Origin of the sequence: Actinopolyspora alba, from assembly GCF_900112765.1 — a bacterium.
Classification (GTDB): Bacteria; Actinomycetota; Actinomycetes; order Mycobacteriales; family Pseudonocardiaceae; genus Actinopolyspora; species Actinopolyspora alba.
This window is the reverse complement of record NZ_FOMZ01000008.1, coordinates 57,672-288,357: the sequence shown is the minus strand read 5'-3', so window position 1 is coordinate 288,357 and position 230,686 is coordinate 57,672. Positions and strand designations below refer to the sequence as shown.

The window sequence follows — 230,686 nt, the reverse complement described above, 5'->3', positions numbered from 1 at the left end:
CACGAACTTCGCGAGGGTCGGATCCTTGATCGTCGTCGGGAGGAGATCCGCTGCCAGCGACTCCTTCAAAACCTCGGCCGGCACCTCGGTGAGCTCACGCGGCAGGTTCAGCGCGTCCTCGATCGTTCTTTGCCCCTGGTAGAGCGGAAGCAGTTTCTGGTACTCCAGCAGTGCGTTTGAGACGACTCGTGAAGGTGGACGAAGTCCTCGGTCGGACGGCACGAGCCCGACCTCGGAAATTGCCCATTGCACCGGTGAGATCACTTGGTGTGTTCGTCCGGTAGCGCTGTCCTCGCAGGTCCATACGGACCTTTCGTCGAGAGCCAAGAGTTTTTGTGTCCAGTCCGCGCGGATCTGCTCGGAAGCTCCGTACTCGTCCATCAACAACAGTGCCGAGAACGGGCCGGCCCCGAGGTACTGGTCGAACTCGATGTTCTCGACCGGACGTTCCCCCGTTCCGCTCCTCTGATCGACTACCGCACGTACGAAGGCGTAGTATCTGTCCGCACAGATCTCGTCCTCCAGTGCATACGAGCTGGTCGGCTGGGTGATGACACCCGCTGACCGGGCGATCTGTGGCTGGCAACGATCATGGTCGAGCAAGTGTCCGTCGATGCCGCTGCTCAGACTTTCGACATCGAGTACGGACTGTGGTGCGGCCCATCCGCCGTCGCGTGTGGGGACCTTGATACGTCCCTCGGTGTCTCGCTCGGCGAGTTGCTTGGCTTTCACGAGGGGGACGCCCATCACGGCCTCCCAGAATCTCTCGTGATCTTCAGGCCCGGAGGCCTGCGACAGCTTCTCGAATCGGGCCTGGAGGATCGCGATCGGGTCCAGATCTCTGAATTGAGCTCTCTCCCGGAGTGTCTTTTCGACGCCTGGAATCGCAAGAAATTCCGGGGTTACGAAGCTCGCACCCTCGATATCGACGTAGTCCACATGTTTGAGGAAGACAGTACTTCTGTCTTCGAGGGACTTGAGGCCGTTGCTGGTCGGGACGACCCTCGCCGTTCGTATACCTTCGATCCTGGGATGGAGCAGTACGAATTCGAGTGCTTTGACGGCAGATTCGTATTCGCCGTCCGCCCATTCGCGCAGCCACGAGAGGATTCCTTTCGTCCGGACTCGCGAGAGTGCTTTCTCTTCGTCGCGTGGCTGAGACCTCATCAGGTCCGGGTCGGCGTTGTAGGCGTAGAGTTGTCGAAGTCGAGCCGCACGGCGGGGCGTAGTGAAGCAACGCCAGTGAGGAACGCGGTCGCTGGTATTCGGGGATTTGATCCATGCCTCGTGATCGTCGCTCTTCACATCGCTTCCGAGGGAAAAGGCGAGAGGGAGCAGGTCATCGGGGTTGGAAAGCGTACCCGTGCCGTCGGGGATCAATGGACTCTGAGCTCCCGTATGAGGGACGTGTGCAAACAGAATCTCGTCCCCGAACGAGAGGAGCTCACGTCCACGCGCGGGCATGTAGTCCAGATGCGCCGCGGGGTCTTCGGATGTCGCCACTCTGGGCAGGAGGTCGACGAACATCTTCGAGAGTGTCACGAGGATCTCGCGGTTGTAGCTGTTCTTGAGTAGCGTTGTGCGATCGTCATTGACGCTCCAGGGAGCGTTGAAGAGTGCTGAAGCGGTGGTTTCGTCCCTGAGCGGGAAGTAGGACCAGAATTGCCCCGTCTGCAGATCCGCATAACGTTCTGGGATCGCAACGGTCACTTTGACCTGGTCGCGTGACACGGCGTCGCCGACCTCACGGCGTGCCGTAGCGCTCGGCGTGTGCATGTGGTTCGCCACGTGCCACACGTGATTGTTACCGTCAGGACGCTCGATGCGGAATTTTCCGTCATTCAGGGAACGTGAGACATGGCACGTCTCGAAGGTTTCCTCCTGCCGTCCCACGATCCGTAGGCGGACTTCCCGAACCGCGTCGACGAAGAGCAGAAACTCCGAACGGAACCCCTTGATCTCCTGCCGGAGGCTGTCGATCCTACCGGCGTTCGGCAGCCTTACGATAGTCGACGCCCACTCCGCCAGCTCTTCGAGTATCGGGTCTTCGGCAAACTCTGCCTCTACGTCCGGGATCTGTGTGATGGTTCTGAGGATGGGCAGTCTTCTGGTTGTGAAGTCGAACTCGGCGAGCGATTCCTTGGCTCTGGTCGAGTTGAACTCGAACGAGATCGACCGACTGAACACCTGCGGTTTGTCCGTCACGGCGAGGACCGACTTGAAGCCCAAGCCGAATCGGCCGATCTCGTCACCTCGTTTGCCACTCAGGTGCGCGTGCGCGAGTGAGGTCAGGCCACTTGCCGAGAAAGGACGCCCCGCGTTCGCGCAGTAAAGAGTCTCCGTGTCGATGTTCAGTACGATCTCGACACTTCCTGCTGAGCCGCTCGTATCTGTCTTGCCGACCATCGCGTCGGCAGCGTTCTGCACGAGTTCGAGGAGTGTCCTGTTGGCATAGCCACCAACGCGGATCGTTTCTTCGTGGTTGGCGTGTTCCGTGATGAGGTTGGGGTTCGCCCGGTAGGCATTGATGGCTTGACCGAACAACTGCTCAAGCTCATCGACCAGGGTGCTGTCGGGCACCCACTCACTCGCCGTCATGCTGAGACCTCCTCGGCAGCTGGGATCGCACCGCTGCCGGACTTGCGCTTACCTGGTTCCTGAAACTCGCCACCAAGATCACCGATGGTGCCACACCACTTGGCAGACTGTGTTGGCAATTATCGAAACGCAATGAATGTTTTTTGCTCTTGCAAGGCTTCCGAACAGGCTTGTGTCTGATCCGAGGTGTATGACAACGGAATGAACACAGTCAGGTGGTTCTGTTCGGTAGATGCAGGTGACGATGATGTTGCGGGGCCGGCCTCGGGAGACAGTGTCCGCTACGGAATCGTCCTTCTGCATGGCTCTGTTCCAGAGGAGCCCGAGCCATTTCTCAACTCGTCGTACGTCCACTGCCCGTAACAAGCGTACTGGTTCGGCTATGTCGATGTCTTTCGTCCGTCGTCGGACGTCTCCGCGGGACACGGGTAACACAGGTCTCCGACTCAGGGACTTCGGAGCGCTCGATCCATGCCCTGCTGATCAGTATGGCGTTGGGAACGAACTCCGATGGGTGTCCTGTCGGACAGTGTTGTTGGGGTACCAGCGGTATGCATGGCACCACGCACGAACCGAAGAGCGGTGAATGGTCGCTCTCGGGAGCGTGGAAGCTCCGGGTGTGCACGTTCGAACACCTGCTCGTTGTTGATGTCACCCACTAGACTAGATCCTCGATCAGCCAAACAGGCGATTGCTCTCGTTGCTTATGCGTTCGGCCTGTTCTGCAAGCTCTCCGATCTTCGTGACGGTCGACCCCAAAGCGGAATAGTCCACATGTTGGACGAACAGCGACCTTTGAACATGCAGTCGACAATGCTTCGAGTAGCTGATCAAAGCTACTGAGCCAGAAAAAACCGCATTGGATCGGCCTCTCCGGTGCAGCTGCTTTGTCGGCTCTTCGAGAGGCGAAGCCGTTTCGAAGAGCCTGCGACTGGTCACTCCCGTGATGCCCCTTTGTCCTCATACGTGTTTCCATCCTTTTCGTCATCGCGTGTGCTCGAGGTGTTACCGGGCAGTTCCGACAGGAGCGCCGCGACCCTGGTCGCGGCCTCGCTCATGTCCTCGTGCTCCCAGAAGCGGAGCACGTTCCATCCCGCCTCGCGCAACCTCTCATCGGTCTCGCGGTCCCGTGCGACGTTGGAGTTCAGCTTGCGTGCCCACCACGAGCTGTTGTTCGCAGGATCGGTGCCGTGCCTCGGGCAGCGGTGCCAGAAGCAACCGTCCACGAAGATCGCCAACCGTGCCCTGGTGAAAGTCACGTCCGCGCGCCTGCGGGGCATGCCCGGCAGTGGCAGGTTCACGCGGTAACGCAGCCCCATGCGGTGCAATGTCCGTCGTAACTGCATCTCGGGCCCGGTGTCCCTGCGCTTCTGCCGCGACATTCGCCTCGAGGTGGATGCAGGAACGTTGCCGGTGCTTGGAGAGTCTCCTCGGTCCTGCTCAACCCCCACGGCTATTTCCTCCAACCGGTGTCCTTCTCCGGTGCGGGCCGAGAAACGGCTCTGTCCGAACGGCCTGCAGGCCAGCCAGCCGGCTATAGTGGCTCACATGCAGCACGTCTCCGATTCGCCCGCACCCCGTCCTCAACGGGACTCGGTCCACGTGCTGGATCTGTTCGCCGGGGCCGGTGGCCTTACGCAAGGATTCCACTCCGCGAGCAACCGGTTCCAGGTGGTGCGGGCCGTGGAGGAGGACCTTGCCGCGGCCGCCAGTTATGCACGCACTTTCGGCGACAAAGTTTATCCAGGGGGAATCGAGGGATGGCTGGCCGACGAGGAGGTACCCCACGTAGGTATCGTTGTAGGTGGCCCTCCTTGTCAGGGATTCTCCACCCTGGGAAAACAGGATGCCGAGGACAAACGCAACACGCTGTGGCGTGAGTATGTCCAGGCTGTATCCAAGGCGCGCCCCGGTTACTTCGTGCTGGAGAACGTGCCCGCTTTCCAACGCACACCGCAGTTCGAGTTGTTCCGGAACGCAGTGGGGCGAGGAGGTGAGCTCGCCGATTACACATTCACCCCGTACGTGCTAAACGCAGCCGACTACGGGGCTCCGCAGGCCCGTAAACGGGTGGTCGTCATCGGCCACCATCGTGATCTCCCCGAACCGGGGAAGCCGGAGCCGACGCATGTGCGTGGGCATGTGACCGTCGCCGAAGCATTGCGTGAAGCATTACCCGCGGTGACGGAAACCGAGTTGCCGGAGACACGAACCGAGTTCTGCGGACGTTCGTTCCCCGGGGCGTTCAAGACGGCCGAGCTCCATCTGACCCGCAACTACACTGCGACTTCACTCGCAAGGTTCGCCACCATCCCACCCGGCGGCAATCGGTTCCACATACCCGAGGAACTGCTCTCCTCGTGTTGGAAGAAGCACAAGAGCGGTTCCGGCGACGTCATGGGGAGACTGTCACCGGACAAACCGTCGGTGACGATCCGGACCGAGTTCTTCAAGCCCGAGAAGGGCCGCTATCTGCACCCGACCGAGAACCGAGCACTCACACACTACGAGGCGGCACTGCTGCAGGGTTTCCCGGACGATTACCAGTGGGTGGGTTCCAAGGTTTCCATCGCGCGCCAGATCGGTAACGCGGTCCCGGTTCCGCTCGCTCGTGCCATCGCAAAGCACCTTCTCGGAGCCATCGATAAGAACTGAAACTTTCTCGCGTGGGCATTGACGTTTCCGGAAAAGCTGTCAATGCCCCGGTGGGATCAGCTCCTGGTGGAAACACCGGTGCAGCTCCGTGTGGGAGGTCTCGACGGCACCGTGATTGCGGAGTGCGCCCGGGCCTATTTTCGACTGGTTGCCGACCGCGTCGTTCAGCTTCGCGGTGGGGACCACGAAAAAGGTCCACTGATCCAGGTCGAGCGGGTTCACGGTCACCTTGCCCTTGTGATGCAGCAGGCAGAACATGGACACGTCCGCTCGCCTACGGCGCTCCTCCGAGTAGGTGTTCGACTCCGCGTACCAGCCTTTGGTGGGGGGAAATGTCGAAGGTGATCTGTGAGTGAACTCGTTGCGGCCACGTCTGCAGATGCGCCGCTGATTTCACCTCGACAGTAGTGCCTTCCGGGATCACGAGATCGAGGCGTCCCATTCCGTGCGGGGACGTCCGGACACGCCGCCGAGAGCGAGTCCGACCACGTATTCCGCGAGCATTCCGCGAAGTGTGTTGCCGAGCAGGTCGGATGCGGCCCATCGCCAGAAGTCGTGTAGTTGGGTGACCTCACCTCGTTTCCCTGTGGTGAAAAGTTCGTTTCCTGTCCTCTGCTTCGCCGATGTGGATCGGTCTGTATCTGTCGCCATCTCGACGGTTTGGCACCCTGGGGTGACGACTGCGTACGGGTTCCGCTATGCCGATTCCGTTCTCCGAGTGGCTACACGCTCCTGCGGTGGTGTTCGGGGCGGTCTGTCGGTGGGGTACTGCTCGTCTCGTTACTCTGTCCACCGCTGCATCGTGTCGATATTCTCCCTGTCCGTGGCACTCGATGAGATCACCGCTGCTGCGGTACGCGATGCGATGGCCGAGTGCGATCAGCTGCAGCATGAGGCTTTCCTGGAAAAGTACGGGTTCGAGTCGACCGGTTCGCACGTGCTCCGATACGCAGGCGCTGAATACAGCCCTACGGCGGTTATGGCTGCTGCTCATGGCATGTTGCCGGGGAACAGCCCGCTCGGTCCGGACGACTTTCCAGCTGGCGAGCGTGATGCGGTGGAGCGATTACGTCGGCTTGAGTTCCTCGTGCAGCCCGGACGAGCTCCAGCTTGGGAACGTGACGAGGTCATCCTGGTCTGTGACTTGGTTTACCACAACGGATGGAACCGGGGCTTCCCGGACGATCCGGCCGTGATCGAGCTTTCCGAGTTGTTGCAGCAACTGCCGCTGCATCCGCAGGAGAAGCGTGACCCGCGGTTCCGCAACGTCAACGGGGTGGCGCACAAAACGGCCGATCTGCACACCAACACACCCTGGTATCAGGGAAAGCCCAAGAACGGCGGTGCGGTGGACAAGGAGGTCATCCGCGATTTCCTGGAGTACCCCGAGGAGATGCAGGCGGCCGCAAAGGCCATCCGTGACTCGATTCGTTACGGAAGTTTCGAGAAGTCGGAACCGGTCGAAGGGGCGGCAGGCGACGAGTCGGAAGCTCCCGAAGGACGCCTGCTGGCAAGGAAGTACTTTGCGCGGGAGCGTGATCCCCGCCTACGTGACAAGAAGATCAAATCCGTTCTCGCCGCAGGACGCGACCTGAGCTGTGAGGCCTGCGGATTCGACTTCGAAGCCGTCTACGGTGAGCGCGGCAGGGGATACATCGAGTGTCATCACATCCTGCCGCTACACGCATCCGGCGCGACGACGACACAGTTGAAGGACCTCGCGCTGCTGTGCTCGAACTGTCACCGCATGATCCACCGTGGCAAGGAATGGCTCACCCCGGGACGGCTGAGGGAGTTGATCCAGCAGCAACGCGCGGACTGAGCGGTCATCCACTCGTTCACCGGCACCATTGCGTCGTCGGCCTCCACTACCACCGGAGTTCGGCGACAGTGGGCGGCTCTTCGTCCTGACGTCGCCGAATCAACCGAACCATCCACAGTGGCCTTGCCGCGTCACGCGGCTGACGGAGTCGGTTTTCCGCGCCCCCAGTAGAACGGCCCGGAGGTGGGACGCACCTCGACGTCCCAGCCGAGCCGGGCGAGGCGATCCTGCAACTCGGCGGGTTCGTGCGGCACCTTCACCGCCCGGTGCCGGGTACCGTCGCTCAGCCTGCGACGGATGGTCGAGGACTCCTCGCCCTCGACCAGCTCGTCGGCGGTGCGGTACGCGTCGTCGATGAACAGCACCCGTCCGCCGGGTGCGAGGCAGTCGGCCACCAGCTCCCAGAAATCCGCGAAGCGATCGAGCGGCACATGCGAGATCCAGAAACCGAAGAACACCACGTCGTAGCGCCGTTCCGGTCGCCAGTCGAACAGATCGCCCAGCTCGAATCGGACGTGCTCGTCGGCGGTCCGTTCCCGCGCCACGCGCAGCATCTCGGGGGAGGAGTCGACGGCCGTCAGGGTGCTCGCGTGCCGCGCCAGCTCCGGAGTCCACGTGCCGGGGCCGCACGCCAGTTCCAGCACGTCACCGCTGGGCGCGGAATCCCGGCAGCCACCGCTACTGGCGCGACTGTCGTGGTTCGTTTCCTCGGCGTGGCCGACTCGTGGCAGGCCCGGCCACCGGGCGACTGTCGGTTCCGCGCGCTAGATTCGCCGCATGGAGCAGCGGATCAGCCTGGTCACCCTCGGCGTCGCCGACCTGCGGCGTGCCAAGGAGTTCTACGAGCGATTGGGGTGGCGGGGCAGGAACTCGAACGGACCGTCTTCTTCCGCACTCCCGGCGGCGCGTTCGTGCTCTGGAGCAGGGACGAGCTCGCGGCGGACACCGGCCTCACCGGTGAGCGGGACGGCGGGTTCGGCGGTGTCTGCCTCGCGCACAACGTTCGTTCCGAGGCGGAGGTCGACGAGGTCCTGGGAACCGCACGTCGGGCGGGCGCCACGCTGACCCGCCCCGCTGCCGAGACGTTCTACGGCGGCTACGCCGGGGTGTTCACCGACCTCGACGGGCACGCCTGGGAGATCGCGTACAACCCGGGGTTCCCCATCGCCGAGGACGGCACGATCACCATTCCCGATCTCGGCTCCCAGTAGTCGCGGACTCCCAGCACTCTCTCGCCACGAGTGGTTCGCCGGAAGTGATCACCACGCACAACCGGAACCGAACCGCTCACTCGCGGGGTTTGAGCCGCGCGTTGGGAAGCTCCGGAGCGGGCAGGGTCTCCTCCCACCGCGCCGGGAATTCCCCGTACTGCAGCGACTCCCCGGAAGACGGGTACTCCTCGTCAGCCGGCTGTTCGCGTTCGTGCTGCCACCGCTCGCGGAACGCCGCGATCTCCTCGTGGCTGCGTCCGATGAAGTTCCACCACATTACGATCCGCTCGCCGAGCGGTTGCCCGCCGAGCAGCAGCACCCGCGCCCGCTCAGCCGATCCCGCACGCAACGTGAGCCGTTCCGGCCCGGTGTCCTGGCAGATCAGCTCGCCCGCGCTCGCGGCCACCCCGGCCACGGTCATTTCGCCGGTGTCGACGAGTACGCCGTGCTCGAAAGCGGGGTCGATGTCCAGATCCAGGCTCCCGCCGGACGGTAGCGTGATCTCGGCGCCGAGCAGCGGGGTGTAGGTCGGCACCGGCGAGGTCTGCCCGAGCAGGCTGCCCAGGAAGACCGACACGCGCGCGCCGTCCTGCTCCAAAACAGGCGGCGCGTAGTTGTCGAACGCCGCGTCGGTGAACCGGTGCCGTTCGGGCAGCGCCACCCAGAGCTGCGCCCCGTGCAGCACGCTCGTCTCCGATGTGGAGTACTCCGAGTGGGCGATGCCCGAGCCGGCCGTCATCAGGTTGAGCTCACCCGGCCGGACGAGGGCGTGCGTTCCGAGCGTGTCGCGGTGCTCGATCTCGCCGCTGAACAACCACGAGACGGTCTGCAGTCCGGTGTGCGGGTGGCCGGGAACCCGCATGCCACCGGTTCCGGACACGTCGTCGGGGCCGTAGTGGTCGACGAAGCACCACGCCCCGATCAACGACCGCGCCCGTTGCGGCAGCGTGCGGCGCACCGTCATCGCCCTCGGCCCGCCCAGCGGTACCTCGCGGGGATGCAGCACCCACGCCCGCCCTGCCTGGTCGTCGGCGTTGGTGCAGGTCAACTCGGTCGGAGCTGTTTCGAGGTTGCTCATCGTCCTATCGTGTTCCCTGTCGGAGTCCGCTCGTGTTCCACCCGAGTGTGCGGCATAGTGGCGGAATGTCCGAGGAACAGCGCGGTGGCACACCGGCCGAGAATCCTCCGCCCGAGGTTTCGGTGCTCGACGTGCCGTCCCGGCACCGCTACGAGATCAGCCTCGACGGCGTGCGGGCGGGGCTCACGCGGTATCTCGATCGCGGGAACCAGCGGGTCTTCGTGCACACCGAGATCGACGACGACTTCGCCGGTCGTGGCCTGGGCAGCGAGCTGATCTCGGGCGCGCTGCGGCGGACGCGGGCGGCCGGGATGCGGATCGCCGCCGTTTGCCCGTTCGTGGCCAGGTACCTCGACAACCACCACGAGTTCGACGACATCCGGGATCCGGTCACCCCGGACGTGCTGGCCGCTGTGCGGGCGGAGTGACCCCGAGCTTTCCCGCTTCGTCGGGGCGCTGTGGGTTTCCCGCGAGGTCGTGCCACACTGTATTTAGACAGACCTGTCTATATATCGGAGGTGCACGATGCGCGCTGTGCTGCTCACGGGACACGGCGGCCCCGAAAACCTCGAACACCACGACGACGTGGCGACCCCGGAACCCGGACCAGGGCAGCTGCTCGTCCGGGTCGGTGCCGGTGCCCTGAACAACACCGACATCTGGACCAGGGAGGGCGCCTACGGCCTCCCCGGCGACCCCACCGCGCTCGCCGGATGGCGCGGGCCGATCTCGTTCCCCCGCATCCAGGGTGGGGACGTGGCTGGAGTGGTCGAATCGGTCGGTTCCGGAGTGCCGAGTGAGCGCGTCGGGCGCCGTGTGCTGGTCGATCCGGCCGAATACCGCGATGAAGGCCCTCATGCCCCGCCGGTCGGTCTGCTGGGCAGCGAGTACGACGGTGGTTTCGCCGAGTACGTGCTCGTCGCCGACCGGCAGGCCCACGACGTGACCGACTCGCCGCTGTCGGAAGAGGAACTGGCCGCGCTACCGATCGCCTACGGCACCGCTATGGGCATGTTGGAACGTGCCGGAGTGGCTTCGGGCGAGAGGATCCTGGTCACCGGGGCCTCCGGCGGGGTGGGGCTGGCCGTGGTCCAGCTGGCCGCCGCCCGCGGAGCGGAAGTGCTGGCGATCACCAGCGGCGGCAAGGAGAGCGAGGTCCGTGCTGCCGGGGCGAACCGGGTGGCGCTGCGGGACGCCGCCGATCTCGCCGATCGGGTGCGGGAGTTCGCTCCCGACGGGCTCGACACGGTGGCCGACGTCGTCGGCGGCCCGCAGCTGGGACGCCTGCTGCCGCTGCTGCGGGACGACGGCCGCTGCGTCGTCGCCGGGGCCATCGCCCAGGCGGTGATCGAATTCGATCTGCGCCGGTTGTACCTGCACAACCTCAGCCTGATCGGCTCCTCGATGCACACCCGCGCGCACTTCGCCGAACTCGTGGCGGCCGCCCGCTCCGGCGAACCGCGTCCGCGCGTCGCGGAGCGCCACTCGCTCGACGAGATCCACTCGGCACAGCGGCGGTTCCGCGAGGGCGATTACGTCGGCAAGATCGTGGTGGTGCCGTAGCCGACGTTCCCGCTTCGGTTTTCGCGGGAATCGGTTGGTTCCGGGAATGGCGGCCTCGTCATATCGGCAGTTTTCCACCACGCCGACGTGCGATCCACTGTGTGCTCGGAACCGCTCGTGGAACCGCCCCGGCTACCGGGCCCGGGTTCGCGCCTCGCGGTGCCTCGGGTCCGAGTGGAACCGGGAACCGGAACTATCCTCACCCGCGTGACCGAGACGCGACAGTGGCAGCTCGAAACCGCCGCCCCGGAGGACGCCCCTCCGATACACGGCCTTCGCAGGCAGCTGGAGGACTGGCTTTACGACCGGGGGATCGAGCAGTGGCCGCGCGGTGAGGTGTCGTTCGACAGGATCGCGAGTGAGGTCGAGCGCGAGGAGTGGCGCCGCGTGCGGCTGCCGGATCTCGGTGTCGTCGCGGCGATGCGGGTGCTGTGGTCCGATCCCGACTTCTGGGGTGCGGACTCCACACCCGCGATCTACGTCCACGGGCTCATGGTCGACCGGTCGATGGCCCGAACCGGGATGGGCACCTTCCTGCTGGAAAGCGCCGCCGAAATCGGCCGCGCCGCGGGGCTGGGCACCTTCCGACTCGACTGCGCCGAGTCCAACGACGTGCTGCGTTCCTACTACGCGGCGCGGGGCTTCCACGAGGTGGATAGGCACGTCATGCGTGGTCTGTTTCCCGTGATCCTGTTCGAGAAGCGGATCTGACCTCGCTCGGAGTTCCGGTTCGCCGCTCGACACCGAACCGGCGTACGGCACAGGGATTCGTCGAAGACCTCGCGATCCGCGTGGATCGCTCGTGTGCTGTTTCCCCGGCGCGGCGATTTCTTGGGAAATCGACGCCGCCCCCGGCCATACCGCTCACCGGCGCGGCGATTTCTTGGGAAATCGACGCCGCCCCCGGCCATACCGCTCACCGGCGCGGCGATTTCGCGAGAAATTGACGCCACACTGGGTAGACCACCCACGATGTCCGCCACTGTTCTCCGCGCGGTACCGCCGCCTTCCCGGCGGAGCGCCGCGAGCCCGAACCCGCTGGTCATCTCCGAACGGGGCCGGGCAGGCTGGAACCGTGACAACTCATTCGGATGTCGAGAAGGCAAGGCAGCGAATCGCGGACAGCGTCCGGCGCACCCCGCTCGTCGACCTGGATCCCGAGCTGGTCCCCGACGCGGCGAGCGTCCGGCTCAAGCTCGAACAGTCGCAGCACACCGGCTCGTTCAAGGCGCGCGGCGCGTACAACCGGGTGGTTTCGGCCCTTGCCGAGGGCAGGATCGGCGAGGCGGGAGTGGTCGCGGCCTCCGGCGGCAACGCGGGCATGGCCGTGGCCCACGCCGCTTCCCGGCACGGTGTGCCCGCCCGGGTCTACGTCCCGGCCAACGCACCGGCCTTCAAGCAGGCGAAGCTGCGGGAGCTGGGCGCGGAGGTCGTGGCGGTCGGTGAGGTCTACGCCGATGCCTACCGGGCAGCCGTGAAGGACGTCGAGGAGAACGGCGCGGTGTTCTGCCACGCCTACGACCAGCCCGAGATGTGCGCCGGTAACGGCACGCTGGGCGCGGAACTGCTCGAACAGACCGAGGGCGAGCTGGACACCGTGCTGCTGGCCGTCGGCGGGGGCGGGCTGATGGCCGGTGTCGCCGCCGCGCTCGAATCCCGTGCGCGGGTGGTGGGGGTGGAACCGACCGGCATTCCGACGCTGCACACCGCGCTGGCCGAGGGCGGCCCCACCGACGTGGCGGTCTCCGGTGTCGCCAAGGACTCGCTCGGCGCCACCCGTCTCGGCGAGATCGCCTACGAGGTGGCGACGCGAACGGGAGTGCGTTCGGTGCTGCTCGACGACGAGCACATCGTCGCGGCGCGGAAGTACCTGTGGCAGCGCTATCGGCTGGTCGTGGAACACGGCACGGCAGCGGCGCTCGGGGCGCTGTTCGCCGGGGCCTACCGCCCCACCGAGGGGGAGCGCATCGCCGTGGTGCTCTGCGGTGCCAACACCGATCTCACCGATCTGGCGTGAAAGCCAATCCGCCCGAACACCGTCAATTTCTCGAGAAATTGACGGGCTGGTACGGCGGCACGGTGCCGAACCCCCGCCACTCCCGTGATTGGCACCGCCGCGCCTGATTCAGTGGCGTCCGGTTCGGACACTGTCACCTCCGGCGCGAGCGTGGTTGTCGATGTCAGGTCCGTGCCCTCGGTGGTGCGAGTGCTCGACCGGGGAGATTCGACTCCGTGCCTCTTTCCGGCCCACGGTGAATGTGCGACGCGTGTGTCCGTTGTGTAAATACAACTTTCAAGTGAGTGAGTTCGATCCGTCGGGTAGAGCCATCCGCTGTCAGAAGCGCGCGGCATGCACTACTCTCGCGATCACTCCGAGTCGCACTCGTAGCCAGCGAGTGAGGCCGAGCTGCTACGAAACCACGAACGAGAGTTGCCGACATGGCCGAAGAGATCAGTGTGGAACTCGACTGTGAACCGGAACAGGTGGCGGACTTCGCGAACACGGTGTGGATGATGATGCGAACGGCAGGCATCAGCGGAACCGTCCACATCAACGACGTGAAGCTCGATCCGCAGTGGGTCTGGGACGGCTACAACACCGATACCTGGCAGGACGGCTGATCGACTCCTGCCGAGCGCTACGCAAGGCAGCGATCGAGGCGCCGTACGACTGGGCTGTCCGGACGCGCCGCTCCTCAGCGCCAGGTTGTGGTCTTCTCGGCGGCCAGCCGGATCTCGGCCGCCAGCTGCGAGATCGGCATCGCGACCATGTTCTGCGAGATGTTGACCGGTGTTCCCATCATCCTGGCGTTGCTGCGCACCAGGAAGCCACGCCAGCCCGTGGTGCGGTCGAGCACCGTGCTCGGGTCGAACAGCGTGACGCTGAGCATGCGCTGTGTGCCGTCGTTGTCGGCCATGGCCCCGGAGATCTCCCGCCAGGGCACGAACCCCACGCCGGTGAACGACGCGTGGTCGTACAGTCCCTCGTTGTCCAGCACCACCACCGGTTTCGGCTTGGCCAGCCGCACGGCGCCGTAGATCAGGCAGCCGCCGAAGAACACGATCGCCAGCGCGCTCAGCGCTAGGAATACCCCCGCGAGCGGGGCCGAGCTCATGGCGGTGATCGCCTGGTAGCACATGAACACCCCGAAAAGCACGAAGACCAGTGCGCCCAGGATCACCAGCCCCAGCCGGATCCGGTTCGGGTAGATCGCTAATCGGTAGTCCCGCTGACCGGGCTGTCCGTTGCGCCGGACCCCTCTCATCCGTTCCGCTCCTCCTGTAAGGCTGCACACTCCGCCGTGGGATCAGGGCCGTAGGCGGAGCCCTTCCGAGAAGTAGAGCCTGCCATGTCCGCTAACCGGCTCTGCTTTCGCGGTCCGGCACGTCATGCCGGGCAGGCGGTAACCGGATCCGGCGAGTACCGGTCTTGGTCCGCGACGGACCGGAATTCGGTGGAAACGGGCGCACGGCCCGGCGAGTCCTGCTAGCGTTCCCACTCGTCCGTCGCGACAGGCGTCCTACGCCGGTCGACCAGGAGGGGAGGCAGCATGGCCGACGTGGCGGTCACACCCGAGCAGCTGCGTGGTTGGGCCAACAACTGTGATGACCGCGTCGCCGAGCTCAAGTCGCAGCTCGCCCCGGCTTCCGAGTCCTTCGAGTCGCTGCGGAGCGCGGCACAGGGCTGGAAGTTCGCAGAGAGCATCCCTCTGATGAGCGATCGCTGGGAGGAGCTCAACGAGTTCATGCGCGACGAGCTCACCGAGGCGGCCGAGAACTTCCGCTGGTGTGCCGACAAGTACGACGAGAACGAAAACATAGTGGTCGAGTACTTACGACACTTGTTCGGGTGAGGGAAATGGTCGACTTCGGGCAACTCCTCAGTATCGATCTGTCCAAGCTGGAAGCGTTCGCGGACAGTTGGAACGACATCCGGAAACGAATTGAAGATGTACAGAGCGGTTTCAAGGACGATGTGCTGACTCCGCTCGAAAACGAGGACTGGAAGGGCGACGCGGCGAAATCGGCCAGGAACCGCTGTACCGAGATTCACGACGAGATCGGAGCACTGGCCAGGCAGGCCGATGGCGCTCGCTCCTACACCGAGAAGCTGGCCGGAGTGGTGGACGACTCGTTGAGTCTGAAGAAACTCCAGCGGGACGCGGCATCGCTGCGGGATGAGATCACTTCCAAGGGGCTTTCCGTCGTCGACGGTGACAAGGTCGCCTGGGTGGTGGCACGTGCTCCGGGGCCGTTGAGCGAACAGGAGAGGCAGCGGCGGGAGGAGAAGCAGCAGGAGGCCGACGAGCTGCAACAGCGGCTCGACGAGCTCGTCGAGGAGGCCACCGAGAACGACGAGCGGATAGCCGACGCGTTGAAGGTGGTGTTCGGCACCACCCACAACTTCGATGCCGGGGCTCGGGAATTCGGGTCCGAGGAGGACGAGAAAGGCTGGAAGGACTACGAGACGCACGCCGAACTCATGGCGGTCGAGGCGGCGATGCGGCATCATTTCGAGTACACCGAGGCCGCAGACCTCCTCAAACACTGGTTGGAAGAGAGCGGGGAGCCCTACGAGGTCGACGCGCGGCAGATGCTCGACGACATGCCTGCCTTCCGCGAGGACGTGGATCAGGCCATCGAGGACGTGGAGACCGAGCCGGACGGCACGTTCTCGACCGGTTGGCAGGACAGCGCGCCCAACGTGGACAACGGTGCGAAGAGCAGGAACTGGTACTACGCGTTGAACAACTTCGAGTACCGTGTCGTCGGCGAGAAGAACGGCGACGAGACGAGCTATCACGTCGAGGTACGCAAGAACTACGACTGGGGAATCCCCAGCGAGGGGCGCGGGAACCTGCAGAAGGGGCCGGTCGAGCTCGAACAGGCCGACATCGCGCACCTGCATTCCACCGGCATGGCGCGTGACTTCAAGGTGCACGGCGAGACCGGGAAGATGACCAAACCGAACTGAGGGGAATCACGGCTTGAGTGCTCGCGCGAAGTGGCTCGTCGTGCTGGGAGTGTTCCTGATCCTGCTCGCGCTGCTGACGTGGTGGGGTTGGAACGCCTGGCAGGAGTTCGAGTACGACATGCGCCATCCCGAGCAGAGCGGCTGGATGGACTGAGCTCGCGCTCGCCGAACGGCCGAACCGTCGATTCGCCGAGCCACACCCTTCAGAGCGCGGTGTTCCCGCCGAGCAGCAGCGCGAACGATCCGCCGCCGATCACCGCCCCGGTCAGCGCGCCGACGGTGACCTGGGCCGGGGTGTGGTCGTCGACGGCCACCCGGGACCAGGCGACGGCCAGTGTCACCAGCGCGCCCCACCACAGCGCGGGTCCGTAGAGCAGCGCCAGCACGGTCACTGCACCCGCTGCCACGGCGGTGTGCATCGAGATCTTCCAGAAGACCGTGATCGTGCCGGTGACCAGCAGGCTGATGATCATGCTGATATCCAGCGCGATCAGTTTCTCCGGCGCACGGCCCGCGATCAGCAGCGCGAGCCCGAGCAGGCTGAGCACGATCAGCGCGGTGAACGGAATGAGCCTGCCCTGGCGGTCGCGGACGTGGTGCCCGTCCCACCTGCCGGTGCGACTGCCCCACACCACCACGCCCATCGGCAGCACGCTGCTGGTCAGCGCCACGACCATTCCCCACAGCAGGGTGGAGCCGAACTCCGCCGTGGCCTGAGCGGCCACCACCAGCGGCAGTGCCAACACGATCACCCAGGGGGCGAGCACCTCGGTGACGACGCGTGCGAGCAGGTGCTTGTGCTCGGCCTGGGAGCGGGTCTCGCGGGTCGACATCGGCACATCTTACGTCTTACGCCGTGTTGTCGCGGTTGGTTTTGCGGCGGGTGCGTTGGTGGCGGGGACGCGCGTTGTAGGCGTCGAGGCTGTCTATGAGGTTGGAGACGGTGTTGCGGTCCCGCCGGTCCAACCCGGCGAAGCGCTGGGCGATGTCGCGTGCCTCGGTGTCGCGCCAGGTCTTCAGGTCGGCGATCTGCGCGTCGATGCGCTCGGTGACCTCGTCGTCGAAGAAGTATCCGGCGGGCACGCCGAAGAACTCCGCCAGCGCCTCCACGTAGTGGATCTTGGGATTGGTCCGTGTCCCGGTTTTGAGCTGGCTGATGTACTGCGCCGACATCGCCCCTGGCAGGTGCCGGATTCCCGCCTCGATCTCGCGGTAGCTGTAGGTGCCGCGGTCCGGTGGATGCACCGTGGCGATGAGATGGGCGAGCTTGCCCGCGAAAGTGTTTTCGCGTCCGGCTTCGTTGGCACTCATAGCGTTCTTCTCGTCCGCCAGTTTGTTGGTGAGTTTCCCCAGGTCCAGGCACCGTAAACGGCTGTTGACAGTGTTTCACCGTGATGGTTTACAGTGATGATGCTACTGTCAACAGTAGCAAACGCCGATCCGGGATCATAGCTTCCGGAACCCAGCGCCCCGGTGGAAACGCGAAATATTTCCGGGGAGTTGACCCGCGGTAGCGTGCTCGCCCCGTTCTGGGGGTACGGGGCGAGCACCTCCGTGGCCGCTAGCTTCTCTTGCCCGATATCCCCGTGCGCTCCGGTGTCCCCGCTCGGTACCCAGCGACCCGTGCTCGGCTCTCCGCTCTCCGGTGTCCGGCGATTTCGCGAGAAATTGACGCCCGTAGAGCCGGGGTGGGTGCCCGGACCAGCAATCGTCCACAGTGCACTCCAGTGCGAAAGGTCACCGTGCGAGTGCTCGATCTCCGTGGACGACCCCACGCCGTCGTGGATCGCGGATACCGTGTGGCTGTCCGTGACGCGACGAGCACCTGGTGTGCGCGATCCGTTCGCGCTGCTGGGGTGGTGAACCGATGAGCTATCTGTCCCGTATCCGAATCAACCCGCTGCGCTCGGGCAGCCATGAGTTGCTCGGCAACCCCCGCAAGTTGCACGGGGCGGTCATGGGCGGCCTGGCTGACGATCCCGAGCGGCAACGTCCGCTTTGGCGGCTGGACGGCGACAACCCGCACCGGCCGAAGCTGCTGGTGCTCTCCGAGTCCAAACCGGACTGGACGCATGTTGTTGAGCAGGCCGGTTGGCCGCACGCCGACGGCGAGCACTACGAGCTGCGCGAGTACGAACCGCTGCTGAGTCGGCTGGCAGTGGGAGAGGAGTTCACCTTCCGGGTGACCGCGAATCCGGTGCGGAACATGATCGAGGCCGCGAGTCCGACCAAGCCGAACGATTCGGGGAGGGGTTCGCGCGGGCGCTCGCCGCGGACGGCTCACCGTACCGCCGAGGCTCAGCTGGGTTGGTTCCTGGAGCGCACCGAGAAGTGGGGGTTCACCGTGCCGGGAGCTTCATCCGGGACGAGCGCGACCGAACACTCCAGTGTCGCGGCGACCACTGATTCCAGCGACGCGACCGGCGGTGCCGTGACGGCCGATCCTGCCTGCACTGGTACTGCCGAGAACCCGGAGTCCGCGAGGAACGTGCGGATCACCGCACGTGAAAGGCGCTCCTTCGCCAAGAAGCGGGGTTCGAAACCAGTTGTGCTGCACACCGCGACGTTCGAGGGGCGGTTGCGAGTGACCTCGGTGGAACTGCTGCGCCGGGCGCTGCTGTACGGCGTCGGACCCGCCAAGGCCTACGGCTGCGGGTTGCTCACGCTCGCACCGTTGAACCCGGAGTCCGACGCGGTCGGCTGGGTTCGCTCGGCCGCAGCGACTACGTGACGCGTTTCCGCCCTGGAGTGCACGACTTCCGGAGGACTCACTGCGGTGGCGTGGCGATTTCGTGGGAAATTTACGTCCCGCCGCCCCGCAGCTGGGGGAAGCGGGGCGCTCGCGGTGCCTTGCTCAGCCGAAGTGGTCGGCCTTCAATGCTTGCAGGAAGGTCTGCCACTGCTGGTGGGTGGTGGTGAAGTAGCCGGCCGTGCGGTCCTTGCTGTCGCGGACGGCCGCGCCGTCGGTGGTACGCCCCACCTCGACGCACGTGCTCGTGTTGGCGCTGTAGCTGGAATTCCGCCAACTGTTGGGCTCGTGCGAAATGCTCATGAACGGAATCCTTGGCATTGAGGTCGTTTCGAGTTTGGGGTTGATCGTGGATGGAGAGTTCGCTATCGACCAACGAGTGATAGCAGTGGCCGAGAACGTTCTCTCGAACCCGACATGAATCCGGGGAGCAATTCACGAGCTGTGCTCAGTCGAATCGATCGACCTTCACGGCTACTAGGAAATCGTGCCATTGCTGAGGGGTAATGGTAATGTGTTTTGCCGAGCGGTTCTTGCTGTCTCGAATAGCGGAGCTTCCGTTGTCGTATCTCACTTCGACACAGTTCGTTTGTGTACTGCTGTGGCTGGATTTCCGCCAACTTGATTGGTAGTGCTGCGGAGTGCTCATGTAGATGTGCTCCGTAACGAGGCTGGAATGTTGTCTCAGTTCGAGTCCGGGGTGACCGTGGAGAACGGCCGTCATTTCCCAAGAGAAACCTCTTTTGTGATCTGGACGGTGATCGCTTTCGTTGAATCAGAAGTGCCGTCCGCTGTTCGTGGCGTATTCATTCGAAATGATCGCTTTTCAGCGAATTCAGGAAGTCGCGCCACTGGTGGTGGGTGGTGGTGATGTGTCCGGCTGTGCGGTCTTTGCTGTCGCGGACGGCCGCACCGTCGGCGGTGCGGCCGACCTCGACGCAATGTGAGGTGTTCTGCGAACGAGTGGACTTCCGCCAACTGTTGGGCTCGTGCGGCGTGTTCATGAGTGGGCTCCGTTGCGTTGAGCGCGCTGCCGAACTTGAGTCTCACGCCAGGGGTAGGGAGTTCGCCACGTCTGAACGGGTGGTGTCAGCGGCCGGAACGGCACCCCTGTCCGGTCACAGGGGTGCCGCGCTCGCAGCTGTGCCTTACTTAGCCGAAGTGGTCAGCCTTCAACGCTCGCAGGAAGGTCTGCCACTGCCGATGCGTGGTGGCGAGGTGGCCCGCCGTGCGGTCCTTGCTGTCACGGACGGCCGCGCCGTCGGCGGTGCGGCCGACCTCGACGCAGGTCTGTGTAGCGCTGCTGCGGCTGGACTTTCGCCATCCTGTCACGGGCTTCATGATGACTCGCTTTCCCACTTTTCGGCGTATGCCTTCAGCGTGCGGACAGTGTGTTCAGGATTACACGCCGTTGACATGAGGTTATCTCGTAGTCGCGCGTAAGCGGCCACATCGTCGGGTTCGTCGAGAAACGCGCTCGATCGGTGGTGCTCGATGTGGACGATCGAGCGTACTTTTGGGAAATCCAGCAGGAGGAACGACCCGTCAACACCCGGGTGGGCGCTGAACGGTAGAAGTCTCATATCCACGTTCGGTAGCTCAGCTGTGTCGGCGAGATAACGCAGCTGCTCGGACATTATCTCGGGGCCACCGATCTCACGCATCAGAACACCTTCGTCGACGAGCGCGGTGAGTTCGACCGGGTTTTTCTGAAAGATGATGTCCTGCCTGCCACGTCGCACGGCGACACGTGCCTCTACGGCATCTTCAGGCACACCACCCCCGAGCATCAGCGCACGGGTGTAAGAAGCCGTCTGCAACAGTCCAGGAACCAGCGTTACCGCACCCTCACTGATACGGACCGCATCCTTCTCGAAGCTCAGCAGTGCTTTCAGCTGAGCTGGTAGTCCACTGTCGCTGGTTTCCCACCAGCCGGGCTGGTCTATCTCACGAGCCATGTTCAGCAAGCGCTCACGCTCTTGGCCGGTGACGCCGATGATAGCGAGTATCGCGGACACGTCCGCTTCGTCGATGCGTCTCGCGCCGGATTCCGCCCTGCTCATGGTCGATTTCGACCATCCCAGGCGACTTCCCACATCCTGTGCTTCGAGGTTCGCGCTCTTGCGGAGCTGTCGTAGTTCCGCGCCGAGACCTCGCGCCCGTGCACTGCTCGCCATGAAAGCCAGCGTAGATCGATGATCTCGGTAACAACATGTCCCTCGAAAGATACGTTGCATAGTTGTCGCAACTATTAATAGTTTCAACAACTAGTAGCGAAGTTCTCAAGGAGGAAATCGCATGTCCCATCCCTTCACCTGGGTCCCAGCCGAGGAACAGCGGCACGCGAGCAGGGATCCGGTGCCGCCGCCCGCCCTGGAGTTCCCGCCGGAGCTGACCGTGTCCGCGCTGTGTGGCCGGGAGGTGCTCACGGCTACCGGCGGCATCCCCTGGTTGTGGCCGACCTGCCCGGACTGCGAGCGCACCACCCGCGAACTGGTCGGTGCCCCGCCTCGCCACGACGCGGACGAGGGTGATGCGCGATGAGCAGTGACCACATCCGGTTGGCCGGTTTCCTGCGGCTCTGCCAGTGGCACTGCGACGAGGCCGCCTTCGCGATGGGCGGCGGGCGCTTCGGCACAGATCGCTGCCGCGAACTGGCGGAGGAACTCTCCGAGACGGCGATCGCGCTGCGACGCTACGCCGACTCGCGGGACAGCCCTCCGAAATCCGCCCTTCCCGAGGGTTACGGAGCCGAAAACCGCATTGTCGAGGGCGATCCCGATGTCTGACCCGCTGCTCGTGCCGATCCTGCTGGTAGCGCTGGCGATGCTCCTGGCGCTATGGCCGCAGCACCCCGACTTCGCGCCGCGCCCGCACACCAGGCACGGCGGCACCGGACCGGGCACGCTGACGGTCCGACAACTGCAAGCCCAACTCGCCGGTGTAGCCAGTGGTGCCACCGGTACCGAGCTCCGGGCCGCAGCCACCGCGAGCGCGACTACTGGTTCCAGCGGCCTCCCCGAATCCGGCGTTGTCATGCCGACACAGTCGCGATCCGAACCCGAACCGATCAGCTGGCCCGAAACCGACCCTGACGAACCGTCCGAGCGCTGTCCGAGCGATCTCCATCCACATCGGGATGATCGCGAAGAACCTCCCGTCACGAGCCCGGCGGCAACGGAACCTCCGGCGACTCCCGACGTCGCCGCTCTCGCCGCTTGGCAAACGGCTTCCCGAAGCTCGAAGCCGCACCACACCGCCGTACGCAAAGCACCCGGCCATCACCGCCACACTTCCCGGTGCCAACCGACACCGACGACCGTGGGCGCCTTACCCGACTCCGATCCGGACCTGGCGCTGCTGGGCCGCGTCCTCGAAGGACTGTGCCGCCTCTGAAGCCTCGCCCGTCTCCGCGGCGCCGCGCCGCCATTTCCGCCCCCGGAACGGCCGCCGACCTCGCGACGGCAGCAGAACCACCCCGTTGACCACGGGCCACGGCGACGATCCCCGACACTCCGCCGTGGACCCGTCCGCCGCCCCGGACCGCGCGTATCCCTCCCCACTCGCCGCGCGGCCCGGGGCGGCTCCCCGTCAATTTCTCGCGAAATCGCCGCGCGACCAGCACTGACGGAGTCGACCGAACAGCCCCGAACGAGATCATCGGCTTGGTAGCGTTCTTCCTCGGGCAGCGAAGCGATCTAGGGGGAACGCCAGTGTCCGACTTCACGGTCGACATCGGCTCGTTGGACGCCATGGAGAAGAACCTCAACCGGGCCGAGGAGAACCTACAGAGCGCATTGAAAGCCATGGCCGATATCGGCCCGGACTCCATCGGGCCGGACGAACTGGACGAAGCCTGCGCCGAGTTCCGCGACGACTGGCAGCACGGCATCGACGAGATCGGCGAGTGCGTCAAGAAGATCACGGGAGCTCTCGGCTCCGCCAAGAAGCAGTACCAGGAACTGGAAACCGCCATCACCGAGGGCTTCACGAAGATGCGGGAAGCGATCGAGTCCGGCGAAGCCGGACAAAGTGAACCTCCGGTGGCGAGGCCCGCCCAGAGCGGAGGTGCCCGGTGAGTGGCAACGGGGACTGGCACGCGCTCGGATTCAACCCGGCCAGGGGAAACCCTTCGTCGGTGGGCACGTTGGCGAAACAGCTGACCGACACCGGAAACTGGCTGTTCGAGACCTACGAAGTGCTGCGCGACATCAGGCAGCAGAAGGACACCTGGACCGGTGAGGCGTCCAAGGCGTTCGCCGAGAAGTTCGGCGAATTACCCGGAAAACTCGATGACGCCCACGAGTCCATGAAAGCCGCGGGCAAGGCGCTTTCCGGGTGGCAGGACACCCTGAAAGGACACCAGACCGAAGCCGTCCGACTTGAGCGAAAGGCCCGGGACGCTATCGCGGCCGCCGAGAAGGCCGATCAAGTGGTCAGCCAGACGGTCGCGGAGGCCAACAAGCCGATCGCGTACGACTCCGGCGACCCCGAGGCGCGCGCGGCGGCGAACCGCCGTGCCGAGCAGCAGGCACAGGCGGTCGCCAGCGCCAAGAGCGACGCCCGCAGCGCCTGGGACCGAGTCGAAAGCATCCGGAAACAAGCCGTCGAGCTGCAGGAGACCTGGCGCGAGGACGCGCGGGCCGTGGCGCGGAAACTCCGGGAGGCCACCGACATCGCCCCCGGTTTCTGGAGCGCGCTCGGTGACGCGTTCTCGGACATGGGCGACTGGGTCGTCGACAACCTCGGGCTGATCGGTGATGTGGCGGGAATGGTCGCCGCCGTCGCCGGAACGTTGTCCTTAATCCCCGGTTTGAATCTGGCCACCGGCCCCATCGCCCTCATCGCGGGAGGCGTCGCGTTGGCAGCGCACGCCGGGGACATCGCCGCGAACGACAAGTGGACCGATGTGAACGCCTGGGTGGGTGTCGGTACCGACGCGCTCGGCATGCTGCCCATGGTCGGCCCGCTGGCCAAGGGAGGCGCGGCGGCCACGGACGCCCTGCAGGTCAGCGACGGCCTGATCGATGCCGGGCGAGTCGGTGCGAAGGCGTTCGGTAGTAAGACTTCCGAAGTCGTAACCGATATGGCTGATCCCGCCGATATAGCAACGTTGTTTGGTGACAGGCTGGCAAACAGGTTCGTCGGTGGCGAGGGCATGGCCAAGACGATTCAGGGAACTTTCAACGTGGGAATGCAGGCTCCCGTCGCGAACGATTGGGTTCACAGCGATGACGCGAGCGCCGATGTCAAGAACAAGGCGGGTTACGTGGCTTTCGGGGGTGGGGCGGCGCAGAGTTACGGCGAATGGGGAAAAGTAGGCCATGAACTGCAAGGGCTGGGTGAATCGCTGTCGAGCTTCACCAAGGCGCTCGGGTAGGGGAGGCTGAGCATGACACAGTCGGTTTCCGATGAGTCCTCCGACACCTTCCCGTTGAGTTTCGGGCTGCATTCCGGGTTTCAGCCGGTGGACTTCAGCGAGTCCTCGGCGGAACGTGCCGAGCGGTTGTTCGAGTCGGCGCGCTCGGCCCTTCCGGGGTTGGCGGAGGAGCAGTGCCTTCGGCTGCTCGTCGCCAACGAGTACCTGCTGCGGCGGATGGCCGAAGAGGGGATCATCTACGCCGCCAATTTCGTGGGGCGCTCGGCACGGGACACCACAGCCGCCACCACCGCGCAGTTCACGCTCACGCTGCGCGACGTCGAGCTGAAGGCCACTCGACCGCTGGAGGCGCTGGCCGCCGGGCTCCGCGAGGAGGACGCTCGGCGGGAGGTCGATTTCGTGGATCTCACCGTGGGGCGTTGCCTGGCCGTGGTGCAGCAGGACACTCCGAAGCCGGAGGTCAACCTGACCGGGGCAGCACACTACGAGCCGCGAGTTTCCCGGCAGTTCCAGGTGATCGTTCCGCTGGTCGAGCGGAGCCAGCTCGCGATCTTCGGGCTTGCCACCGAGTGTCTGCGCGACTGGGAGGACTACGTGGCGATGATGGCCGACATCTGTAACAGCATCCAGTGGCGTGACTCGGAGCGGAGCTCCATCGAGGACAAGTTGGCGGGACTGCTGTGAACTCGGGAGAGGGGAGTTGGCGTTGACACTCCTGGACTTGGTGTGGGTGTTCCCGGTATTAGGTGGGGTATATGTGGTATTCGGAGTGATTCTGTTGGTCAGGAATCATTTCAAATCGTTGGGGACGCATGTGGCCAAGGTGCGTGAAGACCTGGCCTCGCGAGAGAAGAACGGTGCTTCGAGGTTGATATCGGGTTCCTATCCGAAACTCTCGAACGAGATGATGCGTGACCTTGCCGAGCACGAAGGATTCGTTTTTCTGGGCAGCACAGGGCGCAGCATGAATTTTCAACGTCCAGTACCTTCCGACGGCGAGCCAGTGGAAGTGCCTGGTGCCTGGAAGGGACGGATCGAACCACACGGTGGCCTGGGGTCGGGCAAGCATCGGCGGTTGTTGCTGGAGTGGTTGGACGGGGCTTCCGCTGACGACTCTTCTCTGACGTTGCGTCGTGATCAGCTGGGTGCGTTGCCGAAGTCGGAGATCCTGGGGGTGGCGGCCGAGTACGGTTGGTCGTTCGAGTCGGAGGAGATCACCGACACCGAGTGGCGGCTGTTCTTCCGGCCCGGCGCGACTGAGCATGAGCAGGACGAGAGGTGGTTGTTCGTCGATGACGGATGACGCGGGAAGCCCAACCGAAGCGGAATTCCTGCGCCGCCTCGAAAACGCGCGCACCAACCTCGCCGGTGTGGCCTATGTGGACGTCCCCTACAGCGAGAAGAAGATCTCGCTGCGGCACTACCGCGGTCTGGTGCGCGAGCGGGGCTGGCGGGTCACCGGTATGGAGCGTGGCGACGAAGGGATGTTCCGGCTCGTGCTCGAACGGTCCGACTCCACTTCCGCCCCACATATCCTCGGCCCCACCTTCATCGAAGGGCCGAGCCTGGACGAACTGCGCGGCAACCAGGCCGCCCTGCTGGAGGCCGAACGCGTGCGGCGGGAGACCGGCGTGGACGTGCTGTCCGACTCGGTGCTCGACGGAGTGCGCAGCGAGCACGTGCGGCTGCGCCGTCGCTACGTCCGGCTGGGACGGCTAGCCTCGCTGCCCGCGCTGCTCGCGTTCGTCACGCTCATGTTCTCGCTGGTTAATCGGGGAGAGGGCAATCCCGAGGCGGCCGATACGCTGCTGCTCGTCTCGGCGGTCTCGGCGGTGGTCTTCGCGCTGTCACTCTGGCCGACGATCCGTGCCGCCAGAGCACGCACGGCGGTCGTGGCCGACTACAAGGCGGGCTACGAACGCGTCGTCGCGGCGGCGCTGGGCAGTAGCACCACGAGGGGCACCAGCACCACGGGGCGAAGCTGAACCGCTTCCCGCATTCAGTACCTCGCGGCCACGAGGCGGCCGTCGATTTCTCGCGAAATCGCCGCGCGGCTGGAAGGTGAGAGGATGACCTCCTCCGCGACGGAGACAGCCGGAGGTGGATTACGTGGAGCTCCTTGAAGCCCTCATCCTCGTGATGTCCCCGCTGCCGAGCGTCATACTGCTCGGTGCGCTCACCGTCCACCTGGTGCGCCATGCGAACAAGCCGTGGCGCCCCGAACTCGAACGCGCCCGGAAGGATCTGCACGGGCGGCGTGATTCGGCGGGTCTGGTGTGGCTGGACGCCGACGACTACGAGAAGGTCTCCACCGAGATGCTGCGCGAGCTGGGACGGCACGAGGGATTCACCCTGTTCGAGCGAACGAAGTACCACGATCTCGGATTCCGGCCCACCGGTAGCCGCGAAGCGCTGCGGGAACGACGGCACGGAGCCGCGGAAGCCCCGGTCGGTCGTGACAGCGGTCGCCCGTTCGCGCGCTGGAGACTGCGCCGCATGCTGCGCGGCGCTCGCGCGGCCGATACCGAGCTGGTGCTGCCCCGGCAACGGTTGGGCCCGCTGTCCAGCGGGGAGATTCTCGACACCGCTTCCCGACACGGTTGGGAGCTGCGTGAGGAGCAGCTCGTGGCGGAAGAATGGCGGTTGGTCTTTCGCCACACCGGTACGGCGTCGGGACCGGAGGAGAACCGGCTTCGCGACGAATGAGGCCCCGCCCCGCCACTATGCGCACCGATCGGCGACACGCCAGGACCCGTGCTCCTGGGCCGCCACCCGAACTGTGATGATCGGTGGTGCCATCGAGCCTGCTCCGTTTGGGTGATTACCGACCGGGGTAGTGATCGAACAGGCGGAGAGACCCCACCCTCGACAAGGAGTTCGCCGTGAGCATCCTCAGTTGGATCCTGTTCGGTCTGATCGCGGGAGCAGTGGCCAAGCTGATCCTTCCTGGCAAGGATCCCGGCGGCATCATCGTGACCATCGGCATCGGCGTAGTCGGAGGTCTGCTCGGCGGCTGGCTGGGCAGCTCCTTCTTCGGCGGCGGCGGGATATCCGGCTTCAACCTCGCCAGCTTCGGCTGGGCGGTGCTCGGCTCGCTGATCCTGCTGCTGCTCTACCGCCTCGTCTTCCACAAGTCCCGAGGCTGATCCCACGGTTGGCCACCTCGCGTGGGAGGCCGGGCAATCGGGTGACTGTGTAACCGAGTCGGTGCCTCGCGGCGTCGGGCCGTTCCTGGAGCAGCGGCGGCCCACGCCGCGACACGGCTCCCGCGCTCTTCTCACGCGCCGCGCACCCACACGTCACCCTCCCGGTAAATCCGGGAAACGGGGGAGTCGGAGCACCCGTTTCGGGGCACTTCGGCGTCGACTGTTGCTACTCGCCAGTAGAACGGTGTTTACTGGCCGGCCTGTGTGATGGATCACCACAAGGCCGGGGCGAGCTCTTCGTCGCGGCCGGAAGGGCCAGGCAACGGTGCGCCGAATACTCTCGACAGCCGCCGCGACCCTCATCGCCGCACTGTGCGGTTCCCTGCTCGCCCCGGCCGCCACGGCCGAGACGAACGGGGTGACCGTGCACCGGGCGAGCATCCCCGGGTCGGGCGGCGTCACGCTGCGAGCCAAAGTCATCGAACCCACCGGCGAGTCGGCCGAGCCACGACCGCTGCTGGTCATGCCCGCCAGCTGGGCCACTCCCAACATCGAGTACGTCGGGGCCGCCGCCCGGCTGGCCTACGAGTCGGGCTACGTGGTCGTCAGCTACACCGCCCGTGGGTTCTACGCATCCGGCGGTGAGGTCGAGGTCGCGGGCGAGGAGGACGTCGCCGACGCCAGCGAGGTCATCGACTGGGCCGTGGCCAACACCTCCGCCGGGGATGAGAACGTCGGCATGGCCGGTATCTCCTACGGCGCCGGTATCAGCGCGCTGACCGCCGCGTCCGACCCCAGGGTGGACGCGGTAGCGGCCATGAGCGGCTGGGCCGACCTCGTCGCGTCGCTGTACCCCAACCGTACGGTCAACGCCTCCGGCGCCGAACTGCTGCTGGGAGTCGGCGAACTCACCGGAAGGTTCGGCGACGACCTCACCGAGCTGGAGAACGCCTACCGCGAGCACCGCACCGAGGACGCGCTGCATCTGGCAGGGGACCGTTCCCCGATCAACGAGCTCGACGAGCTCAACGCCAACGGCACCGCCGTGATGCTCGCCAACTCCTGGCAGGACTCGCTGTTCCCGCCGAAGCAGATCACCGACCTGTTCAGCGGCCTGAACGGCCCCAAACGGCTAATGCTCGCTCCCGGTGACCACGCCACCGCCGAGCTCTTCGGAGCGGCGGGTCTGCCCAATCACATCTGGGACACCGCGGCCCGCTGGTTCGACCAGCAGCTGCGCGGTGTGGACGAGGGCATGGGCGACAGTGCCGTGGAGATCCAGCCGCTGAACGGCTCCGAGTGGAAGCGGTACCCGGACTGGCAGTCGGTCACCGACCACACCACCACCCGCGAACTCACCGAACCCACCCGGCGGCACCTGTTCGCCCCCGAGACCGGCGGGCTGAGCACCGAGCGCGGCACCGGGTGGCGGCACTCGATCGACAGCGGCGACCCGACCCTGGCCAACAGTGGCCTCGTCCTGGTCAGTGGCGCGTTGCAGGGCTACGCGCGGATCCCGGTCGGAGTCTCGGTGCCGTTCGTGGACCGGGACGACGCCGCGGTGTGGGCGACCGAACCCTACGCGGACGGCGTCAACGTCACCGGCACCCCGCGACTGCGGGTGAACGTCACCCCTGAGGACGACAGCGTGTCACTGTTCGCCTACCTCTACGACGTCGGTCCTCTCGGCAACGGAAGTCTCATCAGCCACAAGCCTGTGACACTGCGTAATGATTCCCCCGGGGTGCGGAGCCGGGTGGACATCTCGCTGCAACCCACTTCCTGGCAGGTGGCCGAGGGACACCGGCTGGTTCTGGTGGTGGACACCGTGGACGGTCGCTACCGCGACGAGAGCTCCGGCGGCGAGGTGACGTTCGATTCCTCGGCCGAACAGCCTGCCGGATTGCGAATTCCGGTGGGTTGACAACGTTGCCGCTCCGATGACCGCCTGCCGCTCGGCTCTCCTGTGGCGCCCGTGCCGGATGGTGCGGGCACCACTGTGACCGGCCGAAAACGGATCCGAAAAACCGCTCGAACTGTTCGGATCCGTTCGGTTGTGCTATCAGGATTCGGTCGAATACGAATAGTGTCCGAAAAGTAGCGCAACGAAGTTTTTCTCGTTGTTCGCGGTATGTTTTCGCCACGGGCGGGAACGCTGCTCCACAATCGCCGTCTTCGGCTGTACCGTGGCGTATATGACGGATGTTCGTCCACCGGACGCGTTACAGCGCGAAGGTGCCGATGATGAGCCACCGAGAAGACCCTTAAGGCGCATATCGGGAGATCTGCAGGTCAGGGGCGTGGACATGCAGCGCCCCAACGCCGCACGCATGTTCGATTATTACCTCGGAGGTACTGCCAATTTCGCGGCGGACAGACAGGCCGTCGACCGGCTGGTGGCCGAGGTCCCCGAGGCCCGGGTTTACGCACGTGCGACGCGGGCTTTTCTCGGACGATTGATCCGTTTTCTGAGCCATCGCGGAATCGATCAGTTTCTGGATCTGGGATCGGGAATGCCGACCGTCGGGAATGTGCACGAAATAGCCCGCCGGTGCCGCTCCGACGCACGAGTCGCCTATGTGGATGTCGAGCCCGAGGTCGTGGCGCACGCCAGGCAGCTGCTGCGCGGGGTCGACAACGTGACCGTCACACAGGCCGACATCCGGGAGCCGGAAACGGTGCTGTCGGCGCCGGAGGTCACCGAGCTGCTCGACTTCACCCGCCCTGTCGCGGTGCTGGCCGTGTCGATCCTGCCCTACGTTCCGGATGCCGACGACCCCGCCTCGCTCGTGGCCGCCTACCGGGACAACTGCGTGCCGGGCAGCTACCTGGCCGTCTCGCACAGCACGCCGCTGACGATGACCGAGGAGCAGGTGCGCCACAGCGAGTCGGCTTACCAGGGAACCCGCACGCCGCTGGCCGTGCGTGAGATCGAGCGGATCCGCGAGCTGCTTCCCGGCTACTCGCTCGTCGAGCCCGGGCTGGTCCCGCTGCCGCAGTGGCGGCCGGAACCGGACATCAACGCCCAGCAGGACGCCACCGCCTCCGCCAACGCGGTAGGAGCGCTCGGCTACCTTCCTTGAACTTGTACTCCCGTTGTGTAGCTGGTCGGGTAGCCGTCACGTGAGTCGGCGCCTTGGGAGTGTTGGGCCGGCTCTTGAGTAGCGACCTACGCGGCGAGCGGCCCGGCCTCGCGATGCATCCGACTCACGCACCGGGGACGAGCCCGCTCCCGCGCTCATGGTCGCGTCTCGACGGGCTGCCCGGCGATTTCGCGGGAAATCGACGCCGCGCCGACGGTCAACCGAGGCACGCGCCAGCGTGTACCGCCCACCAGCGCTCTCATATGTCTCCAGCGGGCAAGTATCCGGTGCACATTACGAAGAGCTACGCTCCGAGCCGACCGAATTCCTTGGCAAAAGCGCCCCGACCACGTGCGTGAGATCGAGAACATTTATTCCTTGGGAAGCCGCTCGGTTACCGAGAGTGTTTTTGACGTGGAGCGATCATGACGGCGGGCTGGGTGGCCTATGTCGACGAATCCGAGCCGCACTGTCCCGAAGAGCCGATGTATGTGTTGGCGGCGGCTCTGGTCGATCGTGCTCAGCATGAGCAGGCCACTACGGCTGTGCAGGAACTACGGCTTCCCGGGCAGCGCAAGGTGCACTGGCACGACGAGTCAGCCGCGCGACGCTATCGCTTGGCAGCGGCGGTGGCCGACCTGGAGGTCCTGCATCCGGTCGTGGTCCGCCTCGGTGGTCCTTCGGGGGAGCGCTCCGAGCGTCGTCGACGCCTTTGCCTGCGGCGGTTGCTCTACGAGCTGGAGCAGGCCGACGTCGATCGCGTCATTATGGAAGCCCGCCAGGAGCAGCAAAACCGTGCTGATCGGACGATGCTGGATACCCTGCGTGCGCAGAAGGTGCTGACCAGTGCGGTACGGATGGAGCACGTTCGGGGACGGGATTCGCCGATGCTGGCCATTCCCGACATCGTTTGCGGGGCAGTGACCGCTGAGCAGGGCGGCGTGCCGGATTATCTACAAGCTCTCAAGCCGCTGGTCACATTGCATACTCTTCATGCGGTCGAGGGGGAGTAGAAACTACGCGAACCCGGGACCCCGTCGTCCGGCGGGAGTACCCGGGCTCACTTCCATCGGCTCCGCGAAGCCGTGGCTTCTGCGGCTACTCTAGCACTTCTCCAGCGGGCCGGACCACCAGTTCGGCCCGCGTCGGGGCGCGGCGATTTCGCGGGAAATCGCCGCCGCTCCAGCGGTCAACCGAGGCACGTGTGGGGGACACGTGTGCGGTTCGTGGGGGCACTCTCACGCCGGGGCGGGTTCGGAACGATCGAGGGCAGCCCGGCTTCGAGTGGTTATCGAGCCACGTACCCCGTTGGCGATTAGTGACCAATTCATTGATTTTGCTACTCGATCGGGTGACTTTGGGATGCGTCCTGATCACGCAGCGACACAGCTGCTGTCCCAAAAGGAGCCCCAGCTTGTCACTAGCAAGAATCTTCGCCCGGACGGCCACCGCCGCGCTGATCGCGGTCGGCATGGCAGCTCCGGCCCAGGCAGCCGTCTCCGCTCCGGTCGCCGACGACGGCTCCGGCCCGGAGACGATGATCATCGACGGTGGTTACGCCGACGACGCCCCGTGGGCGGCGCGGATGTTCGCCGACGGCAGGCAGGCGTGCAGCGCCTCGGTGATCGCTCCGAAGTGGGTACTCACCGCACAGCACTGTGTCCAGGGCGCCAATCAGGTCAGCTTCCGAGTGGGAAGCCTCGACCAGACCCAGGGCCGTGAGGTGTTCGCGGTCCCGGGTGGGGTGCACGTCCATCCCAGCGCGGATCTGGCACTGGTCAATGTGGGCAGTTCGGTCGACGTCGAGTACGCCCCGATCGGCGCCCCGGGGGCCGCCGAGGTCGGCGAGACCGTGCAGACCTACGGCTGGGGTGCCACCTGCACCGACCGTCCCGAGATCGAATGCCAGTCCCAGTGGCTGAAGGTCGCCGACGTGACCGTGACCGACACCTCCTGCTCCGACTACCGCGGCGGTACCGCGATCTGCGCCTACCGCGGTGACGGCATCCCGGCGGGCGGCGACTCCGGCGGCCCGATGTTCGCCACCGCCGCCGACGGTGACTACGTGCAGGTGGGAGTGGCTTCCACCAGCGACCGCTCCTCGCGTACCGCCTACACCAACGTGACTCGCTACAGCAGCTGGATCGGTTCCCTCGCGGGCGTGTGACGCGGTTTCCTCCCCGTCGTGGCTACACCCGATTTCCCCGTCGCCGTTCACGGCGGCGGGGAAATGTGTGTGGAAACACACGTGGCGCAACTCCTTCCCGCGTTGTCTCGGGTTCGGGCATTGACCGCTACCGAAGTATCGGTGCATCGTGACCGACGAAATCGATCACGGGGTGAGATCGTGATCGTATTCGGTGTCAAGAATAGATCGTTTCGTTGTTTTCGCAGTTCAAGGTGCTGAAATTGGCCTCTTCGGAGGTGGAGCAAATCGCTGCTAGCGATCCTTTTTTGGTATGGCAAGAAATTTGTTGTGCTTGTCACGGGGTATTTCGCTCCGCGCCTGGTGGAGGAAATGTCGATCTTTTCTCGCCTGGCGATTTCACCGGTGCGTGGTTAGTTTCGTGAGACATGACCGGCGAAAAACCTGGCCATCGTGGCGCACGGCCCGGTGGCGTGAGTGGGTCAGCCGGGCGGGTGGAGATCGACGCTCCGGCCGTCGCGGACGGCCCGGAGCTGTACCGGATCACGCGTGATTCGGGGGTACTGGACGTCAACTCCCCCTACGCCTACCTGCTGTGGTGTCGCGATTTCGCGACTACCTCGTTGGTGGCGCGTTCGCACGACGGGGTGGTGGGCTTCGTGACCGGATACGTCCGGCCCGACGCCGGGGACACCCTCGTGGTGTGGCAGATCGGCGTCGACGCCGCGCTGCGCGGCCACGGCGTGGCGAGTCGCCTGCTGGAACGGCTGCTCGACACGGCGTCGCGGGACGGTATCCGCTACCTGGAAACCACCATCACCGCCGACAACGCGGCCTCGATCAACCTCTTCTCCGCGCTGGCGCGCGACCGCGGCGCTCCGCTCGAGGTGAGCCCGCTGTTCCCGGCCGAGCTGTTCCCGGACTCACACATCGGCGAGGACCTCCACCGCATCGGACCGTTCGCCACCGACGGTGCCAAGGCACACGGCACTCCAGCGGCGTCCGTCTCGTGAGGCTCCGCGCCACACACACCCGACCCGGTTCGCGGTGAGACCCGAACCGCGAACCATCCAGCCGTGTCACCGCACGGCACGACACGTAACCGGCCCGGCGGGCGAGGCGTCACGAGCGCTTCGAACCGGGCCGAACGGAGGATCGTGAAAGACGTCTTCGCAACCCAGGAATCAGAGGTCCGCAGCTACAGCCGAACCTGGCCCGCGACCTTCGACCGCGCGCTGGGCAGCTGGCTCTACGACGAGAACGGGAACGCCTACCTCGACTTCTTCGCCGGGGCCGGTGCGCTCAACTACGGGCACAACAACCCGCTGCTCAAGCGCAAACTGATCGAGTACATCGAGCGCGACGGGATACACCACGGCCTCGACCAGGCCACGGTCGCGAGGGGTGAGTTCCTGCGCACCATCGACGAGAAGCTGTTCCGGCCGCGTGGGCTCAACTACAAGGTGCAGTTCCCCGGACCGACGGGCACCAACTCGGTCGAGGCCGCGCTGAAGCTGGCACGCAAGATCACCGGACGTGAGTCGATCATCAGCTTCACCAACGCCTTCCACGGCATGACGCTGGGCTCGCTCTCGGTCACCGGCAACTCGATGAAACGCGGCGGGGCGGGCATCCCGCTGGTGCACGCCACGCCGATGCCCTACGACAACTACTTCGACGGCCAGGTCGACGACTTCCTCTACTTCGAGTCGTTGCTGCGGGACAGCGGCAGTGGTCTGAACGCGCCCGCCGCGGTGATCGTGGAGACCCTGCAGGGTGAGGGCGGTATCAACGACACCCGCGCCGAGTGGCTGCGCGGACTGTCCGAGCTGTGCGGGCGGCACGGCATCCTGCTCATCGTCGACGACGTGCAGATGGGCTGCGGCAGGACCGGGCCGTTCTTCAGCTTCGAGCACGCGGGCATCGAGCCGGACATCGTCTGCCTGTCCAAGTCCATCGGCGGTTACGGGAGTCCGCTGGCGCTGACCCTGATCAAGCCGGAGCACGACGTCTGGGAACCCGGCGAGCACAACGGCACCTTCCGCGGCAACAACCCCGCCCTGGTCACGGCGACCGAGGCGCTGCGGCAGTACTGGAGCGACGACGAGCTGGAACGCGCCACCACCGCCAAGGGCGAGCGCGTCGGCGAGGCGCTGTTGGAGCTCGGGGCCGACTACCCAGGGCTGCTGTCCAAGGGGCGTGGTCTCGCACGGGGCCTCGGTTTCGCCGAGCCCGAGATGGCGGGCAAGGTTTCCAAGGCCGCCTTCGACCGGGGGATGATCCTGGAGACCTCCGGTCCCAGCGACGAGGTGGTCAAGGTGATGCCCCCGCTGACGATCACCGAGGACGAGCTGGAGCGGGGTATCCGGATCATTCGGGACTCCGTGCGCTCGGTACTGGCCTGAGGCACCCACAGCCGGCCTGAGCACCCACAGCCCGCCCGAAGCACCGGGGCGTGCGGCGGGCGTGCGAACGCGCTCCCGCCGCACGGCGCCCGCCGCGTCCGGCCCCTGAAACGTCCACCCCCGAAACACCGAGGAGACGACTTGATCGTTCGTACCGTCCGGGACGTCGAGAACACCGAATCCGACATCAGGACCGAGAACTGGCGCAGCAAACGGATCATCCTCGCCAAGGAGAAGGCCGGGTTCTCGGTGCACGAGACCACGCTGTACGCGGGCACGGTCAACGAGTTCTGGTACGCCAACCACATCGAGGCCGTGTTCGTGTTCGAGGGCGAGGGCGAGATCACCGATCACGCCACCGGGGAGACGCATCCCCTCGGGCCGGGCTCGTTGTACCTGCTCGACGACCACGACAAGCACCAGGTGCGCCCCAGAACCGACATGCGCACCGTCTGCGTGTTCAACCCGCCGGTGACCGGCAGGGAGGTGCACGACGAGAACGGGGTCTATCCCCTGGTGACAGAGGAGGAGTGAGCCGCGGGGGCGATCGAGCAGCGGCCACGTAGCCGTGGGAGTGGTCGTCCTCGGCGCGACGGCGCCGAGGGGGACCAGCTCACCCCAGGGTCAGGTACCGCCGGTCGTTGAACTTCTCGCCCACGCAGGAAGCGCCGAGGTCGTGTCCGATGCGCTCTATCACGTCGGCCAGCTCCAGCCGGTTGAGCCAGTCCCGCGGCAGTGCGGCGGTGCCGTGCCTGGCGCCCAGGATGGCTCCGGTGATGGCCGCCGTGGTGTCGCTGTGCCCCGAGTGGTTGGCGGCCAGCCACAGCGCGTCGCGGAACTGCTCGCGCTTGGGCAGGGCCAGCGCGCAGTAGGCCCCGATGGCCAACGCCTCCGGGCCGACCCAGCCCTGGCCCAGTCGCTGGACGTACGCCGTGCGCACGTCGATGCGGGCGAGGGTGGCCGCATCGGCCAGTCCCGTGGCCGTTTCGCCGTCCTCCCGCAGCACTCTGCCCGCCGCCTGGTCCACCGCCTGCGGGATTCGCCTGCCCTGCACCGCCAGCAGGTGGATCAGCGCGGCCATGGCTCCCGCCGCCGCCCATCCGCCGGGGGCGCCGTGGGTCAGCGCGCCGAACTGGCAGCCCAGCGTGTAGGACATCTCGACGGTGGGAGCGAAGCCGGCTCCGGCCGCGCGGTCCACCGCGCCACACCCCTTGGAACTGTTGATCGGTTCCTCGGGGGTTCCCAGAAGGTCCTCCTGCAGCGCGCGCAGGCTGGTCAGCCCGGGGGAGCGGTTCACGTAGAGCTCCGGCTCGGCCAACAGGCCGGTCGCACCGTAGTGCGGTTTGTCCTCCTGCTGGGTCAGCAGCCACCGCCGATAGGCGGCGCCCGTGGCTTCCACCGGGCGCCACCGGCCGCCGTTGTTGCCGGTCGCCCAGGCGTGCAGGTATCCCTCGCCGGTGAACAGCAGCATCTGCGCGGCGTCGCCGAGTAGCGCCTGCGGTGGTGGTTCGGTTACTCCGTCGGGGCCGTAGCGCGCACGGATGTCACCGTGCTCCTCGAACTCGACCGGAACTCCGAGGGAGTCGCCCAGCGCCGCACCGAGCAAGCACCCCACGGCACGATCCACCACCGTGGACGACGTCGACACCCGGGATACCTCCACAGTGGTCTTGCTCGCGTTCTGATCCTCACCCGACTCTACTGGCCCGCCACAGCCACTTGGCAGCGATCTGTGCAATTGCACGGCGGAGTTTGCTCACAGATCGTGACATTCGTCGAAGAATAAAAGTTGATCTTAGTCTGTTGGGGTGAAGCCAGGTGAATCCGAACACGTTTGTCGGTTTTAGTGGTTAACGTGGATCGGTTTCGGGACGTTTGTGCGTAGGGCGGCACCCTGCGGCCGCTGTCACGGAACCGGAAAGATGTACGCGAACGTGGGATCGAGCCTCGGGGGGATATGCCACCGCACGACAACCTGGCCGAGCACCCGAAGAGCGGCTACGAGTTCGGACTGCTCGGGCCGCTCGAAGTGCGTCACGGCGGGCGACTGCAGCCGTTGGGCAACTCGGCGATGCGCAGTGCGTTGGCCTGCTTGTTGCTCGAACCGAACCAGGTCGTGTCCATGGACAGACTGATCGACACTCTTTGGGGGGAGCAACCACCGCCCACGGCGCGGACCATCATCCACGGCTACGTGTCGCGTATCCGCAAGCTGTTCACCCCCGAAGAGGGGACAGCGGATCCGGAGGATCCCGCACTGGTCACCCGTGCCCCCGGCTACCTGCTCCAGGTGGACAGCGACCGGATCGACGCGCACCGGGCCCGAGCCCTGGTCAACCAAGCCGGAAACCTCGAACCCCGGGAACGTTCCCGCACGTTGGCCCGCGCGTTGACGCTGTGGCGTGGTCCGGTGCTCTCCGACATCTCCTCCGAGCGACTGCACCGCATGGTCGCCCCCAACCTGGACGAACTGCGCATGGTGGCGCTGGAGGAGCGAATCGAGGCCGACCTCGAACTGGGCGAACACCACGGTGTCGTGGTCGAGCTGTCCGAACTGGTCGAGCAGTACCCGCTCCGCGAGCGGCTCACCGGCCAGTTGATGCTCGCCTACTACCGATCCGGGCAACGGGCCAGGGCCCAGTCCTGCTATCACACGCTGCGGGAACTGCTGGCCGACGAACTCGGCATCGATCCGGGACCGGAACTGCGCTCGCTGTACGAACGACTGCTGCGCGACGACGAGACACTGGCCGCCCCCGACCGTGCCGTGGCCGGTTCCGTCACCCCCACCAGTGACGTGACCCCGGTGCGACCGGCCGAACTGCCCCCGCCCGTGGCCGGTTTCGTCGGAAGGGCCACCGAGTCGGCGGCGCTGGACCGGATGTTGTCCGAACAGGACAGCGAATCCGCCAGCGTGCTCGCCGCCATCACCGGAACCGCCGGCATCGGCAAGAGCGCGTTGGCGGTGACCTGGGCGCACCGTGTCGCGCACCGATTCCCGGACGGCCAGCTCTACGCCTCGCTGCGTGGGTTCGACTACGAGCGTTCCCCGCTCTCACCGGGCGAAGTGCTCACCGGTTTCCTCAAGAGCCTGGGGATCGCCGACGACGCCATACCGATCGACCTGAACGAACGGGTGGCCCTGTACCGCTCGCAACTGGCGCGGCGCCGCGTGCTCATCCTGCTCGACGACGCCAGGGACGCCGACCAGGTGCGTCCGCTGTTACCCAGCAGCGACGGTTCGCTCGTACTGGTCACCAGCAGGAAGCGACTCGACGGTCTGGTGGTGCGCAGCGGGGCCAGAGCGCTGCCGCTGGAGACCCTGCCCACCACCGCGGCCGTGGAGCTGCTGGACCGGGCCGGTGTGCCGGGCAGGTCCCGTTCCGAGCCGCAGGCAGCGCGGAAACTCGCCGACCTGTGCGGCGGCCTGCCGCTGGCGTTGCGCATCGCCGCCGCGCGACTGGCCGCCAACCCGGGCCGCGCGGTGGACGATCTCGTCGGCGAGCTCACCGACGAGCACAACCGGCTCACCGGGCTCGACATCGACGACACCGACACCAGTGTCCGTCGTGCCTTCGACATCTCCTACCGCAACCTGCATCCCAGTCAGGCGTGGACCTTCCGGCTGTTGGGGTTGGTTCCCGGCCACACCTTCACCCCGCACGCGGTGGCCGCACTGTGCGGCACCGACTCCGAGACGGCTCGCCGCAGACTGCGAGCACTGACACTGGCCCACCTGGTCAGCGAACCCAGGCCGGACCGGTTCGCGATGCACGATCTGTTGCGGGTCTACGCGCGCGAACTCGTGTTCGCCGCCACCGACGAAACCGGTGAGGAGTCGGAGACCGCGCTGCGCGGACTGCTGGAGCACTACCTCACCGCCGCCGACCACGCCAGGAGGTTCCTGCGCCCCCCGCGTGACGAGTTGGACTTCTCGGCGACCGAGTGGGAGGTTCCCGACATCACCGGCAGGTCCGAGGCACTGGAGTGGTTCGACGCCGAATGGCCCAACCTGGTGACCGCCATCGACACGGCCGCCGACCGGCGATGGCACCGGATGGCCTGGTGGCTGGTGCGCCTGCAGTTCAACTACCTCATGGTTCGGTGTCCCTGGGAGGACTGGGTCACCATCTACACCAGAGGACTCGAGTCGGCGCGTCACATCGGCGACGACACCGGCACGGTACTGATGCTCGCCGGGCTCGGAGTGGTGCACTCCCGTTCGGGCAGCCCCGAGGTGGCCCTGAAGTACTACGCGGAGTCGCAGCGGGTCGCCACCAAGCTCTCCGAGCGCGGCGAGCTGGCCATGACGCAGGTAAACATGGCCAGCGCGTTGTTCCGGTTGGGACGCTACTCGGAAGCGCGACAGCACTGTGAGGACGCGCTGCGGACCTACCGATCGTTGGGGGACCGGTACCGGGAGGCGGGAGCGCTGAACAATCTGGCCCAGGTGGAGCAGGTGATCGGCAACCGTGCGGAGGCCCTGACATACCTGCACGAGGCCGAAAAGCGCTACCGGGAAGCCGACGATCTCGAAATTCTGGCCATGGTGCTCAACAACTGTGGTGAAGTGAGTGTCGAACTGGACAGGATCGACAGCGCGCGGCGCTACTACGGGGAGGCACTCGAAGTGGCGCAGCGCTGTGGCTCGACCATGCGCCAGGCCGCGGCGTATCTGGGGTTGGGTGATGTCGCCTCGCTGCGCGAGGATCACCAGGTGGCTCGGCGGCGGTGGGAGACGGCACTGTCCATCTTCGAGGCCGGTGGCTCACCGCGTGCCGCGGAGCCGCGTGAACGGTTGCGCCTCGGTGCCACCCCCGCCGAGGAACCCGAGGTGCGGCGCTGCTCCGGCGTTTAGTCAGCGTTTAGCGTGCTCTTAGTGATGCCTGCCAACGTGTGAATGTGCGTTCCGGCCGGCCGTTGCGGTGCCGGTCACGATCGCACCGTGGCGACTCTCGGGGGGTCGTGAGTCGGCCGAGAAGAGGCGGTGCGGAGAGCTCGACCAGTCGAGTTGTCCACCGCCCGCAACAAAGGGGTCAGGTTATTCCCGGCTTCTTCGGAGCCGGGAAGGACATGGGGGTGGGTGCGGACTCCGTGTTCTGGGGGAATCCACAACGACACGGGGTCCGCGCTCGTGTTCCCGCCCGGCCCGTCCCGAGGGCCGGGCGGTTCGCCCCATCGCCGTTCCTCCCCGGCGGCGATCAGTAGTGCTTTCTCGGATCCGGGGGCGTCCGGGTCAGCAGTGCTCCGAAGCGCTCTGGAGCGGGCGCGGCGAGGGTCGTTTGGGTTCTCTGCCGTCTCCCGAGGACGTGCCGCGCAGCCGCCGACCGACCCACGGCCCCAGGTGCTCACCGAACCAGCGCAGGTCCGCGCCGCGTCGTTCCGACCAGGAGCGCTCAGACCGAGCCGGCAACGGCTGCCGCCAGTCCTCGTCCACGCGCAGCCCCAGGATCTCCGCAGCGTGCAGCGCCACGCGGCGATGTCCCTCCTGGGACAGGTGCAGTCTGTCCTCGCTCCAGGCACGCTCATCCTGTAGCACCCGCATCGACCAGAGGTCCACGACGTAGCAGCCGTGTCGCCGCGCGATCGCCCATAGGTGTGAGTTATAGGTGCCGACCTTGCCGCGAACCAGCCGCATCACCGCCGTCCGCCGAGTGTCGAAACCGGTGCCGATCAGCACGTCCGCCCCCGTCGCACGCAGTTCGGCCACCGCGGTCTCGAACCGGCTCGCCAACTCGTCCGGGTCGGCGAACGGTCGGATCATGTCGTTTCCCCCAGCGGTGAACGCGGCGAGGTCCGGCCGCATCTCCACGGCGCGTGGCAACTGATCCCGCAGGATCTGGTCGAGCAGCTTCCCCCGAACCGCTGTGTTGGCGTAGTGCAGTCCGGGGTTCTCGGTCGCCAGCCGCTCCGCCAGCCTGTCGGACCAACCCCGGAAAGTCGCGCCGTCGGGGGCCGGATCGTTCAGCCCCTCCGTGAAGCTGTCCCCCATCGCCACGAACGTCCGCCACTCCCGATCCCCGCTCCCGGGCTCGTTCTCCGGTGCGCGCTTCCCCGAGGTCGGTGACTCCTCGCTCATCGGGACCGCCTTTCGTGCTCGCTCGTCTTCGCCCGCGGTGTCGTAACCGGAAAACACATTGGACCTCGGTTGGTCACCTACGCCAGCGTCGGTGACCGCCCCAGTGACCAACGGCACGTGGATTCTGTGGCGGAGCTTCCCGTAGCTGGTCGGGTAGCCGGCACGTGAGTCGGCGCCTTGGGAGCGTTGGGCCGGCTCTTGAGTAGCGACCTACGCGGCGAGCGGCCCGGCCTCGCGATGCATCCGACTCACGCACCGGGGACGCGTACGCTGCTCACGCCGTATGGTCGCGTCCCCACGGCGGTCTCCGGGGTGGAGATTTCGCGAGAAATCGACGCCGCCCCGAGGTGAGGTGGCGGAACCTCTGGCACGGCTCTCGCTGCGGGGAGGCCCGACATCGGGTAGCGACCTACGCCACGTCGGGCCTTCCTCGCGAGAGCCGCACCGGAGACCCCGCGGCGGCGCCGACTGCGTAAGTGGTGGGAGTTCGGCGCTGCGTCGTAGCGGCGCGGCGATTTCGCGAGAAATTGACGACAGCCGGATGAGGAACCGCCCCACGGGTGGGGCGCGAGTGTGGCCCCCACGGCACACGGCGGCATTCATGCGGGAGTGCGTCGTGCCCTCACTCGCGAGTGACGGTTGTGTTCGGCTGAACAGTTCGTTTCGTATCGTTGAGTCGGTATAGTGTTCCGTCGGTTACGGCAAAACTGCCCGCGCGCGTGGCGCGGCTGCTAACGTCCGGCGGGAATAACGAGACGATCAAGGGGATATCGACGATCGGAAGTGGTCGGTGGTGCTGCCTCGATCACTTGAATGGGGAACGCGAAGCATGCCTGCTGACGTCGGAGCGAGTGTGTCTGCCGACAGCATCGAAGCTCTGGGGGAGTCGTGACGAGTCCGCGGGAACCGATGCCCGGGTCGATGGAACGGCACGAGGCTCGGCCGGGGTTTCCGCCGTCGGAGCAGCCGCCTGCCTCCGCGCCCTCGGCTACCCCCGTCGCCGGGACGACGCCGCCGGAGGGGGCGCGCGGGACGAGCTCGGCCGCTGAACCGGTGCGGCCCGGCTTCGCACAGCCGAACGCCCCCGGCCGCGCGCACGAGCACCGATCCGCGGTGCCCGGCTCGGTGTCCCGAGCGGTCGGATCCGCGGCTCGATTCGACCTGCGCGCCGAATTCGCCACCGCCGCTGCCCAGTCCGATCCGCTCGCGCTGTACAGCCGCCTCGACCGACTGCTGGAGCGTTTCGAGTACGAACGGTCCCGCTCCCCACAGCGGTCCGGCGACGGGGCCGAGCAGATCGAGAACGCAGGTGCCGCCATCTCCGGGGAGCTCGACGGGGCGGGAGCGGTGGCACCGGCGCGCGCCGAACCCGTCTCGGGATCGCTACCGCTGCCGCACGCGGTCAACAACGGTGAACAACGACGTCACGCCGCTCCCGAGAGGTCACCACATCAGGAGAACTCCGAGTCCGCCAACGGCACGTTCAGCGGCGCCATACCGCTTCCCGCCGAGCAGCGTCGCGATGCCGAGCAGCACGCCGCACCGGGAACGGAGGACGAACCGGAGCCCGAATCGTCCGACGACGTGCGACTCGCGGCGGAACATCCTGCCGAGGCAGTCGCCGTACCGGCTCACCGGGACGAATCCGCGCCACGGGACGGTGATTCCGCTGGGGTGCGGGAACAACCGAGGGGAAGGCACGCCGGGATGACCGGCTCGCTGGAAGCCGGGGAGCCCGCAGCTTTCCCCGTCTCGGAGCAGGGGCCCGCGCGGTTCGAGCGCGAGGACGAAAACCTCACCCTGCCGCTGGGCAGCGCCGCGGACATCCTCGGCCTGCCGTCGGAGCGGCCCGTCCCCGACGAGTCCGCGGTCGAGATCGGTACGGACGGCTCCGACGAAATCGCGAGGTCCGGGCGACACGCTCCCGCCGTGGCGCAGGAGCAGCCAGCCGACCTCTCCGATCCGGTTGTCGAACCAGGCCCCATCGAACCCGCACCCACTGTGGACTCCGGCCCCGCTGTGGAACCCAGGTCCGTTGTGGAGCCCGGATCCGCCGTGGAGCCCGGCTCCGCTGTCCACCCCGAGTCCGCCGGTCACGGAGTCGCCTCAGCCGCGGAGGACGGATCAGCCACCCCGTATCCGGCCGAATCCGCCAGGTCCGGGTCGGGTACGGCTCCCGCCGAACCGGGGTCCGCGCCCGAATCACACCCCCCACCTCCCGGTGCGTGGCGGCCCGGCCCGGCCGGGCCGGTGCCGCCGGGCCGGCCGCCGCGTGAGCAAGAGGGGCAGCCCGCGCCGCGGAGCGGTCCCGCCAGCGGGCCGTTACCCGTGCCGCCTCCTCCCGGTGCACCCCCTCCAGGTCCACCGCCTCCCGGCTCGCGACCACCCGTTGATCCGCCGCGTCGGGGGAATGCTCCGCACGGTGGACAGGCCCCGGTACGGCCGCCGGCGAATCCGGCCAGCGGGCCGTTCCCCGTGCCGCAACCTCCACGGCAGCCGATGCCTCCCACGCCTCCGCCGGGGCAGCCTGCTCCGGCACAGTCCGCGCCGCCCGCGCGGCCACCCCAACCACCTGGCAACGGGAGCACCGCACCGCCGAGCGCTCCGTTCCCCGCTCCCACCGCGGCACCGTCCGTTCCGGAGGGCGCCCCCGCGACATCGTCGCGCCCATCCCCGCAGCAGCCCCAACCGCAGCAGCCCCAACCGCAACCGCTCGCGGCCGTTCCGGAGGACCAGGACGTCCGCAATCGGCCGTCGGGGCCCTCGGTCGCTCCGACGCCCCAACCGCCCAGGTACGAACCGCGCCCCGACGGAGGATTCGGCCCCATGGGCTCCGGCGGTTGGTCCGGCTCCGGGAACTCCAACTACACCGCCAAGGGCAAGTTCCAGCAGGAGCCTGCCGAGCAGGGCTGCGAGGAGCGTCCCAGGACGAACGAGCTGCGCAGCGGGCAGGGCTACAACCGTGACGACGACGAGGAACAGCCGAGGTTCCTGGTGCAGGCGGACGATCTCCACGGCACCGACTTCGGTTCCGACCGGCTGGTGGCACCACCGGTCATCGGAGAGGGACCGCCCGGCTACCCGGGCTTTTGATACCGGAACTCTCCGGTTGCCCTGCCGTGAGTTCTCCCTCGGTGGAACCGCTCGTACGGCTCTCGCCGCGAGAGGTTCCGCCGAGCGCGTACCCCGCAAACCGAGACGACAAAGTCATACTAGGAACCCCGAATGGTCGACACGATCACTCTTTCGCTGCCCGCGCTGGACGTGCTGGGTGAGCACCTGCGGCTCGATGTGCGGCGCTATCCGTTCGAGATTCCCGACATCGCCGATTCGCGGGCGGAGCGGGAGGACGTGGTCCGGCGGGTCTGGAGTGAGTTGGAGACCGCGGGGTTGGCCGTGGACGGTCGGCTCGAGCCGGAAGTGGCCGACGCCCTCTACCTGATGTCCAGTTCCGAGTCCTCGATCGCGGCCGCCGGGTTGCTCGACGTCCGGAACGGGCAACGGATGGCGGCGCGAGCCGTGGCCACCGGGGAGGTGGGGGTCGCGGGCGTGATCACCGCTCGCGGGCTCCAGCTCGACTTCATGGCGCCGGAAACGCTGCCCGAGGTCTGCGCACGGCTGCTTCCCCCCGCGCGTCCCGGACCGGGACGCGAAACCAGTGTGTCGCTGCGGTTGCTCCGCGACGCCGAGCGTCGTTCCGCCGGGGGGTCGTCGGGCGGTGCGGAGTCGCCTTCCGAGGTCGAGGAGATCACGAGGCTGCACAAGTACCGCCTCGGTCACTTCGTGGTGTCGGGTACCGGCGGGGACGGCAATCGATTCCGCATGCCCACGTTGACGTGGTTCGACACCGATCGCGGTCGCTACACCATGTGCTACGGGCGTTCGGAGGAGGACGAGACACTCGTCTGCGCGCCCGCCGACCAGCGGGGCATCGCCGCGCGGCTCGGGGAGCAACTGCGTTCGGTCCGGGGTGGTTGAGGTTTCGAGCACGGCTGTAAGGCACCACACGTCGAGCGATGTGTGCGTGCGGCGGCGCGGGTAAGGCAGGCTTAAGTCGTGGACAGTGACAGCACCGGGCACGGCGCGGCGGCGAGCGAGACCGAGCGCGACTCGTTGCTGCGGCTGCTGGGAGGTCGGGCCAGTGCGCTCGACGCGAGCCTGCCACCGGTGGCCTTCGGGCTGGGGTGGGTGCTCAGCGGTGAGTCCATACTCGCCGCCGGGATCTCCGCCGTCGCGGTGGGAGTCGTGATCGGTGTCTGGCGACTCCTGAGCGGTGCGCGTCCGCTGGCTGTGCTGTTCAGCCTGCTCGCCGTGCTGGTGGGGTCGCTCATCGCGCTGCGCACCGGGCAGGCGGTCGATTTCTACCTCGTTCGGCTGGCTTCCAACGCGGCCAGCGGACTGGCCTGGATGATCAGCATCGCGGTGCGCTGGCCACTGCTCGGGCTGGTGGTGGGCACGCTGCTGGGGCAGCGCACGCGGTGGCGGCGCGATCCCGATCTGCTGCGTGCCTACAGCAGGGCCAGCTGGGTCTGGGTCGGACAGTACGTCACGCGACTGGTGGTGTTCATTCCGCTCTGGATGGTCAACGCCGTGGTGCCGTTGAGCATCGCCCAGGTGGTACTGACCTGGCCGTTGGTGGTGCTCTGCGTCGTGGCCAGCTGGTGGGTGCTGCGGCGTACGCTTCCGCCGGACCACCCCGGTATCCGGCACGCCCGTGGCCCGGAGGGCGCGGTGCGCCGGAACTCGGGTCGCTAGACCTCCGCTCGCCGGAACTCCGGTGGTGCGGGGCCGAGCCGCGACCGTTCCTCTCGCGCGAGGACGGTGAAACCGCTCGCGGATCGCCACCCGCTCGTCGGTAATCGCCGGTCAGCGGGTTTCCGTTCCCAGCAGCCTGCCGTGCAGCCACCGCGCGTGCTCGTCGTCGACCAGTGGTTCGGCCGCCAACCACGTCGCTCCCGCGGCGCCGGAGCCCGCGTTGGCCAGCGGCGCGGCGCTACGGGCGCGCAGTTCCCGCCGCACGGCCTCGTCGAGCGTCCCCTCACCGGAGAGCAGGCTCCCGGCCAGCACGATCGGTGACTCGTCGGGCTCCTTCCGCACCGACAGCGCGTCGGTGGCCAGCAGCCGCGCCCCCTTCGCCAGGATCTCCGCCGCTTTGCCGCCTCCTTCCGAGGCCGAGGCGGTGACCAGCGGTGCCAGCTCGGCCAATCGTGTCGGCGGGCCGTTGCCGAGCAGCGCGACGAGCCTGCGTACCAGCACCGGATCGGGGTCGGCCGCCGTCGCCGTTCCCGGAAGCAGCTCACCGAGCACGGAGGCCACCAGCGGGTCGTGCCGTTCCTCGCCGTGGTCGAGCGCACGCAGTGTCGTGCTCACGGCCTCGCGCCCGAGCCAGAACGCCGATCCCTCGTCGCCGAGCAACCAGCCGTAACCACCCAGCGTGCGTTCCAGGCGGTGCCGCTCGATCCGAGCCGTGATCGAACCCGTTCCCGCGATCAGCACGGTGCCGTCGGGTTCGGCGGTACCCGCCGCGAACGCGACCTCGCTGTCGCTGACGGTCCGCACCGCACAGCTCAGCCCCAGTGTGCGCCAGGCCTGCTCGAACATCCCGGAGACGACCGGATCGGTGAGCTTGCTGATCCCGGCCATTCCCAGCACCGCCGCGCTCACGCGTTCCGGAACCGTGTCCGACAGCGCGGTCCGGGCGGCACGGGCGACCTGCTCGACGGCCCGCTCGGGGGGATGGGTGTTGGGGTTGCCGCCACCCGCGTGCCCGGTTCCGAGCGTTCGTCCGCTGGTGTCGGTGAGCAACGCACGACTGGAAGTGCCACCCACGTCGAGTCCGAGCAGCAGCGGACCGGCCGCGTCGTCGATATCGGTCAAGTCTGTTCCCCTCCGAACCCGGTGATCCCCGCGCTGCGCTGATCGGAGTAGCCTGACGGTGCCCGTCTCACCCCCGCCCCCTCGGTGAGGCGGGCTTTTCGGTGTTCGAGCGGCCCCGCCGGGTGATCGGCTCCGGTGCGGGTACGCGAGGTCGTGTTGTGCGGCCACGAATCCGCGATGTGGTGATCCTGGCTCGGCGAGGTGGATTCCGCCACGCCCCGCTCCGGTGTGTCACCGGGTGCGGGTCACCTTGTTGAGCCCGCGTGGGCTGTCCGGGTCGGCTCCCCGCTCCAGTGCCAGCGCCAGGGCCAGCCGCTGCACCGGCAGCACCTCCAGCAGCGGCGCCAGTTCCTCGGGGGTCTCCGGCAGACCGATGCTGTGCGCGCAGGGCATGCCCGCCGAGGCCGAACCGATCGCGCAGATGTCGGCTCCCCGCTCGTGCACCGTGCTCAGCACCTCGTTCATGGCGGCTCCGCCCTTCCCGGCGCTGCACAGCGCGAGCACGGCGGTTTCGGAGTCCACGGCCGCGACCGGACCGTGCAGCAGGTCCGCTCCGCTGTAGGCCCGTGCCGAGAGGTAGCTGGTCTCGGCGAGCTTGAGCGCCGCCTCGGCCGCTGTCGCCGAGGAGTAGCCCCGCCCGGTGGTCAGCATCCGGTCGGCGAAGCGGTAGCGCCGTACCGCCTCGTCCAGCTCGTCCGAGGACTCCAGGGCGCGTCGGGCCAGCCCGGGCAGCTCGGCGGCTCGTTCCGCCTTCCCGCCGCGTATCGCGTCGATCAGCAGGTACAGCGTGAGCAGCGTCGCGCTGTAGGTCTTCGTGGCGGCCACGGCCCGCTCGGTGCCCGCGCGGATGTCCGCCGAGAGCTCGGCGGCGTGGTTCAGGGCGGAGTCCGGATTGTTGGTCACCGCCACCGTGGTGGCGCCGTCGCGGCGCGCGGCCTGGGTGACTTCCAGCATGTCGGGGGAGCCGCCGCTCTGGCTGACCGAGATCAGCAGTACTTCGCTCAGATCGGGCCGGGCGTCGTAGAGCGTGGTGGTCGACGGGGAGACCAGTCCAGCGGGCAGCTGCAGCAGCACCTCGACCAGGTACTTGGCGTACAGCGCCGCGTGGTCGCTGGAGCCGCGTGCGGCCAGCAGCGCGAAGCGGGGTTTGCGCTCCGCGATGCGCCGGGCGACCTCGGCCAGCTCGGGGCGGTTGCCGAGCAGGCCGTCGAACACCGCGGGCTGTTCGGCGATCTCGGCGCTCATGTGCCTGCCGGGATGCTGAGCCTGCTCGTCGGCCCCGGCTCCGGGGTCCTCGCTCATGTCGTGGTCCGTTCGTGGTCGTGCGAGAATTTCGGTCTAGACCAATGCTACCGATAGCTCCGGCGGGCCGACAGCCCCGCTTGTCCACCGAACTCGCGGGCCGCACGACGGGTTGTGACCCCGGGCATATCGACAAGGGGGCAGCGGGATGCGATTCCTACTGTGCCGTGAAACTCCGGCATGCTGGAATCGGTAGTGCTGATCGCCCCGTTCGCAGGCGCGACGGTAGGAGGAAACATGCTCGAAGCGTCGGTGCCCGGCGGGGCCGACATGCCGACCAAGAACCAACGTGAGCCCAAGTACTGGGGGTTGAAGCAGCATCTGCTGGACATGCTTCGCTCCATGCCCGCTGGGTCCTCGATACCGACCGAGCGGGCGCTGGCCGCCGAGTTCGACGTCTCCCGCACCACGGTCCGGCAGGCGCTGGCCGAACTGACGGTGGAGGGCAGGCTGCTGCGCGTCCAGGGCAAGGGCACGTTCGCCGCGCAACCCAAGGTGGCCCAGCGGTTGCAGCTGAGCAGCTACACCGAGGACATGCGCGCCCAGGGCAGGCAGCCCGATTCCCGGCTGTTGGAGATGAACGAGGAGCCCGCCGAGCGGGAGCTGGCCCATCTGCTCGGCATCGGTTCCGGCAGTCCTGTACTGCGGATGCGCAGGCTGCGGTTGGCCGACGACGAGGCGATGGCCATCGAGACCACCCATCTGCCGCTGAGCCGTTTCAAGGGACTGACCCAGCTCGTGGAAGCGGGGGCTTCGCTGTACCAGGTGTTGCGTGAGCGGTACGGCATCTCCTTCGCCAGCGCCGAGGAGACCATCGAGACCGCGCTGGCCAGCCCGGAGGAGGCGGAACTGCTCGGTGCCGACGTGGGGCTGCCGATGTTGCTGCTGTCCCGGCACTCCTTCCACCAGGACGGAACCCCGGTGGAGTGGGTGCGTTCGATCTACCGGGGAGACCGCTACAAGTTCGTCGCCAGCCTCAATCCGCCAATGAACTGAGCAGCGCGGCGCGGTCGATGTTTCCGCCACTGACCACCGCCACCGTGGGGGTCGTCCCCGACTCCCGCGTGCGGTGGCGGTGCGCGGCCGTGGTCACCGCCCCGCTGGGCTCCGCGACCAGTCGGCAGCTCTCGGCGAGGAATCCCACAGCTTCGCCGATCTCGTCCTCGGAGACCGTGCGGATGTCGTCGACCAGCTCGCGGATGTGGGCGAAGGTGAACTCGGAGGGCTGCGCGGTCAGCCCGTCGGCCCGGGTTCTGGTGCGCGCCGCCACCGACCAGTGGCGGCGCTCGCCGGCGTAAAAGCTCTCCCTGGTGTCCGCGGCCAGCTCCGGTTCCACCCCCACCAGCCGCACGCGGGCGCGACAACCCGCCAGCCCGGCGGCGACCCCCGAGATCAGACCGCCGCCGCTGACCGGCACCAGCACCGTCACCTCGGACAATCCCAGCGCGTCGATGTCCTCGGCGATCTCCAGCCCCACCGTCGCCTGTCCCGCGACCACGGCCGCGTCGTCGAACGGCGGGATCAGCCGTGCACCGCGCCGCTCGGCGATCTCCCCGGCACGCGACTCCCGTTCCGAGACCTCCACCGGCACGATCTCGGCCCCCAGCGCACGCGCCGCGGCGACCTTCGCCGCCGGGGCCGTGTGCGGCACCACCACGGTCGCCGATATCCCGAACACCTTCCCGGCGTGGGCCACGGCACGCGCGTGGTTCCCGCTGGAGTAGGCGACTATCCCCCTGGCGCGGGTGCGTTCGTCCAGCACGGCCGTGGCGTGCAGCGCGCCCCTGATCTTGAATGCGCCGGTCGGTTGCAGGCTCTCCGGTTTGAGTAGCAGCGGACCGCTCCGCTCGGCGTGGGGTACCGGCAGCAGCGGGGTGCGCACCGGCCCGTCGGGACCCAGCCCATCCAGAACCGCCCGCGCCGCACGCGCGTCCTCGTTCGTGACCAACGGCATGCGGGCATCCTCACCGATCCGGTGAGCTGTCCCGCGTCCGGGGGTCCGACCGCGGGGTGACCCGACCGCGGTATCGGTACGGTCTCCGGTCGCTTCCGGTTCCGGAGGTCCTCCGGTGCTCGCGGGCACCGGTGTTACACCGAGTGGGAGTACTCACTAGCGGGGCTCTCCCGGGAGCAGCACGCCGAGATCGTCCGTTGGACGTGCGAGGCGACGACTGCGTGGGAGAGAGATGAGCCAACAGCGGGATCCGGACATCCAGGGGGAGGAGGAGTCCGACAAGGCCGAGCCCAAGCGCTCGACGAAACCGTTCGACAAGCTCGGTGTTTCGCCCGCCCAGGTGACCGGTACCGGGCTCGCCGCCGCCACGGCCGCGGTGCTCGGTGGTCAGCTCGGCATAGCCGGAACGGTTTCCGGTGCGGCGCTGACCAGTGTGGTGATCACGCTCGGTGGGGCGGTGTACCAGCGTTCGCTGGAATCGACCAGGGAGAAGGCGGCCAACGCCGCTTTGAAGCGAGCCGCCAGGCGCAGGGCGGTGCGAACTGGGAGCGCGGCGGGGTGGGTGGACCCGCACGCGCCCACCGAGCCGATACGACAACGGCCGACCACGGGGACGGCGAACACGGGGAGCGGCAGTTCCGGAACGGGCACCGCGAGTGGTTCCCCGACGGTCGAACGGCCCGACGCGGAAGTCACCAGACGCCTGGTGGCGCCGGACGCCACCAGGCGGATACGTCCCGCCGGGTACGGCGGCTCGTCGGGCGAACCGACAAGCGTCATCGGCGACACCGCGAGTGGCGGCCCAGCCGCGGACGGGAGGAACGCCGTGAACGGGGAGACCGCCCCGAGCGGCGACGAACCCGCCGTCCGGAGCGGACGGCGTCGTTTCGACTGGCGCGTGGTGGCCCTGACCAGCGGACTCGCGTTCGTGCTGTGCATGGTGCTGATCACCGGTTACGAGAGCATCACCGGTGACTCGGTCTCCGGCGACTCCGGTGGGACCACCGTGGGGAACATGTTCCGGCCGGGCGATGCCGGTACGCGGCCCGATCCGTCCGACGGGCAGGAGCCGGTGCCCGCCTCCGAGTCGAGTTCGACTCCCGACCCCTCGGAGTCCACCGAGCCCTCCGGCACGAGCACCGCACCGAGTGAGACCTCCGCTCCGGAGGAGTCCGGTGAGCAGCGGCCGGGCAGCACCACGGATTCGACGACCACGACCGAGTCCGAGCCCCCCGAGACGTCGGAGACCGGCTCGGCCGAGCCCACGCCGAGCGCGCGCCTCCGACAGACTGGTCGCCCCTCGGTACCCGGCGAGTGATTGATCCGGTTGGTTCGTTTCGTCCGTTATTTCGATCACGGGAAGTGGCGGCGAAAACACACCGTGAGTTATTCCGCTGATACCTCTCCGATATCGCGGCGAGATCTGCTAGGTTGCGCAGCAATGCTGGCGCGGTGATCGCCCAACGCCGCTCACGCGAACGTGGAAATTTTCCCGCTTTCGAGGGAGGCCGTCAGTGAAGTTAGGGATCGCCTGTCGTCTCGTGGGGACCCTGTTGTTGGCGACGGCCACCGTCGCGACCGCGGCACCGGCCGCCTCGGCAACCGACAACACGACCCCCGCCGAACCGGACGGGGCCGCTTCGCTGCTCAAGGCGATGCAGCGCGACCTCGGTCTCAGCGCGCGCGAGTCCCGGCTGCGGTTGTACCGGGAGACGATAGCCGAGCAGGTCCGCCACACGCTGCGGCGCACCCTGGGGAACTCCTACGGCGGCGCGCACTACGACGCCGCGAGCGGGCGACTGGTGGTCGGCGTGACCGACCGCTCCCGGCTGGCCGATGCCCGCGCTGCCGGTGCACGGGCCGAACTGGTCCAGTACAGCTCCCGGTACCTCGAAGGCATCGCGGAGCGACTGGACGGATCGCTGCGCGGCGCCCCGCCCGCCGTGACCGGGCACTACGTGGACACCGCGGACAACTCGGTGGTGCTCACCGCCGAACAGGGCAGCGCGCCGCGGGTGCGGGAGTTCCTCCGCTCCACCGGGGTGCCCACCGAGGCGGTACGAATCACCGAGACCCCGGGCGAGCCACGACTCTACGCCGACGTGATCGGCGGCAACCCCTACTACACGGGCGGTGACACCCGTTGCTCGATCGGCTTCGCAGTGCGAGGCGGATTCCTCAGCGCGGGGCACTGCGCGGCCACCGGGGACGGCACCAGCAACCCGGCGGGGACGGTGGCGGGCTCATCCTTCCCCGGTAACGACTTCTCCTTCGTCCGCAGCTCGGCACCCGGCAAACCGCTGGTCAACGACTACGGCGGTGGCACCGTCAACATCGCGGGCTCCGCGGAGGCGCCGGTGGGGTCCTCGGTGTGCCGCTCCGGCTCCACCACCGGCTGGCACTGCGGCACGATCGTCGGCAAGCACCAGAGCGTGCGCTACCCCGAGGGCATCGTCGAAGGACTCACCCGTACCGACGTCTGCGCGGAACCCGGTGACTCCGGTGGTTCGTTCGTCTCCGGGAGGCAGGCGCAGGGAATCACCTCCGGTGGTTGGGGCAACTGCACCTCCGGCGGGACCACCTTCTTCCAGCCGGTCAACGAGGCATTGGGGCACTACGGCGTCTCTCTCCTGACCGGCTGATTCCTGTGTGACCGCTCGGTTCGCTCGGCGGTGCGGACGGCGGAACCTCTGGCACGGCTCTCGCCCAGCGGCGCGGCGATCTCGCGAGAAATCGACGCTGTTCGGGCCGCGTGGTGGCTCGTGATTCGGCGCCGGGAGCGTCGGACAAGGACAACAGCACAACCGATGAAGCAGAACGGAGCGGAGTTCCGGCGGGCACCGGAGCGGTGTCCGCCCCACGGACGGTGTTCGGTCCCGCCGACGTGCGAGCGGCGGGAACGACTCCGGGCGGCGGCCCCCGGCCCCCTCCCAGCGGGGGCCGCCGTCATCACGGAGCGCACCGTCGATTTCTCGCGAAATCGCCGGGTCGTGCCGCCGATCGCCGGAACGTACGGCCACACGTGGAGTGGTGTCGTTCCGCTTCGGCTCGCGGTCACCCGATCCGGTCGTCCACCTTGCTTCGCGACCGTACTCGGCCCACCAGCGGTCAGCCCACCAGGCGGGAGCGCAGTTGCGCGGCGGCCTCCCTGGGGTTCTCCGCCTCTGTGATCGCGCGGACCACCACCACCCGCTCGGCGCCCGCCGCCATGACCTCGTCCAGGTTCTCCGGCCCGATGCCGCCGATCGCGAACCACGGCCTGCCGTGCCCGTGGTGCTCGGCCGCGTGGCTCACCAGGTCTATGCCCGCGGCCTCGCGGCCCGGCTTCGTGGGGGTGGTCCACACCGGGCCGGTGCAGAAGTAGTCCACTCCGCGCTCGGTGGCAGCCGAGTCGGCCTGCACCACGTCGTGCGTGGAACGACCGATGATCATTTGATCGCCGACGATGCCGCGGGCCGTGTCCACCGGTAGGTCGTCCTGCCCCAGGTGCAGCACGTCCGCGTCGACGGCCAGCGCGATGTCCGCGCGATCGTTGACCGCCAGCAGCGCGTCGTGCCGGACGCAGGAGTCGGCCAGCACCCGCAACGCCGCCAGTTCCTCGCGGGCCTCCAGCGGAGCGCCGGACTCGTCCTTGTCGCGCAGCTGGATGATGTCCACGCCGCCCGCCAGCGCCTCGTCCACGAACTCGGCGAGGTCACCGCGTTCCCGGCGCGCGTCGGTGCACAAGTACAGCCGCGCCTGAGCCAGCCGGGCGCGCATTCCGTAGCCGTCCATTCCGGGCATGCGTCCAGGGTAGGCCACGCGCCGGAAGGTGGCGCCAGTCACATCCCACTGTGGCTCAGGTGGAAACGTCTCGTCGACGTGACCAGCGGCTCGTCGAGCACTACCTGACGCGGACGGAGTTCATCACCTAAGCTGTGCGGTGGGTACCCGCGGGAGTCCGGCCGAACGGACTGAGAGGGGGCTGAAGCCCCGACCGCCGAACCTGATCCGGATCATGCCGGCGCAGGGAGCGAGCATTGACCGACGAACGACATCACGACATCGCCCTGGTGGGCGGCGGTGTGATCGGCCTGTCCTGCGCGTGGCGGTTGGCCACGCTGGGCTGCCGGGTACGGCTGGTCGACCCGGAACCGGCGAGCGGTGCCTCGCACGTCGCGGGCGGGATGCTGGCGCCGCTGGCCGAGACCTGGTTCGGCGAGGAGGAGCTGCTCGAACTGGGAACGGCCTCGTTGCGACGCTGGCCGGACTTCGCCGCCGAACTGTCCCGCGCCGCCGACGCGCCCTCCGGGCTCGGTGAGCGGGGCACGCTCGTCGTGGGGGCCGACAGCGCCGATCGCGAGCAGCTGCACGAGATCGCCGAGCACCTGGCCAAGCTGGGCCGGACGGTGACCAGGCACTCCGGCAGAGCGCTGCGCAGGATGGAGCCCGCCCTGGCGCCCGCCGTGCACGGCGGGCTGGAAGTGCCGGGTGACCTCTCGGTCGACAACCGCACCACGCTCGCCGCGCTGCGCGAGGCCGCGCGGCGGGCCGGGGTGGAGTTCCACACCGATTCGGCCCGCCGCGTCCGGCCCGGCGTGGTGGAACTCGCCGATTCCGAGCTGCGCTGCGACGCGGTGGTGATCGCGGCGGGCAGCGGCTCCGGGCAGCTGCACGACGGCCTGGCCGAGCTGGTCCGCCCCGTCAAGGGCGAGATCCTGCGGCTCGGTCGCAGGAGCACCGCGCTGCCACCCCCGGCGCACACCATCCGGGGACCGGTGCACGGCAGGCCGGTCTACCTGGTGCCGCGCCCGGACGGCCTGGTCGTGGGTGCCACGCAGTACGAGAACGGATTCGACACGCGGGTCACCGTGGGTGGGGTGCGCGACCTGATCGGCGACGCCGAGCGACTGGTGGCCGGGCTCGGCGAGTACGAACTGGCCGAGGCCACGGCGGGGCTGCGTCCCGGCACGCCGGACAACCTGCCGCTGATCGGTTGGCTGGAACCCGGGGTACTGGTCGCCACCGGGCACCACCGCAACGGATTCCTGCACGCACCGATCACCGCCGACGCGGTCACCGCGCTGCTGCGGGGCGGCCACGTGCCCGCGGAGACCGAACCCGCCGACCCGAAGCGAAGTGGAGTTCGACGATGAACGTCACGATCAACGGAGAGCGCTACGAGTTCGAGCGGGGCGCGACCCTCGCCGACGCGCTGGAACGTTTCCGGAGCCCGTCCCGCGGGGTGGCGGTGGCGCTGGACGGCGCCGTGATTCCCCGGGACCGCTGGCGGGAGACCGAACTCGGCACGGCCGCGACGGTGGAGATCGTCACCGCCGTGCAAGGAGGATGATCATGGACGATCCGCTGTTCATAGCGGGACACGAATTCGGTTCGCGGCTGATTACCGGAACCGGGGGTGCGGCCAGCCTGACCGCGCTGGAGCAGGCGCTGATCGCCTCCGGCACGGAGCTGACCACCGTGGCGATGCGCCGCGCCGATGCCGGTGGGGGCACCGGGGTGTTCGACCTGCTGCGGCGGCTCGGCATAGCTCCGCTGCCCAACACCGCCGGTTGCCGCAGCGCGGCTGAGGCGGTGCTCACCGCGCAGCTGGCACGCGAGGCCCTGGGCACGAACTGGATCAAGCTGGAAGTCGTGATCGACGAGGACACGCTGCTGCCCGATCCGGTGGAGCTGACCGACGCCGCCGAGCAGCTGATCGACCAGGGCTTCGTGGTGCTCGCCTACACCAACGACGACCCCGCGCTCGCCACCCGGTTGGAACAGCTCGGTTGCGCGGCGGTGATGCCACTGGGCTCGCCGATCGGGACGGGGCTGGGCATCCGCAACCCGCACAACATCGAGATGATCTGCTCCCGTGCTTCGGTGCCGATCGTGCTCGACGCCGGGATCGGCACCGCCTCCGACGCCGCGTTCGCGATGGAGTTGGGTTGTGACGCGGTGTTGCTGGCCTCGGCCGTCACCCGCGCGCACGATCCGGAACGGATGGCAGCCGCGATGCGCTCCGGCGTGGAGGCGGGGCGGCTGGCCGTGCAGGCGGGCCGGATTCCGCGCCGCTACTGGGCCGAGGCGTCCAGCCCCGGCAGGCCGATGGGGTGAGGGTGTAACGGCCGCTCTTGCTTTTCGTTTTTTTCGCTTTTTGTGTTTGTTTCCTGTAGGGTGATATTGTGAGTCATCGAGAGCTGTAGGGAGTCGTGATGACAGCAGCACTGGAACAGCACACTGTGCTTCCCCCGGACGAGATCGATGAGGCCGGTCTGAAGCGATTCGCTGCGGCCTTGGAGGACACGTCTTCGCTGCGGGATGGAAAGGCCGGCCTGATCGGGCCGGACGGTACGCGAGTGGACCTTCCCGAAGAGGTTTATGCGGTTTTGCGGGACGTGGCCGAGGCCATGTCGCAAGGTCTGGCTATCACGGTCGCACCGCACAACACTCAGTTGACCACGCAGGAAGCGGCCGAGATGCTCAACATCTCGCGTCCGACGCTGACCAGACTGCTTCGTGAGGGCGAGATCGCCTACGAAGTGCGTGGTCGTCACCGTCGTGTCCGGCTGGCCGATGTCCTGGAGTACCAGCACCGATCGAGGCAGGAGCGCCGTGCGGCACTGGCGGAGGAGTCGCGTACCACCGCTCATGACGGAACGGCTGACGAGATCGACGAGTTCGTTCGGACACGTTGAATCATGTCGTTCCCGGCCTATTTGGATGCCTGCTGTCTGGTTCCGATCAACCTGACGGACGTGCTGCTGCGATTGGCAGAGGCACAGACCTACAGGCCGTTGTGGTCCGAACAGGTACTGGATGAAGTGGAGCGCAATCTGCCCCTGGTCAGTTCGATGACCTCGGTCAAGGCACAACGGCGTGTGCGGGTGATGCGCACCCAGTTTCGTGATGCGCTGGTCACCGATTACGAGTCACTCGTACCGTCCATGACCAACGATCGGAAGGACCGACACGTGCTGGCCGCGGCAATCCGCGGCGGAGCTGCGGTGCTTGTTACCGACAACACCAAGGACTTCCCGTACGAAGCGACAGAGCCCTACGACATCGGCGTCGTCACACCGGACGAATTCCTGCTCGATCAGCTCGATCTTCACCCTCACGAGACTTTGCGATGCTTGAGCGAGCTTGTCGTCGATCGACGGTCTCCTCCCGAAGACCTGTTCTCCTTCTTGCCGAAGCTGGCCAAGACCGTGCCCGACTTCTGCGCTGCCGTTCGTCGCAGCGTCGGTGAATAACCATCGAGGAGCATGGCGGCCGTGATGCGTTCCGGTGTGGAGGCGGGGCGGCTGGCCGTGCAGGCGGGCCGAATCCCGCGCCGCTACTGGGCCGAGGCGTCCAGCCCCGGCAGGCCGATGGGGCGGGATCCGCGAAGAGTTCTCCGAATCCCACCCCTACCCCATCATGATTGGCTGCGGGCCAGCAGGTAGGGATCTCGCCTAAGGGCGACACCGCCTCCGAACAGCGCTCCTATCACCAGGCCAATGATCGGGGTTAGTACGACTGCCAAACCCCAGAGTGGATTCGGCAACATATCGGTCATGCTTACCTCCAGCCCCAGCAGCCGTTCGAGAGATCCACGCAGCAGCAGCGCGCCACTGAACCCGACCGCGCTGCCGATCACTCCGGCAAGTACACCGGTCAGCATCGCTTCGCCGAGTAGAATCCGGCGGAGTCCGCCCAACGAGTTACCAAGTATGCGCAGGACAGCGAGCTCAGACAGGCGACTGTGGATGCTGGAACGGGCGTTGGACAAGCCGGTGAGCACAGCGACGGCGAGCAGGACGAGGATGCCGACCTGGTACCCGAGATCGGCCGCTCCGAGCACACCAGGAAGGTTACGCACCCGATCGGCAACTGGTGATGCGGAGAATCCCATTCGCTGTAGTTTTTCCACCACTGTGGGTACGTACTGCTGTTCCGTTACCGAGAGCACCGCCGACGTGGCTCCCGTGGTGGAGCGGTAGCGCTTTGGAGGCATCCCCGCTTTGGCAGCTGCCAGCATGGCTGCCGTTTTCGGGGCGGCATAGGCGGTATCAGGGCCGTCCAACTGCCATTCGGGGTCGTAGGTGGCTACTACTTCGAAGGTCGTGTGCGCAGGTGTTCCCGAGTGCTCTCCGGTGGCCCGCGTGTAGGCGACGGGGAGTTCCTCGCCTACGTATCGGTTGAAATCGACTCCAGAGCCGCTCGAGGGGAGTACCAGCTGGCCCGGCTTAAGTGGTTGTGGTACTTCACCGCGAACGAGGGAGGGGCGTGTCGAGGGTCGCCATGAGTGCGTAGTGAGATCGAATGTAGGAGTGTGAGGGTCAGAGCTCTGAGTATAGATGGATGATATGTAGTCGGGAACTACCTTGGCGACATGCTCCATACCTCGCGCTTTGCGGAGATTTTCAGCGTTGAGTTCTCGGACGGAATAACCGGTTTCGATCGAGGAGAGATCAATCTGAGTCAATCCGCCGGCGTTGAGGACGTCGCGCTCGATGGCCGAGCGGGCTCCTGATGCTACGCTAGCCAGCGTACTTAGTAAGAAAGTCAGTGTCACTAGCAAAATTAGCGTACTACGAACTGAGGATTTCGAACGCAACCAGGTTATCCATGCCCATCGCAACATTCAGCTTTCCTCATTTCGAAAATGATCGTTTCCTAGGCTGGAGATGATGTTTCCCTGGTCTAGGCGCACTTCTGCATCACAAGCGGATGTGACATCCGTACTATGGGTAGCAATCAGAACGCTGGTATTTTTATTGGTAAGGCGTCTAAGAAGGCACATAACAGCCTTGCTGTTGTTAGAATCCAGGCTACCTGTTGGTTCGTCAGCGAGTATGAGGGATGGCTCCTTGACCTGAGCTCGGGCGATTGCCACACGTTGACGCTCGCCACCGGAAAGATTGCCAGCCGGTGTCTCGCAGTAATTTCCTAGCCCCACCTCGCTCAGCACGTCTTGGGCCAGTTTTCGGTTTTTTTTCAAATGAGGACCAAAAGCGGAAGATACGTTCTCCCATGAGTTCAGAAAAGGAAGAAGTGCTAAATCTTGAAGGATAATTCCTATTTCCTTCTTTCTGAAATAGTCACGTTCTTTTGGGGACATGCAGCTAGAATTGTAGCCATTCAAAAAAAGTTCGCCAGAAGTGGGGCGAAGGAGGAGGCCGAGAAGTGCCAGCAAAGTACTTTTTCCTGATCCTGAATCTCCACGTATGGCAGTTATTGATCCTGAGGAAATACGCAGATCAATGCCGTGAATACCGAACCCTGAATTGTATTCGTAGCTAAGCCCGTGAGTTTCGATAGCGTTGTTTGCCATTGTTGTTCCTAACATTACTAGGGAGCAGTCAGCCCGAGTAGTGTATACCCAGCTAAAGTGGCATCGATGTCGGGTGTACCACCAGGAGTAGCTGAAAATAGGCCGGAAGATTTCGGTACTCGATAATCTTGGACACCCATGTGAACTGACTGTGAGGCATTTCGGGCCGTATCGGCACCTGAGAGTATAGCTGCATACCAGCTGTGAGCTGCGGCTATTATATTTCCAGAATCGATAGCCTTGTGAGTTCGTGATATCAAAGACTCCGTGTCGGTCATCCTCCGCAATTGTTGATCGCAGTCCAGCTGTCCTAGTAGTTCCAAAGCATGTAGCCACGGATGTGAAATTTCACTTATTGATTGATCAGGTAGTCGAACTTCAGTTCTCGGACAATCTAGGCCGAATTCGAACCTGGCGGTCATCGCATCGATCCATTGTTGAAGATTTTTTCGAGTAGCTTTTTTTGGTACTGGAATTTTTCGTGCAATTTGTTTTCCTCTTTCCCTGAGTCCGAAGCAATTGATTTCAAGTCTTTCGCAAACCATAGCAACTGCAAGTTTTTCCGAAGCAGGAAGTTGATTTCTTTGAGCTGCTTTTTTGGTTGAATCGATAAGCCATTTCGGGGCCTTATCGAGTGCTCCTGCTGCTGCTAAAGACCTAGCGGCCTTGTAATTACCGCGAATCGTGCCAAGTTGGTCAGGAAGCATAAGCACCAGTCCACTATCAGCAAAGGAAACTGCACTTTCTTGTTTTTCAATTTCTGTGAAACCTATCTGGGGTGTTTTCTGTACTGCTCGAGCGCTCATCCAGCGCACTTGGGGGTCAGAATTTTTCATCCCTGCTTTCGCGCAGAATTTTAATTCATCGCTGGGTGTTTCTGTTAGCAACACCGCAGCTGAAGCAAACATAGACCCCATTCCATCGCATTTTTGAGAACGCGGGAGTTTAAATGATTTGTTAATTCTGTCGTTTCGATGGTCGTTTAGTTCTGGGTACACCTTTCGTAAAGCGTCGCGCGCGAATACTTTTACGATAGGATTATTGACAGAATTAGCTAGATCAATGATCTTTCTCGGGTAACTTTCAGGTATTTTACTATGCCGCCCAAGGCAGTCCATTGTTTGAATAAATGCAGAATAAGTTGTGATTTTTGTTTCTACAGAGTCCGTAGTTGTGGGATTTTTTAGGTAGTTGATTGATTCTTTGATCACTCTTGCGTGTATTCCAGCTTTTTGTATAATTCTGCTAGGGTCAAGCTTGTTGTCGGTCCTACTAGTAAGGCAAGTATAGTAACCTCGCCATGCAGGACTATTCGTAGAGTTATTTTCTACTAAGCGAATCAAACTATCAGAGTTTATATCAGGTAGTTCTTCAAGCGATTTACTTCCCGAAGCTAAGAGTGCATTTCGTGCGTAGGCAGTTGAGTACAGCTTAGGGCGGACTCCTCGAACTTCTGTATTTTTTCTGACAAGGTCATCACGTCCACGCAATTCAGCAAGATCGCTCGCTAGTTTTTCATTTTTTATCTGTTTATTTTCCAGGAGCTGTTTTTCGGAGTTGTTGCTAGGAAACAGTATAATTACCAGGAAGGTTGCTGCTATCGCGGCCACAATCGAAGCAAGCAGCTGTGATCGTTTATTTCGGAACATCATGCACAAGTAATCTTTCGTCTCGAAGTAATATTTATTGCCGACCCGCCGCGACAGGTCGGCAATAAATATTTAGTGTGAAGTACTACCCATTAGCGCACGCGCCAGCAAATCCCTTTGTGCCATCAACAAAAACACTAGCATCTGAACAAGTCGTCATACTGTCAAATAGACCACTAGGATCTGCCACTCCCCTCAGGTCAGAAATCCAAGTGTTCGTGTTTTCCCAAGTGAGCTTTCTGATATTTTTGCTCACGAATTTTCCGGTAGGTGAAATCGAGATTTCCGCTTGAATGCCGTTGGCAGTCAACGTAGCCGTATTGACAATTTTGTCAACTTGGAAGTGTCTTCCATTTTTCCACGCTTTGGCTGCTGTCTGAAAGTCACACTTATCAGTGTAAACATTGCATTGCCAAGCATTTGCAACCACCGTACCGCCAGTACCTGGGATTTCTACTTCGGCCATATCTGACCAGTAAGGCTGGACATCTTGGTTGCTATCGCTTTCAGCTGCAGGTGATGCTGCAGCAGTTGCTGGAACTGCGAGCAGCATGCTTAGCGCAGCAAAAATTGCAGAAATAGACTTTGTTAATCGCATTGTTTTCCTTATTGGTTTTCATTGCATTAACGTCGAATTCTGAAGATCGACTTTGATGAGTTTATGTTTTGTTTGTTCGTTAAATCAACCTTTTTGTGTTTATTGTGATTCTTGACACTTTGGAGATTAAATGCTTGCTCTTTCTGGGGGAGGGTGTGTTAGTTGAGTTACTCAATTTGGAGTAAGAAATCCTAATGCATTTGACTATGGATCCTGAGTCAGGTTATGAGGCAGTAGGTCGGGGTGATCAATCCGTAGTGAATGTTGGTGTGGCGTCCCCAACGGGTGGCCAAGCGTCGGGATTGGTGCAGCAGTGGCAGGGTTTGCTAGACGACCTAGCGCGCGGGCTGGTTGGTATCCCGGGGGCCACGTCGGCTGATCAACGGGCGGATCTCACGCTGTCACAACAGATGTCGGTACTTGTCGTGATCGTAGTTGCATTCGGCAACGAGGACCTCGGGTTTGTGTCGATGGCGTCCACGATAGCCGCGCACCGACGCCATTGCAGATCAGGTGGTGTTTCGATCCAGTCTTGCCATGACCGAGGAGGGCTCGGTTCCTTGTCTGTGCCCCCCTTTTTCCTCGTGAATGTGATAAGTATCCACATAAACGCCGCCAATCGATCTCACTAGTGGCGTTGAGTTCGGCCAGTACTAGCTCGTTGAGCTGTTCGAATACCCCGGCCTCTCGCCAGTCTCGTAACCGTCGCTAGCGCCTCATCTCCACCCCGAACCCCGGCTCCTGCGGCAGATCTTCCTCCGATGACGGTAACCAGAACAAACTAGATCCCCTGCAACACCTGCCGATCTGGCAGTGGCTTCGGAGTCGTCCGACTCGTCGACCGCACCGGCAGCAACAGCTCGACTCCCTCCGATAACTTGTCCGAGACAACCCACGGGGTAGCAACCATCTAAGATCATCTCAGGTCAAGATCTCCAATGTGTTAAGGGCTGTGAAGGCTGCACTTATGATCAATCGGGCCCCGGCCACCGCTACTGTAGGTTAAACAGCAAGTTGAAGTCTCCTACCTGATCCGCAACCGCTCCGGGCGCACGAACGAGATGGTGTAGCTCTTCCACGGGTCGTTGTAGCCGAACGTCTCGTCGATCGCGGCCCTGGCGTGCAGCGCGTTCTCCAGCAGGGAACCGGCCAGCAGCTCGGTGGCGGGCGCCTGCCCGGACGGGATGTCGGGTATCCGCGCCGTGGTGTTGCCGCCCAGCAGGTCATCGACCGCGCTCAGCGCCGGTACCGCCAGTGCCCGTTCGGAGTCGGGTCGGAACGCCAGCGTCGCCAGGTCCTGCCGCAGCGCGTCCAGCGCCACCGCCGCGTCTCTGCTGCTGCGCTCGGCTTCCTCCTCAACCGTGTCGGAACCGTCCAGTTTGGCCGGTAGGCCGAGCAGGTCCTGGGTGCGGCGCAGCGCGAGCACGTGCGCGGCCCGCAGCGGCGCCTTCAGGTCCGCACCGCGCCCGACCGCGCGGACACTGCGCAGCAGTTCCGAGACCGACCACACGGTCGCGCGCACCGTCCCCCGCACGTCCGGCACCAGGCTGCCCGGCAGGACCAGATAGCTCACGAATCCCACGCTGAGCGCGACCGCGGCACCGATCGCCGTGTTGGCCGCGAAGCTGATCGTCGCGTTGACCAGCGAGCGCTCGTCCAACTCCACGATCCGGGCGAGCACGGTGATGGCGATCAGCGCGCCCAGCAGCACGCGGTAGTCGTTGCGCAGCCGTTCCACCCGCAACAGCATCGCCGCTATGAACACGGGTATCAGCAGCGTCGCGTAGGGCACCAGCACGATCACCACGGCCAGCACTATCACCCCGAGCACCGCGCCGCCGGTGCGTTCCAGCGCCCCGTTCATGCTGTCCCGCGCCGCCGGTTGCAGCACCACGTACAGGCTCAGCAGCAGGGTGGAGGCGGAGGGGTCCCGCAGCAGCAGCACGATCACCATACCCACCGTGACGGCCAGGGTGCAGCGCAGCGCGTGCTGGAACAGCGAGGACCGCAGCGACAGGTGAGCCCGCATCGCCCCCACGGCCTGCTGCCGCCTGCCACCGCGCTCCGCCGGAGTGGCCGCCGCCTGGTCCCGTTGCAGCACCGCGCGGCGGACCCGGTCGAACCCCTCGTTGATGCCGCGCACCGCGTCCGGCACCTGCCGGTTGGCCGCACCCTCCAGCACCTCGGGGCGCGTGCGGGCCAGACCGTTCAGACCGGTGCACACCCGCGAGCGAACGGCCACCGCCAGTTCGGCCGCGATCTCGTCGGCTCGCGCCGCGATGCGGTACAGCCATTCCCGCTGCTCACCGTGCGACTGCTGCGCCTGCGCCAACAGTACTTCGCGAGCCGCCCGGAACCGGGCGGCACCGGCCAGCACCTGTCCCAGCCAGCCGACCCTGCCGTCGGCGCGCCAGGCGTCGGCCGCGCTCTCGACCACGCCCGGCCCGGGGGTGGTCAACGTGCGCGCAACGGTCGCCCGGATCGTCCTGCTCGGATCGGTCAGGCCCACCAGCACCCGCAGCAGCAGCGCCAACAGCGCGCCGAGCACGGCGGCGGTCGCCAGCATCCAGGCCGGTTCTCCCGCGCCGATCCCGGTCGTGGTGGCCAGCAGCGTCGCGGCGGCGAAGGTCTGCCCGAAGGTGCGGTAGCGCTCTCCCAGTGCGGGCAGCATGCCCGAGCCGAACACCACGGCGGCCACCAGCGCCCCCGCGAGCACCGGCGCGTTCGTCAGCAGTGGCCCGACGGCCAGCACCACCGTGATGGCGGGCGCGAATCTCGCGAACATCCGCAGGTCGGCGCGCAGCGAGTGCCCACCGGAGGAGATCAGGGTGAGCACCGCCGTCATCCCCGCGATGATCAGCGGTTCTCCGATGTCGGACAGCCGGCCGACGAGGGTCGCCGCCACCACGGCGAGCAGCACTGCCGTGGTGTACTGCCGCTGTCGCGGATCTGGCGCGCCCGCTTCGGTGGACAGCTCTGCCCGTAGTCGTTTCAGCACCGGATTCGCCCCACGCTTCCCCTGGTGTGTGCTCGTACTGACGTATCGACGGCGATGCCGACGATCGGCTGTTACCAGGGCAGGGGTCCCCGAACCACTCTGCCGTGGTAATTCAGTCCCTCGTCGGATATGTCGACACACCCCACGATCAGGGTTACCGGGCAGCGAGCGAAATCACTCGTTAGTAGGGCTTTTCGGCAATTTCTCGCGAAATCGCCGCGCCCGGAAGCGCCGGGGCCGGGTGGCGATCACTGGATCGAGCGACTGCTGATCCGCCAGAACGTCGAGACCGGGCCGACGCCGTTGCCCAGCGGGTAGGCGTGCCGCACCGAACGGCTGACGAACCGCTTGCCCAGCCGGACCGCGCGCTCCATCGGCGCGCCGCGCGCCAGCGCGGCGGTGATCGCGGACGCGAAGGCGTCACCCGCGCCGTGGGTGTGCACCGTGGAGTACCGGGGGCCGGGCAGGGTGACGGCCTCGTGCCCGTCGAACAGCAGGTCCACGCACTCCGGGTCCTCGGGCAGGTGCCCGCTCTTGATCAGCACGTACTCGGGGCCGAAGTCGTGCACCGCCTTGGCCGCGTCCCAGAGCTGGTCCCGGTCGCGCACCTCGATGCCGGTCAGCAGCCGCACCTCGTCGAGGTTCGGTGTCACCAGGGTGGCCCGGGGGAACGCCTCGTCGCGCAGCGCCGCCAGCGCGTCGGCCCGCAGCAGCGGTTCGCCGTTGCGCGAGGCGGCGACCGGATCGAGCACCAGCGGGGTGCGGCAGTCCCGGCCGATGCCCTGCCGGTCGCAGGCGGCCAGCACCGCCTCGATGCACGTCGCCGAGGGCAGCACCCCGGTCTTGGCGGCGTGCACCCCGATGTCGGAGGCGACCGACTCGACCTGGGCCGCCACCGTCTCCGGCGGGATCTCGACCATGTCGGAAACCCCGAGCGTGTTCTGCACGGTCACCGCCGTCACCGCGGTCATGCCGTGCACGCCGCAGGAGAAGAAGGTGCGCAGGTCGGCGTGCATGCCCGCGCTGCCTCCCGAGTCCGATCCCGCGATCGTCAGGGCCGTTGGCGGGGCCGTGTCGTTGGCGGGCCGGATTCCGGTGCCCGTGGGTGTGGAGTCCATCGAACTCATCGTAGAAGTCCCCGCGCCGCGGGTGGGCCGGGTGGATGGGTCGGCTCGGTTAGCGCACGGTGTGTCCCAGCGGCACCCGCGTTGTGTAGCTGCGGATGAAGGAATCGGAGCGACTCGTCCGGCAAATTTCGCGAGTGGGAAAAAGGGGTCCGACAGTCACCTCGTGCGTGTTCGTCGGTTCGATGCGCCAGCATCGGATCCATGTGCACCACACTTCGGTTGGATGACGATGTTCACGTCGCGCTCAAGGAGCGTGCCCGTCGCGAGGGCCGCTCTACCGGGCAGACCCTGTCCGAACTCGCCCGCCAGGCGTTGCACGCCTCCGGTGACCTCCGGCCGAGGAGCGTCCTCAACCGAGGATTCAGTCCGTTGCCACGCCGAGGGGCTGTCGTGTCGAACGCCCTCGTGGATCAACTCCGGGAGGAAGAATCGCTATGAGTACGGCATCATTCCTACACATCCGGCGTGATGCCGTTCCGGAAACGCCCGGAGCGGGCCGGTACTCGCCCGCTTGAACCGTCCGGGATGTTCCCGAGACGTCGGAACAACCCGAACGGTTTCACGCGGGACGGTGCGGGGATTTACTCGGCCATCGGGAGATAGACCTCCCCGCCGGAGGCGGCGAACTCCTCGGACTTCTCCCGCATCCCGGCGTCGATCGCCTCCACGCTGTCCAGGCCGTGCTTCGCGGCGTAGTCGCGCACGTCCTGCGTGATCTTCATCGAGCAGAACTTCGGCCCGCACATGGAGCAGAAGTGCGCCGTCTTCGCGGGCTCGGCGGGCAGCGTCTCGTCGTGGTAGGCCCGCGCGGTGTCGGGGTCCAGCGAGAGGTTGAACTGGTCGTTCCAGCGGAACTCGAAGCGCGCCTTGGACAGCTCGTCATCGCGTTCCTGCGCACGGGGGTGGCCCTTGGCGAGGTCGGCCGAGTGTGCCGCGATCTTGTACGCGATCACGCCCGTCTTGACGTCGTCCCGGTTCGGCAGTCCCAGGTGCTCCTTCGGGGTGACGTAGCACAGCATCGCGGTGCCCGCCCTGCCGATCTCGGCCGCGCCGATCGCCGAGGTGATGTGGTCGTACGCCGGAGCGATGTCGGTGGCCAGCGGCCCGAGGGTGTAGAACGGGGCCTCGCCGCACAGTTCCTCCTCGCGGCGGACGTTCTCCTCGATCTTGTGCATCGGCACGTGTCCCGGCCCCTCGATCATCACCTGCACACCGTGCTCCCGCGCGATGTGGGTGAGTTCGCCGAGGGTCTCCAGCTCGGCGAACTGGGCGCGGTCGTTGGCGTCGGCGATCGAACCCGGACGCAGCCCGTCGCCCAGCGAGAACGTGACGTCGTAGGAGCGCAGGATCTCGCACAGCTCGGAGAACCGCTCGTACAGGAAGCTCTCCCGATGGTGCGCCAGGCACCAGGCGGCCATGATCGAACCCCCGCGCGAGACGATGCCGGTCACGCGCCGGGCCGTCATCGGGACGTAGCGCAGCAGCACCCCGGCGTGCACCGTCATGTAGTCCACGCCCTGCTCGCACTGCTCGATCACGGTGTCGCGGTAGATCTCCCAGGTCAGCTTGGCCGGGTCGCTGTCGACCTTCTCCATCGCCTGGTATATCGGGACCGTGCCGATCGGTACCGGCGAGTTGCGCAGGATGGCTTCCCTGGTCTCGTGGATGCGGCTGCCGGTCGACAGGTCCATGATCGTGTCGGCGCCCCAGCGGCTCGCCCAGACCATCTTCTCCACCTCCTCCTCGACCGAGGAGGTGACCGCCGAGTTGCCGATGTTGGCGTTGACCTTCACCAGGAAGTTCTTCCCGATGATCATCGGTTCGGTCTCCGGGTGGCAGCGGTTGGCCGGGATCACCGCGCGTCCCGCGGCGACCTCCGAGCGGACGAACTCGGGGGAGAGGTCCTCGCGCGCCGCGATGTACTCCATCTCGCGGGTGACGACACCCTGCCGCGCGGACTCCAGCTGGGTGCGGTGCTCGCGCCCGTCCGTCCAACCGCGACGCAGCGGGTGGATGCCCTGGTGCACGTCGATCCCGACGCTGTCGTCGGTGTAGGGCCCGGAGGTGTCGTAGACGTCGAGGTGTTCGCCGTTGCTCAGCTCGATCCGGCGCGCGGGCACGCGCAGTCCCGACTCGGTGCTGTGGTGGATCTTGTGCGAACCCCGGATCGCTCCGGTGGTGATGCTCGGTGTGGCCGTTCCGTTCGATGTGGACTCGTTCGGATACACGTCGGCCATGGCCGTTCCTCCCTACGCCGGTATTACCCGGTCAGGTTCATGCGGTCGGCGACCCCGGAGATCCGCTCCAGTCGCCCTCTCAGCCCGCTTCCGGTGCGAGCTCCCGCGGTTTCTGTTGTCGGCGGCAGACACTAGCCATCCTCGGCCCGGCGCGCAATGCGTGTCGTTGCCCCGGCCGGGTGGTTCCCGAGTCGGTAAGCTGTTGACCAGTCGCGGGTCCGCGGTTCCCGCCGGGAGGATGCGATGCGTCACGAATCGGACGCAGCAGGTGAGCGCGCTGTGCACGCCGCGCCGGCATACTCGCCCCCGACCTCGACGGGACTGTTCGAGGTCTGGCGGGAACTGGATGTGCCCGAGGGGTGGCGCGCGGAGATCATCGAGGAAAGGATCGTGCTGACACCGCCGCCCGGGCACGAACACAACCTGGTCGCGGACCAACCGCACCGGCTGTTCGTGCGCAACGTGCCGGACCACTGGGCGATCTTTCAGACCGCCGGTGTCTCGGTGGCGCCGCGCGTCGGTCTCTTCGTGTCGGATCTGTCGGTGATACCGCGCGACCGGGTTCCGAGCGACGCGGAAGCCGCTCCTGTGCCCGCCGCGCTCGCGCTGCTGGCCGTCGAGATCACTTCCCCCAGCAATCCCGAGACTGACCGAACAACCAAGCTCCGGGCGTACGCCGGTGCGGAAGTGCCGCTCTACCTGCTCGTCGACCGCTACGACTCCGGGGAACCGACCGTGTCGCTGTACTCCGATCCCGCGTCCGGGCACTACCGGCACCCGGTTCAGGTCCCGTTCGGTGACGGGATCGAGCTGCCCGAGCCGTTCGGTTTCCACCTGGACACCTCGCGGTTCTGAGCTAGCGCCTCGAGCCCTGTTATTCGGCGAACGGGTCCGCGTCGGTGGCCGGGTTCCACGAGTTTCCCGGTTCGGTCCAGCCGTTGCGCTTGAGCATCTTCTTGGCGGCGCGCGCGTGCCTTCCGGTCAGCCTGCTCAGGTACAGGTAACCGTCGAGGTGGTCGGTCTCGTGCTGGAAGCACCTGGCCAGGTGGCCGTGTCCCTCCAGCTTCACGGCGGCGCCGTTGCCGTCGAAGCCGGTGACCTTCGCGTAGTCCGCCCGACCGGTGGGGAACGACTCGCCGGGGACCGACAGGCAGCCCTCCCAGTCGTCGTCCGGATCGGGCATGGTCACCGGTATCTCCGAGGTCTCCAGCTGCGGGTTGACCACCACACCCCGATGGTTCACGCCCTCGTCGTCCGGGCAGTCGTAGACGAACAACCGGAGGTCCACCCCGATCTGATTGGCCGCCAGCCCCACCCCGTTGGCCGCGTTCATGGTCTCGAACATGTCGTCGATCAGGGTGCGCAGCTCGTCGTCGAAGGCATCGACCTCGCGTGTCGCGGTGTGCAGTACCGGATCGCCCGCGATGCGGATGGGGTGGACAGTCATGCGCGAAAGCCTATCCGGCCGGGCGCGCTCCGGGGCAGGCGGCGGAAGGCCGGGAGCGATCGCTCCCGGCCTTCCGCCGCCTGCCGGGGAATGACTCACCGTGTCGAGATGATTCGTCGCGCGAGGTTCACAGTCGTTGTGATCCTGATACATCACCCTTACGTGTGATGACCCCCGGCACTGATCAAGACATGGTGTAATACGAGGGTGGGAATCACGCTTCCGTGATTCACCATGTGCGGAGAGCCGATCGTGAGGCGAGGTGCGAGATGGACGCCGCCCAGATGTTGACCGCACACGAGATCGCGCGGCAGTGCGAGCTGCTGGCGCGGGTGGCGGAGCGGCCCGATTCACAACCGGAGGAACCCCGCCGGTACGGGCACTTACGTGCCGTGGAACCGATCACCCAACCCCTCGAACGAGTACCGGAACAACCCGGTGGGCCGACCGAGGAAACCGAGCCCGAGGAGGCTTCCTCCGGCACCGAGCTGACCGACCGCGAGCGTGAACTGCTGGCCTTCGAACGCCAGTGGTGGAAAGCGGTGGACAGCAAGGAGCGTGCCGTCCGGGAACTGTTCGCTCTCGAACCCCACGAGTACTATCGGTTGATCGCGAAACTGCTCGACAAACCGGCGGCGATGCGGGCCGAACCGATGCTGATCAAACGACTGCGCAGGCAGCGCGCGGATGGCAGGCTCGGCACGAGCGCCGCGCGTCCAGAACCCGAACGGGAGTACTGAATGCCCTCCGGAGAGTTCGCAACCGGGCGTTCCGCCGCCCGAATCGGCGGTTTCACGCTGCTGGGAGTCGGCGTGCTCGCCCTGTTCTTCGGAGTGGCCACCGCGCTCACCGGAGATCGCGAGCCCTCGGCCGATCCCACAGGTACGGCGCCTCCGCCACCGGCTTCGACGAGCGGCGGGGTGACGAGCACCTCCGCGAAAACCCCGGGAACCTCCGCGCCGAACACCTCGGCGTCCTCGGAACCGTCCGAGTCGTCGAACTCCCGCTCCTCGGAGACCTCCACCGATCGGGGGTCGTCTTCCGCGACCGCTCCCGGGACCACATCGGAGAGCCGGAATGGGGGTGGCGGCAGCCAGAACGACGGTAATTCGGGTGAAGGGGACTCCCGGAAACGGATCTCGCTGCGGGTCTACAACAACAGCAAGATCGATAACCTCGCGCACCGCGCGGCGCGCGACCTCAGGGGCGCGGGCTTCCGGGTGGTCGAGGTGGGCAACTACGCGGGCGGCAGGATCCCGGTCACCACCGTCTACTACCGGCCGGACACCGGGGAACGTGCGCAGGCGCGCACCGTGGCGCGGCGGCTGGATGCCAGGGTCGAGCCGAGGTTCAACGGCATCACCGACGCCAGCCCCGGCGTGATCGTCATCGTCACCAAGAACTACGACGGTCTCGGCTGAGGCACCGCCCCAGCGCCGAGCTCCCACCACCCTCGCGGTCGAGTTCCCCTTCCTACCGATAGGACTCGAAGGCGGCGAGCTGTGCCTGACTGAGTGAGGGACGCACCCGCTCCCGCGCCGAGGCCAGCTGCGCGCCCGACACCTCGGCCGCGTGCAGCGACTCGCGCAGCGCGGTCAGCGCGGCTTCCCTGATCAGCGAAGCGCAGTCGGCCGCAGAGTAGCCCTCCAACGACTCGGCGAGGCTCGTCAGATCCACGTCGGCCGCGAACGGGGTGTTGGCGCCCGCCGTGCGCAGGATCTCCGCTCGCGCCGCCGCGTCCGGCGGCGGAACCCCCACGGAACGTTCCAACCTGCCCGGGCGAAGCAGCGCCGGATCGACCAGCTCGGGCCGGTTAGTGGCGCCGATGACCACCACGTCGCGCATCGGCTCCACTCCGTCCAGTTCGGTGAGCAGCGCTGCCACCACCCGGTCGGTCACCCCGGAGTCGGAGGACTGTCCCCGCACCGGTGCGAGCGCGTCGATCTCGTCCAGGAAAACCAGGGTCGGCGCGGCGTCCGCCGCGCGCGCGAACAGGTCGCGCACCGCGCGTTCCGACTCGCCGACCCACTTGTCCAGCAGCTCCGCTCCCTTGACCGCGACCGTGTTGAGCCTGCCCGTTCCGGCGAGGGCGCGCACCAGGAAGGTCTTGCCGCAACCGGGTGGGCCGTGGAGCAGCACTCCGCGCGCCGGCCGGATCCCCAGTCTCGCGAACGAGTCCGGGTACCGCAGCGGCCAGAGCACGGTCTCGTGCAGCGCCTGTTTCACCTCGGACATGTCGCCCACGTCGTCCAGCCCGATCTCGCCGGTGCGCAACGTGTCCGTGGTGGACATCGAGATGGGGCGGACGGACGACAGCGCCTGCTCGAAGTCCTCGGGCCGCACTCCCGGGGCACCGTCCTCCGGTTCGGCACGGTGCCGCAGCGCGGCCTGCACGGCCGCCTCCCTGGTCAGCGCTCCCAGATCGGCCGCGACGAATCCGGGGGTCCGTTCGGCCAGCTCGCCCAGGTCCACCGCGGGATCCAGCGGAGTGTCCCGCAGCAGCACCCGCAGCAGCTCGATGCGGGTCGCCCTGTCGGCCAGCCCGACGGTCAGCTCCCGGTCCAGCAGCTCCGCGACGCGCAGCCGGGGGTCGACGTGTCGCGAATCGGAACTGGTGGCCACGATCGCCAACCCGTCCACGGCGGCAGCGGCACGCAGCTCGTCGAGCACCACCGTGGAAAGCGGTGGGGGAGAGGTCGCGGGCAGCAAACCGTCCACATCGGTGAGCAGCAGCACGCAGCCGCTGCCCTCGGCGGCCGCCGCGCGGGCCCGACCGAGTGCGTCACGGACCCGCTGCGCGGCCGTGGCCGCCTCCAGCGCTCCGGTACCGGGACCCGCGAGTTCGATCAGGTGTGCTCCCACCGCGGCGGTCACCGAGCGCACCAGGGTGGCCTTGCCCGCACCGGGAGGACCGTCCAGCAGCACGCCCAGCTTGGCCGGAGCGCCGAGACGTGCCAGCAGCTCGGGCTGTTCGAACGACAGCCGAAGCCATTCCTCCAGACGTTTCGCCGCCTGCCGCCCGGCAACCAGGTCCGAGACCGGCAGCGGACGGGGAGGTTCGCCTTCCGCTGCCTCGTCATCACCCGCCCGGCTGGTTCGGGAGTCCTCCCTCCCGGCGCCGGTCGGGATCGTGCCGGGCGCCTCCCGCTCGGTGCCGGCCGAGGTCGCCGGTGGGGACTCGTGCTGCCAGGACACCATCGTCGCCGGGTGTACGGTCACGGCGCCCGCGGGGTCGGTGGCGGATACGGTCACCAGCTCGTTGGTCCAGGTGACCCCGATCGTGGCCGAGAGGGTGCTGCGCACTCTGCTCGTCGTCACGGACGGGGTTCCGGACAGGTCCTGCGGCAGCAGCGACACGGTGTCCCCGGCGAGCAGCACCTTGCCCGTCAGCGCCTGACGCAGCGTTTCCGGGGGTACCGAGGCGGTCGCCAGCCGCGAACCCGACACGGTCAGCGAACGCGCGGTACGTACCTCTTCCGGGGTCACCACCAGCTGGTCCCCCTCCCGCGCCCCCGCGTTGGTGAGGGTGATGTCGTCGACCAGCACCACACCGGTGGACTCCCGTACCGGCGCGGTCGCGGCCAGCGCCACCGTGTCCCGCGCGCCGGAGACCCGCACCGCGTCCAGTCCCCGTATTCCCAGTGCGTCCAGTACTTCGGGGTGCAGCCGCAGTACACCGCGCCGGTGGTCGGTGGCCGAGGTGGACAACCGGGCTCGTAGCGAAAGGGATGCGCTCACCCCACGACAGTAATGGTGTTGCGTCGGCTCGGTTGCCGTAGCCGGTCGGGTGGCGGAACTTCTCGCGGGCTCTCGCTGCGTTGCTGGGTCGGTTGCGCCGGCGCGGTGGTCGGGTAGCCGGCACGTGAGTCGGCGCCTTGGGAGTGTTGGGCCACTCTTGAGTAGCGACCTGCGCGGCGAGGCGGCCCGGCCTCGCGATGCATCCGACTCACGCACCGGGGACACGCACGCTGCTCACCCGCACGGTCGCTTCCCGACGACGGTCTCCGGCGCGGCGATTTCGCGAGAAATCGACGCCGCCGCGACAGGGCGAGCCGTGGGTCAGTGCGCCCAGCGGCGCTCGGCGGTGAACGAGACGGTCATCCACTTCTCGTGCGGCATCGTCTCCAGGATGTCCGAGATCTGCTGTCGGATCCGGTCGAACTCGGTGACCTCCCGCGCCGTGGAGTGGGCCCCCACCACGAAGTCGATCTCCACGTCCAGCTGGTCACCGATCTTGGTGACCCGGGTGAAGACCTCGTCGAACCGGTACTGCTCGACGATCCCGTTCACGGCCGTTTCGATGTCGCCGCTGAGCGCCGGATCCACCGAGATCGAGAGCACCTCGCGCAGACTGCGGGTGAACAGCCGTACCGGCATTCGCAGGAACAGCACGGAGAACAGGATCACCATTCCCGGGTCGACGTATCCGGCGATGTCGGTGTAGCCCGCGCTCTCCAACCCGAGCGCCAGCAGGAATCCCAGCAGCACCCCCACGCTGAGCAGCGTGTCCATCAACCACTGCGCCGCCTCGGCCCGCACCAGCCCGTCCGAGTGGGACCGCAGGTAGCGGGTCATCAGCCCGGCGCCGACCGTGGCGACCAGCGCGTACAGCACGGCCGGGATCGTCTCCGGGTGCTTGCCGCCCGCCAGGATGTCGCTGATGGCACCGATCAGTGCGTAGCCGCACAGCGTCGCCAGCGAGACCGCCTTGAGGATCACGGTCAGCGGTTCCCAGGCGTGTCTTCCGAACGGGTACCGCTCGTCGGCGCCGCGTTCGATCGTGCGAACCGCCGCGACCGAGACCAGTGACAGCAGCACGCTCACGAAGGAGTACAACCCGTCGAACACGATCATCGGGGAACTGACGGCCAAGCCCCACAACAGCGCCAGCACGGCGAAGGCGGCCGCGCCGATCACCGAGATCAGCAGGCTGCGGGTGGCCGTCGCGGAACGGGCCCCACCCGTTTCCGGTGTGTCCGACGTATCCCCCATCGTGGCAAGCATGACCCTGGCGTTACACCCGCGCATCCGCTGATCATCGAACCGCCGCCGCGGGGTCCTGCCTCAGCCGCGTCGCGGCTGGCGGAGTGGATACCGGGGAGTCGAGCTGCTCCGGTATCCACCCGGCGCACTCACTTGGAGCGGTGCCGCAGGCCCAGGGTGCGGTAGCTGCGGCGGTTCTCGCCGTCCCGGTCGCCGCCGCGACGCGGTAGCCGGACCCGGCGTGCCGCGCCCGCGACCCGGCGCCGCAGTGGTGGGCGCAGCCCGAGTCGACGTTGACTGCGCCGCATCGCCCGCCGCTCGCGGGGCGGAAACTCCCAGACCTCGGGGTGGTTGGCAAGCCAGTGGTGCCGATAGGCGGCGTATGGGACGTGTACCAGATACCCCACGAGCACCACGGTCAACGACACCAGCGGGTAGGTCACGATCCCCGCCGCCAGTACCGCGACCACGACCAGCAGCGGGGCGATCAGCTTCGCCGGTACCTTGACCGTCTTCAGCGAGAGCGTCGGAACCCTGCTGACCGCGAGCGCGGCGATCGCGAGCATCCAGATCATGACCACCGGCTGGCTCGACCACCAGCCCTGGCCTCCCACGGCCGCTGTGAGCACGATCGGCAGCAGCGCCAGCAGACCCGCAGCCGGAGCCGGAACGCCGACGAAGAACTCCTTGCTGAACGGTGGCTGGTCACCGTCGTCGAGCAGTGTGTTGAACCGCGCCAGTCGCAGGATCATGCACACCGCGAAGATCAGGGCCACCACCCAGCCCACGCGGTTGCCCGCCAGCTGCCATGCGTAGAGCGTGAGTGCGGGGGCGACTCCGAAGGACATCGCGTCGGACAGCGAATCCAGCTCAGCGCCCATCCTCGTGGTGGCGTCGAGCAGCCGGGCGATCCGGCCGTCCAGCGCGTCGAGCAGCGCGGCCACCGCCACCGCGGCGATGGCTCCCTCCAGTTGCTGGTTGAGGGCGAACTGCACGGCGGACAGCCCGGCGCACATGGCCAGCACGGTGATCGCGTTCGGCAGGAACCGGACGCCGGGAGGGTTCGCACGTGCCTCGCTCATGCCCGCACACCGTCCTGCTCGGTGGTGAGTTCGGCGAGTACGGTCTCACCGCCGACCGCCCGTTGGCCCGGTTCGACGAGAACCCGGCTGTTCGGCGGCAGGTACAGATCCACCCGGGAGCCGAACCGGATGAGGCCGTACGTACTGCCCGCGGTGACCGTGCTGCCCTCGCTCACCGAGCACACGATCCGCCGGGCCACCAGCCCGGCTATCTGCACCACGGCCAGTTCCGCCCCGCCGGTGGTGCGCAGCAGCATCGAGTTGCGTTCGTTGTCCTCGCTGGCCTTGTCCATGTCGGCGGAGAGGAACGCACCGGGGCGGTAGGCCAGCCCGGTGATCTTGCCGTCGGCCGGGGCGCGCTGGACGTGCACGTCGAACACCGTCAGGAAAGTGCTCACCCGCAGCATCTCCCGGTCGGGCAGCTCCAGCTCCGCCGGGGGAGTCGCCTTCGTGATTTCCGCGATCGTGCCGTCGGCCGGAGCGACCGCGATGTCCGACCTGGTGGGGGTGACCCTGCGGGGCTCCCGGAAGAACCAGGCACACCAGGCGGTGAGCAGCGCGGCCGGGGTTCCGGCGGGGCGCCAGAGCCGGCGCAGCAGCAGGGTGGCGAGTGCACAGCCCAGCACGAACGGTCTTCCCGCCGGGTGCATCGGCGGGATGGTGTCGCGGGTCAGTCGTGCCAGCTTGTGTAACGGGCCGTTGTTCGGCGCGGAATCCGCGTTGTTCATCGAGGTGGCTCGCCCCTGCGTCGACGGATAGGGCTGCGACGTGTCGGTTGCGTCGCCGCCGCTACAGCATCGCTGATATCCGGTCGCCGGTTGTGCACAGGGGGTGGGGTAGGTCGCTCACCTGCTGCGTCGTGGTGTGCGCGCGGTCACGTCCCTCCCGCGATCCGCCGCGGGCCGGTATCCCGGAACACCCCGACCCGGTCGGGACCGATGCGCGGTACGGAAAACGGGCTCAAACGAAAGTGAGCTCCGGGGCGACATCAGCGCCCCCGATGCGCCGATGTCGCCCCGGAGTCACGACCGCTCGGGGTCTCCCCGCTGACTCCGAACGGCCCCCCGGTGGATCCGTGTGCCCCCCGACGGCACACGCACCCGAAGTCGTCATCTCCAGGAGGTGGAAACCGTGCCGGAAAGCCCCGACACGTCTTTGGATGCAATCCATCGACTGGTTGTGATGCTGATACCAGTGTAATAGAACTCATAGGGAACTGCGTAGCCGCGAACGGAGGACTTTCGTCACAGATTTAATGACTTTGCGTGTATCGTGCCGCTATTGCCTCACTCGAATTGATGATTATTTTCGGCCGTGGCCATGCGCGCTCCCATGAGTTCCCCCAACCCCGAGTAAGGAGCTCCGCGCGCTCCCGAATCCGGGATACTGCGAATTCGGATTCTGGTCATCCCCTCGTCCGGCGACTCCGATTCACCGGAGTCCGTGGCGCGCGACGAAACCTCCGAAACCGCGTACTCGTCCAGGTAGAGGTCCAGCGTCAGTTCCCAGTCCGCATCGTCCTCGCGGAGCTCGGCCGTGGCCACGTCCCGGCTGTCCAACCACTGCGCGCCCTCCAGCTCGCGCAGCCGGTGCACCGGGGTGGCCGCCAGCCGGTCCAGCCGTTCGTGCTCGGAGCGGCGTACCGGAGTCAGCGCTCCGGCGAGCAACCGGTACATCCAACGGGTCCGATCGGGTAGCAGCAGTAGTCCGCGATCGGTGACCAGCAGGTCGTAGAACTCCTCGGCGTAGCGAACCGGGCTCACGATCCCCGAGAGCTTCGGTTCGGGCTCCTCGGCGGCGGGCTGCGCGTGGTCCAGCGGCACCCCGAGATGCACCAGGTGGCGGTGCAGCCCGGGTACGAGCCGTGGATCGAGCACGGCGGGTCGTACCAGCTTGTCGGGGTCCAGCGCACGGCCGTCGGTGAGCTGGACAGTGGAGGGTCCGCCCCAGTCCAGCTCGTGATGAGCACGTTCGGACCTGACCAGCGCGTCGACCACCGCGGCACCGAGCAGCTCGGTCATGGTGTCCACGACGGCTTCGTCCACCAGTTCCGGGGCGAGCCCGGGGTTGAGCGCGGGGTTGATCAGATCCGCCGTCTCTCCTCGGTGAATGGCGGTGAGCACCCCCACCAGGGTCGGCTCCGTCGACACCCCGCTCTGCTCGACGGCCGAGCTCAGCTCACCCGCCTTGACCGCGACGTCGTGCATACCGGCCAGCCTGGCCAGTTCGGGCCAGGGAGTACGTTCCCCGAGGTCGCCCACCAGCAGTCGGTCCTCGATCGCCGGAACATCGCGGCGGGGTTCCCGTATCAGTGCGAGCGCGGGACGATCGTCGGTCTCGTCGGGCTCGTGACCGGCCCGTTTCAACACGTCGAGCCGTTGCGCGACTGTGGGGCGCGCCGCATCCGCGGACTTCTCGGCGGCGATGCTCTCCTTGGCCCGTTCGGCGAGTCCGTGCTTGCGTTCCGGGTGTTCCAGGAACGCCCGGAAGCCGGGCAGGATCTCCGGTGTCCGCCCCACCCGGGTGGCCATGCTCAGGTACTCGGCGCTGTAGTCCTCCCAACCGAGTTCCAGCCCCACCCGCTTGCGCAGCGCCGCCATCGTGGTGCGTTTGCCCGCCAGGCGTACGGCCACGGCATCCCCGCGCATCACTCGTCCACGGGCCAGTGGGGCCGTGATCCGCCTGCAGAGCACGGCGTATCCGCTGAACAGCCACTTGGTGGGGCCACCCACCATGTCGCGTTCCGCCTCGATCACGGCGTTGCGGATCCGGACGGCCAGTGCGTCCAACCCACCGCCCTCCCCCTTGCCGATCTCGTCGGCCAGCACCGCGGACAGTTCGGTCACGGTGAGACCCGCCAACAACGGCAGGCCGAGCTCCAGGTGCGACTCGCTGCGCAGCAAGCCCAACAATCGGGTCCGTTCCCGCATCCGCAGCGTCGGTTCGCACGTCACGCGCAGTTCGTCCGGGCTGTTCGCCTCGGCGGTCTCGGAGACCTTCCGCAGTCTGCGCCACAGCTGTGGCTGTGCCTCACCGTCCACCACCACACCGAGCGGGGGGCGGTGTCCCGCACGCAGTACTCCCCGGAGAACCATCGCTACCGAGGCCCCGACCAGCAGAGCCGCGAATCCGGCCTGCAACCCGTCGCCGAGGTCGTGACGAATCGTGTAGGCCGTGATGCCCACCAGGCCGAGGACCAGTGCTGCCGGTACGACCAAGAATCCGATGTGCAGCGCCACCGCCAGGGCAGCGCGCCATGGGCCACGCACAGTGACAACTCCCGACTGATATTGGTCCGCGAATGCCCGGTCAGGCTAGTCACCTGATGCGCCTCGGCGGTAGGGAGCCCGATGCACCGTCGGATCGTTCCAGTTCACAGGGGTTTTCCGTTGTTTTCGATCCGAGGTCACCACTACGCGTCGTGCCCGTGACCGGGTCGGCAAAGCGGCGTCGATTTCTCGCGAAATCGCCGCGCCGTTGGGGCCAGGGGGCCGGTGTGCGTGGGGCGGTCCGGCCCGGGTGGGTGCCGATTTCTCGCGAAATTGACACCCTCGAGCAGCGGGAGCGCTCCGGCTCCGTCGATTTCCCACGAAATCGCCGCGCCGCTACGACGCGGGGCCGAGCTCCCGCCAACCCCGCAAGATGAACTCAGGCCACTTACGCAGTCGGCACCGCCGCGGGTTCTCCGGTGCGGCTCTCGCGAGGACACCGGAGACGTTGTGTAGGTCGCTACCCGATGTCGCCGGACCCGCAGCGAGAGCCGTGCCAGAGGTTCCGCAACAGCACCACCCACGACCACCGGGCCGAGGAGTCCATGATTCGGGGTTACGCAGCGCGGGTGTCCCCGGTGCGTGAGTCGGATGCATCGCGAGGCCGGGCCGCTCGCCGCGTAGGTCGCTACTCAAGAGCCGGCCCAACGCTCCCAAGACGCCGACTCACGTGCCGGCTACCCGGCCACGTACGTGAGCGCTGCCGTCAGTTCTCACTCAGCAGCCAGATGTCGACGGTACTTCCGGCGGTTACTTCGGTGGTCTCCTCCGGCAACTCCAGCAGGCAGTCGGCCGCGGCCATCCCGGACAGCAGGTGGGATCCCGCCCCGCCACTCGTGGTCACGGTGTCGGTTTCCGGATCGAAGCGGCCCCTGCGGTACTGCCGTTTCCCGCTCGGTGAGCGCAGCGTCTCGGTGAGCGTCACCCGGCGATGCGGACGCCGCGTCTCGCGGTGCCCGCCGGCACGGCGCAGCGCGGGACGGACGAACACCTCGAAGGACACGATCGAACTAACCGGATTCCCCGGCAGCGTGACCACCGGTACGCGGTACCCGGCCACCTCGTAGTATCCCGAGCCCTGCGGCATTCCCGGCTGAATGGCTACCTTGTCGAACCGCACTCCGGAGCCCGCCAGCGCATCCTTGACCACCTCGTAGGCTCCGGCGCTCACCCCGCCGGAGGTCAGGATCAGATCGGTCTCGGCCAAGTGGGGGGTCAGCGCGGCGTGCAGCTCCGAAACCTCGTCGGGAACGAACCGCAGCAGCCTCGCCTCGCCGCCACACTGGCGCACCGCGGCGGCGAGCATGATGCCGTTCGACTCGTAGATCTGGCCCGGCAGCAGCTCCGTGCCCGGTTCGACCAGTTCGGAACCGGTGGAAAGCACCAGCACCCGTGGCGGGCGGCGAATCGGCAGCTCGGCGTTGCCCACGGCCGCGGCCAGCCCCAGCTGGGCCGCTCCCAGCGTCTGGCCCCGTTCGAGGACGACCTGGCCCACGGTTACGTCTTCGCCCGCGCGACGGAGGTTGCTTCCCTCGGGCACCGCGCGGTGCACGGTGACGTGTTCCGTGCCGCCGTCGGTGAGTTCCACCGGTACAGCGGCTTCCGCGCCGGGGGGAAGCCGCGCTCCGGTCATGATCCGGTGTGCGGTGCCCGGTTCCAGCGGCGGGACGTCCACCCGTCCGGCGGGGATGTCGGCGGTCACCGGCAGCGTCACGGGGTGCAGTGAATCCGCCCCGGCCACGTCCGCGGCGCGTACGGCGTAGCCGTCCATCGCCGAGTTGTCGAACGGCGGCAGCGGGATCGGTGCCGTCACGTCCTCGGCGAGTGCCAGCCCCAGACACTCGTCGAGGGGGCAGTGTCGCTCCCGGGTGGCGGCCAGCAGGTTCGAGATCCGCTCGCGGTACTCGTCCACCGGCAGCAGGGTTGAAGTGTCAGTCGTGTGGCCCACGCCCCGATCATCGGACATCGCAAGCCCGATGTCGCCCCCGGCTCGTCGCCACCGGCACACCGCGGTCGGTTTCGACCGGGGTTTCCGGTCGGCCGTTCCAGAGGTGTGCTCGTCGCGGCGTCCGTCCGGCGGTAGCGGTGCGCATGGCAGACTTCGGCGGGGTGATCGTGCTCGGTGAAGTGTCGTGCCGCGGCTGGGGAGGTGATCGTGCAGGTTCGTTCCCGTCATCAGTCCTCGTTCGGCGTGGCCCGTCTCGTGCTCGGCTCGGGAGAGGTGGCGCGTGCCGGATGCGAGGCGATGGCCACCAGTTACGGGGTGACGAGTACCCGTGCCGCGCGTCGAGGTGGCTTCAGAGCGCTGGTGGGTGACTCGATCCCCGAGTCCGCCTACTCGGCCGGGCCGCAGGGCGGGTGGGTCGATGTGGCCCCCAGCTTTCCCGGCGATGTGCACACCATAGAGCTGGACGGCAACAACGACTGGTGCATCGCGCGGGACTCCTGGCTGGCAGCGGCTGGAACGGTGCGACTGGACACCCGATGGCAGGGCTTCCAACCCCTGTTCGGCGGACGCCCCGGGTTTCTCGCGCACGCCACCGGACAGGGACAGCTGGTGCTGGCCTGCTGCGGTGCGCTGGACGTGCACGACCTGCGGTCTGGTGAGTTCGTGACGATCGACACCGGACATCTGGTGGCCTATGTGGACACCGTGCGGTCCCGCTTGCGACAATTCGAACCCGGCCGCGCACAATCCCTGCGGACCGGGGCGGGACTGGTTCTCGATTTCGCCGGTCCGGGGCGGGTGGTGACCCAGACCCGCAATCCGCGCAGATTGTCCTCCTGGCTGCACTCGGCGAGCGGGAACTGATTCCGGGAACACGTTCGTGGTCCCGCACCGGGGAACTCCTCGGATTCCTGCCGGGATTCCCGTGTCGAACGCCGTGATCCGGTGCCTCCCGACGGGACGTTCCTCGGGAAAGATCACCTGAATCGGTCCGATCGAGATCGCGACTTCCACCGTTTCATGCGGTAGCGTAGTGCTTGCTACATCGGCGCCCCAGGCGTCGCGCATCATATTTCAAGGAGGACACCGTGGCGGTCGGCACGGTCAAGTGGTTCAACTCCGAAAAAGGCTACGGATTCATCGCCACCGACAACGGGTCGGATGTCTTCGTGCACTACACGGCGATCGAGATGGACGGATTCCGCACCCTCGACGAGGGGGACCGCGTCGAGTACGAGGTGAAGCCCGGGCGGGACGGGCGGAGTCAAGCGGACGGTGTCCACAAGATTTAACCGGACTGTGTGGCCTCTTTCGTCGTAAGTGGTTCTGTGGCGGAACCTCGCGCTCGGCTCTCGCTCCGGGAGGCCCGACATCGGGTAGCCACCTACACAACCTCGGGCCTTCCTCGCGAGAGCCGAGCCGCACGCGAGAACCCGCGGCGGTGCCGAATGCGAGGGTGGCCGGAGCTCTGCCTGCGGGCGTGGTGGGAGCTCGGCCGGCGGGAGTTGATGGAGGGGCGGCCTCGCACCCCTGCCGGCGCGGCGATTTCGCGAGAAATTGACGCCGCCCCGACGGCGAGCCGCCGCACCCGTTCGAAGAGCGGGCGGTTGTCGCGGGAACTGCTCCACTCGGATGGTGTGACGGCCGCACCGGCGGACGGTGATGCGGCCGGAGCGTTAGGCTGATCGGCGTGTCGGAAGACCTCACCGGGCGCCGTCTCGGCCACTACAAGATCGATGGAGTTCTCGGTCGCGGTGGCATGAGTGTCATGTACCGCGCCACCGATGTCCGTCTGGGGCGCAAGGTCGCCCTGAAGGTGATGGGTGAGCACATCACCGGGGACGGTGAGTTCCGTGAACGTTTCGTGGACGAGGCGCGCAACACCTCGGCCATCGACCACGCCAACATCGTTCCGCTCTACGACTTCGGTGAAGTCGACGGGATGCTCTACATCGCTATGCGGCTGGTCGACGGGTCCGACCTCGCCAGCCTCATCTCGGAAGGGCCGATAGCCCCGAACCGCGCGGTCGAACTGCTGGGGCAGGTGGCCGAGGCGCTCGACACCCTGCACGAACAGGGGCTGGTGCATCTCGATCTCAAACCGGCCAACGTGCTGGTCACCTCCAGGGAGGCGTCGCACGAACACGTCTACCTGGCCGACTTCGGGCTCACCAGGCGCGGCGCCACCGGGCATCGGACGAGCACCGGTGATTTCCTCGGCTCGCCCACCTACGCGGCACCGGAGCATCTGCGTGGCGAGTCCGTCGACGGCAGGACCGATCTCTACGCGCTGGCTTGCATGCTGTTCGCCTGTCTGACCGGCGGCGCCCCCTACAAGGGCGAGGTGCAGGAGGTCATCCAGGGACATCTCCAGCTGGATCCTCCCCGGGTCACTTCCCGCGTGGCGCTGCCTCCCGCGATCGACGACGTGCTGCGCCGAGGGATGGGCAAGACGCCCGAGCAACGCTACGGCAACTGCAAGGAGCTCGTCGCCGCCACCAGGAACGCGTTGAGCCCGTTGGGGAAGCAGGGCGACCAGCCGCCGCGCCCGGCCGCTCCGGAGGCGGCACCCTCGGCTTCGCAACCACCACCTTCCGGCCCGCACCCCATGTCCTCCGGGCCGGTTCCACCTCCGCCCCACTCGCAGCCCCAGCCGACGGCGCCCCCCGGTACGCCTCCCGGCGGAATGCCGCCTCCCGGCCCTCCTGCCGGCGCCGCGGGCGGCCCGGGGGCACCCGTCGGTCCGGGAGCGGCACCTGGTGGGACGCCGCCCGTCGGTGGCCCCAGGCAGCCGATGCCTCCCGGAGCCCCGCAGCAGGGGCCGGGTGAACCGGTGCGGTTGCGTCCGCCGATGCCCGCGCAGTCCGCGTCCTTCGCCAAGAAGTCGGACAGCACCGCCCGCTGGCTGGTTCCGGTGCTGGCGATATCGGTGTTCACCGTGATCGTGGTGATTTTAATCATCGCGTTCGGCTAGTACCCGCCGGTCGTCGCTGTTCGCGGCGGCTGCGCTTCGTCGGGGAACCGGCCTCGTGGCCCCGGGAGCACCGGATGCTTCCCGGCGTCCCGGTGCGGTCCGCGCCGGACATTTTCCCCGAAAGCGTTCCACCCACTGGCTTGCACTCGTTGCCGGTGAGTGCTAAACACGATACTGGCACTCAGTAGGGGTGAGTGCCAGGTCGGGACGGTGAGGCCGTAGCCGCGCATTCACGTGGTGACCGGTCGTCCGTCGCGGGCACCGAGCCTGGCCGAGCACGAGTCCTGCCGTGGAATCCGCTGATCCCACGGCGTCCAAAAAGCTGGAGGACCACACCGCAATGGCCAAGATGATCGCGTTCGACGAGGACGCCCGCCGCGGTCTTGAGCGTGGCATGAATTCCCTCGCCGACGCCGTCAAGGTGACGCTCGGCCCCAAGGGCCGCAACGTCGTGCTCGAAAAGAAGTGGGGCGCGCCGACCATCACCAACGATGGCGTCTCCATCGCCAAGGAGATCGAGCTCGAGGACCCCTGGGAGAAGATCGGGGCCGAGCTGGTCAAGGAGGTCGCCAAGAAGACCGACGACGTCGCCGGTGACGGCACCACCACCGCCACCGTCCTGGCCCAGGCGCTGGTGCGCGAGGGCCTGCGCAACGTCGCGGCAGGTGCCAGCCCCACCGCTCTGAAGCGGGGCATCGAGAAGGCCACCGAGGCCGTCGCCGAGCAGCTGCTCAAGAACGCCACGGAGATCGAGACCAAGGAGCAGATCGCCGCGACCGCCGCGATCTCGGCAGGCGACTCCCAGATCGGCGAGCTCATCGCGGAGGCGATGGACAAGGTCGGCAAGGAAGGCGTCATCACCGTCGAGGAGAGCAACACCTTCGGGCTCGAGCTGGAGCTCACCGAGGGCATGCGCTTCGACAAGGGCTACGTCTCGCCCTACTTCGTGACCGACCAGGAGCGGATGGAGGCGTCGCTGGACGACCCCTACATCCTGCTGCTGAGCTCGAAGATCTCCAACATCAAGGATCTTCTCCCGCTGCTGGAGAAGGTCATGCAGTCCAACAAGCCGCTGCTGATCATCGCCGAGGACATCGAGGGTGAGGCCCTGCCGACCCTGATCGTCAACAACATGCGCGGCACCTTCAAGTCCGTGGCCGTGAAGGCACCGGGCTTCGGCGACCGCCGCAAGGCGATGCTGCAGGACATGGCCATCCTGACCGGTGGCCAGGTCATCAGCGAGGAGGTCGGCCTCAAGCTGGACAGCGCCGACCTGTCCATGCTGGGTCGCGCCCGCAAGGTCGTGGTCAGCAAGGACGAGACCACCATCATCGACGGTGTCGGTGACGACGAGCAGATCTCCGGCAGGGTCAACGAGATCCGTGCCGAGATCGAGCGCTCGGACTCCGACTACGACCGCGAGAAGCTGCAGGAGCGGCTGGCCAAGCTGGCCGGCGGTGTCGCCGTCATCAAGGCCGGTGCCGCCACTGAGGTCGAGCTCAAGGAGCGCAAGCACCGCATCGAGGACGCGGTGCGCAACGCCAAGGCCGCCGTGGAGGAGGGCGTTCTCGCCGGCGGTGGTGTGGCGCTGCTGCAGGCCGCCGTTTCCGCCTTCGACAACCTCAAGCTGGAGGGCGACGAGGCCACCGGTGCCAACAGCGTCCGTACCGCTGTCGAGGGCCCGCTCAAGCAGATCGCGGTCAACTCCGGTCTCGAGGGCGGCGTCGTGGTCGAGAAGGTCAAGGGGCTCTCCCCCGGACACGGCCTCAACGCGGCCACCGGCGAGTACGAGGACCTGATCCAGGCAGGCGTCATCGACCCGGCCAAGGTGACCCGTTCCGCCATGCAGAACGCTTCCTCGATCGCCGGTCTGTTCCTGACGACCGAGGCCGTTGTCGCCGACAAGCCGGAGAAGAACGGCGGCGGCGATGCCGGCGGCGGTGACCCGACCGGCGGCATGGGCGGCATGGGTGGCATGGGCGGCATGATGTGACGTCCGGCTAGGACGTTCTCGCCGCTGTCGCCGTCGCCGACGGCGACAGCCACCGGCACCATCCGAGCATGTGCCTTACGGAGGGCCGTTCCCGAACGGGAGCGGCCCTCCGTTGCGTCCGGCGGGAAGTCGCCGCCCCGGTCAAGCTGATCCGGGTGCGCTGCTGGTCCCGCCGCTCGATGATGGACGAGTCGCGCGGACGTGGCGTGCTTGACGTTGACAGTTCGATCGAGTGAGTAGCTCTCACACTTCCGGGGAGTAACGGTGCGCCGTACGTCCCCCGAAACGGGCCACCGGTTAGAACCCGGCCGGGGCATCATGATTCACTCTGTGCTGCCGCTCCACGGTTTCCGGCGAGTGTGGTCGCAGTGTTCCTTCCCCGAATCAGAGGAGGCGTCGTGAACCGCTTCCGGCGAACTTCCCGCCGTTCGGCGGTGCTGGCGTCGTTGGCGTGCGTGCTCGCTCTCCTGTTGGCGGGCTGCACCGGCGATCAGCCTCCCGATTCGGACGAGACCGACCGGTCCGGGACGGGCACGGCCGCTCCGTCATCCGGTGGTGGCGAACTTCCCGACGTGGTGCCGCAGCCGACCAGCATGGTTCCCAACGGTGGGGACGTGCGAGTGTCGGGCAAGGTCGCCCTGGTCACCGATCCCACTGTGAAACCGTGGACCCGTAGCCTCGCGGTGCGGGTGCTGCGCGCCATCGGTGCCGAGGAGGTCGTCGTGCGGGAGCCCGGTCGCCCCGTCGATGACTCCGACCTGCGGGTTCGGCTGGGGAGCCGTTGGTCGCCCACGATACGCAAGACCTTCCAGGATACCGAGCTGGACTTCCCCGACGGGGACGAGAAACTGGCATCCGAGGGCTACGCGATATCGGTACGTGACGGTCAGAGCCCCGCCGTCGTACTCGGTGGGATGGACCCGGCGGGCGCCTACTACGCCGTGCAGACGCTGCGGCAGCTCGCCACACCCGGGCGGGTCGCGGGAGTCGCTGTTCTCGACGAGCCGGAGATGTCCACTCGCGGAGTGATCGAAGGCTTCTACGGCAGTCCGTGGACCCACGCCGAGCGGATGGACCAGCTCGCGTTCTACGGTTCCGTCAAGTTGAACAGCTACGTCTACGCACCGAAGGACGACCCGTATCACCGCGACCGGTGGCGCGATCCCTACCCGGCCGACCGATTGCGGCGGTTGGGTGAGCTGCAGCAGCAGGCCACGCAGCACCACGTCAAATTCACGTTCGCGCTCTCGCCCGGTAAGTCGATCTGCTTCTCCGACCCGGACGACTGGCGTGCGCTGACGGACAAGCTCCAGTCGTTGTACGACATCGGTATCCGCAGCTTCTCGGTACCGTTCGACGACATCGACTACGCCGAGTGGAACTGCGAGTCGGACCGCGCCGAGTACGGTGCGTCCTCCGCACGTGCGGCGGGGGTGGCGCAGGCACGGCTGCTCAACCGGTTGCAGCGTGAGTTCCTCGGCACTCATGTCGGGACGACGCCGCTGCAGACGGTGCCGACCGAGTACTCCGACACCGAGAACTCGCCGTACAAAACCGCGATTCGACAGCGGCTGGATCCAGCGGTCGAGGTGATGTGGACCGGTGAGGGAGTGATCCCGGACGGCATCACCGTCGACGACGCGGCCTCGGCCGAGCAGGTGTGGGGCAGGAAGCCGTTGCTCTGGGACAACTATCCGGTCAACGACTACGACGCCACCGAGGGGCTGATGATGCTCGGCCCCTACGCCGAACGGCAACCGGGGCTGGGGCTGCGACTCGCCGGGCTGGTGATCAACCCGATGAACCAGGCCGCCGCGAGCAAGGTGGTCGAGATCTCGGCGGCGGACTTCGCGTGGAACAGCACCGACTTCGACGAGCAACGGGCCTGGCGCGAGGCCGCCGAGTACCTGGCCGGCGATCGTTTCCGGGGTGACGAACAGCGCCTGTCCCCGGAAAGCGGGACGGTCAACGCCTTGATGGTCTTCTTCGACCTCAACCACACCGCTGTGCTGCCGGACGGTGAGCCGTGGCTGGAGCCCGCGCCGGAGTTGCGGCGTCGACTGGACGAGTTCCGCGAGGCGTGGAACGGTGACGCCTCGAACCGGCAGGGGGCGGTGTCCGAGCTGCGTGGTTACGCGCGGTCGATCGCCGAGGCCCCCGAGAGGATCCGGAAGGGCACCCCGGAGGATTTCGTCTCCGATGTGCGGCCCTGGTTGCGGGCCACTGATCTCTGGGGCGACGCCCTGCTGGCCACACTGGACGGACTGTCCGCGCGGGCTTCGGGGGATTCGGAGACCGCTTCCGAGGAGTTCCGCCGGGCCGCGGAGCTGGCCGACCGCGCGGGTTCGGTGCGTACCGTCGAGGGCGAGACACTGCCGCAGGGGCCGGTGCGCCTCGCGGACGGTGTGCTCGACGACTTCGTCCGCCAGGCCCCCGACATGCGGTGAGCTTCCGCCCGGAGCGTGGTCCGGTTCCGGTGTCTCAAGCCTCCGGGACTATCAGCCAGCAGGCCAGGTAGATCAGCAGTCCGGTGCCGAATCCCACCAGCGTGGCGGCGACCAGCACGATGCGCACGATCGTGACGTCGATGCCGAACAGTTCCGCGGCGCCGCCGCAGACGCCCGCGATCATTCGTTCGTCGCGGCTGCGGCGGAAGCGGTGCTCGCGGTGCTGCCCCGTCGGGGCCTGCTCTTCCGTGCCGGTTGGCGGTTGTACGGGCTTTTCCTGGTTCGTCATGACTTCAGTGAACCCGTCCGAGCGGCGTGACGACTCCGGGAAGTGCCCTGACCCGTCCCGTAGTCCCGAGGGAGCTACCCCGAGACACCCCGGCGATTTCGCGAGAAATTGACACCGAGTTGGCGACTGGTCTCGGCAGCCGGCACACCCGGCCCGGCTCCGCCGCGTCCCTAAGCCACCGGGGGCCGAAATATGTCCAGCAGATCGGTCTCCCGCTCCTGCCAGCGGTCGTAGAGCACGTCGCTGCCGTAACGCGCCACCAGCTGGCTCTCTCCCCGGGAGATCGGCAGCAGGGTGATCAGGCGCAGCACGGCCTCGCCCGAACTGTCGCGGACCACGTCGAAGTCCTCGCCCAGGTAGGGGTGCGGGGCCGCCAGGGCTCCGCTGATCGAGGTGTCCGGAAGCAGTGCCCGATCGTTCATGATGAGCGCTCCCGGCCCCACGCGGCTGTTCGACTCCTCGAGCAGCTCCGCGACGACACCGGTGAGGTGCCGTGCGTACAGCTCCTGTCCGTTGTGCAGGGTGCAGACCAGCTCGTGCGGCAGCGGGGCTCCGGCGGTACGTGAACGCAGCCCGCTGGTCAGCACCGAGACGTGCCCGCCGTGCGGTGGATCGCAGTACACCAGGTGGTATCCCCGCTCCCGTGAGCCCGCCTCCGGGCTGTCCGCTCCGCGGATCCTGCCGAGGTAGTGCTCGACATGCGCGGGGAATTCACTGAACCGGCTCAAGATCCACCTCGGCTGTAGTTCGTTCCGCCACGTCAAGTATGCCCCCCGCTGATCCGCGGCGGTTCCTCCTTCGCGATTCCGCTCGCGGATCACGACCTCCGCTCGGCATATCGTGCTCGCCCGGCCGGTGTTTCACCGGCGGGCACGCATTCCGGGAAGTGGACACGCACCGGAATCGTATGAGCACCGAAAGTCCTAGAATCAGTGGGATGAACTCTCCGGAGGACGTTTCGGCGGCACTGCGCGGGACCGGCTACCTGCCCGACGAGGGCATAGCCACTGCCGCCTTTCTCGCGGGCAGGATGCGCCGGCCGCTGTTGTGCGAGGGCGAACCGGGTACCGGTAAGACGGCGCTGGCTCACGCGCTCTCGGCCGCTCACGGGGTCGAGCTGATCCGATTGCAGTGCCACGAGGGGATCGACGCTTCCCAGGCACTGTACGAATGGGACTTTCCCAGGCAGTTGTTGCACCTGCGCACGCTGGAGGCGGCCGCCGATGGCGGCCTCGACGCGGAGGCGGCCGAGGCGTCGCTGTACACCTCGCGGTTCCTGCTGGCCCGTCCGCTGTTGCGAGCGTTGCGCGAGACCCCCTGCGTGCTGCTGGTGGACGAGATAGATCGTGCCGACGACGAGTTCGAGGCGTTCCTGCTGGAGATCCTTTCGGACTACACGGTGACCATCCCCGAGTTCGGTGTGGTGGCCGCGGCGGAACCGCCGCTGGTGGTGTTGACCTCCAACCGCACTCGTGAGATTCACGACGCCCTGAAGCGGCGCTGCCTCTACCACTGGTTGGAGCACCCCGATCCGGAGCGCGAGGTGAGCATTCTGCGCAGCAGGGTTCCCGAACTGGACCGGCGGCTGGCCGAGCAGGTGGCCGGTGCGGTGCGCCGGATGCGTTCGCTCGAACTGCTCAAGCCGCCGGGCGTGGCGGAGTCCATCGACTGGGCGAGTGCGCTGCTCGCGCTCGGCAGGACGGAGTTGGACACCGAGACGGCCGCCCGGACACTCGGCGCGGTGCTGAAATACCGCGAGGACGCCCAACGCGTGCATGCCGCGGGCGGGCTGCTCGACTTCGAGTCCTGAGGAGCGGCTCGGCGGTTTCGCGGGCCGACTCCGAGGGGGGTTGGCAAACGGGATCGATGACGTGTATAGTTACCTTTGGTCGTTGAGTTTCTGGGTTCGTGTTTGTGCACGCTCGCAGGATGTTGATGCGGGCGAGCTGCTGTCTTTGGTTGTAGCTGGAGTAGTTGCCGTCTGAGATCCGCCGACCCGGGAGTCCGCAGGGTGTGGTCTCTCGTCATACGTCAACTCTCGCTAGGAGACAGACATGACACAGGGAACCGTGAAGTGGTTCAACTCGGAAAAGGGCTTCGGCTTCATCGCTCCTGACGAGGGCGGGCCGGACGTCTTCGTGCACTACTCGGCGATTGACGCCTCGGGTTTCCGTACCCTGGAGGAGAACCAGCAGGTGGACTACGAGTCCAGCCAGGGCAGCAAGGGCCCGCAGGCCGACGTGGTTCGCGCGCTCTGAGTTCGCTCACTGAGCTTTTCTTCCGGTGGCTCCCCGTCCGAGCGGATGGGGAGCCACCGGCATTTCGGGCGATCGACTACGCCCGACATCATCTCGCAGACCACCCGGCCGTTCGGTACTTCGTTCGAGTGGTTCCAAGGAGCACTATCAGTACTACGAAACCCTCGCGTCACGTTCGGCCCCAGAGCCACGGCAAGATGGGCAACCGCCCGGTGCCGTCATCCCGCGGACGCGCTCCCATTCCCGAGACGGTCAGCACGGTTCAGTTCCTCGAACCGGCGCACACCCGGGAACTGCCCGAGCAGCCCTCCACGGTCGCTGATCACAGCGACGCCGCCATGCGCGGACTGCGCACCCCGTTCGACACCGATCCCTTTCGGGAACCCTGAACGGCACGATGCGTCCCCGTGCTTATGGGGCGGATTCCGAGACCGTTGCCGATATCGCCAGGGGTGCGTGAAGCGAGTTCTTTTCCGAGATCGGCGCTCCTCCCACTGCACGTCGAGCTCGACCGTTCATGCGGAGTACCTGTCGCACAGCTCCCGCATCGTGCGTTTTCGAGCACCTGGCAGTGGTTGGTTCCGGCTGTGCCGGATTTCGGGGCGGGCGCCCATTACTACAGAGGTAGCCCGGGGCGCACCGTCCACGTGACGGAGGCAATGGCCGGTGTTCGATCCGGCGATTTCGCGAGAAATCGACGCCCGGCCGGTGGCGAGGACGAGCTCTGTGCTCGCAGTGGCCCACGTTCACCGATGCGGTGAGTCCGACCTGGTTCGACTGATCGCACAGCGCGACACGGCGCTTCGGACACGTCCGAAGGCGCTGCTCATGTGTGCTCACCGTTGTCGTGAGCGAGGGAGCCATCCCTTGGAGTTGAACACGGTGATCACCGTGGCCAGCAGCAGCATGCTCAAGGCCACCCACGCCACTCGCTCGATCACGCCGACCAGCTGCAGTACGCCCAGTGTGACCACCAGGCAGCATCCTCCGAGCACGATCGCCAGCGCCCGCGTCGGTGTCATGTGTGGCTCCCGCTCATCCGAACGGATTGCAGACGACCCCGCCCGGAGTGAACGGGGGAGCTCCGATCAGGTAGATATAGCTCCAGCCGTTGTCGTGTTCGCAGGCGATGACCATTCCGATCAGGATGCTGAACGCGCCCGCGATGATCCCCGCGGCCGGTCCGGAAGTTCCCGCGCCGACCGCGGTAGCCACCCCGCCCGCTGTGATCAAACCACCGGTGACCTTGTTGCACAGGTAGGAATCCATGCCCAGTTCCCAGCCGTACCAGTGGTGTTTGATGTAGCCGTGCTCGCCGCGCCACACACCACGGGCGACCGTCCTCGCCTCCTCGGGAGATGGTTGGTGCTCGGCGGTGTTGAACTTGGCCAGGGCCGTGCGCAGCTCGTGAAGCTGCTCCTCGGGGATGTCGGTCAGAACCTTCTCGGGAGCATCCAAGACCGCCCCCTGCCCCCCGTGGATGACGTAGGGATCGAGTACGGCCACGGTATTGGCCAGTTCTCCCCGCGCGGTTGTTGTCAACGGTTCGTCCTCGTCGTTCGGAAGCCGCAGTCGACATCGGTGTTCCCCAGCGGCTACGGGCAAGATCGAAGTCGAACGTGCCAGAGCGCTTCGGTGCTGTGGGGGATGGCGACTATCTCAGCCACTTTCGTGTGAGGCGTGTAGGAGTGCGGAGACAGCGGCTAGGCGGCGATTTCTCGCGAAATCGCCGCCGCCCCACTGCCCTGCCGCATCCCGTCGAGCCACTACGCTCGTCGCGTGGGAGGGCTGTCACTCACAGCCGGGGTGATCGCGCAGGTCGAACATCCGCAGGCAGAACGGGTCGGGAGTCAGCTCGTGCGGGCTCCACGCGTCGGGAACGCCGCGATCCAGGCAGTGCATGAGGTCGGGCACGGAATCGGAGCCGTGCGCGACGTCGACGTCGACACCGAGCGTTCCGGCCTCGGTGGGGGAGTCGAGGTAGAGTCTCGCCCACTGTGTCTCGTTGTCGAGCAGCCACGCGAACCCGGCAAGCCGGGTCGTACCGTCGGGCGGCAGCGGTGCCGGGCCTCGGAACGCGGCGGTGAGCAGGGTGCCGCGCAGCGCGTCCTGGAACATGTCCAGTGGAGGGTCGTCGAGGAACTCGCGGCTGTCGCGCACGGCCATTCCGTGCAGTTCCCCCACGGTGTCGAGTCGGTCGAACCGCCTCCTGCTGTGCCTGCGCAGCGATTCCGAGCGCCGCAGCACCAGCAGCACGTCCTCGAAACCGCGCGGACGACCGTCCGATAGCGACAGTGGTATCCGCAGTGCGTACTGCTCGATCAGCTGGTTCCACGGCGCCAGCCCCACCCAGAGCGCGTCCGGCTCGGGGCGCACGACCGCTCGAACGGTGGCGCCGGAGCCCGGCGAGATCCCCATGGCGAGAGCGGCGAGGTCGCGGACCAGCGCCGCATATGCGTGGTCGGCTTCCGAGTCGGTGGGGTTTGTGTCCGTCGTCGAAGGCGTCATCGGCTCTTCTGCACGCTCAACCAGAGCGTCAGGAAACAGAAGCCGAACACCAGGAACGGGCCTATGACGGTCGCGTAATTTCGCGGAGTGAGAATGTGCAGAATTACCATCGCGATCGCCACGCCGAAAAAGAGGAAAGCCGCTGCACTGGACCAGATCCTGGTTGACTTCTCGGAACTTCCCGTCGGGTCGGCCACGGTGGGTCAGTGTAGCAGCGAGATCGTTGTGGAACACCGCGTGCCGTGCCGGAGGTGAATTGATTCGGTCCTCGGCAGCGGTACGCGGCGACCATCGCTTTTCCGGAGACCGGCACAACGAATTCATAACGCGGTGGAAACCGCGACGGTGCCGGTCGGCGATCCCGGCGAGACCGCCGTGTTTCGGGCGTGTTCTTCGGTCCGGCTATTCCGCTGTGGTCCCTTCCGGATCGAGCACGGTTTTCCAGGACGTCTCCTGCGGTTCGGTCATTCCCCCGATCACGAACTCGCCGTCCTCGTTGAAAATCGGTCCTCCCGCCTGGGCGGTAGCCGCGGCCTGCGCGAGCGTGGCGTGCGCCTGGGCATAGGCCACGTAGGTGCGTTCCTTCTCCTGGTCGTGCTGCTCCGGTGCTTCGGTCAGCAGGCGTTGCGCGGTCTTGAAGTGTTCGGGCCCAGTCATACCGGCAACCCTGCCAGACCGGGATCCGGCCTCACACGGGAGTGTAAAACGCGCTCCGGAAGCCCCTGGGGCTTCGTCGTCGACGAGCTGCCGCTGCCCGGGCGGGCTCGGCGATGCCGGACGGCGCACTACCGGACGGGTAGTACGGCAGCGAGCGTCGGGTTCCGCCGAGCGAGCCCACCCGACGGTCGAGTGCGGCGGAACGTCGGTCAGTACAGTTCCCGTATTTCGACGGCCCGGGCCATCGCCGCCAGTCCGGCGTCGTTCGGATGCACATGGTCACCCGTGTCGTAGCGAGGTGCCAACCTGCTCGGATGCCCCGGATCCCGCACCACGGCGTCGAAGTCCACCACGGCATCGAACGCTCCGGATTCGCGGATCCACTCGTTGACGGCCCGCCGGTCGGACTCGCCCGCGGCGTTGTAGCGCGGTGCGCCCTCGAAGGGTGTGATCGTCCCGCCCACGACGCGGATACCGGCCTCGTGCGCCCGGGCGATCAGTTGTTCGTAGACACCGATGAGCTCGCGCGACTCCACGGCCCCGGCGCTGTGGTGGATGTCGTTGATGCCCTCCAGCAGCACCACGGTTCGCACCCCGGTCTGGGACAGGATGTCGCGTTCGAACCGTGCGATCGCCGGTTCACCGCCGAGACCGGCGTCGGTCAGCAACCGGTTCGCGCTCAACCCCGCGTTGAGCACCCCGAGTTCGCGCGGTTCCGGTCGTTTCAGCAGCCGATCAGCGACCACGTCCGGGTAGCGGTGGTTGGCGTCGAGCGTCGACCTCACGCCGTCGGTGATCGAGTCGCCGAAGAACACCACCGAACCGGCCGAATCGGTGCGGACGTCGACGCCGTCCAGGAAGTAGCGTGCCGTGCCGATGGACTCGTAGTTCTCCCCCGAGCCGCTCGTGGCGTCGCCCGGCGCGAGGAAGGTGGTCGACCTGCCCTCGTAGTGCACCGAGGCCCGCCCGGTGGATTCGGGAAGGTGCACGCTGATGACGAGATCGCTGTTGTCGGCCACGTCCAGTTCGACCGGGTCCGAGACCCACTCCGCACCCACCGGAACCGTGGTCGAGGACCGGCCGTCGAACGTCACCGGCACCGCGGTGGTGGGGTCGATGTTCGGGGTTCCCCGTTCGCCCCGGCGCGGGGTCACAGTCACCGCTCCCACGGACAGCGGTTTCGTGCCGTGGACGTTCGTCAGGCGCAGCCGGAATCGGTCACCGCCCACCGACAGATGCGCGACCTGGCGCAGCGTCTGATCGTGGAAGTGCTGGGTCTCCGGCCGGCTGTCCGGCGGAGTCACGGCCGCTGCCCAGGAGCCCACCCACTCCGAGCCGCCCGCGTGCGGCTGATTCCGGTGGTCGGACGCCGAGGAGGGCGTGACCAGCAGCAGGGTGGTGGCCGCTACCGCGAGGAGATACCAGAGTCCCCTGCGGGGCGCCGTTCTTCCGGAACCGGTGTTGTGCGACACGACCGACCTCGGCAGCTTCGTCGTGGGGTTTGAATCGTTTCAACCGGAACCTATTCCCCCGCTGCCCGGACGGCAATACTCCGGGTGGCGGTACCGGATCCGCGCGACTGGATCCGCGCGCGAGTGGAACTCCCGGTCACGACTGGTCCGCGACGTTGGTCATGACCCTGCGCGAAGCTGGCCAGGACAAAACAGCCAGGCACACTGCCCCGGAGTGATCGTGGCCGGTCCACGTTTCCGGGCGTTCCGGTTCGGTTCCTCGTAGGACATGACGTCGAGCTGACCGGCCGGGCAGCGGATGATTCCCGTGGTGGCACCGGATCGTGGACCGAATTTCACCCGGCAGGGGTGAGCTCGTCCCGGCACCGAACCGTGGAACCGGAGTGGGTACGAGCGTGAGTACCGCCATGCTCCGAGGAGTTCTCGTGGACCGCCCAGACGTCCCGCTGCCGAGCCGGGTCGGTTCCGGCACAATCCGGCACGGAAACCACCGCGCGCCCCGCCACGGCGGGATCGAGGCGCGCGGACCGGGTTGAGCTCGTGACCACATCGCACCGGACACCGAGTTCCGGCGGAGGGAAAGCCCACTTGACGACCGAACCGGCGGCTTCGCGGACCGCTACGCCCGCCTCGCCCCAGAACCACGCACTGTCGGAGAACCACGCCTCGCTGATCGTGCAGGGCGAGGACCGCACCGGCATCGTCGCCGCGGTCAGCGCGGTGCTGAGCGGGCACGGCGCGAACATCGTCTCGTTGGACCAGTACTCCGACGACCCGCAGGGTGGTGCGTTCTATCAGCGCACGGTGTTCAGTCTCGCCAACCTCAAGGCCGTGCTTCCCACGATCGAGCGGGATCTGGAAACCGAGTTGGCCGAGGGCTTCGACCTCGGTTTCACGTTGCGCGACATGTCGGTACCCAAACGCGTCGCCGTCTTCGCGTCCAGGGAGGACCACTGCCTGCTCGACCTGCTGTGGCGGCACCGGCGGGGCCAGCTGCCGGTGACCATCTCGATGGTCGTCTCCAACCACACCGACACCGCCGACGAAGTGCGCGCCTTCGGCGTCCCGTTCGTGCACGTGCCCACGGGTGAGATGGGCAAAGCCGCCGCCGAGGCCGAACACCTGCGGCTGCTGCGGGGCAACGTGGACTTCGTCGTGCTGGCCCGGTACATGCGGATCCTGTCCGGCGACTTCATCGCGAGCCTGGGGGTGCCGATCATCAACATCCACCACTCGTTCCTGCCCGCCTTCATCGGTGCGGCTCCCTACGCCAAGGCCAAGGAACGCGGGGTCAAACTCGTCGGAGCGACCGCCCACTACGTGACCGAGGACCTCGACGAGGGGCCCATCATCGAGCAGGACGTGGTGCGGGTGACCCACGCCGACACCGTCGTCGACATCCGGCGTCGTGGTGCCGACGTCGAGCGCACCGTGCTTTCCCGTGCGGTGCGGTGGCACAGCGAGGACCGCGTGATCCGCACCGACAACAGCACCATCGTCTTCGCCTGATCGAGGAGCCGGAACGGCTGAGCCGGTGGCCCGGACCGGCGTCGGAACCGGGCCGTGATCGCCGCGCGAGGTGCACAATGTGGATATGCGCGAGGCGGAGCACACCCTCGAAGGGCTCGTCGGGTTCGCTCGCGCGCTGCGCCATTCCGGGATGCGGTGTGGCCCGGCGCGGGTGCGTTCCTTCCTGGACGCCACCGAGCACGTCGACTTCGCCGATCGTGATCAGCTGTACTGGGCGGGCAGGCTGACGCTTTGCTCGGACCCTGACGACCTGCCCCGCTTCGATGCGGCGTTCCACGCCTGGTTCGGCAGGCTGGTGGAGACGACCGAACTCCGGCAGGAGCAGCGCAGACAGGTGCGTTCCCGTGCGCTGCCACTGGGCGGTGACGAGCCGGAGTCGGCCGAGTCGATCGAGGCCGAACAGCTCGCGGCCGCGGGGGACGTGGAGGTGCTGCACCGTCGTGACCTGGCCGAACTCGGCGAGGAGGAGCGCGCCCATCTGCGGCGGATGATCTCCTGGCTGGATCCGCGTCCACCGCGCCGTCCCGCGCTGCGTTGGCGCCGGGCGCGCGACGGGCGACTCGACCCCGGCGCGACCATGCGGGCCATGATCCGAACCGGTGGTGAACCGGTGCGCCTGGTGCGGCGGACACGCGGTGATCGGCCGCGCAAGGTCGTGCTGCTGATCGATGTCTCGGGGTCGATGAGTCCTTACGCCGACGCGTTGCTGCGCTTCGCGCACGTGGTGGTGCGGGCAGCACCGGCCAGCACGGAGGTTTTCACCCTCGGCACCAGGCTCACCCGGGTGACCAGGCAACTGCGGCAACGTGACCCGGAATTCGCGCTGACCGCGGCCGGGCGGGCGGTACCGGACTTCTCCGGTGGTACGCGGCTGGGAAGCACGCTGCGCGCGTTCCTGGACCGGTGGGGGCAGCGCGGGGCCGCTCGGCAGGCGGTGGTGGTGCTGTTCTCGGACGGCTGGGAGCGCGGGGACACCGCCGAGCTCGCCGAGCAGATGATCAGACTGCGTAGGCTGGCGCACGCGGTGCTGTGGGCCAACCCGCACGCGGGTCACGAGGGCTACGCCCCGGTGCAGTCCGGCATAGCGGCGGCGCTGCCGCATGTGGACGGGCTCGTCGCCGGGCACAGCCTCGCCGCGCTGCGTGAGCTGTGGCAACGGGTGCGAAGTTGTTCGGAGTCGGCCGCCACAGGCCGCCCCGCAGGCGATTCCGTGGAGGTGAGTGGTGCGTGACGTACTCGGTGCGCTCCGGCGGCACTGGGAGTCCGGAAGCCCCGTAGGGGTGGGCACCGTGGTGGCGACCTTTTCCTCGGCGCCGCGCGCGCCCGGCGCCGCCATGCTGGTCGACGGGAGCGGCGAGGTCGCGGGCAGCGTTTCCGGAGGGTGCGTGGAAGGCGCGGTCTACGAAACGGCCGGTTCGGTGCTGGCCGGTGACCCGCCGACGCTGTCCCGCTACGGTGTCAGCGACGACGACGCGTTCGCGGTGGGACTGACCTGCGGCGGAATCATCGACGTCTTCGTGGAGCGCGTGGATCGCGAGTCCTTCCCCCGCTTCGACGAACTCGCCGACTCGGTGGCGGCGGGTGAGCCGGTCGCCGTGGCGACCGTGATCGAGGCACCGGACGAGTCCCGGGTGGGCAGGCGGGTCCTGGTGTGGCACGACCGGAGCGAGGGCGAGCTGGGGTCGGACCGGCTCGATGACGCGGTGGTGGACGACGCCAGGGGGATGCTGGCCACGGGCAGAACCGGGGTGTTGGAGTACGGTCCGGACGGGCAGCGGCGCGGCGAGGGGCTGCGGGTGTTCGTCAACTCCTTCGAGCCGCCACCCCGGATGCTGGTGTTCGGTGCCATCGATTTCGCGGCCGCCATGACCAGGGTGGGAGCCTTCCTGGGGTATCGGGTGACCGTGTGCGACGCCCGCCCGGTATTCGCCACCTCCAGCAGGTTCCCCGACGCGCACGAGGTCGTGGTGGACTGGCCGCACCGCTACCTGGAGGCCGAGGCACGGGCGGGGAGGTTGGATTCCCGCACCGCGGTGCTGGTGCTCACCCACGACCCGAAGTTCGACGTGCCGGTGCTGCGTGTCGCGCTGCGGCAGCCGTTGGCCTACGTCGGGGCCATGGGCTCGCGACGTACCCACCGCGACCGGCTCGAAAGGCTGCGTGCCGAAGGGGTGACGGACTCCGAACTGGCCGCGCTGTCCTCGCCGCTGGGGCTCGACCTGGGGGCGCGCACCCCCGAGGAGACAGCCGTGTCCATCTCGGCCGAGCTGATCGCTTCCCGGTGGGGCGGAACCGGTCAGCGACTTTCCCGGCTGGAGGGGGCCATCCACCACGAGCCGGAGATGCCCGAACGTTCCCGGTCCGCCGAGCAGTAGGAGTCGGCAGAACCTATCGGACTCGAGCGGGCCTGCCGGGCTCGTGCGGTCCGGTTGAGCCTCACCGGGCGGCCGAGCCGCTCGGTTCAGACGCTGCGCAGCACCGATACCACGATGCCGAGGACCGCGGCGTCGTCGCCGTCGATCACTTCGTGGGCCGGGTTGCGCGGTTCGAGCAGCACGTGGCCGCCGCGGCGGCGGTAGACCTTGACCGTGGCCTCCTCGTCGAGCATCGCCGCGACGATCTGACCCGAGTGCGCCTCGGGCTGCTGGCGCACCACGACCACGTCGTCGTGATTGATCCCGGCCTCGATCATCGAGTCGCCCCTGACCCGCAGGGCGAACACGGTGCCGCGTGCGGCGAACTCCCGTGGCAGCGTGAGTACGTCGTCGACGTGCTCCTCGGCGGTGATCGGGGTGCCCGCGGCGATGTCGCCGACCACCGGGACGCTCACCCGGTCGCCGCTCGGCTCCCGCGCCGAGGAGTCCCCCAGGAACATGCGCACGTCGATCGGTCGCGAGACCGTGGTTCCGCGCCGCAGGAAACCCTTCCACTCCAGGCTCGCCAGGTGCTTCGAGACCGAGGAGGACGACCGCAGCCCCACGGCGTCACCGATCTCGCGCGTGCTCGGTGAGTACCCGTGTTCCACCACCCAGTCCCGGATCGCGGCCAGGATGCGCCGCTGGCGTGGTGGCAGGGTGGAGGTGTCCGGGTGGTCGAGATCGTCGTAGGTGGTCACGGGCGTAGATGGTAGATGCGGGCCCGGGAGATTCGATCACCGGTGTGCCGGGGCGGCCGTCGGGCGGAACATCGTCACCCTGCCGTGTGAAGGGGATTCGGGTGGGGGTGGCGTCGATTTCTCGCGAAATCGCCGGGGCTGGGGAAGTGTCGTTGCGTTTGTTTCGTTTGTTGCGGATAATACGGTTGTATCGACTCGCAGGAAGGGTGTGATCGTGATGTCGCAGTCGATGCTCGACTCCGTGCAGCCGAGTGAGCCGGACCGCGAAACGGCGGTGGCGGCGTTACCGCGGGTACGGCACTACCTGAACACGCACGATCACTCCACGGTGCGGTTGACGGTCGACGACTTCGAGCGGGAAGAACTGGTCGTACCGCGTTCAGCGGTGAGGCTCTTCGAACGGATCCTCGCCTACATGGCAGCGGGCGCCGGCACCTCGATCGTTCCGACGAACGAGGAGCTCACCACTCAGGAGGCCGCGAATCTGCTCAACGTGTCCAGGCCTCATCTGATCGGGTTGTTGGAAGCCGGGAAGATCGACTACCGCATGGTCGGTACCCATCGTCGGGTGAGCGTCGAGTCGTTGTTGCAGTACATGCGCCGTGATGACCACGACCGGCGTTCGGCGGCCGATGAGCTCACCCGGCTGAGTCAGGACATGGGAGTGTGAGTGTCCTTCGTCGTTGTCTACGACGCGAACGTTCTCTACGGCAGCATTCCGCGGGATCTGCTGATTCGAGTCGCGCAAGCCGGGCTGGTTCAGGCCAGATGGACGCATACGATCCTTGACGAGGTGTTCGACAACCTCATGATCAATCGGCCCGAGCTGGACCGCGAGAGGCTTTCGCGAACCAGGCAGCTGATGATCGAGTCGGTTCGTGACTGCCTGATCGAGGACTACGAACCTCTGGTCGAGGTCGTCGAATTGCCCGACAAGAACGATCGGCATGTACTGGCCGCGGCCATCAAAGCTCGCGCTCAGGTGATCATGACGAACAACATCGGTGATTTCCCCTCGGATGTACTGGCGAGGTGGGATGTCGAGCCCAAGACGGCCGACGCTTTCCTGGCCGATCAGGTCCATCTCGACAAGTCCAAGGTTTTCGGAGCGATCCAGCGTATGGCCGATGCCTACCGGAATCCGCCCATGACCACCGAGGATCTGATTCGTAGGCTCGACGAGCAGGGGCTGGTGGAAACGGTGGCGGCACTGCGGATCTGAACTCACCTGGGACCGGTGGAGCCGATTCGATCACCGGTGTGCCGGGGCGGCCGTCGGGCGGAGCACCGTCACCCTGCCGTGTGAAGGGGATTCGGGTGGGGTGGCGTCGATTTCTCGCGAAATCGCCGATCACCTGATCGTGTCGCTCAAACCGTGTGTCGCTACCCGGGTACGTTGTGTGCTCTTCGGGATCATTGTGTCGAGTCGCAAGGGGCTTGCCTCGCCGCCGTGGGCGTAGCAGCCTCGAAAGTGTGACAGCAGTCACTGTCGAGAGGTGCTTTCGTGATGGTTCGGTTGCTCGGGCCGGTCGGCCGCAGCGGGCCGGGCGCTACCTCGTGCTCGTGGGAGTGCTCGCGAGCGGTCACCGCCGCGCCGCGGTTCGCGGTCCGTCGGTTCCCACGCGGCGAAGCGTTCCCGTGATTACGTTCCGAACCTTCCGAAGGGACCCCGAGTCGTCGTCCCCATGCATGTCCGCACCATGCGGGCAGGCTCCGTGAAGGAGGCCCGATGCCGCGCATAACCGTCGAGGTCGACGGAACCACCTATACCGACGAGGTACAGGCCAGAACGCTGCTCGTGCAGTACCTGCGTGATCAGCTCGGCAAGGTCGGCACCGTCGTCGGTTGCGACACAAGCAACTGTGGTGCCTGCACGGTCCATATGGACGGGCACAGCGTGAAGTCCTGCTCGGTGCTGGCCGTGCAGGCCGACGGACACGAGGTCACCACCGTCGAGTCCCTGTCCCGCGACGGGCAACCGCACCCGATGCAGCGGGCGTTCCACGACAACCACGCCCTGCAGTGCGGATTCTGCACGCCGGGAATGATCATGCAGGCGTTGGACCTGCTCGCCGAGAACCCCGATCCCGACGACGAGCAGATCCGCGAGGGACTGGAGGGAAACCTCTGCCGGTGCACCGGCTACCAGAACATCGTGCGTGCCGTGCGTGATGCCTCCCAGCGGATGCGGGCAGGCGCGGGGCCCGCGATGGAGCACTCCGGAGAGGCCCCGGCCCCGCGCACCTCGACCGAACAGACCACCCAACAGCGGGTAGCCGGAGGACAGTCATGACCGCCACACCGGTGAGTCCCACCGAGTCGGAACTCGGCCGTTCCCGCAAGCGCAAGGAAGACGCGCGCCTGGTCGCCGGCAGGACGCGCTGGACGGACAACATGACCGTCCCCGGGATGCTGCACATGGCGGTGCTGCGCAGCCCGGTCGCGCACGCCCGCATCACCTCCGTCGACACCTCCGAGGCACGGCGCATGCCCGGGGTGCAGGCCGTGGTCACCGGTTCCGACATCGCACAGCGGCAGGGCAGCCTGCCGTGCGCCTGGCCGATCACCGAGGACATGAAGGCCCCGCCCGCACCCGCCATGGCGGTGGACACCGTCAACTTCGCGGGCGAGGCGGTGGCCGTGGTCGCCGCACGCAGCGCCGCCGAGGCACGCGACGCGCTCGACGCCATCGACATCGACTACGAGGACCTCGACGTGGTGCTCGACATCGAGTCGGCCGCCCGGGACGACTCGCCGCTGGTGCACGAGGACCTCGGCACCAACCGCAACGCCACGTGGACCTTCGACTCGGCCGAGGCCGGGACCGGCAGCGACGTGGACGCGGCGCTGCGCGAGGCCGACATCAGGCTGGACCGCACCTTCCGGCAGCAGCGACTTATCCCGGCCTTCATGGAGCCCCGCTCGGTGCTGGCCGATCCGACCGGCGAGCAGTACACGATGTACTCGGCCACCCAGGTTCCGCACATCCTGCGCACCATGCTGGCCATGACGCTGGGAACACCCGAGCAGAAGATCCGGGTGATCGCCCCCGACGTCGGCGGTGGCTTCGGTGGCAAGCTCCAGGTCACACCCGAAGAGATCCTGGCCTTCCTGCTCGCCGAGCAACTCGGACGGCCGGTCAAGTGGACCGAGTCCCGCTCGGAGACCATGGTGGCGGGCCATCACGGACGCGACCAGGTGCAGCGACTCTCGCTTGCCGCGCGCTCGGACGGCACCGTCACCGGTCTCGACGTGAAGCTGCTCGCCGACATGGGGGCCTATCTGCGGCTGGTCACACCGGGGATTCCGATACTCGGCGCGCTGATGTTCAACTCGATCTACAAGTTCCCGGCCTACCGGTTCAGCTGCACCAACGTGTTCACCAACAAGACGCCGACCGACGCCTACCGCGGCGCGGGACGTCCGGAGGCGACCTTCGCCATCGAGCGCATGATGGACGAACTCGCGGCGGAGCTCGACATGGATCCGATGGAGGTCCGCCGCAGGAACTGGATCGGCCACGACGAGTTCCCGTACACCACCGTCGCCGGACTGACCTACGACTCGGGCAACTACGAGGTCGCCACCGACCGCGCGATGGAGATGTTCGGCTACCAGCAGCTGCGCGACGAGCAGCTGCGACGCAGGCAGTCCGACGACACGGTTCAGCTGGGTATCGGGATCTCCACCTTCACCGAGATGTGCGGGTTGGCTCCTTCCAGGGTGCTGGGGTCGTTGTCCTACGGGGCGGGTGGCTGGGAGAACTCCCAGGTGCGCGTGCTGCCCACCGGCAAGGTCGAGGTGGTCACGGGGACCTCGCCACACGGCCAGAGCCACGTGACCTCGTGGAGCCAGATCGTCGCCGACCGGCTGGGAGTGCCGTTCGATGACGTGGAGGTGCTGCACGGGGACACCCAGAGCTCACCGCGCGGGCTGGACACCTACGGGTCGCGCTCGCTCACCGTCGGCGGCATCGCCGCCGTGCACGCCGCCGACAAGGTGATCGACAAGGCCAGGCGGATCGCGGCGCACATGCTGGAGTGCTCCGAGGACGACCTCGACTTCGCCGGCGGCAGGTTCGCCGTGCGGGGGACCGACAAGGGCATGGCGATCACCGACGTGGCGCTGGCCGCGTTCACCGCGCACGACCTCCCCGAGGGCGTGGAGCCCAACCTGGACGCCGAGGCGAACTTCGACCCGGAGAACTTCTCGTTCCCGCACGGCACCCACCTCTGCGCGGCGGAGGTGGACACCGAGACCGGCGCGGTGCGGATCAGGTCGTACGTCTGCGTGGACGACGTGGGCAGCGTGGTCAATCCGATGATCGTGGAGGGGCAGGTGCACGGCGGTCTCGCGCAGGGCATCGCCCAGGCCCTGTACGAGGAGGCCGTCTACGACGACGACGGCACGCTGACCACGGCCACCTTCGCCGACTACCTGGTGCCCTCGGCTGTGGACCTGCCGGAGTTCCACACCGATCGCACCGAGACCGACGCCACCTCGAACCCGCTGGGTGTGAAGGGGGTCGGTGAGGCGGGCACCATCGCGTCGACCCCAGCGGTGGTCAACGCCGTGGTCGACGCGCTCCGCCACTACGGGGTGAACGACGTGCGGATGCCGTGCTCCCCGCAGCGGGTCTGGCGCGCGCTGGCCGGTGCCCGAGCCGGTTCCTCGACCGGTTCGGAGTCCGGCGGCGGACTCGGATCGATCGACAGCGGTGGCGGTTTCGCCACCGGAGCGAGTGGAGGTGCGCGGTGATTCCAGCCGAGTTCGAGTACGTGGCACCGTCCACGGTGGAGGAAGCGGTACGGACGCTGGACCGGGCGGGCGACGACGCCAAGGTACTGGCGGGCGGCCAGAGCCTGTTGCCGGTGCTGCGGATGCGGATGGCCGACCCCGGCCTGGTCGTCGACCTCGGCGGGATTCCCGAGACGAAGGGGGTCCGCGAGGACGGTGACGCCCTGGTGATCGGGGCGATGACCAGCCATCACGAGGTGATGCGTTCCGACCTGGTGCGACAGCACGCCGAACTGGTGGCGCTGGCCACCCGTACCGTGGCCGATCCGCAGGTGCGCCATCGCGGCACCTTCGGCGGTTCGCTGGCCCACGCGGATCCGGCGGGTGATCTGCCCGCTCCCGTACTGGCCATGGACGCGGAGATGGTGATCGCCGGGCCGTCCGGCAGGCGGACAGTGCCCGCCGCCGAGTTCTTCGTGGACTACTTCACCACCGCGCTGGAGTCCAACGAGGTGCTGGTCGAGGTGCGGCTACCCAAGTACACGGGTTGGCGTGCGCACTACGAGAAGTTCAACCGTGTCGCCCAGGCGTGGTCGGTCGTGGGAGTGGCGGCCACCCTCCTGGTGCGGGACGGAACCGTGGCACAGGCACGGGTGGGGTTGACGAACATGGGCGCCACGCCGGTGCGGGCGCGTGGGGTGGAGCAGGCCCTGCTCGGCTCCCCGCCGAGCGGGGAGGCCATCCGGCAGGCGGCCGCGCACGCCACGGAAGGCACCCAGGCCGGCAGCGACGCCAGTGCGGAGGCCGACTACCGCGAACACCTCGCCGAGGTGCTGACCGGCAGGGCGCTGGCCACGGCGGCCGGTGGGTAGACGCGGCTGTTCGGTTCGACGTGGGGGCTCCGGATCGCGGTACCCGAGCCCCCACTGTTCGGCACCTTCCCGGCGCGCGGTCCCAACGGTTCGTAACCGGAAGTGATACGAGTAGGAGGAGCAGTGCGGCTCGAACACGAATTCACCGTCCCGGTTCCGGCCGATGTCGCGTGGCCGGAGTTGCTCGATCCCGAACGGGTGGCCCCCTGCATGCCGGGAGCCACCCTGAAAAGCGCCGAGGGCGAGGAGTTCTCCGGCTCGGTGAAGGTGAAGCTGGGACCGGTGTCGCTGATGTACAAGGGCAACGGCAGTTTCACCGAGGTCGATCACGAGGAGCGCCGCGCCGTCATCGAGGCGAGCGGCAAGGATTCGCGTGGCAACGGTACGGCTTCGGCGACCGTCACGGCCCGGCTCGCTTCGGAGGGAACGAGCACGAGAGTCCATGTGGACACCGATCTGAAGGTCACCGGCAAACCCGCACAGCTGGGCCGTGGGCTGATCTCCGACGTCGCGCAGAAGCTCATCGACCAGTTCGCGGAGTGCCTGGCGGGCAGACTCGCCGGGAGTGGATCGGAGGCGGTCACTGGGCAGGAGGCAGCCACGGGGGAGAGCGTCGCGCGGCAGGGCACCGAGGACGCGAGCACCACGACGAGCTCACCGGAGTCCTCGCGACAGCAGGCCGCGGCGCAGCCGGGTGCTTCCACCCCCGTCGGCCCCGCCGGAAACGGTTCCGGTCCCACCGCGTCGAACGACGGCGACCGGGCCACCGCGAGTCCCGCTTCCGGTTCCGCCACCGGGGAAACGAGCGGTGGTGCCTCGACCCCGGCCGGGACCGGCCCAGGCTGGAAGGTCACCGAGGCGGAGAGCGGGGAGAGCTCCCGCTCGACCGCCCGGTTATCGGCGGTGCGCTCGGGCGATACGGGAGATACGGGAGCGGCGTCCACGAGCGGGTCGAACGATGCCGTGGATCTGCTGGGCACGGCGGGTATGCCGGTGCTGAAGCGGGTCGCTCCGGTGGTCGCCGGGCTGGCGGCGTTGACCGTGTTGTTCGTGCTGCTCCGCAGGAGAGCCCGTCGCGCCGGGTGAACCGGGAGCGCGGCTGTCGAGCTGTCGGTCCGAGCACTCGACGAAGGTGGGGCCGTTCCGGTCGCGGCCGTCCCGCGGGGCATTCCCCGGCTTCCGCGGCAGGCCGAGTTCGGCCGGGCCATCCGGGAGATCCGGACGCGCCCGACCGAACCGGCGGCTTCCCACTGGTTCCCGAGGTCCTACTGGTCGCCGGAGCCGTCCGCACCGAGCAGTGAGTCCGCGATGCCGTTGGCGTTGCCGAGCGCACGCATCGCCTCGTCCGCATAGGCCTCGCCCCGACCGCTCTCGGAGCCCGCGCCCTGCTGGGAGTGGCCGGTCGTGAACGCCTCCGAAGTCAGCTTCGGCAGCAGCTGCGACAGCAGCAGGGTGGACAGTCCCGACTGCTCACCCCCACCACCACGCACGATCACGGGACGCGGTGCCCGCTCGGCGAGCCTGGCACCCACCTCCAGCCTGCGTCGGGCCAGTTCGTAGTGCAGCACCGCGCGGTTGTCGCGGTAGGACTGGCCCAGCCGCTGCCTGGACTTCGCCTCGTTCTGCGCCTCGGTCAGCGTCGCCCTGCCGCGCGCCTCGATCTCCCACTGCGCCCGCTGCGCCTCGGTCTCCTGCTCCTCCAGCTGCCTGGCGACATCGCGCCGAGCCTGGTTGCGGGCCGCTTTCACCTCGACCAGTTTGGCGTCGCGGGTCTTCTTGGCGCGCTCGATCTCCATCAGCAGGTTGTCGATCCGACGCTTGCGGGTCAGCTCCCACTCCCGTTCGTAGGCGCTGAGCTCCTTGGCGACCCGTTCCCGGGTGGCGAGGTGCTGCTGGTACTGGTCCGGTAGCTGCACGTCCGGGATGTTGGCGCCGAGGATGCTCACCCCGTACTTGTTGAGCTGCCGGTTCAGCGTCGCCTGCATGTCCTCGACGTCGCTGCCGCGCAGTTCGTAGGCCTCCTCGGTGTGCACCTGCCTGCCGCGCTGCCGGATCGCGTCCTGCACCGCGCTGGACAGCACCACGTCGAAATTGCCCGCCCCGATGGTGCGCACGAAGTCGATCGGATTGTCGATGCGGAACTTCAGGAAGAACTCGATCGCCTTCAACGGCACGTCCTCGGAGGTGGGGCAGGCCGCGACGGGAGCGTTGTACGGGATCTCGGTGGTGGTGTCGACGACGAACTCCACCTTGTCCCAGGGCCACCACAGGTAGTGCCGACCGGGGGAGAGGGTGCCGGTGAACGCGCCGTAGCGACTGCGGATGCCGGTGGTGCCCTGCTCGATCTCCACGATCGAAGCACGCCACAGCGCGATCGCGGCGAGCACCAGCGCCAGGGCAGCGGCGATCCCCGTGGACACGGCGACCACGCCGCCGCTGAACGCCGCCGTGCCCGCGAGGTAGAGCGCCACGAACAGCAGCGCGACCCAGCCGACGCTCCGGCCGTCCTTCGGGATCACCACGGGGACGAGCCTGCCCTCGTCGCCGCCACGAATGAGCTCGCGGACCTTCGACCACGGCGCGACCACATCGGTGATCTTGGAAAAACCGCGTTGTGGGGTGGACATCACAGCTCACCTGCCTGCTGTTGTTCGCCGTCCCGGGTCTCGCCGTCCCGAATCTCCTCGGTGGGCGTCCCGACGGTGCCGTCCGGATCCGGTCCGGTCGCGGAAGGTGCCGGAGCGTCCGCCACGCCGGTGAATTCCGCCGCCGCGGTATCCGCTTCGGGTGATTCGGTGTGTCCACCCGCCGCCAGCAGTCGCTCGATCTCGGCCTCACGACCGCTGATGCGCTCCCGAATCGCTTCGGTGCGCTCCCGGATCGCGGCCACATCCGATTCGGACAGCCCCGCCGCGCCCTCGTGAATGCCCAGCATCCGCCGTGCCGCCGCCGGGTAGTCGATCTCGTCCTGGTCGCCGAGCGAGACGAGCACCGGCAGGTGCTCCGCCAGACTCTCCAGCTTGTCCAGCACGTCCTTCTCGTAGTGGTATTCCAGGATCTCCGGATTGTTCGCGGCGCTCACCGCACGGATGTCCAGCGCCTGCGCCTCCAGTAGCGCGGAGTTGGCGTTGGCGGTGCTCTCGGCTTCCACGAAGCGCTGTCGCGCCTGTGCCTTGGCGCGGTTGGTCTCCCGCTCCAGCGCGGTGTCCATCTGCGCCTGGTAACTGGCGATCTCGGCCCTGATCCCGGACAGGCTCTCGTTCATCGAGGCCAGTTCCTTGTTCAGATCACCCTCGTCCTGCTCCTTGCGCAGGCTGAGCTCGTACTCGTAGGTGTAGGCGTCCTTGGCCATCCGCACCATCTCCGGCGCGGCGAGGTCGGCCCGGTACTGCTGGCTCGACGGCTCGGCGTGGGTGATGTTGGCGCTGGTCAGCCGTACGGCGGGCAGGAACTGCTCGTTCAGGCTGTCCAGCAGTTCCTGGGTGCTCTCCCCGACGAGGTCGTAGATGTCCTCCGCCCGCTGCTGGTAGATCAGACTCCGAGTGACCTCGCTGACCGCGTTGGACAGCTTGTCGGAGAAACCCGAGACGGCACCGAGCGCGAACATGAACTGCGTCGGGTCCTCGATGCGGAACTGCAGGAACAGGTCGACCGAGGCCTTGATGCCACCTCGAGTGGGTGCCTCACTGATGGGGGCGTTGAACGGGTACTCCCGCGTCGTGTTCAGCACGTAACTGACTTTCTTGCGGGGGTCGAGCAGCACTGTGCGGCCCGGTCCGACGGTGCGATCGAGCTTGCTGAACTTGGTGATCATCGCCTGGCAGCCCTCCGGCACCATGACGACGCTGCGCCGTGCCCACAGCAGCACGGCCAGAATCACCAGCAGCGTCCAGATCTGCGGGCCGAACCAGGCCGTCCCCACGCCGGTCAACCGGGTCGCCACCAGACCGATCACCGCCAGGAAGACCAGTCCGAGCACCGGTATCGCGAGGGCGGTGATCGCGTTGCGCTTGGGGATCACGACAGGGCAGATGACATTGACCCACTCCCCGTCGCCACCCCGCTCCAGAGTGGTGTTGCTGACGATCGCACCGACCTCCTCCATCGGTGCGTTCCGCTGCTCTATCCGGGTACCCGCCGAGCTGCCCTGTTCCCGCGCGGAGAGGAAGTCACCTGGGTCGATCGCGAACCCGTCGTCGCCGCGCTCGGCGGCCTCACCGACCGTTTCGGACAGATCCTGTCCCTCGCTCACCGCGGACATGGCTCGACGCCCGGCCGCTGCGATGGTCATGCGCCTCGCTCCTTTTAGAGCTCATCGTCGAAAAGCCGGTTCGAACGATCGCCGACCACCAGGGGTCGGACCGTTCGACCGAGTCCACGAAATCTTTCGAACGGATCGTTCGTGGTCACGGAACCGTCCGCACTCGTAACTCGCGACAGCGATGTTCGGGGAAGTCGAAATCCCGGTGCCGCCGTCGTGCGGTTGCCAGAGGTTATCGCACACGGCGGGAAACGCGCGGCGATTTCGTCGTATCCGAGCCGGGAATTCGATCTTTCCCGCCGTTTTCGCGCGTTTCGTCTCTTCCACCGAGGACTGTTTTCCGCTGCCGCGAACTCGATTATTCCGGTTCGTCGACGTCGCAACGTGGCATGACGTCGTGCACCCGTCGCAACCGGTCCAGCCAGCGGTGTTGCGTCTCCGCCGGAGGTGTGGCCGCAGCGACCAGCGCGGGGGAGGGGGTGGGGGCGCGTCGCGGTACCGGCAGCCATCCGTTCACCGGCAGCAGGGAGTCGCTGACCATGTCGCCGTCCAGCAGGGCCACCGTGCCGAGGCCACAGGCGAAGGGCAGGTCCGGCAGCGCCCCGGCGAGAGCGAGCTGCGCGGCCAACCCCACACTGCTCTCCACCGCGGAAGAGACCACGCAGGGAAGTCCGCAGGAGTCGGCCACCCGCAGCGCGCGTCGGACCCCGCCCAGCGGGGTCGCCTTGATCACCGCCACGTCGGCCGCCTCCGCGACCGCCACCCGCAGCGGGTCAACCGCCCGCCGAATCGATTCATCCGCCGCTATGCGCACGTCCACACGCCGCCGCACGACAGCCAGCTCCGGCACCGTGGGGCAGGGCTGTTCGACGTACTCCAGGCCGGAAGCGGCGCGGTCGAGCTCGCGTATCCGCCGCACCGCCGTGTCCGTGTCCCAGGCGGCGTTGGCGTCCACCCGCACGGCCCCGGAACCGCCCAGCGCGGCCCGCACCGCCACCAACCGTTCGATGTCGGCCGACTCCGGCTGGCCCGCTTCGGCCACCTTGACCTTCGCGGTGTGACAACCGGAGTCCGCCACGATCCGGTGGGCCCGCTCCGGATCCACCGCCGGAACGGTGCAGTTGACCGGCACGGCGTCACGCACCGGCTCGGGCCAGCTCTCGAAGCAACTCTCCAGGGCGGTGCGCAGCCACGGGACCGAATCCGCGTCCGAGTAGTCCTCGAACGGGCAGAACTCCCCCCAACCCGCGGGGCCGCTGAGCAGCACGCCCTGTCTGGTCGTGACTCCACGGAACCTCGTACGCATCGGCAGACTGTAGACGCGCACCGCGTCGAGTTCGGCCAGGTCGAGTTCGCGATCGGTGGAGCACATGACTTCGATCCTGGCACGTGCGTACCAACTCGGGCAGGGGTTTGCCCGGAACACCACACCGTCGGCGGTGGTAGTACCTACTCGACGTCGGGCCTCGCCGGAGCGAGAGCCCGTGAGAGGTTCCGCCACCCGAACACGGCGAAAAACCGAGCCGACGAAGTCCCGAGCTGTGCGGTCAGGCCACGCTGGGCCTGCCGATGTCGAAGACGTCGACCTCGAAGCGTGCCCACTGCTGCCGCAGCGCCGCGACGCCCCGGTCGAGCGCGAAGTTCAGTTCACCCAGGGTGACCGGCAGCAGCGTGAACACCTGCAGCTGTTCCACCCCCTGCGCATCGGTGAACCGGGTGAACTCGGGCGGGAACAGCGGGTGCCCACCCGCCAGCAGCGCGTGGAACTCGGTACCGGCCAGCAGCGGTTTGTCGTTCGGCACCAGCTGGTCCGGCACCAGGTGAGTCCCGTTCCGCACCAGCAGTTCCGCCGAGATGTCCACCAGGTACCGGGCCGCTTCGGCCTGCTCCCGGTAGACCGTGCACGCCAGCTCCTGCGCGGGCTCGGCACCGATCGGTTGAAAACGCAGCCCGGAACTGATCACCGAGCTGAGGTGGTACTCGTCCAGATGGAAGAACACCAGGCCGTAGCCGCGGTCGGGGCCGTGCACGTTCGGTGGTTCCGCCTCGGACGGTGTTCCCGCGTACCGTTCCAGGTTCTCTGCCAACCCGACGAAGCGGTGAGCCCCGCCTATCGCGGGTGTCGCGTCGTTCCCGGTGCTCATCCTGGCCCTCCAGCATCCTCCGCCTGCGGTGGTGTCCAACTACGGGCTCCGAAGCGGGATCGGCCCACCACGAGCCGCGCCCCGCGTCCCCAGGGGCGGGGCAATCGCCCCTCACCCGTCCACATCGGGAACGGCAGGCCCCAGCAGGTCCTCGGAGTCCATTATCCGGTAGGCGTAGCCCTGTTCGGTGAGGAAGCGTTGCCGGTGTGCAGCGTAGTCGGTATCCAGGGTGTCCCTGGCAACCACCGAGTAGAAGTGCGCCTGGCCGCCCTCCGACTTCGGTCGCAGCAGCCTGCCCAGCCGTTGGGCCTCCTCCTGCCGCGAACCGAACGTACCGGACACCTGCACGGCCACCGAGGCCTCCGGGAGGTCGATGGAGAAGTTGGCGACCTTGGAGACCACCAGCCGGTTGATCTCCCCACGCCGGAAGGAGTCGTAGAGGGCCTCGCGCTCCTTGTTCCTGGTCGAGCCCTCGATGATCGGAGCGTCCAGCTCCTGGCCCAGTTCGTGCAGTTGTTCCAGGTAGGCACCGATCACGAGCGCGGGCTCGCCGGGGTGCTGGTCCAGGATCGCCCGTACCACCGACGCCTTGGTCCGTGCGGTGGCACACACCTTGTAGCGCTCCTCGGCTTCGGCGGTGGCGTACTCGATCCGTTCGTTCTCGGTCAGCGTCACGCGCACCTCGGCGCAGTCGGCGGGCGCGATCCAGCCCTGCGCCTCGATCTCCTTCCACGGTGCGTCGAACCGCTTGGGGCCGATCAGCGAGAACACGTCGCTCTCCCGACCGTCCTCCCGCACGAGGGTCGCGGTCAGGCCGAGGCGACGCCTGGACTGGAGATCGGCGGTCATCCGGAACACCGGTGCGGGAAGCAGGTGCACCTCGTCGTAGACGATCAGCCCCCAGTCCCGGGACTCGAACAGGTCGAGGTGCTGGTACTCGCCCTTGGACTTGCGGGTTATCACCTGGTAGGTGGCGATGGTGACCGGCCGGATCTCCTTCTGCTCGCCGGAGTACTCGCCGATCTCGTCCTCGGTCAGCGAGGTTCGCTCCACCAGTTCGCGCTTCCACTGTCGCCCGGCGACCGTGTTGGTGACCAGGATCAGCGTGGTGGCGCCCGCTTCGGCCATGGCCGCCGCGCCGACCAGCGTCTTACCGGCGCCGCAGGGCAGCACGACCACTCCCGAGCCCCCCGCCCAGAAGGAGTCCACGGCCTGTCGCTGGTAGTCACGCAGCTGCCACCCGTGCTGCCGCAGCGAGATCGCATGGGCCTCGCCGTCCACGTACCCTGCCAGGTCCTCGGCGGGCCATCCCAGTTTGAGCAGGGTCTGCTTGAGCCTGCCGCGTTCGCTGGGATGCACCACCACGGTGTCGTCGTCCAGGCGCGACCCCACCATGGGTTTGACTTTCTTGCTGCGCAGCACCTCTTCGAGCACGGCACGGTCCCGCGCCGTCAGCACCAGGCCGTGCGCCGGGTCGTTGGACAGCTCCAGCCTCCCGTAACGCCCCATCGTCTCGACGATGTCGACGAGCAGTGGCTGCGGAACCGGGTACCTGGAGTTGTTGACCAACGCGTCGACCACCTGTTCGGGGTCGTGCCCCGCGGCTCGTGCGTTCCAGAGCGCGAGCGGCGTCACCCGGTAGGTGTGGACGTGTTCCGGTGCTCGTTCCAACTCGGCGAACGGTGCGATCGCGATTCGGGCCTGCTCGGCCCCGGGGTGATCGACCTCCAGTAGGACGGTCTTGTCCGATTGGACGATCAGCGGTCCGTCAGTCACGTGCTCGCTCCTGGCTGAACTGGATCGGTGCTGGTGTGCGCGGCGTGGTCACCACCGGCGCAACGGGTTCCCGGCCGTCGAGTATTCCACCGCCGACGGAGCGTGCCACAGTGTCGCGCACCACGGTACCCGTCGACGCGACCCGCGGGACGGATGTCGATCTCGCGCGAGATCGGTGCCCACTCGCGCGGATGTGCGGCTCGACACGGTCTCGTGAGCGTCCGCCGCGTCCGGCGGCGCGGAGGACAAAACTCCTGTTGCGGTGAGATTCCATTGCGACAACGCTTGTCCGGTTCGTCGGAAAACGAACTCCCGGCATGTCGCCCGCCTCCAGTATCTTCTTCGTCCGAAAGAGTGAAAGCTATCGAAGAGGACGGCGTGAGTACTCCATCGCAATCACCCGACCCGGCGGAACAGCCCGAACAGCAGCGGGCAGCGGAAGAGTCCGCCCTCGGAGCCGAAGAAGAACAGCCCACCTCCGAAGCGGGAGAGGGCAAGGCTCGTAAACCGCTGGTTATCACACTCACCACGCTCGGCGTGGCGGTGCTGCTCGGAGTCCTCGGAACGTTCGCCCTCGGGCCGCTACGGTCGAACATCACCGAAGCGATCTCGGGTTTCACGGGACCGAGCATCGAGAAGGGTGACTGCCTCGACATGGTCGACGCGAGCCTGCAGAGCTTCGAGGAAGAGAAGGTCGAGTGCGGGTCCGACGCCTCTGACTACAAGATCGTCAAACACCTGACCAACGAGAGCTGCTCCGAAAAGCGGGCTTACGAGGTGTTGACCATCGAGAGTGACGTCTACTGCATGGTCCTGGACGTTACCGCCGGGGACTGCCTGTGGGTGCAGGACAAACAGCACCTGGACACCAAGGTCGGCTGCAAGTCGGACAAGGCGACGTTCAACGTCACCAAGGTCGCGGACAAGGCGGACAAGACGGTGTGCGCCCCCGGCTCCTACTACGCGATCTACCCCGAGCCCGCCCGCACGGTGTGCATGAAGGAAATCGGCGGTAAGGGCTGAAGCACTGGGATGATCATCCCCGCGAACGGACTCGTCGAGTGCTCGTTCGATACCGACGGTGCCGACCCGCGATCCCGCGGGCGGCGCCGTCGTGGTTCTCCCGCGGCGCGTTCTCCCGTGGACGACGTTCGTGCGCCGTAACTCGGGTCACGCGATGTCGGACGTGATGTCGCACCGGTCGCGAGGAAACCCACCCGCGCTCGGGTGACCGGAGCCGCCCGCCGCCGAGCGGTGGCGGACGGCTCCGCGCGTCGTGGGTGGGTCGTGCCGTGCGCGGGTCAGCTCGAGTCGCGTGTCGCCGCGTTCTCCTTGGTGGGTTCGGTGGATTCAGCCGCTCCGGAGGTCCCCGGTTCGGACTCCACCTCGTCGGCCTCGGAACCCACCGCTGTCTCGGCCACCGCTTCGGTTTCGGAGTCCGCTTCGCGGGCCTCCCCCGATTCCGCGTGGGAATCCCGTTCCTCATCGGGAGCGGCTTCCTCCGCCCCGGGCCGGTCCTCGTCGGACCCGGCCCGGTCCTCGTCGGACTCCGGCTCGGTCTCGGAATCCGGCTTCGCATCGTCGGTCGATTCCGCTGTCGCGGCCGATTCCGCGTCGTCTTCCGGAGTCGTGTCCTCGGTACGCTCGGCCGCGTCCTCCGGAGTCTCCTCGGAGGCGGGTTCGTCGGCGACCTCCGCGGGCTCGGTGCTTCCCGGGGTGGCCCGCTGCTCACGGCTTCGCAACAACCGGGCTATCTCGCCACGCAGCTGAACGAAGGTCTCCGACTCGCGCGTACTGATCTGGTCGCGGTCCTCACCGAGTTCGACCGGCAGATCGGCCACTATGGAGGCGGGGGACTTCGACAGCACCAGCACCCGGTCGCTGAGGTACACGCTCTCGTCGATGTCGTGGGTGACCAGCAGAATCGTCGTGTCCTGCTCCTTGCGCACCTGCAGCAGCAGATCCTCGAGCTCGAACCTGGTCTGCGCGTCCACCGAGGCGAAGGGCTCGTCCATCAGCAGCAGCGCGGGACGGCAAGCCAGCGCCCGGGCGATGGCCACGCGCTGCTGCATGCCGCCGGAGAGCTGCCAGGGGTACTTGCGTTCCGAACCGGACAGTCCCACCCACCGCAGGGTCTGTTCCGCCCGTTCGCGGCGCTCGGACTTGCCGATGCCGCGGGAGCGCAGCGGGAACTCGATGTTTCCGCGCACGCTCATCCACGGGAACAGCGAGCGGCTGTAGTCCTGGAAGACGACAGCCAGGTCCTCCGGAACACCTCGCACCAGGTCGCCGTGCATCCGCACCTCGCCGCGACTAGGCGTGATCAGGGAGGCGAGGCAACGCAGCAGCGTCGACTTGCCGCACCCCGAAGGGCCGACGATGCAGGCCAGCTGGCCCGATTCCACGTCGAACGACACGTCGCCGATCGCGGTGTGCTGTTGACTGCCCGCGTAGGTGTGGCCCAACCCCGTGACTTCCAGCATCTTCGGCACGGTGTCGCTCCTGTCGGTTATCGGTTCGGATTGCTCCACTGTCAGGGTGTTGGTCATTGCGGCACCGCCTTGAGGACACGGCTCTCGACAGCCGAGAGGATCGCGTTCAGCACGTAGCCGAGAACGCCGATGAGTACGATTCCGCCCCAGAGCTGTTCGTAGTCGAGTTGGTCGCGTGCCAGCACCATCGCGTGGCCCAGGCCGTCACTGGCCCCGACCAGCTCCGAGATCACCATCATGATCAGCGCCAGCGAGAGGCTGATCCGCAGACCCGCGAAGATTTTCGGCACGGCGCTGGGAAGCACCACCGAGCCGAACCAGAGCGGACGGGATATCCGGAAGGCGCGAGCGGTCTCGGTCTTGGTGACGTCCACCGAACGCGCGCCGTCGGCGCTGTTGAGCAGGATCGGCCACACGCAGCCGAAGACGATCGTGGCCAGCTGCAGTTTGAACCCGATGCTGAACAGCACCATGAACACCGGCAGCAGCGCCGGGGGCGGGATGGAACGCGCGAACGACAACAGCGGCCCGACGTAGGCGAGCGCGTTGCGCGAACGGCCCAGCGCCAGTCCGAGTGCCACTCCGGCGACTCCGGCCACCAGCCATCCCAGCAGCAGCCTGCCGATGCTGGGCAGCACGTCGTCGAACGCGGCTTCGGTCAGGAACAGCGTGCCGATCCCACCGCTGAACCACAGCTCCCAGGTCCTGGTGATGATCTGGAGCGGGGTGGGGAAGAACGTGTTGTCACCGCCGACGGTGATCAACTGCCAAAGCAGCACGCACACGACCAGCACCGTGAGCTGCAGCGCGGCTCCGGTCAGCCGGCCACGAGTGCGGACCCCGGTTCCTTCGGTGCTCATGACGTCCCTCCCGCGGGTGCCCAGGTGATCCACTTCCGCTGTGCGCCGGCCATGCCCGCGTTGATCAGATAGCCGAACACGCCCGCGACCAGGGTTCCCGCCAGCACCTGATCCATCCGGCCCGCACCACTGCTGGCCAGGTAGATGTAGTGGCCGATCCCGCCGTTGCTGCCCATGAGCATCTCGGCACTGATCAGCACGATCAGCGCGGTGCTCGCGGACAGCCGCAGACCGGTGAACACGAACGGGATCACGTTGGGCAGCTTCACGCGCAGCAGCACCTGCGTTCGCGAGATCCGGAACGCCCTGGCGGACTCGAGCAACTGGTCGTCGATCTCACCGATGGCGTAGATCGTGTTGAACAGCAGTGGCCACAGACCCGCGTAGACGGCCAGAAAGATCTTGCCCGCGGGGCTGCCCGCCGCCACGACCACGACCAGCGGGATCAGTGCGACCGAGGGAACGGGGCGGAGGAATTCGATCAGCGCCGTCACCGCGGTGCGCAGCAACGGCACGCTGCCGAGCAGCAGTCCGGCCGGTACGGCGATCACCGCGCAGAAAAACAGCGCGATCAGCCATGCCAGCACGGTGGCGACCACGTCGCGCAGGAAGTCCTGCTCGCCGAGCATCCGCACGAGCTCTTGCAGCACTGTGGACGGAGGTGGGAGGTACTGCTGTGGCGCGAGACCGGAACGGCCGACGATCTCGCAAATCACGAGAAAGACGGCGACCCCGATCAGCGCGCGTAAGGTGTTACGCATGGTTTCCTGACTGGTTCCGATGGTTTGGCCGGGATCCGTCGATCCGGGACACTGTTACGGGCTCGTCCCGCCGGGAGCTTCGGCCCGGCGAGCGCCTCGCCGTCCCGGGCGGAAAACCTCGATCAGTCGAGCGGCAAAGCAAACGCCGGGCCGCGTTCGGCGGCCCGGCTGTTGTTGCTCGTCCTCAGGTCACTCGCTGCTTTCGGGCGCCTGGTAGAGCATCGTCTTGATGTCGAACTGGTTCGCCGGGAGCTCACCGTTGTTCTCCATCAGGCTCACGACGCTCTTGAGCCTGCTGGCTTCGAGCGTCGATGGGTAGGTGCCGATCGTGACCAGCGAAGCCGTCTTCGGCTTGATCTTGGTGTAGTTCGGCAGCAGTTCCTCGACCGCGTTGCGGTCGCCGTTGGCCTCGGCCTGGGCCTTCGACATCACGCGCTGGAACTTGGCGGCGGCTTCGGAGTTCTGCTCGACCCACTCGCTGGTGGCGGCGTAGCCGGCGATCGGCATGTTCGCGGTCGGGCCGGAGGCCTGGTCCAGCAGGGTCTCCGCGCCGAGCTGGTTGGCACGGGAGATGAAGGGCTCGATCACCGAGGCCGCCGCGACATCGCCCCGCTCCAGTGCGGCGGGCATGTCCGGGAAGTCCATCGTGACGAACTCGATCTTGCTGGTGTCGACCCCTCGGGTCTGCAACGCGCTCACCGCGGTGAGTTCGTTGAGGTTGGCCCGCGTGTTCACGGCCACCTTCTTGCCCTCGAGATCGGCCGGTTTCTGCACCGATCCGTCCGGCATGTGCATCAGCAGGAAGGTGCCCTTGGTGGCCTGGTAGGCGTCCGAGATGGCCTTGACGTCCACCTTGTCCTGCTGCTTGGCCCGGATGAACGAGACCCAGTTGCCGAAGGTGACGTCCAGCTCGCCGCTGGCGATCTTCGGGATTCCCTGCGCACCACCGGCGATGGTGGTGGTGTTGATCTTCAGTCCCGCTTCGGCGAAGTAGTCGTTCTCCTTGGCCAGGTGCAGTGGGGCCACGTCAACCGCGGGCATGGTGCCCAGGTTGATGGTGGTCATCCCGGAGTTCGATTCCTCGTTGCCTTCCGAGCCGCTCAGCAGGCCGCAACCGGAAGTCAGGAAGAGACCGACTCCGGCAGCGAGCGCCAGCGCTCTCCGGGACAGTGAGCGGCCGCTGGGGCCGCCGCGCGTAACAGGTCGAACCATGATCAGCAATGCTCTTTCGGGTGATCTGAACGGGACGGCGAACAGGTCATTACTTTCACGGTTCCGGTACTAAGAGTCAACAGCTCAATAGTTACACCACCACAAGGGTGATGCTCAATGAGCTATTTGGACACACAGTGCGAACAATGAATCTCTTTCGGATAACAAGTGCGATTGATCTCAGGCGCGCACACCTCGTTGAGTGTTTTATCTCACAGCGCGGTGCGGGGGTAGCTCGCTGTGCCGATCTACCCGGGTGATTACCCTCTAAAGGTCTAAGCCTGGCAATAGTGTGAATAACGGTACGTATAGCGACCCACTTTCCCGATCGCGGTGCGCGCCAGTACGCTGAGGCCGCCCGCAGGAGTCGCGCAGCCCCGGCTCCATGGGTGGTGCGTTCGGGATGTCAGGGTGACGACCATCCCCTGAGCTGCACTTTCCGTGTTTTCGGTGTCGATTGTCCGCACTGCGGAGACGACACGTGCCCGTAACTGTCGGAATGAGGAAGCCACGAGTGGCCGGAGGAAACAAAGGCCCCGATCGGTCGACCGGGACGGGGTCAGCGGGTTCACACCCATTGATGACGGGTGCGGAAACCGCGACCGCGAGTGAGACGGGTGCGCCGGGGGAGGCACCCGCTGCCAACGGCAGCAGCGGTCCGGTCGACGATCACTCCGAGGAGCGACCCTCGGGTGGGCTGCGGATGCGCAACTGGCGCCTGCGTACCAAGCTGCTGGTGGTTCTGCTCGTTCCGGCGCTGGCAGCGCTGGTCTTCGGTGCTCTGCAGGTCGTCTCCGACTACAACCAGACACAGCAACTGCTCCGGATGCGACAGCAGGTCACTCTGGACACCAGATCCGCCGAGGTCGTGCACGAGTTACAGCGCGAGCGCGACCTCACGGTGGCCTACATCGCTGCCGGACGCGGCGGTGAACGTTCCCAGCTCACCGAGCAGCGCGACGCCGTGGACGCCGCGATCGAGCGGTTCCGCTCGGCGATCGACGAGGCGAAACAGCAGGGCAACTCCACTGTCGCCACGCCCTACGAGCAAGCGGTCAACCGGTTGGACCGGCTACAGGCGCTGCGCACGGTCACCGACGAGACCGCCTATCCGGCCAAGGCCGCGCTGCGCGCCTACAGCGCCTCGGTGGACAACCTGATCGCGCTCGGTGAGCGCGCCGTCACCAGGATCAACAACGAGAGCGTGGTTCGGCTCTACCGGGCGACCAACGCGCTGTCCCGGGTCAAGGAGCAGGAATCGGTCAAACGAGCCAGACTGCTCTCGGCGTTGGAAAGCGGCGAGTTCGGCATCGGTGGTCAGCGGCAACTGCTCGCCACCGACGCGAGCATGGAAGCCGCCCTGGATGAGTTCCGCAAGCGCGCCACCAACGCCCAGATCCAGCGCTACAACGACACCGTCTCCGGTCTCGCGGTCGGCCAGGCTCGTGACCTGCAAGAAACCGCCATCGTGCAGACTCAGCAGGGTGAGGGGCTGAGCGGTATAAACGCGCAGGAGTGGATGCGCACCGCGACGCAGACGGTGAACCTCACCTACCAGGTGGAGTCGGAGCTCCGGCAACAGTTGCAGAACCAGGCCGACCAGCTCGCCGGTGCCGCTCGCACCCAGACCTACGTCGTGGTGGTGCTGGTACTCCTCGTGTTGGTCGTGGCGTTCGCCATCGCGCTCCTCGTGGCGCGTTCACTGCTGCTGCCGCTGCGCACGCTGCGGCGTTCCGCGCTGAACGTGGCCGACAACCGGCTCCCGGAGGCGGTCGAGTCCATCCTCGAGGACGAGAATCCGGACCTGGGCGAACGCAGCCGTATCGACCCGATCCCGGTGCACACCACCGAGGAGATCGGCAGGGTGGCGCGTTCCTTCGACGCGGTGCACGCGCAGGCGCTGCGCCTGGCCTCCGAACAGGCCCTGCTGCGCAACAACGTCAACGACCTGTTCGTCAACCTGGCACGCCGCAGTCAGACGCTGGTGCAGCGTCAGCTGTCGCTGATCGACCGGCTGGAACAGGACGAGCAGGACCCCGACCAGCTCAGCCAGCTGTTCGAACTGGACCACCTCGCCACCCGGATGCGCCGCAACAACGAGAACCTCCTCATTCTCGGTGGCACCGATCTGACCCGCCGGACGGTGCGCCCGGTTCCGCTCAGCGAGGTCATCGGCGCTTCCGTCTCCGAGGTGGAGCAGTACGCGCGGGTGGTCATCGGCGAGACGCCCGAACTGGCGATGCAGGGGCGCGTGGTCAACGACATCGTGCACCTCATCGCGGAGCTGTTGGAGAACGCCACCGTCTACTCCAACCCGGACACCGAGGTCACCGTGCGCACCGCCTATCGCAGGCAGGAGCTCGTGCTGGAGATCCGGGACCGCGGTGTGGGCGTCGACGCGGAGCAGCTCGACGAGATCAACGACCGGCTGGTTCGCCCGCCGGACATCGACGTGGCGGTCTCGCGCCGAATGGGCCTCTACGTCGTCGGTCAGCTCGCACGCAGGCACCACGTCACGGTCGAACTGCAGAACAACGGTGACCTCGAGGGCGGCGCCACCGCCACCGTCCGGTTGCCGGGCGAGCTGATCGTGCAGCTCACCCCGAACGGCCCCATGCCGATGCCGGACATGCCGCGCGAGCAGTCGCGGGACGGCATGGGCGAGACCGGTTCCAACTCGGGGCTCGCCGCCGCGTTCGGTGGTGCCGACCGCTCGGCCCAGTTGGAGCAACCGCAGGCCAACAACGGTTACCACCAGCAGTTCCCCTCGAACTCCCCGGAACTCGACGAACGTGACGCCGTCCCGGACAGTCCGGCGGCGCTGGAGGCGGAACCGACCACGCGAACCCCGTGGCCGGAGGAACAACCGGAACCCTGGTCACCGGATTCGGAGCCGCCGGAGACCCCGAGCTATTCGGTGCGGTTGTCCTCGGGGGAGACATACGGAGTCACCGAGGTGCCGCGATGGGAGCACGATTCCGGATCGCGGGATTACCCGGACGAACCGGAACACCGGCGCGACGAGCGCCCCACGATGGACTGGCCCGGCCCGGCGGATTCGTCCCGCGCGGCCGGATCGGACTTCCAGGACGAATACGAGGGGCAGTGCGCCGTACCTCCGGGCCTGGAGGACTCTCCGGACCTGTTCCACAGTCCGTTCGAGTCGGAGAAGACCGAACAACACATGTCCTGGCCCGGCCCCGCGCCGGAGGACGAACCCGCCGGGGCAGTACCGCCCGCTGCCGCGGGTGACACCGGCATCACCGAGCAGGTGCCCGCTGTCGGACTCGGTTCCGGCTCGGGTGGGCCGGAGATGGACGACACCCCGACCGAGCGACTGCCGATATACGAAGCGGTGCTCTCGCAGTGGTTCCGCGAGGACGACGGGGAACCCGCCGCTTCGGGGCGTTCGACCCTGGAACACAACTCCGAGTTGCCCTCCGACTCGGAGCTGGTCGACGACGCGATCGGTTGGCCGGGCCGCTCGACGTTCACCGGCGACCATGGCGGTGACTCGCGACGTAATGGTATGAACCACACGGTATCGTCTGGTGGCGATCTCGATGCTGGTGTTACCGGAGGCGAGTCGTGGAATGGTTCCCAACCGAGCGCTCGTGATTCGGCCGGGCAGCGCGAGCCCGCTTCGCGGCCCGCCGAGCCCGAGGGGCACGAACGGCGAGTGCCGCACGAGGAACCCGGCGGGTCCGCCCCCGCGCCGGAGCCCGGACCCGCGACCGACAGCGGCGGCTCCAACAGCTCGGAAACCGCCATGAGCGCCTTCTCCGGCCGCAGGGCGGCCAATCGCGAGGAGCGCAACCGGGTGGCCGACGCGCGTCAGTCCGGTGAGGACCCGGGCTGGGGCGCCGGCGACGCCGGTTGGGAGGCCGCCGAAGCACTCGTACAGCAGACCGAGCAGGAACAGGAACAAACCGCGGCAGGGCTGCCCAAGCGCAGACCGAAGTCGAATCTTGTTCCGGGCTCGGCGACAGAACACCAGTCGCCGCCGCCCAGCAAACCGGCAGTGCCCCGGTCGGCCTCGGCCGTCCGTGGCAGAATGTCCAACTTCCAGCAAGGCGTCCGGCGTGGTAGGCACGCAAAGGTCGAACCAGAATCGACCGAACAGTCCCGCTCGATTCCGAGCCGTCCCGAGGAGCAGGAGTGACCGGGTCCGTCCAACAACCCATGAGCAGCAACAGCTTCAGTTGGCTGATCACCGACTTCGTGCGTCGGGTACCCGGCGTGGCGCACTCTGTCGTGGTCTCCGCGGACGGTCTGTTGCTCGCAGGATCGCAGGGTCTGCCCCGAGACCGTGCGGAGCAGTTGTCCGCCGTCGCGTCAGGGCTGGTCAGCCTTACCCAAGGCGCCGCGCGTTGTTTCGAGGCAGGTGACGTCACCCAGACGGTCGTCGAGATGGAACAGGGCTACCTGTTCCTGATGTCGATCAGTGACGGCTCCTGCCTGGCGGTGTTGGCCGCGCCCAATGCCGACATCGGTCTGGTGGCTTACGAGATGACCCTGCTGGTGGAGCGTGTCGGGCGACAGCTCACCCCCGAGCTGCGCGCTCAGTTGCAGGGTATGGGTCGATGAGATCAGCCGAGGCTGACGTTGGGAGCTCATGATGAGCGAGGGGGCCAACCCGAACTGGGACGGTGACCTGTTCCGGCTCTACAGCCAACGGATGGGTGACGACTGGCAGCAGGACTTCCTCGGTGAAGCTCCGGACGGCGGTGCCGGAGGGCAACGCGCGCCGCGTGGCGGCGAAGCCGCCAGCACCGAGGAGTACCAGCGCGGACTCTTCGGCGGACCGGGGGCGGATCTCTACGGATCCGACTACCGCTCGGAGTACGGCGAAGCCGCCTCCGGCCAGGAGCCGCGTGGCGGTGAGGACGGTTCGGGCGGCGGTCCGATGTCCATGCCGTCCATCTCGCAGCCGATGTCCCCGCTGTCGCAGTCCATGCCGTCGATTTCCTCCTCGATGCCTTCCATTCCGGGACAGGACGGCACGTCGGGTGACGACACGGAGGAAGAAGGCTCGCTGATGCGGCCGTACGCCCGGACACGCGGGCGTACCCGGAGCGACTACGAACTCGCGATCGAGACCCTGGTCTCGACCAGTGAGCGAGGTCGCACGCAGAGTGCTCAGGCCACGCCGGAACACCGGTCGATCTGTGGCCTGTGCACGGATGCCCGTTCGATCGCCGAGATCTCGGCGCACCTGCGGCTTCCGCTGGGAGTGGTGCGAGTGCTGATCGGCGATATGGCCAGTCTCGGCCTGGTCGAGATTCACGATAGCGGAATGGTCGTGGGCGACCGGCCGTCCATGGAGTTCTTGGAAAGGGTGCTCAGTGGGCTTCGCAGGCTCTGATCCCCACGCGATGAACGGTGGAGACGGTGGTGGAAAGACCTCGACGAAGATCGTGGTCGCCGGTGGTTTCGGGGTAGGCAAGACGACCCTGGTCGGATCGGTCTCCGAGATCCTCCCGTTGACCACCGAAGCGGTCATGACCGAGGCCAGCGTCGGGGTCGACGACCTCACGGCCACGCCGGGCAAGGTGACCACCACGGTCGCCATGGACTTCGGCAGGGTCTCGTTGGACTCCGAGCTGATCCTGTATCTGTTCGGAACCCCCGGTCAGCACCGTTTCTGGTTCATGTGGGACGACTTGGTCCGGGGCGCCATCGGCGCGGTGGTGCTCGTGGACACCCGCCGTCTCGCCGATGCCTTCGCCTCGATCGATTTCTTCGACGATCGTCAGCTGCCCTACGTGGTGGCGGTCAACACCTTCGACGGGGTGCTGCACCACCGTCTCGAGGACGTGCGGGAGGCGCTGACCATCGACGAATCCGTGCCGATCCTGGGGTGTGACGCCAGGGACAAGGAGTCCACCAAGAACACCCTGATCACACTCGTGCAGCACGCGATGCGGCAGCGGATGGCGACCTCGCAGAGCTGATCGGTTCGCCGTCCCCGGTGGCAGGGGACGGTCGGGCCTCCCGGCGCGTGAGTCGCTTCTCCCCCGAAGTGGGGCCGAGCCGCCGCGTGGGAGTGCCCGGCGGAGGAAGCCACGACGCTCCGGAGGTACCGACCGAGTGCCGGTTCGTGCCCGGTCGCGCTGGTTCCGTCGCGGGATCTCCGAGCGTGCCGCTCACTGGTCGACCACCGCCACCGAGGTGATCCGGTGCAGCGGGAAGTCACCCAGCTCGCCTCGGGTGGAGTCGAATCCCTGCAACACGCCGCCGCCGACGCTGACCGGCCGCACGATCCGCTGCGTCGCTCCACCCTGGGCGTCCACGAACCCCAGCCACACGCTGTGGCTCTGGCGCGCCGCCTCCCGCAGCAGTTCCAGCGTCGCGTTCGCACTGGGTCTGCCGCGTTCGGGCGCGATGGTGTTGCCCCGCGTGGCGGCGGCCTGATCTCCCGCCCGCAGGGTGCGCACCCGCTCGGTGAGCTGTTGCTCGTCCGGACGAGCGGAATTGCTCGGTTCGCCGCGTGCTCCGCCGTACCTGCCCCGGCCCTTGATCCGCTGCGGTCCCCGGCTCAGATCCAGCACACTACCGTCGGTGCTCTCCGCGACCGGCGCGTAACCGTTGCCGCGCAACTCGTCGACGAGCTGCTCCAACGGCAGCGGGCTGATCAGCACGGTCGGGGCGATCCGGCGCAGCCCCAGGTGCGCCAGCTGCTGCTTGCCGAGGACCTCGGTGAGTACCACGGGATCGTCGCAGCGCAGAAACGACGAAGCCGTTCCCGCGCGTAGTTTGCCGTGCCTGCGGGCCGTGTCGTCGATGAGGTAGGTCAGTCCCTGCGGCACCGGGGTGCGGGAACGCTGTTCGAACAGTTCCCGCAGCTGTTCGCTGCTGCGTCCGGCGTCGAGCGCTCGTCGCACGCTCGACTCGCTCACGCGGTAGACCGTGGCGCTGCCCGCAGACTCCACGTCGGCGGCCAGGTTCAGCTCGGCGGCCAGCTCCGGCTCCAACCTGCCCGGGGCCACCACGGTCAGATCGGCCTGCACCAGCACGTGGTCGACCGGTTCCGGGATCGCCGAGGCCATCACTCCGGCGGCAGCGCTCTCGTCACCGGTCAGCAGCGCACGCCCGGCCGAGGAGAGCCCCCCGAGCGCGACGATCCCCAGCGCCCTCGCCTCCCGGAGCGTCCAGGTCACCAGCTCATCGCGCATCGAGCCGCCGCGTCGCGGAGCGCGCCAGGCGAGCACGGCGGCCACGCCGTCGTCCCGACGGAAGCCCCATCCGCCGGGCTGCTCGTCCAGCAACTCCAACACGCGCCGCCGGTCGCGAGGTGCCGAGGAGCGTCGCAGTCCCTCGGACAGCGTCCCCAGCAACCGGTCCCGCGCGTCCCGCGAACCGATCAGCCCGGGCAACCGGGGCAGTTCCAGCCAGGACCCGGCCAGCAGTGCCCAGCGGTGTTCCGGGGAGGCGGCCAACCACACATCGGCCTGCACCGTCGGAACCCACTGCGGGTCCTCATCGGGGCTGGTGTCGATCAGTCCCGTCCCCGCCGCCAGCTCCACGACCAGCGCGGCGCGCGTCTCGTCGCTGTCCAGCTTCCTGGCCAGTTCACGGACGTCACGCACCCCCACGCCGCCGGAACGCAGCACGTCCGGAGGTTCCTGTCCCCAGCTCTCCAGCAACAGCTCGACGTGGCGGTTCAACTCCAGCGCCTCACCGGCGGCCGTGCCGTCGATGCGCTGTTGGCCGTGCTCGTCGAGTTCGGGCACCGGTTCCGTCGTCGCCACGTTCCCCATCGGGCGGTCGCCTCGCGCGGCGAGCCCGAGCTCACGGGGCAGTTCGACGGTGTTCTCGTCCCGCCGGAGCAGCAGACCGCGGAGCAGCAGCCGACCGATCGGGGTGTCCGAACGCTCCGCGCCGGGTTTGGCCTGCCCCGTGCGCCCGATCGGGGAAGCACCCGCGAGCTTGGTCACGACGCCGAGTTCCTCGTCGTCCAGCTCCGCCAGGACCTCCCGGGCGCGTTGTTCGGACAGTCCGCCGAGTTCGGCCCCCAGCCCCGCGGGGTGGGCGCCGATGGTTTCCCGCACCGTGACCGCGGTGCGCAGCGCCTCGTCCGATCCCCACACCAGGGCGCGCTCCCGCAGCGGATCGATTCGTGACCGTAGCTGTTCCCGCGTGGCCTCGCCGCCGAAGAAGCCGGTGAGCCGCTCCAGCGACACGGTTCGCTCGTCGGCGTCCAGCAGCACCAGGGCCTCCAGCACGTTCAGGCTGAACGAGTCCAGGTCCTCGCAGGCGCGCGTGACCGAGGAACGCACCGTCGCGCGTGCCGCGAGCACCGCGGAGTCCGTCGGAGGCGGTGTCGCCAGGTCGGGTCGCGAACGCAGCAGTGCGAGCAGCTGCCGGTCGTCGCCGGAACGCAGTAGTTCGGTCAGCGAGTCGACGCTTTCGGGGGACGGTTCGTTCGCGGCTGGATCGGCGGGCATCCGTTCCAACATACCCGTGCGGGTGGCTGCCCGGTGGTGTGTGGTAGACGGCACTCGGCGTTCGGGGGTGGTGGGGGCAACACCTCGGATCAGGCAGACTGTGCTTCCAGCAGGTAAGTTCGAAACCCTCTCGCGGCTCGGTTCCGGCCGGGACCACCGGGCGTACGCGGCGGGAATCCCCGAAGGAGGTTGGCGTGACCGACGCGAACAAGTCCAAACGTGAGCGCATCGACCCGGAATGGCCGCACGACGAGGACGGGCACCCGGTGACCGAGTTCCTGGCCGATCGCCAGGGCGCCATGTCCCCGTTCGGGGAGGTCACCTTCCCACTGCCGGAGGGTTCCGTGCCTTACCACCATCCCGAGACCAGGATCAACAAGAGCTCGTAGCGGTACTCGCTCACGTGAACGGTTGCCGCCCCGCTCGCCCCTGACGTACCGCCGGTGCTCCCCGATGTGGCGGTGTCGGATCGACCACACGCGGCCGGGGGGCGCGAGAGGTTCCGGCGGGCGGGGCACGGCGAGGGGCCGGTTGGTCGGGTTCTGCCCGGTGCGTTGGTCGGTGGGGACGAACACCCGTTGGGGACGGGGTCGCCGTGGTGCCGCGATGGTGAGTTCTAGTCTCGGAGTTGCCACAGGGTTTCGCGAGAGCTCATCACTGACAGAGGTGCTACATGCCGGTTCCAGGTCCGGGCTATTCGATCACCGTTCGTGTCGAGGCACCGCCCTCGGCGAACGCCGCCGGTGATCTCACCACCGCGGTCGGCCGTACCGGTGCGGTCATCACCGCGTTCGACGTGGTGGAGTCGCACTCCGACCGCATCGTCGTGGACATCACCTGCAACTCGTTGTCCGCGGATCACGCCGAGGACATCACCGAGGTTCTCGAGGCGTTGCCGGGTATGCACGTTCGCAAGGTCTCCGATCGGACCTTCCTGGTGCACCTCGGCGGCAAGATCGAAGTCAACTCGAAGGTCGCACTGGCCAATCGTGACGACCTCTCCCGCGCCTACACCCCCGGTGTGGCACGGGTGTGCACGGCCATCGCGAAGAACCCCGACGACGCGCGCCGACTGACCGTCAAACGCAGTTCCGTCGCGGTACTCACCGACGGCTCGGCAGTTCTCGGGCTCGGCAACATCGGTCCCGAGGCCGCGTTGCCCGTGATGGAGGGCAAGGCGGCGCTGTTCAAGAAGTTCGCCGGGGTCAACGCCTGGCCGGTGTGTCTGGACACCCAGGACACCGAGGAGATCATCCGAGCCGCGGAGCTGCTCGCCCCCGTCTACGGTGGTATCAACCTCGAGGACATCGCGGCACCGCGTTGTTTCGAGATCGAGGCCAGGCTCCGGGAGAAGCTCAACATCCCCGTCTTCCACGACGACCAGCACGGCACCGCCATCGTCGTGCTCGGGGCGCTGCGCAACGCGCTGCGAGTGGTGGACAAGGATCTCTCGGGCTGTCGGGTGGTGGTCTGCGGCGTGGGTGCCGCGGGGTCCGCGATCATCCGGTTGCTGCGCAAGAAGGATCCCGCCGACATCATCGCGGTGGACATCGACGGCATCGTGCACAGCGAGCGGCAGGACGCCGACGAGCACCTGCGCTCCATCGCGGAGCAGACCAACGCCGAGGAACGCACCGGGACGCTGAGCGACGCGGTGCGGGGTGCCGACGTGTTCATCGGGGTGTCCGCGCCGAACCTGCTCAGCGAGGACGACGTGGCCGCCATGAACGACGACGCGATCGTGTTCGCGCTGGCCAATCCCGATCCCGAGGTGGATCCGCTGGTCGCGCAGCGACACGCCACCGTGGTCGCCACCGGCCGCAGCGACTACCCGAACCAGATCAACAACGTGCTGGCCTTCCCCGGGTTCTTCCGAGGACTGCTGGACGCGCACGCGCACGACATCACCGACGACATGATGCTGGCCGCTTCCAACGCCATCGCCGACGTGGTGGACGGCAATGATCGGGTCAACGCCTCGTTCATCGTGCCCAGCGTGTTCGACACCACGGTCGCGCCGGCCGTGGCGGACGCGGTCCGCAGGGTCGCGGTCTCCGGCGAGTCGGCCACCCCGGCGACACAGGGCGGTGCCGCCGGCGGCACCGTGGTGGGTGCCGTGGCGCCGGGCTTCGCGGAACTCGACGAGAGCGCCGATATCTGACGAAGCACCACCGGTTCACAGTGCGGCCGCCGTCGGACCCCACGGCGGCCGCACACCTGTGTCGCGCCGGTGCCGATCGTCTAGGCTCGCCGCATGGCGACACAGCACGAATTCAGCCACGTGGACGAGTCCGGTGCCGCGCGGATGGTCGACGTCGCCGACAAGGACAGCAGCGCCCGCAGCGCGGTGGCATCCGGGGTGGTGCGTACGACGGCGGCAGTGATCGAACAGCTGCGCCGGTACGACCTCCCGAAGGGGGACGCGCTCGCCACAGCCCGTATCGCGGGCATCATGGCCGCCAAACGAACCCCGGACCTCGTTCCGCTGTGCCATCCCATCGCGATCGCCGGAGTGCGGGTGGAACTCGAAACCGCGGAGCGGGAGGTGCGGATAACCGCCACGGTCCGTACCACCGACCGGACCGGGGTCGAGATGGAAGCCCTCACCGCCGTCACCGGCGCCGGACTGGCGCTGCACGACATGATCAAGGCGGTGGATCCGGCCGCGGTGCTCGACGAGGTGCGCGTCGAGCGCAAGGAGGGCGGTAAAACCGGGGTGTGGACCCGCCCGGACGACTCGGAATGAGCACGGCGTGGAAATGGGCACCGAGGTCGAATACTCGGCAGAGCGGCAGGCAGCAGGGGAGAACAGCATGACCCAACGAAGCGCCCGGGTGATCGCCGCCTCCAACCGCGCGGCGCGGGGAGTCTACGAGGACCGCACCGGTCCCGTGATCGTGGACTGGCTGCGACAGCGCGGTTTCCGGGTGCCCGACGCCGAGGTCGTCGGCGACGGCGAGCCGGTGGGGGAAGCGTTGCGCTCGGCCGTCTCCGAGGAGGTGGAGGTCGTGCTGACCACCGGCGGTACCGGCATCAGCCCCACCGATCGGACTCCCGAGATGACCGCGCGGGTGCTGGACTTCCCCGTGCCGGGCTTGGCGGACGCCCTGCGCGAGGCCGGGTTGCCCGAGGTTCCCACCGCGATCCTCTCGCGCGGGCTGGCCGGTGTCGCGGGCAGCACGCTCGTCGTCAACCTTCCCGGATCGCGTGGGGGAGTGCGGGACGGTCTCGAGGTGCTGGACGGCGTGCTGGAGCACGCCTTGGAGCAGTTGCGCGGTGGTGATCATCACCGCGGCCCGGAGTTGTCTCCCACCGCGACCGCGGGGAGCGGCACGGCCGAGCCCGCGACGGCGGACTCGGTGGCCAGCTTCGGGGAGGCCGGAGTCGTGATCGCCGGAATGACCGAGGAGAGCATCGACGTGTCCCGGCTCGCCGAGCGGGTGGAGCATCGCGCGGCGGGTGCCGTGGTCACGTTCGCGGGTGCCGTCCGCGACCACGACGGTGGTCGCGGGGTCCAGGAGTTGGAGTACACCGGTCATCCCTCGGCCGAGGAGGTGATCTCGGAGGTGGCGGCCGATGTGCTCTCCCGCTCGGAGGGGGTGCGCGCGCTCGCGGTGCAGCACCGCACCGGGATGTTGGGGATCGGTGACGTGGCGCTGGGCTGCGCGGTCTCGGCCGAACACCGCAAGCAGGGCTTCGACGCCTGTGCGGAGCTGGTGGACGAGGTGAAGCGGCGGCTTCCGGTGTGGAAGCGCCAGGTCTTCGACGACGGGCAGGAAGAGTGGGTCAACTGCCCTTAGAAAGTGTCAGGATGCCTTGATCAGGTGGTTGCTTAGCCGGCACGTGAGTCGGCGCCTTGGGAGTGTTGGGCCGGCTCTTGAGTAGCGACCTACGCGGCGAGCGGCCCGGCCTTGCAATGCATCCGACTCACGCACCGGGGACATGCGCGCTGCTCACGCCGTATGGTCGCGTCCCCACGGCGGTCTTCGGGGTGGAGATTTCGCGAGAAATCGACGCCGCCCCGAGGTGAGGTGGCGGAACCTCGCGCACGGCTCTCGCTGCGGGGAGGCCCGACATCGGGTAGCGACCTACACAACGTCGGGCCTTCCTCGCGAGAGCCGCACGCGAGAACCCGCGGCGGTGTGGGCTGCGTGCGTGGTGGTTCGGCGTTGCCACGCCGAAAAGGACATCAGTCGGTTGGTGAGTAGCGACCTACGCGGCGAGCGGCCCGGCCTCGCGATGCATCCGACTCACGCACCGGGGTCCCCGGCGCAGCGGCGCGGCGATTTCTCGAGAAATTGACACCCAGGTGGTGGTGCCGCGGCTCCGGCGAGGCTCATCGTCGTTGTTCGGCGCTCGAACCGTCGTGGTGTCGTGCGCCGGTGAACACGACCGTGATCCCTCGCACGAGCAGCACCAGTGCCAGCCCCAGCAGTCCGCCGCTGACGTTGTCGAGCCAGTCCTGCGTGCTGCAGTGCCGAACGAACAACGTGAATCCCTGAGTGGCCTCCACCAGGGCGGGCAACAGCAGTATCACCGCCGCGACAGCGGTCGTTTGCAGCCAGTTCCGCACGGCCAGCCCGGCGCAAACCCCGAACGGCAGCAGCACCAGCGAGTTCAACGAGCTCTGGGTCGGCGTGGGCAGATCCAACAGTCCCGAGCTGTCGGGCCAACCGAGTGGGCAGGCGAAGATCCGGCGCGTGGACAGCCCGAACTCCGGTCCGCTCTGCGGGGTGAGCGTCACCGCCGTTCCGGCGGCCAGTGCCGTCGTCGCGGCCAGGGTCGGGATCTTTCGCGTTCCGGCGGCTCGTGCCAGCCTGCCGTGCAGCGCGGCCCCCAGCAGCGCCAGTACCACGAACACCGCCACCGAAGCGGGTGACACCACGGTTCGGAGCACGGCTTCGAGCACCGCGCTCCCTTCGATCGGGGCCGAAACCGTGATCCATTCTGGTGCCGTGGCCGAACGGTGTCCAGCCGCGCCCGAAGCCCCGATCCCTTGCGAAATCGTGCGGCGGACAAGAACGGGGCCCCGCCGCTGGGGGAAGGCGGCGAGGCCCCGAGCTCTGGGGCCCGGTTTCCGCGTCCCCGGCTAGGCGCCGGGCCGGTGCTCGCTCCCTCGATCCCGAGAACCGGTTCGCGTCCGGGCGCCGGGCTCCGCGATGGAGCTCGGCCGTGTTTCGGTTAGCGCGTCATCAGCGGATGTCGAGCTGCTGACCCGGGAAGATCAGGTCGGCGCTCTCCAGGATGTCGCTGTTGCGCTCGTAGATGTCCTGGTAGTGCACGCCGAACCGCTGACCGATCTCGCTCAGCGTGTCGCCGGAGCGGACGGTGTAGTCGGCGCCGTTCGAGCGCACCGTGGACTGCTGGGACTGCTGCCCGGAGTCCGACTCGGTCTCGGCGGGCTGCTCCTGCTCCGGGGCGGGGTCCTGCTTCGGGGCGGGTTCCTGCGGCGCGGCTGCCTGCTCCTGGGCGGCGGAGTCCTCGGAGACGGTGCCCGCGCTCTCGGTGCTGCCGCTGACCCAGTTGGTCTTGGCGGTGCAGCCCGGCCAGGCACCGGGACCCTGCTGGGCCAGTACCTTCTTGGCGATGGCGATCTGCTCGGCACGGCTGGCCTGGTGGGCGTTCGGGGCGTACTGGTCACCGCCGAAGGCCGACCACGTCGAAGGGGTGAACTGCAGGCCGCCGTAGAAACCGTTGCCGGTGTTGATGTGCCAGTCCCCGCTGGACTCGCACTGGGCGAGCTCGTCCCAGTCCGCGGCACTGGCCGGAGCGGCGACCGCGAGCGGCGTGGCCACCACAGCACCCGCGACGGCCACCCTGGCGGCGTTGCGAGTGAAATTCGACGACTTACGGTGCTTGCCCTTGTAACGAGCCATGTCCCTCTCTCCTGCCGCGCCTGCGGGAGTTCCGACGGCTCCGAAGGGAACCCGGATTCCGTGGAGTTTCGGGGGACTCCAGCGGTTTCCCGTCCCTGCCCGGTTTCGTTTCGCTCGGGGGTAGGAAGCCCGCCGGGCAGAGCTCGGCGCTGCGGACTTCCCGGTTTCTCGTTGTTCCGGCCGGTTCGGGGCCGACCGATGGGAACAGTACGTAATCGCGCAAGCGAACGGAAACTTAATGGAATGTGACGCTAGTCACAGTAACATGGTTTCGGGGTCACTCGATCAGGGGTATTTGTGCAGCGCACGGCGTTGTTATCAAGCCGTTTCCGAGTCGATATCGATCACTCGCGGTGAGGTCTGAGTCACCTTTGCGGACCCGGTTTCGATTGCACAGATCCAGTGTGGTAGGTCCGCTCCGTCATTTTTTGCTGTCGTGTGGAAGGAAGTTGCGCGACGGACGGTTCTACCACTCTTAGCTATTCGATGGTCGCGAAGCGCGGTCGAAAACGGTTCATCGGGTGATCCGTCACCCGGTTGTGGAATACGGAAGATGTGGCGCCGGAAACGCGGCTGTGAGATCCCGGTGAAATCACACAAAAGAGTTAGGTAGACACGCCGAGGCATGGTCTCCGGCGTGTCGGTTCCTCGCCGCTGTTGTACCCGGCCCGAGGTTCCCGGCCGGTGGCTCGCGGCCGGTGGTCGACAGCGACTGGTGGAGAGCCGAGGTGTCGGTCGGAGCATCGCGATGCGGACCCGCTCAGCCGCCCGCGAACGGTGGCAGCACGTCGAACTCGGCCCCGTCCGGAACCGACACGGTCTCGTCCCGCACGGCGACCCCGTCGAGCAGGAAACCGCACGCTCCGACCACCCGGGCCAACGGTTCCTCGTGCGTTGCCAGTACGGCTCGGACCACGTCGGCCGCGGACACCGGCACGTCAGCGGCGCTCGGGCTCACCCGCAGCGTCTCCTCCGCGAGCCCGGCCGCCGCGCGGGCGCCCGCGAAGTACCGCACCCGCACCGCGACCGTCGTCGCGGCGGCGGAGCCCGTCGGCGGTGGTTCCGCGGGCTCCGGTGGGACGAGCTGTGATTCCTGCCGGTCGTCCATCATCGGCCGAGGAGTCCTTTCGGGATGCCGTGTCGGCTCGTCGGGATGCCGTGTCGGCTCGGAGGTCCGGACGCGCGCCGGTCGGCGCCCGCCGAACCACCGAGCGAGTAACGCCTCGAGAAGTTCTAGCCGCCGATCGAGCTCATCGGGCGGGAAGGCTGCGCGAAACCCTCCTCGTCCATGCCGTGACCCGCGGCCTTGGCCCACATGGTCTCCCGCCACAGCCGGGCGAGTTCCTCGTTGTCGGCGCCCTCCCGCATCGGTTCGCGCAGGTTGGTCTCGGTCTGCGAGAACAGGCAGGAGCGCAGCTGTCCGTCGGCCGTCAGCCTGGTGCGGTCGCACGTGGCGCAGAACGGCCTGGTGACCGAGCCGATCACTCCGACCGTCGCGGGACCACCGTCGACGAGCCAGCGTTCGGCCGGGGCCGAACCTCGTTCGGCGCTGTACGGGGTGAGGGTGAACTCCTCACCCAGCATCCGCAGGATCTCGTCCGCGGTGATCATCTCCTCGCGGTCCCAGCCGTGTTGCGGGTCCAGCGGCATCTGTTCGATGAACCGCAGCTGGTAGCCCCGCTCCAGGCAGAACCGCAGCAGATCGCAGGCCTCGTGATCGTTGGTGTTCCGCAGCAGTACGGCGTTGACCTTCACCGGTTCCAGTCCGGACTCCTTGGCCGCACGCAGTCCGTCCAGCACGTCGTCGAACCGGTCCCGGCGCGTCAGCCGGTGGAACGTTTCCCGATCCAGGGTGTCCAGCGAGATGTTCACTCGGTCGAGCCCCGCCGTGGCCAGCTGGTCGGCGAACCTGCCGAGGTTGATGCCGTTGGTGGTCAGTGAGGTCTTGGGAGCCCGCGGCAACTCGCTGGTGGCGGTGATGATGTCCACCAGGTCCTGCCGCAGCAGCGGTTCACCACCGGTGAAGCGGACGTTGGTCACCCCGAGTTCGCGTACCGCGAGCTCGATGAGCCGGATCATCTCCCCGGTGTCGAGCATCTCGGAGCGCTTCATCCACGGCAAACCCTCGGCGGGCATGCAGTAGGTGCAGCGCAGATTGCACTTGTCTATCAGGGACACCCGCAGGTCGGTCGCGATCCGTCCGAAGCGGTCGACCAGGTACGGCGTATCCGGACGCGCCGACGTGTCGATCGTCCGGCGGGCGACCGGGATGCCCAGGTCCACGGAAGTCACACCGCTCAGCGTAACCGCCAGGTCGGGGCGAATTCGATCGCGCGAAACGGTTTTGTGCCGGTGCGCTCAATCGGTAAGGCCTAGACCGCGCGGGGTTCGGAGAAAAACACGAAAACTTCTTCAGTCCGTGAAAGCGGAACAAAAGCCCTGGATCGAACCGCATTCGCGAGTTTAACCTGTTTTTCGTGCCGCAATATCGTGTTTCCGAAGCAGCGGAACTGCTCGGCGTCAGCGACGACACCGTTCGACGTTGGGTGGACGCGCAGCAACTGCCCGCCGAGTCGGACGGTTCCGGTCGCCTGGTGGTCGAGGGCTCGGCGTTGGCCGAATTCGCCCGCGCCAGAGCCAGAGCCGCCCGTGACCCCTCCGGCATCGAGCGCTCCGCGCGCAACCGCTTCGTCGGGCTGGTCACCGAGGTCACCTCGGACACCGTCATGTCGCAGGTCGAACTCCAGTGCGGGTCCCAGCGGGTGGTTTCGCTGTTGAGCACCGAAGCGGTGACCGACCTCGGGCTCCGCCCGGGAGTGCTGGCGGTGGCCGTGGTCAAGTCCACCGCCGTGGTAATCGAGACCCCTGGAGGTGGGCGATGAACCGCACACCTCGCGGCACGGCTCCGACGGCGGTGCTGGTGGTCCTGCTGTCCCTGCTCAGCGGCTGTGGTGCCGCGTCGAGTGATCGGAACACCCTGACGGTACTGGCAGCGGCCTCACTGACCGAACCCTTCCGCGATATCGGCGACGAGTTCTCGAAGCGCGAACCCGACGTCGACATCCGGTTCAACTTCCAGGGCTCCTCGCTGCTGGCGGAGCAGATCAGGCAGGGCAGCGGCGGTGACGTGTTCGCCTCCGCGAACACCGACATGATGGCCAAGGTCCGCCGGGCCGACGCGCTCGCGGGTGAACCCCAGACCTTCGCCACCAACCAACTGACCATAGTGGTCCCACCGGGCAATCCGGCGGGGGTCGAGTCGCTCGCCGACCTCACCGACCCCGACACCTCGCTCGTCGTCTGCGCTCCGCGGGTGCCGTGCGGTTCGGCCACCGAACGGGTCGAGTCCGCCTCCGGCGTGCGGCTAAACCCGGTCAGCGAGGAGAGCGACGTCAAGGACGTGCTGCACAAGGTCGTCGCGGGCGAGGCCGACGCCGGACTCGTCTACGTCACCGACGCCGGTTCCGCCGGTGACGAGGTCGAGGCGATCGACTTCCCGACCTCCGACGAGGTGATCAACGAGTACCCCATCGCCCGCCTGGCCGCGGCGGAGCACCCGGAACTCGCCGGTCGGTTCGTCGAATTCGTGCGCGGTGAGCGGGGACAGCGGATCCTCGGCGAGTACGGCTTCGGTGCGCCGTGAGCGAATCGGGGCCACGACGCATCCGCCTCCCCGGTCGGCGCGCACGTGCCGGGGAGCGAGCGGTGGGGGTACCCCTGCCGCTGCGGCTTCCCGCCCTGCTGGCGCTGGCGCTGATCGTGCTGCCGGTGCTCGGGCTGTTCGCCCGCATCGACCCCGGGCGGTTGCCCGCGCTGCTCACCAGCCCGACCGCGCTGACCGCGCTGGAGCTGTCGGTGCGGACCGCACTGGCAGCGACCGTGCTGGCGCTGCTGCTCGGCGGACCACTGGCCGTGGTGCTGGCGCGTTCCCGCTTTCCCGGGCTGCGGTTCGTGCGCGGTTGCGTGCTGCTGCCACTGGTGCTGCCCCCGGTGGTCGGCGGGCTGGCACTGCTCTACCTGCTGGGCCGCACCGGCTCCCTCGGCGGACCGCTGCGCGACTGGTTCGGACTGACCCTGCCGTACACCACCACCGCCGTGGTGCTGGCGCAGACCTTCGTCGCCATGCCGTTCCTGGTGGTGAGCCTGGAAGGAGCGCTGCGCGCGGCGGGAACCGAGTACGAGCGGGTCTCGGCCACCCTGGGGGCGGGGCCGTGGCTGACCTTCCGGCGCGTCACACTGCCCATGCTGCTTCCCCCGCTGGGATCCGGCCTGGTGCTGACCTTCGCACGCGCGCTCGGCGAGTTCGGGGCCACCATCACCTTCGCGGGAAGCCTGCGCGGCACCACCCGGACGCTGCCGCTGGCCATCTACACCGAAGCGCAGGCCGACGTGGAGGCTGCCGTGGCGATGTCGCTGCTGCTGGTGGTCATCGCCCTGCTGGTGATCCTCGTCGCCCGACCGAAGGCGGTGGAAGGACGTGCCTGACCGTATCGACGGCCCTGATCGTACCGACGGTTCCGGCCCTACCGACGGTTCCGAGCTCGCGGGGTACGCCACCGTGCCCTACCCGGCGAACCCGCCCGGCGGGGGAGAGGCCCGCGAGGAGAGCGGGTTGGTCGCCGAGGTTCGCCTGCGGCGCGGCGATTTCACGCTCGAACTGGCCTGCCGAGTGCCCCCCGGAGAAGTGCTGGCCGTGCTCGGCCCGAACGGGGCGGGCAAGTCCACGCTGCTGACCGCGCTGACCGGCTCCGTTCGCCCGGAACACGGCGGGATCCGGCTCGCGGACCACACCTGGCTGGACACCCGACGTCGGATCGACGTCCCCACCCACCGCCGCGGCGTCGGACTGCTCGCCCAGCGGGCGATGCTGTTCCCGCACCTCACGGCGCTGGACAACGTGGCATTCGGGATACGCGCCTCTGGTGTTCGCAGGAAACCGGCACGGCGTGCCGCGCTGGAGTGGCTGCGGCGAACCGAGACCGGTGATCTCGGTGACCGTGAACCGTCCGAGCTGTCCGGCGGACAGGCGCAGCGGGTCGCACTGGCACGGGCGCTGGCCGCCGAGCCCGAGCTGTTGCTGCTCGACGAGCCGCTGTCCGCGTTGGACGTGGCGGCGGCTCCCGCGATGCGGGGACTGCTGCACCGGGTGCTGGGGCAGCAGCGACGGCCCTGCGTGCTCGTGACGCACGACGTGCTCGACGCGGTGGTGCTCGCCGACCGGGTCCTGGTGCTCGACCGGGGTGCCGTGGTCGAGCAGGGCAGCACCCATCGAGTGCTGTCCCGCCCCAGGACCGCGTTCACCGCGCGTATCGCCGGTCTCAACCTGATCACCGGCACCGCAACCGGCGAGACCGTACGGACACCGCGGGGCAGGGCGCTCCACGGCAGCGTGGTCGAACCGACCACTCCCGGAGAACCCGCCGCCGCCGTGTTCCCACCGACGGCGGTGGCGGTGCATCCCCACGCGCCCGAGGGGAGCCCGCGCAACGCGATCCCGGTACGGGTGGTCGGTATGGAACCCCGTGGCGACGCGATCAGGCTTCGCGGCGAGACCGACTCGCCCGACTCGGAGGCCGCGCTGGCCGCCGACATCACTCCCGCTGCCGTCGCCGAGCTGGGGCTGCGGATCGGAGACGAGGTTTTTTTCGCGGTCAAGGCCACGGAAGTGGCCATACACCCGGTTTCCGGTGGATGATCGAGGGGTGACTGAGATATCCCCCTGGACCTACCTGATGGACATGGACGGCGTGCTGGTGCACGAGGAACACATGGTTCCCGGTGCGAACGAGTTCCTCGCCGACCTGCACGAACACGGACTCCCCTTCATGGTGTTCACCAACAACTCCGTCTACACCAGGCGAGACCTGCGGGCGCGGCTGCAACGCAGCGGGTTGGACGTACCGGAGTCGTCGATCTGGACCTCCGCGCTGGCCACCGCGCAGTTCCTGGACCAGCAGCGCCCCGGTGGCTCCGCCTACGTGGTGGGCGAGTCCGGACTGACCACGGCGCTGCACGACATCGGCTACGTGCTCACCGACCGCGAGCCCGACTACGTGGTGCTCGGCGAGACCCGCACCTACAGCTTCGAGGCGATCACCAAGGCCATCCGGCTCGTCGAGGGCGGTGCCCGGTTCATCGCGACCAACCCGGACGAGAAGGGACCCAGCCGGGAGGGAACGCTGCCCGCCACGGGAGCGGTCGCCGCGCTCATCGAGCGGGTGACCGGGCGCGAGCCCTACTACATCGGCAAGCCGAACCCGCTGATGATGCGTTCGGCGCTGCGGGAGCTCAAGGCCCACTCGGAGAACACCCTGATGATCGGTGACCGGATGGACACCGACGTCCGCTCCGGACTGGAGTCGGGGTTGCAGACGATCCTGGTGCTGTCCGGAATCTCGGACCGCGACACCGCCGAGCACTTCCCGTACCGTCCCACCAAGGTCATCGACTCCGTGGCGGACCTGGCCGGGCGAGTGGCCAACCCCTTCGACTGATCGGGGACCGTTCCTCCTCGACCGGGTGCCTCGGAACGGCGCCTTCCGCCCGGGCGGTCGTACGCGGCACGAGCCAGAGCGGGCACCCGCTCGTCACGCCGGAGTCCGCACGACAGCGCCCGAGGGGAGGACGCGGCGGTGCCGAACACCGGGGGCGGGTGTCGGCGCTGCCGCGCCGATCGTGCTCACTCGACGTCTCCGGGCCCTCGGAACCGCGAAGCGACTGCCTGCTCGCGGTGGCTCGACCGGGAGCCGAGCGTGCGCCGTACCGACCGTCACCGACGCGGCACCAGCGCGTGGGCGTCGTCGGTGTCCACGATTCGTTTGCCGAACGGCACCAGCGAGACGGGAACGAGCTTGAAGCTGGCGATCCCCAGCGGGATCCCGATGATCGTCAGGCACATCGCCACCCCCGTGGTGATGTGTCCCAGCGCCAGCCACCAGCCTGCCAGGATGATCCACAGCACGTTGCCGATCGCCGAGAACGCCCCCGAACCGCGTTCGTCGACCAGTCGCCGACCGAAGGGCCACAGCGCGAAGTTCGCCATCCGGAACGAGGCGATGCCGAACGGGATGCCGATGATCGTCACGCACAGCAGTATCCCGGCGAAGACGTAGCCGAGGGCCATCCAGAAGCCGCTGAGCACCAGCCAGACGATGTTGAGAAGCAGTCGCATGACACCACGATGCCAGCTCCCGGTGCGGGCAGGTTCGGGGAGAATCCCCCAGTTTTTCGGAGAAGTTCCGGTTTCGCGGCCGATTCGCACCGCCGTAGAGCCTTCCGCCGCGCCGCCCGACGTGTCGTTACGCCGCGAGCGTTCCCGCCAGCACGGTCACCGCACGGCCTCCCAGCACCACCCGTCGGCCTTCCAGCCTGGCCCGCACCGTTCCGCCACGTGCCGATGCCTGCTCACCCACCAGCTCCGTGCGTCCCAGTCGTCCCGCCCACCAGGGGGCCAACGAGCAGTGCGCCGATCCGGTCACCGGATCCTCGGGAATGCCCACGGCGGGAGCGAAGAACCTGCTGACGAAGTCCACCTCCGGTCGGTCGCTCGTGGCGGTGACGATCACGCCGCGCTCGGCGATTCGCGGTACTTCCGAGAGGTCGGGGCGCAGCTCGCGCACCAGTCCCGCGTCGTCGAGGTGAACCAGCAGATCGGTGTCGCTGCGGGCCACGGCGATCACCCGCTCGGGGGCGATGTCGCCGAGCGCGGCCACGACGGAGAGGTCCTCGACGGGTTCGTTCGGTCGCAGCGGAAAGTCCATCTCCACTGTGCCGTCGTCGGTAGCGGTGCAGGTCAGCTCACCGCTGCGGGTGTCGAACCGCTGCGAACCGCCGAGCACGTGGGCGGTGGCCAGCGTGGCGTGCCCGCAGAGGTCCACTTCGGTGGTGGGGCTGAACCAGCGCAGCGGCTTCGCCGCGTGCTCGTCGACCCCGGTGACCACGAACGCGGTCTCGCTCTGGTTGAACTCGGCCGCCACCGCCCGCATCCAGGCCGGATCGGCGGGTTCGTCGAGCAGCACTACCGCCGCCGGATTGCCGCTGAAGGGAGTGTCGGTGAAGGAGTCGACGAGGTAGCTCCGCATGATCGACATTCTAGTACCCAGTAGGAGTTCGTCGGCCGGGTTTTTCGACGTACTCGGCACCGAAACCCCGTGAACCCTCGACGCCGTCGCGACAGTGCGCAATCATGCGGTTCCACTGCCCTGAACGGCGTAACGGAGGTAGCCGTGTCGCACACCGACCGCGCGGAGCTCGCTGTTCCGACCACCAGCCCCAGCTATTCCTCGGGGACCTCCGACGTCCCGCTCATCGGCGAGACCATCGGTGCCAACCTGCTGCACACCGCGGAGCGGTTCCCGGAGCGGGACGCGATGGTCGAGTTCGCCACCGGACGCCGCTGGACCTACCGCGAGTTCGTCGCCGAGGTGGACGCGCTCGCCATCGGTCTGCTGGAGACCGGGCTGGTCAAGGGGGACCGGGTCGGCATCTGGGCGCCGAACCGCGCCGAGTGGACACTGGTGCAGTACGCCACCGCGCGGATCGGCGCGATCCTGGTCAACATCAACCCGTCCTACCGGGTGCACGAGCTGGAGTACGTGCTCGGCCAGGCCGGGGTTCGCACGCTGATCTCGGCGGAACGGTTCAAGACTTCCGACTACGTGGACATGGTCGGGCGGGTTCGCCCGAGCTGCCCCGAGCTGGAGCGGGTGGTCTTCCTCGGAAGTCCGGAATGGGACGAGCTGTTCCGGTATCCGCTCGACCCCGCGCGGCTGCGTCGTGCCGAGGATGAGCTGTCCGCCGACGACCCGATCAACATCCAGTACACCTCCGGAACGACCGGTTTCCCCAAGGGTGCGACGCTGTCGCACCACAACATCCTCAACAACGGTTTCTTCGTCGGTGAGCTGTGCGGCTACACCGAGCGGGACCGGGTGGCGATCGTCCCGCCCTTTTACCACTGCTTCGGGATGGTGATGGGCAATCTGGCCTGCACCAGCCACGGTGCCGCCATGATCATCCCTTCCGAGGGGTTCGACGCGGCCTCGGCGCTCGGTGCTGTGCGGGCCGAGCGCTGCACATCGTTGTACGGCGTGCCGACGATGTTCATCGCCGAGCTGGATCTGCCCGACTTCGCGGATTACGACCTGTCCTCGCTGCGCACCGGCATCATGGCGGGCTCGCCCTGTCCGGTGGAGGTGATGAAGCAGGTCATCGAGCGGATGGGGATGGGCGAGGTCGCCATCTGCTACGGGATGACGGAGACCTCGCCGGTGTCGGTGCAGACCAGGGCCGACGACTCGCTGCGACGGCGGGTGTCGACCGTGGGCAGGGTGGGGCCGCACCTGGAGGTGAAGATCGTCGATCCGGACACCGGGCTGACCGTGCCGTGCGGCGAATCGGGGGAGTTGTGCACGCGCGGGTACTCGGTGATGCTCGGCTACTGGAACGAGCCGGACAAGACCGCCGAGGTGATCGACTCCGCACGCTGGATGCACACCGGCGATCTGGCCGTAATGGACGAGTACGGCTACATCAGCGTCACCGGCCGCATCAAGGACATGATCATCCGGGGTGGCGAGAACATCTATCCCCGCGAGGTGGAGGAGTTCCTGTACACGCATCCGGACATCCTGGACGCCCAGGTGATCGGAGTGCCGGACGAGCGCTACGGCGAGGAGCTGATGGCCTGGGTCCGGTTGCGGGAGGGCGCGGAGGAACTCACCCCCGAAGCGCTGCGGGAGTTCTGCCACGGCGAGCTCGCCCACTACAAGATTCCGCGTTACGTGCGGGTGGTCGACGAGTTCCCGATGACGGTCACCGGCAAGGTGCGCAAGGTGGAGATGCGGGAGCGGGCGAAGGAGATGCTCGGGATCGGGTGAACCGATGGGAGGGGTGGCCCCGGTGGTTACCGGTGCGGGCAACGTGCCGGTGCGCCGGGGCACCCTGCCAGGATGCGGCGCACCCACCGGGTGCGGGTCTCGCGCACGGGGGCAGCTCGGTCTCCGGGGCGAACCCGTGGAAACCGCCGGGCCGGGCTCTTCTCCGTCTTCCGGGAACCGCTTCACCGCTTGCTCGGATGTCTTGTGCTCGCAGCACGTTCACCTGCAGGACAGCGTCACTGCGGATGAACGTGACGAGTATCAGTCCGTTGTCCGCGGTGGTCGTCCACTGATCTGTCCCCTCGTTGTACCGGCTGATCGACTTCGGGTCGCTCGCCAACCGCGAGTTGAGTTGGTCAACTTTCTTGCGTCGATCAGCGGATAGTTTGTTATACGCGTCGAGCGGGACATCGCTCCAGATGACTCGGTACTTCGCCATCAGCCGTCCACCCGCAGTCCCGAATCGATTTCCCGGTGGACGCCGTGCTCGTCCCTGCGCCAGAGAACGCCGTTCTCGTCTCGTTGCCACGACGTGCCGTCCGTGTCGTGTTGCCAGACCTTGGAGAAGTCGCCGCGTTCGGCGCGTTCGATGGCGTCCCGCTCTTCGTCGGTGATCGGTTGGGCCGCGTTCACGGCGCTTCCCCACCAGCGAAGGAGGACTTCGTCGGTGTGGGAGGTGTCGAAGTCCTGGGCGACTTCCCACAGCGCGCCCCGGAATTCCCGTTCGAACGCTGTGCGGTCCTCGCCTTCGAGGACCTCCCGGAAGACCTTGGCATCGCGGTGCACGTTGCCCCGGATCTTCCAATCGCTGCTGTCGACCACGCTTTCTCCCTCACCGGAAACCGCCCAGCAGGTACTCCGCTCGCGACGGGAAGACGAGCGGACGGCAACGCTCCTGTACCGCCAACCAGAGTGCCGTGGCGTCGAGCCGCGGTCCACGACCCGCGCGCTCTGTCAGACGAACGAGCTACGAAATCCGGCGAAGTCACGCGTCCCGAGCGGCGAGCACCACACACTTCGGACGGTTGATCGAGACAACCGTGGCTCCCGGAGCGGTCCGGTTCTTCGACCCGGTCGAGAACGGTTTCCACTCCGACGAAGCGGTCGCCGATGATCATTCCGCCGCCGTGGGTGTGGTAAAAGAACGGACCACCGGCGATTTCGCGAGAAATTGACGGACCGGCGGGTCGTTTCGGCGCTCCCGGGAGCGGTTGCCCCGGGTGTCCTTCGACCGGTCGAAGGACACCCGGGGGCACAGGATCGGCTCCTCCCGTCGGTGGTCAGCGCGATCCGATGGCCTCGCTCAGAATCCGGTGTTGCCGTTGCAGGTGACCACCGCGTGCTGACCGTTGCTGGTGTTCTCGGCCAGGACCTCGCCGTCGACGGTGATCTTGCAGGTGATGTCGCCGCCGCTCTGCCCGTTCTGCGCGGACAGCGAGTAGAACTGCACGCTGTCGGCTTTCCCGGTCTCCTTGCTCCAGGGCAGTTCGGCGTTGGTCTGCTGGCTCGTCTGGGTGCCCTTGCCGTAGGTGATCGAGCTCGCGCCTCCCGAGCCCGTGACCTCGTAGATCACCTTGCCCGAGCCGGCGGCGTCCTGACCGTCGCCGGAGGACTGTCCCTGCCCGTCGGAGCTCGCGCTCGGCGCGGGCGCCGACTGCTCCTGAGGGGTCTCTCCCGGGCCGCTGTTCATCTCGTCGAGTTGATCGTTGACCGCGTTGGTGAAGCTCACGAAGACGACGATCGAAACGATGAACGCGACCACTCCCAGTGCCAGCCCTATGTAGCTCATCACCAGGTTGGTGGCCGTGCCCTTGTGACCGCGCACCACGCCGATGATCCCGAAGATGATCGCCAGTGCCCCCAGGATGAACCCGAAGAAACCGATGACCGGGATCCACGCCAGCAGGATCCCGATTATCGCCAGCACCAGAGCGGTGATCCCCATGCCGTTCTTCGGGGCAGCCTGTCCCGGCTGCTGATACATCTGTGCAACCTCTCTGTCGATTACGGACAGCGTGCCGCGCACGCTGTCCGCGACATCGCGATCGGGAGCGAAATCGTTTCGGGAGCGGCGGTAACGAAACGGCCACGACCGGTTCCGGACGTCGGACCGGCGATTTCGCGGGAAATCTATGCCCCGGCTCGGACTCGGGCTGGACTCACGAACCGTTCGTCCCACCCCGGTCGATCCGCTCCAGCTCCGCGGCGTCCTCTTCGCCGAACTGCTCCTCCAGCCGTTCCGGGGCGGCGTCCACGTCGATGCTCGCCACGTCGGCACCCCGCGCCGCCGAGATCGCGCCCAGTCGCCTGCCCGCCCGGTCGGAGGCGTACGCGGAGAGCTCGTCGAGGTCGAGGCCGAACGGTTCCTGATCGCCGGCCCAGTCGGGCCGCCACTGGATCTGCTCGACCGCGTGGGGCAGCAGTTCGTCCATCCGCTGTTGCACGAGTTCCCAGTTGCGCTCGTCCGCGGCCACGTGTCGGCGACAGGTGAACGTTCCCCAGGCCATGTGGCGGCGTTCGTCGTCGCCGATCCGACGAATCAGTTCCCGCATGCCGGGCAGGATGTCGCGCTCCCGGCATATCTTGTTCCACGCGTAGTAGCCGGTCAGTGCCAGTGTTCCCTCGACGATGTGGTTGTAGGTCACCGAGGCGCGCACCTGGTTGGCCGGGCTCGGGTCCCGATGCAGCGTGTTCAGCGACTCGGGCAGGGCCTCGTAGAAGATCGCACGGTAACCCGGATTCTCCGCCACGTACGGGTGCAGGTCATCGGTCAGGCCGACGGCGTCCAGCCAGAGCCTGAACCCCAGGGTGTGCTTGCTTTCCTCGAAGGCGAACTGCGTGAGGTAGATCTCGTCGGCGAACCGTCCCTCGGTGCCCATCGCCGAGATGAACGGCTGCAGGTCCTCGGTGACCGCCTCCTCACCCGCGATGAACTGGGCGCAGAGCAGTGCGACCCCCTGCTGCTCCTGCTCGGTGAGCTCCCGGAAGTCGGCGGCGTCGCGACTGAAGTCGATCTCGGCCGGGTTCCAGAACTTCGCGTTGCCCTTGTCGAACAGCCGCAGCGGTAACGCGTCCCAGTTGACGCCGCCCGCGCGCAGCGAGTGGAAGTCGGTGCGCTGTGCCGGGCTTCGGTCGGGTGCGGTGCTGCTCATGGTTTCACCTTCACGGGTTGTGACGAGGGCAACACCGAGTATTTTCGATACGCGTCAGTTCCGCGTCAAGGTTTTCCGTGTGCCCCGCACCAACAGCGAGACCAGCGCGATCCCCAGGCCCAGCGGACACAGCATCGCGCACGCGTTGAGCCACCAGGGCAGGTCACCGTAGCCTGCGGCCCAGAGTCCGAAGATCACCAGGATGACGGCCAGTCCGGCGCAGAACATCCCCACTGCCACCGGTATCACGACGTCGCGTGCGGGTGCTGTCATGTGACCAGCCTATTGAAGCTCCTCGCCCGCCCTCGCCGGGTCCCCGAGCGACGGGTGGCCCCGAGCGACTGAGCTGAGCCGTCCGAGGGCTGAGCCGTCCGAGGGATGGTTCCGTGCCGGGACTGCCCACTGATTTCGGCCACGCGGAGTGTCGGGGAACATCACGGGGCGGGATTTTCGATCGGGCGCAACGCAGCCTGTGGCGTTGTTGTGCGCCCGGGGCCAGGTACGCTTGAAATCGACGCGTCCTGGAACGCAATCGCCGCAACAGGCTCGCAGTGGCCGTTAGGGGGTGGCGTGTCCGGGGCGCGTTCGTCGTGCCGGAGCAGTTTCCGATCGGCGCCGACGCTTAGTGGCAACAATCGAATGTAGGTAGCAACGTTTCCCGGAACCGCGCGGTACCAGTGCCGCATGGCCGGGAACACGTATCTGACAGGGAACGGTGAGGACTGTGCCGACCGGCAGGGTCAAGTGGTACGACGCGAACAAGGGCTTCGGCTTCGTGACCCAGGACGGTGGGGAGGACGTGTACGTGCGGGCCTCCGCGCTGCCGTCCGGGGTTGAGGCGCTCAAGACGGGACAACGGGTCGACTTCGACCTGGCCCAGGGCCGCCGTGGTCCCCAGGCGCTCCGGGTGCAACTGCTCGATCCGCCCCCATCGGTGGTGGAAGCCCGTCGACGCCCTGCCGACGAGTTGCACGGCATGGTCGACGACATGATCAAGCTTCTCGAAGCCAGTGTGCTGCCCGAGCTCGACAAGGGGCGTTACCCGGACAAAAAGGTGGCCAAGCGGGTCGGTGGGGTCGTGCGTGCCGTGGCTCGCGAACTCGATCCGGGCGGCTCCTGAAGCTCACGCCGCCCCGCGTCCGAACGGTGTCCGATGCGAGACGGTCACGGTGAGGCGACGGGCCCGGCATCGCGCTCAGCTCGTCACCGGCTCCTGCTCTCGTGAGTTACCCACCACCCAGGTTCCGCCGATGACGAACTGCAGCTGACCGGTCTGGTTGACACTCACCGTGCCGTACCGCTGCACCTCCACCTGGTCCAGCCGTGCCCCGTCCTCGGGCAGCTGAAGAGTGTACGCGTGTTGCTCGTCCTCGCCGCTCATCACGCCGCTGCGGCCTCGCAGCCGCTCACCGGAGTCACTCAGGTAGGTGAACACCACCTGCCACGGCGCGGACGCGACCTCGTCGGGAACCGAGATCTGCAGCGGATAGCCCGCGGGCATCGGCAGTTCACCGGCGGCTTCCGGGGCCGGCTCGCCGCACTGCCTGGCGAGGCGTTCGCAGTACTGCACCGGCGGGACGCGTACGGACTCGCCGTGCGAGTAGAACGTCACGCCCGGTTCGTCCGGTACGGAACAGCCCGCCAGTAACAGGGGGGCCAGCATGAGCAGTGCTGTCAGTCCTCGGCGCACGCCGCTGACCTTACGACCCCGTGGCGCGGCCCGCCCGGCCCGGTCCCGCCGTGCGTCTCGGTCCCGCCGCGCACCGCGATCCGCCGTTCGCCGCCCCCGGACCGAGGACCCGGCACGCGCGATCACTCCGCCGGCACGAAGCGCACCCGGAACATCTTCGGCCAGTTCTTCCCGGTGAGCAGGAACCGCCCCGGCTCATCCGTGGCGGCTATCCCGTTGAGCACCCCGGCCCGTTCGGCCTGCTCGGCGTTGAGCAGGCCGCTCGCGTCCACCACAGCGGTCACCCGGCCGGTGTTCGGGTCGATGCGCACAATCCTGTCCGTGCGCCAGACGTTGGCCCACACCGAGCCGTCCACGCACTCCAGTTCGTTCAGCTCCGTCACCGGCTCGCCGCCCAGCCGCACCGACACGCTGCCGCGTTCGGCGAACGATTCCGGATCACGGAAGGTCAGCTCGTCCGTGCCGTCGCTCATCACCAGTCTGTCCGCGAAGGAGCACAGGCCCCATCCCTCTCCTCGGTAATCGACGCGACGGATCTCACCGAGATCGTCGCTGTCGCGCAGTATCGCCGTTCCGGACTTCCAGGTCAGCTGCCAAACGCGGTCATCCGTCAGGGTGATGCCCTCGCCGAAGAACCGGTCCGGCAGCCGGACCCGGGCCGACTCGCGCCCGGTTGTCAAGCTTTTCGCCCGCAGAACCGATTCACCACGTTTACCGGTGCTTTCGTAGAGTGTTCCCGAGTCAATTTCCAGACCCTGGGTGAACAAGGACGGATCATGTGGCAGAACGTGGATCACATCGGCACGCAGGTGTGGCACGCTGCCTTCGTGCCACAAGCCCTGTTCGCTCTCATCGCGGCCCTGGTAGCCGTGCTGTTCTGGTTGGTGCGGCGTTCCGCATCGAGAGATCATCAGGATCACCAGCGGAACGAGGCATACCAGCAGCAGCCTCCCGGTTCGACTCCGGCGTCCTCCGGTGCGGATTCCCCTCCCGCTGAGGGGGAACCGTCGGTGAGGTCCGATTCGAGTCCGCCGCTGCCGAATTCGCACCCCGAAAGCGTGGCACGCCCGGATACACCGCAAAACACGTGCGGCACAATCGGAAGTGTGACGCCTATGCCTGCTCCGATCAGCGACGTCGAGACGGCGTCCGCGCCAAGCACCGCTGCCGGGGGCGAGCGGCGACCCGATCCGAAACTCGCCGGGGCGGTGGAGACCGCGCGTTCCGCCGCCGAGGAGGAGGCCGTGATCGGCACCGACCCCACCGGCTCGCCGGTCCTCGTCATGGAGACGAACGGGGAAGCCGTCGGGGAGCACGTCGGTGTCGAGCACGAGTCCGAGCACGCTGCCACGCACTACTTCGAGACGACGTATCGGGGCTACGTCGGCTGGCGCTGGGCGGTGACCGTGGCCACCTCAGGCCCCGACGACCCGGTGACGGTCAGCGAGGTGGTGTTACTGCCCGGTCCGGAGGCACTGGTGGCTCCGGAGTGGTTGCCGTGGAGCGAACGGATCCGCCCCGGGGACCTGGGGGCGGGGGATCTGCTGCCCAGCGGGCAGGACGATCCCAGGCTCGCGGAGGGCACGTTGCCGGGTGACGACGATCCGGTGACGGAACTCGCCTACGAGGTGGGTGGCGGCAGGCAACGGGTGCTCAGCAGAGAGGGACGACTCGAAGCGGCCGAGCGCTGGGAGTCCGGTGAGTTCGGCCCCGACAGCGAGACCGCCCGGCTGGCACCCGGACCTTGCGGTAGTTGCGGCTTCCTCCTACCACTGGCCGGATCGATGCGAGCGGCTTTCGGGGTGTGTGCCAACTCGGTCTCGCCCGCCGACGGGCGCGTCGTACACGTCGAGTTCGGCTGCGGAGCTCATTCCGAGGGCGAAGTGGACACTTCCTCCACCATTCCGGTGGCGGAGGTGGTCTACGACGACACGTCCCTCGACTTCGAGTCCCGGGACGCGAAGTGAGAGCCGATCCGGTGGAGCGTTACCGGAAGTGAATCGCTCGGGCACCGATGGGTGCCCGTCGCGGGCTCGGCCGCCGAACGGCTGCGGAACGCACCAGAACGGCGCGTCGTCCCGGTTCCCGGGGCGGCGCGCTCGTTCCACCGGTGGGCGACCTCCGGTAACTCCGGCGAGGGCTTCGGCGAGTCAGTGCGCCGCTCGCAGCGCCGCCGTATCCACGGCGTAGGTGGCGACATCGGCGAAGTCCAGGATCGTGACGGTGTCCTCACCCACGGTCCAGGCGTCGTGACCCGGTTCGATGTGAACCACCTCGCCCGCCTTGACCACGCCGTAGGAGCCGTCGTTCATGGCCACGTGCAGGTTCCCGCTGAGCAGGTAGGCCACATGGCGTTGCTGACAGGACTCGGTACCAGCCAGCGGTCCCACGTCCCGCGACCAGTGCCAGCCGGGTTCGAGCACGAACCTCCCGACGGCGGAACCGTGCAGGTCGAACAGCTCCAGCCTGCCGTGCGGGAACTCGCGGATCTCGGTGGGGTCCGCGAACGACATCGATACCAGTGATTGCATGATCTTCCCCCTGACTGATGTTCTCCGGTCGGATCGACGTCCGGATGACGTCCGTGCACCGGGTGCCGAACCGGCCTTTCGCTCCTGGCCGCCTCTCCCGCGCGTGCTGCGGCGGTGACGCCCCGCCTCGACGTGGGACGCTCCGATTCGTCCCAGCGGCGTCGGCTCGCGGTGGTTCCGTCCGGTGAGCGCCTCGGCGAGGTCGTGCGGAAGCCGTCGCCGCCGTCCCGAACCGCCGTGCGGACCGGTCACTCCGCTCGTGCCGGTTCGATCGTGGTGCTCGTCGAACGTGCTCGGCGCAGCCGCTCGTCGCGGTGGCCTCGTCCGAGCCCCTGATCGCCGTCCGGTGAGCGGGTGTCCTCGCAGGATACAGTGACACCCCGGGAAAAGCCCGGCAAAGCGGCCTGTTCAAGAGGACGAAGTTGAGCGATTCAGCGGACAACGTGGCCACGGACGACTCGTCCGATCCGTTCGGCACGGCGGCGTTGCGCGCCGCCGTGCTGGATGCCTGGCGCGGCTCGCCCACCCGGTTCCGGGAGGACGCCAACGCGGAGGAGGACCTCCGGCTGGGCGGCTACCGGGACCGGCTGCTGGTCGAACTCGCCCAGAACGCCTCGGACGCGGCACGCGCGGCCGGGACGACCGGACGGTTGTCGGTCCGGCTCGCCGACGGTGAGCTCAGGGTGGCCAACACCGGGGAGCCGCTCGACGGGACGGGCGTATCGGGACTGACGGCGTTGCGCGCCTCGCCCAAACGCGCCGAGCCGTCCGTCGGCAGGTTCGGTGTGGGCTTCGCGGCGGTCCTGGCCGTAACCGACGCACCCAGGCTGGCCACGGCCGCCGGTGGTGTGGAGTTCTCGGCCGCCCGGACCCGTGACGAGGTGGCGGCGCTGGCCGAGTCGAGTTCGGAGACACCCGCCGCCGTGACGGAACTGGCCTCCCGCGGCGGTCAGGTGCCGGTCCTGCGGCTCGGTTGGCCGACCGACGAGCGGCCCCCCGAAGGGTTCGACACCGAAGTCGTGCTGCCACTGCGCTCCGACATCGATGGCGAGAAACTGCTGGACGACATGGCGGAGCAGGTGGTGGACCTGCTGCTGGCGCTGCCCGCCCTGCATCACGTCGACATCGGCGACCGGCACTGGTCCCGCACGGATTCCACCGACGACAGGGTCGTGGTGCACACCCCCGAAACCACCCGGCAATGGCTGGTCGAACGCGCGACCGGGGAGTGGCCGGAGTCCACGCTCAGCGGCATAGGGGTGGAGCAGCGCGAGCACTCGCGTTGGTGGATCTGCTGGGCGGTGGAGCTGGCCGGTGACGGTACCGTGCTGCCCTCGCGCGGCGACGTGCTGCACGCACCCACCCCCACCGAGGAACGGCTCTCGCTGCCCGCCCGGTTGTTGGCGGGTGTACCCGTGGAACCGGACCGCAGGCGGGTATCGGAGTCACCCGCCACGAGGGTGGTGCTGGAACGGGCCGCCGCTGCCTACCCGCTGCTGCTGTCGCGGTTGGAACCGCTCGAACGGTCCGCGCTGGTCCCGGAACCCGGATTTCCGCTGTCGGACACCGACGAACGGTTGCGCCGCGACGTCGTCGAGCGGCTGACCGAGGCCGAGTGGTTGCCCGCCGCCGACGGTTCGATGATCGCGCCCCACCGCGCGACCGTGTTGGACCCGTTCGCCCCCGAACTGGTCGAACTGCTCGCCGAAGTGGTGCCGGGCCTGCTCGGGGCGGACCTCTCGGAGTCCCCGCACGCCACCGCGCTGCGTTCCCTGGGAGTGCACCGCATGGGAGCGGCCGAGGTCGTCGAAGCCGTGACCGGGCTCGACAGGCCGGCGGCGTGGTGGCGGCGGTTGTACGAGGCGCTGCTGCCGATCGAGCGTGCCGACCGCACGGCCCGCGAGGAGCTCACCGCGCTGCCGGTTCCGCTGGCCGACGGCCGAACCGTGACCGGAGTGCGGGATCTGCTGCTGCCCGGCGACGGTGCGGAGGAAGCCGTGGCGGCACTGGCCGAACTGGACGTCACCGGGCTGCGGATCGCGGCGGCCGAGGCGGTGCATCCGCTGCTGGAACGTCTCGGCGCGCACCACGCGGGGGCTTCCGAACTGCTGGACGCGCCCGCCCTGGTCGAGGCGGTGCACAACAGCGTGGCCGACGCCCGAGCCGGAGCCGATCCCATGCGGCTGGCCGAACCGGTGCTTCGGCTGGTAGGTGAGACGGGCCATCGCGACTGGCTGGGTGCGTTGGCGTTGCCGGACTCCGACGGTGAGGTGCGCCGCGCCGACGAGCTGCTGTTGCCGGACGCGGCGCTGCTGGAAGTGCTCGATCCGCACGCCGTCGGTCCCGACGCGCCGTTGCAGACCGTCGCGGGTCACGTGGTCGAGCGGTGCTCGGCCGAGCGGCTTCGTTCCGTCGGGGTGCTGGACTCGTTCGCCGTGCTGGTCGAGGAGGAACCCACCTCGCCCCACGAGGGAGTGGCCGACGCGGAGGTCTGGTGGCGAGAGTTGGAACGCCTGCGCGGTGACGAGTGGCCGCCCCACCGGTTCGTCGGAGTGCGGGACCTGGATCTGGTCGCCGAGGACGCCTGGCCCGCGGCGCTGCGGCTGCTCACCGCCGACCCCGAAACCGCCCGCGCCCTGCGCGAGCCCGACGGCTACACCCCCTGGTGGATAGCCCGGTTCGCCGTGCTGGGCGGGCGTTCCCCCAGGCAATGGCGGCTCGCGAACGCCGAGCAGCTCGCGGGGCTCTACGACCCGGTGCCCGATGTCGGTGTGGACGAACGAACCCTGCGGCTCGTGGGGGTACGCGCCGAACTGACGGTGCACGACACCGCGGACGCCGCCGAGCTGGTGACGCGACTCGCCGACCCGGAGCGCGGGGTGCGCGCGGGACTGACGCTGGGTGCCCACCGCGCGTTGGCAGAGGCGGTGGCCTGCGACCGGCTCGATCCGGGCGATGTCGACCCGCCGCGAGCGGTGCGGTCGGTCAGCTCGGCGGTGGTCTCCGCCGATCGCGCGGTGGTGTTGGACGAGCCGTGGTTGCTGGGGGTCTTCGAACCGGCTCTGGTGGTGGCCGGCGGGAACTCGCACGAGTTCGACGCCGAGTCGCTCGCCGAGCTGCTCGATCTGCCGCTGGCTTCCGAGCAGGGTGTGGTCGAGATACTCGGGCAGGGCGTCACGCAGTCCTGGCAGGACGTGGCCAGGGTACCGGGCGCCTGCGAACTGCTCGGGATATCCGTGCCCCACGGCGAGGTCGAACTGAGGGACGGCCTGCGGGTGCGTACCTCGGAAGGGGAGCACCGGGTGCACTGGTGGGTCGACAACGCCGGTGCGATCTACAGCGAGCGGAGCTCGGACGGGTTGGCCCGGGCGCTGGCCTGGGCGGTCGATCGTTGGCAGGACCGGTTCACCCTGGCGGCGCTGCTGGCCGACCCGGACGCCACCACGCTGCTCCGCTGAGGTGCCCGCCCGGTGTGGTTTGCCGCCGCTCGGTTGCGGAGCGGCTCACCTTCGGGGCGGCGTCGATTTCTCGCGAAATTTCCGCTCCCGAGGCCGCCGTCGGGAAGCGACCATGCGGTTAAGCAGCGTCGCTACCCGATGTCGGGCCTCCCCGCAGCGAGAGCCGTGCCAGAGGTTCCGCCAAGTGAGAGCGGCGAAAGCCTGGTCGACAAAGTTCTGTTGAGATGTCAGCCGTCGAGTCCGGCGAGTCCCTGCCAGGAACCGCGGGACCCGCGCCGTGATGCCGAACGCTGCCAGCGAAAGACACAGTAGCCGAGCACTCCCAGCGCACCACCGGTCACACAGGTCCAGAACCGTACGTCGACCCCCGAGCTCGTCCAGCCGAGCATGCCGAACACCACGGCGGCCACCAGCCAGCACAGCGTGCCGGTGACCACGACCGGAGTCGGACCGGCGAGTTTGGCCGGCAGCGGAGGGACCGGGCGCATCTGTGGCGGTCCGGTGGGAGCGTCGTTGTCGTCCGCTGCCACGGTCGTCCTCTCCCTTCGATCGGGATTCGTTCGGGGCGAGACGCTTTCGCCGGGAGTTCGCGTCCGTGCTCGGTCCACGAGTCGAGGGGCGCGACACGACCGACGGGGTGCGCGGTACGGGAGTCGTCAGCCTACCCGTGCCGTCCTGTGACTGCCGCGTCGCGGCGGAATTGTCCGTTATTTTGCTAGACTAACGAGGTGTCTGAAACGGCTGAACGCGAGCGCACTCTGGCGAGCAGACTGCGCATCGCCATCGTTCGCCTGAACCGCCGGTTGCGCGCGCAGACCGAATCCAGTGTGACGCTCTCCCAGATGTCGGCGCTGGCCTGCCTGTGGCGGAACGGGCCGCTGGCACCCAGGGAGCTGGCCGCCCAAGAGGGGGTGCGGCCTCCCTCTATGACCAGGGTCATCGCCGCGCTGGAGGATCTCGGTCTCGTGTACCGACGTCAGCACCCCACCGACGGTCGTCAGGCCATCGTGGAGCTGACCGAGGCGGGCAACCAGCGCATGGAGCAGGAGGTCTCCGTGCGGGAGCAGTGGCTCGATCTGCGTCTGGCGGAACTCACGGACCAGGAGCGCGACACGCTCTCCAGCGCGGCGCGCATCCTCGAGCGGATGGCCCGATGACGCCTACCCCGCCGTGGTTGCCCGCGGAGCGGAGTTCTCGGCCTGCCCGGCGCCGACACGACCGGCGCCGCGGTCACCCGCGCTCGCTCCCGTGGACGGTGCTCGTCCCGTCGTAGTCCGCACTCGGTGTGCCCGCCGCGGCGAGCGATCCTGCGGGAGGCTCCGTCGACCGAGCCCCCGGTGGGGCGGCGCGGAGCGCCCCGACCAGCGAGCGATGCCCCCGACGAACCGAACGGTTGACCGCAGCAGATGTCCAAACCCGCCCAGCAGGAGTCCGACAGGCCGGAACGGAACAGCCGGTCATCCGCGTCGGATGAATCCACTGGCGGGCGGGCGCGCGGCGGGATGTTTCGTTCGCTGCGGGAACGCAACTACCGCTACTACGCCTCCGGGCAGGTCGTCTCGCTGACCGGTACCTGGATGCAGCGCGCCGCGCAGGACTGGCTCGTACTCGAACTCTCCGACGGGTCGCCGGCCGCACTGGGAGTGGCGGTCGCGTTGCAGTTCCTGCCGACCCTGTTGTTCACCCTCTACGCCGGAGTCATCGCCGACCGGGTCGACAAGCGTCGACTGCTGATCGCGGTGCAGAGCGGAATGGGGTTGTGCGGCGTGGCACTGGGGCTGCTCGACGTCGGAGGTGTGGTCGAACTCTGGCACGTCTACGCGCTGGCCCTGGGGTTGGGGTGCTTCTCGGCCGTCGACGCCCCGGTGCGGCAGTCCTTCGTGGTCGAGATGGTCGGGGCCCGAGAGCTGCCCAACGCGGTCGCCCTCAATTCGATGACCTTCAACCTCGCCCGCATCGTCGGTCCCGCGATCGCCGGTGTGCTGATAACCCTGATCGGTACGGGGCCGGTCTTCTTGATCAACGGGTTGAGCACGGGCGCCGTGGTGCTCGGCCTGTTGCTGATGGATCCGAGCCGGTTGCACCGGACATCGGGAGCCACGGAGGAGAGCGGCAGGCTCCTGGCGGGACTGCGTTACGTGTCGCGGAGTCCGCGGCTGATCGTGGTTCTGGCGCTGGTCTGCTGCGTGAGCACGTTCGGGATGAACTTCGAGAACGCCTTCGCGGTGATCGCGCGCAACGTGTTCGACCGGGATGCCGCCGGATACGGCTTGCTGATCACCGCACTGGCGGTGGGCACGCTCAGCGGCGCCTCGCTGGCGGCGCGTCGGGCCGGTGGTAGGCCCCGGTTGCGGCTGGTCTTCGGTGGTGCCGCCGCGTTCGGCGCCCTCGAGGCGGCGGCTTCGCTGATGCCCTCCTACCGCAGTTTCGCGGTGGCGCTGATCCCCGTCGGGATCGCCGTGATGACCTGTACCACGGCGGCCAACTCCACGGTGCAGCTTTCCGTGCACCCGGAGATGAGGGGCAGGGTCATGGGGCTGTACATGATGCTGTTCCTCGGTGGCAGGCCGGTCGGCGGGCTGCTCTCCGGTTGGTTGGCGGAGATCTTCAACGGCAGGGCGCCGTTGTTGCTCGGCGGCATCGGCGTGGTGCTGGCGAGCCTGGTGGGTGCCATCGTGTTGGCGCGGAGTTCGGAACGGGAGAGCGGCTCGGCGGGGTTGCCGCGAGAAGCAGGTTAGGCTAACCTAAATGATGTCGCTTCGTGGTGGGAGCGGCAGTCAGTTCGGGGACCGAGAAAGCCCCGGCCCGCGAGGCCGGGGCTTTCTCATTGGCGTGTGAGTGTGGGGTGCCCTGGTTGGGCGATCGCGTAGCCGGCACGTGAGTCGTCGCCTTGCCGTGTTGGGCCGGTTCTTGAGTAGCGGCCTACGCGGCGAGCGGCCCGGCCTCGCGACGCATCCGGCTCACGCACCGGGGACGATCCCGATGCCTCGTTCGTGGTCACTTCCCGACGGCGGTCTCAGTGGCGGAAATTTCGCGAGAAATTGACGCCCCAGCACGGCGGTATGGCCCCGGCTCCGTCAAATTCTCGCGAAATCGCCGCGCCAATGCGGCGATGCGGCGCCGAGTGCGTAAATTTCCCACGAAATCGCCGGACAGCTTCGACGCGGTGGCGAACTCCCGCCACGGAGCCGTGGCAGCGGAGCGCTCCGTCCCCAGGCAGAGAAAAACTCGGGTTTCCCTCCCCGGGGAGGGAAACCCGAGTTCCGGCAGTTCGGCTTGTCGGAGCATTCACTGCCGGAGCCGGGGGACGCGCGCTCAGATCCGCGAGTCCTTCGCACGCCAGCCTTGTGCGGAAACGCCCGCCTCGGGCGGGCCGGTCCGGGCGAGGCGGTTCAGGACCGCGGCAGTCGCAGCCCGTTGTAGCCGGCCCGCGCGTCGGCGAACCGCCGGGATACCTCGTCCCAGTTGACCACGTTCCAGAGCTGCTTGACGTAGTCGGCCTTCACGTTCTTGTACTGCAGGTAGTAGGCGTGTTCCCAGATGTCGAACACCAGCAGCGGGGTGGTGGCGATCGACAGGTTGGAGTGGTGATCGCGCAGCTGCTGCGTGATCAGTCGCTGTCCGACCGGGTCCCACGCGAGCACGCCCCATCCGTTGCCCTGGATCGTGGTGGAGACGGCCTCCATCTGGGCACGGAAGTTGTCGAAGGAACCGAAGTCCTGGTCGATGGCCGCCGCGAGCTCGCCGGTCGGCTTGTCGCCGCCGTCCGGGCTCAGGATCTTCCACCACACGAGGTGCAGCGAGTGACCCGCGAGGTTGAACGCCAGCGTGGTCTCCAACCCGACGATCGACGAGAAGTCGCCCTTCTCCCGGGCCTCGGCGATCTTCTCGATCGTGTCGTTGGCCCCTTTGACGTAAGCCGCGTGGTGTTTGCTGTGGTGCAACTCGTTGATCTCACCGGCGATCGCGGGTTCGAGCGCCGAGTAGTCGTAGTCCAACTCGGGCAGCACGTACTGCGCCATTGACCGTCTCCCTTTCGCAATGGGGTTTCGGTAGCAAGTCTGTCGCAGTTGCAAACTACTAGCAACAGTTTCGGCGCGCTCGACTCGGGTGGGTAGTACGAGGCGGAGCCCGGTGGGGCCCGGCCCGCTCCCGGCCCCCACCGGTGTGAACTCATTCCACCGGCCAGGTGTGTGCCGGCTCGCCGCTGTCACCCAGTTCGATGTAGCGGCGCAACATCTCCACCAGAGCGGGCTGTCGGTCACGGCTGCGCTGCAGCCGCATCACCGTCTCGCGTTGCCAGTCGGCGCCGGTCTGCCGGGCCTTGCAGCGCTGTTCCAGCACACCGAGGTGGTGTTGCCTGGCCACTGCCGAGACCCCGCACGCCTCCAGGCCCTCGTGCGCCATCGGGAGCAGCTTGCGCAGCACCAGCTCGTCGGCGGGAACCCATCCCATGCCGGGCCAGTACAGTCGGGCGTTCATCCCGTAACGGGCCCCGCTGTAGAAGTTCTCCTCCGCCGCGGCGAACGACATCTGTGTCCACAGCGGCCTGTCCTGTTCGGCCAGTGCGCGCTGCGCGCCGTAGAAGAACGCGGCGTTGGCCAGCATGTCGGACACCGTCGGTCCCGCGGGTAGCACCCGGTTCTCCACCCGCAGGTGCGGAACCCCGTCCACGAGGTCGTACACCGGGCGGTTCCAACGCCAGATCGTGCCGTTGTGCAGCCGCAGTTCCGAAAGCGTCGGGGCGCGTCCGGAGTTCAACGCGGCCACCGGGTCCTCTTCCTCCGGTTCCGGCATCAGCGAGGGGAAGTAGCGCACGTTCTCCTCGAACAGGTCGAAGATGGAGGTGATCCAGCGGTCCCCGAACCACACGCGGGGGCGTACCCCCTGGTTCTTCAGCTCCTCGGGCCTGCTGTCGGTGGCCTGTTGGAAAAGCGGAACACGCGTCTCCTGCCAGAGCGCCTTGCCCAGCAGGAACGGTGAGTTCGCCCCGACGGCCACCTGCACCCCGGCCAGGCACTGCGCCGCGTTCCAGTGCGCGGCGAAGTCCTCCGGAGCGACCTGCAGGTGCAGCTGTGCCGAAGTGCAGGCGGAGGAGGGCAGGATCGACTCCGCGTGCGAGCGCAACCGCTCCTGCTCCTGGTCGCCGAGCGGGGTGCCCGACATGTGCAGCAGTATCTCCTCGCCGCGTGCCGCGCAGATCTGCTGGTTGAGCAGACCGTAGCGCGCGGGGTGCGACAGCCAACGCGGATCGAAGTGGGAGCTCCGCAGCGTCGGCAGCGTTCCGATCATGACGAGTTTGGCCCCGATGTCCTGCGCCTTGCTGTCGGCGTTCGACAGCGAGGCGCGCAGCTCGTCCTCCAGTTCGAGGGCTCCCTGGCCTGCCAGCGCTCGCGGGCGGACGTTGAGCTCCAGGTTGTGTTGTCCCAGCTCGGTCGTGTACGAGGGGTCGTCGATCTTCTCCAGTACTTCTGCGTTGGACATCGAGGGGTTCATCCCCTCGTCCACCAAGCTCAGCTCCATCTCCAGCCCCATCTGCTGGTGGGGGAAGGAGAAGTTGCCCTCAGCCAGCATCCGGGCCAGCGCGTCCAGACCGCGCTGCATCTTGTCCCGGTATCGCTGCCGATCGCCCGGTCTGAACGCCCGACTGATTACGTTCTGCTTTCCCACGCCGCGTCACCCCGATCCAACGGTGTGCACATCGGCAGCTTCCGTGCTGGTCAGCGCCGGATTTCACAGTGGCACACCGGTGACCGCCCATGCCAGCGGCCAAAATGGTGGCACGATCTGACGAACGAGGGAGAGGCGTGGAGACGCTGTGTGTTCACGGGTGGTGTTCACACGTGCTCGGGGTTCGAAGCGAGTGCCCTCGTCGGAGCGAGCGCCGGACCGCGGCCGTTCAACGCTGTGGCCGTTCAGCCCGTGGCGGGTGCCGCCGCCCCCGTGCTCCGCCTGCCCAGGGTCAGGTGGACCGTCAGCGAGGCGAGTACCACGCCGAACATCACCAGTGCCATGGGCAGCGCCGATCCGACTCCGCCGAGCCCCACCAGCGGGGCCGCCAACGCCCCCACCACGAATTGCAGGACTCCGAGCAGTGCCGAGGCGCTTCCGGAGACCTCCTGGCGTTCGGCGAGCACGAGCATCGTCGTGTTGGGCATCACGAAGCCGAGGCTGGAGATCATAACGAACAGCGCGACGAGCAGGAACGGCAGTGGCAGTCCCGCGGACACGGTGACCACCAGCAGCAACCCGGCCACCGCTGCCGCGCTCAGCGCGCAGAGCAGCAGCTGGGACTCGGTGGCGATCCTGCCGACGAGCCGTGCGTTGATCTGTCCGCCCGCGACCAGGCCCAGGGCGTTGCTGCCGAACGCGAGGCTGTACGCCTGCGGGGAGAGTCCGTAGATGTCCTGCAGCACGTACGAGGAACCGCTGATGTAGGCGAACATCGCGGCCATGGCCAGTCCCGCCGCCAGTGCGTTTCCCAGGAACGAGGGGCTGCTCAGCAGTCCGCCGAAGATGCGCGCGGTGGAACCGGGTCGCAGCGGTTGGCGCCATCGCCTCGGTTTGGTCTCCGGGAGTGCCAGTACCGTCACCAGGAACAGCACCACCGAGAAGGACGCCAGCACCACGAACACCCCGCGCCAGGTGGTGAAGTTGAGCACCTGCCCGCCGATGACCGGCGCCAGAATGGGGGCCAGGCCGGTGACCAGCATCAGTGACGAGAAGAACCGGGAAGCCTCCACTCCGGAGTAGAGGTCGCGCACCGAGGCGCGGGCGATGACCATTCCCGCGGCCGCGCCGAACCCCTGCAGGAAGCGCAACGCGGTCAGTGCGTACACGTCCCCGGAAAGCGCGCACAGCACGGAGGTGGCGAAGTACACACCCAGCCCGACCAGCAGCGGTTTGCGCCTGCCGACCGAGTCGCTGAGCGTTCCCGCGACCAGTTGCCCGAAGGCCAGCCCGAGCAGCACGGCGGTCAGCGTGAGTTGTCCCTGCGCGGAGGTGGCACCCAGCTCCCTGGTCAGCTCCGGCAGGGCGGGTACGTACATGTCGATGGTCAACGGACCGAACGCGGTCAGTCCCCCGAGGATGAGGGCGAACTTCGCCTTGCGGCGCGGCCCGGAGTCGTCGGTGCCGGACGCGGCAGCGATCTCGGGGTGGTGCGTTTCTCCGTCGCGGTGGCTGTTCTCCTGCCCGGCGCCGCTCGGTGGAGCGTCACTCGGTCGCGGGTCACTCATGGGCCGGCCTTCCGTGATAGGGAACTCACACCCGTCAACCACGAACGTGTGAAGTCGGCTGGTTATGCCCATCTCGTTCGCATCGCTAAGTGAGTTCGGTCACGGACCTCGTTCCCACCGTGGCGAGGTCGACCGGCACCGGCCACGAACACAACGGCCACGAACACGGTCGTCGTCGAAGGTCACATCCCCTGATGCGAGGATACGAAGTGTGGCCAGGCTGATCGAAGTAACCGATGCGGAGGACCCCGCGGTCGACGACTTCCGCGATCTGACTACCGCCGATCGTCGTCCCGATCGCCCCGGTGGGCGCGGACTCGTGATCGGCGAGGGCAGGCTGGTGGTGGAGCGGCTGCTCGCCTCGCCCTACCCCATCCGGGGACTGCTCGGTGAACGCAAACGGATAAACACCCTCGAACCGCTGCTGCGCGAGCTCGACGTCCCCGCCTACATCGTCGAGCCGGACACGCTGGCCGGGATCGTGGGCTTTCACCTCAACCGCGGAGTTCTCGCCGTGGCGGACCGCGCTCCCGAACCCGATCCGGCCGAGCTGATTCGCCGTTCCAGCAAGCTGGCCGTGCTCGAAGGGGTCGTCGATCACGAGAACCTCGGAGCGATGTTCCGCAACGCCGCCGGGCTCGGCCTCGACGGGGTGCTGCTGGGACGCGGCTGTTCCGATCCGCTCTATCGCCGCAGCGTCCGGGTCTCGATGGGGCACGTGCTGCGTGTGCCGTTCGCCAGACTCACGGACTGGCCCGGCGACCTGGAGCGTCTGGGTGCCAACGGTTTCCGGGTGGCCGCGCTGGCTCCCCGCCCCGATGCCGTTCCGGTGGGACGAGCGGGTCTCTCCGAGGGCAAGGTGGCCGTGCTGATGGGTTCGGAGGGGCCCGGGCTGAGTGAGGAGGCACTGCGCTCGTCCGATCTCACCGTCGGCATTCCGATGTCTCGTGAGGTGGATTCGCTGAACGTCGCGGCCTCGGCCGCGATCGTGTTCCACGCCATGCGCTCCGACTCGTGAGGCCGCCGCGTCCGCGGGCCACGGGGTGATCTTCGGGCCCGGGGTGCCGGAGAGCATCGTCCCGGTGGAAGATCTCAGTAGGGGGACGTCGCGATGGTCGGGGAAACCATGGAACTCCGGGTCGTCCGAGGGCGACCCCTGTTCGTCGAGGCGGACGGGCCGCTCGGCCTGAAGCCGGAGCACGTGGGGCTTTCCCCCACTCTCTGCGCGGCGCTGTACGAATGGGCCGAGGTCGTGGAGCGAATCGGCCGCGGGAATCCCCCCGACGAACGGGCGTCGCGTGCGGTGGCACGTCGCGGCCGGCTGCTCGCGGGCCGCACGGCGGGGGAGTGCGGCCGTGCCGTTCGTTACCACGATCCGCTGACGGGTGAGCCGAGCACGCTGCCCGCACCCGGCGGGCAGCGGCTTGTCGCGGGCTCGGACCCGCGGACGGAAGAGCTCGATCGCACCGCCCGGCCCACCGGTGTGACGGTCAGCGTCATCCTCGCGGTGCTGGTCTCCGTGGTGCTGGTGGTGGTTTCGCTGGGGCTGGCCGAGGTGAATCCGCTGCTCGGAGTGGTGGTCAATCTCGCTGTGGCGGGCGGATTCGCCCCGTCGGTCTGGCTCGGACGCGCCGTACCCACCTGGCGCTGGGTGGCCTTCGGAGTGGTGCTCGGTGTCGTCGTTTCCTGGGTGATCCTGCCGCTGAGTCTGCTGGGGTGAGCCGGGCCTCCCCGCGCCCTACACCATCCGGGGGAACGAATGTTCGGCCCGGTCAGCATGGTTCCGTGTTGGGCCGTTGGGCACAATCGAGGGCATGTCACCGTCCGCGCGCGTGTTGTTCCTGGTCGGCCTCTTGTCGATCCTCGTGGCCCTGTTCACCGGGGCAGTGCTGCTCACGATGGACTACGTCGCGTGGATAGCGGGGACGATCGGCGCGGTCTCCATCGCGGGAGGGTTCGTGGCGAGGGCGCTCTCCCCGGACACCGGCGGCGGAAAGTCCACAGGGGACGGTGTTTCTCCCGGTGGCGGGCGCCCCCGCGGCAGGTTCATCGGCAGATCGCTGCCGGGAGTGCGGGACCGCATCTGGCAACGACACCTCGATTCGCGAGGTGGGAACTCCGGTGACGAGCAGCAGAGTCCGGAACAGGACTCCTCCCGCCCCTGAACCCGGCGTCCCTGAACCCGGTATCCCTGACTCCGGTATCGCTGACCCCGTAGTCGCCCGTCCGGCCCCGGCCGGTTCGACGCGTCGAACTCGTCGCACGTCGGCCGCCGGTCGCGGTCTCGCCGTCGGTCACCGGTTCGACCGCACGCCGAGCAGCACGTCCTCCCAGGAGGGGACGATCGGGTGGTTCTTGCGCCCCTCCCCGGTATCCGCGTCGTCCTCGACGTCATCCCGGTCCGCCGTCACGTGCTCGGCCTCGTTGTCCGGCCCCTCCAGGGGTTGTTCGGCCTCGGAGTCCTGGATCGCGTTTCCGAACTCGGCATCGTTCGACTGCGAGGTCGAGCCGAGTAGCGTCCCCGCGGTCATGGCGGGGATGTGGGTGGTTCCGACGGCGCTCTCGGAGAGGTCGAGGTTGTGCTGCTCGGGCGCTCCTCCCAGCAGCGGAGTGGTGGTCTCCCGATCGCCGGAGTGAACCTCCTCCTCGTCCGAGTGGTCCAGCTCGAGTGCCTCCCTGGCGAGTTCGGTGACCGGACGTACCGTGCGCAGTGGTCGGTTCGGAGTGGGATCGAGCAGGTCGAGCGCGTCCTCGTCCAAAGCGGCGATCGTGCCCCCCTGCGCGCCGGGGTGGAACGTCCAGTGCGCGGTGTTCTCCGTGCGGCCGGCCTGCCAGCGCAGCGTGACCACCCACTTGCCGTCCTCGCCGCGCCAGGCGTCCCAGCTGGTCTCGCCGTAGTCCTGCCCCCGCATCCCGAAGGTCTGCGAGATGATCTCGCCCAGTGTCTGTACGTCCGGCCCGTCCTCGCGGATCGGATGTGCCTGCTGGGCCTTCTCGGCGACCTGGGCCCGCTCCAGTAATACCGGGTAGGCGTAGCGCTCCACGCGTTGCTGCGGAATCCCGGCCTCAGCGGCGACTTCCTCGACGGAAGCGCCCGCACGAACCCGCGTCTGGATCTCGCGCGGCCGCATCTGGGCTTCCAGCTCGATCTGTACCTGCCCGAGACGGGTGAGGTCACCGCGGGCCGCGGCGCGGAGTCGCTCGTCGGCAGGCACCGCGAAGCGTTCGCCGTTGTCGGGATCCTCACACACGACGGTCTCGCCGTCCTCTTCGAGCCCGACCACTCGCAGCGCTCGCATAAGTGCCTCCCCGCGCCTCCCGCTGATTTTAGATCACCAAGCTATAACGATAACTCGGCGGGGGGTCTCCGTGGGACGGACGCGCCGAGTGTCGTAACGATGATCCTGCCGAACGGGCGTACCCCGTCGCATCCGTGGAAATACCTTGATTCCCCGAAAAACCGTGTGGTCTCGATTACCCGGTCGGGCCGCGGCGGGGTGTTCCATCGTCGCGGGCTCGGGTGTATCGCTCGGGGACGTGCCGGTCGAACCTCGGCATCGTCGCGGCGCGGCGGACGGTGACGCCGTCACCTGGCCGGAGCCTCGGCCGGGGCCGGGGTCCGGGGTGAGCGGCGCACCGCCCACCCCGGTAGTCGCGTCGAATCAGCCGAGCTTGCCCGCGATCCAGTCGATCGCCTGCGTCAGCCTGGTGACGTCGTCCGGCTCGACGGCGGGGAAGGTGCCGATGCGCAGCTGGTTGCGGCCGAGCTTGCGGTAGGGCTCGGTGTCCACGATCCCGTTCGCGCGCAGCGCCTTGGCCACGGCGTCCGCGTCGATCGAGTCGGCGAAGTCGATCGTGTTGACGACCTGGGAACGCTTGGCCGGGTCGGCGACGAAGGGGGAGGCGAAGTCCGAGGACTCGGCCCACGAGCACACCCGGCGCGAGGACTCACCGGTGCGCCGCACGCACCAGTCCAGCCCGCCCTGCTCGAGCATCCACTCGATCTGGTCGGCCAGCAGGAACAGCGTGGCGACGGCGGGGGTGTTGTAGGTCTGGTCCTTGCGGGAGTTGTCCAGCGCCGTGGTCAGCGAGAGGAACTCCGGGATCCAGCGGTCCGAGCCACCGATCTCGCCCACGCGCTCCAGCGCTGCCGGGCTCATCGCCGCGATCCACAGGCCGCCGTCCGAGGCGAAGCACTTCTGCGGTGCGAAGTAGTAGACGTCCACGTCGGCGGGGTTGAACGGCAGCCCACCGGCGCCGGAGGTGGCGTCCACCGCGATCAGCGAGTTCTCGGAGCCGGCGGGGCGGGTCGGGGGCAGCATCACGCCGGTGGAGGTCTCGTTGTGCGCCCAGGCGATCAGGTCGGCCTTCGGGTCGGCCACCGGATCGGGAGCATCGCCCGGATCGGCCTTGACGACGATCGAGTCGTCCAGGAACGGGGCGGACTTGGTCGCCTTCGCGAACTTCTCGGAGAACTCACCGTAGGTCAGGTGCAGCGCACGCTGCCGTACGAGCCCCAGGGTGGCGGCGTCCCAGAAGGCGGTGGTGCCACCGACACCGAGGACCACCTCGTAGCCCTCCGGAAGGGAGAAGAGCTGGCGGAGACCTTCCCGCACGCGTCCGACGAGCGACTTCACCGGTTTCTGCCGGTGCGAGGTGCCCATCACGTCGGCACCCTCGTTCGCGAGCCGCGTCAACTGCTCCGGCCTGACCTTCGACGGTCCGCATCCGAACCGTCCGTCGGACGGGATTAGTTCAGCGGGCAACCGCAGCGTCGTCGGGTCGATGTTGGTTTCGGCCTGCGTCATGCCGGCGCCTCCGGTCCTTGTTGTGTTGGTTTCGGCCCGTTCGAGGGCCGCTTGCGAACATGCACGAAGTTGGCCAGATGACCGGCGCCGTTGCCGGCTCAAGCACGGCTGGGCGCACACCGCCGGCGCGGTCGGACGGATCGCGCCACCGTGCCGCCGGTGTGAACCAGCCGCGGGCAACTTACTGCCTCCGTCGCCCCCTTGGCTACCGCGACGAGCCCGGTATCACCCGGGCGAAGCCGACCGGTGCGGTCGTTCGCGTCCGCCCGGAACCCCGGCTGAGACCGGAAAAGAGCTACGATCCCCCGGAACTCGCGCTGTGATCCGTATCATACTCGTGGAGTCGGTCGATCAGGTCGGCGCGGGCCCGGGCCACCCTGGAACGGATCGTGCCGGTGCGGCAGCCCGCCACCTCGGCGGTCTCCTCGTAGCTGAGCCCGACCAACTGGGTCAGCACGAAGGCTTCCCTGCGCCGTTCGTCGAGGGTCTCCAGCGCGCTGCGCAGCGCGTAGCCCTCCGGTATCGAGAGGCTTCGCGGTTGGACCCGTTCCGCCGCGAGCTGCCAGTCGTCGATGTCGGCCGTGCGGGGGCGGCGGTCGCGGTGCCGGATGTGGTCGGCGGCGACCCTGCGAGCTATCGACAGCAGCCAGGTGCGTGCCGAGGAGCGGCCGCGGTAGGTGGACAGCGAGCGGAACGCGCGCAGGTAGCACTCCTGGGTGAGATCCTCCGCGACGTGCGCGTCCGCCAGGTGCCGCAGCAACTGCCAGACCTGACGCTGCGTACCGTGCACGAACCTGGTCGCGGCGTCGGTGTCCCCCCGTTTCGCCGCCAGCGCGCAGCGCGTGAGTTCCTGGTCGTCCACGCCCAATATCCAATGAACTTCGGGCCCTGGCCCGCTGCCACGGTTGTTCGGCTCACTCGACCACGTAAGCCGCGACGATGCCGACTCGTCGGGCGTGAACCGTCGTTACCGTGGGAGCACGATACGCGTGTCCCGTCGATCTCCGGCACGGGAGCCGGGAACTACCGGGAGGTCGCCGACGACCAGCACGGTGTGGACTGCGTGACGAGTCTCGAGATCCTCTCCGCCGAGCTCGACGGGGCGGCCACCGAGGAGCAGCGTCGACTGGTACGGCAGCACCTGGCGGGCTGTGCCGAGTGCGAACGGCGACGAGCGGGTTTCGACGAGTTGCACCGGGCGGTGCGGATCATGCCCGCCGAGCCCGGCCCCGACGTCACCGAAGCCGTGCTGCCGGCCCTGCGGCCCCGGTTGCTGGACCGGCTGCGCGGTGAGGCGGGTAGGCGACCGCGAACCGCCCTGCGCTGGTCGCTGGCACTGGTGGCGGTGGTTCAGTTGGGGGTGGCCCTGCTGCAGCTCACCGGAGTCGGAGTTCGCGTGGGTGACGGGGTCCGGTCGACGATGCCGCACATCGATCACGAGACGGGCGCCTGGAACGCGGCGGTGGCGGTCGCGTTGGCCTGGGTGGCGCTGCGTGCCAGGCACGCGGCCGCGCACCTGCCGGTGCTGGCGAGTTTCACCGGCGTGCTCGGCGCGTTGTGCCTGGTGGATCTGGTCACCGGCCGCGTCGGCCCCGAACGGGTGATTTCACACCTGCCGGTGTTGCTCGGGCTGGTACTGGTGGCGGTGTTGGCGCTGCTGCACGGCTCGGACCGGGTGCCCGCCAGCGGGAGCCGGTCCCTCGACGGCGGTGCCGAGCGCGAGGTGGCGGAGAACACCGCCACGAGCGCGCTCGACGAGGGGAGGACCGAATCGTCCCCGCCGCCCGTGGCGCATCGGGAGAGCGCGTGAGACGTGACGGACGGCATGGTTCAAGCTGGAGGGAGTTTCGCCGGTCGCGGTGAACCGCACGAAAGGTGGTCGGATGACGACGTCCGCGGACACCTCAACCGAGTCCGCCGAACAGCAACGCGGCTCTGCCGAACAGCAACGCAACGTCGAGCTGGCCGTCAGCGGCATGACCTGTGCGGCGTGCGCCAACAGGGTGGAGCGCAAGCTCAACAAACTCGACGGTGTGCACGCCAGCGTCAACTACGCCGCCGCCCGTGCCAGCGTCACCGCCCCGGCGGGCGCCGCCGACGAGCTGCTGACCGAGACGGTGACCAAGGCCGGCTACGGGGCCGAGGTGCTGCGCCCCGCCGAGGAGAGCCCGGACGACTCCCGCGCCCGGCTGCGCGATCTGTGGCGCAGGCTCGTCGTCTCGGTCGTGCTGTTCGTGCCGCTTGCCGACCTGGCGATCCTGTTCACGGTGCTTCCCGAAGCCCGCTTTCCCGGTTGGCAGTGGCTGATCATCGTGCTCGCGCTTCCCGTGGCGGGTTGGGCCGCCTGGCCGTTCCACCGCGCCGCGCTGCGCAACGCCCGGCACGGTTCCTCCTCGATGGACACGCTGGTATCCATCGGGATCACCGCGGCGAGCGTGTGGTCGCTCTACGCGATGTTCGCGCCGAGCGGGGCGCCCGCCGACGCCTCCGGGCTGTGGTTGCTGCTCAACACGGACGGCGCCGCTTACCTGGAGGTGGCGGCCGGGGTGACCACCTTCGTGCTGGCCGGGCGCTACTTCGAGGCCAAGGCGCAGCGCAGAGCGGGTGGCGCGTTGCGCGCCCTCGCCCGGCTCGGAGCCAAGACCGCTCTGGTGCGGGACGAGGACGGCACGCACCGGGAGGTGCCGGTCGAACGACTGCGGGTCGGGGATCGGTTCGTCACCCGCCCCGGTGGAACCATCGCCACCGACGGGCGCGTGGTGCGGGGCGGCGCCGCCGTGGACCGCAGCTCGATGACCGGGGAGTCGGTGCCCGCCGAGGTCGTCGAGGGTGACGAGGTGACCGGAGGAACCACGGTCGCCACCGGCTGGTTGCTCACCGAGGCCACCAGGGTCGGCCGGGACACCCAGCTCGCGGGGATGATGCGGCTGGTCGAACAGGCGCAGAGCGGCAAGGCCGCCGTCCAGCGGTTGGCCGACCGGATCTCGGCCTACTTCGTGCCCGCCGTGCTCGGGCTGGCCGTGCTGACGTTGCTCGGCTGGCTGCTGCTCGGCGGCTCGGCAGAGCGCTCCTTCACGGCCGCGCTCTCGGTGCTGGTCATCGCGTGTCCGTGCGCGCTGGGGCTGGCCACACCGACCGCGCTGATGGCCGCTTCCGGACGTGGTGCGCAGCTCGGCATCTTCCTCAAGGGGTATCAGGCCCTGGAGTCCACCAGAACGGTCGACACGGTGGTGTTCGACAAGACCGGCACGGTCACCACCGGCAGCATGACCCTCGGCGAGGTGTACTGCGTCGCCGGTGTGGCGCGGTCCGAGGTGCTTCGACTGGTGGGCGGACTGGAGCACGCCTCCGAACACGCGGTCGCCGCCGCGATCACCTCCGCCGCGCGCGCCGAGCTCGGGGAGGGCGTGGAACTGCCCGCTGTCGAGGGGTTCGCCAACGACCCCGGACTGGGCGCGCACGGCGAGGTGGACGGACACCACATGCTGGCAGGCAGGGCGAAGCTGTTCACCGACAACGGGATCACCGTTCCGGAGGACGTGCGGCGACGCCACGCGGAGTGGCAGCGCGGCGGTAGGACCACCGTCCTCGTCGCGCGGGACCGGGTCGTGGTGGCGGTGCTCGGGCTCGCCGACGCGGTCAAGCCCTCGGCCCCGGCCGCCGTGGCCGAGCTGCGGCGGCTCGGGATGCGGACCGTGCTGTTGACCGGTGACAACGAGGCCACGGCTCGTTCCGTCGCCGAGGAGGTGGGGATCGGCGAGGTCGTCGCCGACGTGCTCCCGGACCAGAAGGTCGAGGCGATCGAAGGTCTGCGTGCCGAAGGGCGCCGGGTGGCGATGGTCGGCGACGGGGTCAACGACGCGCCCGCACTGGCCACGGCGGAACTGGGGCTCGCGGTGGGGGCGGGCACGGATGTGGCCATCTCGGCGGCCGATCTCATCCTGGTCCGCGAGGAGCTGACGGCGGTGCCGGACTCCGTGAAACTCGCCAGGCGGACGCTCGGCACCATCCGGGGCAACCTGGTCTGGGCGTTCGGCTACAACCTGGCCGCCGTGCCGCTGGCCGTGTGCGGACTGCTCAACCCGCTGATCGCGGGCGCGGCCATGGCGCTGTCCTCGGCCTTCGTCGTCTCCAACAGTCTGCGGTTGCGCCGGTTCACCCCCGCGTGAAATCGCTCCCCGGAGTGTTCGGTTCGGGGAAGCCTCCGCCTCGGGGTTCCCTCCGGGGAGGATCCGGGAGGTCTGGGGGTTTTCCCGGAAGCGGTTCACGAGTTCGATCCGTTTACTGGGGACAGTGCACAGCGGAGAGTCGCGAAGTCCCGCGGAGCGGGCTCCGGAGATCGAGATCCGCCCCGGCGAATCCGCGTCGAGTGGATCCGCCGAGGGCCTCGTCGCGCGCTCTCGGTGCTGTCGCTCGCCCGAGGTGGTCGTAGGGCTCGACAACCGGGCTGTTCCTTCGCGCGTCTTCCGAACGTCACACGTGGCACTCCGTGTCCGGAGCGTCACGTTAGAGTCAGTTTCGCAATTCAGATACCACAATGGGGGAATCACGTGAGTTTCCCGAACGGGTCGCAGCAGCCCGCGGCCGCTCCTTCGGAACAGGGCGGAGTCAATGGACAGCCCGGCTTCGCCGGGCAACTCGCCGAATCCGTACCGGAATCCGCCACCAGCGGATCGGCACTGGTCAAGGTCTACGGCAGCGGTGAGGCCGGAGTCCGCGCGCTGGACAACGTCGACATCGGCTTCGCGGGCGGACGCTTCAGCGCGATCATGGGGCCCTCCGGTTCCGGCAAGTCCACCCTGATGCACTGCCTGGCCGGGTTGGACACTCCCACCTCGGGTCGGGTGATGCTGGGAGACACCGACCTGACCGGTCTCTCGGACAAGCAGCTCACCCTCACGCGGCGGGACAGGATCGGCTTCCTGTTCCAGTCGTTCAACCTGCTCCCCACCCTGACGGCGGAGCAGAACATCCTGCTGCCGCTGGAGCTGTCCGGCCGCAAACCCGACCGGCAGTGGCTGAACGAACTCACCGAGTCGTTGGGCATCGACCAGCGGCTGCGCCATCGGCCCAGCGAACTCTCCGGCGGACAGCAGCAGCGGGTCGCGGTGGCCCGAGCACTGATCACGCGCCCCGAGGTCGTCTTCGCCGACGAACCCACCGGTGCGCTGGACTCGAAGTCCGGCGCGAACCTGCTGGAGTTCCTGCGCGGCTCGGTGCGCCAGTTCGGCCAGACGGTGGTGATGGTCACCCACGATCCGGTCGCCGCGTCCCACGCGGACAGCGTGGTGCTGCTGGCGGACGGCAACATCGCGGGTCGGATCGACGATCCCACCCAGGAAGCGGTGCTCGACTCGCTGCGCCGGTTGGGTGGGTGAGGGCCAGTGCTGCGCAACACCCTGCTGCAACTGCGGCACAACATCGGGCGGCTGACCGCGGCCGGGCTCGCCATCGTGCTGGGCGTCGGTTTCGTCGCCGCCACCCTCGTGTTCACCGGCACCATGCAGTCCTCGGTGCGGCACATGGTGGCGGCACCCAACCTGGCCGCCGACGTCGTGGTAGACGACCAGGTGGCGAGGGTCGCCGAGGGGAACGAGAACGACAAGAGACAGCAACGCCTGCGGAAGGTTCGGGACACCGAAGGTGTCGACGTGGCCGTCCCCAGGACCGAGAGCTACGCCAATGCCTCCTGGAAGGGCGAGCGGTACTCGGTGGAGCTGAACCGGCTGCCCGAGCAACAGGCACTGCGCTGGTACGAACTCGCTGAGGGCAGCTATGCGGACGCCGCGGACGAGGTGGTGCTCAGCGAGCGCGCCGCCGACTCGGCGAATCTTTCTCCCGGAGACACCATCACGCTCCAGCAGCCGCGATACGTCTCGCCTCGGGAGGGAGAGAGCGAGAAGGCACCGCCGAAGCGCGAGGTCACCGTCTCGGGGCTGGTCGACATCGGGAGCAACGTGCTCACGGGTGGCAGCCGCGTCACGGTCTTCGCCCCCCAGGGGCTGCTGAACCAACTCGGGACAACCGATTACCGCGCGATCGACCTGCTGCTGGCCGACGGTGCCGACACCTCTGCCGTGCTCGACCGGCTGCGCGGCAAGCTCGACGCCGGCCAATACGTCAAGGTCCGAACCGGACAGCAGCAGGCCGATTACGCGGTGAAGCTTTTCAGCGGAAGAGTGGCCGCCGCACTGAACGCCGTACTGCTGCCGTTCGGCGCGATCGCGCTGTTCGTGGCCGGGTTCGTCATCGTCAACACCTTCTCGGTGCTGCACGCCCAGCGCAGCAGGCAGTACGCACTGCTGCGGTGCGTCGGGGCCACCCGGGGACAGATCCGCCGCTCGGCGCTGTTCGAGGCGCTGCTGGTGGGGCTGGTCACCTCGGTGATCGGCACGGTGTTCGGCGTGCTGGTCTCGGCCACGGTGAGCTGGCCGCTGGGGCTGACCGACTCCCCGGTCGACTTCGGCTCGCTCGGTATCACCCCGCTGGCGCTGACCGCGCCCGTGGCGGCCGGACTGCTGGTGACCTTCCTGGCCTCGCTGGCCCCCGCCGCACGCGCCATGCGGGTCGCCCCGCTGGCCGCGCTGCGTCCCGTCCCGGACGAGCAGGCCTCCCGTCGGATCGGTCGAGCACGATTGGTGTCCGCCGTGGTGTTCACCGTGGCGGGCGCTGGTTTCCTGCTCGGCGGTGCCCTGCTCGGATCGATGACCATGGCGGTTCCCGGCGGACTCCTGGCCGTGGTGGGAGTGCTGCTGTTCACGCCCACGCTCATTCCCGCGGTCGCCAGGGCGTTCGGCTACCTGATGCGTTCGCTCGGCCCCACGGGCACGCTCGCCAGTGGCAATGCCGTGCGCAATCCCTACCGGGCCTCCTCCACCAGTACCGCGCTGATGATCGGTGTCGGGCTGATCGTGCTGCTGCTCACCGGTACCGCCAGCGCGCGGAACGGCGCCAACGAGCAGATCGACCAGCGCTACCCGGTGGACGTGAAGATCGCAGCCGAGGAGCGGGGCCAACCGGTTCCCGAAGGGGTGGGGCAGCGCCTCGCGGCCCTGGAGGGCACGGCCGCCACCGCCGCCCTGTCCGGCGCCAGTTTCGAGATGGAGCGGCCGGAGACGAGTATGCCCGAGGGAGCCTCCCGCGAGGACATTCCTCCCGCGACCTTCCGCGCAATGGGGATCGCCCCCGCGAAGCTCGCCGAGGTCTCCCGGCACGGTGCGGAGGCTCTCCGGCAGGGGACCGCCCTGGCGCCCTCCGGCATCCTCGACAGCTGGGGTTGGTCGGAAGGGGACCGTGTCGAGCTGCCCATCGGGGAGGGCTCCGCCACGTTCCGGTTGGCGTCCACCGATCTGATCAGGTCCGGCTTCCTGCTGACCAGCTCAGATCTGGCCGCGACGGGGGCCGAGACCAGCACCAGCGAGATCTGGGCCCGCGCCACCTCCGACACCTACACGCCGAGCTACACCGGCGAGCTGAACTCGTTGGCCGAGGAGAGCGCCTCGACGCCCATAGACGTCGGGGGAGCGGTGCAGATGCGTGCGCAGTTCACCCAGGTGCTCGACACGCTGCTGCTGATCGTCACCGGTCTGCTGGCGGTCGCGGTCATCATCGCGGTGGTCGGCATCGCCAACACGCTCGGGCTGTCGGTACTGGAACGCGGCAGGGAGTCCGCACTGCTGCGTGCGCTGGGACTGACCCGTGGTCAGCTGCGGGGGACCCTGGCGCTGGAGGCGGTGCTGCTGGCCGTGGTCGGAACCGTGCTGGGAGCCCTGATCGGAGTGCTGTTCGCCTTCGGCGGGGTGGCGGCGATGTTCGAGAACATCGGACTGCCGGTCTCGTTCGCCGTGCCCTGGACGCGGCTGCTGCTGGTGATCGCTTGCGCGATCCCCGCTGGTGTGCTGGCCTCGGTGCTTCCCGCGCGCCGTGCCGCGAAGGCGCAGCCCGCCGCCGCCCTCTCCGAGGAGTAGATCGGGCTCCGCCGATTGCGTAGCAGGTTCCGTGGCGGAACCTCCGGCACGGCTCTCGCTCCGGGGAGACCCGACATCGGGTAGCGACCTGCACAACGTCGGGTCTTCCTCGCGAGAGCCGCACCGGAGACCCCGCGGCGGTTCCGACCGCGAGGGTGGCGGTTCGGTCTGCGGGAGTGGTCGGAGTTCGGAACCGGGGCTCGCGCCCACCGGCGCGGCGATTTCGCGAGAAATTGACGGAGCCGGTGCCACACCGCCGCGGGGGGCGTCAACTTCGCGAGAAATTGACGCCCCCCGCGGCGCCGTCGGGACGCGACCGTGCGGGTCGCAGCGCATGGGACCTCTGGTGCGCGAGGCGGATGCCGGCTACGCGGCGGGAGGGGTCAACTCCCCTCGACATCGGTCCAGTGGACTTCGAGCTCGTCCCGGGTGCCGAAGCGTTCCAGATGGGTTCCGACCACCTGTTTGACCCGGTCGACCCCTTCCCGATCAGCGGCACGCGCCCGCAGCAGCAGGGTCCGCCCCTCGGCCCGCAGCTCGCACGTTCCGACGTCGAACTCCACGCGCCCGGTTGCGTCGTCGTGCTCGCTGTCGACCTTGTGCGCGAAGTGCTCGCACAGTTGCGACAGGTATCGCTGTGGTCGTTCGGTGGTCACTTCCGCCTGTGAGGTCAGCATCTTGTCTCTCGATCGACGCGGTTTCGGGTAAGGTATGCCTTGCCGAACTCACGTTACTCCGGTGTTCGCCGTGCACACGATCACCGAGCCGTCGTGCCGCGGCGAGAGTCCGGTCACACCGGGTAGGCCGCTGTCGAAGACCGTCGCTGTCGACGCGCGCCCGGCCGGTTCACCAGGGTCCTGTCGGATCCGTTCAGCCCCGGGTGGATTCCAGCCGTGCGAGCATGCCCCGGTAGTCGGCGTCGTCATCGTCGCCCTCCTCCCGGTGCCACTGCCGGAGCAGCACGACCAGTACCAGCAGCAGCGGAATCTCACCGCCGAGCCAGCCGATCAGCGCTCCCGCCTGCTGTGCGGCCATCGGATCCACCGACCACGGCAGGTCCAGCGTGCGGTAGTAGTTGCCCGCGATCGGCTCGGACATGCTCAGCACCAGCACCCCGAAGAAGGCCAGAGCGGGCATCATGCCCAGCGTCACGCCCAGTCGCGCCAGCTGCGGCACCCGTCGGGGGGTGCGGTCGATGCCGAGTATCGACCAGAACCACAGATAGCCGCTACCCAGGAAGTAGACGTTCATGATCGTGTGAGCCCAGTGCTCCTGCATGATCAGTTGGAACAGGCCGGTCGGGTACAGCGCGTAGAGCGAGCCCACCAGCAACAGCGAGGCAAGCACCGGGTGACTCAGCCACCTCGAAACGGGCGAGTCCACTATCCCGAGCAGCCATTCCCTCGGTCCGTACGGTTCACCCCGGCGCGCACGAGGTAGGGCCCGCAGGCACAGGTTCACCGGGGTCCCCAGCACGAGCAGGGCCGGACCCAGCATGTTCAGCAGCAGGTGGGCCGTCATGTGCACCCCGAAGGTGGCAGGTGCGTAGCTTCCCACTCCGGAGGAGCTGGCCACCAGCACCGCCAGGCAGCCCGCCAACCAGCTCACCGTGCGCCCCACCGGCCAGCGTTGCCCGTGCGCGCGCAACCGGCGCACTCCCGCCAGGTAGCTCACCGCCAACACCACTGCGGCCGTGCCCAGCAGTAGGTCGAACCGCCACTGGGTGACCAGCTGCCAGAAGCTCGGAAACTCCGGAAGGTCGTAGCCGATGAGCAGGTCCATGGCGGTGGCGTTCCGGTCGAGCAGGTTGGGCGGCGGAACGTGCGCCATTCCCATCGAGATCCCCACCGTGGTCAGCAGCAGCGCCAGCTCGGCCCCGGCAAGGCGCAGCATCCCCACGTGGCGATCCCGCGCGGACCGGGTGATCCGACGTCGCAACGGCACCGAGACCAGCCCCACCAGCAGCAGGAGACCGATCTTGCACAGCACCAGTGCTCCGTACTGGGTGTCCAGCCACATCCGGGCCGGTGCCAGTATCAGCGAGCCGATGACACCGGAGACCGCCAGCACACCCCAGCACGTCGCGGCGAGCTTCCGGTAACGCCGCGCCACTATTCCCGGGTTCGCTCCCCGCCTGCGGGCGTGGGCGAGCACGGCGAACAGCACTCCCAGCCACAACGCGGCCGCCACCACGTGGAAGACCATGCTGTCGGAGGCGAAGTCGTGCCCTCCGTTGGAGGCGGAGTGCCCGACCAGCACCGGAGGCAGCAGCGTCACCCCCGCCAGCACGGTCAGCCCGATCGTGGTGCGCCACCGCAGCGTCGAACGGCACGCGACAGCCAGTACCAGCGCGAGCAGCGCGGAGAGCAGCCACGCCTTCGGAACGTCCAGTGCTTCCAACAGCCCCGACAACGCGCCGGGCGTCAGGCTGTCGGTGACCGACTGCCCCGCCGAGTCGGCGGCGTCGAACACCGTGAGCAGCAACCCGGCAACGCCCCAGAGCCACGCGGCCGTGCCCGCGGTCCGCAGCGCCGCGTAACCGTCCGGCGAGATCATCCCACCGCGTTGCGGGACGGTGAAGAACGCGGCGAACACCAGACCACCCAGGCAGCACGCCCCGGCGAGGTCGAATACCAGCCGCAGCAGGTTGACGCCCAGTTTGGTCAACGCTCCCGGATCGGGGTATCCGAGTACCGCGTAGACGCCGCTGCCCGCCGCGAGTACCAGCACGATCGTGAGAACCACGGCGGACCCAGTACCCAGCAGCCCCCAGCGGGTCACCCCGGGAGCACTCGGTGCGGCTTCGTCGCCTTCCCTGCGGCTGCTCGGTGCGGAACCTGACATGAACTGACCTCGTGATCGGGGTGGTGGGCCGTGAATCGCGAACGGTGCCGGTTTCGGCGGTCCGGTACTGTTTCTGCTGGGCAGCATAGGGTGTCGCGGAGTCGGTCCGACGGCCCGGTCGCGGTGGCCGTTCGATGTCTCCGCCACTCGCCGCGAGCGCGGAGCGGGAGGTCGTGCCGAGTCGGGCCCGTGAAACGCGAGCCGGCAGGGTGACTACCGTCGACCGCTCCGCTGCTCGTCCTGCCGGGCCAGTCTGGCGAGCATCGCGTTGTACGCCTGCCTGGCCCGCTCGTCCTCGTCGAGGTCATCCGTGGTCCGCAGGCTCTGCACCTCGGAGTCGGCCTCGCCGTCGGTTTCGGCGAGCGCGCTGCGTCTGGCGGACTCCAGCCAGTTGCCGAAACCGGCTTCCGAGCCGTTGGCACGCATCCACTGCCGCACCAGCACCAGCGCGAACACGGCCATGAGCGCGTCGCCGAAGAACCACATGATCCCGCCGCCGAGCCGTTGGTCGGCCAACACGGTCAGCGTGCCGTCGTCGATCCACCAGTCGCGCATCCTCCCGTAGGCGGGGAACAGCGGATCGTCGGCCATCATCAGGATCACGCCGATACCGGTGTCCGGTCCCATCCCCATCAGGGCGCTGAACACCCGCAGCGGGTAGGGGAAGTGCTGCCAGCGGGTCGGTTCGGTGCCCAGCAGTGGCAGGAACGTCAGGTAACCCGCGACCAGGTACAACACGCTCTCGGCATGGTGCAGCCACGGGTTCAGCAACATGAGCTGCATGAACGGGGTCAGATGGGTGGCGACCAGCACCACCGAGTACAGCACCATGGTCCACGCCGGGTGGGTCAGCATGCCGACCGCTCGGCCGCGCAGGATTCGCGCCACACGCCCGGACTCGTCCAGCTCCGACCACAGCCGCAGTGGTTTGCCGTAGACGAGCAGGGCGGGGACCAGCATGATCAACATCAGGTGCTGCACCATGTGCATGGTGAACAGCGCGTGGCCGTAGACCGCGACGAAGCTGTTCATCGCCACGAACAGGCTCACCAGCCCGGAGGCGAACAGCCAACAGCGGTGGGCGGGCCAGGTTCGGCCCCGGCTCCCGCGTCGGAGTCGTGTCACCCCGGCGGCGTAGGTGACACCGAGCAGCACGATCAGCAGATCCCACCAGAACGCGAACTTCCAGCTCAGCAGCGCACTGGTGAATGTCAGCTCTTCGACATGGTGCACACCGACACTCTCCCGCATCCGGACGCCGCGTTCGCGCGGGCGGCGCCCGGATCGTGTCCCGGAACACGCGTCGCCTTCCGGGTGGGGCGGCGTAGTCCCCGGCTGGGAGCGGTTTCTCCCCGGTCGGGGGCGGTGTAGATTTCTCGCGAAATCGCCGCCCCACTGCGGCGGCTCGGCCCCGGCGGTGTCGATTTCTCGCGAAATCGCCGCGTCTACGGTGCTTCCGAAGCGGAGCCTCTACCACCTTCGCGGGCCGCCCCCCCCCAACCACGCCCGCAGCTCGCGCCGCCGCGGGTTCTCCCGTGCGGCTCTCGTGAGGACGCCGGAGACGTTGTGTATCGCTACCCGATGTCGCCGAACCCGCAGCGAGAGCCGTGCGAGAGGTTCCGCCACGTTACTCCCCATGATCACCGCGCGGAATCCACCTCGTGTGGCGTGAGCAACGCGCGTGTCCCCGGTGCGTGAGTCGGATGCATTGCGAGGCCGGGCCGCTCGCCGCGTAGGTCGCTACTCAAGAGCCGGCCCAACGAAGCAAGGCGCCGACTCACGTGCCGGTTAACCAGCCACCGGAGCAACTGCCGCTGTGCTCCATCAAACGGAGACCAGGGGGGAGACCGTGCTCCACCCCTCGACCTCACGCGGTTCACGGGCGCCCGGCCCGACGTAGCGTGCGGAGGGGCGTACCAGCCGGCCGGTCCGCTTCTGCTCCAGGACGTGGGCGGACCAGCCCGCCAGCCGCGCACAGGTGAACATCGCGGGCATCATCGGTGTCGGTACCCGTGCGAAGTCCAGGATCACCGCTGCCCAGAACTCCACGTTGGTGGCGATCTGCCGGTCGGGGCGCCGCTCGGCCAGCACCGACAGTGCCGCCTGCTCCAGTTCCGCGGCCACCTCGAACCGGGGCGAACCGAGCTGCTTGCAGGTTTCGCGCAGTACCCTCGCGCGGGGGTCCTCCGCGCGGTAGACCCGGTGCCCGAAGCCCATGAGCCGGTCGCCACGATCCAGGATCGACTCGACCACCGCGCGGGCGTCACCGCGCTGTTCGACCTCTTCGATCATCGGCAGTACCCGGGCGGGGGCGCCACCGTGCAGTGGCCCGGACATGGCACCCACGGCTCCGGAGAGGCTCGCGGCGGCGTCGGCGCCGGTGGAGGCGATGACCCGCGCGGTGAAGGTCGAGGCGTTGAGGCCGTGTTCGGCCGCGGAGACCCAGTAGGCGTCCAGCGCCTTCACGTGTGCCGGATCCGGCTCGCCGCGCCAGCAGGTCAGGAATCGTTCGGCGACCGTGCCGCACTGGTCCAGTTCGGAGCGGGGTACCTCGGGGAGTTCCTCCCCCCGGGCCGACTGGGCCGCGTAGGACAGCGCCAGCTCCGAGGCCAACGCCAGCTGGTCACGTGCTTGTTCCTCGGTCACGTCCAGCAGCGGGGCGAACCCGTTGGTCGGTGCGACCATCGCCAGCGCCGACTGCATGTCGACACGTACGTCGCCGTTGCGCACCGGGAGTCGGTCGTCGCTCGCCGCGCCGAGGCCGTTGCCGAAGCGGCCGTCGACCAGCAGCGCCCATACGTCGCCGAACGAGACCCGGCCCGCCAGCTCCTCGATGTCCACTCCGCGGTAGCGCAGGGCACCACCGTCACGGTCCGGTTCGGCGATCTCGGTCTCGAACGCCACCACGCCTTCGAGGCCTGGGCTTACAGCGGCTTGCGTGGCTTCGTTGTTCACTGGATTCGGCATCGTCGCCTCGTCTCCTTCGTCGCCGGTTGTGCCGTCGACCCAGTGCGGGCCGCGGTGGGGACGTGGCGGGGTGGTGTGGCACACGGTCGCGGAACGCGGCCGATGTCGTAGCGGTAACAGTGCACCCACTCGGTACGTGAAGGCAATCGTCGCGCCCGGTAAACGCGGAGTAATGAAAAAGATCACATCCCGTCCGGCCCGGTGGTCGCCTTCGAGGGAGTTTCGGAATCGTTTCCGAGCGGCGACAGCCGACTGGATCGATTACGAGATCGATCGGGACCGAACTGCGGTTCGGTCCGGCTTCGTTTTCCGTTTACCGTCGTTCGGGGCGTCGCTTCGCCTGGCGCGCGGGCGTTCGAGGTATCGCGCACCATTGCAGTTCAGTGCGAGCACATTTGACCCAGCGGTGGCGTCGCTTGAGACGTCGGTCTAGTCAGGAGGAATGGATGTCGCAGGCAAAGGCCACGTTGTCCGGGATGCGCGTGTCCTACGATGCCGAGCCGCTTCAGGAGTCGTCGCTTGCCACCACCTGGCACGAGCAGCTTCGGCAGTGGTTCGACGAAGCGGTGCGGGCGGAACTGGCGGAACCGAACGCGATGGTGCTGGCAACGGCGGACGCCTCGGGGATGCCTTCTTCGCGCACGGTGCTGTGCAAGGGGATCGACGAACGTGGCCTGGTGTTCTTCACCAACTACACCTCGGCCAAGAGTCATGATCTCGGCGCCACCCGGGTGGCCGCGGCTACCTTCCCCTGGCTGTCCCTGCAGCGACAGGTGAACGTGCGCGGCACGGTGGAGAAGGTCAAGCAGGAGGAGACCACCGACTACTGGGTCCACCGCCCCCGTGGTTCACAGCTCGGCGCGTGGGCCTCGCCGCAGTCCTGTGTGGTCTCCGGGCGTGCCGCGCTGGAATCCAAACTCACCGGTATCGAACGCAGGTTCGCCGATTCCGAGCGGGTTCCGGTTCCGCCGCACTGGGGCGGGTGGCGCATCCGGCCGGAGTACGTGGAGTTCTGGCAGGGACAACCGGACAGGTTGCACGATCGGCTGCGGTTCGTCCGCGAGGACGACACCTGGAAGGTGCGGCGGCTCGCGCCCTGACGCGGGTGTCGCTGTTCTCGGTCCTCCTCCGGCAGGGCGCTCGGGTGGCGGAACCTCGCGCGGGTTCCTCGCTCCCGGCGCTCTCCTCGCGCGTTGCCCGACACGGCGTCGGGCGGCCCGAGCGGAGGATTCGGTTGATCAAGGTGACAGCACGGTTAACGGGATTGATCGGCTAAGACATACAGTGGTCGTGTGAACGAACACATCCCGGCTACAGGTCACCAGTTCGAGATCGTTCACGGTGGCGTGCGGGCGGTAATCACCGAGGTGGGTGCCGCGCTGCGTACTTTCGAGGTCGACGGGGTTCCCTACAGCGAGACCTACGAGGCCGACCGACTACCGCCCGGAGCCGCCGGGGCAATACTGGTGCCGTGGCCGAATCGCGTCGCCGACGGCCGTTGGAACCTGGAGGGCGAACCGCAGCAGCTCGCGCTGACCGAGCCGGATCGGCGAAACGCCATCCACGGCCTGCTGCGGAACACCCCCTGGACGGTGGGGGAGCACACCTCCGCCGCCGTGGTGCTGCACGCGATGATCCCGGCACAGCCCGGCTGGCCGGTTCCGCTGCTGACGGCGGTGGAGTACTCCGTCGACGACCACGGGCTGACGGTGCAGCACACCGTGGAGAACCTCGGTTCCCGTCCCGTCCCGTTCGGGATCGGTGTGCATCCCTACCCGCGGGCGGGCGATGCGGCCACCGACGACTGCACCCTGCGGCTGTCCGCCTCCAGCGTGCTGCCGATCGATCCCGAACGGATGCTGCCCGATCGGCCGCCCCGCAGGCTGGAGGGCGAGGAGCAGGATCTTCGCACCGGCAAGAAGCTCGCCGGGGTTTGGTTGGATACCGCTTTCGGCGGGGCCGCACCGTTGCCGGACGACCCGGTGGGGCTGGTGCGGCACTCGTTGACCGACTCCACCGGTCACGGCGTGCAGCTGTGGGCCGATCCGGTTTTCGGCTGGGTACAGGTCTACACGGCGGCCGAGTTCCCGGAGCGTGGCAGGGCGATCGCGGTGGAGCCGATGACCTGCCCGCCCGACGCGTTGAACTCCGGGACCGACCTGATCGTGCTGGAACAGGGGCAGACCTGGTCGGCGCGTTGGGGACTCCGCCCCATCGGCTGAGACGCCCGGCCCCCGGTGGGAGCACCGGTTACCCGAGTGGGTGGGCACGTGCGAGTGCTTCCGGTCCGTCTCCGGGGGCCGAGGTGCGCGGCGAGTACGATCGCCAGGCCGGTCCGGGACCCGGCTCACGTCTTCGCCAGCTCGCGGCCGATCACCATCCGCTGGATCTGGTTGGTTCCCTCGAAGATCTGTAGCACCTTCGCTTCGCGCATGTAGCGTTCCGCGGGGAATTCCCTGGTGTAGCCGGCGCCTCCCAACACCTGCACGGCGTCGGTGGTGACCTTCATGGCGGCGTCCGTCGCGATCAGTTTGGCCACCGAGGCCTGCCTGCTGAAGGACCGCCCCGCGTCGCGGCGCCGTGCCGCGTCCAGGTAGGTCGCCCGGGCCGACTGCACGGCGGCTTCCATGTCGGCGATCATGAACTCGATCCCTTGGAAGTCGATGATCGATCGGCCGAACTGCGTGCGCTGCCGCGCGTAGTCCACCGCCAGGTCGAGCGCCGCCTGTGCCAGCCCCACGGCGCAGGCCGCGATTCCCAGCCTCCCGGAATCGAGCGCGCGCAGCGCGATGCGCAGTCCGTTGCCCTCGCCACCGACGAGCCGCTGCTCCGCGACCCGAGCGTCGTCGAGGACGAGTTCCGTGGTGGGCGAGCCGGTCAGCCCCATCTTGTGCTCCGGTTTCCCGGCTTTGAGCCCCGGCGTGTTCCCGTCGACCAACAGGCAGCTGATCTCCGTCTCCGAGGTTCTGGTCAGCAGGGTGTAGAAGTCGGCCACCCCACCGTGGGTGATCCAGCACTTGGTGCCGTTGACCGCGTACTCGGCACCGTCCCGCTCCGCGCGGGTTCGCAGGGCGGCCGCGTCCGAACCGGCCTGTGGTTCGGACAGCGCGTAGGCGCCCAGGGTGTGGCCGCCGAGCATCTCGCCGAGCCAGCGTTCGCGCTGCTCGCCCGTGCCGAACTCGACCAGCGGGTAGCAGGACATGGTGTGCACCGACAGGCCGACTCCCACGGTCATCCACGCGCTGCTGATTTCCTCCAGCACCTGGAGGTAGGTCTCGTAGGGCTGGTTCGCCCCGCCGTACTCCTCGGGGTACGGCAGGCTCAGCAACCCGGCTTCGCCGAGCAGTTCGAACTTCTCGCGGGGGAAGCTCTCGTTCGCCTCCGCGCGCGCCGCCTCCGGCGCCAGTTCGTTCCGGGCCATGTCCCTCGTGAGGTTGAGCAGGTCGGTTGCCTCGGTGGTGGCGAGAATTCGTTCGACTGGCATCAAAGACCCCGGTTTTCGTGCCTTTTAGTACTCTGTTGAGTACTCAAGGACTGAATAGAGTACTGTTGATGGCGTATAGTACTGCTGTCGAGTACTCGGCGAAACCGGTTTCGACCTGTTGCCGTCCCGAGGGGCGGTTCATCTCCCCGCCTGTGGCAGCCTCGAACGATGACTCATTCCCGTCCGGCGGAAACCGCTCACGAGCCGTGCGACACCGCCCGAACCCCGGCTGTGCGGGCCCGTCGGGCGGAACTGCTGGACCGGCTGTGCGAGCTGTTCCTGGCCGAGGGCTTCGCGCACTTCACCCTGGACGAGCTGGCCGGACGCATGCACTGCTCCAAGTCCACCCTTTACACGCTGGCGCACAGCAAGGAACAGCTCGCCGTGCGCGTGGTGGGGCACTTCTTCAAACGAGCCACCGTCAACATCGAGCGACGGGTCGCCGAGTGCACCGATCCGCGCTCCCGGATGCGCACGTACCTCAAGGCGGCGGCGGCCGAGCTGGCCCCCGCGAGCAGACGGTTCATCGCGGACATGGCGAGCAACCCGGCCACCCGAGCCAGTTACGAGTCCAACGCGAGGGCGGCCGCCGACCGGATTCGACAGGACGTGCACGAAGGGGTGCGGACGGGTGTCTTCCGCGAGGTCGACTCCGCGCTGGTGGCCGAGATGGTCGGACTCACGCTCTCGGCCATCCAACGTGGTGAGATCTCCGAGCGGACGGGGCTTTCCGACGCGGCCGCCTTCGACGCGCTCTCGGACTTCCTGGTGGGAGGGCTGTCCGCCTCGGAGACCGATCCGGCGCGGAGCACGGAAGAAAACGGTACGGAAGAAAGTTGATTCTCATCTGCGGTGAGGCCCTGGTCGATCTGGTTCCCGGTGAAGCACGTGGGGGCGAGCTCGCACCGTTGCATCCCCGACTCGGTGGTGGTCCCTACAACGTCGCCATCGCGTTGGGCAGGCTGGCGACTCCGGTGGGAATGTTCACCCGGTTGTCCCGTGACCGGTTCGGTACCGAACTGCTGAAGCGCCTTCACGAAGCCGGTGCCGACACCACCGAGGTGCAGGTGGGGGCGGAACCGACCACGCTCGCGGTGGTGGAGCTGGACGAGCGGGGATCCGCTCGGTACGGCTTCCACACCGAGGGCACCGCCGCGCCGCTCGTCGCGGACCCCGGTGACCTGCCCCCGGAGGTCGAGGCGCTCTCCTTCGGGACGCTGGCGATGGTTCTGGAGCCGGGAGCCTCGGTGCACGAGCGGGTGCTGTTCCGGGAATCCGAACGGGGGAGGTTCACAGCGCTCGACCCGAACATCCGGGCGGATCTGATCGAGGACCCGGACGCCTACCGGCGACGTTTCCTGAGCTGGTTGCCCGCCGTGGACCTGTTGAAGCTCTCGGTCGAGGACGCCGCGTGGCTGGTGGGCTCGGAGTCGGCGGTCGAATCGCCGGAGCTGTTCGAGGCGTTACGGGACTGGCTCGGCCGTGGTCCGGCAGCGGTGGTGCTGACCAGGGGCGCTGACGGGATGGCGGTGTTGACCGCGGACGGCGGGCTCGTCGAGGTGGCCGCCGCCGAGACGTCGGTTGTGGACACGATCGGGGCGGGGGACACCATTCAGGCCGCGTTGCTGTGTTGGTTGCGCAGTGCCGGGGCGTTGTCCGCTGCCGCGGTGCGCGGGCTTTCGGCGGCGGACTGGACCGCCGCGCTGAACTTCGCGGCAGCGGCAGCCGGGGTCACGGTCTCCCGCCAGGGGGCCGAACCGCCCTACGCCTCCGAACTCTGAACCGCGTACCGACCGACGGCGCGGCGATTTCGCGAGAAATTGACGGAGGCCGGGGCCGTGCGCCTCACCATCGCGGCGATTTCGCGAGAAATCGACGCCGCAGCGGCGCAGTGCCGAGCCCCCACCACGCCCGCGGGCCGAGCCCCGACCACCCTCGCCACCGGCGCCGCCGCGGTTCTCCGGAGCGAGAGCCGTGCGAGAGGTTCCGCCGAGCGAGCCACTCGGCAGCCGATGGGACGGCAATTCTCGGACAGACGTGAAAGAGGGGCACCCCTTGGGAGCCGGGGTGCCCCTCACTCACCTGTGGAACCGGCACAGCCACTCCTGGCGTGCCGATCGTCGACGGGAGTCCTCGTTTCAGAGCACGTCGATGTTCACGAGGAGGTCGATCAGCGACTGAATAATGACCACGTTGCTTTCCTTTGCTCAATTTGGCGATTGTTTTTCATGTTGCGGCCGCGATGAAGAAGTTAGTGGCGTTTCCGGGGTTTGTCTGTCACACGGAAGTGCAAAGTGATCAATACTCTCCGTGTTAGGTAAACACGCCGGGTATTTGCGAAACACTTTCGTGAAAAACATTCGCAGCATGTTGTTCGATGAAGATCACGCTTCGTGTTCGCGCGATGGCGCGTTGCTGGGTGTTTTCCGAGGCGAGGCTCTCGCGGTGGCGCTCCCGGTTGGCAGTGGATCTTGCTGTGGTGCGCAGAAGCGACCCGTTAACCCGAAAGAGTGTCGGTTCACTCTTTCGAGTGGGTGTTATAGCCCCGGAGCGAAGAAGTGATGTCGGTCACTTTTCGAGGGTTCGGTTGTCGATCAGCGGTCGATCTTCCGGCGCGAACCTCCGTTCCGCCCTTCGCGCGGTCGGCGTCTCCCACCTGCCCCTCTGCGCGAACCGGGATGTGACGCCGACAACTAGGGGTGTGACGTGTGCGCTTCGGCGGGATGAACAACGGGTGTGATCGTGGTCCCACCTTCCCGTTTCAGCTGACACCGTTGCTGCGTGAGAGGCCTCTCGCGGTCTAGCGTGACTACTGACAGGACCCCAACGGGGTGGTGCTGCGGCGGTTCGGATTGATCCCGGCCGGCGTGTGCGCTCGATCGGGAACGGGTGACCCCGGCGCTTCGGGTGTCGGACGTACCGCTGGTCGGCGGCAGTACCCCCCAGACTGAGCGCGAGAGGTTCGGAGAATGCCCGACGACGCGACCGCCAAACGCACTGTCGCGCTGCGCTACGACGCCGGCGAGCACGAAATGGGCGTGACCGCTCCCACCGAAGGCGCGCCCGGTGTCAATTTGGACAAGTTGATGGCCAAAACCGGTTTGGTGACGCTCGATCCGGGCTTCGTCAACACCGCGGCCTGCGAATCCGACATCACCTACATCGACGGCGATGCCGGGATTCTGCGCTACCGGGGCTATCCCATCGAGGAACTCGCGGACAAGTCGAACTTCGTCGAGGTCAGCTATCTGCTGATCTACGGCGAGCTGCCCACCGCGGAGCAGTACGAGAACTTCGCCGACCGGGTCCGCAGGCACACGCTGCTGCACGAGGACCTGCGCAAGTTCTTCGACGGGTTCCCCAGGGACGCGCACCCCATGCCGGTGCTCTCCTCGGCGGTCTCGGCGCTGTCCACCTTCTACCAGGACAGCCTGAATCCGTTCGACCGGCAGCAGGTCGAGCTTTCCACCCACCGGTTGCTCGCCAAGCTGCCGACGATCGCGGCCTACGCGTACAAGAAGTCCGCCGGTCAGCCGTTCCTCTACCCCGACAACTCGCTCGGGCTGGTGGAGAACTTCCTGCGGATGACGTTCGGTTTCCCCGCGGAGCCGTACGAGGTCGATCCGACCATGGCCCGTGCGCTGGACCTGCTGTTCATCCTGCACGCGGATCACGAGCAGAACTGCTCCACCTCGACCGTTCGGATGGTCGGCTCCTCCGAGGCGAATCTGTTCGCCAGCATCTCGGCCGGTATCAACGCCCTGTTCGGGCCGCTGCACGGCGGCGCGAACAGCGCGGTGCTGGACATGCTGGAGGGGATCCGCGCCGACGGCGGGGACGTCGACTCCTTCGTGTCCCGGGTGAAGAACAAGGAGCCCGGCGTCAAGCTCATGGGCTTCGGGCACCGCGTCTACAAGAACTACGATCCGCGTGCCCGGATCATCAAGAAGACGGCCGACGAGGTGCTGGAAAAGCTCGGCTCCAACGATCCGTTGCTGGACATCGCGCGCAAGCTCGAGGAGCGCGCGCTCTCCGACGACTACTTCATCGAGCGCAACCTCTACCCGAACGTGGACTTCTACACCGGCCTGATCTACAAGGCCATGGGCTTTCCCACCAAGTTCTTCACCGTGCTGTTCGCCCTCGGGCGGCTGCCGGGCTGGATCGCCCACTGGCGCGAGATGCTGGACGACCCCGCCCGCAAGATCAGCAGGCCGCGTCAGGTCTACACCGGCCAGGCGCAGCGTGCCTACGTGCCGATGAACGAGCGCTGAATCCTTCTCGGAATCCTGTTGCGCTCCGGTGCACCGAACGGGCCGCTCGGATGGTCGAGCGGCCCGTTCGCTCGTTCGTGCCCGCCGACACGCTCCTCAGGGGTTCGTCAGGAAGCCCGCAGCGCGTCCTTGAGCCGAACCCTGGCTCCGGTGCGCAGCACCGCGTTCGAGTAGATCCGGCCGCCCAGCCACAGCACGGCCGCGCTCGCCACCAGTGAGAGCACCACCGAGAGCGCCCCCTGCCACAGCGGCACACCGCCGAGCGCCACCCGCATCGGCATCAGCATGGGGGAGAAGCCCGGAACCATCGACAGCACCGTCCCGGCGGTGCCGTCGGGGTTGTTCGGCAGTACCGACACCCCGACGAAGAACGGCACGATCAGCATCATGATCACCGGGGTTATCACGCTCTGCAGATCCTCCTGGCGTGAGACCAGTGAGGAAGCCGCCGCGAGCATCGTCGCGTAGAGCGTGAAGCCGAGCAGGAACCACAGCACCGCCCAGCCGAGCAGTCCCGCCACGGTGAAGGTGGGCAGGGTCAGTACGGCTGTGGCGGTGGCAGCGGCGAATCCGAGCACCCCGATCACCGCGAACTGGATCAGCCCGGTGATCCCGATCCCGACGATCTTTCCGGCCATCAGCTCGGTGCTGCGGATGGTCGCCAGCAGCACCTCCACGACCCTGCTGGACTTCTCCTCCACGACGCCCTGCGCGATCATCTGGCCGGTCATGATCAGGAACATGTACAGCAGGAAGGTGGAGATCATCGCGATGATCAGCCGCTGGGCCTTCTCCGCGTCGGAGATCCCGGCCATCGGGCCGTCCGCCGCGTCCTGCGATTGCCCCATCGAAATGATCGCCACTTCGCCCTGACCGGCCCGGTCGCGCACCGCCTGGGGATCCAGGCCCGCGTCCGACATCTCGGCGTCGAGCTGGTTGTTGTAGGTGATCGTGGTGAGCGCTCTTTCCAGGTGCGGGAAGACGTGCTGTTCCACGAACAGCTCCGGAGCGGTGGGGGTTCCCGCGACCACTCCGTCGAGTTCGCCCTCGTGCACCAGGTTCTTGCCCATCTCGGTGTCGGCGACCTTCCGGATGCTGATGGCGGGTCGGTCCACCCCCGCTTTTCGCTCCAGGGACTCGGCGAGCCCGTTCGCGGACGGTGTGATCCCCAGTCGAGTCGTGCTGTCCGAGGCGCTCAGGTCGTCCTCGGGTGCGTTCGAAGCGCCCGCGAAGAGCATCACCACCGGGAACGCCAGCACCAGCAGTGCCATGAGCAGCGTTCCCAGTACGAACGCCCGGGTTCGCACCCTGGTCTGCAGTTCGCGTCGGGCGACCAGCCACACGGTGTGCAGTGTCCGTTTCACTCGTCGGGCTCCTCGGTTACGGCGTCGCGGAACAGATCGGTCAGGCTGGGACGGGTTCTGCTGAACTCGTGCACCGGGCCGGTTTCCAGCGCGGCACGCAGCACCCGCTGATCGTCGGCCGTGTCGTCGAGCCGCAGTGTGGTGTGCCCGTTCTCGCTGCTCTCGACGTTCACGCCGGGCAGCCCTTCCGCCCAGTCGGCCGGTGCCTCCGGCGCGTGCACGTTCAACCGCACCGGGCCGCTGGACCGCAGTTCCTCGACGGTGCCGTCGGCGATCATTCTGCCGCGGCGCACGATGCCCACCCGGTCGCACAGCCGCTGCACCAGTTCGAGCTGGTGGCTGGAGAACACCACCGGAACACCGCGGTCGCGCATCTCACGCAGCACGGTGCTCATCACTTCGACGGCCACGGGGTCGAGGCCGGAGAAGGGCTCGTCGAGGATCAGGACAGCCGGATCGTGGATCAGCGCGGCGGCCAGCTGCACCCGCTGCTGGTTTCCCAGACTGAGTTTCTGCAGCTGGTCCCCGCGGCGTTCGGACAGCTCCAGCCGTTCGGTCCACCAGTTCGCGGCGCGGTCGGCCGCCGCGCGTTCCATGCCGTGCAGCTCGCCCAGGTACCGCAGCTGTTCCAGCACCTTCATCTTCGGGTAGAGCCCGCGTTCCTCCGGCATGTAGCCGATCCGGCTGCGTGTCATCCGGTCGACGGGCGCGTCGTCGTAGCGCACCTGCCCCGAGTCCGCCGCGAGCACACCCAGCGCGATCCGCATGGTGGTGGTTTTCCCGGCGCCGTTGCTGCCGACGAACCCCAGCATCTCCCCGCTTCGCACGGTGAGTGACATCTCGTCGAGGGCCACGACGTCCCCGTAGCGTTTGGAGATCCGGTCGATCTCCAGCGCGCCTTCGGGCACGGAATTCTCCTTCGGTTGTCGTTGACGACGGTGTTCCGCCGTCAGGCACGCGTGTCGTGCTGTGCTCCGCGCACCGGTGTCGTCCGAACGTGGCTACGCACCACACGCGAGTTCGGTTTCGAATCTTCACCCTATCGGTGGAAACGCGACTGTTGGGGGCTTTCGCGTCGCTCCGTTACCGGCCGGGAAGGCCCGGTCCCGGCGAGGCTGGGGGAGAGCTCCGCGACGCGTTCCGCTGTCCGTGACCCGGCGGCTATCAGTCGTAAGGGGATGGTAGGGCCGCAGAGCGGCGGCGATTTCTCGCGAAATCTCCGCGAGGGTGGGGCGCACGGCCCCGGTCTCCGTCAATTTCTCGCGAAATCGCCGGGCCGGGAGGCGATCCGGATCAGTGGTACACCCCGCGCAGCGCCCTGGTCACCAGATCGGCCACCCGGGGCAACGCCCTGGCGCGGACCTCGGGGGGCAGGCCGGGGCGCACTCTGCGGTCGAGCACGTCGGCCGCGTTCATCGCCCCCTCGTGCCGTACGGCCCAGACCACCTCGACGGCGCTGGTCGAGAGCTCGGGAACGATCGGTTCGCGCAGCGTCGGGTCGAGCTCGGTTATCGCCGACACACGTTCGGCCTCGGTGCCGTAGCGGTCGATCAGCCGTCGCTCCGCATCCAGTTCGGCGAGTTTCCCCCGGTCCGTGGCACCCACCAGCGGCGTCTTCGCCGTGCGGCTGTTCCCGGCGCGGAGTCCGCAATCACGCACGGCCCTGTCGACGGCCTCGACGGCGGCCGTGCGGTACGGCGCGAGAGCACCTCGCAGCACGCTGATGACTCCGGCGGGTGAGGTGTGCACGTGATGCTCCCGCTTCCGGGAATCCGACAGTGCCTCCAGCGTGGCACCCCCTGTCCCGCGCGCGGAGCCTCCCCGGCCGTCGGTTCGCCGAGGGACCGCGTGCGATACCACCTGGCCGTCCAGCGAGTGCGCCGCACGTGCCGCCGGACCGAGCAGCCCGGCTGCTGCCGCGAGCAGGCCGCTCGTCTCGGAATCGCTCGGCTCCGGCCGTCCCGTGGCTTCCGGGGGAGTGCCGCCGAGTTCGACGCTGCCTGCCGTGACCAGCAGCCGGTTCCCCGGCTGTGGGACGCACCGCACGGCTTTACCGGAGCCCTCGGCCCGCGGTGCGATCAGCCCGGTCGCGGTGGCCCCCACGGCCGCGGCATCGAGCACGACCCCCGGCGTCCGGAAGGTGTTCAGCGGTGGGCGATCGACCAGTTCGGCCGAGCGCGGACCGGTGGCGTTGATCACGGCGCGGGCCCTCAACCGGATCTCGGAGTCCCCGAGCCGGTCCAGCACGTCCGCCCCGTCCCGGTGCAGTCGGATCGCACGGACCCTGGTGAGCACGCGTGCGCCGAGTCCGGCGGCAGTGCGCGCCAGTGCCACCGCCAGCCTCGCCTCGTCCGGCTGCTGGACCCCGAACTCCAGCAGCCCGCCCCGCAGTCCCGGCACGGACAGCCCGGGAGCCAGTGCGCGTGCTTCCGGGGCGGGAATCCGGCGTGGTGCCGGAAGCGTGGTAGCCGGGGTGCCCGCCGCCACGCGCATCGCGTTCGCGCTGTTCGAGTGGGCCAGCAACCCCAGCTCCGCGCGGCGCGGCACTCCGCTGTCCAGCGGTACGAGCAGCGGCAACGGGCGCACCAGGTGCGGCGCGGTGGTGCGCAGCAGCACTTCGCGCTCCACGGCGTCGCGGCGTGCCCGGACGAGTTCCGCCGGACGGCCGTCGTGGGGACGACCGTCCGGCAGGATGTCCGACCACCGTGGGCAGTGGTTCGCCAGGTCCTCGGCCTCGACCAGCGCGACCGACAGCCCCCGCCCCGCCGCGTCGAGGGCCGCGGCGGTGCCGGTGACCCCGCCGCCCACGACCAGCACGTCCGGACGCGCCCCGGCGGCCAGTTCCGCGAGTTCCGCGTCGCGTCTGGCCGCGTGCAACGACGTGGCGCGCGGGGAAGTGCCGCTCGGTGAGTCGGTCATGATCACGTCAGTCCCGTTCCGGCGGGGTGGCGCTGTTCAGGAGCCGGACCAACGCGGCAGGGCGCCGACTCACGGGCGGGCCACCGGACCACTTACGCGGAGTCCGTTGTGAACTCTCAGACGTTGACGATCATCTTGCCGGTGTTGTCCCCGCGAAGCACTCCGAGGAACGCCTCGGGAGCGTTGCGCAGCCCGTCCACCGTGGTCTCCTCGTAGTGCAGCTTGCCCTCCCGGACCAGCGGGGCGACGTGCTCGAAGAAGTCCCGTTTGCGGTGACCGTTGTCGTTGACGATGAAGCCCCGCATGCTCAGCCGCTTGGTCACGAACTGGAACATGTTGCGCGGGCCGGGCTGCGCCTCGGTGACGTTGTACTGCGAGATCGCACCACAGGCGGCGATGCGACCGAAGTCGTTCATCGCGCCGATGGCGGCCTCCAGGTGGTCACCACCGACGTTGTCGAAGTAGACGTCGATGCCGTCCGGAGCGGCCTCGCGCAGCTGCTCGGCCACCGGGCCGTCCTTGTAGTTGAACGCCGCGTCGAAGCCCAGGTCCTCGGTGAGGTGGCGGACCTTCTCGGCCGAACCGGCGCTGCCGATCACGCGCTTGGCACCGTTCAGCTTCGCGAGCTGCCCCACCAGCGAGCCCACGGCGCCCGCCGCGCCGGAGACGAACACGGTGTCGCCCTCCTGGAACTCGGCCTTGTCCATCAGGCCCACGTAGGCCGTCAGGCCGGGCATGCCGAGGACACTCAGGTAGGCGTTCGGCGGGGCCTCGTCGGAGACCGTGGTCGCCTGCGACTCGTCCACCAGGGCGTACTCCCGCCAGCCGAGGCTGTGCAGCACGAGCTGGCCCGCCTCGAACTTCTCCGAGGCGCTGACCACGACCTCGCCGACGGCGCCGCCGTCCAGCGGCTTGCCGACCTCGAAGGGGGCGACGTAGGACTTGGCCGCGCTCATTCGGCCCCGCATGTAGGGGTCGACGCTCATCACCTTGTTGCGCACCAGAAGCTGTCCCGTCTCCGGCTGGGGGACGGGTGCTTCCGCGACCTCGAAGTTGTCGTGGGTGGGCCACCCCTGCGGACGGGATGCCAGCCGGATTTCCACGCCCGTGGTCGGGACGGATGAGTCGCTCACGAGAACCTCCATATGCGGAACTAGTTAGTACCGTAATTTTACCCGTACTGCCGGGGTGTCGCCATGTGGCGAGCCCGCGTGGTGCGATCGTACCGACCGGTCGGTCGGGAGTGGATCGACCGCCCGTCGGCTACCCGAGGTGTCGTCAGTGGAGGTCGTGGTATCTGCTCGGGATTAATAGTCCAAGCGTCCGGATTTCACAGTGTCGATGAAAGCCAGCCAGCTTCCCGGGCCCAGTACGAGCGGACCGAGATTTCGGTTCTTGGTGTCGCGTACCAAGCGGGAACCTTCGTTCGACGACGCGATCTCCAAACAGTTCCCGGTTCCGGTGCTGTGGCTGCTTTTTCGCCATGCTCGACTCGACAGTCCGGTCCGTGGGTCGTTGCTCAAGACAGCTCCTCGAACACGTTGTGGCCGAGATCCAGTGATTCGCGAGGAGAAAGGTTTGACTCCGTGCCGAGGCCAGCGGGGTGCGGATAACTACGTATCACGCCGTCGAACACGTGCTGGCTACCGCTCCCGGCGACTGATCCAACCGGTTGGGATCCAGTTCGGCGCGGACCAGCGCCCCTGCTCCAGCTCCCCGTAGAGGTCCAGGTAGGCCCGCTGCACGGACCTGATCGCGTCCTCGGCGCCGGCGGGCTCGGCCGTGGTGTCCGGCGCGGGCAGCTGCGTCACGCGCAGCCAGCGTTCCTCCCACAGCGCCTCCATGGCGGCGTTCCACCGCAGCCGGACCCCTTCCTCGACCTCCTCCTGCTGCTGCTCGGCCTGCTCGACGAGGTCGCGCTCACCGCTCAGCTCCCGCTCCAGCCGTTCGACGCGATCGCGTTCGAGCTCGTGCAGCCGCTCCACCGCGTCGGTGGCCAGCGCGACGATCTCCTTGTAGCGTTCGGTATCCGTACCGTGCCGTTCCTCGGGAACCCCGGAACCACCCGCTGCCTCAGTCATCGGTCGCCTCTTCCCCGGAGATGTTGGACGAAACCGTTTCCGGCCCGCGTGGTCTGGGAAGGTTGTTCGGCTCCGCCGTGACCTCCTCCGGCTCCCCGGTGGAACCGTCCACCGCTTCGGAGAGGTCGAACGGCAGGATCACCTCGGGATGCGAGTGCACCGAACGGTCGAAGAACAGGCCGCGATGTACCCGGGGTGACCACGTGATCAGTTGCCCGGCCGCCAACGGCGCGAGCTCCTGGCCCTGCACGTCGAACGCCACCCAGGCCCCGATGTCGTCGGTGGGTCCCATGCCCAGCGTGTTGCGCAGCCGTTGGGCGCTGCGCCACCAGCCGATGGTGTGCACCCCGCACTCCGGACCCTGCTTGAGCGTCTTGCGCAGCTGGTCCAGTCCGCTGACCCTGCTCTCCGGGTCCTTGCGCTCCAGCATCGACTGCGCGGCGTCCACCGCGTAGCACAGCAGGTAGTGCGGCACGGTCTCCGAGCCCGCCCCACCGGACCCGCTGCGTTCGTCGACCAGATCGGACAGTACTCGCAGCGCCTCGCCGAGCTCACCGGGGCCGATGAAAGTGACCGTGTGCCCGGCATCGCGCAGGGCGCTCGCGACGGCCCACGCGTCCTCGGAGGTGTCCTCGGTCAACGTCGCGATCGTGAACTCGGCCCCGCCGGGGGAGAACTGCCGCCCGAGGGAGAGCGCGCTCGTCCCCAGCACCGCCGTGGCGTCCACCTGGGCCGAGCCCAGCACGGCCAGGTTCCTCCCCGGGGAGCGCTCGAACGACAGCGCCGCTGCCGTGCCCCGCACGTCGATCACCTGCCCCAGCAGCACCCTCGGACGACGTGTCGTCACCGGACGCAGTTCATCGAAGTCCGACGTGCCGATCAGACCGGGCAGGTGCGAACCGTCGAACAGCCGGGGTGGAAGGGCGTTGCGCCTGCCGGTCTCCCAGAGGTGCCGCTCCCAGAGCCGGTGCTGCAGCGAGTCGAACGTTTCCGAAGCGGTCGCGTCCGGCACGCGGACCACCTCGTTGCCGTGCTTCACGCCGGACTCGTGGTTGATCACCGCGTGCCAGCGGGGCAGTTCCAGGGCGGTGGTGTTGTTGTCCACCAGCACCCGGCGCGCCTTCGGCAGCGCCACCCGGAGGATGAACTGCTCGAAGATGGCCGGCTTCCCCCAGAACGCCTCGATCCCGGAAACGTCCTGACTGGCCAGCACCAGGTGAATCCCCTGGGATCGACCACGGCGCGCGACGTCCTCCAACAGCGTGGCGGCCTGACTGGACACCGCGTCGCGTTCGGCGAACAGGTACTGGAACTCGTCGATCACCGCCACTATGCGTGGCCATCTTCCCTTCGGATCCCGCTGCCGCAGTTCCTCCAGCTTGGTGACTTCCTGCTCCTTGGCGGCGTCGGCCCGCCTGCGCATCTCGGTGGCGAGGAAACGCAGCAGCGCCAACCCGAACTCGCGGTCGGTGTTGACGTTGACCCCGACCAGCCGTGCGTGCGGCAGCCAACTCGGGTCCCGGTTCCCGGGCGTGAACTGCGCGAACGACACGCCTTCCTTGAAGTCGAGCAGGTACATCTCCAGCTCGTCCGGGCTGTACCGCGCGGCCAGGCTGCCGAGCATGCCGTACAGAAAGTTCGTCTTCCCCGAACCGCTCGGCCCACCGATCAGCGTGTGCGGGCTGGTGTCGCCGAGCGAGATCCGCACCGGTTCACCCTCGAAGAATCCCACCGGGGCCGACAGGCCGCTGGTGGAGTCCTGCGTCCACAGTCCTTCGGGGAGCAGGTCGTCGAAGGTGCGCACCCGTGCGCGCCTGGACTGGAACGTTTCCGAGATCGCGGAACAGGCCCTGCTCACGCGCTCCCGGGGCGGGACCTCGTCCGGGCGAATCGCCAGGTGTGGCCCGGTCATGCTGCTGCGGGCCAGATCGGGGGCGAGCAGCGTCACCGATTCCAGCGCGTTGTTGACCGTCATCGGCAGGTCCACCACGATCAGCTGAATCCCGCAGGCGAGCCCGTTGCGCGCCACACGTTGCAGCTGCTGTTGCTGCTCATCCTTGAGCGGTTCGCCGTCCCCGAAGAGCACCGCCACCCGCCAGGGCTCACCGCGGTGACCCGTCTCGGCGGCCAGCGATTTCAGCGAGGTGTGACCGCCGAGCAGCGCGGTGGTGTGGATTCGGCGGATGTGCTCGGCCAGCTCCTCCAGCAGGTCGTCCAGTCTGGTCGGATCGTGCGCGGTGAGCAGTCCGGAACGGGTCAGCGGGAACAGCCCGGGCAACGTGCCCGTCAGCCGTGCGGTGTCCCAGACGTGCACCCGGACCAATCCGGGTTCGTAGTAGGACAGCATGCGCAGCAGCAGGTTCTGCACCAGCGATTCCGCGGTGTCCCTCGTGGCGCTTTCCAACGTTCCGGAGCGGCAGGTGATCCGCAGGTGCGACTCGTCGAGCAGCGGAACGGCCGCCGGGAACTCGGCCGCCTCCGGAGCGTCCGGTGCGTGGGCGGTGCCGAAACGCCACAGCGTGGGGGCGGGGGTCCGGGCGTCCGCCGCGCCGATGCTGCCGAGCCATTCCCGCCACGGTGCCGAGGCGGTGCCGGGAGCGGCCTCGGCGACCAGCTCGCCGAGCTGCCCCGGGCCACGCGCGGTCCACTCGGAGAACACCTCGGTACGTTCCTCGACCGCTTCCTCCAGGGCGCGGCGGAACTCGGCCTGTTCCGAACCCTCCAGTTCCTCCGGATCGCGTGCGGTGGCCGTGACCCCGTGCCGTGCGATGCGCAGCGCGTGTTCCCGCTTGGCGCTTTCCGCCCTGACACGCGCGAGTTCGTTGGCCGCCGCTCCACGAGCCGTAGCGGCAGTGGCGCTCAGCCGATCGAAGGCTGCCTGGATGGCGCCGCGCCGTTCGTTGCGTTTACGCACACTCCACCTCGGTACTCGCATCACTGACCGTAAGCAAAGTACCACCGATCACATCGTCCGGTCGGCAGTGTGAGCCGTTCCTCGTAGGTATGTCGGGTGATGCCCACCCGCCGCGGTGGGGTCACGAGCCACCTCCCGTTCGGGAGGTTCCACTCGGGACGTTCGTTCGTCCTCGGCGGAACGCTCGTTGCGCGTCGCGAGCGCTCTCGGAGTCGGGAGCGGTGCCGGAGTTCCGAACGCGACGTGTCCGCGACCCTCGTTCGACACGCGCGGACACGCCACAGCACGAAGTGCGCTACAAGCCGGTGACGAACCGGCGAACGGTTTCGTCCACCCGCTCCACCGTGGACAGGGTGCGTTCGATCTGATCGTCGGCGCGGTGCATCCCCTGCGGCACCACGGTTTCCGGGTTGTCCGGATCCATCCGCCGCAGCGCCGACTCCGCCTGGTGCAGCGCGGTACGCGAGGTCACCAGCTGCCGCTGGGCCTGTTCGAGGTGATCCGATACCGTCCGCAGTGCCTGCTGGAGCTCTTCGAGTGCCGACACGGTGTCAGAGCCGTCCCGCGTAGTTCTCGGCCGAGGTGATGCTGGCGTTGATGGTGCCCTGAATGCCGTTGAGGCTCTGTGCCGCCTCGGCCAGCATTCCGTAGGCGTGCTGGATCTCCTCCTGTCCACTGCCCTGCGTGGCCGTCGCCAGTGCCTGCTGCGCCTCCTCCAGCGAGAGGGTGGCCTGTTGTAACGCGGCCACGCTCTCCGATGCCTTCTGGTTGGCGAGTGCGATCCCCGCACGAACCTCTTCCACACCTGCCATCTGTTTCGAGCCCCCTCCGGGATGGTCGTTGTCGGATGCCCCTTGCCGACCGTTCGGTCGTCCTGGTCGAACACCGATGTCGATCACCAAGTTAGCGCTCCGTGCGCGCCCGGCCGTCCTCAGGTGGCCACCGGGCGTGTCCGTGTGCGACAGCCACGCGAAGCCGACCACGGTCCCGGCCGTACCCGGTCGACGAGCCGGGTCGGTTCGACGGTCCGCACCGGTTCGGTGTTCGGGGTCAACCGGGGCGCCGATTGCCCTGACGCGGGTAGCGGTCGGAGGTGTCCGGTGCGCCGGTGCCGGTGCTCGGGGCGGTGGAGCCGGTCTGCCACGCCTCCAGCAGCACGCGTTCACCGCCGGGGACCAGTTCGCCGACCAGCTCCGGAGCGTCGACGACCGTCCACGCGCTCGGCGGTTCGCAGGAGACCCGGCTTCCGGTGAATCCACTGCCGAGCGTGTGCAGTGCGTTCCGCACCGCCCGTGCCAGGGTCGCCGAGGGGTTACCCGTGCCCGGATCGACCGTTTTCCGACTGATCGTCACCGAACGGCAGCCCGGCTCCTCGTCGGAGCAGTCGGTCGTTCGGACCACACGGCCGTCGAGGAGCTCGACCACGCCGGAGCAGGCATCACGGGCCGTCGCCTCGTCCTCGGCGGCCACCACCAAGGTGATCAGCAGTTCCATGCCGGACTCATAAGCGGTCACGTCCGACATTGTCCCGTTTCCCACCGCGGTGCTGTCGATCGTCCGATGCGTTGACGTCGCACCGGCGAATCACCCGGAAGAACCGGTTCAGTCGGCCTTGCGGTGCTTGCCGCCCGTGCCGTCCTCGGGACGGGGGATCAGGTGCCCCGGTCGCGGTTCCGATTCCGGTCGGTGGTGCCTGCCGAACTCCGAGGTGGTCATCGCCTCGGCCGGTACCGCGCGGGGACCGGAGTGGGGCTCGCGCTGCTCCGGTGTTCGCGCGGCCGTGTCGTGTGTCGAGGAACCACGCGGTTTCGGAACGGTCGCACCTGCGAGTTCGTAGTGCTCGCGAAGCCGTCTGCCGTCCTCGTCCGAGAGGTGGCCGTGTTCCGTCTCCACGCGCGGAGCCGTACGCACCCGCTCGCGGGAGACATCGAGGTTGAGCGCCCCCTCCTCGGCAGCGGCGTCGCCGAGCGGTACGAAGCTCTCCCGCACTCCCAGCGGCCCGGAGCGCACCGTGATCCATTCCGGCCGGTGCGTCACGTCGTCCACGTAGATGTTGCCGACACGTCCGATACGTGATCCGTCCCGGTCGTAGACTTCGTTTCCGATCAGGTCCTGCGCGGCTGGCACGTCGTTCATGGACTCCGCCTCGATCGTACGGTCGGGTACCGAGTCGTGGTTCGGGAGCGGCGATGCGCTCCGAAAACTCACGCTGCCTGGGCCGGGATCCACCCGCAACCCGTTCGAGGGCACCCTTCACGCTTTCGAGTGACCATTCGGCAGGAGTTCCACCCGTGCGGTGGAATCAGGTATTTAGTTCTCTTCCGATGAAAGTCACTACATCGTGTAGTACTTCCTCGGTGTTGGTCTCGTGGAACAGGTCGTGCCGGGCACCCGCGTAGCCGTGCTCGTGGAACTCCGGGCCGCGCAGCTGTTCCATGCCCTCCCGGCTGTCGGCCTCCGGAACCAGCTCGTCCTCCTCGCCGTGCAGCCACAGCGTGGGCACGGCCAGGCTGGGACCGCTCCGAATCGTGCGCAGGATCTTCGCCACGGCTGTCAACGTGTGGCGCGGAAACGGTCCGTGATAGACCAGCGGATCCGCGAGGTACTCCCGACCGACCTCCGGATCCCGCGACAGGCTCGCCGGATCGATCGGGGTGCGCGGAATGTGCTCGTCCGCCAACAGGTCCAGCGCGTTGAAGGTTCCCAGGATCGGAGCCGACAGCACCAGCGCCACCAGGTGCTGCTGGTACGACTGGGCGTGTCGCACCGCCACCGTGCCCCCCAGCCCGTGCCCGATGGACACCACGGGCAGTCCCGGGTACCACTCGGTGGCCCGGAGCCGGAGGGTCTCCAGATCGGCCACGAGGTGTTCGACGTCCTCCACCACGCCGGCCTCGCCCTCCGACTCGCCGTGTCCCGCCATGTCGGCGGCACACACCACGGCCCGCGAAGCGGCCAGCTTCTCGGCCAGCCGTCGATAACGTCCGGCGTGCTCGGCGTAGGCGTGCGAGAACAGCGCGATCCAGCCCGGTTTGTCGCCCACCCAGCTGTGCACGGCCAACCGGCCCTCGTTGCCCGAAAGTGTCCACCGCTTCGACTCGATCATGCGATCAACCCCAGCACACGTTCCGGCAGTCGCCAACTCCGCTCAGTGAAACGCCGTGGCGCTGACGTGCCCGTTACCGCAGACTCGACCGTAGTCCCAGCGCAGGTGGAACATCTCGGTCTCGTCGGGAGGCGTCACCCGCAGCGCCGACGGCAGTGGTTCGCAGTCGCCGTCCCTGGAGCCGCTGCCACTGGGAACGACTCCCCAGTGCAGCGTCGTCGAGGTGGTCTCGCCGGGAGCGAGCCGCACGTTCGACGGTCCCGGATCAGCGGCCCACTCCACGTCGGTGGGCAGCGCCGTTCCGTTGGAGCCGGTGAACTCCAGGCCCGGGTAGCCGTACACGGTGCAGGTCCTTCCGGCGGTGTTGCGCAGCGTCAGCTCCGCGTAACGCTGCCCCGCGCCGGGGTGACCGCCCTCCAGCGAGGCCGCCATCATCGAAGTGTGACAGCGCGAGGACCCGGAGCCCTGTTTCGTGGCCGTGTCCTCGGTCCCAGCCGCGTCCGCGTTCCCGCCTCCCGTTCCCGTGCCGGTCGACGTTGTCGCTTCCCGGTGATCCGCCGGAGCGGCCGAGTTCCCGGAGTCCTCACCCGCGGAACCCGTCGCCTCGTTCGTCGGTGTCGTGGTGCCCGAACCCGACTGTTGCTCCAGCGCGTTGCCCGCCGGGTCCGCTACTCCGTTCGTGCTCGCCGGTTGCTGTCCGCATCCCCCGAGCAGCGCGCCCGCGAGCAGAGTGGTCGATACGGCCAGCACGCGAGTACCGAGTTTGTTCGATCGGTGCGGGACCATTGAGGTCACCTCCCGTTCCCACCATGTCGCGGTGGGATCGTCGTTGCCCGGTTCTTGTTGTCCCATAAGACGTGTCGGTCGGGGCGGGGTTGCTTCCGTATTCCCGGATTGGGCGAGATCACGCCGTATTTCCGTTTTGTGCGACCTGCTGCGAAACACCTTTCGGATCGTCGCGGCGGCTGGGCTTTCCGTCCCGTCGAACCTCACGACTCGTAGCCGGGTGACAGCGCCGAGTGCCCCCTGCTACCCGTTCGTGTGGGGTCACTCACTGCGCAACGGGAAAAGTCGATCTCACCGAGTGCTCGGACCGCCCCAGTTCCGGCCGTCGATGTGCTGGTGTGCGGTCCGATCCGGTTCGCGGGTCGAACACCACCGATTCACCGGCGTGGCCCGGCCGTCCACCGGATGTGCTCTACAGTCGTGCGCGGGGATGTCCGAGTCGTGCCGCGGTCGGCCCCGCGGTGATGCGTCCGTGCCGGACGGTGCGCCGCTTCCCGCGGCGGCCGAGCGCACGGGCCGGTCGTGGTATCCGCCCGACCGTGTCGGGGTCACATGCGGGAGAGTCGGGGGTGAACCCCGATGCCGGTGAGGCCCCGGTGGGCGAGATTGGTCTCGATACAGTTCCGGAGGAGCCACATGGGAGGTTCGAGGCACATCCGATACCCGAAACGATCCCGGACACTCGAAACGAGACGGCGTCACCGGTGCGACGGACGGCGGTCTCATGAGCGGGCGTGATCTGACATGACCACGATCGCGGTGTTACTCGCGGCGGTGGCGGCTTTCGGCAACGCCTTCGGTGCCCACCTGCAACACGGTGCGGTACATGCCACGATCTCCGATCGCAAACTGGGGGTTCGCAGTCAGCTGCGGCTGGTGGGCAACAGCCGTTGGCTGTTGGGACTGATCTGTCTGGGCGGTGGAACGGTGTTGCACGCCCTGTCACTGGGGTTGGCGCCGCTGACCGTGGTGCAGCCACTCGGGGTGCTGGCGCTGCCGCTGACCGTGCTGCTGAGATCCCGCGAATCGGGGATCGGCCTGGACAGGCTGCCGCGCTCCTCGGTGCTCGCCGCGCTGGCCATAACGGCCGGGGTGTCCGCGTTCGTGTTCCTCGCGGTACGCAGCGCCACACCCACCGCCGTGAGCCCCCAGGCAGCGGGAACGGCGATCGAACTGGTGACGGTGGCCGTGCTCACGATCGGGCTGATCGGGTTGTTGACCAGCGGATCGATGCGCTGCATCGCCTACGCGTCCGGGTGCGCCGTCGCCTACGGCCTGGTCTCGCTGCTGCTGCGGGCGGTTTCCCAGCAGGTCACCTCGGGGCAGCTCGCCGACATCGAGTTGTGGTTGCTGCTCGGCATGGGTGTGTCGGTGCTGATCGGTGGGTGGCTGTTGCAGCACGCCTACGCCAGCGGTCCGCCGGATCTGGTCGTCGCCTGCCTCACGGTGATAGATCCGCTGGTCGCGGTCGGACTGGGAATCGGTTTGCTGGGGGAAGCCGACGCCGTCGGTCCCTGGACAGCCGTTGCCGAGGGGGTGTGTGCCGCAGTGGCCTGCGCCGGTGTCTTCGCTTTGGCGCGCTACCACCCGGACAACCGCGGCAGCGGCGCACATACCGTGGCCCCCAACGGCAGTGACCGACGGGTAACCTCGGTCGATAGTTCGTAACGGGAGTAGCAGTGACTTCGCAACCCAGTGGGCGGCCGCTGCGGATCGTGCTCGGAGCAGTCATGTATCCGCCCGATGTCAACGGTGCCGCCAGTTTCGCCCACCGCCTGGCCACAGGACTGGCCGCACGTGGCCACGAGGTCCACGTGATCTGCCACGCCCCGGAACGCCGCTCGTACACCGCGACCGAGGACGGCGTCACCGTCCACCGGGTCAGCTCCTACGGCACCCCGGCACATCCGACGACGCGGGTCTGTCCGCCCTGGCGAGCCTCCGCCGAGGCCAAACGCCTGCTGCGCGAGATCCGGCCGGACGTGGTGCACGTCCAGTCGCACTTCTTCATCGGTCGCGGTGTGATCAACGCCGCCCGCCGCATGGGGATTCCACTGGTGGCGACCAATCACTTCATGCCGGAGAACATCTTCGGTTATCTGCCGATCCCCCGCTTCCTGCAGTCCACGGCCGCCGCCGTGCTGTGGCGCAACCTGGTCAGGCATTACAGCAAGGCCGCCACCGTCACAGCGCCGACCCCTCGCGCGGTACGGCTGTTGCGGGAGCACGGTTTCGACAAGCGGGCACTGCCGATCTCGTGCGGCATCGAGATCGACCGTTATCGCAGTGCCGCTGCCGAGTACCGGGAACAGCACCCCGCCCCGGCCGTGCGCACCGTGCTGTTCGTCGGCAGGCTCGACGAGGAGAAGCACATCGACGATCTGCTGCGGGCCATGTCCCTGCTGCACACCGACGCCCCCACCCGCTTGGAGATCATCGGTGACGGCAGCAGGCGTGAGTCGCTCGAACAGCTCGCGGCGGAGCTCGGTATCGCAGACCGGGTGTGCTTCGCCGGGCTGGTCGACGAGGAGGAGCTGCTCGCCGCCTACGCGCGTGCCGACGTGTTCTGCATGCCGAGTATCGCGGAGCTGCAGAGCCTGGCGACGATGGAGGCGATGTCCGCCCGAACCGCCGTGGTGTTGGCGAACGCGATGGCACTGCCGCACCTGGTGCGGCCGGGGCGCAACGGTTGGCTCTACCCGCCGCGCGACGTGCACGCCCTGGCGAAGGCCATCGACGAGGTCGTCACCGAACGCGCCACCATCGACGGCATGGGGGCGTTCAGCCAGCACATCATCTCCGAGGCCCACGACATCGAAGCCGTGCTCGCCCGGTTCGAGTCGGTCTACCACCACCTGATCGACCCGGTGCACACCGACGACCCGGCCGAGGTTCACACCGAACTGGCCGGCTGAGCAGCCACCGCCGAGCGGTCCGCCGCGAGGGCCGTCACCGCGAACGGGAGCGGCATGCCCCGGACGGCCCGCCCGAGCCACGAGGGATGAACCGAAAGGACTCCGAGCCGCCGATGCCAGCAGCCGATCACGAACAGCTCCCGGACACTTCCCTGCGCTGCCGCAGAAGCCGCGAGCGGCTGGACGTCGGCGGCAGCGCGCTGCACTACTGGCGATACGCCCCTGCCGTGTCCGAGCCTCCGGAGGCCGGAAGTCCCGAAGCCGATGACCCGTCCGGCGGGAGCGCGGAGCGCTCGCACCCTCCCATGCTGTTGCTGCACGGGTTGCGCGGCACCCATCACGGGCTGGAACCGCTGGCGGCGGCGCTGCCGGAACGGGAACTCCTCATCCCCGACCTGCCGGGCTTCGGCGACTCGGGACCGATGAGCACGCGACGGCACGACGTCGCCGGATACGCCCGGGCCGTGGTCGAGCTGCTGCGCCGACTCGATCACGGTGGGGAACGGATCGATCTGCTCGGGCACTCCTTCGGCTCGGTGATCGCCGCCGCCGTGGCGGCGGGATCACCGGAGCTGGTACGACGGCTGGTGCTGCTCAATCCCATATCCACCCCCGCATCGCACGGCCCCTCGGCGCTGCTCGCCCGGTTGACCTCGGTCTACTACCGGATCGGTGAGCTGTTGCCCGCACGGCTGGGCAGAGCACTGCTCTCGAACAGATGGATCGTGCTGGGAGCGAGTCACGCGATGCTTCGCAGCCGGGATCCGAGGGTGCGGCGCTTCGTGCACGACAGCCACCTGCGGCATTTCAGCCGGTTCCACAGCCCCGCGCTGCTCGCCGAGACGTATCGCTCCTCGATCTCCGACACCGTGGCTGACCACGCCGCCGAGTTGACCGTGCCCACGTTGCTGATAGCGGGGGAGACCGACGAGATAGCACCGCTCGCCGGGCAGCGACGGATGCGCGATTCGCTAGTGGACGCCAGGCTGGAGGTCATCGAGGCGGTGGGGCACCTGGTGCACTACGAGGCCCCACGGCACGCGGCCCGTTCGATCCGACGCTTCCTGGACGCCGCGTGACCCCGCGCACGGATCCCGCGTCCGAGCACCGCACCGGCGGGGAGGACGACGGCGGGCAGGAGGACACGGCGCCGAAGCGGGTGTTCGTCGACGCCCGCTGGACACGAACCGACTTCCCGGACGGAATCAGCCGTTACGGAGCCGGGATCATCGAAGCGCTGCACCGCCTCCGCCCGGTCACCATGCTGATTCACGACAGGCGCCAGTTGCGGCTGCTGCCGGACGGCGTGCCCTACCGGTTGATCAACAGCCCGTTCTCGCCCCGGGAACTCCTGGTCTCGCACACCCTGCGACAGCTGGGGGCCGAAGTGGTGTTCAGCCCGCTCCAGGTGATCGGTGGATTCCGGCGCCGATACGTTCTCGTGCTCACGCTGCACGATCTGATCTACTACCGCGATCCCCGTCCGCCCGGTTTCCTGCCGTTGCCGGTTCGGGTCGTGTGGTGGCTCTTCCACCACGCGTGGTGGCCGCAGCGGCTGCTGCTCAATCGGGCCGACGCGGTGGTCACCGTCAGTGAGACGACCAAGCGGTTGATCGCCCGCCACCGCCTGACCGCTCGGTCGGTGACGGTGGTGCCCAACGCCCCGGGGGAGGCACACGCATCGGTCGACCGGCCGGACGCGGTGAGCGGAGCTACCGAGTCGTCCACCGCGACCTCCGGGGTAGTCGCGGTGGACGAGCCCGACCCGGGCACGGGCGCTGCTCGCGGGGAACTGCTCTACATGGGGTCGTTCATGCCCTATAAGAACGTGGCGACCCTCGTCGCGGGAATGGCCCGCTTGCCCGATTATCGTCTTCACCTGCTCAGCCGGATACCGCCCGAGCGGGAACGCGAGCTGCGCCGGATCGTTCCCTCGAATGCCGAAGTGGTTTTTCACAACGGCATCGAGGAATCCGCGTACCGATCGCTGTTGCGTCGTGCCGCCGCGTTGGTCACCGCCTCGCGGGACGAGGGATTCGGACTGCCGGTCATCGAGGCGATGAACGCCGGAACTCCGGTGGTGTGCAGCGACATTCCCATCTTCCGTGAGGTGAGTGGCGGTAACGCGTGGTTCTTCGATCCCGGTTCGGCCGCGGAATTCGCCACGGCGGTGCGTCGCACCGAGAACGTCGAATCGCGCGGTTCCGTGGTCGCGGCGGCGCGCGCGCACGCGGCCGGATACACCTGGGACGTTTCCGCCCGACAACTGTCCGAACTGATTTCCCGGTTGTAGGTCCGTTCCGTCCGATTCCGCTGCGCCGTTCCCCAGCCTTGGCCGAACCACCTACCCGATCTCGCGGCCCCAGGAGGCGAGAACCGAGGGGAGGTTCCGCCAAGCGAACACTCCGACAACCCGGTCGGAAAACTTCGATCAGTGCGTCCAGACCTTGATCGCCCGCACCACGTAGGGTGCGCGGGGTACGAAGCTGCCGCCGGGATAGGTGCTGAAGTCCGCGCTGGTGGCGCACCGCGCGTCCTGGTAGACCGTGACGGGTCTGTCCATTCGGTTGACGAAGGAACGTGCCTCGATGTCTCCGTTCAGCCGCACGCATTCCTCCATGTTCGTGCCGCGCAGGTCGGAGGAGTGCTCGTTGCCCGCGTAGTCGGTCTCCGACCAGGCGCAGAACACCCCGACATCACAGGGCCGGTCGGTACCGGGCACCGCACCCGCCGCGAGTGGTTGGACCGACCCGCCCAGCAGCAGAGCAGCCAGCAGCGGGAACAATACCCGGCCGACTCGCGGGACGACCGGAACTCGGGAATCGCCGCGCGGGAATCCGTGGTGCGGGTACGTGCCGTTGTCGCGAGTGAGCATGAAACATCACCTTTCGTTCCGTTCGAGGGAAGAGGTGTGATCCCGATCGGGACACCTGTGATCAACATGCTCAACCGGTGCGCGCACTCGCCAGCGAATCGATCGGATTCACCCCGGAAGTGTGGTTTTTCGGTTTCGTCATCGGTCTCGTGCCGTCCGGGCGGCGCGATGTTTCGCGGCCTGGGTGGCGTGTTTCCGGGGTTTTCGATCTCATGGAAGCATGCAGCAGACCGTGTTGGGCAAGACTGGTATGGCGGTGTCGCGAATCGCCTTCGGCACCTGGCAATTGGGTGGCGAATGGGGTTCGTTCGACGAGGAACAGGCCATAGCGGCCATTCGGCACGCACGAGAACTCGGAGTCAATTTCTTCGACACCGCGCAGGCATACGGCTTCGGTAAATCCGAAGAGGTTTTGGGTCGGGCGTTGCGCTCCGAACTGGAACGGGACCGGGACAGTCTCGTCATCGCTACCAAGGGCGGTATCAACCCTGGCGGGGAGCGCCCCAGGGACGCCCGGCGCGCGTCACTGCGGCAGGGCGTCACCGAGAGCCTGCGTGCACTCGACGTCGACCACATCGATCTCTACCAGGTGCACTGGCCCGATGAGCGAACTCCGGCCGAGGAGACCGCCGCCGCGCTGCAGGAGCTCGTCGACGAGGGCAAGATCCGGCACGTGGGGGTGTCCAACTACGACGCGGGCCAGCTCGCCGACTTCGACCGCACCCGACCGGTGGAGACGCTGCAGCCGCCCTACCACCTGTTCCGGCGAGGTATCGAACGGGAGACGTTGCCCTACGCGCGGCGGCACGACATCGGGGTGCTCGCCTACAGCCCACTCGCGAGTGGACTGCTGACCGGCGGACTGCGCCAGGACACCACCTTCGAGGCCGACGACTGGCGTTCGCAGTCCTCCGCCTTCACGGGGGAGACGTTCCGGCGCAATCTGGAGGTGGTCGACCGGCTCGCGCGGTTCGCCGCCGACAAGGGCGCCGACGTCAGCCAGCTCGCGATCGCGTGGGTGCTCGCGCGGGAGGGGGTGCACGTCGCCATCGTCGGGGCGCGGAGTTCCCGCAACATCGAGAAGAGCCTCGCCGCCGCGGAGCTGCGGCTCGACGCCGACGATCTGGCCGAGATCGAACGCATCACCGCTTCGGGCGTCTCCATCGAGGGCGCCAGCCCGGAGGGCGTGGCCTGAGCTGTCGCTGCCTGGCCGGTCAGGGCCTGACCGGTCGATGAGGACGTGCGATCACCACCTCCGCAGCACGGGCGCGGTGCCCCGGAACTCCGGAACCGCTCTCCGGAACCGCCTGGGATGTGGACCGTCACCACGTGGCCACGGCGGTTCCGGTTCGTCCACCGCCGCGGCCCGGGGTGGCCTCGGGCCGGGCCGCCCGCGACCGCAACCGACATCCGGATGGGACGCTGAAGCGATGCACCACGAGTCCGATCCCTCCTCCTCCACGCCGCTGGTACTGCGGATCGGCCACGAAGAGCTGCTGATCCGCAAGCGCTACGAAGTGATCAGCATCACCAACGACATCCTCATCGCGCTGTGGTTCATGGTGGGCAGCATCCTCTTCTTCTGGGAGGCCACCACCACCGAGGGGACCTGGCTGTTTCTGATCGGCAGCATCGAGCTCGCCATCCGTCCGGCCATCCGGCTCAGCAGGCGGGTGCACCTGCGCAGACTGCGCGGTCGCCCGTCACGGCACGACAACGACTCCGAGCAGGACTTCTGAGCCCTGCCCGCGGCGATTTCGCGAGAAATCGACGGGGCGAGGGCCGTGCCGACCCGGCGATTTCGCGAGAAATCGACATCCCCACCCGCCGAACGGCGATCGTGCCCACCGCACAACGATCCGCGAACATCGCGGGGTGATGATGTGGTGCCAATACCCCCGAGCGGGTGATACACACTACTGTGTCACCAGTCACGCCGACCGGGGCTCGGTCCGTACCGGCTCTCCCGGGGCGCTCTCACCCCACCAGAACGAAAGAGCCCGATATGCAGGCACTGATGCAGGACCGTCCGCTCACCATCCCGCACATCTTCCACCGGGCGGAGCGGCAGTTCCAGGACAAGCGAATCGTCACCACCACGCTGCGTGGTGAGGTCGAAAGCACCTACGCCGAGTGGGCCTCGCGCGTCCGGCGACTGGCCACCGTGCTCGACCAGCTCGGGGTCCCCGAAGGGGCCAGGGTGGCCACGTTCGGCTGGAACACCCAGCGTCACCTCGAACTCTACTTCGGCGTGCCGTGCACCGGACGCGTGCTGCACACCCTCAACATCAGGCTGTTCGCCGAACAGGTCGCCTACATCGCCGAGCACGCCGCCGACGACGTGGTGTTCGTGGATCGTTCGCTGCTCCCGATGCTGTGGCCCATGGCCGATCAGCTGACCACCGTGCGGTACTTCGTGGTCCTCGACGACGGCGCGGACTCCGAGATCCCGGACGACCCCCGCATCCGGGACTACGAGGAGCTGCTCGCCGCCGCCGAGCCGTTCCGCGGTCGCTTCGAGGTCGCCGACGAGAACGCGGCCGCCGCGATGTGCTACACCTCCGGAACCACCGGTCAGCCCAAGGGCGTGGTCTACTCGCACCGCTCCACGGTGCTGCACTCCCTGGTCAGCCTGACAGTCGACGCCGTGGGGCTCAGCGAACGGGACACCATGCTTCCCGTGGTGCCGATGTTCCACGTCAACGCCTGGGGGTTGCCCTACGCCGCGATTTTCGCGGGTACCTCGATCGTGTTCCCCGGTCCGGCGATGAAGCCCGAGGCGCTCGTGAGCATGCTGGAGCGCCATCGCGTAACCACCACGGCGGGCGTGCCCACCATCTGGATGGGGATGCTGCCGTTGCTGGGTGACCACGACCTGTCCAGCCTGCGGGTGGTCGTCGGCGGGGGTTCGGCCATTCCCACGGCCCTGTCCGAGGGGTGGCGCGAGGCGATCGGCATTCCGATCACCCAGGCGTGGGGCATGACCGAGACCAGCCCGCTGGCCTCGCTGGCCAGTCCCCGCAGTCATCACGACGGATTGAGCGCCGAGCAGCTGATCGAGGTGCGTGCCACGCAGGGCCAGGCCGTCCCGCTGGTGGACCTGCGCATCGTGGACATGGACACCGGGGAGGAACAGCCGTGGGACGGTGCCACGCCCGGTGAGCTGCAGGCGGCCGGGCCCTGGATCGCCTCGTCCTACTACGGCGACGAGGGGCGGGACGCGTTCACCTCCGACGGGTGGCTGCGCACCGGCGACGTGGCGACGATGGACGAGCACGGTTTCGTTCGGCTCGTGGACCGCACCAAGGACCTGGTCAAGTCCGGTGGCGAGTGGATCTCCTCGGTCGAGCTGGAGAACCACATCATGGCCCACGAGGACGTGGTCGAGGCAGCAGTGATCGCCAAGCCGGATCCGAAGTGGACCGAGCGCCCGGTGGCCTGCGTGGTCACGGAGGAGGGGAAGCAGCTCACCTCCGAACAGGTGTTCGACCACCTGCGGCAGCGGGTGGCTAAGTGGTGGCTGCCGGACGAGGTGTGGTTCGTCGACGAGCTGCCCAAGACCAGCACCGGCAAGTTCTCCAAGAAGACGCTCCGCGAACAACTGCTCGGCTGAACGCCTGCTCTGCTGAACGCCTGAACGGCTGCCCGAACGGTTCGACCGGGGTCGCCCTGGGACCCTCCCGGCGGTCCCCGGTCGACCGGAATTCTCGCGGCCGCGCCCGCTCGGGGTCGGATCGAGCCGTTCACTCCGCTTCGGGCAGCACGAGCCGGAAGGTGGCTCCCTGCCCGGGGCGGGTGTCCAGCTCTATCCGGCCACCGTGGTTTCCCGCTATGGCCGCGGCTATCGCCAGCCCCAGTCCGCTGCCGCCGTGCTCCCGGGTGCGGGCCGCGTCGGCCCGGTAGAACCGGTCGAACACCTGGCCCGCCTGTTCGGGGGACAGCCCAGGCCCCGAGTCGGTGACGTCCACGATCGCGGTCGGCGTGCCCGCCACCAGCTCGGGTCCGGACACCCACCGATCCGGGCCGTTCAGTCCGCCGGTAGTGCTACCCGCCGGGGCGGTTCCCACCCGAACCCGGATGTCGGTCTCCGGCGGGGTGTGCGACAGCGCGTTCGAGACCAGATTGCCCACGACCTGACGCAGCCGGTGGGAGTCCCCGATCACCCGCACGGACTCCAGTTCCGTGGCGTCCGGGCGCAGCGGGTCCAGCCGCACCCGCGAGGAGGCCCCCCGGTGCGCGGTGCCGCTGATCGCGTCGGCGGTCACCGAGAGCAGGTCCACCTCCTCACGGTCGTAGACCGGCTCCTGGTCCAGCTTCGCCAGCAGCAGCAGGTCCTCCACCAGTAGACTCATGCGCTCCGCGTTCTGCTCGATCATCCGATGCGCCTCGTGCCGCTGCTCGGCGGGCAGGCTCTCGTGCTTGAGCACCAGCTCCGCGAAGCCGCGCATCGAGGTGAGCGGCGTGCGCAATTCGTGTCCCGCGTCGGCGACGAACCGCCGCAGCCTGGCCTCGGAGGACTCGCGTTCCCGCAGCGCCGACCGCAGTCGTTCGATCATGGTGTTGAGCACCCGACCGAGCCTGCCGATCTCGGTGTGCGGATCGGTCTCGCGCAGGCGCAGATCCAGGTTCCCCTCGGCGATCGCGCCCGCTGTACGCTCCATCCTGGTCAGCGGCAACAGTCCGAGGCGCACCACCCACCGGCCGACCGCGATCAGCCCCACCACGGTTGCCAGCAGCAGTGCCGAGTTCAGCCAGAGCAGTTTCGACACGGCCCCTTGCAGCGTGTCCAGCGGTAGCGCGACCACCGCCGAACCCTCACCGGGAATGTCCTGCCGCAGCACTCGCCAGCTGCCACCGCCGGACTCGGCGGGCACGGTGGTCGGTTCCCGGTACTCGGAGAAGTTCCCGGCCTGCCCCGCCCGCAGTTCCGGGCCGTTCTCGGGTCCGCTGCCCAGCGACTTACGCAACTCGCCGCTCGGGGTGTAGAAGTACACCCGGAAATCGGATGGCAATCGCCGCTGTCCGTCGTCTGGTTCACCCGGTACCGGGCCACCTATCGCCTCCGGCCGGGGCGGCCGGAAGTCCTCCAGCTGTTCGTCCACCCTGCTCAGCAGCCACGAGCGCAGCACGACCACGCCGATCACCTGCGAGGCCAGCACGGCGATCGTGGCGAGCAGGGTCGCGCCGATCAGCAGTCTGCGCCGCAACGAGCGGGCACGCAGCCAGTCGGGAACGGTCACCCCACCCGTCACGACGTCGCCGTCCCGGTGTGCTCCCGCGGTAGCCGGAGGCAGTAGCCGACGCCGCGCACGGTTTGTATCAGCGGCGGCTCGAACCGGTCGATCTTGCGCCGCAGGTACCGCACGTAGGTCTCCACGATCCTGCCGTCACCGGCGAAGTCGTAGTTCCACACCTGATCGAGGATCTGGGCCTTGCTCACCACCCGCGTCGCGTTCGTCATCAGGTAGGACAGCAGGTTGAACTCGGTGGGCGAGAGCTGGATGTACTCGCCCGCCCGGTGAACCTCGTGCGCAGCCTGGTCCAGTTCCAGGTCCGCGTAGCGCAGCGTGTCGGAGTCCGCCGCGCCAGTGCTGCCCTCCTCGTGGCCGGTGCGCCGGAGGATCGCCCGGATGCGCAGCAACACCTCGTCCAGGCTGAACGGTTTGGTGACGTAGTCGTCGCCACCGGCCGACAACCCCTCGATGCGGTCGTCTACCTCGGTGCGTGCGGTGAGGAACAGCACGGGCGTCTCCGATCCGGCGGCCCGCAGCCCGCGGGTCACCGCGAACCCGTCCAGATCGGGCAGCATCACGTCGAGCACCACCAGATCGGGGCGGAAACGTTGCGCCTCCACGAGCGCCTGCTGCCCGTTCTCGGCGACGCCGACGGTGTAGCCGGCGAGCCGCAGCGTCGACTCCAACAGGATGCGGATGCTCGATTCGTCCTCGACGACCAGGATCCGCCGCTCGACGGCCGCGTCGGATTCGCCCATGCTGTTCTTCCCGCTCGGTCTTTCACGCACACTCGTACAGCGTCGACGACTGACCCGTGCCCGAACTCGATCCGGCAGAACCGGATCCGGACGCGTCACCGTCGTCGCTGTTCCGACTGCCGGTCCGACTTCGGTTGTCGGTCTCGCTCCGACTGTCGCTCAGATATTCGGATGAGTCCACCTCGGAGCAGTTCCGCTCGATCCACTCGCTCCGCTGTTGGGAGTAGCCGCCGCCACCGGGACCACCGCCCCGGCCGCCGCCACCGCGACCACCGTCCGAACCGAGGACGTACCGCAGTTCGCCGTTGTCGGTCCACTCCGCCAACTGTGACACCGAGGGAGCGTTGTCACTGCCGGTGAAACCGCCCATTCCGATGACCGTGGCGTCACTGTGCAGGATATACGACGAGGCGGACATGGAGCCGCCGCTGATCGCCAGCTTGATGCGGGCCGATCCCGAATGCTGGATCGCGTAGTCCAGTATCGCCTGTTGCCGGTCGCTCAGCGAGGCGCCACCCCGACCGCCTCCCGGTCCGCCTCCTGCCGGGAAACCACCGGAGTCGTTGCCGTACTGCCCCGGCATACCGGACTGGCCCTGGTCGTCGGACTGCCCGCTGCCGGAACCGTTACCGGACTGCCCAGGCATACCGGGCTGCCCGTTGCCCGAGCCGTTCGCCTGCCCGGACATTCCGGGAGGTGCGTTCCCACTCCCGAAGGGGTTGTTGCCGGAGTCGTTGCCGCCCCGGCCACCTCCGGGACCACCGCCACCGAAACCGCCCATGCTCGACGGTCCGGCCGTCGGGTTCGTGCCGCCCATTCCGGAGGAACCGCCGGTGGATTCACTGATGGCCCAGGCGCCGGGCGCGAGCAGCACGGCCACCATCGAGCACGCCGCGGCCAGCGGCAACAGCCGTGACCACTTCCAGCCTACGGCCAGCAGCACGGCGGCCAGCGCCCCGACACCGAGCACCGCCCAGGCCAGCCAGCCCATCCAGTCGGGAGTGCGCCGGATGATCACTGCTGCCCAGCAGACGGTCGCCACCACACCGAACATGCCCGCGGCGGGCACCCAGCGCGAGCCCGCGCGATGGGCGCGCACCAGCAGCACCACCAGACCGCCGCACAGCGCGGCGACCGCGGGCGCGAGCTGTGTCGTGTAGTAGGGGTGGATCGTGCCCTGCTGGAACGAGAAGACCGCCCCGCAGATCAGCAGCCACAGTCCCCATAGTGCCCAGCCGCCCGCGGCCGGCGGTTGTCCCACGGTTCGATCACCGCTGCGCCGCAGCACGCCGACCGTGATGGCCAGCAGCAGCGCGATCAGGCACAGCGGCAGCAGCCAACTGATCTGGCCGGCCAGCTGGTCGTTGAACAGCCGCAGCGGTCCGGCGCTCCCCGCGAAACCGCCACCGGGGCCACCGCCCTGGCCGCCGCCTCCGCCCGGGAAGCCGCCACCGGTGAGCTCCCCGGCACTGCCTGGGAAACCGCCACCGGTGAGCTCCCCGGCACTGCCTGGGAAACCGCCGGTGCCGTTCGTCGATCCGCTGCCGTAACCACTGCCGGGGCTCGTGTTGCCGACGCGGATTCCGCCACCACCGGGACCCTCGCCGCCGAATACGCGGCCGAGGCCGTTGTAGCCGATGACCAGGCTCCACGCCGAGCCGTCCTCACTGCCACCGATGTAGGGGTGGTTGCCCGGCCAGAGATCGACCATCGCGACCCACCACAGCGACGACACGAGCAGCGACACCGCCGCCGCCCCCAACTGCGCCAGCTTCGTTCCCCAGCCGAACCGGGAGCTGATCAGCCAGACCACGGCGAAAGCGGGCACGACCATCCAGGCGGCCAGCATCTTGGTGAGGAAGCCGCAGCCGATCAGTGCCGCCGATCCGCACAACCACAGCGTGGCGTTCCTACCGCGGGTGGCCTGCGACGCGCGGGTCAGCGCGTAGGCGGCGGCCACCAGGAACAGCATCAGCAGCGGATCCGGGTTGTTGTCCCGATTGATCGCCACCGTGATGGGGGTCAGCGTCAGCACCAGGGCCGCGATCAGCCCCGCGCTCTCACCGGCCCAGCGCCGTACCGTGCGGTGCAGCAACAGCACGGTGAGCACGCCCTCGACCACCTGCGGCAGGATGAGCGCCCAGCCGCGCACGCCGAAGATCTTGCTGCTGATCACCTGGGGCCACAGCGCGGCGGGTGGTTTGTCGACGGTGACGACTCCTGCCGGGTCGAACGACCCGAACAGGAAGTTCACCCAGCTCTCGCCCATCGACTTCACCGCGGCCGAGTAGTAGGTGTTTCCCCAGCCCAGCTTGCCGATGGCCCAGCCGTACAGTCCGGCCGCGAGTACCAGGATCGCCGCCAGCGCGATCCTCGACCACAGTGGGCCGCTCGTGGCGCGGTGGCCGGTGGGGCGCTGTTCACCCATCCCGGAGTCACCCAGCCCGGCGTCACCTACTCCGGGGTCACCTCCCCCGGTCGCCTCGGCGATGGTTCCCGAGGTCCGCGTGGAACCCATGTGGTTGTCGTCCTCCGTTGGTTCGGTACTCAATTCGTCTCACCACTTTCCTGTCGTGGTGAGCTGGAGTCGTCGCGGCGGAACACCGTTGTCCGCAGCAGCAGGAAACGAATGGCGGTGACCAGTACGGAAGCGCACGCCAGCACCACGGATTCCGCGGCGGGGGAGGCGTCGCCCGCCGCCGAGTCGTAGAGCAGTACGGCCGCCGAGGTCACCAGGTAGCCGAGCAGGAACAGCCCGCCCGCGCCGATGTGGGCCCGGCCCAAACCGGTCTCGGAGTCCCGGAAGGACAACCTCCGGTTCGCCTCCGTGTTCAGGATCGTCAGCACCAGCAGTGAGACGAAGTTGGCCGCCACGGCGGGCCACCACTGGCGCAGCAGCCAGTACAGCACCGCCTGGCCGATGGTGCAGAACACCCCGATCAGCGCGAAGTAGCCGAGCTGTCCGAACAACCGGGAGCGCTTGGACTCCGGCGCCAGTACCGCGTCGGGGTGCTCGGAGGTGACCGGGCCGCGCGCGGGGACGGCGACCCGGGCGGCACCGGTGCTCTTGCGGCGGGCGATCCGCCAGAGCCCGCGCAGGTCGTCCACGGCGGTGTTGAACACCTTCACCCTGCTGTCGGTGTCCTCGACCCAGTCGACCGGGACCTCGTGGATCCGCAGGCCGTTGTACTCGGCCAACAGCAGCAGTTCGGTGTCGAAGAACCACTCGTCGTCGTTGGTGGCGTGCAGCAGCGGGCGCAGCGCCGAGGTGCGGACGGCCTTGAAACCGCACTGGGCATCGCTGAAGCGACTGCCGTGCGTGAGCCTGATCAGCTTGTTGTAGCAGCGCGAGATCAGCTCGCGCCGGGGTCCCCGGACCGTGCGGGCCGCGGGCGCGAGCCTGCTGCCGATGGCCATGTCGGAGTGACCGCTGGCCAGCGGCGCGACCAGCGGCAGCAGGCCGTCCAGCCCGGTGGACAGGTCCACGTCCATGTAGACCGCGATGTCGGCGTCGGTGTTTCCCCAGGCCGTGCGCAGCGCGAGCCCGCGTCCCTTGCGATCGAGCCGAAGGCAGTCGACCCCCTTCATCTCCTCCGAGAGCTGTTCGGCCAGCTCGGGGGTGCTGTCGGTGCTCGCGTTGTCCACGATCGTGATGCGCCAGGGGAACGGGAAGTCGTTTCGCAGCCGTTCGTGCAGCGTCGTGACACAGCCGCGCAGCGCGCGCTCCTCGTTGTGGACCGGGATGACGATGTCCACCGTGCTCGGGCCCAGCGGCGGGGAGGTGGTTTCCGGGGAGGTCCGTTCGGTCGGCTCGACCGGCTCCTCGTAGGGAAACTGGAACGTCGCCCCGCAGCGCTCGGGGCTCGTCGGGCTCGCGGTCATGGCTCCTCTAACGGAAAGGTCGGCTCTGTCTCTGAACGGATGGGGGAACATCCGTGGGCCCGGTACCGACTCTGGTCCGTTCAACTTGGTGCGGGCGGGGTCGCGACTGGGAATTCGCCGAGAGTCCTTGGGGCGACTGATGTCGGCTCGGTTTGCCTGGCGGTGTGGGTGGCGGAACCTCTCGCACGGCTCTCGCTCCGGGAGGCCCGACATCGAGTAGCCACCTACGCCACGTCGGGCCTTCCTCGCGAGAGCCGCACGGGAGAACCCGCGGTGGTGCCGACTGCGTAAGTGGTGGGAGTGCGGCCTGCGGAGGTGGTTGGAGCGCGGCCTGCGCCGAAGCGGCGCGGCGATTTCGCGAGAAATCGACGGAGCCCGGACCGTGCCGCCCCACTGGCGCGGCGATTTCGTGGGAATTTGACGTCGTGGTCAGAACCAGCGCCGGGATACTGGTCTTCCGGAGACGCGAGAGTGGTGCCGAGGTGCTGCTCGGTCACATGGGTGGTCCCCTGTGGAGCAGCCGTGATCAGGGAGCGTGGTCGGTGCCCAAGGGCGAGTACACCCCCGAGGAGTCGGCCTGGAAGGCGGCCAGGCGGGAGTTCCGCGAGGAGCTGGGGATTGACCCGCCCGCCGGACGTTTCGAGTCGCTGGGCAGCGCGCGGCAGTCGGGTGGCAAGGTCGTCACGGTCTGGGCGGTGCCGGGCGAGATCGATCCGCGTTCGATGGTGCCCGGCACCTTCACGATGGAGTGGCCGAAGGGGTCGGGCCGGATCCGGGAGTTCCCGGAGCTCGACCGCGTCGCCTGGTTCGACCTGGATCGGGCGAGTCGCCGGATCCTGCCCGCCCAGCGGGTGTTCCTCGAACGGCTCTCGGACCTGCTCGAAGCCGATCCGGGCGAGTGGGACTGACCGGCTGTCGAGAGCTTCGTGGGGCGAGCCGTCGCTGCTGCGACGGCCTCGAACTCAGGAGTCGTTCGGCCGCAGCGTCCAGTACACCGTCATCTCGCCGGTCGTGTTGTGCTCGCCGTCCCGGATCGTGCAGTGCACCGGGAACTCGGGGCGGGTTCCGCCGTCGAGCTCGGCGCGCACCTCGTCGATCTCACGGCCGAGCACCGCTTCGGCGGTCAGGTCGCCGAGTGCCAGCTTGCGGTAGGCGATCTCGGAACGGGCGACGAGTGGTGTGGCGCGCTCCAGCAGCGGGGTGAACGCGGCGAGTGTCACCGCGCCCGAGGCGGTCTCGGCGAGCCCGAACATCACCGCCGCGTGCGGGCCACCAACGTGGTTCCGCTGTGCTGCCACGTCCCGCAGCGAGCACACGACCCGCTGCCGCTCCAGTTCGGAGAACTCGATCCCCGCGGTGGAAACCCAGGGAACGGTCTTGTTCATCGCGTCGGCTACCCAGTCGAACTCGGCTGTCATGCCGCGTGATGTTACTGTACGGTAGCTTTCTTGGGTAGTGCCGGTGTGCGGCGCCACCCGCCGCGGTTCCGGTGGCACGACTTCCCGTCGCACCCCGGCGGTCGCGTCGCTGCCGCGCGTTTCCGGTGATCTTGGTGTACTGGATGGCCGACCCACCGTTGCGTGACGACGCGCGTGCCGGTGCTCGCCGCCGTCGGACGGTGGCCTCCGGCCGAGAATCGGGGACGAGATGAGCCTGCAGGAGCTCTACCTGGCCCTTTTCGCGGGCGGTGTGGTTCTGCTGGCAAGCATCATCGCCACCAGGTTCGCCGCCCGGATCGGACTGCCCAGCCTGTTGCTGTTCCTGGTGCTGGGGATGCTCCTGGGGGAGGACGGGCTGGGTATCGAGCTCGACGATCCGCAGTTGGCCCAGAACCTCGGCACCGCCGCGTTGGCCGTCATCCTGGTGGAGGGAGGGCTGACCACCAAGTGGTCCGACGTGTCCAGAGTGCTCGCCCCCGCCGGTGTGCTGGCCACCCTCGGCGTCGGAGTCAGCGCGGGGATAACGGCGCTGGCGGCGAACCTGCTGCTGGGGCTCGACTGGCAGCTGGCGCTGCTGCTCGGCGCGATCGTGTCCTCCACCGACGCGGCGGCGGTGTTCTCGGTGCTGCGCGTACTGCCGATCCCCAGGCGCGCCGCCGGGCTGCTCGAGGCCGAGTCCGGCTTCAACGACGCGCCGACGGTGATCCTTGTCATGCTGCTCAGCTCCACCCCGCTGCTGATGGGTCCGTGGCACGTGGTGGGCTCGTTGCTCTACCAGCTCGGAGTCGGTGCGCTGTTCGGACTGCTGCTCGGGAGCATCGGGGCTCTCGTGCTGCCGCGGATAGCGCTGCCCGCCTCGGGGCTGTATCCGCTGGCCACATTCGGCCTGGGGGCGCTGGCGTTCGCCGCGGCGGGAGTGGCGCAGGCGAGCGGGTTCATCGCCGCCTACCTCGCGGGGGTGGTGCTGGCCAACACCGGACTGCCGCACCGCTCGGCCACTCGCTCGTTCGCCGAGGGGCTCGGTTGGTTGGCTCAGATCGGACTGTTCGTGTTGCTGGGGCTGCTGGTCGATCCCAGCGAGCTCTACCACGAGGTACTGTCCGCGCTCGTGATCGGATCCGTGCTGCTGCTGGTGGCGCGTCCGCTCGCTGTGGCGGGCTCGTTGCTGCCGTTCCGGGTTCCCTGGCGCGAGCACGCCTTCCTGTCCTGGGCTGGGTTGCGCGGTGCGGTTCCCATCGTGCTGGCCACCTTCCCGGTGGTCGCCGGGGTGCGGGGCAGTGATCGGCTGGTCGACATCGTGTTCGTGCTGGTCGTCGTCTTCACCCTCGTGCAGGGGCCGAGCCTGCGTCCGGTGGCGCGACTGCTGGGGATCATCACCCCGGAGGGGGCCCGTGAGGTGCGGGTCGAGTCGGCACCGCTGGACGTGCTCGACGCGGAGCTGCTGACCGTATCCGTCCCGGAGGGCTCGCGGCTGCACTACGTCACGGTCATGGAGCTGCAGCTGCCCGAACCGAGCGTGATCGCCCTGCTGATCCGCGGCGGATCCGTGTTCGTGCCGCAACCCGAGAGCAGGATCGCGATCGGTGACCAGCTGCTGATCGTGACCACCAGCGCCAAGCGCGCGGCGACCGAGCGCAGGCTCCGTGCCGTGGGACGACGGGGGCGGTTGGCCTACTGGTTCGGTGAGTACGGCGAACTCGCCTAGCGGCGAATGCGTTACACCATCGGGTGAGTATCGGGCGCGCCCCGCCGGCTTTCCTCGGGTTTTTCGGTACCGTATTTCCCGGTTTTCCTGTTCGTTGGGAAAACTGTCAACTCCGTGCGCACCGCGAAATCTCCGTGATGTGTGCGGCGGAAAGGCCGACGCTGTGAATCGATTCGTTACTACCGCTGAGTAAGGGTTTCGTGTTGTGACAACAGTATTAAAGTCCCCGGTGTCCGGAGTGGGGCGTGTTTCCGCACCGGTTCGGTGTGGCTCTCCGAGTGATTCTTCGCAGCTCGCCGATTCCAGCCACGAATGCGGTGGGCACGAGGGTTGGTTGCCACTGTCGAGGCTCGGCCGTCGGTGAATTCCGGGAACGGCGAATTCCGTTCCCTAAGTATCCGTACCTACGGTTTCACGGATTGTTCCTCGGCGATCGTGGGCCGATCGTTCTGGGCACTGTTCACAGCCACTTCACCGGGGTCGGGTGCCGAAGACCCCGGGGCGTGCGCGGTGGACGGAAACCGTTCCCGCCGCTCGACAGCGGCGCGATCAGCAGGAGGAACGATGCAGCACCCGAGAACGGGGCGGCGCAGGTTCGCAGGCCTGTGCCTAGGTGCCGCCGTGGCGACATCCTTCGGTCTGGCCACGGCACTGCCCGCGCAGGCCGCGACGGGCGAGATCAGGAACGCCGATGCCGAGGCGGCCGTGGCAGGCGAGTACATCGTCGTCTTCGAGGACGCCGCGGCCACCGGGCCCGGCGGAGTGAGTGCGGCGGCCACCGATCTCAGCCAACGCTACGGAGGCGAGATCCAGCGGACCTACGAAACCGCGTTGCGCGGCTACTCCGCCGCGATGAACGAGACGGCGGCCGAACGGCTGGCGGCGGATCCCAGCGTCAAGTACGTCGAGCAGAACCGCCGCGTGCACGCGCTCGGCACTCAGGACAACCCGCCCTCGTACGGCCTCGACCGGCTCGACCAGCGCGATCTGCCGTTGGACGACTCCTACACCTATCCCAACGGTGGCGCGGGAGTCACGGCCTACGTGATCGACACCGGCATCAGGACCAGCCACGAGACCTTCGGGGGCCGTGCCTCGAGCGGTTACGACTTCGTCGACGGTGACTCCGTGGCCAACGACTGCAACGGGCACGGCACGCACGTGGCGGGCACCGTCGGTGGTGCCGAGTACGGCGTCGCCAAGAACGTCGACCTGGTCGGCGTGCGCGTGCTCGACTGCCAGGGCAGCGGGTCCTACGCGGGCGTCATCGACGGCATCGACTGGGTCACCCAGAACGCCGACGGTCCCGCCGTCGCCAACATGAGCCTGGGCGGTTCCGCCAGCAGCGCGGTGGACGACGCGGTGAGCAGTTCCATCGCCGCTGGGGTCACCTACGGCATCGCCGCCGGGAATTCCTCGGCCGACGCCTGCGACTACTCGCCGGCCAGGGTCGAGGAGGCCATCACGGTCGGTGCCACCAACAGCCAGGACGCCGAGGCCAGCTACTCCAACTACGGTGACTGCCTGGACATCTACGCGCCCGGCAGCAACATCACCTCGGCCTGGATCGGCAGCGACACCGACACCAACACGATCAGCGGTACCTCCATGGCCACCCCGCACGTCGTCGGTGCCGCCGCGCTGCTGCTCGCCGACACCCCCTCCGCGTCTCCGGCGGAGGTCCGCGACAGCATGGTGAACAACGCCAGCACCGGCAAGATCTCCGGTATCGGCGCCGGTTCGCCCAACAAGCTGCTCTACGTGGGTGAGAGCGACGGTGGGGACCCGCAGCCGCCGGAGAACAGCGCTCCCACCGCTTCGTTCACCGTGAACTGCTCCACGGCCGGTTGTGACTTCGACGCCACCGGCTCCAGTGACTCGGACGGTTCCGTGGTGGGCTACTCCTGGCAGTTCGGTGACGGTGCCACCGCGACCGGAAGCACCGTCGGCCACAGCTACGGCGGCGGCCAGTTCACCGCCACGCTGACCGTCACCGACGACGAGGGTGCCACCGGCTCGGCCACGCACCAGATCGATTGCTACGACTTCGGCACGGTGTACTGCTTCGCCTGAGCACCGGCCCTGTCGGGCACGACCGAAGGGGACCTCCCGCCGCTCCCACGGCGGGAGGTCCCTCGTGTGTGCGATAGGGATCGTCGTGAGATCCGGCCTTGCTCCCGGATTGGGGCCGGGCAGCAGGAGCGGCGGCAACTTCTCGCGAAATTGACGCCCCGGTGCGGCGGTGTGATCCCAGCTCCGGCAATTTCTCGCGAAATCGCCGCCCCGGCAGGGCGGTACGACCCCACGCGGCGTCAATTTCTCGCGAAATCGCCGCGCCGTGGGACCGCAACGGTGCCGAACTCCCACCACTGCCGTAGGCCGCACTCCGACCACCCTCGCGATCGGCACCGCCGCGGGTTCTCCGGTGCGGTTCTCGCGAGGAAGGCCCGACGTTGTGCAGTAACTACTCGATGTCGGGCATCCCCGCAGCGAGAGCCGTGCCGGAGGTTCCGCTATCCGAGCCCCGAAGCAGCCTGCTCAGGAGAACTCACAGTTACTCGGTCCGGACTTCGGTGCGGGAGGTTACTCCCAGCTTCCGAATCACCTTCGCCACGTGCTGCTCCACGGTTCGCGGTGACAGGAACAGCAGCGCGGCTATCTCCCGGTTCGTGTTGCCCAGACCCACCAGTCTCGCCACGTCACGCTCCCGGGGCGAGAGCTCGGCACCGTACCCCCTGCGTCCCCGCCGCGACGACGGCGGTGCAACCCCGCTGTCGCGCAGCAGCTGTCTGCAGCGCGCGGCGTCCCTGCCCGCACCCAGACGTTCGAACGAACCGATCACTTCGGACATTCGCGCCGCGGCGGAATCGTCCCCGGACCGGAGTTGTTGGGCAACGACGCGCTCCCGGGCGAGGGCGGCACTGTACGGCTGCGGCAGCGCCGCATAGCCCGCCCGGGCCGTTTCCCACCACTCGGCCGCCCTGGCGAACCGCCCCGCGCCCTCGCAGTGGGACGCCCGCGCCGCCGCCGTGGCCGGGGCGATCAGCGGGCTCCGCCGGTTCGCGGTCGCCGCGGTGAACTCGTCGATCAGCTGTCCGGCCTCGGTGCCCCTGTCGAGTCGCGCGTAGGCAGCCACGGCGTTGGGCAGCAGCTCGCTCGCCCAGATCCAGATTCCCTTGCGCCGCACCACCCGTACCGCGTGATCGGCCGCGTTCACCGCCCCTGGCGAGTCCCCGCGCAGCAGCCGCAGCCGGACCCTGGTTGCCCCCGCCGCGATCACCACCGGAGTGAAGGAGTCGTCCGGGGTGTCCACTCCGGTCGCGGCGAGCCACCGCTCGGCGGCCTCCCAGTCTCCCCGAGTGACGGCGTCCATTCCCAGCACCAGCGCGAGCTCCACCGCCACCGGCCGAAGTTGTCCGTGGTCCCGCAGCAGCCGCTCCGCGTTCTCGACCAGCTCCTCCCATGCGCCGGTCATCCAGCGCAGCCGGATATCGGTGCTGCGCAGTGTGCTGTCCAGGTAGGGGCTGCCGCCCGCCGCGCGAGCCAGCCCCAGCGCCTCGGTCAGGTGGTCGCGGGCCGCCGAGTACTCCCCCAACCACGTGTAGGCGTCGGCGACGTTGCCGTGGATCCGTGCGATGTGATGATGCTCCGGACCCGCTCCCGTCGCAGGGGGCAGCCGTTCGAAGTGCCGCCACGCCGTCGAACAGTCCCCGCCGAACATCCGGCTGGGCAGCACGTTGGCGAGCAACTCCGAGCGCACCGCCGTGCTGCCGGTTTCGTCGAGCACGATCTCCGCCCGACCGGTCCACTCCGAACACCGCTCGTACGGCGTGGTTCCCACGTGTGCCTGCGCCAGCGCCGCCATGCCCACCGCGGCCCGTTCCGGCAGCTCCCGCAGTTCCGCCACGGCGAGCTCCAGCTCACCCCGCGCCGTCCCCGGGCAGTCGCTCTGCCGCAGCAACAACAGTCCCAGGCTGAGACGCACCTCGCCCCGCGCGGTCGCGGAGAGCCGCTGGTCGGCCAGCACCCGCCGCAACGCGGACGGGACCGGGTGTTGCCCCAACCCGTCGAGCGCGGCCTGCCCGAAGCGCACCGCGAGCCGATCCACGTCGCCCGTCGACAGCGAGGGTTCCTCGAGCAGCGAGCACAGCAGCTCCGTGGCGGTGGCGATGTCACCCGTCTCGATCGCGCGGTCGGCCGCTGCCGTTCCGTAGTGCAGCCAGTCCGCGACCCTGCCGCAGCCCATGCTGTGTTCGGCGAGCCGGATCAGCGGCGGTCGCTCCTGTTCGGACAGCAACCGCAGGGCGCGCTCGTGCAGTTCGCGGCGTTCCGGGCCGGTGAGCGTGTCGTGCACTGCCTGGCGTGCCAGGCAGTGCCGGAATCCGTAACGAAGGTTGCCGTCCTCGTGCAGCACGTTGGCGCGCAGCGCCCACACGATCCGGTGCGCCGCGTCGGGCACGCCCGCGATCCGTCCCAGCAGCCCGGCCTCGGCCGGAGTTCCCAGTACCGCCGCCGCGTGCACCAGGCGCGTCACGGGCTCGGGCAGTGCGCCCAACCGCTCGGCCATCGCGTCACGCAGCAGCACCGGCACGTCGAGCTGTTCGAGCGTTTTCAGCTCTCCGGCCGAGTAGGGTCTTCGCTCGCGCTGCGCGCGCAGCGTCGGCAGCGTCTCGGCCACGACGAACGGAAGCCCGGCCGTCCGCTCGTGCAGCTCCCGAGCGAATCCCGCTTCGACGGACTCGGTTCCCAGCAGGTGCGCGGCCAGGGTGCCCACCTGCTCGGTGTTCAGCGGACGCAGCGTCATCACCGCGCTGCGCGCCCGCCGCGGATGTCGGTACGCCGTTCCCAGGGGGACGCCACCGGCCAGTTCCTCGCGGCGGTAGCTCAGCACGAGGGCCAGTTCGCCGGGCTGATCGGTGATCAGGAACCGCAGCAGTTCCCTGGTTCCCTCGTCGGCCCAGTGCAGGTCCTCGACCACGAGGATCGCCGGAGTGCTCGCTTCGAGCAGCGCGTGCACGCCGCGGAACAACTGGTGTCGTTCCGCCGCCGTGTCACCGAGCGGCTCCGGGGTCGGGGGCAGGAACTCGCCCAGTTCGGGAAGCAGCCTGCGCAGCGCGCCGGTGACGGGATTGAGGTGTGCGGGGTCGGGGAGCGGATCGAGGTCGCGTAGCGCGTCGATCACCGGCCCGTAGGGGAAGGGGTCCTGGAGCGGCTGGCAGGCCCCGGTCAGGATGGTGCGCTCGATCTCGGGGCGTTCCAGTGATTCGCGGATCAGGCGTGTTTTGCCCACGCCCGCTTCCCCCTCCAGCAGCAGCACGGCAGGAGGGGAGAGCACCAGTTCCGTAACGGTGTCGAGCTCTTCTTCACGGCCCACCAGTACCGGTGGGACTCGGCTCGACACGGCGAACGATTCGGACGGACGAGTACTACTGAGCATGCGAACCCCTTCCGCGTGCGAGTGGCGTCGGGGTCGGATCAAGTGAAGTAACGGGAAGCGTATCCCTCTAAAGAGTGAAAAACGACGGCCTTAAGAGTGATCTTCGTTCCCGGTTTTGCCGAGGTTTCCGGTTGGCGGGAATCGGAAGGCGGTGTGCTCGCCCACAGTGGCCACGCCACGGTCCGGAATCGAAGAACTTCTCGTGCTCCCCGGCCTGACCTTCGGCATCAACCGCCCAGCGCCGACGGGTTGGTCAACGCCGCCACTCCCACACCGATCGCGATCACCAGCACCACGTAGCCGAACCAGTGCCGGATCGTCTCCGCCCGCAGTCGCGCGGTCAGCCGCGCGGCCAGTGCCGAGACCACCAGCGCGGTGATCGCGAACGCCAGCACCACCGGATACTCGATCTCGTCGACGACACCGGAGTGCGCGGCCAGCCCGGCCACCGAGTTGATCAGCACCACCAGCAGTGAGGTGGCCACGGCCCGCTGCGCGGCCAGTCCCAGCAGCAGGGTCAGGGCCGGAACCACCACGAAACCGCCACCCACTCCGAACAGCCCGGTCAACGCTCCGACACCCGCACCGCTCAGCAGCGATTTCGGCAGGCAGCTGCGCCACTCGATGCCACCGGTGTCGGTGCGGCAGGAGCCGCTCAGGGCTTCCCCGCCCGTGAGCATCCGAACCGCGACCACCACCATGAGCACCGCGAACGACACCAGCAGCCAGCGGTCCGGCAGCAACCTGCCGAGCGCGGCACCCCCGAACGCGGCCGGAACCCCGGCCGCGCCGAACACCAGCGCCACCGGCCAGAGCACCTTCTCGCGTCGGGCCCGGGGCAGCAGCCCGCCGATCGCCGAGATCGCCACGATCAACAGCGATGCCGGTATGGCGATCCGCAGCGGCAGGCCGACGCCGTAGACCAACGCCGGAACCGCCAGGATCGAACCACCGGCGCCGAGCAGTCCCATCGCCAGCCCGATGACCACCCCGAACGCGATCGCCGCGATCATTCCGCTTCCCGCCGCGTCGCGTGCCCGGGCGCGTGGCCGTCCGTCGTGGTGTCGTGCCTACGCGGGTAGGCCCGGGGTCGGCTCGTTCCGCCCTCACGCATGCGGCGCGCCCGGTTCGGCGGCGGTGACGGCGGACAGCGCGGCTTCCGGATCCACCGCGCTCCTCCGGTTGTGCGGCAGCATGCCCAGCAGTCGAGCCATCGCGCAGGTGTCACTGATCGCGGCGAACGTCAGCCCCGCGCCCACGAACCCCGCCAGCCACTTCAGCGGCCGGTAGGCGAGACTGCCCAACACGCCGGTCAGCACCAGCGATCCCGCGACCAGTCGGACCTGCCTTTCCATCGGCCAGACCCCGTTGCCCCGGTTGACCTCGCCACCTTCCCGCTGCCATTCCTCGATTCCGCCCCGCAGCACGTGACAGCCGTCCACTCCAGCCTGTTCCAGCAGTGTTCTGGCCTGCTCGGCACGAGCACCCGATGCGCACACCAGCACCACCGGATCGTCGTGCCAACTGTCGAGTTCGGCTCGTCGCTCGCGTAACAGCTCGATCGGAACGTTGTGCGAACCCGGGATGTTGACCGAGTCGAACTCGCCGGGGGAGCGGACGTCGATCAGCCTGGTTCGGGGGTGGGTTCGCAGGTTCTCCCGCAGCTGTGCCGTGTGCAGGAGTTCGGGGGTTTCGCTCGACAATTGGTTCCCTTCCGTTGGTCGTGTTCTCCGGCGGAGCTCCGTCACCGGGCCCCGCACGGTGCCGTCCGCTCCGGGGTAAGAGGGGCGGGGGTTCACCGGTCGTCAGGAGGAGGTGAGGTCGAGCCCCGCGTTCCCGGCCGCGCCGAACTCGTCGTCGACCAGCACCGCCGTGCGGCCGTCCGACTCCAGCAGCGAGGCCGCCGCGGTGGCGCGATAACCGCTGCCGCAGTGCACCCACACAGTGCCCTCGGGAACCTCGCCCACTCGCTTCGGCAGTTCGTACAGCGGAATGTGCACCGCGCCGGTGACGTGGGAGTCGCGGAACTCGTTGTTGGTCCGCACGTCCAGCACCACGTCCGCGGGCGGCATCCCGTTGTGCTCGCCGGAGCGCGTGGCAGCGAGGTCGGCGAAGCTCGCCGTGGTGGTCTCGCGCAGCCGCGCCGGATCGGCGGCCAGCTCGGCGGGCTGCCCGCTCGCCGCCGCCGCGAACTTGTCGATGCCGATGCGGGCCAGCTCGCGCTGTGCCTCCGCGACCTGCTCGGGCGACTCGCCCAGCAGCGTGATCGGGGAGCCCCAGTCGATCATCCAGCCCAGCCAGGTCACCATCGGCCCGTCCAGCCCCAGCCCGACCGTGCCCGCCAGGTGCGAGCGGACGTATGCCTTCCGCGAGCGCAGGTCCACCACCCACTCGCCGTGCTCCAGCCGCCGAGCCAGCTCGTCCGGGCTCGCCTCGGCGGGGCGCCGCAGGTCCAGCGGTTCGGGACCGGCGATGTTCCGCACCCCCATGTGCGCGTAGTAGGCGGGATAGGCGTCCAGCCCGGAGAGGATGCTCTCGACGAACTCGCCCTCGGACAGCGTCAGCGCGGGGTTGAACTCCCGCTGCTGCTCGATGGTGCTGGAGTCGCCGGACGCCTGGGTGGCCGAGCAGAAGTTGCCGAAGCCGTGCGTGGGCCATATCCGCGCCCCGTCCGGCAGCACGTCGGCCAGCTTCCGGGCCGAGGCGTACTGGTGCCGGGCGAGCTGTTCGCTGTGCTGCTCACCGAGCAGGTCGGTGCGGCCGGTGGTGCCGAACAGCAGCGAACCACCGGTGAAGGCGCCGAACGTGCCGGAGTCGTTCTCCAGCAGGTAGGACAGGTGGTGGAAGGTGTGCCCGGGGGTGGCCAGTGCCCGCACCCGCAGGTTCCCGGAGACCGCCACGACCTCCCCGTCGTGCAGCGGGCGGTGGTCGAACGGCGCCTCGTCGGCCGCCGCCACCCCGTACTCGGCCCCGGTGAGCCGGGCCAGCTCCAGCCCGCCGGACACGTAGTCGTTGTGGATGTGCGTCTCCAGCACGAGCCCGATCCGCACGTCGAGGCGACCCGCCAGGGCGAGGACCCGGTCCACATCGCGCTGTGGATCGACCACCACCGCCGTCTCACCGTCGGTCGCCAGGTAGCTGCGGTCCCCCAGGGAAGAGGTGGCGATCACCTCGACGTGCGGTGTCTCCGGCAGCCGTTGTTCCGGCGTCTCCGTCATGTCTGTCATGGTTCGTGTCATCGCGCCGCACCTCCTTCGGTGTCCCGGCCGGATTCGATCCACGCGGCTGTGCCACCGGAAACCGAAACCGCTTTGACTCCCGCTTCGCGCAGGGCTTGGGCGGCTCGCAGGCTGCGGCCACCGGACTGGCAGACCACCCGTACGCCGTCCGGGAACTCACCGGGTGTCCGCAGCAGCTGTTCCAGCGGGACGTTGCGCGCTCCGGGGACGTGTCCCTGTGCGTACTCCTCAGGAGAGCGCACGTCGAGGACTTCCGCACCCGCGTCACGGGCGGTGGCCAGGTCCTCGACGGTCACTTCGATCGACTCTTCCGGCATAATCACTTCCTATACCCCAGGGGGTATCAAACGGAGAAACGAGCGCCCCCGGTTCGGTATTCCGAGGGATCCGGTCTTTGGGGTCTTTGGGTCCGCGTGGCGAGCCGGGGCGAGGTTCCGCCGGCACGATCGTCCGGGGCGACGGCGTCGCCATGAGAAGGACGGTGCTCAGGCCAGCGCGAGGAACAGCCGCTCCAGCTCCTCCTCGGTCATGGGCGGTTCCTCGCCCTCCTCGCGGGCGGTCTGGCAGTGCCGCATGCCGCTGGAGACGATCTTGAATCCCGCCCGGTCCAGGGCGCGGGACACGGCGGCGAGCTGAGTGAGCACCTGAGCGCAGTCCTCGCCCTCCTCGATCGACTCGATCACTCCGGCGAGCTGGCCCTGTGCGCGGCGCAGGCGGGTGAGGGCGTCGCCCACGCGTTCCGGCTTCATCTCCACTGTCGAACACCTCCCCGGGGCGCGACTTCCTGGGTCGCGATTCCTCGGCTCTCGACTTTCTGACTCGCTTCCCGAATGTACCCCCAGGGGTATCCGATTGTCAGGGTGGTGCGAAGTGACGCGGCGCACCCGGCGGTGAACGGGGTCGAGCTCGTCGAACGGGGTCCGTAGATCCGAGCGACGAGAAGCTCTCCCGCGAGGATGTGGACTCTTGGCGGTGAGGTGTAAGTCGGCCGGGTGATTTCTGGCTGGTCAGAGGTTCGGTGCGGTTGGTGGTGTCGGCATACTTCGTGCCGTGTTCTGGATGAACTCGGGCCCCTGGCGGTCGAGCGTGACCCGGACGACGTTCGGGAGGCGTTGCGGCTGTACGGCGAGCCGCACGAGCTGGTGCGGTTCGATCCGGAGCGGTAGTACGGGTTCACCGAGGAGCGTTTCACCGAGTGGTGGGCCACTGCCACCAGTGCCGCGAATGCTTGGACGAGCTGCACATCACTGTCGTCACCAGCTGCTTCGGTTAAGGTGATGATGATGAAAGAGAATTGGCTTTTCGTGGTCAGTCTGGCCGGAATGACCGTGTCGGCTGCCGCATTGATGTTGCTCATACCGTCGCTGTTCGACTCGGGCGAGCAGGGCAACTTCCGGGGCATTGGGGTGCTCGCGTGCCTCGCCGTGGTCTTCGCGGTGGGGATGCTGTACTGGCGTCCATCGCCTTCGAGCTCGGATAACGGATAGCCACTTGCTCATCCCACGAAGGTCGTGACGGAGTCCGGAGATCCCGCTGAGCGGCGCTCTCTGCGGAGGTAAAGACGTCCGTGAGTGTCTGTGGGGCTGCTCGAGCCTCTTCGAGTTTCGCACTGGTTTAAAACTATGGAACGTGCTCTGGAGGTTCGGTTCTCCGACCTGGTCAACCATCCCAAGGACACGGTCGCCAAGATCGATGCGAGCCGTAGCCGTCATCTGTGGCTGCGCCGCCGTGACGACGAGGACCTGGTGCTGACCACCGCTGCCCGGGCCGAGCAGGAGAACGAGGTCGTCTCGGCCACCACCGCACTTTTCACGGCCATGATGCGCCAGGACGGGGCCGCGCTGTCCTCACTGGTCGATGTCGTCCCGAAGCATTTCCCTGGGGTGTGTTTCCTGCCCGCCGAGGACGTCCGTGCGTTCGTGGTGGAACTCGTCGAGACACTGCGCGCCACCGAGACCATCGACAATCCGGCGCCCGTGACGCGGGTTATCGAGTCCTGGAAACACACGGTGGAGGCGCACGCCGACCCGGAGGTGCACGCCTCGCTGACCACCGATGCCACCGACCACGGCCCGGCCACCGAACCTCCCGACAACGTATGAGCGGTGGCGGAACCCGACGTAAGCAGCGCGTCGCCCCACCAGCGGCGCAGGATCTAGTGGGAGACTCGGTGCGGTACCAGTGAGGCCGGTAAAGGCTGGGACGAACTGTGTCAACAGGCTCCTGGCAACACGCGCCGCGTTTGGGAACAGCTGAGCAACGACCCAGCTCCACGAATGGAGACTCATCGTTACCAGCGGCTCAAGGGAACGCCGCGTACCGGAACCTTCGAGGGGCGCGAACTGCCCGCGTGGCAGATAGAAGTCACCGGCGGTGGACGCGTTTGGTATCTCCTCGA

At 67.8% G+C, this 230,686-nt stretch carries 208 protein-coding genes, 3 pseudogenes and 1 riboswitch (2 of these 212 only partly in view); of the genes and pseudogenes, 109 read left to right on the top strand and 102 right to left on the bottom strand.

The window, feature by feature from the left end; translation table 11 throughout:
* Both BM150_RS14335 and BM150_RS14330 read right to left on the bottom strand, forming a co-directional pair.
* Window positions 1-2,598, bottom strand: partial view of a DEAD/DEAH box helicase gene (locus BM150_RS14335; RefSeq protein ID WP_092927746.1) — the 5' portion only. Its footprint begins 2,133 nt before the window's first position; only the first 2,598 of its 4,731 coding nucleotides appear in the window; the start codon lies at window positions 2,596-2,598; the stop codon falls past the left edge of the window.
* Between the two features lie 935 nt (window positions 2,599-3,533).
* Window positions 3,534-3,980, bottom strand: a complete 447-nt coding sequence (locus BM150_RS14330) for a very short patch repair endonuclease (RefSeq protein WP_092927745.1) — start codon at window positions 3,978-3,980, stop codon at window positions 3,534-3,536.
* A 166-nt stretch (window positions 3,981-4,146) separates the two neighbouring features.
* On the opposite strand from BM150_RS14330, the gene BM150_RS14325 reads away from it, so the two are divergent.
* Window positions 4,147-5,253 (top strand): DNA (cytosine-5-)-methyltransferase, encoded by a 1,107-nt coding sequence (locus BM150_RS14325; protein ID WP_092927810.1) that lies wholly within the window; start codon window positions 4,147-4,149, stop codon window positions 5,251-5,253.
* Window positions 5,254-5,292: 39 nt separating this feature from the next.
* Here the strand turns inward: BM150_RS14325 and BM150_RS14320 are convergent, their stop codons facing one another.
* On the bottom strand, window positions 5,293-5,517 hold the full coding sequence (locus BM150_RS14320; protein ID WP_092927744.1) for a hypothetical protein: 225 nt from the start codon (window positions 5,515-5,517) through the stop codon (window positions 5,293-5,295).
* 559 nt (window positions 5,518-6,076) lie between these two features.
* Here BM150_RS14320 and BM150_RS14315 point away from each other — a divergent pair.
* Window positions 6,077-7,075, top strand: coding sequence for an HNH endonuclease (locus BM150_RS14315; protein ID WP_217641640.1), 999 nt, complete (start codon window positions 6,077-6,079; stop codon window positions 7,073-7,075).
* 131 nt (window positions 7,076-7,206) lie between these two features.
* On the opposite strand, the gene BM150_RS14310 is transcribed toward BM150_RS14315, so the two are convergent.
* The gene (locus tag BM150_RS14310) at window positions 7,207-7,806 is read right to left on the bottom strand and encodes a class I SAM-dependent methyltransferase (RefSeq protein WP_092927743.1); all 600 of its coding nucleotides are present in this window, start codon (window positions 7,804-7,806) and stop codon (window positions 7,207-7,209) included.
* A 46-nt stretch (window positions 7,807-7,852) separates the two neighbouring features.
* Here BM150_RS14310 and BM150_RS14305 point away from each other — a divergent pair.
* Window positions 7,853-8,286, top strand: a pseudogene (locus tag BM150_RS14305) (VOC family protein).
* Between the two features lie 76 nt (window positions 8,287-8,362).
* Here BM150_RS14305 and BM150_RS14300 read toward each other — a convergent pair.
* A complete protein-coding gene (locus tag BM150_RS14300) occupies window positions 8,363-9,364 on the bottom strand; it encodes a pirin family protein (RefSeq protein ID WP_092927742.1) in 1,002 nt (333 codons plus the stop codon).
* 65 nt (window positions 9,365-9,429) lie between these two features.
* On the opposite strand from BM150_RS14300, the gene BM150_RS14295 reads away from it, so the two are divergent.
* The 5 genes from BM150_RS14295 to BM150_RS14275 all read left to right on the top strand — a co-directional run bounded on the left by BM150_RS14295 (window position 9,430) and on the right by BM150_RS14275 (window position 13,549).
* The gene (locus tag BM150_RS14295; protein ID WP_092927741.1) at window positions 9,430-9,792 is read left to right on the top strand and encodes a GNAT family N-acetyltransferase; all 363 of its coding nucleotides are present in this window, start codon (window positions 9,430-9,432) and stop codon (window positions 9,790-9,792) included.
* A gap of 97 nt (window positions 9,793-9,889) precedes the next feature.
* Window positions 9,890-10,927 carry a zinc-binding dehydrogenase gene (locus tag BM150_RS14290; protein ID WP_092927740.1) on the top strand — a complete coding sequence of 346 codons (1,038 nt, stop codon included), beginning with the start codon at window positions 9,890-9,892 and terminating at the stop codon, window positions 10,925-10,927.
* A 207-nt stretch (window positions 10,928-11,134) separates the two neighbouring features.
* On the top strand, window positions 11,135-11,638 hold the full coding sequence (locus BM150_RS14285) for a GNAT family N-acetyltransferase (protein WP_092927808.1): 504 nt from the start codon (window positions 11,135-11,137) through the stop codon (window positions 11,636-11,638).
* Between the two features lie 364 nt (window positions 11,639-12,002).
* Entirely contained in the window at window positions 12,003-12,944 is a 942-nt protein-coding gene (locus tag BM150_RS14280) for a threonine/serine dehydratase (RefSeq protein WP_092927739.1), read from the top strand.
* 422 nt (window positions 12,945-13,366) lie between these two features.
* A complete protein-coding gene (locus BM150_RS14275) occupies window positions 13,367-13,549 on the top strand; it encodes a hypothetical protein (RefSeq protein ID WP_092927738.1) in 183 nt (60 codons plus the stop codon).
* Window positions 13,550-13,623: 74 nt separating this feature from the next.
* Here the strand turns inward: BM150_RS14275 and BM150_RS14270 are convergent, their stop codons facing one another.
* Window positions 13,624-14,193 carry an STM3941 family protein gene (locus BM150_RS14270; RefSeq protein ID WP_092927737.1) on the bottom strand — a complete coding sequence of 190 codons (570 nt, stop codon included), beginning with the start codon at window positions 14,191-14,193 and terminating at the stop codon, window positions 13,624-13,626.
* A 285-nt stretch (window positions 14,194-14,478) separates the two neighbouring features.
* On the opposite strand from BM150_RS14270, the gene BM150_RS14265 reads away from it, so the two are divergent.
* The 3 genes from BM150_RS14265 to BM150_RS24155 are packed head-to-tail and all read left to right on the top strand — an operon-like array spanning window position 14,479 to window position 16,056.
* Window positions 14,479-14,781 (top strand): hypothetical protein, encoded by a 303-nt coding sequence (locus BM150_RS14265; RefSeq protein WP_092927736.1) that lies wholly within the window; start codon window positions 14,479-14,481, stop codon window positions 14,779-14,781.
* Window positions 14,778-15,902, top strand: a complete 1,125-nt coding sequence (locus BM150_RS14260; protein WP_092927735.1) for a hypothetical protein — start codon at window positions 14,778-14,780, stop codon at window positions 15,900-15,902. Before BM150_RS14265 ends, BM150_RS14260 begins: the two co-directional genes overlap by 4 nt.
* Before the next feature lie 13 nt (window positions 15,903-15,915).
* The gene (locus BM150_RS24155; RefSeq protein ID WP_175496826.1) at window positions 15,916-16,056 is read left to right on the top strand and encodes a hypothetical protein; all 141 of its coding nucleotides are present in this window, start codon (window positions 15,916-15,918) and stop codon (window positions 16,054-16,056) included.
* Between the two features lie 49 nt (window positions 16,057-16,105).
* Here the strand turns inward: BM150_RS24155 and BM150_RS14255 are convergent, their stop codons facing one another.
* Both BM150_RS14255 and BM150_RS14250 read right to left on the bottom strand, forming a co-directional pair.
* Window positions 16,106-16,735, bottom strand: a complete 630-nt coding sequence (locus tag BM150_RS14255) for a phosphatase PAP2 family protein (protein ID WP_092927734.1) — start codon at window positions 16,733-16,735, stop codon at window positions 16,106-16,108.
* 16 nt (window positions 16,736-16,751) lie between these two features.
* Window positions 16,752-17,213, bottom strand: a complete 462-nt coding sequence (locus BM150_RS14250; protein ID WP_092927733.1) for a helix-turn-helix domain-containing protein — start codon at window positions 17,211-17,213, stop codon at window positions 16,752-16,754.
* 556 nt (window positions 17,214-17,769) lie between these two features.
* Here BM150_RS14250 and cas6e point away from each other — a divergent pair.
* A complete protein-coding gene (gene cas6e / locus BM150_RS14245; RefSeq protein WP_092927807.1) occupies window positions 17,770-18,633 on the top strand; it encodes a type I-E CRISPR-associated protein Cas6/Cse3/CasE in 864 nt (287 codons plus the stop codon).
* A gap of 123 nt (window positions 18,634-18,756) precedes the next feature.
* On the opposite strand, the gene BM150_RS14240 is transcribed toward cas6e, so the two are convergent.
* From BM150_RS14240 to BM150_RS14220, 5 genes are all read right to left on the bottom strand, one after another.
* Window positions 18,757-18,954, bottom strand: coding sequence for a DUF397 domain-containing protein (locus BM150_RS14240; RefSeq protein ID WP_092927732.1), 198 nt, complete (start codon window positions 18,952-18,954; stop codon window positions 18,757-18,759).
* A 145-nt stretch (window positions 18,955-19,099) separates the two neighbouring features.
* On the bottom strand, window positions 19,100-19,300 hold the full coding sequence (locus BM150_RS14235; RefSeq protein ID WP_092927806.1) for a DUF397 domain-containing protein: 201 nt from the start codon (window positions 19,298-19,300) through the stop codon (window positions 19,100-19,102).
* A gap of 157 nt (window positions 19,301-19,457) precedes the next feature.
* On the bottom strand, window positions 19,458-19,655 hold the full coding sequence (locus BM150_RS14230) for a DUF397 domain-containing protein (RefSeq protein WP_092927731.1): 198 nt from the start codon (window positions 19,653-19,655) through the stop codon (window positions 19,458-19,460).
* 148 nt (window positions 19,656-19,803) lie between these two features.
* A complete protein-coding gene (locus BM150_RS14225; RefSeq protein WP_175496825.1) occupies window positions 19,804-19,992 on the bottom strand; it encodes a DUF397 domain-containing protein in 189 nt (62 codons plus the stop codon).
* On the bottom strand, window positions 19,989-20,828 hold the full coding sequence (locus tag BM150_RS14220) for a helix-turn-helix domain-containing protein (protein ID WP_092927730.1): 840 nt from the start codon (window positions 20,826-20,828) through the stop codon (window positions 19,989-19,991). Before BM150_RS14220 ends, BM150_RS14225 begins: the two co-directional genes overlap by 4 nt.
* 121 nt (window positions 20,829-20,949) lie before the next feature.
* Between BM150_RS14220 and BM150_RS14215 the strand changes: the two genes are divergently transcribed.
* The 17 genes from BM150_RS14215 (at window position 20,950) to BM150_RS14135 (ending at window position 35,345) form a co-directional block, all read left to right on the top strand.
* Window positions 20,950-21,195, top strand: coding sequence for an HC3 family zinc finger protein (locus BM150_RS14215; protein ID WP_092927729.1), 246 nt, complete (start codon window positions 20,950-20,952; stop codon window positions 21,193-21,195).
* Window positions 21,192-21,440, top strand: coding sequence for a hypothetical protein (locus tag BM150_RS14210; protein WP_092927728.1), 249 nt, complete (start codon window positions 21,192-21,194; stop codon window positions 21,438-21,440). Before BM150_RS14215 ends, BM150_RS14210 begins: the two co-directional genes overlap by 4 nt.
* Window positions 21,433-22,047: a hypothetical protein gene (locus tag BM150_RS14205; RefSeq protein WP_092927727.1), complete on the top strand. Its 615-nt coding sequence runs from the start codon at window positions 21,433-21,435 to the stop codon at window positions 22,045-22,047. The genes BM150_RS14210 and BM150_RS14205 overlap by 8 nt, the downstream gene beginning before the upstream one ends.
* 317 nt (window positions 22,048-22,364) lie before the next feature.
* Window positions 22,365-22,730, top strand: a complete 366-nt coding sequence (locus BM150_RS14200) for a hypothetical protein (protein WP_092927726.1) — start codon at window positions 22,365-22,367, stop codon at window positions 22,728-22,730.
* Entirely contained in the window at window positions 22,727-24,031 is a 1,305-nt protein-coding gene (locus BM150_RS14195) for a putative T7SS-secreted protein (protein WP_092927725.1), read from the top strand. The genes BM150_RS14200 and BM150_RS14195 overlap by 4 nt, the downstream gene beginning before the upstream one ends.
* 12 nt (window positions 24,032-24,043) lie before the next feature.
* Window positions 24,044-24,715, top strand: coding sequence for a hypothetical protein (locus BM150_RS14190; protein ID WP_092927724.1), 672 nt, complete (start codon window positions 24,044-24,046; stop codon window positions 24,713-24,715).
* Window positions 24,716-24,737: 22 nt separating this feature from the next.
* The gene (locus BM150_RS14185) at window positions 24,738-25,334 is read left to right on the top strand and encodes a hypothetical protein (protein WP_139219535.1); all 597 of its coding nucleotides are present in this window, start codon (window positions 24,738-24,740) and stop codon (window positions 25,332-25,334) included.
* Entirely contained in the window at window positions 25,324-26,016 is a 693-nt protein-coding gene (locus BM150_RS14180; RefSeq protein ID WP_092927722.1) for a hypothetical protein, read from the top strand. The genes BM150_RS14185 and BM150_RS14180 overlap by 11 nt, the downstream gene beginning before the upstream one ends.
* Window positions 26,017-26,140: 124 nt before the next feature.
* A complete protein-coding gene (locus BM150_RS14175; protein WP_139219534.1) occupies window positions 26,141-26,737 on the top strand; it encodes a hypothetical protein in 597 nt (198 codons plus the stop codon).
* Between the two features lie 176 nt (window positions 26,738-26,913).
* Window positions 26,914-27,177 carry a GlsB/YeaQ/YmgE family stress response membrane protein gene (locus tag BM150_RS14170; RefSeq protein ID WP_092927720.1) on the top strand — a complete coding sequence of 88 codons (264 nt, stop codon included), beginning with the start codon at window positions 26,914-26,916 and terminating at the stop codon, window positions 27,175-27,177.
* A gap of 325 nt (window positions 27,178-27,502) precedes the next feature.
* Entirely contained in the window at window positions 27,503-29,101 is a 1,599-nt protein-coding gene (locus tag BM150_RS14165) for a CocE/NonD family hydrolase (protein ID WP_092927719.1), read from the top strand.
* Window positions 29,102-29,372: 271 nt separating this feature from the next.
* Complete coding sequence (locus BM150_RS14160) at window positions 29,373-30,260, top strand: SAM-dependent methyltransferase (RefSeq protein WP_175496823.1); 888 nt, start codon at window positions 29,373-29,375, stop codon at window positions 30,258-30,260.
* 425 nt (window positions 30,261-30,685) lie between these two features.
* Window positions 30,686-31,273, top strand: coding sequence for a DUF3800 domain-containing protein (locus BM150_RS14155; RefSeq protein WP_092927717.1), 588 nt, complete (start codon window positions 30,686-30,688; stop codon window positions 31,271-31,273).
* Between the two features lie 401 nt (window positions 31,274-31,674).
* On the top strand, window positions 31,675-32,427 hold the full coding sequence (locus BM150_RS14150; protein WP_217641637.1) for a S1 family peptidase: 753 nt from the start codon (window positions 31,675-31,677) through the stop codon (window positions 32,425-32,427).
* 407 nt (window positions 32,428-32,834) lie between these two features.
* Complete coding sequence (gene ectA / locus BM150_RS14145) at window positions 32,835-33,419, top strand: diaminobutyrate acetyltransferase (protein ID WP_092927716.1); 585 nt, start codon at window positions 32,835-32,837, stop codon at window positions 33,417-33,419.
* Between the two features lie 144 nt (window positions 33,420-33,563).
* Window positions 33,564-34,811, top strand: coding sequence for a diaminobutyrate--2-oxoglutarate transaminase (gene ectB, locus BM150_RS14140; protein ID WP_092927715.1), 1,248 nt, complete (start codon window positions 33,564-33,566; stop codon window positions 34,809-34,811).
* Window positions 34,812-34,952: 141 nt separating this feature from the next.
* A complete protein-coding gene (locus BM150_RS14135) occupies window positions 34,953-35,345 on the top strand; it encodes an ectoine synthase (protein WP_092927714.1) in 393 nt (130 codons plus the stop codon).
* A 79-nt stretch (window positions 35,346-35,424) separates the two neighbouring features.
* On the opposite strand, the gene BM150_RS14130 is transcribed toward BM150_RS14135, so the two are convergent.
* Window positions 35,425-36,459 (bottom strand): ADP-ribosylglycohydrolase family protein, encoded by a 1,035-nt coding sequence (locus BM150_RS14130; RefSeq protein ID WP_245755494.1) that lies wholly within the window; start codon window positions 36,457-36,459, stop codon window positions 35,425-35,427.
* 309 nt (window positions 36,460-36,768) lie between these two features.
* Here BM150_RS14130 and BM150_RS14125 point away from each other — a divergent pair, with 309 nt between their 5' ends.
* Entirely contained in the window at window positions 36,769-39,669 is a 2,901-nt protein-coding gene (locus BM150_RS14125) for an AfsR/SARP family transcriptional regulator (protein ID WP_092927713.1), read from the top strand.
* A 378-nt stretch (window positions 39,670-40,047) separates the two neighbouring features.
* Here the strand turns inward: BM150_RS14125 and BM150_RS14120 are convergent, their stop codons facing one another.
* Entirely contained in the window at window positions 40,048-40,803 is a 756-nt protein-coding gene (locus tag BM150_RS14120; RefSeq protein WP_342752578.1) for an SGNH/GDSL hydrolase family protein, read from the bottom strand.
* A 1,212-nt stretch (window positions 40,804-42,015) separates the two neighbouring features.
* On the opposite strand from BM150_RS14120, the gene BM150_RS14115 reads away from it, so the two are divergent.
* The 3 genes from BM150_RS14115 to BM150_RS14105 all read left to right on the top strand — a co-directional run bounded on the left by BM150_RS14115 (window position 42,016) and on the right by BM150_RS14105 (window position 45,645).
* Entirely contained in the window at window positions 42,016-43,983 is a 1,968-nt protein-coding gene (locus tag BM150_RS14115; RefSeq protein ID WP_139219533.1) for a hypothetical protein, read from the top strand.
* A gap of 132 nt (window positions 43,984-44,115) precedes the next feature.
* A complete protein-coding gene (locus BM150_RS14110; protein WP_092927711.1) occupies window positions 44,116-44,868 on the top strand; it encodes an ESX secretion-associated protein EspG in 753 nt (250 codons plus the stop codon).
* Window positions 44,869-44,946: 78 nt separating this feature from the next.
* Window positions 44,947-45,645 (top strand): DUF3159 domain-containing protein, encoded by a 699-nt coding sequence (locus tag BM150_RS14105; RefSeq protein ID WP_217641635.1) that lies wholly within the window; start codon window positions 44,947-44,949, stop codon window positions 45,643-45,645.
* 111 nt (window positions 45,646-45,756) lie between these two features.
* On the opposite strand, the gene BM150_RS14100 is transcribed toward BM150_RS14105, so the two are convergent.
* Window positions 45,757-46,767 carry an N-acetylglucosamine kinase gene (locus tag BM150_RS14100; RefSeq protein ID WP_245755493.1) on the bottom strand — a complete coding sequence of 337 codons (1,011 nt, stop codon included), beginning with the start codon at window positions 46,765-46,767 and terminating at the stop codon, window positions 45,757-45,759.
* A gap of 231 nt (window positions 46,768-46,998) precedes the next feature.
* The gene (locus BM150_RS14090; protein WP_092927709.1) at window positions 46,999-48,069 is read right to left on the bottom strand and encodes an SIS domain-containing protein; all 1,071 of its coding nucleotides are present in this window, start codon (window positions 48,067-48,069) and stop codon (window positions 46,999-47,001) included.
* Between the two features lie 237 nt (window positions 48,070-48,306).
* On the opposite strand from BM150_RS14090, the gene BM150_RS14085 reads away from it, so the two are divergent.
* Window positions 48,307-49,065, top strand: coding sequence for a GntR family transcriptional regulator (locus BM150_RS14085; protein ID WP_092927799.1), 759 nt, complete (start codon window positions 48,307-48,309; stop codon window positions 49,063-49,065).
* Here BM150_RS14085 and BM150_RS14080 read toward each other — a convergent pair.
* Entirely contained in the window at window positions 49,046-50,023 is a 978-nt protein-coding gene (locus BM150_RS14080; protein WP_092927708.1) for a threonine ammonia-lyase, read from the bottom strand. The genes BM150_RS14085 and BM150_RS14080 overlap by 20 nt on opposite strands.
* A 232-nt stretch (window positions 50,024-50,255) precedes the next feature.
* On the opposite strand from BM150_RS14080, the gene BM150_RS14075 reads away from it, so the two are divergent.
* Both BM150_RS14075 and BM150_RS14070 read left to right on the top strand, forming a co-directional pair.
* On the top strand, window positions 50,256-51,341 hold the full coding sequence (locus tag BM150_RS14075) for a hypothetical protein (protein WP_092927707.1): 1,086 nt from the start codon (window positions 50,256-50,258) through the stop codon (window positions 51,339-51,341).
* Window positions 51,342-51,537: 196 nt separating this feature from the next.
* Complete coding sequence (locus BM150_RS14070; protein ID WP_092927706.1) at window positions 51,538-52,665, top strand: S1 family peptidase; 1,128 nt, start codon at window positions 51,538-51,540, stop codon at window positions 52,663-52,665.
* A 466-nt stretch (window positions 52,666-53,131) separates the two neighbouring features.
* On the opposite strand, the gene thiE is transcribed toward BM150_RS14070, so the two are convergent.
* Window positions 53,132-53,806: a thiamine phosphate synthase gene (thiE, locus tag BM150_RS14065; protein ID WP_092927798.1), complete on the bottom strand. Its 675-nt coding sequence runs from the start codon at window positions 53,804-53,806 to the stop codon at window positions 53,132-53,134.
* Between the two features lie 139 nt (window positions 53,807-53,945).
* A riboswitch (TPP riboswitch) is annotated at window positions 53,946-54,052 on the top strand.
* Between thiE and thiO the strand changes: the two genes are divergently transcribed.
* The 6 genes and pseudogenes from thiO to BM150_RS24935 form a co-directional block, all read left to right on the top strand.
* On the top strand, window positions 54,043-55,158 hold the full coding sequence (gene thiO / locus BM150_RS14060) for a glycine oxidase ThiO (protein ID WP_092927705.1): 1,116 nt from the start codon (window positions 54,043-54,045) through the stop codon (window positions 55,156-55,158). (Overlaps the previous riboswitch by 10 nt.)
* Window positions 55,155-55,355: a sulfur carrier protein ThiS gene (gene thiS, locus BM150_RS14055; protein ID WP_092927704.1), complete on the top strand. Its 201-nt coding sequence runs from the start codon at window positions 55,155-55,157 to the stop codon at window positions 55,353-55,355. The genes thiO and thiS overlap by 4 nt, the downstream gene beginning before the upstream one ends.
* Before the next feature lie 2 nt (window positions 55,356-55,357).
* A complete protein-coding gene (gene thiG / locus BM150_RS14050; RefSeq protein WP_092927703.1) occupies window positions 55,358-56,122 on the top strand; it encodes a thiazole synthase in 765 nt (254 codons plus the stop codon).
* Between the two features lie 98 nt (window positions 56,123-56,220).
* On the top strand, window positions 56,221-56,703 hold the full coding sequence (locus tag BM150_RS14045) for a helix-turn-helix domain-containing protein (protein ID WP_092927702.1): 483 nt from the start codon (window positions 56,221-56,223) through the stop codon (window positions 56,701-56,703).
* 3 nt (window positions 56,704-56,706) lie between these two features.
* The gene (locus BM150_RS25260; RefSeq protein WP_092927701.1) at window positions 56,707-57,261 is read left to right on the top strand and encodes a PIN domain-containing protein; all 555 of its coding nucleotides are present in this window, start codon (window positions 56,707-56,709) and stop codon (window positions 57,259-57,261) included.
* 12 nt (window positions 57,262-57,273) lie between these two features.
* Window positions 57,274-57,453, top strand: a pseudogene (locus tag BM150_RS24935) (hypothetical protein); the annotation flags it as partial.
* Here the strand turns inward: BM150_RS24935 and BM150_RS24750 are convergent.
* The 6 genes from BM150_RS24750 to thiD all read right to left on the bottom strand — a co-directional run bounded on the left by BM150_RS24750 (window position 57,426) and on the right by thiD (window position 65,696).
* Entirely contained in the window at window positions 57,426-58,073 is a 648-nt protein-coding gene (locus tag BM150_RS24750; protein WP_245755492.1) for an FtsX-like permease family protein, read from the bottom strand. The pseudogene BM150_RS24935 and the gene BM150_RS24750 overlap by 28 nt on opposite strands.
* 561 nt (window positions 58,074-58,634) lie before the next feature.
* Window positions 58,635-59,324, bottom strand: coding sequence for an ABC transporter ATP-binding protein (locus tag BM150_RS14025; RefSeq protein WP_175496822.1), 690 nt, complete (start codon window positions 59,322-59,324; stop codon window positions 58,635-58,637).
* 17 nt (window positions 59,325-59,341) lie between these two features.
* Window positions 59,342-60,976: a hypothetical protein gene (locus tag BM150_RS23780; RefSeq protein ID WP_139219532.1), complete on the bottom strand. Its 1,635-nt coding sequence runs from the start codon at window positions 60,974-60,976 to the stop codon at window positions 59,342-59,344.
* Between the two features lie 82 nt (window positions 60,977-61,058).
* Entirely contained in the window at window positions 61,059-61,571 is a 513-nt protein-coding gene (locus BM150_RS23775; protein ID WP_139219531.1) for a hypothetical protein, read from the bottom strand.
* Between the two features lie 1,024 nt (window positions 61,572-62,595).
* Window positions 62,596-64,569, bottom strand: coding sequence for an FUSC family protein (locus BM150_RS14020; protein WP_092927697.1), 1,974 nt, complete (start codon window positions 64,567-64,569; stop codon window positions 62,596-62,598).
* A 248-nt stretch (window positions 64,570-64,817) separates the two neighbouring features.
* Window positions 64,818-65,696 carry a bifunctional hydroxymethylpyrimidine kinase/phosphomethylpyrimidine kinase gene (thiD, locus tag BM150_RS14015; protein ID WP_092927696.1) on the bottom strand — a complete coding sequence of 293 codons (879 nt, stop codon included), beginning with the start codon at window positions 65,694-65,696 and terminating at the stop codon, window positions 64,818-64,820.
* A 201-nt stretch (window positions 65,697-65,897) separates the two neighbouring features.
* Here thiD and BM150_RS14010 point away from each other — a divergent pair, with 201 nt between their 5' ends.
* Window positions 65,898-66,134, top strand: a complete 237-nt coding sequence (locus tag BM150_RS14010; protein WP_092927695.1) for a hypothetical protein — start codon at window positions 65,898-65,900, stop codon at window positions 66,132-66,134.
* Window positions 66,135-66,277: 143 nt separating this feature from the next.
* On the opposite strand, the gene thiC is transcribed toward BM150_RS14010, so the two are convergent.
* On the bottom strand, window positions 66,278-67,933 hold the full coding sequence (thiC, locus tag BM150_RS14005; protein WP_092927694.1) for a phosphomethylpyrimidine synthase ThiC: 1,656 nt from the start codon (window positions 67,931-67,933) through the stop codon (window positions 66,278-66,280).
* Window positions 67,934-68,176: 243 nt separating this feature from the next.
* On the opposite strand from thiC, the gene BM150_RS14000 reads away from it, so the two are divergent.
* Entirely contained in the window at window positions 68,177-68,788 is a 612-nt protein-coding gene (locus BM150_RS14000; RefSeq protein ID WP_092927693.1) for a Uma2 family endonuclease, read from the top strand.
* 19 nt (window positions 68,789-68,807) lie between these two features.
* On the opposite strand, the gene BM150_RS13995 is transcribed toward BM150_RS14000, so the two are convergent.
* Window positions 68,808-69,380: a peptide deformylase gene (locus tag BM150_RS13995; protein WP_092927692.1), complete on the bottom strand. Its 573-nt coding sequence runs from the start codon at window positions 69,378-69,380 to the stop codon at window positions 68,808-68,810.
* A 269-nt stretch (window positions 69,381-69,649) separates the two neighbouring features.
* Between BM150_RS13995 and BM150_RS13990 the strand changes: the two genes are divergently transcribed.
* Window positions 69,650-70,120: a DUF3263 domain-containing protein gene (locus BM150_RS13990; RefSeq protein ID WP_092927691.1), complete on the top strand. Its 471-nt coding sequence runs from the start codon at window positions 69,650-69,652 to the stop codon at window positions 70,118-70,120.
* Window positions 70,121-70,801, top strand: a complete 681-nt coding sequence (locus BM150_RS13985; RefSeq protein WP_092927690.1) for a LytR C-terminal domain-containing protein — start codon at window positions 70,121-70,123, stop codon at window positions 70,799-70,801.
* A 52-nt stretch (window positions 70,802-70,853) separates the two neighbouring features.
* Here the strand turns inward: BM150_RS13985 and BM150_RS13980 are convergent, their stop codons facing one another.
* From BM150_RS13980 to moeA, 6 genes are all read right to left on the bottom strand, one after another.
* Window positions 70,854-73,118, bottom strand: coding sequence for an AAA family ATPase (locus BM150_RS13980; protein WP_092927689.1), 2,265 nt, complete (start codon window positions 73,116-73,118; stop codon window positions 70,854-70,856).
* 321 nt (window positions 73,119-73,439) lie between these two features.
* Window positions 73,440-74,408, bottom strand: coding sequence for a cation diffusion facilitator family transporter (locus tag BM150_RS13975; protein ID WP_092927688.1), 969 nt, complete (start codon window positions 74,406-74,408; stop codon window positions 73,440-73,442).
* Between the two features lie 104 nt (window positions 74,409-74,512).
* Window positions 74,513-75,445 (bottom strand): CDP-diacylglycerol--serine O-phosphatidyltransferase, encoded by a 933-nt coding sequence (gene pssA, locus BM150_RS13970; RefSeq protein ID WP_092927687.1) that lies wholly within the window; start codon window positions 75,443-75,445, stop codon window positions 74,513-74,515.
* Entirely contained in the window at window positions 75,442-76,173 is a 732-nt protein-coding gene (locus BM150_RS13965; RefSeq protein WP_092927686.1) for a phosphatidylserine decarboxylase, read from the bottom strand. The genes pssA and BM150_RS13965 overlap by 4 nt, the downstream gene beginning before the upstream one ends.
* 558 nt (window positions 76,174-76,731) lie before the next feature.
* Window positions 76,732-78,714 carry a M48 family metallopeptidase gene (locus BM150_RS13960; RefSeq protein ID WP_092927685.1) on the bottom strand — a complete coding sequence of 661 codons (1,983 nt, stop codon included), beginning with the start codon at window positions 78,712-78,714 and terminating at the stop codon, window positions 76,732-76,734.
* Window positions 78,715-79,420: 706 nt separating this feature from the next.
* A complete protein-coding gene (gene moeA / locus BM150_RS13955) occupies window positions 79,421-80,680 on the bottom strand; it encodes a molybdopterin molybdotransferase MoeA (protein ID WP_092927684.1) in 1,260 nt (419 codons plus the stop codon).
* Window positions 80,681-80,869: 189 nt separating this feature from the next.
* Between moeA and BM150_RS13950 the strand changes: the two genes are divergently transcribed.
* The 5 genes from BM150_RS13950 (at window position 80,870) to BM150_RS13930 (ending at window position 88,076) form a co-directional block, all read left to right on the top strand.
* On the top strand, window positions 80,870-81,526 hold the full coding sequence (locus tag BM150_RS13950) for an AIM24 family protein (RefSeq protein ID WP_092927797.1): 657 nt from the start codon (window positions 80,870-80,872) through the stop codon (window positions 81,524-81,526).
* A gap of 224 nt (window positions 81,527-81,750) precedes the next feature.
* The gene (locus BM150_RS13945) at window positions 81,751-81,954 is read left to right on the top strand and encodes a cold-shock protein (protein WP_092628981.1); all 204 of its coding nucleotides are present in this window, start codon (window positions 81,751-81,753) and stop codon (window positions 81,952-81,954) included.
* Between the two features lie 398 nt (window positions 81,955-82,352).
* Window positions 82,353-83,636 (top strand): serine/threonine protein kinase, encoded by a 1,284-nt coding sequence (locus tag BM150_RS13940; RefSeq protein ID WP_092927683.1) that lies wholly within the window; start codon window positions 82,353-82,355, stop codon window positions 83,634-83,636.
* Window positions 83,637-83,976: 340 nt separating this feature from the next.
* A complete protein-coding gene (groL, locus tag BM150_RS13935) occupies window positions 83,977-85,629 on the top strand; it encodes a chaperonin GroEL (RefSeq protein ID WP_092629228.1) in 1,653 nt (550 codons plus the stop codon).
* Window positions 85,630-86,027: 398 nt separating this feature from the next.
* Entirely contained in the window at window positions 86,028-88,076 is a 2,049-nt protein-coding gene (locus BM150_RS13930) for a glycoside hydrolase family 84 protein (protein ID WP_175496820.1), read from the top strand.
* A gap of 34 nt (window positions 88,077-88,110) precedes the next feature.
* On the opposite strand, the gene BM150_RS13925 is transcribed toward BM150_RS13930, so the two are convergent.
* Together BM150_RS13925 and BM150_RS13920 are read right to left on the bottom strand one after the other, a co-directional pair.
* Window positions 88,111-88,365 (bottom strand): PspC domain-containing protein, encoded by a 255-nt coding sequence (locus BM150_RS13925; protein ID WP_092927682.1) that lies wholly within the window; start codon window positions 88,363-88,365, stop codon window positions 88,111-88,113.
* A gap of 170 nt (window positions 88,366-88,535) precedes the next feature.
* Complete coding sequence (locus tag BM150_RS13920) at window positions 88,536-89,093, bottom strand: suppressor of fused domain protein (protein WP_092927795.1); 558 nt, start codon at window positions 89,091-89,093, stop codon at window positions 88,536-88,538.
* Between the two features lie 209 nt (window positions 89,094-89,302).
* Here BM150_RS13920 and BM150_RS13915 point away from each other — a divergent pair, with 209 nt between their 5' ends.
* From BM150_RS13915 to BM150_RS13905, 3 genes are all read left to right on the top strand, one after another.
* Window positions 89,303-90,175 carry an AAA family ATPase gene (locus BM150_RS13915; RefSeq protein ID WP_217641634.1) on the top strand — a complete coding sequence of 291 codons (873 nt, stop codon included), beginning with the start codon at window positions 89,303-89,305 and terminating at the stop codon, window positions 90,173-90,175.
* Window positions 90,176-90,419: 244 nt separating this feature from the next.
* Window positions 90,420-90,623: a cold-shock protein gene (locus BM150_RS13910; RefSeq protein WP_092927680.1), complete on the top strand. Its 204-nt coding sequence runs from the start codon at window positions 90,420-90,422 to the stop codon at window positions 90,621-90,623.
* A gap of 197 nt (window positions 90,624-90,820) precedes the next feature.
* Window positions 90,821-91,012 (top strand): hypothetical protein, encoded by a 192-nt coding sequence (locus BM150_RS13905; protein WP_092927679.1) that lies wholly within the window; start codon window positions 90,821-90,823, stop codon window positions 91,010-91,012.
* Between the two features lie 447 nt (window positions 91,013-91,459).
* Here the strand turns inward: BM150_RS13905 and BM150_RS13900 are convergent, their stop codons facing one another.
* The 6 genes from BM150_RS13900 to BM150_RS13875 all read right to left on the bottom strand — a co-directional run bounded on the left by BM150_RS13900 (window position 91,460) and on the right by BM150_RS13875 (window position 95,260).
* Entirely contained in the window at window positions 91,460-91,645 is a 186-nt protein-coding gene (locus BM150_RS13900; protein WP_092927678.1) for a hypothetical protein, read from the bottom strand.
* Window positions 91,646-91,658: 13 nt separating this feature from the next.
* Window positions 91,659-92,165 (bottom strand): hypothetical protein, encoded by a 507-nt coding sequence (locus BM150_RS13895; protein WP_139219530.1) that lies wholly within the window; start codon window positions 92,163-92,165, stop codon window positions 91,659-91,661.
* A 249-nt stretch (window positions 92,166-92,414) separates the two neighbouring features.
* A complete protein-coding gene (locus BM150_RS13890) occupies window positions 92,415-93,131 on the bottom strand; it encodes a hypothetical protein (RefSeq protein ID WP_092927676.1) in 717 nt (238 codons plus the stop codon).
* Window positions 93,128-93,328: a hypothetical protein gene (locus tag BM150_RS13885; protein WP_092927675.1), complete on the bottom strand. Its 201-nt coding sequence runs from the start codon at window positions 93,326-93,328 to the stop codon at window positions 93,128-93,130. The genes BM150_RS13890 and BM150_RS13885 overlap by 4 nt, the downstream gene beginning before the upstream one ends.
* A gap of 205 nt (window positions 93,329-93,533) precedes the next feature.
* On the bottom strand, window positions 93,534-93,788 hold the full coding sequence (locus BM150_RS13880) for a hypothetical protein (protein ID WP_092927674.1): 255 nt from the start codon (window positions 93,786-93,788) through the stop codon (window positions 93,534-93,536).
* Window positions 93,789-93,997: 209 nt separating this feature from the next.
* Complete coding sequence (locus BM150_RS13875; protein WP_092927673.1) at window positions 93,998-95,260, bottom strand: SGNH/GDSL hydrolase family protein; 1,263 nt, start codon at window positions 95,258-95,260, stop codon at window positions 93,998-94,000.
* A gap of 648 nt (window positions 95,261-95,908) precedes the next feature.
* Between BM150_RS13875 and purU the strand changes: the two genes are divergently transcribed.
* The 3 genes from purU (at window position 95,909) to BM150_RS13860 (ending at window position 99,165) form a co-directional block, all read left to right on the top strand.
* Window positions 95,909-96,769, top strand: coding sequence for a formyltetrahydrofolate deformylase (purU, locus tag BM150_RS13870; protein WP_175496833.1), 861 nt, complete (start codon window positions 95,909-95,911; stop codon window positions 96,767-96,769).
* An 85-nt stretch (window positions 96,770-96,854) separates the two neighbouring features.
* Window positions 96,855-98,021, top strand: coding sequence for a vWA domain-containing protein (locus BM150_RS13865; RefSeq protein WP_092927671.1), 1,167 nt, complete (start codon window positions 96,855-96,857; stop codon window positions 98,019-98,021).
* Window positions 98,014-99,165 carry an XdhC family protein gene (locus BM150_RS13860; protein ID WP_092927794.1) on the top strand — a complete coding sequence of 384 codons (1,152 nt, stop codon included), beginning with the start codon at window positions 98,014-98,016 and terminating at the stop codon, window positions 99,163-99,165. The genes BM150_RS13865 and BM150_RS13860 overlap by 8 nt, the downstream gene beginning before the upstream one ends.
* An 86-nt stretch (window positions 99,166-99,251) precedes the next feature.
* On the opposite strand, the gene lexA is transcribed toward BM150_RS13860, so the two are convergent.
* A complete protein-coding gene (lexA, locus tag BM150_RS13855) occupies window positions 99,252-99,905 on the bottom strand; it encodes a transcriptional repressor LexA (protein WP_092927670.1) in 654 nt (217 codons plus the stop codon).
* A gap of 217 nt (window positions 99,906-100,122) precedes the next feature.
* Here lexA and BM150_RS13850 point away from each other — a divergent pair, with 217 nt between their 5' ends.
* The 6 genes from BM150_RS13850 to BM150_RS13825 all read left to right on the top strand — a co-directional run bounded on the left by BM150_RS13850 (window position 100,123) and on the right by BM150_RS13825 (window position 106,600).
* Complete coding sequence (locus BM150_RS13850) at window positions 100,123-100,575, top strand: helix-turn-helix domain-containing protein (protein WP_092927793.1); 453 nt, start codon at window positions 100,123-100,125, stop codon at window positions 100,573-100,575.
* Entirely contained in the window at window positions 100,576-101,127 is a 552-nt protein-coding gene (locus BM150_RS13845) for a PIN domain-containing protein (protein ID WP_092927669.1), read from the top strand. It abuts the gene before it with no gap.
* A gap of 507 nt (window positions 101,128-101,634) precedes the next feature.
* Entirely contained in the window at window positions 101,635-102,198 is a 564-nt protein-coding gene (locus BM150_RS13840; protein WP_092927668.1) for a (2Fe-2S)-binding protein, read from the top strand.
* Complete coding sequence (locus tag BM150_RS13835; RefSeq protein WP_092927667.1) at window positions 102,195-104,663, top strand: xanthine dehydrogenase family protein molybdopterin-binding subunit; 2,469 nt, start codon at window positions 102,195-102,197, stop codon at window positions 104,661-104,663. Before BM150_RS13840 ends, BM150_RS13835 begins: the two co-directional genes overlap by 4 nt.
* Entirely contained in the window at window positions 104,660-105,514 is an 855-nt protein-coding gene (locus BM150_RS13830) for an FAD binding domain-containing protein (protein WP_092927666.1), read from the top strand. Before BM150_RS13835 ends, BM150_RS13830 begins: the two co-directional genes overlap by 4 nt.
* A gap of 123 nt (window positions 105,515-105,637) precedes the next feature.
* Window positions 105,638-106,600, top strand: coding sequence for an SRPBCC family protein (locus BM150_RS13825; RefSeq protein WP_092927665.1), 963 nt, complete (start codon window positions 105,638-105,640; stop codon window positions 106,598-106,600).
* 179 nt (window positions 106,601-106,779) lie between these two features.
* Here the strand turns inward: BM150_RS13825 and BM150_RS13820 are convergent, their stop codons facing one another.
* The 5 genes from BM150_RS13820 to BM150_RS13800 form a co-directional block, all read right to left on the bottom strand.
* Entirely contained in the window at window positions 106,780-108,141 is a 1,362-nt protein-coding gene (locus tag BM150_RS13820) for an SPFH domain-containing protein (RefSeq protein WP_092927664.1), read from the bottom strand.
* Complete coding sequence (locus BM150_RS13815) at window positions 108,141-109,805, bottom strand: SPFH domain-containing protein (RefSeq protein ID WP_092927663.1); 1,665 nt, start codon at window positions 109,803-109,805, stop codon at window positions 108,141-108,143. The genes BM150_RS13820 and BM150_RS13815 overlap by 1 nt, the downstream gene beginning before the upstream one ends.
* 328 nt (window positions 109,806-110,133) lie before the next feature.
* Entirely contained in the window at window positions 110,134-111,147 is a 1,014-nt protein-coding gene (locus BM150_RS13810) for an o-succinylbenzoate synthase (protein WP_092927662.1), read from the bottom strand.
* Window positions 111,148-111,322: 175 nt separating this feature from the next.
* On the bottom strand, window positions 111,323-111,919 hold the full coding sequence (locus tag BM150_RS13805; protein WP_092927661.1) for a suppressor of fused domain protein: 597 nt from the start codon (window positions 111,917-111,919) through the stop codon (window positions 111,323-111,325).
* Between the two features lie 111 nt (window positions 111,920-112,030).
* Window positions 112,031-113,695: a DNA repair helicase XPB gene (locus tag BM150_RS13800; RefSeq protein ID WP_092927660.1), complete on the bottom strand. Its 1,665-nt coding sequence runs from the start codon at window positions 113,693-113,695 to the stop codon at window positions 112,031-112,033.
* 378 nt (window positions 113,696-114,073) lie between these two features.
* Here BM150_RS13800 and BM150_RS13795 point away from each other — a divergent pair, with 378 nt between their 5' ends.
* The gene (locus BM150_RS13795) at window positions 114,074-114,718 is read left to right on the top strand and encodes an LppU/SCO3897 family protein (RefSeq protein WP_139219529.1); all 645 of its coding nucleotides are present in this window, start codon (window positions 114,074-114,076) and stop codon (window positions 114,716-114,718) included.
* 706 nt (window positions 114,719-115,424) lie between these two features.
* On the opposite strand, the pseudogene BM150_RS25100 reads toward BM150_RS13795, so the two are convergent.
* The 4 genes and pseudogenes from BM150_RS25100 to BM150_RS13775 all read right to left on the bottom strand — a co-directional run.
* A pseudogene (locus BM150_RS25100) lies at window positions 115,425-116,187 on the bottom strand (ABC transporter ATP-binding protein); the annotation flags it as partial.
* 53 nt (window positions 116,188-116,240) lie between these two features.
* Entirely contained in the window at window positions 116,241-117,047 is an 807-nt protein-coding gene (locus BM150_RS13785) for an ABC transporter permease (protein ID WP_092927658.1), read from the bottom strand.
* Window positions 117,044-117,808: an ABC transporter permease gene (locus tag BM150_RS13780; protein WP_092927657.1), complete on the bottom strand. Its 765-nt coding sequence runs from the start codon at window positions 117,806-117,808 to the stop codon at window positions 117,044-117,046. The genes BM150_RS13785 and BM150_RS13780 overlap by 4 nt, the downstream gene beginning before the upstream one ends.
* Before the next feature lie 189 nt (window positions 117,809-117,997).
* Entirely contained in the window at window positions 117,998-119,020 is a 1,023-nt protein-coding gene (locus tag BM150_RS13775; RefSeq protein WP_092927792.1) for an ABC transporter substrate-binding protein, read from the bottom strand.
* Window positions 119,021-119,600: 580 nt separating this feature from the next.
* On the opposite strand from BM150_RS13775, the gene BM150_RS13770 reads away from it, so the two are divergent.
* The 4 genes from BM150_RS13770 to BM150_RS13755 are packed head-to-tail and all read left to right on the top strand — an operon-like array spanning window position 119,601 to window position 124,974.
* Window positions 119,601-123,182 carry a nitrate- and nitrite sensing domain-containing protein gene (locus tag BM150_RS13770; RefSeq protein ID WP_175496819.1) on the top strand — a complete coding sequence of 1,194 codons (3,582 nt, stop codon included), beginning with the start codon at window positions 119,601-119,603 and terminating at the stop codon, window positions 123,180-123,182.
* Window positions 123,179-123,607, top strand: coding sequence for a roadblock/LC7 domain-containing protein (locus tag BM150_RS13765; protein WP_017973097.1), 429 nt, complete (start codon window positions 123,179-123,181; stop codon window positions 123,605-123,607). The genes BM150_RS13770 and BM150_RS13765 overlap by 4 nt, the downstream gene beginning before the upstream one ends.
* A 31-nt stretch (window positions 123,608-123,638) precedes the next feature.
* Window positions 123,639-124,385, top strand: coding sequence for a DUF742 domain-containing protein (locus BM150_RS13760; protein WP_092927791.1), 747 nt, complete (start codon window positions 123,639-123,641; stop codon window positions 124,383-124,385).
* Complete coding sequence (locus BM150_RS13755) at window positions 124,366-124,974, top strand: GTP-binding protein (protein WP_092628936.1); 609 nt, start codon at window positions 124,366-124,368, stop codon at window positions 124,972-124,974. Before BM150_RS13760 ends, BM150_RS13755 begins: the two co-directional genes overlap by 20 nt.
* 192 nt (window positions 124,975-125,166) lie before the next feature.
* On the opposite strand, the gene BM150_RS13750 is transcribed toward BM150_RS13755, so the two are convergent.
* Window positions 125,167-127,467 carry a helicase-associated domain-containing protein gene (locus tag BM150_RS13750; RefSeq protein ID WP_245755488.1) on the bottom strand — a complete coding sequence of 767 codons (2,301 nt, stop codon included), beginning with the start codon at window positions 127,465-127,467 and terminating at the stop codon, window positions 125,167-125,169.
* A 194-nt stretch (window positions 127,468-127,661) separates the two neighbouring features.
* Here BM150_RS13750 and BM150_RS13745 point away from each other — a divergent pair, with 194 nt between their 5' ends.
* From BM150_RS13745 to BM150_RS13730, 4 genes are all read left to right on the top strand, one after another.
* On the top strand, window positions 127,662-127,856 hold the full coding sequence (locus BM150_RS13745; protein ID WP_092927654.1) for a hypothetical protein: 195 nt from the start codon (window positions 127,662-127,664) through the stop codon (window positions 127,854-127,856).
* Between the two features lie 284 nt (window positions 127,857-128,140).
* On the top strand, window positions 128,141-129,628 hold the full coding sequence (locus tag BM150_RS13740; protein ID WP_092927653.1) for an NAD-dependent malic enzyme: 1,488 nt from the start codon (window positions 128,141-128,143) through the stop codon (window positions 129,626-129,628).
* 93 nt (window positions 129,629-129,721) lie between these two features.
* The gene (moaC, locus tag BM150_RS13735) at window positions 129,722-130,213 is read left to right on the top strand and encodes a cyclic pyranopterin monophosphate synthase MoaC (protein WP_092927652.1); all 492 of its coding nucleotides are present in this window, start codon (window positions 129,722-129,724) and stop codon (window positions 130,211-130,213) included.
* 67 nt (window positions 130,214-130,280) lie between these two features.
* Window positions 130,281-131,267 carry a molybdenum cofactor biosynthesis protein MoaE gene (locus BM150_RS13730; protein WP_092927790.1) on the top strand — a complete coding sequence of 329 codons (987 nt, stop codon included), beginning with the start codon at window positions 130,281-130,283 and terminating at the stop codon, window positions 131,265-131,267.
* 536 nt (window positions 131,268-131,803) lie between these two features.
* Here BM150_RS13730 and BM150_RS13725 read toward each other — a convergent pair.
* The 4 genes from BM150_RS13725 to moaA all read right to left on the bottom strand — a co-directional run bounded on the left by BM150_RS13725 (window position 131,804) and on the right by moaA (window position 135,635).
* Window positions 131,804-132,376: a VanZ family protein gene (locus tag BM150_RS13725; RefSeq protein ID WP_175496818.1), complete on the bottom strand. Its 573-nt coding sequence runs from the start codon at window positions 132,374-132,376 to the stop codon at window positions 131,804-131,806.
* Between the two features lie 283 nt (window positions 132,377-132,659).
* Window positions 132,660-133,343 (bottom strand): LysM peptidoglycan-binding domain-containing protein, encoded by a 684-nt coding sequence (locus tag BM150_RS24930; protein WP_092927650.1) that lies wholly within the window; start codon window positions 133,341-133,343, stop codon window positions 132,660-132,662.
* A gap of 760 nt (window positions 133,344-134,103) precedes the next feature.
* Entirely contained in the window at window positions 134,104-134,451 is a 348-nt protein-coding gene (locus BM150_RS13715) for a MoaD/ThiS family protein (protein ID WP_425427421.1), read from the bottom strand.
* Window positions 134,452-134,576: 125 nt separating this feature from the next.
* Window positions 134,577-135,635, bottom strand: a complete 1,059-nt coding sequence (gene moaA, locus BM150_RS13710; protein WP_175496817.1) for a GTP 3',8-cyclase MoaA — start codon at window positions 135,633-135,635, stop codon at window positions 134,577-134,579.
* 185 nt (window positions 135,636-135,820) lie between these two features.
* Between moaA and BM150_RS13705 the strand changes: the two genes are divergently transcribed.
* The 5 genes from BM150_RS13705 to BM150_RS13685 all read left to right on the top strand — a co-directional run bounded on the left by BM150_RS13705 (window position 135,821) and on the right by BM150_RS13685 (window position 139,837).
* Window positions 135,821-136,225 (top strand): TOBE domain-containing protein, encoded by a 405-nt coding sequence (locus BM150_RS13705; protein WP_092927649.1) that lies wholly within the window; start codon window positions 135,821-135,823, stop codon window positions 136,223-136,225.
* The gene (gene modA / locus BM150_RS13700; protein WP_092927648.1) at window positions 136,222-136,986 is read left to right on the top strand and encodes a molybdate ABC transporter substrate-binding protein; all 765 of its coding nucleotides are present in this window, start codon (window positions 136,222-136,224) and stop codon (window positions 136,984-136,986) included. The genes BM150_RS13705 and modA overlap by 4 nt, the downstream gene beginning before the upstream one ends.
* A 62-nt stretch (window positions 136,987-137,048) precedes the next feature.
* Window positions 137,049-137,828, top strand: a complete 780-nt coding sequence (locus BM150_RS13695) for an ABC transporter permease (RefSeq protein ID WP_092927647.1) — start codon at window positions 137,049-137,051, stop codon at window positions 137,826-137,828.
* Window positions 137,829-137,901: 73 nt separating this feature from the next.
* Entirely contained in the window at window positions 137,902-139,038 is a 1,137-nt protein-coding gene (locus BM150_RS13690; protein WP_092927787.1) for a sulfate/molybdate ABC transporter ATP-binding protein, read from the top strand.
* Window positions 139,039-139,075: 37 nt separating this feature from the next.
* Window positions 139,076-139,837 (top strand): HAD-IIA family hydrolase, encoded by a 762-nt coding sequence (locus BM150_RS13685; protein ID WP_175496830.1) that lies wholly within the window; start codon window positions 139,076-139,078, stop codon window positions 139,835-139,837.
* Between the two features lie 275 nt (window positions 139,838-140,112).
* On the opposite strand, the gene BM150_RS13680 is transcribed toward BM150_RS13685, so the two are convergent.
* Window positions 140,113-140,514, bottom strand: coding sequence for a YccF domain-containing protein (locus tag BM150_RS13680; RefSeq protein ID WP_092927645.1), 402 nt, complete (start codon window positions 140,512-140,514; stop codon window positions 140,113-140,115).
* A 127-nt stretch (window positions 140,515-140,641) separates the two neighbouring features.
* On the bottom strand, window positions 140,642-141,424 hold the full coding sequence (locus BM150_RS13675; RefSeq protein ID WP_092927786.1) for a PhzF family phenazine biosynthesis protein: 783 nt from the start codon (window positions 141,422-141,424) through the stop codon (window positions 140,642-140,644).
* Window positions 141,425-141,568: 144 nt separating this feature from the next.
* Here BM150_RS13675 and BM150_RS13670 point away from each other — a divergent pair, with 144 nt between their 5' ends.
* Complete coding sequence (locus BM150_RS13670) at window positions 141,569-143,221, top strand: AMP-binding protein (protein WP_092927644.1); 1,653 nt, start codon at window positions 141,569-141,571, stop codon at window positions 143,219-143,221.
* 438 nt (window positions 143,222-143,659) lie between these two features.
* Here BM150_RS13670 and BM150_RS24150 read toward each other — a convergent pair whose 3' ends face one another.
* Window positions 143,660-144,043 (bottom strand): DUF6247 family protein, encoded by a 384-nt coding sequence (locus tag BM150_RS24150; RefSeq protein WP_092927643.1) that lies wholly within the window; start codon window positions 144,041-144,043, stop codon window positions 143,660-143,662.
* A 203-nt stretch (window positions 144,044-144,246) separates the two neighbouring features.
* On the opposite strand from BM150_RS24150, the gene BM150_RS24145 reads away from it, so the two are divergent.
* On the top strand, window positions 144,247-144,396 hold the full coding sequence (locus BM150_RS24145; RefSeq protein WP_175496816.1) for a hypothetical protein: 150 nt from the start codon (window positions 144,247-144,249) through the stop codon (window positions 144,394-144,396).
* 128 nt (window positions 144,397-144,524) lie between these two features.
* On the opposite strand, the gene BM150_RS13660 is transcribed toward BM150_RS24145, so the two are convergent.
* The 3 genes from BM150_RS13660 to BM150_RS13650 form a co-directional block, all read right to left on the bottom strand.
* Window positions 144,525-145,205, bottom strand: coding sequence for an MmpS family transport accessory protein (locus tag BM150_RS13660; protein ID WP_092927642.1), 681 nt, complete (start codon window positions 145,203-145,205; stop codon window positions 144,525-144,527).
* Between the two features lie 175 nt (window positions 145,206-145,380).
* Window positions 145,381-146,373, bottom strand: coding sequence for a R2-like ligand-binding oxidase (locus BM150_RS13655; protein WP_092927641.1), 993 nt, complete (start codon window positions 146,371-146,373; stop codon window positions 145,381-145,383).
* 54 nt (window positions 146,374-146,427) lie between these two features.
* On the bottom strand, window positions 146,428-146,646 hold the full coding sequence (locus tag BM150_RS13650; protein ID WP_092927640.1) for a hypothetical protein: 219 nt from the start codon (window positions 146,644-146,646) through the stop codon (window positions 146,428-146,430).
* A gap of 451 nt (window positions 146,647-147,097) precedes the next feature.
* Here BM150_RS13650 and BM150_RS25095 point away from each other — a divergent pair, with 451 nt between their 5' ends.
* A complete protein-coding gene (locus BM150_RS25095; RefSeq protein WP_092628913.1) occupies window positions 147,098-147,493 on the top strand; it encodes a cold shock domain-containing protein in 396 nt (131 codons plus the stop codon).
* Between the two features lie 75 nt (window positions 147,494-147,568).
* Here BM150_RS25095 and BM150_RS13640 read toward each other — a convergent pair whose 3' ends face one another.
* Window positions 147,569-148,063 (bottom strand): DUF2771 family protein, encoded by a 495-nt coding sequence (locus tag BM150_RS13640; protein ID WP_092927785.1) that lies wholly within the window; start codon window positions 148,061-148,063, stop codon window positions 147,569-147,571.
* A gap of 122 nt (window positions 148,064-148,185) precedes the next feature.
* On the bottom strand, window positions 148,186-148,974 hold the full coding sequence (locus BM150_RS13635; RefSeq protein WP_092927784.1) for a glutaminyl-peptide cyclotransferase: 789 nt from the start codon (window positions 148,972-148,974) through the stop codon (window positions 148,186-148,188).
* Between the two features lie 204 nt (window positions 148,975-149,178).
* Here BM150_RS13635 and BM150_RS13630 point away from each other — a divergent pair, with 204 nt between their 5' ends.
* Window positions 149,179-150,030 carry a DUF3027 domain-containing protein gene (locus tag BM150_RS13630; RefSeq protein WP_092927639.1) on the top strand — a complete coding sequence of 284 codons (852 nt, stop codon included), beginning with the start codon at window positions 149,179-149,181 and terminating at the stop codon, window positions 150,028-150,030.
* Window positions 150,031-150,213: 183 nt separating this feature from the next.
* On the opposite strand, the gene BM150_RS13625 is transcribed toward BM150_RS13630, so the two are convergent.
* Window positions 150,214-150,594, bottom strand: a complete 381-nt coding sequence (locus tag BM150_RS13625; protein ID WP_092927638.1) for a cupin domain-containing protein — start codon at window positions 150,592-150,594, stop codon at window positions 150,214-150,216.
* 422 nt (window positions 150,595-151,016) lie between these two features.
* Here BM150_RS13625 and BM150_RS13615 point away from each other — a divergent pair, with 422 nt between their 5' ends.
* Window positions 151,017-154,052 carry a sacsin N-terminal ATP-binding-like domain-containing protein gene (locus tag BM150_RS13615; RefSeq protein ID WP_245755486.1) on the top strand — a complete coding sequence of 1,012 codons (3,036 nt, stop codon included), beginning with the start codon at window positions 151,017-151,019 and terminating at the stop codon, window positions 154,050-154,052.
* 227 nt (window positions 154,053-154,279) lie between these two features.
* Here the strand turns inward: BM150_RS13615 and BM150_RS13610 are convergent, their stop codons facing one another.
* A complete protein-coding gene (locus BM150_RS13610; protein ID WP_245755485.1) occupies window positions 154,280-154,582 on the bottom strand; it encodes a DUF2530 domain-containing protein in 303 nt (100 codons plus the stop codon).
* A 198-nt stretch (window positions 154,583-154,780) separates the two neighbouring features.
* On the opposite strand from BM150_RS13610, the gene BM150_RS13605 reads away from it, so the two are divergent.
* Both BM150_RS13605 and BM150_RS13600 read left to right on the top strand, forming a co-directional pair.
* On the top strand, window positions 154,781-155,209 hold the full coding sequence (locus tag BM150_RS13605; RefSeq protein ID WP_092927636.1) for a MarR family winged helix-turn-helix transcriptional regulator: 429 nt from the start codon (window positions 154,781-154,783) through the stop codon (window positions 155,207-155,209).
* Window positions 155,210-155,458: 249 nt separating this feature from the next.
* Complete coding sequence (locus BM150_RS13600) at window positions 155,459-156,790, top strand: MFS transporter (protein WP_092927635.1); 1,332 nt, start codon at window positions 155,459-155,461, stop codon at window positions 156,788-156,790.
* 654 nt (window positions 156,791-157,444) lie between these two features.
* On the opposite strand, the gene BM150_RS13595 is transcribed toward BM150_RS13600, so the two are convergent.
* The 3 genes from BM150_RS13595 to BM150_RS13585 all read right to left on the bottom strand — a co-directional run bounded on the left by BM150_RS13595 (window position 157,445) and on the right by BM150_RS13585 (window position 161,290).
* A complete protein-coding gene (locus tag BM150_RS13595; protein ID WP_092927634.1) occupies window positions 157,445-158,074 on the bottom strand; it encodes a superoxide dismutase in 630 nt (209 codons plus the stop codon).
* Between the two features lie 151 nt (window positions 158,075-158,225).
* The gene (locus BM150_RS13590) at window positions 158,226-159,656 is read right to left on the bottom strand and encodes a glutamate-cysteine ligase family protein (protein ID WP_425427420.1); all 1,431 of its coding nucleotides are present in this window, start codon (window positions 159,654-159,656) and stop codon (window positions 158,226-158,228) included.
* Between the two features lie 311 nt (window positions 159,657-159,967).
* The gene (locus BM150_RS13585; RefSeq protein WP_092927632.1) at window positions 159,968-161,290 is read right to left on the bottom strand and encodes a multidrug effflux MFS transporter; all 1,323 of its coding nucleotides are present in this window, start codon (window positions 161,288-161,290) and stop codon (window positions 159,968-159,970) included.
* A 211-nt stretch (window positions 161,291-161,501) separates the two neighbouring features.
* Between BM150_RS13585 and BM150_RS13580 the strand changes: the two genes are divergently transcribed.
* The 3 genes from BM150_RS13580 (at window position 161,502) to BM150_RS13570 (ending at window position 163,455) form a co-directional block, all read left to right on the top strand.
* On the top strand, window positions 161,502-162,308 hold the full coding sequence (locus BM150_RS13580; protein WP_092927631.1) for a TrmH family RNA methyltransferase: 807 nt from the start codon (window positions 161,502-161,504) through the stop codon (window positions 162,306-162,308).
* A gap of 93 nt (window positions 162,309-162,401) precedes the next feature.
* Window positions 162,402-163,010, top strand: a complete 609-nt coding sequence (locus BM150_RS13575; RefSeq protein WP_092927630.1) for a DUF2537 domain-containing protein — start codon at window positions 162,402-162,404, stop codon at window positions 163,008-163,010.
* Window positions 163,011-163,104: 94 nt separating this feature from the next.
* Window positions 163,105-163,455, top strand: coding sequence for a hypothetical protein (locus BM150_RS13570; protein WP_092927629.1), 351 nt, complete (start codon window positions 163,105-163,107; stop codon window positions 163,453-163,455).
* A 129-nt stretch (window positions 163,456-163,584) separates the two neighbouring features.
* On the opposite strand, the gene sepH is transcribed toward BM150_RS13570, so the two are convergent.
* The 3 genes from sepH to BM150_RS13555 all read right to left on the bottom strand — a co-directional run bounded on the left by sepH (window position 163,585) and on the right by BM150_RS13555 (window position 166,960).
* Entirely contained in the window at window positions 163,585-164,589 is a 1,005-nt protein-coding gene (gene sepH / locus BM150_RS13565) for a septation protein SepH (protein WP_175496815.1), read from the bottom strand.
* A gap of 363 nt (window positions 164,590-164,952) precedes the next feature.
* The gene (gene serC, locus BM150_RS13560) at window positions 164,953-166,098 is read right to left on the bottom strand and encodes a phosphoserine transaminase (RefSeq protein ID WP_092927628.1); all 1,146 of its coding nucleotides are present in this window, start codon (window positions 166,096-166,098) and stop codon (window positions 164,953-164,955) included.
* 295 nt (window positions 166,099-166,393) lie between these two features.
* Window positions 166,394-166,960 (bottom strand): sigma-70 family RNA polymerase sigma factor, encoded by a 567-nt coding sequence (locus BM150_RS13555; RefSeq protein WP_092927627.1) that lies wholly within the window; start codon window positions 166,958-166,960, stop codon window positions 166,394-166,396.
* Between the two features lie 201 nt (window positions 166,961-167,161).
* On the opposite strand from BM150_RS13555, the gene BM150_RS13550 reads away from it, so the two are divergent.
* The 4 genes from BM150_RS13550 to BM150_RS13535 all read left to right on the top strand — a co-directional run bounded on the left by BM150_RS13550 (window position 167,162) and on the right by BM150_RS13535 (window position 174,065).
* Window positions 167,162-167,908, top strand: a complete 747-nt coding sequence (locus BM150_RS13550; RefSeq protein WP_175496814.1) for a zf-HC2 domain-containing protein — start codon at window positions 167,162-167,164, stop codon at window positions 167,906-167,908.
* A 73-nt stretch (window positions 167,909-167,981) separates the two neighbouring features.
* Window positions 167,982-170,267, top strand: a complete 2,286-nt coding sequence (locus BM150_RS13545; protein ID WP_092927625.1) for a heavy metal translocating P-type ATPase — start codon at window positions 167,982-167,984, stop codon at window positions 170,265-170,267.
* Between the two features lie 510 nt (window positions 170,268-170,777).
* Window positions 170,778-171,476: an ATP-binding cassette domain-containing protein gene (locus BM150_RS13540; RefSeq protein ID WP_092927781.1), complete on the top strand. Its 699-nt coding sequence runs from the start codon at window positions 170,778-170,780 to the stop codon at window positions 171,474-171,476.
* Between the two features lie 6 nt (window positions 171,477-171,482).
* Window positions 171,483-174,065: an ABC transporter permease gene (locus tag BM150_RS13535; RefSeq protein ID WP_092927624.1), complete on the top strand. Its 2,583-nt coding sequence runs from the start codon at window positions 171,483-171,485 to the stop codon at window positions 174,063-174,065.
* A 383-nt stretch (window positions 174,066-174,448) separates the two neighbouring features.
* On the opposite strand, the gene BM150_RS13530 is transcribed toward BM150_RS13535, so the two are convergent.
* The 4 genes from BM150_RS13530 to BM150_RS13515 form a co-directional block, all read right to left on the bottom strand.
* Window positions 174,449-174,742 (bottom strand): DUF2218 domain-containing protein, encoded by a 294-nt coding sequence (locus BM150_RS13530; protein WP_092927623.1) that lies wholly within the window; start codon window positions 174,740-174,742, stop codon window positions 174,449-174,451.
* A gap of 193 nt (window positions 174,743-174,935) precedes the next feature.
* Window positions 174,936-176,909, bottom strand: a complete 1,974-nt coding sequence (locus BM150_RS13525; RefSeq protein WP_175496813.1) for a bifunctional copper resistance protein CopD/cytochrome c oxidase assembly protein — start codon at window positions 176,907-176,909, stop codon at window positions 174,936-174,938.
* Between the two features lie 213 nt (window positions 176,910-177,122).
* Window positions 177,123-178,142: a cytochrome c oxidase assembly protein gene (locus BM150_RS13520; RefSeq protein ID WP_245755483.1), complete on the bottom strand. Its 1,020-nt coding sequence runs from the start codon at window positions 178,140-178,142 to the stop codon at window positions 177,123-177,125.
* A gap of 591 nt (window positions 178,143-178,733) precedes the next feature.
* A complete protein-coding gene (locus tag BM150_RS13515; RefSeq protein WP_092927621.1) occupies window positions 178,734-179,876 on the bottom strand; it encodes a citrate synthase 2 in 1,143 nt (380 codons plus the stop codon).
* A gap of 446 nt (window positions 179,877-180,322) precedes the next feature.
* Here BM150_RS13515 and pdxH point away from each other — a divergent pair, with 446 nt between their 5' ends.
* A complete protein-coding gene (gene pdxH, locus BM150_RS13510; protein WP_092927620.1) occupies window positions 180,323-180,976 on the top strand; it encodes a pyridoxamine 5'-phosphate oxidase in 654 nt (217 codons plus the stop codon).
* Between the two features lie 192 nt (window positions 180,977-181,168).
* Window positions 181,169-182,098: an aldose 1-epimerase family protein gene (locus BM150_RS13505; protein ID WP_092927619.1), complete on the top strand. Its 930-nt coding sequence runs from the start codon at window positions 181,169-181,171 to the stop codon at window positions 182,096-182,098.
* A 125-nt stretch (window positions 182,099-182,223) separates the two neighbouring features.
* Here BM150_RS13505 and BM150_RS13500 read toward each other — a convergent pair whose 3' ends face one another.
* Complete coding sequence (locus tag BM150_RS13500) at window positions 182,224-183,360, bottom strand: acyl-CoA dehydrogenase family protein (protein WP_092927618.1); 1,137 nt, start codon at window positions 183,358-183,360, stop codon at window positions 182,224-182,226.
* Window positions 183,361-183,528: 168 nt separating this feature from the next.
* Here BM150_RS13500 and BM150_RS13495 point away from each other — a divergent pair, with 168 nt between their 5' ends.
* The 3 genes from BM150_RS13495 (at window position 183,529) to BM150_RS13485 (ending at window position 187,634) form a co-directional block, all read left to right on the top strand.
* Window positions 183,529-184,200: a TetR/AcrR family transcriptional regulator gene (locus tag BM150_RS13495; RefSeq protein WP_092927617.1), complete on the top strand. Its 672-nt coding sequence runs from the start codon at window positions 183,529-183,531 to the stop codon at window positions 184,198-184,200.
* Window positions 184,197-185,141: a carbohydrate kinase family protein gene (locus tag BM150_RS13490; RefSeq protein WP_092927616.1), complete on the top strand. Its 945-nt coding sequence runs from the start codon at window positions 184,197-184,199 to the stop codon at window positions 185,139-185,141. The genes BM150_RS13495 and BM150_RS13490 overlap by 4 nt, the downstream gene beginning before the upstream one ends.
* A 1,188-nt stretch (window positions 185,142-186,329) precedes the next feature.
* Window positions 186,330-187,634: a citrate synthase gene (locus BM150_RS13485; RefSeq protein ID WP_092927615.1), complete on the top strand. Its 1,305-nt coding sequence runs from the start codon at window positions 186,330-186,332 to the stop codon at window positions 187,632-187,634.
* A gap of 107 nt (window positions 187,635-187,741) precedes the next feature.
* Here the strand turns inward: BM150_RS13485 and BM150_RS13480 are convergent, their stop codons facing one another.
* The 13 genes from BM150_RS13480 to BM150_RS13420 form a co-directional block, all read right to left on the bottom strand.
* A complete protein-coding gene (locus BM150_RS13480) occupies window positions 187,742-188,998 on the bottom strand; it encodes an ABC transporter permease (RefSeq protein ID WP_092927614.1) in 1,257 nt (418 codons plus the stop codon).
* Window positions 188,995-189,906, bottom strand: a complete 912-nt coding sequence (locus tag BM150_RS13475) for an ABC transporter ATP-binding protein (RefSeq protein ID WP_092927613.1) — start codon at window positions 189,904-189,906, stop codon at window positions 188,995-188,997. Before BM150_RS13475 ends, BM150_RS13480 begins: the two co-directional genes overlap by 4 nt.
* Before the next feature lie 385 nt (window positions 189,907-190,291).
* Complete coding sequence (locus BM150_RS13470; protein WP_175496812.1) at window positions 190,292-191,917, bottom strand: FAD-dependent oxidoreductase; 1,626 nt, start codon at window positions 191,915-191,917, stop codon at window positions 190,292-190,294.
* A 116-nt stretch (window positions 191,918-192,033) separates the two neighbouring features.
* Window positions 192,034-193,062, bottom strand: a complete 1,029-nt coding sequence (locus tag BM150_RS13465) for an NADP-dependent oxidoreductase (protein ID WP_092927611.1) — start codon at window positions 193,060-193,062, stop codon at window positions 192,034-192,036.
* A 162-nt stretch (window positions 193,063-193,224) separates the two neighbouring features.
* Window positions 193,225-193,440 carry a DUF397 domain-containing protein gene (locus BM150_RS24925; protein WP_281243700.1) on the bottom strand — a complete coding sequence of 72 codons (216 nt, stop codon included), beginning with the start codon at window positions 193,438-193,440 and terminating at the stop codon, window positions 193,225-193,227.
* Window positions 193,441-193,560: 120 nt separating this feature from the next.
* Window positions 193,561-193,998 (bottom strand): hypothetical protein, encoded by a 438-nt coding sequence (locus BM150_RS13455; RefSeq protein ID WP_092927610.1) that lies wholly within the window; start codon window positions 193,996-193,998, stop codon window positions 193,561-193,563.
* Window positions 193,991-196,912 (bottom strand): FtsK/SpoIIIE domain-containing protein, encoded by a 2,922-nt coding sequence (locus BM150_RS13450; RefSeq protein WP_092927609.1) that lies wholly within the window; start codon window positions 196,910-196,912, stop codon window positions 193,991-193,993. The genes BM150_RS13455 and BM150_RS13450 overlap by 8 nt, the downstream gene beginning before the upstream one ends.
* Before the next feature lie 295 nt (window positions 196,913-197,207).
* Entirely contained in the window at window positions 197,208-197,459 is a 252-nt protein-coding gene (locus BM150_RS13445; RefSeq protein WP_092927608.1) for a hypothetical protein, read from the bottom strand.
* 4 nt (window positions 197,460-197,463) lie between these two features.
* Window positions 197,464-197,724, bottom strand: a complete 261-nt coding sequence (locus BM150_RS13440) for a hypothetical protein (RefSeq protein ID WP_043575913.1) — start codon at window positions 197,722-197,724, stop codon at window positions 197,464-197,466.
* Between the two features lie 238 nt (window positions 197,725-197,962).
* Window positions 197,963-198,427, bottom strand: a complete 465-nt coding sequence (locus BM150_RS13435) for a hypothetical protein (protein WP_139219527.1) — start codon at window positions 198,425-198,427, stop codon at window positions 197,963-197,965.
* 87 nt (window positions 198,428-198,514) lie between these two features.
* Window positions 198,515-199,048: a PRC-barrel domain-containing protein gene (locus BM150_RS13430; RefSeq protein WP_092927778.1), complete on the bottom strand. Its 534-nt coding sequence runs from the start codon at window positions 199,046-199,048 to the stop codon at window positions 198,515-198,517.
* 166 nt (window positions 199,049-199,214) lie between these two features.
* A complete protein-coding gene (locus BM150_RS13425) occupies window positions 199,215-200,018 on the bottom strand; it encodes an alpha/beta fold hydrolase (protein WP_092927606.1) in 804 nt (267 codons plus the stop codon).
* A gap of 42 nt (window positions 200,019-200,060) precedes the next feature.
* Window positions 200,061-200,804: a DUF4232 domain-containing protein gene (locus tag BM150_RS13420; protein ID WP_175496811.1), complete on the bottom strand. Its 744-nt coding sequence runs from the start codon at window positions 200,802-200,804 to the stop codon at window positions 200,061-200,063.
* Between the two features lie 744 nt (window positions 200,805-201,548).
* Between BM150_RS13420 and BM150_RS13415 the strand changes: the two genes are divergently transcribed.
* The 4 genes from BM150_RS13415 (at window position 201,549) to BM150_RS13400 (ending at window position 206,012) form a co-directional block, all read left to right on the top strand.
* The gene (locus BM150_RS13415; protein WP_092927604.1) at window positions 201,549-202,472 is read left to right on the top strand and encodes a DMT family protein; all 924 of its coding nucleotides are present in this window, start codon (window positions 201,549-201,551) and stop codon (window positions 202,470-202,472) included.
* Window positions 202,473-202,483: 11 nt separating this feature from the next.
* Entirely contained in the window at window positions 202,484-203,719 is a 1,236-nt protein-coding gene (locus tag BM150_RS13410) for a glycosyltransferase (protein ID WP_245755481.1), read from the top strand.
* A gap of 113 nt (window positions 203,720-203,832) precedes the next feature.
* Window positions 203,833-204,798, top strand: coding sequence for an alpha/beta fold hydrolase (locus BM150_RS13405; protein ID WP_092927776.1), 966 nt, complete (start codon window positions 203,833-203,835; stop codon window positions 204,796-204,798).
* An 80-nt stretch (window positions 204,799-204,878) separates the two neighbouring features.
* A complete protein-coding gene (locus tag BM150_RS13400; RefSeq protein WP_092927775.1) occupies window positions 204,879-206,012 on the top strand; it encodes a glycosyltransferase in 1,134 nt (377 codons plus the stop codon).
* Between the two features lie 138 nt (window positions 206,013-206,150).
* On the opposite strand, the gene BM150_RS13395 is transcribed toward BM150_RS13400, so the two are convergent.
* Window positions 206,151-206,594 carry a peptidase inhibitor family I36 protein gene (locus BM150_RS13395; RefSeq protein WP_092927603.1) on the bottom strand — a complete coding sequence of 148 codons (444 nt, stop codon included), beginning with the start codon at window positions 206,592-206,594 and terminating at the stop codon, window positions 206,151-206,153.
* A 220-nt stretch (window positions 206,595-206,814) separates the two neighbouring features.
* On the opposite strand from BM150_RS13395, the gene BM150_RS13390 reads away from it, so the two are divergent.
* The 3 genes from BM150_RS13390 (at window position 206,815) to BM150_RS13380 (ending at window position 210,207) form a co-directional block, all read left to right on the top strand.
* Entirely contained in the window at window positions 206,815-207,789 is a 975-nt protein-coding gene (locus BM150_RS13390) for an aldo/keto reductase (protein ID WP_217641630.1), read from the top strand.
* A 235-nt stretch (window positions 207,790-208,024) separates the two neighbouring features.
* Window positions 208,025-208,333, top strand: coding sequence for a YrhK family protein (locus tag BM150_RS13385; RefSeq protein ID WP_092927602.1), 309 nt, complete (start codon window positions 208,025-208,027; stop codon window positions 208,331-208,333).
* Window positions 208,334-208,599: 266 nt separating this feature from the next.
* Complete coding sequence (locus BM150_RS13380; protein WP_092927601.1) at window positions 208,600-210,207, top strand: long-chain fatty acid--CoA ligase; 1,608 nt, start codon at window positions 208,600-208,602, stop codon at window positions 210,205-210,207.
* 130 nt (window positions 210,208-210,337) lie between these two features.
* Here BM150_RS13380 and BM150_RS13375 read toward each other — a convergent pair whose 3' ends face one another.
* Genes BM150_RS13375 through BM150_RS13360 form a run of 4 tightly spaced genes read right to left on the bottom strand, consistent with a single transcriptional unit; the run spans window position 210,338 to window position 216,468 of the window.
* Entirely contained in the window at window positions 210,338-211,846 is a 1,509-nt protein-coding gene (locus tag BM150_RS13375; protein WP_217641629.1) for a sensor histidine kinase, read from the bottom strand.
* Complete coding sequence (locus tag BM150_RS13370; RefSeq protein ID WP_092927600.1) at window positions 211,843-212,586, bottom strand: response regulator transcription factor; 744 nt, start codon at window positions 212,584-212,586, stop codon at window positions 211,843-211,845. Before BM150_RS13370 ends, BM150_RS13375 begins: the two co-directional genes overlap by 4 nt.
* Window positions 212,587-212,608: 22 nt before the next feature.
* Window positions 212,609-215,137 carry an ArnT family glycosyltransferase gene (locus BM150_RS13365; RefSeq protein WP_217641628.1) on the bottom strand — a complete coding sequence of 843 codons (2,529 nt, stop codon included), beginning with the start codon at window positions 215,135-215,137 and terminating at the stop codon, window positions 212,609-212,611.
* Entirely contained in the window at window positions 215,134-216,468 is a 1,335-nt protein-coding gene (locus BM150_RS13360; RefSeq protein ID WP_092927599.1) for a bifunctional glycosyltransferase family 2/GtrA family protein, read from the bottom strand. The genes BM150_RS13365 and BM150_RS13360 overlap by 4 nt, the downstream gene beginning before the upstream one ends.
* 425 nt (window positions 216,469-216,893) lie before the next feature.
* On the opposite strand from BM150_RS13360, the gene BM150_RS13355 reads away from it, so the two are divergent.
* Window positions 216,894-217,376: an NUDIX hydrolase gene (locus tag BM150_RS13355; protein WP_092927598.1), complete on the top strand. Its 483-nt coding sequence runs from the start codon at window positions 216,894-216,896 to the stop codon at window positions 217,374-217,376.
* Window positions 217,377-217,430: 54 nt separating this feature from the next.
* Here the strand turns inward: BM150_RS13355 and BM150_RS13350 are convergent, their stop codons facing one another.
* On the bottom strand, window positions 217,431-217,886 hold the full coding sequence (locus tag BM150_RS13350; RefSeq protein ID WP_092927597.1) for a DUF4442 domain-containing protein: 456 nt from the start codon (window positions 217,884-217,886) through the stop codon (window positions 217,431-217,433).
* Window positions 217,887-218,115: 229 nt separating this feature from the next.
* On the opposite strand from BM150_RS13350, the gene BM150_RS13345 reads away from it, so the two are divergent.
* Window positions 218,116-219,612: a potassium/proton antiporter gene (locus BM150_RS13345; RefSeq protein WP_092927596.1), complete on the top strand. Its 1,497-nt coding sequence runs from the start codon at window positions 218,116-218,118 to the stop codon at window positions 219,610-219,612.
* 564 nt (window positions 219,613-220,176) lie between these two features.
* The gene (locus BM150_RS13340) at window positions 220,177-221,685 is read left to right on the top strand and encodes a S8 family serine peptidase (RefSeq protein WP_092927595.1); all 1,509 of its coding nucleotides are present in this window, start codon (window positions 220,177-220,179) and stop codon (window positions 221,683-221,685) included.
* A 481-nt stretch (window positions 221,686-222,166) separates the two neighbouring features.
* Here BM150_RS13340 and BM150_RS13335 read toward each other — a convergent pair whose 3' ends face one another.
* The 6 genes from BM150_RS13335 to BM150_RS13310 form a co-directional block, all read right to left on the bottom strand.
* A complete protein-coding gene (locus tag BM150_RS13335) occupies window positions 222,167-225,049 on the bottom strand; it encodes a helix-turn-helix transcriptional regulator (RefSeq protein WP_092927594.1) in 2,883 nt (960 codons plus the stop codon).
* Window positions 225,050-225,276: 227 nt separating this feature from the next.
* Window positions 225,277-226,062 (bottom strand): sulfite exporter TauE/SafE family protein, encoded by a 786-nt coding sequence (locus tag BM150_RS13330; protein WP_092927593.1) that lies wholly within the window; start codon window positions 226,060-226,062, stop codon window positions 225,277-225,279.
* A 93-nt stretch (window positions 226,063-226,155) separates the two neighbouring features.
* Window positions 226,156-226,752 (bottom strand): rhodanese-like domain-containing protein, encoded by a 597-nt coding sequence (locus tag BM150_RS13325; protein WP_245755480.1) that lies wholly within the window; start codon window positions 226,750-226,752, stop codon window positions 226,156-226,158.
* Between the two features lie 102 nt (window positions 226,753-226,854).
* The gene (locus tag BM150_RS13320) at window positions 226,855-228,267 is read right to left on the bottom strand and encodes a rhodanese-like domain-containing protein (RefSeq protein WP_092927592.1); all 1,413 of its coding nucleotides are present in this window, start codon (window positions 228,265-228,267) and stop codon (window positions 226,855-226,857) included.
* Window positions 228,268-228,284: 17 nt separating this feature from the next.
* Window positions 228,285-228,605 (bottom strand): rhodanese-like domain-containing protein, encoded by a 321-nt coding sequence (locus tag BM150_RS13315; protein WP_092927591.1) that lies wholly within the window; start codon window positions 228,603-228,605, stop codon window positions 228,285-228,287.
* A gap of 168 nt (window positions 228,606-228,773) precedes the next feature.
* A complete protein-coding gene (locus BM150_RS13310; protein WP_092927590.1) occupies window positions 228,774-229,043 on the bottom strand; it encodes a metal-sensitive transcriptional regulator in 270 nt (89 codons plus the stop codon).
* Window positions 229,044-229,571: 528 nt separating this feature from the next.
* On the opposite strand from BM150_RS13310, the gene BM150_RS13305 reads away from it, so the two are divergent.
* The 3 genes from BM150_RS13305 to BM150_RS24515 form a co-directional block, all read left to right on the top strand.
* Entirely contained in the window at window positions 229,572-229,775 is a 204-nt protein-coding gene (locus BM150_RS13305; RefSeq protein ID WP_092927770.1) for a hypothetical protein, read from the top strand.
* 135 nt (window positions 229,776-229,910) lie between these two features.
* A complete protein-coding gene (locus BM150_RS13300; protein WP_092927589.1) occupies window positions 229,911-230,390 on the top strand; it encodes a hypothetical protein in 480 nt (159 codons plus the stop codon).
* 174 nt (window positions 230,391-230,564) lie between these two features.
* A protein-coding gene (locus BM150_RS24515) for a hypothetical protein (RefSeq protein WP_217641627.1) crosses the window boundary here: on the top strand, window positions 230,565-230,686 show its 5' portion. It continues 64 nt past the right edge of the window; only the first 122 of its 186 coding nucleotides appear in the window; its start codon is at window positions 230,565-230,567; the stop codon falls past the right edge of the window.

Bases quoted from the DNA above. Each gene is read 5' to 3' on its own strand.
- BM150_RS14330 (WP_092927745.1), bottom strand. From the start codon at position 3,980: ATGTCGCGGCAGAAGCGCAGGGACACCGGGCCCGAGATGCAGTTACGA.
- BM150_RS14325 (WP_092927810.1), top strand. From the start codon at position 4,147: ATGCAGCACGTCTCCGATTCGCCCGCACCCCGTCCTCAACGGGACTCG.
- BM150_RS14300 (WP_092927742.1), bottom strand. From the start codon at position 9,364: ATGAGCAACCTCGAAACAGCTCCGACCGAGTTGACCTGCACCAACGCC.
- BM150_RS14295 (WP_092927741.1), top strand. From the start codon at position 9,430: ATGTCCGAGGAACAGCGCGGTGGCACACCGGCCGAGAATCCTCCGCCC.
- BM150_RS14290 (WP_092927740.1), top strand. From the start codon at position 9,890: ATGCGCGCTGTGCTGCTCACGGGACACGGCGGCCCCGAAAACCTCGAA.
- BM150_RS14275 (WP_092927738.1), top strand. From the start codon at position 13,367: ATGGCCGAAGAGATCAGTGTGGAACTCGACTGTGAACCGGAACAGGTG.
- BM150_RS14270 (WP_092927737.1), bottom strand. From the start codon at position 14,193: ATGAGAGGGGTCCGGCGCAACGGACAGCCCGGTCAGCGGGACTACCGA.
- BM150_RS14265 (WP_092927736.1), top strand. From the start codon at position 14,479: ATGGCCGACGTGGCGGTCACACCCGAGCAGCTGCGTGGTTGGGCCAAC.
- BM150_RS14255 (WP_092927734.1), bottom strand. From the start codon at position 16,735: ATGTCGACCCGCGAGACCCGCTCCCAGGCCGAGCACAAGCACCTGCTC.
- BM150_RS14250 (WP_092927733.1), bottom strand. From the start codon at position 17,213: ATGAGTGCCAACGAAGCCGGACGCGAAAACACTTTCGCGGGCAAGCTC.
- cas6e (WP_092927807.1), top strand. From the start codon at position 17,770: ATGAGCTATCTGTCCCGTATCCGAATCAACCCGCTGCGCTCGGGCAGC.
- BM150_RS14240 (WP_092927732.1), bottom strand. From the start codon at position 18,954: ATGAGCATTTCGCACGAGCCCAACAGTTGGCGGAATTCCAGCTACAGC.
- BM150_RS14235 (WP_092927806.1), bottom strand. From the start codon at position 19,300: ATGAGCACTCCGCAGCACTACCAATCAAGTTGGCGGAAATCCAGCCAC.
- BM150_RS14230 (WP_092927731.1), bottom strand. From the start codon at position 19,655: ATGAACACGCCGCACGAGCCCAACAGTTGGCGGAAGTCCACTCGTTCG.
- BM150_RS14225 (WP_175496825.1), bottom strand. From the start codon at position 19,992: ATGAAGCCCGTGACAGGATGGCGAAAGTCCAGCCGCAGCAGCGCTACA.
- BM150_RS14220 (WP_092927730.1), bottom strand. From the start codon at position 20,828: ATGGCGAGCAGTGCACGGGCGCGAGGTCTCGGCGCGGAACTACGACAG.
- BM150_RS14215 (WP_092927729.1), top strand. From the start codon at position 20,950: ATGTCCCATCCCTTCACCTGGGTCCCAGCCGAGGAACAGCGGCACGCG.
- BM150_RS14210 (WP_092927728.1), top strand. From the start codon at position 21,192: ATGAGCAGTGACCACATCCGGTTGGCCGGTTTCCTGCGGCTCTGCCAG.
- BM150_RS14205 (WP_092927727.1), top strand. From the start codon at position 21,433: ATGTCTGACCCGCTGCTCGTGCCGATCCTGCTGGTAGCGCTGGCGATG.
- BM150_RS14190 (WP_092927724.1), top strand. From the start codon at position 24,044: ATGACACAGTCGGTTTCCGATGAGTCCTCCGACACCTTCCCGTTGAGT.
- BM150_RS14180 (WP_092927722.1), top strand. From the start codon at position 25,324: ATGACGGATGACGCGGGAAGCCCAACCGAAGCGGAATTCCTGCGCCGC.
- BM150_RS14160 (WP_175496823.1), top strand. From the start codon at position 29,373: ATGACGGATGTTCGTCCACCGGACGCGTTACAGCGCGAAGGTGCCGAT.
- BM150_RS14155 (WP_092927717.1), top strand. From the start codon at position 30,686: ATGACGGCGGGCTGGGTGGCCTATGTCGACGAATCCGAGCCGCACTGT.
- ectA (WP_092927716.1), top strand. From the start codon at position 32,835: ATGACCGGCGAAAAACCTGGCCATCGTGGCGCACGGCCCGGTGGCGTG.
- BM150_RS14125 (WP_092927713.1), top strand. From the start codon at position 36,769: ATGCCACCGCACGACAACCTGGCCGAGCACCCGAAGAGCGGCTACGAG.
- BM150_RS14120 (WP_342752578.1), bottom strand. From the start codon at position 40,803: ATGGGGGACAGCTTCACGGAGGGGCTGAACGATCCGGCCCCCGACGGC.
- BM150_RS14110 (WP_092927711.1), top strand. From the start codon at position 44,116: ATGGTCGACACGATCACTCTTTCGCTGCCCGCGCTGGACGTGCTGGGT.
- BM150_RS14090 (WP_092927709.1), bottom strand. From the start codon at position 48,069: ATGAGCGAGGACCCCGGAGCCGGGGCCGACGAGCAGGCTCAGCATCCC.
- BM150_RS14085 (WP_092927799.1), top strand. From the start codon at position 48,307: ATGCTCGAAGCGTCGGTGCCCGGCGGGGCCGACATGCCGACCAAGAAC.
- BM150_RS14080 (WP_092927708.1), bottom strand. From the start codon at position 50,023: ATGCCGTTGGTCACGAACGAGGACGCGCGTGCGGCGCGGGCGGTTCTG.
- BM150_RS14075 (WP_092927707.1), top strand. From the start codon at position 50,256: ATGAGCCAACAGCGGGATCCGGACATCCAGGGGGAGGAGGAGTCCGAC.
- thiE (WP_092927798.1), bottom strand. From the start codon at position 53,806: ATGCCCGGAATGGACGGCTACGGAATGCGCGCCCGGCTGGCTCAGGCG.
- thiS (WP_092927704.1), top strand. From the start codon at position 55,155: ATGAACGTCACGATCAACGGAGAGCGCTACGAGTTCGAGCGGGGCGCG.
- thiG (WP_092927703.1), top strand. From the start codon at position 55,358: ATGGACGATCCGCTGTTCATAGCGGGACACGAATTCGGTTCGCGGCTG.
- BM150_RS14045 (WP_092927702.1), top strand. From the start codon at position 56,221: ATGACAGCAGCACTGGAACAGCACACTGTGCTTCCCCCGGACGAGATC.
- BM150_RS25260 (WP_092927701.1), top strand. From the start codon at position 56,707: ATGTCGTTCCCGGCCTATTTGGATGCCTGCTGTCTGGTTCCGATCAAC.
- BM150_RS14025 (WP_175496822.1), bottom strand. From the start codon at position 59,324: ATGGCAAACAACGCTATCGAAACTCACGGGCTTAGCTACGAATACAAT.
- BM150_RS23780 (WP_139219532.1), bottom strand. From the start codon at position 60,976: ATGATGTTCCGAAATAAACGATCACAGCTGCTTGCTTCGATTGTGGCC.
- BM150_RS23775 (WP_139219531.1), bottom strand. From the start codon at position 61,571: ATGCGATTAACAAAGTCTATTTCTGCAATTTTTGCTGCGCTAAGCATG.
- thiD (WP_092927696.1), bottom strand. From the start codon at position 65,696: ATGAGTTCGATGGACTCCACACCCACGGGCACCGGAATCCGGCCCGCC.
- BM150_RS14010 (WP_092927695.1), top strand. From the start codon at position 65,898: ATGTGCACCACACTTCGGTTGGATGACGATGTTCACGTCGCGCTCAAG.
- thiC (WP_092927694.1), bottom strand. From the start codon at position 67,933: ATGGCCGACGTGTATCCGAACGAGTCCACATCGAACGGAACGGCCACA.
- BM150_RS14000 (WP_092927693.1), top strand. From the start codon at position 68,177: ATGCGTCACGAATCGGACGCAGCAGGTGAGCGCGCTGTGCACGCCGCG.
- BM150_RS13995 (WP_092927692.1), bottom strand. From the start codon at position 69,380: ATGACTGTCCACCCCATCCGCATCGCGGGCGATCCGGTACTGCACACC.
- BM150_RS13990 (WP_092927691.1), top strand. From the start codon at position 69,650: ATGGACGCCGCCCAGATGTTGACCGCACACGAGATCGCGCGGCAGTGC.
- BM150_RS13985 (WP_092927690.1), top strand. From the start codon at position 70,121: ATGCCCTCCGGAGAGTTCGCAACCGGGCGTTCCGCCGCCCGAATCGGC.
- BM150_RS13975 (WP_092927688.1), bottom strand. From the start codon at position 74,408: ATGCGCGGGTGTAACGCCAGGGTCATGCTTGCCACGATGGGGGATACG.
- pssA (WP_092927687.1), bottom strand. From the start codon at position 75,445: ATGAGCGAGGCACGTGCGAACCCTCCCGGCGTCCGGTTCCTGCCGAAC.
- BM150_RS13965 (WP_092927686.1), bottom strand. From the start codon at position 76,173: ATGAACAACGCGGATTCCGCGCCGAACAACGGCCCGTTACACAAGCTG.
- moeA (WP_092927684.1), bottom strand. From the start codon at position 80,680: ATGTCCGATGATCGGGGCGTGGGCCACACGACTGACACTTCAACCCTG.
- groL (WP_092629228.1), top strand. From the start codon at position 83,977: ATGGCCAAGATGATCGCGTTCGACGAGGACGCCCGCCGCGGTCTTGAG.
- BM150_RS13925 (WP_092927682.1), bottom strand. From the start codon at position 88,365: ATGACGAACCAGGAAAAGCCCGTACAACCGCCAACCGGCACGGAAGAG.
- BM150_RS13915 (WP_217641634.1), top strand. From the start codon at position 89,303: ATGAACTCTCCGGAGGACGTTTCGGCGGCACTGCGCGGGACCGGCTAC.
- BM150_RS13910 (WP_092927680.1), top strand. From the start codon at position 90,420: ATGACACAGGGAACCGTGAAGTGGTTCAACTCGGAAAAGGGCTTCGGC.
- BM150_RS13905 (WP_092927679.1), top strand. From the start codon at position 90,821: ATGGGCAACCGCCCGGTGCCGTCATCCCGCGGACGCGCTCCCATTCCC.
- BM150_RS13900 (WP_092927678.1), bottom strand. From the start codon at position 91,645: ATGACACCGACGCGGGCGCTGGCGATCGTGCTCGGAGGATGCTGCCTG.
- BM150_RS13890 (WP_092927676.1), bottom strand. From the start codon at position 93,131: ATGACGCCTTCGACGACGGACACAAACCCCACCGACTCGGAAGCCGAC.
- BM150_RS13880 (WP_092927674.1), bottom strand. From the start codon at position 93,788: ATGACTGGGCCCGAACACTTCAAGACCGCGCAACGCCTGCTGACCGAA.
- BM150_RS13865 (WP_092927671.1), top strand. From the start codon at position 96,855: ATGCGCGAGGCGGAGCACACCCTCGAAGGGCTCGTCGGGTTCGCTCGC.
- BM150_RS13850 (WP_092927793.1), top strand. From the start codon at position 100,123: ATGTCGCAGTCGATGCTCGACTCCGTGCAGCCGAGTGAGCCGGACCGC.
- BM150_RS13840 (WP_092927668.1), top strand. From the start codon at position 101,635: ATGCCGCGCATAACCGTCGAGGTCGACGGAACCACCTATACCGACGAG.
- BM150_RS13835 (WP_092927667.1), top strand. From the start codon at position 102,195: ATGACCGCCACACCGGTGAGTCCCACCGAGTCGGAACTCGGCCGTTCC.
- BM150_RS13820 (WP_092927664.1), bottom strand. From the start codon at position 108,141: ATGTCCACCCCACAACGCGGTTTTTCCAAGATCACCGATGTGGTCGCG.
- BM150_RS13815 (WP_092927663.1), bottom strand. From the start codon at position 109,805: ATGACCATCGCAGCGGCCGGGCGTCGAGCCATGTCCGCGGTGAGCGAG.
- BM150_RS13810 (WP_092927662.1), bottom strand. From the start codon at position 111,147: ATGTGCTCCACCGATCGCGAACTCGACCTGGCCGAACTCGACGCGGTG.
- BM150_RS13805 (WP_092927661.1), bottom strand. From the start codon at position 111,919: ATGAGCACCGGGAACGACGCGACACCCGCGATAGGCGGGGCTCACCGC.
- BM150_RS13785 (WP_092927658.1), bottom strand. From the start codon at position 117,047: ATGAGCACCGAAGGAACCGGGGTCCGCACTCGTGGCCGGCTGACCGGA.
- BM150_RS13780 (WP_092927657.1), bottom strand. From the start codon at position 117,808: ATGCGTAACACCTTACGCGCGCTGATCGGGGTCGCCGTCTTTCTCGTG.
- BM150_RS13775 (WP_092927792.1), bottom strand. From the start codon at position 119,020: ATGGTTCGACCTGTTACGCGCGGCGGCCCCAGCGGCCGCTCACTGTCC.
- BM150_RS13770 (WP_175496819.1), top strand. From the start codon at position 119,601: ATGACGGGTGCGGAAACCGCGACCGCGAGTGAGACGGGTGCGCCGGGG.
- BM150_RS13760 (WP_092927791.1), top strand. From the start codon at position 123,639: ATGAGCGAGGGGGCCAACCCGAACTGGGACGGTGACCTGTTCCGGCTC.
- BM150_RS13750 (WP_245755488.1), bottom strand. From the start codon at position 127,467: ATGCCCGCCGATCCAGCCGCGAACGAACCGTCCCCCGAAAGCGTCGAC.
- BM150_RS13740 (WP_092927653.1), top strand. From the start codon at position 128,141: ATGCCGGTTCCAGGTCCGGGCTATTCGATCACCGTTCGTGTCGAGGCA.
- moaC (WP_092927652.1), top strand. From the start codon at position 129,722: ATGGCGACACAGCACGAATTCAGCCACGTGGACGAGTCCGGTGCCGCG.
- BM150_RS13730 (WP_092927790.1), top strand. From the start codon at position 130,281: ATGACCCAACGAAGCGCCCGGGTGATCGCCGCCTCCAACCGCGCGGCG.
- BM150_RS24930 (WP_092927650.1), bottom strand. From the start codon at position 133,343: ATGGCTCGTTACAAGGGCAAGCACCGTAAGTCGTCGAATTTCACTCGC.
- BM150_RS13715 (WP_425427421.1), bottom strand. From the start codon at position 134,451: ATGGACGACCGGCAGGAATCACAGCTCGTCCCACCGGAGCCCGCGGAA.
- modA (WP_092927648.1), top strand. From the start codon at position 136,222: ATGAACCGCACACCTCGCGGCACGGCTCCGACGGCGGTGCTGGTGGTC.
- BM150_RS13685 (WP_175496830.1), top strand. From the start codon at position 139,076: ATGGACATGGACGGCGTGCTGGTGCACGAGGAACACATGGTTCCCGGT.
- BM150_RS13680 (WP_092927645.1), bottom strand. From the start codon at position 140,514: ATGCGACTGCTTCTCAACATCGTCTGGCTGGTGCTCAGCGGCTTCTGG.
- BM150_RS13675 (WP_092927786.1), bottom strand. From the start codon at position 141,424: ATGCGGAGCTACCTCGTCGACTCCTTCACCGACACTCCCTTCAGCGGC.
- BM150_RS13660 (WP_092927642.1), bottom strand. From the start codon at position 145,205: ATGTATCAGCAGCCGGGACAGGCTGCCCCGAAGAACGGCATGGGGATC.
- BM150_RS13655 (WP_092927641.1), bottom strand. From the start codon at position 146,373: ATGAGCAGCACCGCACCCGACCGAAGCCCGGCACAGCGCACCGACTTC.
- BM150_RS13650 (WP_092927640.1), bottom strand. From the start codon at position 146,646: ATGACAGCACCCGCACGCGACGTCGTGATACCGGTGGCAGTGGGGATG.
- BM150_RS13635 (WP_092927784.1), bottom strand. From the start codon at position 148,974: ATGATCTCTCGATGCGGAACGCCGCACCAACCAGAACAGCACGGCTAC.
- BM150_RS13630 (WP_092927639.1), top strand. From the start codon at position 149,179: ATGCCTGCTCCGATCAGCGACGTCGAGACGGCGTCCGCGCCAAGCACC.
- BM150_RS13625 (WP_092927638.1), bottom strand. From the start codon at position 150,594: ATGCAATCACTGGTATCGATGTCGTTCGCGGACCCCACCGAGATCCGC.
- BM150_RS13600 (WP_092927635.1), top strand. From the start codon at position 155,459: ATGTCCAAACCCGCCCAGCAGGAGTCCGACAGGCCGGAACGGAACAGC.
- BM150_RS13595 (WP_092927634.1), bottom strand. From the start codon at position 158,074: ATGGCGCAGTACGTGCTGCCCGAGTTGGACTACGACTACTCGGCGCTC.
- BM150_RS13590 (WP_425427420.1), bottom strand. From the start codon at position 159,656: ATGCAGCGCGGTCTGGACGCGCTGGCCCGGATGCTGGCTGAGGGCAAC.
- BM150_RS13585 (WP_092927632.1), bottom strand. From the start codon at position 161,290: ATGAGTGACCCGCGACCGAGTGACGCTCCACCGAGCGGCGCCGGGCAG.
- BM150_RS13575 (WP_092927630.1), top strand. From the start codon at position 162,402: ATGGTCGGGGAAACCATGGAACTCCGGGTCGTCCGAGGGCGACCCCTG.
- BM150_RS13570 (WP_092927629.1), top strand. From the start codon at position 163,105: ATGTCACCGTCCGCGCGCGTGTTGTTCCTGGTCGGCCTCTTGTCGATC.
- sepH (WP_175496815.1), bottom strand. From the start codon at position 164,589: ATGCGAGCGCTGCGAGTGGTCGGGCTCGAAGAGGACGGCGAGACCGTC.
- serC (WP_092927628.1), bottom strand. From the start codon at position 166,098: ATGACGCAGGCCGAAACCAACATCGACCCGACGACGCTGCGGTTGCCC.
- BM150_RS13545 (WP_092927625.1), top strand. From the start codon at position 167,982: ATGACGACGTCCGCGGACACCTCAACCGAGTCCGCCGAACAGCAACGC.
- BM150_RS13530 (WP_092927623.1), bottom strand. From the start codon at position 174,742: ATGCTGACCTCACAGGCGGAAGTGACCACCGAACGACCACAGCGATAC.
- BM150_RS13525 (WP_175496813.1), bottom strand. From the start codon at position 176,909: ATGTCAGGTTCCGCACCGAGCAGCCGCAGGGAAGGCGACGAAGCCGCA.
- BM150_RS13515 (WP_092927621.1), bottom strand. From the start codon at position 179,876: ATGCCGAATCCAGTGAACAACGAAGCCACGCAAGCCGCTGTAAGCCCA.
- pdxH (WP_092927620.1), top strand. From the start codon at position 180,323: ATGTCGCAGGCAAAGGCCACGTTGTCCGGGATGCGCGTGTCCTACGAT.
- BM150_RS13500 (WP_092927618.1), bottom strand. From the start codon at position 183,360: ATGCCAGTCGAACGAATTCTCGCCACCACCGAGGCAACCGACCTGCTC.
- BM150_RS13495 (WP_092927617.1), top strand. From the start codon at position 183,529: ATGACTCATTCCCGTCCGGCGGAAACCGCTCACGAGCCGTGCGACACC.
- BM150_RS13485 (WP_092927615.1), top strand. From the start codon at position 186,330: ATGCCCGACGACGCGACCGCCAAACGCACTGTCGCGCTGCGCTACGAC.
- BM150_RS13470 (WP_175496812.1), bottom strand. From the start codon at position 191,917: ATGACCGACTCACCGAGCGGCACTTCCCCGCGCGCCACGTCGTTGCAC.
- BM150_RS13465 (WP_092927611.1), bottom strand. From the start codon at position 193,062: ATGGAGGTTCTCGTGAGCGACTCATCCGTCCCGACCACGGGCGTGGAA.
- BM150_RS13455 (WP_092927610.1), bottom strand. From the start codon at position 193,998: ATGACTGAGGCAGCGGGTGGTTCCGGGGTTCCCGAGGAACGGCACGGT.
- BM150_RS13440 (WP_043575913.1), bottom strand. From the start codon at position 197,724: ATGGCAGGTGTGGAAGAGGTTCGTGCGGGGATCGCACTCGCCAACCAG.
- BM150_RS13430 (WP_092927778.1), bottom strand. From the start codon at position 199,048: ATGAACGACGTGCCAGCCGCGCAGGACCTGATCGGAAACGAAGTCTAC.
- BM150_RS13425 (WP_092927606.1), bottom strand. From the start codon at position 200,018: ATGATCGAGTCGAAGCGGTGGACACTTTCGGGCAACGAGGGCCGGTTG.
- BM150_RS13420 (WP_175496811.1), bottom strand. From the start codon at position 200,804: ATGGTCCCGCACCGATCGAACAAACTCGGTACTCGCGTGCTGGCCGTA.
- BM150_RS13415 (WP_092927604.1), top strand. From the start codon at position 201,549: ATGACCACGATCGCGGTGTTACTCGCGGCGGTGGCGGCTTTCGGCAAC.
- BM150_RS13405 (WP_092927776.1), top strand. From the start codon at position 203,833: ATGCCAGCAGCCGATCACGAACAGCTCCCGGACACTTCCCTGCGCTGC.
- BM150_RS13395 (WP_092927603.1), bottom strand. From the start codon at position 206,594: ATGCTCACTCGCGACAACGGCACGTACCCGCACCACGGATTCCCGCGC.
- BM150_RS13390 (WP_217641630.1), top strand. From the start codon at position 206,815: ATGCAGCAGACCGTGTTGGGCAAGACTGGTATGGCGGTGTCGCGAATC.
- BM150_RS13385 (WP_092927602.1), top strand. From the start codon at position 208,025: ATGCACCACGAGTCCGATCCCTCCTCCTCCACGCCGCTGGTACTGCGG.
- BM150_RS13380 (WP_092927601.1), top strand. From the start codon at position 208,600: ATGCAGGCACTGATGCAGGACCGTCCGCTCACCATCCCGCACATCTTC.
- BM150_RS13370 (WP_092927600.1), bottom strand. From the start codon at position 212,586: ATGGGCGAATCCGACGCGGCCGTCGAGCGGCGGATCCTGGTCGTCGAG.
- BM150_RS13360 (WP_092927599.1), bottom strand. From the start codon at position 216,468: ATGACCGCGAGCCCGACGAGCCCCGAGCGCTGCGGGGCGACGTTCCAG.
- BM150_RS13350 (WP_092927597.1), bottom strand. From the start codon at position 217,886: ATGACAGCCGAGTTCGACTGGGTAGCCGACGCGATGAACAAGACCGTT.
- BM150_RS13345 (WP_092927596.1), top strand. From the start codon at position 218,116: ATGAGCCTGCAGGAGCTCTACCTGGCCCTTTTCGCGGGCGGTGTGGTT.
- BM150_RS13340 (WP_092927595.1), top strand. From the start codon at position 220,177: ATGCAGCACCCGAGAACGGGGCGGCGCAGGTTCGCAGGCCTGTGCCTA.
- BM150_RS13335 (WP_092927594.1), bottom strand. From the start codon at position 225,049: ATGCTCAGTAGTACTCGTCCGTCCGAATCGTTCGCCGTGTCGAGCCGA.
- BM150_RS13330 (WP_092927593.1), bottom strand. From the start codon at position 226,062: ATGATCGCGGCGATCGCGTTCGGGGTGGTCATCGGGCTGGCGATGGGA.
- BM150_RS13320 (WP_092927592.1), bottom strand. From the start codon at position 228,267: ATGACGGAGACGCCGGAACAACGGCTGCCGGAGACACCGCACGTCGAG.
- BM150_RS13315 (WP_092927591.1), bottom strand. From the start codon at position 228,605: ATGCCGGAAGAGTCGATCGAAGTGACCGTCGAGGACCTGGCCACCGCC.
- BM150_RS13305 (WP_092927770.1), top strand. From the start codon at position 229,572: ATGAAAGAGAATTGGCTTTTCGTGGTCAGTCTGGCCGGAATGACCGTG.
- BM150_RS13300 (WP_092927589.1), top strand. From the start codon at position 229,911: ATGGAACGTGCTCTGGAGGTTCGGTTCTCCGACCTGGTCAACCATCCC.